The sequence below is a fragment of the Variovorax sp. 01N425 genome (genome assembly GCF_056399465.1).
The window spans coordinates 1-222,031 of sequence record NZ_JBFTRJ010000010.1; the positions used below are offsets into that span (position 1 = coordinate 1).

The window sequence follows — 222,031 nt, forward strand, 5'->3', positions numbered from 1 at the left end:
TCCGTCCACTCTTCGATCGGCATCCAAACGGATACGCCAGCGTTGAGGAAGGCGATGTCGAGCTGACCATAGTGAGCCTGGACGGCTTGCGCCAACTCCTTCTGCGCAGCCACGTTGGCTGAATCGGCGCGCAGCACCAGAACTTCGCTACCCAACTCCGCCTGGGCCTTGGCGAGGGAATCCGGATTGACGCCGGTGACGATGACACGCGCGCCTTCGGCGAGGAACTGCTTGGCAGTTTCAAGGCCGGGTGTTCGCGCCGAGTTCGAAGCCGCCGCCGAAGATATAGACGATCACGGGAAGCGGTTCGTCGCCGGCGTCTTCGGGTGCCGAGACGTTCAGGTTCAGGCAGTCCTCACTGAGTCCGTTGTCGGCGACAAGTCTTGCATCGTGGCCCTTCAAATCCGATTGACGGATTCTTGCTCACGCAGCATACTAAGTAATATAGCTGTGTTGACGAACCATGTTGGCGAATGCAAATGATGCAGGGTGGATGCTCGCCTGCACCAATGGAACAGGGATTTGCTCGGCAGGGCAGCGGCACTGGAAGAGGTCTTTTCTCTCAAGACAACACCAACCCTGGAGGTAGCATGAACAGACATTTCCCGCGACTCGCTGCGCTGTGGGCACTCTCGCTTGCGACGCTGGCGATGGCGCAATCGTCCGCAGACCTGCTGGCTGACGGCAAGACCACCGACAACGTGCTCGTTCACGGCATGGGCTACTCGGCGCAGCGTCACAGCCCGCTGTCCCAGATCAATACGCGGAACGCGCGCAAGCTCGTGCCGGTGTGGACGCAGAGTCTGGGCAACAACCTCGGCCAGGAGGCAATGCCGATCGTGCACGACGGCGTGCTGTATGTGCCGACGCATGACGCGACGGTCGCGATCGACGCGCTGACGGGCAAGCAACTCTGGAAGACAGGACTGGACTTCGCGGCAGACGTTCCCAAGTTTGTCTGCTGCGGCCTGGTCAACCGTGGCGTGGCCATCTTCGAGGGCAAGATCTTTCGCGGCACGCTGGATGCCCACTTGCAAGCGCTGGACGCGAAGAGCGGCAAGCAGTTGTGGAAGACGAGGCTCGCCGACTACAAGGAAGGCTATTCGGTGACGAGCGCGCCGCTCGTCGTCAACGGCCTGCTGATCTCGGGCATGTCCGGTGCCGAGTACGGGACGCGCGGCTTCATTGTCGGCATCGACCCCAGCACGGGCAAGGAGGTGTGGCGCCGCCACACGACGGCCGCCCCCGACACGAAGGGCGGGGAAACCTGGCCTGGTGACACTTACCTGAAAGGCGGTGGCTCGACCTGGTTGACGGGCAGCTATGACGCCGAACAGGACCTGGTCTTCTGGGGCACCGGCAACGCCGGCCCGTGGAACGCAGCCGTGCGCATGGGAGACAACCTGTACACGGCCTCGGTGCTCGCGTTGCGTCCGAAGACTGGCGAGATCGTTTGGCATTACCAGTTCAATCCGAACGACGCCTTCGACTATGACAGCGTCAATGAGATGGTCCTGGCCAACCTTAAGGTGAACGGTGAGATCAGGAAAGTCATCCTGCACGCCAACCGTAACGGCTTCCTCTACGTGCTCGACCGCACCAACGGAAAGGTGCTGGCGGCCAACACATTCGTGCCCAGGGTCAACTGGGCCACGGGCATCGACCTGAAGAGCGGCCGCCCGATCGAAACCGAGGTGACCGCCAAGGCGCGCAATGGCGAGAAGACCGAGGTCTGGCCCGGCGCGCTGGGCGCGAAGAATTGGCCGCCGATGTCGTTCAGCCCGAAGACGGGCTGGGTCTACCTGAACGCCATCCATGCGGGTATGCCGTACAAGACCGTCACACCCGAATACAAGCAGGGCGAGTTGTTCCTGGCGATCGAATTCACTGGCTTCACCTACCCCGACGGTCCGCGTGGCTTTCTGAAGGCCATCGATCCCGTGACCGGCAAGGAGAAGTGGTCGATTCCGCGCGACATCCCGAGCTACTCCGGCGTGCTGACCACCGACGGCGGCCTGGTCTTCACGGGCACCATGACGGGCGAGTTCGAGGCACGCGATGCCAGCACCGGGAAGTTGCTCTGGTCTTACCGCACGGGCTCGGCCTCGATGGGCCAGCCAATCACGTGGACCCACAAGGGCAGGCAATACGTGACGGCGCTTTCGGGCATCGGAGGGCTGTATCCGCTCTTCTCCGGTGACGAGCGCCTGGCCAGCGTTCCGGCAGGTGGTGCCGTGTGGACATTCGGTGTGCAGCAATGAGGTGTTCGATGACGCTGTCTGCCACCGCGGCCGTGCTGGCGGTCATCGGCCTGTGGGCACAGGTCACACAAGCCAACGCCCAAGCCAACCCCGCGGCGCCACCGACACTCGATCTGGAGGCGGCCCACGCTGGCCGCAGCCTCTACACCAAGAACTGCTCGCACTGCCACGGCTTCAACATGGTGAACCCGGGCACGGTGTCGTTCGACCTTCGCAAGTTCCCGAAGGAGGACTCGGACCGGTTCTTTCACTCAGTGAAGGAGGGTAAGGGTGCGATGCCGCCTTGGAAGAACTCGTTGACGGAGGACCAGATCAAGTTGATCTGGGTCTACGTGCAGACGGGGGGCAAGCTTTGATGCGCGCTCTCTGTGCAGCGTGGCTGGGCGCGTTCGCCATGAACGCCAGTGGGGCGGCCGGGACGGAGCCCCTGCGACTGTGCATGGCCGAAGACAGCGAGCCCTATTCCGCCGTCGACAACGGGCAGGCGAGAGGGTTCGACGTGGCGATGATGCGGGCAGTGGCGGAGCGCATCGGCCGCGGCCTCGAACTGGTCTGGTTCGAGGGCCGCTACGACAAGGAAGGGAACCTTTCCCTGGATGCGCGCGCCCTGCTTGCTGCGGGCGCTTGTGACCTAGTCGCGGGAATTCCGCTCTACGAACCTCACCTCGCCACGATGATCGCGGAAAGGGCGCGGACGCCCGACTATCCTGGCGCCAAACCACTACGCCAGCGTCCCTACCAGGCCCTGGTTCCGGTGGTCGGCGGCGGCCCCTACCGTGCGACAGCGATGGTGCTGATCGGTCGAGGCGCTCCGTCGGTCAGTACGCTCGACGCGCTTCAAGGCCACACGGTGGCCGTTCGCGCCGGTTCCATGGCGTCGCTCGCTCTCGGTGCGTGGCGCGGCGGCATCCTGAGCTCCTCGATGAAGGGATTCAACGTTCGCGAGGACTTGCTGGCGGCAGTCGAGGCGGGCGATGCGGATCACGCGCTCGTCGATGTCGCACTGTGGGACCGCTACCGCAGCCTTCATCCCACGACCAGGCTGGCGCCGACCGGCTTCGAGCACCCGGTAAAGATCAATATCGGTGTGCTGGCGCGAAGTTCGGACGCCGAGTTGATGGGTGCGGTCAGTGCTGCCATCGCGCAAGAGGTCTCGTCGTTGCATGCCGCCCAGTTGGCCGAGCGGCAGCGGGCCACGTGGATTCGTCCGGTCGAACCGGTCGTGCGGTCGTCGCTGACGCTGCGCGACTTCGCCACGCCAGGCGGGTGACCCTCGTCCATGGCAACCCACTCGCTTTTTTAACAAAGCCTCGTCAGAGGCGCGGAGGAATGTCGATGATCACCTTGAACGTCAACGGCCGAGCGCGCAGTGTCGACGCCGAGCCGGACACCCCGCTGCTGTGGGTGCTGCGCGAGAACCTGCAGCTGACCGGCACGAAGTTCGGCTGCGGCTTGGCGCTGTGCGGTGCCTGCACCGTGCACCTGGACGGCCAGGCGGTGCGCGCATGCCAGACGCCGATCTCGGTGGTCGGCAACAAGAAGATTACGACGATCGAGGGCGTCGGTCAGACCTCCAGTGGGCGCGCGGTGCAGGCCGCGTGGCTGAAGCAGGATGTGCCGCAGTGTGGCTACTGCCAGTCCGGCCAGATCATGAGCGCGTGCGCGCTGCTGCAGTCCAACAAGGCGCCGGACGACGCCGAGATCGTCGGCGCGATGAGCGGCAACCTCTGCCGCTGCGGCACCTACAACCAGATCCGCGCGGCGATCAAGGATGCGTCGGCAGCGCTGACGAAGGGGGCTTGAGATGGACGTGCTGCAAACCTCCCGCCGCGGCTTCCTCAAGACCGGCTCGGCGCTGTCAATCGGCTTCGCTCTGCCGCTGGCCGCCGGGCGTGCACTCGCCGCGGCGCCGGGCGCAACCTTCGCGCCGAACGCCTGGGTGCGCATTACGCCGGACAACCGCGTCAAGGTCATCTGCGCCTCGGCCGAGATGGGTCAAGGCGTGCTCACCGCGATCCCGATGATGCTCGCCGAGGAACTCGACGCCGACTGGAAGCTCGTCAGTGTCGAGCGGGCACCGATCGACAAGGCCTACACCAACCCGGCCTTCGGCATACAGGCCACCGGCGGTTCGACAACCGTACGCGCCCACTGGGAGCCGCTGCGGCGGGCCGGCGCGGCGGCGCGCCAGATGCTCGTGGCCGCGGCCGCGGCGCAATGGAAGGTGCCGGTCGATGAATGCCGCACTGAAGCGAGCCACGTAATCCACCCGAGCGGCCAGAAGCTCAGCTATGGTGCACTCGTCGAGGCGGCGGCGAAGGTGCCGGTGCCCGAAAAGCCGGTCCTGAAGGACCCGAAGGACTTCCGCCTGCTCGGCAAGCCGATGCGCCGCCTTGACACGCCGGGCAAGGTGAACGGCAGCGCGAAGTTCGGCATCGACGCGCACGTGCCAGGCTTGCTCGTCGCGGTGATGGCACGTGCGCCGCAGCCGGGCGCGAAGCCGGCGCGCGTGGACGACAGCAAGGCCAAAGCCGTCAAGGGCGTGAAGAGCGTGCTCACGATCCCGACCGGCGTCGCGGTGCTCGCCACCGGCTACTGGGCCGCGAAGAAGGGCCGCGACGCGCTGCAGATCGACTGGGACTTGGGCTCAAGTGCGTCGTTGACGTCAGCGAAGGTGAGCGAAATCCTCGCCGAGGGCGCCGGGCGCGCCGATGCGATCACGCGCGAGGGCGGCAATCCGAAGGATGGCGCCGCGAACGCCGCGCTGAAGGTCGAAGCGCAGTACGAGGTGCCTTACCTCGCGCACGCCTGCATGGAGCCGATGAACGCCACCGCCTGGGTCAAGGGCGACGAGGTCGAGGTCTGGGCCGGCACGCAGAGCGAGGGTCCGGCGCAGGGCATCCTGTCGCAGGTCGCCCAGGTTACGCCGGCCAAGGTCAAGGTCAATACGCTGCTGCTGGGCGGCGGCTTCGGCCGGCGCTTCGCGCCTGACTTCCTGATCGATGCGGTGCTGCTGTCTAAGCTCTCCGGCGCACCGGTCAAGCTGATCTACTCACGCGAGGACGACATGGCCGCCGGATACTACCGCCCGGCGTCAGTGGCGAAGTTCGAAGGCGCGGTCGATGCCAACGGCCGCGTGACGATGCTCAAGTGCGGCGTCGGCTCGCCGTCGATCATGGCCGCGTCGGGCTTCATGAAGATTCCGGACAACGGCGTCGACAGCTTCGCGATGGAAGGCATCGCGGACCATCCGTACGACATCGACCACCAGCGCCTCACCTACGGCCGCAGGGAGCCCGGGCCGCAGGTCTGGTTCTGGCGCTCGGTCGGGCACTCGCAGAACATCTTCTTCATCGAGAGCTTCATCGATGAGGTCGCCGCCGCGGCGAAGAAGGACCCATTTGAGTTCCGCCGCGCGATGCTCACCCAGCAACCGCGCTACAGGGGCGTGCTCGAGCTCGCCGCCGAGAAGGCCGGCTGGGGCCAGCCGCTGCCGGCCGGCGTCTTCCGCGGCATCGCGGTGGCGCAGAGCTTCGGCAGCTACGTCGCCGAAGTCGCCGAGGTGTCGGTGGCAGCCGACGGAGCGCCGAAGGTGCACCGCGTCGTCGCCGCCGTGGACTGCGGAATGACGGTCAACCCGCAGACGATCGCCCGCCAGATCGAGAGCGCGATCGTCTACGGCCTGTCGGCCGCGTTGTATGGGAGGATCAGCTTCAAGGACGGCCGCGTCGAGCAGAGCAACTTCCACGACTACCCGGTGTTGCGCATGAACGAGACACCGAAGGTCGAGGTGCACATGGTTGCGAGCCGCGAGGCGCCCGGCGGCATCGGCGAGCCCGGCACGCCGCCGATCGCGCCGGCAGTGGCCAACGCGATCTTCGCGGCCACTGGCAAGCGGCTGCGCTTGCTACCGTTCGATCCTGCGCAAATCAAGAGCGCCTGAGGTAGGCGTTCTGCACCGGCTTGCCGGCCTGGATGACGCCGTTGATAGCGGCCCAGGTCTGCATCGTTCGACCGGCGAACTCGGGACGATTGTCGGTGCGGACCAGACGGCGCTCTGCCTTGACTTGGTCTGTCCGTTCGATGCCTGCGACGGTGAGCAGGACCTCGGTCGCATGGGCGGTGGGGTCGCAGGGTGGATTGCCGATGCCTGCGAGCTGGGTTCCGCGGTCACTGCGTTCCAAAGCCGGACGCGGTCGCCTGCAGCGAAGTCAAGGAGCGCGTCACGGACAAAGGTGTCCCGAACGGCTTGCTCCTCGCTATGTCGGGGCGTTGCTGTCCGACCCACCGTCCGCGCGCAATGCGCGGACGGCCGGAGCTCACAGCGCGAGCACCATCTCCTGGTGCGAGGTTGCACCTGAGGTTCGAAGTGACGCAGCCGCCGGCGGCAACGCCCACCTGCGGCCCTTTCGAGGGTGCGTCAGCAGGGGCACGGAGATGTACGGCATCGGTTGAACGATCAGAAGTTGTGGCTTTCGGGGATAGACAGGGCAGCCGACCAAGCCATGGCGTTCCATGAGCCGCTGCGCCAAGCCCAGGATGCTGATTCGTGGCAAGCCAAGCATCAGCGGCGCGCAGCTGGCGCGCCGTATATCGAGATTAAGGCGCCGGCTGCGAAGGCAGGCTGCAGCCGCGTGACCAGCTTCATCTGCGCCTAGCGCTAACAGGAGTGAATGTGGTCAGAGCAAGCGCGAACTTATCACAATGTGGACGACCAGGTTTGCTCATATGCCTTGCTCCGGAATAGTCTGAGGCTTGATGGAGACATTGATGATTGCCAGAAGAAAATTTCTATCGGTTGCTGGTGGCGTCTCGGCGTGGCATGTTCTGCCTTCATTTGCGCAAGACGATTATCCAAACCGACCGGTGCGTCTTGTTGTGGGATTTCCTGCCGGTGGGACCACTGACATGATCGGTCGACTCACAGCGAAGGAATTGTCTGCTCGCCTAGGACAATCTTTTGCTGTTGACAACCGTCCAGGAGCCACAAGCAACATCGGCACGGCATCGGTGGCACGCGCGGCTCCCGATGGATACACATTACTGTTGGCAACCGTATCAAATGCGACGAATGTCACCGCCTACCGAAGTCTTTCGTTTGATATCCAGAAAGACTTCGTTCCAATTTCCGGTATTGCAATTGTTCCGAATGTATTGGTCGTCTCATCGTCTTCGCCGTTCAAAACGTTTGACGATTATCTGAATTTCGCTCGAAAAAATCCTGGTAAGTTGACTTTTGCTTCCGCAAGTAGCGGCTCTTCCACTCACCTAGCGGGTGAGTTGTTTAAGACAATGGCAAAAGTCAACATGCTGCACGTGCCATACCCCGGAAGCGCGCCGGCCATAACAGACATCATGGGAGGGCAAGTAGATTCAATCTTCGACAATTTGCCGTCAGCTTTGCCGCATATTACGGGCGGGAAACTTAGGGCTTTGGCGGTGACGAGCCCAGCACGGGCACCGGCGCTTCCTGACACTCCAACAGTAGCTGAACTCGGATTTCCCGGATTCGAAGCCTATTCCTGGCAGGGTCTAATGGCGCCAAAAGGGACGCCCGTTGCGGTGGTTCAAAAACTGTCTTCAACAGTCTCCGAGATTTTGACCGATCCGAACGTAGCAGCCCAAATCGTAAGGCTTGGAGGCGCTTCCAATAGACTGAATGCTGAGGATTTTCGCAAGTTTGTGAAAACGGAAATCGATAAATGGGGTCCAATCATTAAAAAGTCCGGAACTATTATCGAGTGACCCCGGCGAGAGCTGGCTGACCTGCACTCGCTTTCTAGCGTCGAAACGGCTGATTATTTTGTGGAGTTGCGCGTGCAGAGATTTTTAAACTTTTTATCCCGACAAAAAGGCGACTGATGCGCAATTCAGGGTTGCTTTCATTTTTAGTGGGATCGGTCATGCACACGATGGCGCGATTAGTCTGTAAGAGTATGCGCCAACAAATTCGTCTGGATGACGTCCAGTATCACGGCACATTGCGGGTACGCTGATGAGCGATTTACCCTCGGCAATGTCGCCGCATCGTACGGGACTTCAAGATGGGAGCGAGCAGCGACCGCTTGAGGGGTTCCGAGTAGTCGAGCTTGCACAGATGATCGCTGGGCCGTCCGCAGCCCTGTTGCTTGCCGATTACGGGGCCGATGTCCTTAAGCTAGAGCCACCATCTGGCGACATGTGCCGAAAACTGCGTTCCGCGGCCGCGGTCTCGTTGGCCGAATCACCGGTCTTTGTCGGCTACAACCGCGGCAAGCGGATCGCACAGGTCGATATTCGAACCGAAGCTGGCCGCGAGCAGATTCTTCGGCTTGTTGAGGAGGCTGACGTTTTTATCGAGTCCGCGCGCCCAGGCGTCATGGAGCGTCTGGGTCTGGCGGCTGAGACACTGCTCGCCAGAAATCCCAGGCTCGTCTATGCATCCGTCTCCGGTTTCGGTCGCGGTGACATCGGATCCAAACTCGGCGGAGTCGACATGATCGTTCAAGCGGAAAGCGGCATGATGTCCACCACTGGATTTCCTGGGCAGCCCGCCACGAAGGTCGGCTTCACGGTGGTAGACGCGGCGTGCGGGCATGCTCTGTGTCATGGGATTCTGGCTGCACTGTTGCGTCGCGAGCGTACCGGCCGTGGGGAAGTGGTGCGCGTCAGCTTGTACGACGTGGCGCTGCACCTGCAGACCGGTCCGATCGTTGAGTACTTGATGACAGGCATCCAATCTGAACGAAGCGGCAACAGTGCGCCACTGTCCGCGCCGGCGGATTCATTCCGTTGCGCGGACGGAGAGGTCGTCGTCTCCGCCTATATCGATGCCCACTGGAAGAAATTCGTTGTCTTGATCGAAGCGCCGGAACTGCTTGACGATCCTCGTTTCTTGACGGGTGCGCTGAAGGTTGTCAATCGCGCGGCGATGACAGCCGCCATCGAGAACAAACTGGCTGCGCGAAGTGCCACAGAATGGGCCGCGCTCTTGCAGGCGCACGGCCTGCTCGCGGGGCTTGTGAAGGACTATGCCTCGGTGACGGTGGACAAGCTGACACAGGAAGTTGGCGCCATTCAAACTCTCGGCGACGGATTCGGAATCCGCAATCCAATCGTGCTGGAGAAGACGGTGGTGCCGAGCATGCGGGATCGGCAAGAGCTGTCCGGCACGGACGCTGTCGCCAGTTTTGAGACGACGGTGCGGCGCGACGCGGCATAAAAACATCAACGAAGGCCCGGCTATTCAATCGGGTGCCTGGTCGGAGGGTACTGCTGGCAGCGTACTCCGGCAGTACTGTGTTTTTCCAGGAGTACGGCGCCTTCTCAGAACCGAGAGCTCTTCATGACCACTGATCTTCCCCTGCTGCTCGAGCGCGACGGCGCTGTGGCCTCCATCTGCTTCAATCGGCCATCGGCCCTCAACGCCATCGATCCTCCCATGGCGCGCGCGTTTCTCTCCGTTGTGCGCGAATTGGCCGCTGACCCGAGCGTGCGCGCCGTGATCATGCGCGGCGCTGGGAGCGGCTTCATGGCTGGCGGCGACTTAGCCGTGCTCAGCGCCGACCCGCAGCGCGGCGCAGCGGAGCTGATCGATCCCCTGCACGAGGCCGTACGTGTGCTGGACGCCATGGACGCCCCGCTTGTCGCCCAGGTCCATGGCGTGGCGGCCGGCGCGGGACTGAGCCTGATGCTGCAGGCGGACTTCGTGCTGGCCGCCGCCGGCACGCGCTTCAACCTCGCATACGCGAACATTGGCGCCAGTTGCGACGTCGGCGCATCGTGGGCTCTGCCGCGCCGGGTAGGGCTGAGGCGCGCATTGGAGATTGCGCTGCTCAGCGAGACGTACGACGCCGACTCCGCTGAGCGCATGGGTCTGGTCAGTCGTGTGGTGCCGGCCGCGGAGTTGGGGGCGGAGGCGTTGGCGCTGGCGCACCGGTTGGCAAGCGGCCCAACCCTGGCATTGGGTCACCTGCGCAGGCTGATACGCAGCTCAAGCGACCGCGACCTGGCCGGCCAGCTCGACGCCGAGGCGGCCGCCTTTCGGGACTGCGCTGCCACCGACGACTTTCGTATTGGCGTTGACGCCTTCAGAAATCGGAAGACGCCGTCTTTCACGGGGCGCTGAGTGCTTCTTTCGGCGCTATTTCATTTGATCCTCCAACGCAGGAAACTCCAATCCATGACTCCCCGTGACATCTTCGTCGTCGGCACCGCCCGCACCGCCATCGGCACCTTCGGGGGCGCACTGAAGGACGTGCCCAACACGCAACTGGCCACCACCGCCGTCAAGGCCGTCATCGAGCGCAGCGGCGTTGCGGCCGATGCCATCGGGCATGTGGTGATGGGCAACGTGATTCCCACCGACGTGAAGGACGCGTACCTGAGCCGCGTGGCCGCCATCGATGCGGGCTGCCCCATCGAGACGCCGGCCTTCAACGTCAACCGCCTCTGCGGCTCCGGCTTGCAGGCCATCGTGTCGGCGGCGCAGGCCATTGCGCTCGGCGACTGCGACATCGCCATCGGCGGCGGCTCGGAATCGATGAGCCGCGGCCCGTACTTCGACACCTCGGCGCGCTACGGTGCGCGCATGGGCGACGCGGTGCTGGTCGACTACATGCTGGGCATCCTGCACGACCCATGGGAGAAGATCCACATGGGTATCACGGCCGAGAACGTGGCAGCGCGCTACGGCATCACGCGCGAGCAGATGGACGAGCTGGCCGTTACCAGCCAGCAGCGCGCGGCGGCGGCCATTGCCGCGGGCCGCTTCAAGGAGCAGATCGTTCCGGTCGAAGTGAAGACACGCAAGGGCATCGTGCTGTTCGACACCGACGAGCACGTGCGCGCCGACACCACGGTCGACACGCTCGCGAAGATGAAGCCCGCGTTCAAGAAGGACGGCCTCGTCACCGCCGGCAACGCCTCGGGCATCAACGACGGCGCTGCCGCCGTGGTGCTGGCCGAAGGCGGGCGCGTGAAGGCGCTGGGGCTCAAGCCGCTGGCGCGCCTGGTCGGCTATGCGCACGCGGGTGTCGAGCCCGCGTACATGGGCATCGGCCCGGTGCCGGCCACGCGCAAGGTGCTGGAGCGCACCGGCCTGAAGGTCGGCGATTTCGACGTGATCGAGTCGAACGAAGCCTTTGCGGCGCAGGCCTGCGCGGTCATCAAGGAGCTGGGCTTCGATCCGGCCAAGGTCAATCCGAACGGCTCGGGCATTTCGCTCGGCCACCCGGTGGGTGCGACCGGCGCAATCATCACGACGAAGGCGATTGCCGAGCTGCATCGCACCGGTGGCCGCTATGCGCTGGTCACGATGTGCATCGGCGGCGGGCAGGGCATCGCCGCGATCTTCGAGCGCGTCTGAGCCTCTTCGTGGTCGGCACTTGTTGGATTCCACCGACCTCTGACCCAACCTAAAAAGATGTGGGGGCCACGGACCACTTACGAATTGGTTCTGCCAATGCGACGCGAGATTTCGGACGCGCAATGAAGGAGCGGGCGTGCGACTGACCCGTCCCACGCGCCGTCGAAAGTCGCCGACGGACCCGTGACCAAAATGCCGAGAACAATGTTGCCCGCCGCGTCAAAGACCGGTCCGCAAAGTGCGTCAACCCCCGGTATCGGATGCCCCTGAGCGCGCGACAGACCATGCCTTCGAATTTCCGCCAGTTGAGCGTCGAACTTTTGGGCATCGAAGGTCTGGTCTTCCGAGTTGCTCTGCGGTGCTCCCTCAGTTCGGATGAGCCGCTCGATCACCTTGGGCGGCATGTACGCTGAGAAGAGGCGCCCTGTTGCCGTGTTCGTCAACGACATCACGGTTCCTGCCCGCATGTTGACGTGCAGGGGTTGAATAGGCTCCTCAAGGCGGACGATGGTCGGGCCAAGGTTTCCCCAAACCGCGACAGCGACGCTTTGCCCGGTTCGCACCGCCAGTTCTTTAACGACCTTGGAGGCCTCCCTCACGGGTCCGATTTGCCTGAGTTTCGTTAGCCCAAGCTGCAGCGCAAGGGGGCCCAACTCGTATTGGCCCGCCGGGGTCTGCATCACAAACCCGACTTTCATGAAGCTCACCATGTAGGGATGTGACTTGCCCACAGTCATAGTTGCGGCCGCCGCCAAATCTTTCAGGGCCATCGGCCTGACATGGCGTGCCAACTCGAGAAGTAGTGCACTTCCGATTTCTACCGACTGTATGCCGCGCCTACTTTTTTCCATGTTCTCGTTGGTTACCCCCACAGGTTCCGCTTGATGATAGCCACCGAAAGATGGAGCGCTTCTGTGGTGTTCCTTAATTGCCAAAGGCCAAGGACCCCAGATAGGGGAATGCGATAGTCAAACGGATTTGATATTGTGAGATCCTGCGAAATAGTCAAATTGGTATTTTCATATGCCGTCAATTGATGCCAATCAGGGGGCATAGCGTCGGAAGAAGGAGCTGCCGTGCGATGTGAAGGAAGAGCTTGTGCATGGACCTCGCTTGCGGGATCCGTTGTGGTCGCGCTGTGTGCTTGTGGGGGCGGAGGTGCCGGGTCGAGTTTCACGCCCATCGACATCACCGCTGCTGCGCCAGCCGCCCCAGCGCTAGAAGGTACGAAGATGGCAGCGTCTACAACGGCGGCAGAAGCGCCACCCGAAGACCAAGACTCGGCCACCACGGCAGACAAGTTTGCAAACAGCGACGCCGCCTCGCTGACAGACGAAAAGAAAAGCACAGGCGGACCTAAGGCGATGGCAACCGGCCAGACAACGGCCGAAGTGCTGTCGACCGCGACGCTGGCGGCGGCGCCCAGCGCAAAAAACCCTGAAAAGTAGGGTCCGCGGCGGGTCACGTCGCCAGCGTGGCCTCGTCGCGCCCGAGGCGTCGCGTTATTTCCTGCGCACACTGGCGCAGTGGCTGGGCAATCTTGCCGTCCCATTCGCTATCAAAGGTTGCTGAGGGTCCCATCACGAGGATGCCCAGGACCAGGTGGCCTTCATAGTCGAACACTGGCGCGCAAATCGCATCGATGCCCGGGATAGGGTGACTGCGCGCTCGCGACAGCCCATGCTTGCGTATTTCGGCAAGTGCATCTTCGAGTGCCTCGCTAGGAAGCTTATTGCCTAGGTCGGTTCCATAACTCTCACGTGCAAGCTCGAGACCAGCGAGCCGTTCGATGACCATTGGTGGCATATAAGCCGCGAAGAGCCTTCCCGTCGCCGTGTTGTAGAGCGACATAACGGTGCCTGTTCGCAAGTTGACGTGAAGCGGCTGTATCGGCTCTTCAAGCCGAACCACAGTCGGCCCAAGGTTGCCCCACACGGCGACCGCAACGCTTTGTCCTGTTTCCTCCGCCAACGCCTCTATCAACTTGGACGCTTCCTTAACCGGGTCCAAGCGCTGTAGTCGAGTGAGCCCTAGTTGCAACGCGAGCGGGCCAAGTTCGTAGAGCCCTGCGTCGTTCTGCGACACAAAGCCAACTTTGAGGAAGCTCACCATGTATGGATGCGCTTTGCCCGTCGTCATCCCTGCAGCCTTTGCAAGGTCCCTGAGCGCCGCCGGCCGCGCGACACGGGCGAGCTGGAGAAGGAGCTCACTGCCGATTTCGACGGATTGGATACCTCGACGGTTTTTTTCCGTCGCAGGTTGGCTTGGGAATTCGAAGGTTGCCATGAGGGAGTGCTTGGTCTTGTAGGCTGAGCGAGTTATTGTGGGGCCTTCTTGCTGCGTGCCTGGCAGCCTCCCGTTCGCTTTGAGGTCATGCAATGCAAACGGCGGCAGAAGCCGCCGTTTGCACACTGCCTGCCAGAACCGGTCAATCAATCATCATCGTCTTCCAGTTCCTGGCAGGGGCCGCGGCCTTCAAGGTCTGCGTCACCCTTCCAATATGGAAGACTGGTCGTGCTCTCGGTGTTGAAACAGCCTGCCTTCAAGAGCGGAAGGTTCAGAGACGAGCGGTGGCGCGGGCCGTAATAGAGCGACACGGCACTTCCTGTAAGCGAAGCCAGCTGCGGCATCGTCGGGTAGCAAGGGTCGGTGCCAAGAACGGGGGAGCACTGACTCCCACCGGGTGCGGGGTTGAAAACTCCGTTGGAACCTTGCGACGGTGTTTGGGTTGTAACGGTCAGACGCAGCTTGCCACCTGCAGGTATCGCAACGAATCTCGGGGAAATCAGGAAGTCGTACTTGTTGACTGACCCAGCAGGCAGGTACTTGTCCGCTACATACGCGCCATAGGGCTTGACCGGCACGCCCTTCTTGTCCACCCAGGACCGAGACGGTATGTTTGTAGCCAGGCTTCCGAGAACGGCCCCAGAGGAAATGGGGGTGACCGTACCTTGCGCATCCACCAACGCGACTGATGCGATTAGCTCCAGGTTCGCCGTTGTAGACGACGCGTAGAAGGACGCGCTCATCGGCCCGGCAAGGGTTGCCCCCTTCTTGATTACAGGACCGTCAAATTGCAAGGTGCTGCCGGGCCCGGGTTGTGCCCAATTTATTGTCTCTTTGCCTGCCGAACCAGCTACGTGCCGCGTCATGCGCCCATTGTTGGCGAGGAAGTACTGTTTATAGGAGGTGGAGACCGGATACGCAGACGTGCTCACCCAGTTGTTCGATAACAGCTCGTGAACATGGAGCGGCTGGCTCGTGTCGGCCATCCGAGTGCGTTTGCCCTTCAGCCAGGTATCGAACCATTCAAGCGTAATGTTGTCTGCGATGTGCTGGCCAGTGGTCTGCTCTTCGAATTGGCAATGGCCGCCTTGGCTAATAAGTACCTGATATCGGCCGGTGGCCTTCTGGGTGGGGGACATCGGACCGAAGACGGGCCTCTTGCTGTAGGCGTTCTGAAGGTACGCGTACATCGACAGTGCGCTCTCTGCGTAGATGTCCTGATGGGTGCCCCAGATGAGTGCAGGGATGCCAAGGTCAACGATCTTCTCGGCGTAATTTCCCGGGGTTCGCAGCTGCCAGAAGTCGCCGTCGTACGCTTTCGGACCGCCTGCGTAAATATCGTTCACCACCGCTTGGCCGTAGGCAGCGGCTCCGTGATTGTTGCCTACGGACCCGCCGAAAAACAATGGGAACTGGGCCGTTTGCGTTGGGATGCCGCCTGCAAAGTAGGTCTCTCGATAGAACTCTGCGCCAAAGCAAACCGGCGCGAGGGCCTTGATTGGCGAATTCCGCCCCGCTGCGGCGGCGGTGTAAATCTGGTTCAGGCCCGCCCAGGAGCCGCCCTGCAGACCGACCTTTCCATTGGAGTTCTGCAGCCTGGTCGCCGCCCATTGCGCCAACTCGGCCCCGTCCTTGGCATCACGTTCGCTGAAAAAGGCGAAGTCGCCGCCTGAGTTTCTTGTTCCCCGCACCGACGCGGTCACGAACAGATAGCCACGCTGCACGTAGTAGTCGCCGGCGGTGGAAGGGTTGCCTAGGTAAGGCGTTTGGGTGAGCAACACGGGAAAGGGGCCAGGCACCCGAACTCCAGTCGATGGGTCGGTCGGGTAGGAGACATCGACCATGAGAACGGCACCGTCACTCATCGTGACGGGCACGTTTGTGTCCAATTTTGAACCGTAGACCGCAGGGCCTGGAGTCCAGACGCCACCGGGGAACGGAGTCGAGGCTTGCTCTTGGCACCCGTCATTACCCCTTCTGTCATGGTCATCGCACGAAGCGAAGGCGGGCGCCGCGGCCGATGCCACTAACGCAAGAGCGGCGGCGACGAAGCCAGTTCGCCGGCGCGTCCTCGGAGGGCGGGAGGCGGTTTCTACCGCCGACGATGCGCGTGACGCGCTGTTGCCACTGGTTTTCATCTCGAGTGTCTCCTTGCTGTGAGGTGCGACCTAACTAATGCTGCCCGATGCGGCGCGGCTGTCATCTGATAGTGTCAGATGAATACGATTACATCTGTCTATCAGATCAAATCGCATAACATTGACATAGTCGGGGCAACCCGTACGATTGCAAATAGGTGTAACTACAGCGGGGAGCGTCTCCCCCGGAGTCTGGGAGCGCTTAGGCGACGGACAGTGGAACGCCGGGCGGGACAGCCGGACAGCTTGCGGTCAGCCAAGTGAAGAAGGGAACGACCTCGGTCACGAGGGTCGAGAGCAGCGGCGCAGTACGGCCAGCCTCGCGCGGCGACTGCGGTGTCGCGTGAAACAGATTTATCTGCGCGGGTTTTGCGCGGAGGGGGAGAGGGCGCCGATGCGTTTCGAGATTGCGATGCCGGCCTCTTTCACTGCTGTTGCTTGGCTGCCATCCCAATTGGTGTCAAACGACCGCGAACGTCCCATCAAGGTGATGCCAAGCACGATGTTGCCGGAGTAGTCGAACACAGGAGCAGCGAAAGAGCAGACGCCGGGGGTGGGGTTGTCGACCGAGCGTGAAAGGCCATTCGCGCGCACTTCATTGAGCATGCTTTGCAGTTCGTCCTGGTCAACGGGCTTGGCAATGTCCGGCCCAAGTCGACGCTCGTCTTCAAGAATGGACTCTTCGATGAGCTTCGCCGGCAAATATGCAGCGAACAAGCGACCGGTGGCGGTGCCAGCCAGTGACATGACCATGCCCGTCCGGATGTTCGTGTGAAGCGGATAAATCGCGTCGAAGAGGAACACGATGGTGGGCCCGTGGTTGCCCCATACGGACATCGCGACGCTGTGACCGGTCTGCCGAGCCAACTCCTCCGCGAAGGGTGTCGCTTCTCGGACAGGATTGAGCATACGAAGCGTCACCAAGCCGAGTTGCATGGCGGTCGGGCCAAGCCAGTAGTAACCGGTCAGGGATTCCTGGGTCACCAGTCCCAGTTTGGCGAAGCTGACCAGATACGGATGAGCTTTGCCCGGCGCCATGTCGGCCGCCTTTGCGAGTTCCCTCAATGGCATAGGCCGGCCGTGGGCCCCGAGCGCCAGGAGCAACTGGCCGCCGGCTTCGATAGACTGGATGCCTCGACGCCCCTTTTCGGCACCTGTGTCGCCGCTACTTTCCAGAGCGTCCATGATTTGTCCCCAAGCACTGTCGATAACGTTTTAAGCCGAATAATTAGCTTACAACAAACGCGTTGATGCCAAACTAATTTATCGACCGCGAGCAATTGTCAATCAAACGACTGGCCACAGAAAGAGGCCTGCAAGTTTTGCGTCCACTGCTCCCGTAAGCACCCCACTAGGAGTGCCCTCGGGAAAGAGCGCCAAGACGCTTGGAGATTGCGATGCCGCTTGCCTTGACTGCCCCCGCCTGAGGGCCGTTCCAATCAGTGCCGAACGAGCGGGAGCCCCCGATCAGCGTCAGCGCAAGCACGATGTTTCCCGAGTAGTCGAAGACCGGAGCGGCGAACGAGCAGACGCCAGGAGTAGGGTTGTTCACTGCACGAGAAATACCATATTTGCGCACGTCGTTCAGCATCTCGTTCAGCGCGAGCGCCTCAACAGGGGCGGCAATGTCCGGCCCAAGGCGCCGCTCGTCTTGAAGAAGAGATTTCTCGATGAGCCGGGCGGGAAGATAGCTGGCGAACAGTCGCCCGGTTGCTGTTCCCGCCACCGACATCACAGTTCCCGTACGGATGTTGGTATGAAGCGGGTAGACCGCATCAAACAAGAACACCACTGTCGGTCCCTGGTTGCCCCAGACCGCCAGCGCAACGCTGTGGCCAGTATCCCTGGCTAACTGCGCTGCGAATGGAGTCGCTTCGCGAACCGGATTGACCATTCGAAGCGAGACAAGTCCAAGCTGCATGGCCATGGGTCCGAGCCAGTAATGGCCGGTGGTCGGCTCTCGAGTGACCAAGCCAAGCTTGGTAAAGCTGACCAGGTACGGGTGGGCCTTGCCAGGCGCCATTTCCGCAGCTCGCGCGAGTTCGCTCAGAGGCATCGGATGGCCATGGGTTCCGAGAGCAAGAAGCAGTTGGCCGCCCGCCTCGACGGCCTGAATCCCTCTGCGCTCCTTCTCTAAGCCTGATGCGCGACTCTCATTGTTGAGCTCCTTCATGCCAGTCTCCTTGTTCGATCATATCGATGTCATCCGATTAGGGTAAACCATTAGCGTATGAGTAACGCGTTAGCACCATACTAACAGCATCGGACTTGCAGACGCGGTCCCCCAAAGGAGTGAAGCTCATGAGCAAGCAGGAAACCCTATATGACGTCCTGGTGATTGGCACCGGGGCCTCTGGGATGGCAGCGGCAGTCACAGCCGCTCACGAAGGCCTAAAGGTGCTGGTGGTCGACAAGGCCCCCCTCTTCGGCGGCACGACCGCTAGGTCCGGCGGATGGCTCTGGATTCCCAACACCAAGCTGGCTAAGGAGCAGGGCATCACCGAGCCGGCAGGGGCTGCCCGGTCCTACCTGCAACATGAAGCCACGACGCATTTCGACGCGGCGCGCGTCGACGCCTTCATCGAAAACGGCCCGAAAGCCATCGACTTCTTCACCGAGAACACGTGCGTGCAGTTCGACATGCCGCCGGTGTTCCCCGACTATCACGCCGAAGCGCCAGGCGGCCAGTCGGGTGGCCGGTCCATGGTGACCCGGCCGTTTGACGGCCGAGAACTGGGCAGCCGCATCGACAAGCTCGCGCCGCCCGTGCCCGAGCTGACCGTGTTCGGCATGATGCTTGGCTCCGGGAAGGAGCTGTGGCACTTCCTGCGTGCCTTCAAATCGTTCGAGTCCTTCTGGTATGTCACCAAGCGTTTCGGCGGACATCTTCTGGATGTCGTGAGATACGGCCGCGGGATGACGCTGACGAATGGCAATGCGCTGGCCGGCCGTCTCGCCAAGGCCGCGATGGATCTCAACGTCCCGGTATGGCTGAACTCGACCGTGAAGTCACTCATCGTGGAAGAAGACGCCGTTGTCGGAGCGACCGTAGTGCAGAACGGCAAGCCGGTCGAAGTCCGCGCGCGCCGTGGCGTTGTTCTGGCATGCGGTGGCTTCCCCTATGACGTGGAGCGTCGCAAGCAGTTGTTCCCGCACGCGCCGACCGGCCGTGAGCACTTCACGCCTTCGCCTGCCTTGAATACCGGCGACGGTCTGCGTCTCGGTGAATCCGTCGGAGGCTGGGTCGACCCGACTATTCCGAATGCCGCCGCCTGGTGCCCGACCTCGGTGACCAAGCGCAAGGATGGTTCCGAGGGCGTCATGCCGCACTTCATCGACCGTGCCAAGCCGGGCGCGATTGCAGTTACCCCGAAGGGACGCCGCTTCACCAACGAGGCGCTGTCCTATCACGACTTCATCCAGGACCTGGTGAAGTCCTGCAAGGGGATGCCGGAGGTCACTTGCTGGCTCATCTGCGATCACAAGCACCTGCGCGAGTACGGCATGGGGGCAGTGGCTCCGTTTCCCTTGCCCATCGGCAAGCATCTGAAGAGTGGTTACCTCAAGAAGGGCAATAGCCTGCAGGAACTGGCCGAGACAATCGGCGTGCCCTACGCTGCGCTGCAGGAGGAGGTTGAGACTTTCAATCGTGACGCGGCGAAAGGCGTGGACACGAAGTTCGGCAAGGGCAGCACCGCGTACAACCGCTTCCAGGGCGACTCTCTGGTGACCCCGAACCCGTGCATGGCGCCCGTTCGTCAGGGCCCCTTCTACGCGATCAAGATCGTCGTCGGCGAGATCGGCACTTTCGCCGGTCTCCTGACGGACGAGTCCTGCCAAGTCCTCACGCAGAGCAGGCAACCGGTCAAGGGGCTCTATGCCATAGGCAACGACGCCGCCAGCATCATGGGTGGCAACTACCCCGGCGCCGGCATCACCCTAGGGCCGGCACTGACCTTCGGCTACGTCGTCGGCCAGGCGCTTGCAAAGCAGACGGATCGCTCCCCCAATGTCGTTCCATTGACGACGACGCCGCGCCAGCACGCACACGCAGCTTGAACTTCGCACAACCCCAAAAGGACAGTACAAATGGAAATCTCCGAGCTGATGGCGCCCCGAGTCCTCGACGGACGCATCGCGCTGGTGACCGGCGCGGGACAGGGCAATGGCAAATCCATCGCCAAGGGCCTCGCAAAAGCTGGTGCCAACGTCGTCGTGACGGACCTCGTGGAAGAAAACGCCAAGGCCGTGGCAGCCGAGATCACCGCCGCCGGTGGGAAGGCAGTTGGGTACAAGCTCGACGTGACATCGCGCGACGCTTGTCAAACGCTGGCGCTCACCGTGGCCGGTGAGGTCGGCAACATCGACATCCTGGTCAACAACGCGGGCATCATCATCCGTGAAGGGCTGGACAGCCCCAAGGTCGTGTCAAACCTCGAGCGCACGTTGGCCGTGAATGTGATGGGCACCTTCCTTCCGACGTACGCTTGGCTCGATGCCCTGAAGGAGACCAAGGGCGTGATCATCAACGTCGGGTCTATCGCGTCGACGACCGGCATTCCCAATGTAGTGGGCTATTCGCCGTCGAAGGGCGCGGTCAAGATGATGACCCAGACGCTGGCGGTCGAGCTCGCCAAAGACGGCATCCGGGTCAACGCAATCGCGCCGGGGGTCATCGAGACCCCGATGACCTCCTACACGCGAGAAGCACCTGAGCGTCTGCAAAAGTTCATGCTGCGCACGCCGATGGCGCGTGTGGGACAGCCTGAGGAACTGGTCGGCCCCGTGATCTTCCTTGCATCGAGTATGGCCACCTACGTGACGGGCGTGACATTGCCCATCGACGGCGGCTATCTCGCCTCCTGATATTCCAGAGTTCGTTCCTAGTTTGCAACCCCTGAACTCGCCGAGTTCGACCCCAAAGAGGAGACAGCCGTGAGCATCCCTAAATTCATCAAGCACGCAGTTTTGACTGCCAGCATGATTGCAGCAGCAGCTGCGAATGCCCAAGACATCAAGGTGGGCTACAACGGTGACCTGTCCGCTTCGCCATCCGCGCAAAGTGGCCAGGCAGCTGTGTTGGGCATGGAGGCCGCAATTGCGGACATCAATGCCGCTGGCGGCGTGCTCGGCAAGAAGCTGGCGCTCGTCACGCGGGATGACACCTCGGCGCCGCCTAAGTCGATTCAGAACATGAGCGAGTTGATCGACAGCGAAAAAGTCTCCGCCGTGTTCGGCCCGACCAATTCGGGCAACGCCATGGCCTGGAAGCACATCGCCAACCAGAAGAAGATCCCCGTCATCGGCAACGTGAGCTCGGGTACAGACATCACCAAGCCGATGAGCGCAGGTGCGGACAACTACATGTTCCGTGTCTCGATGGTTGATCGCGAGCAGGTCGCCGCACTGATGGCGTACGTCAAGAAGAACACCGCTCAGGCGAAGGTGGTCGGCTTGATGGCCGAGACCACCGGCTACGGCCAAGGCGGGCTGAAGGACATGGAGGAGATCGCCAAGCTTCAGGGCATCAAGATCGCAGCCACCGAGCGCTTCGGTGTCGGCGATACGGACATGACCTCGCAACTGAGCAAGATGAAGTCTGCCGGTGTCGACACGGTGGTCGTCTGGGCCCAGGGAACCCCCATCGCCCAGTTGGTGCGCAGCATGGAGAAGATCAACTACTTCCCGTTGGTGTTGACCTCGTGGGCCGCAGACAACATCACGTTCTATGACGCGGCAGGAAAGACCCTGGCGGAAAAGCCGATCTTCATGCGCACGGTCAGCGAGACGCGCACGCCCGCACAGCAAAAGCTTTTCGACCGAGTCGGCCCCAAGCTGAAGGCACCGGGCTCGTTCTCTTTCGCCCTGCACGGCTATGACTCCGTCCTGCTCTACGCTGCCGCCGCGAAGCAAGCCAATAGCTTCGACGGTTCGGCCGTCCGGCTCGCGCTGGAGGACCTGAAGACCCCCGTCCAGGGCGTCCTCAAGACCTATGACAAGCCGTTCAGCAAGACCAATCATGAAGCCTTGATGGCCAAGGACCTGGTGTGGATTCGCTGGAAGGACGGCAAGCTGCTGCCCTACACGGACCCGATCGTGGGTTCGCTGACAACCGCTGACTTCAAGCAGTAACGCCACTTTGCGCATCCGGGCCGCATCCGGCGGCCCGGGAAATCATCTCGGAGGCAACTATGACAGAGGCGCTCTTGCAGGCGATTCTCAGTGGCTTGGCTGTGGGCGGTGCCTACGCGTTGGTCGCTCTAGGTTTCAGCATCACATTCACCACCACCAAGACGCTCAACTTCTCGCACGGCGAGTTTGTATCGGCAGGTGCATTCATCGGCATGAGCGCGCTCTTCCTGGTCCTGGGTCTGCCTGTGACATCGACCACCTTTGGTCAGGCGCTGCCCGGCTCCGGTGCCCAGTTGCTGGCCCTCGCCGCAGCGCTTGGCATCATGGGGTTGCTCGGATGGCTCCTCTATGCGATCGGCGTACGGCCGTTCGCGGGACGACCTGGCATGGCCTGGGTGATGAGCACGCTGGGTTTCGGCGTCATCCTCCAGAGCATCGGATTGGCCATCTGGGGACCCAAGCCCGTCGTGGTGCCCGGACCGTTGGGCGACGCGGTGATCCGGGTGCTCGGGGTCGGCGTTCGCCCCCAGGAACTCCTGACGCTGGGTGTCGCCGTGGTGATCATGATTGCCTTCGACTTCGTGATGAACAAGACGATGGTGGGCAAGGCCATGCGGGCAGTCGCTGCCAACGGCAACGTCGCCAGCCTGATGGGCATCAACACCAACGCCGTGATGATCGGCGCTTTCGTGATCAGTTCGGCGCTCGCCGGCCTGTCGGGCTTCCTTCTCGCGCCGATCGCACAAGCCTCGCTCTTCATGGGCCTGACAGTCGGTCTCAAAGGATTTTCCGGCGCCATGATCGGCGGCCTGAGCAACCCACGCGGCTGCGTGATCGGTGGTTTCGTTCTCGGGGTCCTCGAATCGCTGGTGAACCTGTGGCAGGCCCAGTGGCGTGAGGTTGCCGTCTTCGCTCTCGTGATCCTGGTTCTCGCGTTCCGTCCGACCGGGTTGTTCGGCAAGAAGCTAGTGGAGAAGGTATGAAGCGCGGTCAACATCTCTTGGGCGTCGTCGTCGTCGCTGCCGGCCTTATCGGCGTGACCTCTCTCTTCGGGAACGACTACTACCTGCGCATCGTCTTCATGATGTGCGTGTACTACCTCTGTGCCGCTGGCATGAATGTGCTGGTGGGCTACGCCGGCCAGAAATCGCTCGGCCAGGCGGGGCTGTTCGCAGCGGGAGCCTATGCCGTTGCTTTGCTGACCACGCGAACGGAAATGAATCCCTGGCTCGCATTGCTGCTGGCCGCTGCGATTTCCGGTGTTTGTGGCGTCCTGATTGCCTTGCCGTCGCTGCGAGTGAAAGGACCTTACCTGGCGATGGTGACACTCGCGTTCGGCATCGTCGTGGAAAAACTGGTCGGTGAATGGACGGACGTGTTCGGCGGCGCGCAGGGGATCTACGGCATCAAGGCCTTGACCTGGAACGGCCAGCCTCTCACGACGGAACAGTGGGTGTGGCTTGCCATCATCTTCTGCGCTGTCACGCATCTCTTGCTGCGCAACCTGCTGCAGGGCCGCTTCGGCCGTGCACTGCAGTCGTTGCAGGCGGACGAGATCGCGTCGTCGTCGGTCGGTGTCCGCGTCTATCGCGCCAAGGTCATCGCTTTCGTCATCGCGGCAGTGACCTGCGGCATTGCCGGTGCGCTGGTCGCCCAACAGAACCAGTACATCAACTCCGACTTCATCACCTTCCATTTGTCGATCTTTATCCTGCTGCTGGTGCTGTTCGGCGGCGCCGGATCCCAGTACGGACCGTTGGTCGGCACCGTGGTCCTGACGGTGATCGATGCGGCGCTGGCACGCTGGCCATCGGCGCAGCATTTCCTGTATGGCTTCCTGCTGCTCTTCGCGCTCTATGTCATGCCGGGCGGTGTCACTGGACTGCTGTCGAAGTGGTTCCGGCGGTCGGCCGAAGAGCCAGAGACTTCGACCGCGTCCGCAGCGCCCACTCGCATCGGTCCCGAAGGCCAGGGTGGCGAACTGCTGGTGGTCAAGGGTGTCACCAAGAACTTCGGCGGCGTGAAGCCAGCACAGGATGTTTCTTTCCGACTTCATCGCGGACACATCCACGCGCTGATCGGACCGAACGGCGCCGGCAAGAGCACCATGATCAACATGCTCACTGGCCTGATCGATCCCACCGAAGGTTCGATCCAGTTTCTCGGCCAAGAGGTCTCCGGTCGTCCGGTGCACTCGATCTGCTGCATGGGCATGGGGCGGACCTTCCAGAACCTGCGTCTCTTCGCTGATCTTTCGGTGCTGGACAACGTCATGCTGGGTCGTCACAGCCGAATGACCAATGGCTTCTTCGCCTCGTTGCTCGCGCTACCCGGTGCGAAGAAGCAGGAAGCCGCCACCCGTGCACGTGCATTGCAACTGCTGGACCTGGTGGGCCTGTTGCATCTCGCGCATCACCCGGCAGGCAGTTTGCCGTACGGTCTGCAGCGGCGGGTTGAGTTGGCTCGAGCACTTGCTACAGAGCCGCAATTGCTCTTGCTCGATGAGCCTGCGGCCGGCCTGAATCCGCAAGAGACTGCTGAGCTGGGTCAATTGCTGTGCCGGATCGGGAAATGTGGCGTGAGCATTCTGATGGTCGAGCATCACATGGATCTTGTGATGTCCATCTCGGACCACGTGATCGTGCTGGACTACGGCATCAAGATCGCCGAAGGCAAGCCCGCCGAAGTGCAGGCCAATCCACGTGTCGTCGAAGCCTATCTCGGCGTTGACGATCCCGAGGAAGAGGCTGCGCTCGCCGCCGCCTGAACCGGAAAGAAACATATGCTGCAACTCGAGTCAGTCAAGGTCTCCTACGGTGCGATCGAGGCCGTCAAGGGCGTGAGCCTGGAAGTTCGCAAGGGCGAGGTGGTCACGATCATCGGCGCCAACGGTGCGGGCAAGAGCACTTTGCTCAAAAGCATTTGCGGTCTTGAGCCGGTGGGCGAAGGCCGCATCAAGTTCGATGGCAACGACGTCACGAATGTCAAAGCGCATGAAAGGGTCGGCCTCGGCATCGCCATGTCGCCGGAGGGGCGCGGCGTCTTCGCCGATCAGACGGTTCGCGAGAACCTGATGCTGGGTGCCTATTCGCGCAAGAAGGATCCTGCCGCGACCGAAGTGGCGATCGAGCGCGAGTTCAAGCGATTCCCGCGGCTGAAGGAGCGCCAGGACCAATTGTCCGGAACCCTTTCGGGTGGCGAACAGCAGATGCTGGCAATCTCGCGCGCATTGATGAGCGATCCGCGGCTGCTGCTGCTGGATGAACCATCGCTCGGCTTGGCGCCGCTAATCATCAAGGACATCTTCAACGCGATCCGCCAGCTGCGCGAGTCCGGTCTGACCATCCTGCTGGTCGAGCAGATGGCCAAGCAGGCGCTCGGCGTGGCCGACCGTGCCTATGTACTCGAAACCGGTCACATCACGTTGGAGGGCACGGGCCGTGCCCTCCTCAACGATCCAAAAGTCAAGTCAGCCTACCTCGGCACGCATTAACCCCTTTCAACCGTCCATCGAAGGAGTAACCCCCATGAGCCAAACCAAGAAATTCGCCTCGCAAGCCGACCTCGAGGAAAAGCAGGTCACTTTCAGCCAGATTTCCGAGCACGCCTGGGCCTACACGGCCGAGGGCGATCCCAACACCGGCATCATCATTGGTGACGACGCCGTGCTGGTGGCCGACACGCAGGCCACCCCGGCGATGGCGCAGGACGTGATCCGCCGTATCCGCGAGGTGACCGACAAGCCCATCAAGTACGTCGTGCTGACGCACTACCACGCGGTGCGCGTGCTGGGTGCAAGCGCGTACGGTGCCGAACACATCCTAGCGAGCCAGGACACTTACGACCTGATCGTCGAGCGCGGCGAGCAGGACAAGGCGAGCGAGATCGGCCGCTTCCCGCGCCTGTTCGCCGGCGTTGAGACTGTGCCGCCCGGCATGACCTGGCCGACCATGACCTTCACCGGCAAGATGACCCTGTGGCTCGGCAAGCTCGAGGTGCAACTGCTGCAGCTGGGCCGCGGCCACACCAAGGGCGACACGGTGGTCTGGCTACCGGGCGAAGGCGCATTGCTGTCGGGCGACCTCGTCGAATTCGGCGCAACGCCTTACGCCGGCGACGCCTACTTCAAGGACTGGCCGCAAACGCTGAACAATCTTGCTGCTCTCAAGCCCAAGGCGCTCGTGCCGGGTCGCGGCGCTGCATTGACCACCCCCGAGGACGTGGCCAAGGGCCTGAGCGAAACACGCGACTTCATCTCCGATGTCTATGCCAACGTTCAGAAGGGTGTCTCGGCGGGCAAGGACCTGAACACGGTCTACAAGGACACCTTCGCCGCGTTGAAGCCCAAGTATGGCCACTGGGTGATCTTCGATCACTGCATGCCATTCGACGTCACGCGCTGCTACGACGAGGCCACGAAATACGTCGACCCGCGTATCTGGACCGCAGAGCGTGACGTCGAGATGTGGAAGACGCTCGAGGGCTGATCCACAGAGTTGCCCCCGCTCTTGAATCGCCCGCTTTCCGGCGGCGACGGGTTCAACGGCAGGGGGCTCTCGTCCCCTGGGCGATCGCCAAGAAAAGGACTGTGGCCCTGCGGCCGCGGGGGTGTGCTCATCCGGAACGAATGCACTCAACGTGACGGCGCTGTCATTCGCGCAAAACCATTTTCGGAAGGACATCATGACGAACGCATCGGCCACCGAGCTCCGCTATCAGAGCGGATTCGGCAACGAATACGCCACAGAAGCCGCGCCCGGCGCATTGCCGCAGGGCCGCAACAGTCCGCAGCGTGCACCGCACGACCTGTACCCTGAGCTGATTTCCGGGACGGCCTTCACTGCGCCACGCCACGAAAACCGTCGCACGTGGATGTACCGGCGACAACCCTCCGTGGTCTCCGGCCGCTACAAGCCCTACGCGCAGGCGCTATGGAAGACCGGCGCCAATTCAGAGATCGCGTTGCCTCCTGAGCCGATGCGCTGGGCGCCGATTCCCATGGAGAACGCAAACGTCGACTTCATCGACGGCGTGCGAACGCTCGCCGCAAATGGCGACGCCGAAGCTCAATCCGGCATCGCCGCGCATGTCTACGTCGCAAGCGAGTCCATGGATCGGCGCGCTGTCGTCAACGCGGACGGCGAGATGCTCTTCGTGCCGCAGCAAGGCCGTCTGGTCATCACGACGGAGATGGGTGTCCTCGAAGTCAAGCCCGGCGAGATCGCGCTGGTGCCGCGCGGCGTGGTCTTCAAGGTGGGATTGCCCGACGGATTGTCGCGCGGCTATCTCTGCGAGAACTACGGTGCGCAGTTTCGCCTGCCCGAACTCGGCCCGATCGGCTCCAACGGGCTCGCGAACGCACGCGATTTCCAGGCGCCTGTGGCTGCTTACGAGGCCGCGATAACCCCTTACGAATTAATCAAGAAGTTCGGCGGCCGCTTCTGGTCGGCGCCGACCAAGCAATCCCCCTTCAACGTCGTCGCATGGCACGGCAATCTGGCACCAGTGAAGTACGACACGGTCAACTTCATGACCATCGGGTCCATCAGCTTTGACCATCCGGACCCGTCGATCTTCACCGTGCTGACCTCGCCGAGCGACACGCCCGGCACGGCCAACTGCGACTTTGTGATCTTCCCACCACGCTGGCTCGTGATGGAGGACACCTTCCGTCCGCCTTGGTATCACCGCAACCTCATGAGCGAGTTCATGGGCCTGGTCTATGGCGAGTACGACGCCAAGCCCGGCGGCTTCAAGCCGGGCGGCGCCAGCCTGCACAACTGCATGGTTCCGCACGGTCCCGACGAGGAAGCCTTCGAAAAGGCAAGCCATGGCGACCTCAAGCCGCAGAAGCTCGACAACACGCTGGCCTTCATGTTCGAAAGCCGCTACCGCTTCATCCCCACCGAGTTCGCGATGCAAAGCCCCGCACTCGATTCGGACTATGCCGACTGCTGGGCCGGCCTCAAGGATCAGTACAAATCATGACCTCAATCGATGCCACTCACACCCCCCAGTTGCGCAGCTGGATCCCCTCGGCTAACCAGGCCAGCTCTGATTTCCCGATTCAGAACCTGCCGTTCGGACGTTTCAGCATAGGCGCCGATGCAGCGCCCCGGATTGGCGTCGCCATCGGGGATTGCATCCTCGATCTCCGCAAGGCGGGCCTGATCGACACGGACGACATGAACGCGCTGATGGCCGCGACGCCTGAGAAGCGCTCGGCATTGCGTGCATTGATTTCTCGGGGACTGGCCGAAGGAAGTGCCCGGCAAGCCGAATGGGAAGGCGCACTGGTCAGCCAGAGCACAGTGACCATGCACGTGCCATGCCGCATCGGTGACTACACGGATTTCTACACGAGCGTACATCACGCGACGACGGTCGGAAAACAGTTCCGGCCGGAAAATCCGCTCCTGCCGAACTACAAATGGGTGCCCATCGGTTACCACGGGCGTGCCTCATCGATCGGGATCAGCGGCCAACGCTTCAAGCGCCCGCAAGGGCAGACGAAAGCGCCCGACGCGAATTCACCAAACTTCGGCCCTTCGAAGCGCTTGGACTACGAACTCGAACTCGGGTGGTTTGTTGGCCAGGGCAATGAGCAAGGCGAGCCGATAGATATAGCCGGAGCGGAAGCTCATCTGTTCGGCGTGACCTTGTTCAACGACTGGTCGGCGCGCGACATCCAGGGCTGGGAATACCAACCGCTCGGGCCGTTCCTCTCGAAGAATTTCGCAAGCACCTTGTCGCCGTGGATGGTCACAACCGAAGCATTGGCGCCTTTCAGGGTGGCGTTCGACCGGGCGGCAGGCGACCCGCAGCCGCTTCCCTATCTCGACTCTGAGATGAATCGGGCGAAGGGCGCATTTTCCATCGAACTGGAAGTCCTTCTGCAGACGGCCAAGATGCGAGAAGCTGGTGTACCGCCCGTGCGCCTGTCGCGTACCAACAGTAATCGGGCGGCCTACTGGACTCCGGCGCAGTTGATCGCCCATCACACGGTCAATGGATGCAACCTGCAGCCCGGGGACTTGCTTGGATCGGGCACCTTGTCCGGCCCTGCAAGCGAGGAGGCTGGCTCGCTGATGGAGCTCACCAACGGTGGCAAGCAGCCGATCGACCTTCCCAACGGTGAGAAGCGGACCTTTCTGGAGGATGGTGACGCGCTGATCATGCGTGGATGGTGCGAACGGGAGGGCGCAGTCCGCATCGGGTTGGGCGAAGTAGTCGGCACGGTAGAAGCAAATTGAACAAAGCCCTCTCGCTCGTGCAGATCGTCTCGATGAGCTGCGACCAAGAGGCGGCCCCTGGGGTCGGGGTCCGCAAAATGCTCGATGTCGATCTGGTCTTGGCACCGGAACTGATGCCATGAACACGAGCGCGGCTGTCATCGGCGGAGCAAGCGCATCAATGGCCACCCATTCCCTTGATTCGAAGACGCTCTGGCTGCTCAGTCTGTGCGGATTTGCCAGCATGGCATCGATGAGGATCTGTGACGCCATGCTTCCGTCGCTGGCGACGGAGTTCTCTGCAACGACGGGACAGGCGGCTCGGGCGATCTCGGCCTTCGCACTCGCCTATGGTGTCCTTCAACTTTTCTATGGGCCCTTGGGGGATCGTCACGGGAAAGCGCGCGTGGTCGGCTTCGCGACCCTGGCTTGCACGATCGGTTCCCTCGCCTCGGCTTTTTCCCCGAGCCTGGACTGGTTGATCGTCAGCCGCGTTCTGACGGGGATGGCGGCCGCGGGGATCATTCCGTTGACGATGGCGTGGATCGGCGACAGCGTTTCGTACGAGTCTCGCCAGGAAGTCCTGGCGCGCCTTCTCGGCGCCACGGTCTTCGGCATGATCTGCGGCCAGTGGTTCGGCGGGCTCCTCTCCGACCTGTTCGGGTGGCGATCGCCGTTCCTCGCCCTCGCCGTGATCTTCCTGGTCAGCGGGGCCATGTTGACGAGGAAGGTGAGCGCTGTTGCGCATTCCAAGGGTGTTGATACCGGGAGCATCGGGCGCCGGGTACTGGATGTCCTGTCCCAGCCCTGGGCCAGGGTGGTGCTGGTCGTGACCTTCATCGAGGGCGCTCTGGCATTCAGCGCGCTAGCCTTCATTCCTTCCCACCTGCACGCTGCTTTCCACCTGTCGATGCCGGCAGCGGGCGCCATTGTTGCGCTCTACGGCGTGGGTGGCCTCTTGTATAGCCGCTGCGCCCGTCGATTGCTGGGGCGTTTCGGCGAGACAGGGTTGGCGAAGCTCGGCGGAGTTTGCCTGGGACTTGCTTTTGCGTCGGTGGCGTTTGCGCCGTCTTGGCTTTGGGCGCTGCCGGCTTGTCTCGTCGCGGGGTTCGGCTTCTACGCATTGCACAACACCTTGCAAACCAATGCGACGCAGATGGCGCCTGCTGCTCGGGGCACCGCAATGTCGCTGTTTGCATGCGTTCTCTTTCTCGGTCAGTCGCTGGGCATCTTGTCCGCGGCATGGATGGTCGACCGATTCTCGTCCTCCATGGTGTTTGCCTCTTCCGCCGTGGGGCTGCTCCTGTTGGCAGGCGCATTCGCGTTTCTGGTCGGTGAGCGCAACAGGCAGCTGAAGGAGGTCTGATGGCTACGCGCGAAATGAATACCACCGCCGTCCAGTCAACTTTGATCGCCTCAATGGCAATCTGGGGATTGAACGTGTCAGCGGTGAAGGTGCTCACCGGGATCTTCGACCCAACAACCCTGGCGGCCTTGCGGATGCTGGTGGCATGCGGCGCGTTGTCCATGGTCGTTCTTTGGAAACGCTGCGGCTTACCGTCAGTGTCTGTGCGCCAGGGAGGGGCGATCGTCGTCTGCGCCTTGCTGATGGTGTATCTCAACCAGATCCTGTTTGCCGAGGGCTTGTTGCGGTCAACGGCCACGAACGGCGCGCTGATCATGGCGTTGAGCCCATTGGTGTCCGCGCTGTTGGCAGCAGTAGCCTTTCGCGAGCGACTGACGGTCTCGCGCCTTCTTGGCGTTGTGCTGGGCTTCGCAGGGGTCGCAGCCGTCGTGCTGAGCCACCCCGGCGCCGGCCTCTCCAGCGCCGGTGCCGGAGATCTTATGCTGGTTGCGGCGGTCGTGAGCTTCGCCGCAGGCGGCGCGATCGTCCAGCGTCTGGCTCGCAACATGCACACCTTGACCATCAGCTGGGCAATCTATCTCGTCGGATCGTTGCTGCTGACTTTGCATGCCGGGCTCGAGGCTCCGGTGTTAGACATGGCAACGCTCTTTCCTGGCTGGCGCGCCTGGGCGTTCATTCTGTTCTCAGGCGTCATGGCCACGGCCCTCTCCAACCTCGTCTGGAACGGGGCCATCGCACGCATCGGTGTGGCACGGACAGCCGTATTTCTTTACTGGGTCCCGGTGTTCGGCGTCGCTTTCGCGGCGTTGCTTCTCGGCGAGCGGCTGACCCTTTGGCACCTCTTCGGTTTCCTCGCAGTGATGGGCGGCACCTATCTGGGCGCGCGTCAGTCGGCAACTGCGGCGGCCATCGCTCCATGATCAGAAAGCCTTTGCCATGAAATCTCATGAACCCCTTCTTTTCCAACCGATCCGGCTCCGCGAGCTCGAGCTGAAGAATCGAGTCGTGATCTCGCCCATGTGCCAGCACGCCGCCGAGGCGGGGCGTGCGACGCCGTGGCACATGGTTCATCTCGGAAAATTCGCGCTGGGAGGCGCGGGATTGATCCTCACGGAAAGTACGGCCGTCGATCCCCGCGGGCGCATCGGTACCGCCGATCTGGGTCTGTGGAACGACAGCCAGATCGAACCATTGAAGCAGGTCGTTGATTTCATACATGCCAACGGCGGTGCTATCGGGGTGCAATTGGCCCACGCCGGCCGCAAATCAGGCAGCGAACCTTTGTGGGAAGGCGGGGCAGCGCTGTCGGAAGCGCGTCTCGCAGCCGATGCAGAACCTTGGGAGCGGCTCGGGCCCAGCGCGCTGGCGGCGGGACCCGGTTGGTCCGCTCCGCGTGCGCTCGACGCAGACGGCATCGCCGACGTGGTTCAGAGCTTTGTTGACGCAACCGTCCGTGCCGACAAGGCCGGATTCGATGTTGTGGAACTGCACTTCGGCCACGGCTACTTGGTCGCGAGCTTCTTGTCTCCCAACTCGAATCATCGAGAGGACGAATGGGGCGGTGACCTTGCAGGGCGCATGCATCTGGCCCTCGAAGTTGCACGCAAGGTCCGCGCGACCTGGCCCGCGAGCAAGCCACTCTTCTGCCGTCTGTCCGCGGTGGATGGCAGCGTGGATGGGTGGACCCTCGAGGACTCGATCGTGCTTTCGCGAGAACTCGCGAGCTGCGGTGTCGACGTGATCGATTGCTCGTCGGGCGGACTGACGGAAGAAACCCGCGCGCTGCCCGTGCCGCGAGGCCTGGGTTTCCAGGTCCCTTTCTCGGAACGGATCCGCAACGAAGCAAATATCAAGACCCAAGCGGTCGGAATGATCGTCGACGCGAGCCAGGCAGAGGCGGTGCTCGCGGAAGGCAAGGCCGACCTGATTGCCCTCGGGCGCGAGGCCTTGTTTGATCCCTATTGGGCACATCACGCTGCGCTGACATTGGGCGTGGATCCTGGCTATGAGCGCTGGCCGGTACGGCATGGCGTCTGGCTCGCCAAGCGGGCTCCGGGCCTAGCTCGCGCCCGCGCCCAAGCGGCGGATGCCCTTGTTTCCCCTCTCAAGTAGACCAACGAGTCACATCATGAATGTACGTATGGGATTGATCCGCAAGAAGACGGACTGGACTTTTGACAAATTCAATGTCTACTGGAGGGACAACCACGGCGCGCTGGCCGCGCGTGCACCCAACCTCCGCGCGTATTGGCAGAACCCCGTCGTCGACCGCGTGCAACGCGGAATCGACTTTGCGCGGGGACCGTGGGACTTCGACGGGTTCTCGCAACTCTGGTTCGACGATGTGGACAGGGCGAACCACGCGTTCAATGACAGCGATATGGCGGCCGCGCTCATCGCGGACGAGAACCACTTTCTCGGCGAGTTGCACATCGTCACGGCGGAGCAATCCGTTGTGATTCCGCTGCCGGGCGAGGACGAACGAGCCAAGCTGCTGAAGCGGATGTCCGTCATCAAGCGGCTGCCGACGCTGAGCGAAGACGACTTCCAGCGCGAATGGAAGATTCACGGCGATCTGGTGCGGAAGATGCCTGGCGTGAGCGGCTATCGGCAAAACGTCGTCGTCGTCCGAGAGCGCGAGAAGGGCAAGCCCTGTGACTATGACACCCTGCCGATCGACGGCATCGTGGAGCTTTGGTTCAAAGATGAGCAGACGCTGCAGGATGCCTTCGCATCGCCCGCCGGCCAAACGACGATGGCGCATGCAAAGACGTTCCTGGGAGAAATCACGGCCTTCCTGGTCGCCGAGCGTCGGGTTGTTTGAAGTCAAGGGTAAAAAAAATGATGAAGCGCATGACCCTGCTGGCGAAGAAGGAAGGTCTTTCTACCGCCGATTTTCGGAGCTATTGGGCGGGCCCCCACGCCGCCTTGGCGCTTGGGATGGACGGCATCTCGAAATACACGCACAACCGGGTGGACAAGGTGCTGTGGACGACCGACGACCCTCCACGTTTTTCCGTCGATGGAGTCGTGGAACTGTACTTCCGGGATGAGGAAGCGATGCGCTCCGCCCAGGCCTCGGCCGTCGGGCGGCGTCACATCCCTGCAGATGAACCGGTGTTTTTGAAGGGCTGGACGCTTTGCATTGTCGACACCGAGGGCGACGATAGTGGCAGGACGGATCGCCCCGTCAAGGTGATGGTTCCGTTCCTGTTGGGTACGTCTTCAAGGGAGCGATTCGGCCTTGCAATCACTCGCTATGCCAGCGAGGCAAACCTGCCCCTCGAGTTGAACTGGACTGCGTCCACGGCGCGCCGAGAAAGGCTTTGGAGCGAGCCGTCGCCACCGGATGGCTTCGCAGTCTTTTGGTTTGACAGCGTCTCAGCGGCGCATGACGCCTTTGACGGAGGTGCAATCTGCTGCTTGCTTGGTGCGAACGTCGCGTGCGCCACCGCCTATCTCATCAACGAGCTTTCCATTCGCTAACCCGAGCACCGTCACGCAGCGTCGTTTCCGTACGGGATCGGCAACTGGAGACATCAATGCGTGGATACCTCTCAGCGGTCGCAGTCGCTTGCGGCCTTGTCGCCGCAATGGCAGTTCTTGCCCAGACTGCAGCAGTCATGAACTCAAACACACCCTTTGCGAGCGAGGGATCCGTGCGCGAGGTGCTGGCGCGCCCACCGCACGCCAAGACCATCGCAAGCAGTGACAAGCCGCTGATCGTGATGACCGGCTTTCTCGCTCGCGCCGACAGCAGTCCGCTTTCCCAGCGCGGACGAGACCCCGACAACCTGGTGGATCGGGGCGGCAAACCAATCGCCGATCCGGCAGCGGATCCAAGCGCCAACGCCTTCGAAAGCGACCCGAACATCGGGTGGGAAAAGTGGGACGAGTACTGGCGAAAGGTCCACGGCGTGCGATTCACCTATGCCGAGGATGCGTCCGACACGACACTCGAATCGCTGACGCGCTACGACCAGATACACCGGCTCCCTGCCGGCCCAATGCTTGCGAACTCACCGCCGTACTTGGCACCTGCAGACGCTAAAGGGAAGCTGTACCCTGAAGTTATCGGGCACATTCCCGAGTACAAGCGCCCTCGGTGGGACGGCATTGCCTATCTGAACTTTCACAGTATGGACGACATTGGCAAGGTATTCGGCGAGAAGTTTCAGACGAAGATTCTTCCCGAGGATCGTGTCCTGTTCCGCCAGGTGGCGCCGGTCCTGTCAAAGCAGTACATTCGCATCGCCAGTAAGGATAGTCGCGACCCAATCATCCTGGTCTTCACTCATTCGCGACGCGCCGATCTGACGCGTGATCAGTTCCAGCAGGACTGGCTGGGTCGCCATAGAAAGCTGGTCACGGCCCAATCGTCGACCAAGGCGCTCGTGTCGCGCTACGTGCAGCTGCAGAACATCGGCGGCGCGGAGCCAGGAAAACCGTTCTATGCCGAACCGACTGCCGGTATCGACGCCATCACATTGATGTATTTCCGCAGCATGAACGACGCAGAAGACTACGTCATGTCAGACGGCTTCAGGGCCATGACCGGCGACCTTCAACGCATTGCCGATCCGAAGAAGTCGGACTATTGGACGGCGATCAACTATGTAGTGATCAACCGGATTGGTAAAGAAAAAGTCACCTCGGCAAGCAAGTAGCGATCAAGCAGTCGCTCGCCAGCCGCGCTAGGACTTGGCGGCGCCGCTTTCGTTCTCAGGGGCTGTCCGTGCGCTTGCGACGGGAGCCTCGCCTTGAACCAGAAGCGGCGTCCTCTTGACACAGGCGCATCGATTAAACACTTAAGGAGGATCCAGCTGGAAGGTGCCTCTTATGAGGGGTATTTCGTTATTGCCGACATCCGCGTCGATCTGCCCTTGCCGATCGAGAGGCTCGCCTTCTTCGACCCGGAGTGGAATCCTGGACACGGTCCTCATGCACCGCGAAACGCACGGGATCTGGCGCGTGGACTACCGGCTGCCGCGCGCGGAAACGCCGGATCAGGCCCTGCAGCCGAAATCGCTGAAAGCGTGGATCGACGCACAGCTCGAGATGAGGGGCCACGGCGGGGTGCCTTGAGAGATGGATTGGAGCTCGGTGTACTCAGCGCGTGCGCTGACGATACCGGACTATTTGCAAGGCCGCGCGCTGTTCGCCGGAGATGCCGCGCACCTGCTCCCGATCTTTGGCGTGCGCGGCGCCAACACGGCTTTCCAGGACGCGCAGTCGCTCGCGTGGCGCTTGGCCTTCATCGTCCCGTACTGGCAACCGGTTGTCGACCTACACCGCCGAGCGTCTCGCGACGCATCTCCAACGCGGACTTTCGATCTGAAATTGTCCAACTCGATTCTGCCGATAGGTTTCGCGATGGGTCCATTCGTGGCGCAACCTAGATCGTGCTAGAGCCCTTGCTTGCTCACCGCACAAAAGAGGATGAGGTAAATCAAGAATGGCGGTGCGCTCATCGGAGGACGAGGGCCCCATTGACACTACAGTCCTTTGAACAACTCCTCGAGGCGGACTCCCAATGCGACTGCCAGCGTTTCGATCACGGCCAGGGAAGGGTTTCGCACGCCGCGCTCCATGCCACTGACGTAGGTACGGTCGAGCCCGCAGCGCGCCGCGAAGTCTTCTTGCGAAAGGTCCCGTTCTTTACGGAGTTCCCGCAGACGTTTCCCGAATCGAACGGACAGTGAAATCACGGCCGCGATTGGGCTTCTTTGTAGACCAATTGACCACGGACTTATCGTCACATACCATGTAGACTAATCATCACTTTTAGACGATTCGAGGGTTGGATCCATGCCGCATACAGTCGCCAATTTCCCTCTGGATGCGCGAACGCGTCATCCTTCTCGCCGGGTGTGTTGGCTATCATGAGGAAATTGGCTCCCGCCTCGCCATTCCCAACGGCAGGGAAACTGCGCGTCCCGGTCGCCCTGTCGCGCCCGCGCCGCCGTCCTCCCCATCCTCAGCGGAGCGAGTCGGCGGCGCAGCTGGGGCTTCAGATCAAAGCGCTTCGGATGGCCGCCGGGATCTCGGGCAACGAACTGGCTCACTGTTGCGGCATCTCCGCTTCGCTGCTTTCCCGCGTCGAGCGTGGTCTCGTGTCTCCTTCCGTGGAGACGCTCAATCGCATCGCTGTCGGCCTGAACGTTCCGCTGTCGCGATTCTTCTGCGACCAGGCACGTCGCACGGACTGGTCATTCGTACCGGCCGGTCGCGGCGTCATGGTCAATCGCATGGGTGCGCTAAAGGACTACCGCTACGAGTTGCTCGGGCACCTGCTGTCCGGGAACTTGTTCGTTGAGCCCTATCTGGTAACGCTCCTGCCGCAGGCCGAGCCCTACAGCAGTTTTCAGCACCCCGGGATCAAGTTCCTGTACGTGATCTCGGGACGCGCACAGTACCGGTACGGCGGCAAGGTCGTGAACGTCGGCCAAGGCGACTCACTTCTTTTCGAGTCCAGCGTGCTTCATGGAGTGGAAGCGATCCTTGAAGCGCCGCTCTCGTACCTGTCGGTCGTATTCACGCTGCGGGGTTGAGGCTACCGAGCCTGTTTCCCTAACCGTCAACTGTTAGAAGTGACAGGATACATGCAGCGCATGTACCGCTAGGCTTCGCCGCGACGTCATCCCGACTGGCCTCGCACGTGGGGTGCGATGGAGTCAGCCAGATTGACGCATTCGACGCTCCCGCCCCGGAAAAGGGAGCGGGAGTTGGGGAAGCAGATGATTGAATTTCGCCACTTGCGCTACTTCACCGCCGTTGCGGAGGAGCTCAATTTCCACCGTGCGTCTGAACGCGTGCACATCGACCCGACGCCACTCTCACGCACCGTGCGCGATCTCGAGGAGAGGCTCGGGGTCACGCTCTTTGTTCGAAATCCCCGTGGCTTGGCCTTGACGCCCGCCGGAACCTGCCTGCTTGAGGAGGCACGGAAAGTCTTGTTGCGCGTCAATCGCCTCCAGCAGACAGTCCAGGCCACTGACGCGTGCTTCCGTGCGCCGCTGCGCATCGGCGTGGCCGATGGCATCGCTCAACCCAGGTTGTCGGAATGCCTCGTGAAGTGGCATTCGGTCTCGCCGCAGGTCCGTCTGGACCTGGTCGACATGCGGGCTACAGAACTTGCTGCCGCCCTGAAACGCGAAGAGCTCGATGCGGGCTTCACGTTCGGCGTGCCGGAAGATGATGCGCTCGCTCAAGAGCCAGCTTGGCGATACTCCACACAGGCGATTGTGCCGGTGAACCACACGCTCTCCGCGCGTCCGATGCTTCCAATCGCCCAATTGCTCACTTTTCCCCTGGTGACCTGCACCGCAGCTCGGCACCCAGGCTTGTTGCATCAGATGCGAAGCATCATGCTGCGGTACACACTGCTGCCGACAATCGCGAGCGAGGCGCATACGCTCACCGGCCACGTCACTCGCGTGGCGGCCGGGATGGGAGTCGGTCTGATCGACAGCGGCCATGGCGAAACCTTGGCCCGTTCGGATGTCGTGGTCGTGCCACTGGCCGAGGCTGAACACATCGTGACCTACGTGGTGCACAAGCACCGCCGTAGCGGACTCCCCGGCGCTCTCCAGCGCTTCATCGCGCACGCTAAGACGTTTCAAGCCGCTGCAAAGGCGTGAACGAACGACATAGCTCTACGCCCGCGCGTTGAGTTGCCGTCTGATCTACGCCATGACTCGCCCCGCTGGGTGTGCCATTGAGTGGCTTGAAACGAGACTTTGGCGAGCGGTGCCATTGAGGCACATCCCTAGTGACAACGAGGCGCGCGAAGGAGTCGGTTCATGTACGCAGCAGCCCACGGGATCTTGTTTGGACAAATTATCGGCATCTTGGGCGCTGCGGTCGGCGGGGTCTGGGCTGCCACACAGTGGACGGCGCAAGCGCTCGGTTACCAGCCAAGGCTTGGTGCCCGGTGGTTCGAGGTTTTAGGCGTGCCGGTCTACGAGCCATGGAAGCTGTTCGAGTGGTGGTACTGCTACGACGCCTATGCTCCCCAGGTGTTCGAGCGCGGCGGGGCCATTGCTGCATCGAGCGGGATGTCGGCCACTGGTGCAGCAATCGCGATGGCCGTATGGCGCGCGCGGATGGCCAAGCGGGTAACGACCTATGGCTCAGCCCGCTGGGCTGAGTGCGAGGAGATCGCCAAGGCCGGCCTGATGAGGTCAGCAGGTGTGTTTCTCGGCAGGGCATCGGACAAGGGCGGCTCCTATCTGCGTCATGACGGTCCTGAGCATGTGATGGCTTTCGCGCCCACGCGTTCCGGCAAGGGCGTCGGGCTCGTGGTGCCGACGCTGCTGTCCTGGCCCGGCTCGGCCGTGATCCACGACATCAAGGGCGAGAACTGGAACCTGACGGCCGGCTGGCGTGCGCGCTTTTCGCACTGCCTGCTGTTCAACCCGACCGATACGCGCTCGGCGGCCTACAACCCGCTGCTCGAGGTCCGCCGTGGCGCCCACGAGGTGCGCGACGTGCAGAACATCGCTGACATCCTGGTCGACCCCGAAGGTGCTCTGGAGCGCCGCAACCACTGGGAGAAGACCAGCCATGCGCTGTTGGTCGGTGCGATCCTCCACGTGCTGTATGCGTGGGAGGACAAGACGCTGCGCGGGGTGGCCAACTTCCTGTCCGATCCGGCATGCCCCTTCGAGGTAACGCTGCACCGGATGATGACGACGCGGCACATGGACGAGGAAGTCCATCCGGTTGTCGCCTCGGCCGCACGCGAAGTCCTCAACAAGAGCGACAACGAGCGCTCCGGGGTGCTGTCCACGGCCATGTCCTTCCTGGGGCTGTATCGCGACCCGACGGTGGCCGAAGTCACCTCGCGCTGCGACTGGCGTATCGCAGACTTGATCTCTGCTGAACATCCCGTGTCGCTGTATCTGGTGGTGCCGCCTTCGGACATCAGCCGCACCAAGCCGCTGATCCGCTTGATCCTCAACCAGATCGGCCGGCGTCTCACCGAATCGCTCGACGGCTCCGACGGCATCGCGCGGCTCCACAAGCTGCTGCTGATGCTCGACGAGTTCCCGGCCCTGGGCCGGCTGGATTTTTTCGAGTCGGCGTTGGCGTTCATGGCCGGCTACGACCTGCGTGCCTTCCTGATCGCGCAGTCTCTCAATCAGGTCGACAAGGCTTATGGCCCGAATCACTCGATCCTCGACAACTGCCACGTGCGCATCACGTTCGCCACCAACGACGAGCGCACGGCCAAGCGCATCTCCGAGGCGCTGGGGACGGCTACCGAATTGCGTGCGCAACGCAACTACGCCGGGCACCGGCTCGCGCCGTGGCTGGGCCATCTGATGGTCTCGCGCCAGGAGACGGCCCGGCCGCTGCTGACGCCGGGCGAGGTGATGCAGCTGCCGCCCGACGAGGCGGTGGTGATGGTCTCGGGCCATCCGCCGATCAAGGCTAGGAAGCTGCGCTATTACCAGGACCGCAACTTCACGCGGCGTGTGCTGCCACCACCGGCGCTGGCTCCGGGCTTCTACGCGGACAGGCCTGCAGCGCGACTCGACGATTGGAGCGGACTGGCGCCATTGGCCGCTCCCGAGGCTTTGTCGTCAGCCGATGCGGGTGGCTTGGCCGACGACGGCGGCCACCAACTCAAGCCCGAGCTGGAGGTCGCGCGCGACCCGTCAGCGCTACAGGAGGACGAGGGGCTGCTGGTGCTCGATGACGAGGGCGACGTGCCCCTGCGGCCGCGGGACGTGGACCGTCAGCGCACGCGTACCGCGCGCCTCGCGGCACTGGACCCTGACGACGGGATCGCGCTATGAGCCGGACTCGCCTCAACATCTTCATCGAGCCGGAGCACGCCAAGCGGCTGGATCGTCTGGCGGTGCACAAGGGCGTGTCGAAGTCTGCCGTGATCGCCGCCGCACTGGCATCGTTCCTGTCACCCGATGGGGGCGACCAGCGCGAGGCGGCGATCGCCAAGCGCCTTGACCGTCTCTCGCGCCAGTTTGATCGGCTTGAGCGCGACCAGAACATCCTGATCGAGACGCTGGCGCTCTATGTCCGGTACTTCCTCACCGTCTCGATCTCGGTGCCCGAAGGGCAGCAGGAGGCCGCACGGGCGCAGGGGCGGGCCCGCTATGTGCAGTTCATCGAGCAGCTCGGGCGGCACTTGCAGCGCGGGCGCAGTCTGGTACGCGAGATCCATGAGGAGATCGAGCCTGAAGCGGCGCCAACGCACGCGGGGCCGGAGGAACCGGAGGAGGCCGCTGATGGTCCAGCCGTCTGATCGTTCTTCCGGGTCGCTGACCGGCGCCACCGCGGACGGCGCGGTGGCTCGACGCATCCGCATGCTGCGCACGGCCATGGGGCCGGAGATCGCGGCAGCCCTTGCGGATCCGGAGGTTGTGGAGGTGCTGCTCAATCCCGATGGCTCGCTCTGGGTCGACCGGCTCGGCACGGGCCGCGCGCCGACCGGCGCGGCGCTGCCGCCGTCCGTGGCCGAACGCATCATCCGCCTAGTCGCCGCGCACGTGCGCGCGGAGGTGCATGCCGGTACGCCGATCCTCTCGGCCGAGCTGCCCGAGACCGGCGAGCGTTTCCTGGGCGTGCTGCCGCCGGTGGTGCGCGCGCCGTCCTTCGCGATCCGCAAGCGGGCGCTGCGCATCATGAGCCTTGCGCAGTACGTGGCCGACGGGATCCTGACGGGGGACCAGGCCGCGTTTTTGCGGCAGGCAGTGCGCGAGCGCCTGAACATCGTGGTGGCGGGCGGCACCAGCACGGGCAAAACGACGCTCGCGAACGCGCTGCTCGACGAGATCGCCGAGACGCGCGACCGGGTGCTGATCCTCGAAGACACGGTGGAGCTGCAATGCCGCTCCGACGATCACGTGAGCCTACGCACCGAGCGGGGCGTGACCGCGATGGCTGACCTGGTGCGCGCCACCTTGCGGCTGCGGCCCGACCGCATCGTGGTCGGCGAGGTGCGCGGTGCCGAGGCGTTGGACCTGCTCAAGGCCTGGGGCACCGGACATCCAGGGGGGATTGCCACCGTGCATGCCGGCTCCGCGCTGGGCGCCCTCACGCGGCTGGAGCAACTGGTGCAGGAAGTCTCCGTGACCGTGCCGCGCGCGCTGATTGCCGAAGCGGTCCACGTCATCGTCTTCATCGCCGGGCGGGGCCGTGCCCGGCGGGTGCGCGAGATCGCACGGGTCATCGGCCACGACAACGAGGGCTACCAGCTCGACACCTCGGCGGTGCCTGGTTTTCCGTTGCTCTCTTCATCTCGTCCTTCCCCTTCAACCCCGTCGTCTTCTGGAGAGCCGTCATGACGATTTCATGCAATTCCGCAAAGCCGCTTTTGCACGCGGCTTCAGCGGCAATGCTCTTGCTGGCCATCGCGCTGCCCGCGCAGGCGGCCGGCTCGAACATGCCCTGGGAAGCACCGCTTCAGTCGATCCTCGATTCGATCCAGGGGCCCGTGGCCAAGATCGTGGCGGTCATCATCATCATCGTGACCGGCCTGACTCTGGCCTTCGGCGACACCAGCGGAGGCTTCCGCCGACTGATTCAGATCGTGTTCGGCCTGTCGATCGCGTTCGCGGCGTCGAGCTTCTTCCTGACCTTCTTCAGCTTCTCGGGTGGAACGGTGCTGGCATGAGTGAGTCGACCGCTTTCTCAACCGCCCTTGCGCCTGGCTTCGAGATCCCGCTGCACCGGTCCCTCACCGAGCCGATCCTGCTGGGCGGCGCGCCGCGTACCGTGGCGATCGCCAACGGCACGCTGGCCGCCGCGGTAGGTCTCGGGCTTCAGCTCTGGTTACCCGGTATTTTTCTCTGGCTCGTCGGCCACGCGCTGGCCGTCTGGGGCGCGCGCCTGGACCCACAGTTCATGCAGGTCTTCGCGCGGCACATCAAGCAGCGCCCGCTGCTCGATGTCTGAGGCGAGCAGGGGAGACGTCATGCTGAATCTCGCCGAATACCGCAAGCGCCCGGCGCTGCTGGCCGACTGGCTACCCTGGGCCGGGCTCGTCGCACCCGGGGTCGTGCTCAACAAGGATGGATCGTTCCAGCGCACGGCGCGGTTCCGCGGGCCGGATCTGGACAGCGCGACGCAGGGCGAACTGATCGCCACTTCGGCGCGGCTGAACAACGCGCTGCGCCGGCTGGGTTCGGGCTGGGCGCTGTTCGTGGAGGCCGAGCGCTGCGAGGCGGCCGGCTATCCCGAGTCGTCGTTCCCCGAGGCGCTGTCCTGGCTGCTCGACGAGGAGCGCCGCGCGGCGTTCGAAGAAGACGGGAGCCATTTCGAGAGCCGCTATCACCTGACCTTGCTGTACCTGCCGCCCGAGGAATCGAAGGCACGCGCCGCGGGGCTGCTCTATGAGCGCGCTGGGACCGGCGCCCAGGATGGATCGGGTGCGTCGGACGGGTCGGATTGGAAGGGACGGCTGGAGACCTTCGTCTCCGAGACCGAGCGCCTGCTCGATTTGCTCGAAGGCGTGATGCCGGAGGTCGAGTGGCTGGGCGATGCGCAGACCTTGACCTACCTGCACGGCTGCGTGTCGACACGCCGGCATGCGGTCGCGCTGCCCGAAGTGGCGATGCACCTCGATGCGCTGCTGGCCGATGAGCCGCTGACGGGCGGGCTGGCGCCGATGCTCGGCGGCCGGCATCTGCGCGTGCTGACGGTGCGCGGCTTCCCGACCTCGACCTGGCCGGGGCTGCTCGACGATCTGAACCGCCTGGGCTTCGCCTACCGCTGGAGCACGCGCTTCCTGTGCCTGGACAAGGCCGAGGCCGAGAAGGAGCTCGTGCGCCTGCGCCGCCAGTGGTTCGCCAAGCGCAAGAACATCGTCGCACTGCTGCGCGAGACCATCTTCCAGCAGGAAAGCGCGCTGGTCGACTCGGACGCCTCGAACAAGGCGGCGGATGCCGATGCGGCGCTGCAGGAACTGGGCAGCGACCAGGTGGCCTTCGGCTACGCGACGGCCACCGTGACGGTGCTCGATGCCAGTGCCACCGTGGCCGATGAAAAGCTGCGCGCGGTGGAGAGGGCCATTCAGGTGCGGGGCTTCGTGACGATCCCCGAGACGCTCAATGCGGTCGAGGCCTGGCTGTCGTCGATCCCGGGCCACGCCTACGCCAATGTGCGCCAGCCCATCGTCTCGACCCTGAACCTCGCGCACATGATGCCGGTGTCGGCAGTGTGGGCGGGACCGGAGCGCAATGCGCATCTCGATGGCCCGCCTCTGATCGTGACACGCACCGACGGCGCCACGCCGTTCCGGCTGGTCACACACATCGGCGACGTCGGGCACACGCTGGTGGTCGGCCCGACCGGCATGGGCAAGTCGGTGCTGCTCGCCACGCTCGCACTGCAGTTTCGCCGCTATCCGGGCTCGCGCATCCTGGCCTTCGACATGGGGCGCTCGTTGAGGGCCACGATCCTGGGGCTGGGCGGCGAGCACTACGACCTCGGGACTGATGGCGAGATCGCTTTTCAGCCGCTCGCGCGCATCGACCGGGATGGGTACCGCACCTGGGCGGCGGAGTGGGTGGAAGGGCGACTTCGACAGGAGGGCCTGGAGGTCGGGCCGGCCGAGCGGGAGATGGTGTGGTCGGCACTGGCCAGCCTCGCCACCGCGCCGCCCGAACAGCGCACGATGACCGGGCTGGCGGTGCTGCTGCAGTCGAATGCCCTGCGCCAGGCGCTGGCGCCCTATGTGCTCGGCGGTGCGCACGGGCGACTGCTGGACGCGGACCGGGACCGGCTGCGGGCGTCTTCCATCCAGTGTTTCGAGATGGAGGAACTGATGCACAGCAAGGCGGCCGTGCTGGCCGTGCTGGGCTACCTGTTCGCGCGCTTCGACGAGCGTTTCGACGGCGCGCCCACGCTGCTGATCCTCGACGAGGCCTGGCTGTTCCTCGACGACCCGGTGTTCGCGGCGCGCATCCGCCAGTGGCTCAAGACGCTGCGCAAGAAGAACGTGTCGGTGATCTTCGCGACCCAGAGCCTGGCCGACATCCAGAACTCCAGCATCGCCCCGGCCATCGTGGAGAGCTGCGCGAGCCGGATCTTCCTGCCCAACCCGCAGGCCACGGAGCCGCAGATCCGCGTGATCTACGAGGGCTTCGGGCTCAACCGCCGGCAGATCGAGATCGTCGCCACGGCGCAGCCCAAGCGCGACTACTACTACCAGTCGCGTCTGGGCAACCGGGTCTTCGAGCTCGGGCTCGGGCCAGTGGCGCTGGCGTTCGCGGGTGCGGCCTCGCCCGAGGACCAGCGCGAACTCGACCGCGTGCAGGCCTCGGTCGGAGCGTCGCCGTTCGCGCGGATGCCTTCGGTCTTCGCGGCGGCATGGCTGCGCCACCGCGGGCTCGGCTGGGCGGCCGACCTCATTCCTTCGTTTCCATCTGCATTCCCACCTCTTTCCTCAACCTCGCAGGAGCCAATGCCATGAACCTCCCGTCTTCCCTCAAACCCCGGATCGCCGCGCTGGTCGCGGTCAGTGCGATCGCCTTCGGTGTGGCCCCGCCGGCGCATGCCATCTTCGGCGTCGGCGACACCGTGTTCGATGCGTCCAACTTCATCCAGAACATGCTGACGGCGGCCCGCGCGCTGGAGCAGATCAACAACCAGGTCGAGCAGTTGCAGAACGAGGCGCAGATGCTGCGCAACCAGGCGAGGAACCTTCAGGGCCTGGACTTCAGTGCGCTGTCCGAGCTGAAGTCGACGCTGGCGGCGACCAATCAGCTGATTCAGCAGGCGCAGGGGCTGGCCTTCAACGTCTCGCGCATGGAGGACGAGTTCAAGCGGCTCTATCCCGAGTCGTTCTCGGCGACGATATCCGGCGCGCAGATGGCCGGCGATGCGCGTCAGCGCTGGCGCAATTCGCTGGAAGCCCTGCGCACCGCCACGCAGGTGCAGTCGCAGGCGATGCAGAACTTCGCCGCCGACGAGCGGACGCTGACCGATCTCGTGAACCGCAGCCAGTCGGCCACGGGGGCGTTGCAGGCGATGCAGGCGACCAACCAGCTGCTGGCGCTGCAATCGCGCCAGTCAATCCAGGCGCAACAGCTGCAGATCACGCAGGACCGCGCCGCGGCGCTGGAGCAGGCGCGGCAGGTCGCGGTGCAGGAGCGTGCGCGCGAGGTGCGCCGGCGCTTCATGGGCAGCGGCACGCCGTACACGCCCTACAGCGTGAGCTTCTATGGCAGCTGAGGGGACGTCCATGAAGAACCTGTTCCTCATCATCATGGCCGCCGCCGTCCTGGCGCTCGCCGGCTGCGGCAAGTCCGAGCCTTCCCGGTCCGCGATCGAGTCCGTCGAAGCCCTGGTCGCGAATCCCGAGCGGCTGAAGGAACTGCGCGCGCAGTGCAAGGCCGACCACGCCAGCATGGGCGACGCGCAGTGCCATGAGGTGGCCGAGGCCACGCGCCAGCGCTTCATGAGCGGCGGCCAGTCGCCCTACGCGAACGACCCGGTCTCGCCATCGGCTGCACCGGCTTCGCCGCCAGCCGACGCGGGCGCCAAGGACTGACGCGATGGACGATGTCGCGGTCATCGACCGCTTCCTCGACGTCTTCTCGCGCTACATCGATTCGGGCTTCGGCTTGCTGCACGGCGAGGTCGCCTTCCTCACGGCCACGCTGGTCGTGATCGACATGACGCTGGCCGGGCTGTTCTGGGCCATGAGCCAGGCGACGGGGCAGGGCGACGACGTGATCGCGCGGCTGATCCGCAAGGTGCTCTATGTGGGGGCGTTCGCTTTCATCATCGGCCACTTCAACCAGCTGGCCGGGGTCCTGTTCCGCTCGTTCGCGGGGCTCGGCCTGGTGGCATCGGGCTCCGGCCTGACGCAGGCGCAGTTCCTGCAGCCCGGCCGGCTCGCGCAAGTCGGCATCGAGGCGGGCCGGCCGATCATGGAGCAGATCGGCGAGATGACGGGCTTCCCCGAGACCTTCGCCCACCTGGACACCATCGCGGTGCTGTTCCTGGCCTGGCTGGTGCTGATCGTGAGCTTCTTCGTGCTCGCGGTGCAGCTGTTCGTCACTCTGATCGAGTTCAAGCTGACGACCCTGGCGGGCTTCGTGCTCGTGCCCTTCGCCTTGTGGAACAAGACCGCGTTCCTGGCCGAGAAGGTGCTGGGCAACGTGGTGTCGTCGGGCATCAAGGTGCTGGTGCTGGCCGTGATCGTGGGGATCGGCACGGGCCTCTTCGCGGAGTTCCGCACGCCGCCCGGGGCCGAGCCGTCCATCGACCATGCGCTGACGATCATGCTGGCATCGCTCGCGATGCTGGGCCTGGGAATCTTCGGGCCGGGAATCGCGACCGGACTGGTGTCGGGCGCGCCGCAGCTTGGTGCCGGCGCGGCGGCGGGCACGGCCCTGGGTGCGGCGGGCCTGGCCGTCGCTGGTGGCGCGGCCGTAGCAAGCACGGGTTCCGCCGTGGCCGCGGGGGCGCGCATGGCGCCCGGGGCAGCGCGTGCGGCCATCGGCGGCGGCGCAGCGGCCGCACGTTCGGCCAGCGGTCTGGCGACCGGTGCGAAGTCGGCCTACCAGGCGGGCGCGGCGGCATCCAGTGGCGGTGGCGTGCGCGCGGTCGGCGCAGGCCTTGCCCATCTCGCGAAAACCGGTGCCGGCGCTGTCGGCCAGCGCGTCGCGTCCGGCGCCCAGGCGGTCAAGGAGCGCTTGGCGAGCTTCGTGGCCGATGCCGCAGCGCCTGCGACCACGGGGAATGCGGCATCTGCCGGTGCGGAGGAGGCCGGTGGACCCACCCCCGAACCCGCATGGGCCCGGCAGATGCGCCGCAAGCAGCAGCTGAGCCATGCGGCCTCGACGACGGCTCACGTGCTGCGCTCGGGCGACCACGGCGGCAGCGGCACCGGCCCGACCCTGCGCGACGAGTCCAACGGCTGATCCGTTTTCTTTTGAGGAGAACCATCCATGCGATTCAAGCGTCCCCAGGTGCGGTACTCGGACACGCCCGAGCCCGTCACTCCTTATCAGGCTGCGGCACAGGTCTGGGACCAGCGCATCGGCGGCGCGCGCGTGCAGGCGAAGAATTGGCGCCTGATGGCCTTCGGCTGTCTCTCGCTGGCCCTGCTGATGGCCGGTGGGCTGGTCTGGCGCTCGGCGCAGTCCATCGTGACGCCCTACGTCGTCGAGGTGGACAACGCCGGCCAGGTGCGTGCGGTCGGCGAGGCCGCCACGCCGTACAAGCCCAGCGACGCGCAGATCGCACACCATCTGGCCCGCTTCATCACCGACGTGCGCTCGCTGTCGATCGATCCGATCGTGGTACGGCAGAACTGGCTCGAGGCCTACGAATACACGACGGACCGCGGCGCTGCGACGCTGAACGACTACGCGCGTGCCAACGATCCGTTCTCGCGCATCGGAGAGAGCTCGGTGGTGGTGCAGATCAACAGCGTGGTGCGCGCGAGCGATTCGTCGTTCCAGGTGCGGTGGACCGAGCGGCGCTACGTCAACGGCGAAGCGGCCGGGCTGGAGCGCTGGACCGCGGTGCTGGCGATCGTGCTGCAGGCGCCGCGCACCGAGGAGCGGCTGCGCAGGAACCCGCTGGGCATCTACGTCAACGGTTTGTCCTGGAGCCGCGAGCTCGATGCGGCGGACACAGCGAAAGGAACCAAGCCATGAAGACGGATTTCCGTAAACACGCATTTGCACCGATCCTGATCGGGGCGGCCGTCCTTGTCGGTTGTGCCACGCAGGGCAAGCCGCCGCCGGCGATCCCGCTGGACGAGCCGGTGACCGCCGCCGCGCAGCCGTTGCCGGAACCGACCCCGCCCGTCGAAGTGGTCGAGGTGCCGAAGCCTCTTCCGCTGCCCGGGCAGATGAAGGCGCTGCCGAGCGCGCAGGAAGCGAAGCCGGCGCCGGAACCCACCGACGAGAAGATGCGGGTCTCGCGGGCCAACGAAGAGGCCCGCGTCGCGCCGACCCGCGAGGGCTACGTCAATGCGATCCAGGTCTGGCCGTATGCAGAGGGTGCGCTGTATCAGGTCTACACCAGTCCGGGCCGCGTGACTGTCATCGCGCTGCAGGAGGGCGAGGAACTGGTGGCGGTCTCGGCCGGCGACACGGTGCGCTGGATCGTGGGGGACACGGTCAGCGGCAGCGGTGCGAGCCAGCGTGTCCACGTGCTCGTGAAACCCACGCGCGTGGGCCTGAAGACGAACCTGGTCATCACCACGAATCGGCGCACCTACCTGCTCGAGCTGTCCTCGACGCCGCAGGCCTGGATGGCATCGGTGTCCTGGGATTATCCGAAGGACCGGATGCTGGCGTTGCAGAAGCAGGCGAAAGAGGCACAGGCCGCGGCCCCTGTGGATTCGGGTCTGTCGGTGGAACAGATCCGGTTCCGCTATGCGATCAGCGGCGATGCGCCGTCCTGGAAGCCGTTGCGCGCCTTCGACGACGGGCAGAAGGTCTACATCCAGTTCCCGGGCGGCATCGCGCAGGGCGAGCTGCCGCCGCTGTTCGTGATCGGGCCGCAGGGCGACGGGCAGCTCGTGAACTACCGCTTCCGCTCGCCGTACTACGTGGTGGATCGCCTCTTCGGTGCGGCGGAACTGCGGCTGGGCGGCTTCAAGGACGGCAAGGCCGAGGTGGTGCGTATCGAGCGAACGGATGGCGATGCCTCGGGGGCGCGGAGTGGTGGGTCATGAGTACGGAGGACACCGTACCGTCCCCATCGTCTCAGGTCGCGCCCAAGGTTGCGCCGGAGACGGTGGCCCTGCGCGCGCAGGCCCGGTCGGTCGTGCGACTCAACCGCCGCGTGCTGGCGATCGGCGCCGGCACCCTGGCCGCGGCCGTGCTCGGCGGCACAATGTGGTCGCTGCAGTCGCAGAAGCGCGAGCGCGACCCGGCCGCCGAGCTGTACAACGTCGACCGCGTGGCCCGGGCCGATGGCCTGGACCAGTTGCCGAAGGACTATGCGGGGATGCCGCCGGCGCCGAAGCCGGCGCCACCAGTACTGGGGCCGCCGTTGCCGGGGGACCTCGGGTCGGCCATGGCGAAGGCGCAGCAGCCGATGGAGACGAGGGCGGGGCAGGGTGTCGATCCGGCGCAGGCCGAACGGTTGGCGGCCGAGGAGGCGGCGCGGTCCTCGGTATTCTTCCGGCGCAGCGGCGAGGGTACTGCGGCGAAGCGGGGGACTGTTGCCGAGCACGCCATGTCCGCAACTGCCGCCAATGTGTCTGGGACGTCGGCGGGTCAGCAGCCGTTCAATCCCTTGGGCGCGATGAGCCCGGCCGTGGCTACTCCGGTCGACCCGGTGATGGCGCAGAACCGCCAGGACCGGAAGGAAGCTTTTCTGGCGAGTGCCGGTGACACGGCCACGCGCAATGCCGGCGGCCTGCAACTGCCGGCTTCGCCGTACCAGGTGATGGCGGGGACCATCATCCCGGCGGCGCTGGTGACGGGCATCAACTCCGACCTGCCGGGACAGGTGATCGCCACGGTGACAGAGGCGGTCTACGACACGGCCACGGGGCGCCACCTGCTGATCCCGCAGGGATCGCGGCTGATCGGGCGCTACGACAGCCAGGTGGCGTTCGGGCAGCGGCGCGTGCTGCTGGTGTGGACGCGGCTGATCCTGCCAGACACGTCGTCGGTGGCGCTGGACCGGTTGCCGGGGATCGATCCGGCCGGCCATGCTGGGCTGGAGGATGGTGTCGACTGGCATTGGAGTCGCATCCTGGCCGGCGCGGCGCTGTCGACGCTGCTCGGTATAGGGGCAGAGCTGGCGGCACCGCAGAACCAGACGGATCAGGACGGCAATCGCCTCGTGATCGCCGTGCGCGAGGGGGCGCAGGATACGGTGAACGAGGTAGGGCAGGAGATCACGAAGCGCAACGCGAGCATTCAGCCGACGCTGACGATCCGGCCGGGGTTTCCGATGCGGGTAATGGTGAGCAAAGACCTCATCTTGCGGCCGTACCAGCCGCTGTTCTTCCAAAAGGGATCTGGACAATGAGCACGAACAAGCTGCGGCTTGGTCCTTTGCCGAAGGCTGAGACCACCAAGCTCACAGTAACCCTGCCTTCCGACTTGAAGCAGCAACTTGAACGGTACGCGCAGTTGCATAGCCAAGCGCACGGCGAACCGGTTGATGCAGTTGCGTTGATTCCACACATGCTCGCTGCGTTCATCGCACGGGATCGAGCGTTCAAGGCGATGCGGCTCAAGCTTGCGGCTCAACAATAGAGTTCAAAGGCAGAAGGGAGGTTGTCTCCGAGGATGATTACCTTGGACCACTTGTACCTATCTCGGTGTAGAAGCAAGTTGTTGCGTACCTCGCTCCAATACGCGCTCGTCAGGCCAAAAAACATGGTGTCCACAAGAACCAGCCACCATTCGGGGTGCAGCGATCGATATTGCTCGATTTTTGCCTCTTTCTCGGACATGCAGAGCTGTACGTTCCGAACTGCCTCAGAAACGATAGGCCCACCTGCATCGAGGTCACTGATCGACGACAAGCAGAAGAATGCTTCGTATGCCCGCCCGGCAGGATTCAGGCTCAGCTCAAAATTCGGATGAATTTGAAAGCAGGTCGGTTGACCACTGTCGGTTATTTTGAATTCTCGGAGGGCACGAAGAATGGGTTCTCGGAGCTGCTTGAAGTCGGATAGCGGTCTGCGCCACTTTAGTGACACGTACCAAGATTGTCCGTCTCGACCGGGCCCCAACTTGGGAAGCTCCTTGTTGAACCAAGGGACTATCGAGTAGTGAACTTTCTCTATCCCGTGCAGTTTTCCGGTGGCCGTCACGATGTTCTGATTGAGGCGACGTACCTCTACGGCGATGCGTCCATCGATCAGAAAGTCAGGAGGGATATTCCCATGCGGCTCATACTGAACTTGCCCGAGACCGAGCGAAGTCAGATAGTCCATCGCCTGTCTCTCGGTCGAATCCATCTCTCTTCTTGGTCTTTCAGCGGCGCTTGTCTAGGACGTCGTCGATTCTGCTGAAGGTCGCCCCACCGCCGTAGGTACAGTCGGTCAGGATGAACGTCACGTAGCCACTCGGCGACTCGGCAATTGCAAGAGGTAAACGGAAGACCGGACAGCACCGATATTCGCCCCCTTCGGCACGGCGTCACGCCGCTGGCGCATCCCCCAGACCGCAGCATCGACATCGCGGCGAGTGCGCTCTTCAAAGAACTCACTGAAGGTCGGGCCCGAGGAATCGAGCTCATAACCGCTAGCCATGCGGAGCAGTCGCTCCAGCTTGTGCCGTTCAATAGAAGACATGTCGGCCATGGTTTGTCCGCTGTGCATCAACGGCTCTAGGATGACCGATCATCCCCACGCCTCATGCCGCATTCGCCTTCTCTTGAATCGCGCGGCATTGATGGAGCAGCGCGTCGAACGACTCGACCTCCTCTAGGAACAAGCCATCGTCGATCATGTGCTGGTAGTCGGCGGCCAACTTGGCCAAGGCGTCGTCGTCGGGAACGAGGCGGAGACCGCCCGCGACTGCGGTGTGGTAGTCGATCAGTCCACCGTCCAGGTTCTTCTCCACGAAGAAGATGCTCTTGTGATCGGCCACAGCCTTCGCCAGCTCCGTATCTGCGATCGCCGAGTCGGCGAAGCCGGCGGCATCGAGCCGCGTCACGTCGTGCCAATGGCGAGCGAATCTATCCCCGCCTCGAAAGGCACCTTGCGCGCAGAAGACGTGGATCGCGGTAGCTTTTTCCCAGAAGGTCCGCTCGGCACGCATCACCTGTGGCCTCGCTTCGGGAAACTCGACACCCTGCAGGTGTGCGGCTGCATCGCAGTGAACGGAGCGCAATTCGCTAGGCTCGCCGGTGGATCGCGCGCCAAATTCGAGCATGACGGCCGACGGGACATAGCCCGTTCCCGAGGCCAAGGGCGTGTAGTCGATGAACACCTTGTCGCCTTCGGCCCGGACCGTGGCCGGTAGGCCATGCTGCCCAAGGTCCTGCTGGAGCAGTGGAACGACATCGGTGGCCACCCAGTCAGCCAAACGGGCGCGGATCTCCTTGCTCCACTTCTTTTCCTGGCTCTTGCTGGCCGGGAGCGGCACACCCGTATCGCCGATCAGATCAGCGGCGATGGCTCGGATGTCGTAGGTGAGATCCACGTCCTCCGAGAACCGCTGGATGACGCCATAGGCCTTCGAGAGGGATGTGCCACCCTTGAAAACAAGATGCGGCGCGTAGGGCGCGGCGAAGAGGTGCCGCAGGGCCCACACCACCCAAACGTCTTTTTCCAACAGGTGGGGAGGGCGTCCAGACGCGTTGGCGGCTTGGGCAAGGGCCTCCAGGCGCTCGCCAGCGGAGAGCTCGAAGAACTCAGCCATGCGGTACCAGCGCGCTCACCTCCTGCGCCATCCAGGTCGGGAGGCGCGCCCGTGCCGACGCCACTTCCTTCATCTCGGCCGGCGGCAGTTTGGCGCGCAGCGCCCGCAGCGCAGCGCCGGCTTTTTCAGGCCCCAACCACGCCAGCGCTCGCACCACATCGCCGGCAGCGCGGCCAGGAAAGATCAGCTGCCACAGCGGCGCGTGCCGCAACTCCACGGTCTGGGCGCCCAGCTTCAAGCGGCGGCTGGGGCCGGATGTCAGGTAGACGGACCGCGTCGGCACCTGAGTCGTGAGTCCGAGCGCGTTGGCGGCGGACGCACCATGGGACACGATGGTTTCCCCGCGCTGACTGGCGAGTCCCTCGACCATCTTGGCGGTCGAGGGGGCACGGGAGCCGAAGCGGCTCTCGACCGGCAGGACATAGATGCCGCGACCCGCGCGGAGCAGGGCGCCGCGCTGAACCAGGCGGGACAGAACCTGGTCCACCGCCGCCCGGTTCCCCAGGTGCAGCAGTTCCTTCGCGACCAAGGGCGTGCCTTCCGGCAATCCGGCGGCGTGCTCCAGAACTTGTTTGGCGAGGGTTTGCATGGCGGTAGCTTCTATCTAGTTGGTAGAAGCATAGCGAAGTTTCTGACAGTTTTCAAGCCATCGGGGATGGTGGAGACGCCGGTCTATGGTTGCGCTTCGCTACATGCCGATGCTCCAGCAAAACACCTAGATTACTGATAATGCATCCAGTATAATTTGTAACGGACAACTAGATGTGGTGTGTTGACCCTATTTGACACCCCAGATATAGTGTCATTAGCACTCTTGGTGGCTGAGTGCCAAACTTCGTTTGCCACTGTGCTGAAAGGGCAGACCGTGGCAGATGTGCACCAAGTTAGCTTCTATCCCGTTGGAAACGGCGATACCACGCAGATCGTCTTGTCGGGCGGTCGCCGAGTCTTGTTTGACTTCTGTCACCGGAACAAGGCAGAGGACTCCGACACCCCGGAAATCGATCTCAAGGCGCGCCTGAAGGACGATCTGAAGAAGGCCGGCCGCGACTACTTCGATGTCGTTGCCTTCACCCACGCGGACCTGGACCACATCCAAGGAAGCACCGACTTCTTCGAACTGCAGCACGCGAAGAAGTACCACGGAGAAGGCCGCGTCAAGATCCGCGAGCTCTGGGTTCCGGCCGCCATGCTGCTCGAGGAAGCCGACAACGATCACCAGACCGAGGAGTACGTGCTTCTTCGGCAAGAGGCCCGACACCGCCTGCTCGAAGGCAAGGACATCCTGGTCTTCTCGAAACCACAAGCAGTGGCCGATTGGCTGGCGCCGCTGCTGAAAGCGCGGGGCGAGAGCGCATCGGCACGGGACCATCTGTTCATCGATGCCGGCAAAATCGTCCCTGGTTTCTCGCTCGATCTGGACCGCGTCGAGTTCTTCTGCCACTCACCATTCATCAAGCACTGCGACGAAGGCGACATCATCCGTAACCGCGCTTCGCTGGTTTTCAATGTGCGGTTCCGTGCGGACGGTGCGCATTTCGACTATCTCGAAGTTGGCGATGCCACCTGGGAAGAGATGGAAGACATCGTCAGCACGACCAAATACCACAAGAATGATGATCGGCTTGCCTGGGACCTGTACAACATCCCGCACCACTGCAGCTACCTCGCACTCAGTGACGAGAAAGGCGACAAGGAAACCGAACCCAAGCCGTTGATCAAGGATCTCCTGCGGCTGGGGAAGAAGGATTCGTACATCGTCAGTTGCAGCAAGCCGGTGACTGACGTGAAGGAGTCGTACAGCCAAACGCAGCCGCCGCACATCCAGGCTCGCAAGGCCTACGAGCGCTACCTCAAAGAAGTCGGTGGTCGCAAGTTCCTCGTCACGATGGAAGAGCCCAACGCCAACAAGCCGGAGCCGATCACCTTCGAGATCACGAGCGGTGGTGTCACCTGGAAGCGTTCCACATCCATCGGCGCGCCGGCCATCATCCTGTCGACGCCGCCACGGGCGGGCTGATGAGCGAAGAGTTTCACGAACTCGTCAACGTCAGCGAAATTGCAGATGCGGCGGCACTGACGATTCCGCGTGCGAAGGCGTTGTTCGACTCGATCACGCGTCAGCGCGACTACGAAGTCGTCCAGCTCCTGCAACATTCTGCTGGTGATGCGCCAAAGCTCGAATGCGTCGTCGTCGATGTCGAATGCGATGGCGTTCCACCAAAGAACACGGTCGGGATCAACTACAGAGAGCGCTTGGCCCTCTGCGTTCCCGACGACCCTAAGTTGTTGATAGAAGTGCTGGCTCTGCGCAAGGATTTCCCGGTGCTGATGCACCAGAACCAAGGTATCCCGGGCACTGCAGCCAGCCTCTGCCTGTACTTCGAGCCCGTGGCCACCGTGATGCGCACGTGGACCCCACAGAGCTTCCTGCGCCGCATCCAGTGGTGGCTCGAAAAAAGCGCGCGAGGTGAGTTACACCCGGCGGATCAGCCAGTTGAGCATCTCTTCTTCGCGACCAAGTACGAGCTAGTCCTGCCATGGAACCTCGCAGATCTGCGCAAGAGCACGGCGCATCGCTTCGTGATCGCCAGGGGCTCGGAACGCCCGGACAAAGGCTTCACTTGCTTTCTGGAAGCGATCCCCAAAGATGAGGCGCTTAAGGCCGGCACCGCTGCGCCTATCGAACTGGTTCTGGCCCCCGTGATACACGGTTTCGTTGAACGCGATCCCGCAACGCTCGGCCAACTTGCCGACCTGCTGTCGAGACGAGGAATCGACCTCATCGCTGCATTGCGAACTGAACTGCACGCCCGAATTGGCGACGCAGGGCTCGCAGCCACCGGCGATGCCAAATTCACGGTGCTGCTTCTGCATATTCCCATTTGCCGGACCGAGGGGGAAGCCCCCGTCCGAACGAGCCACCGGGCATTTGTCGTGATGATCGGCGCGATGGACCTGGGCGTTGCCATCGGCGCGTTGATGCTCCACGAAAAGCGATATTTCAAGGACTTGCTGAACACGCAACCGGCGAGCCAATGGCGCACGCAAGAAGTCCTTCCGATGGACGTCCTGAGCCGGAACGACACGGCAGCCGCCAGAAAGCAATCGGGTGTTCCTGGGGAAGGCCCTTCCGGTGTGCTGATCGGCGCGGGCTCTCTCGGCAGCGCATTGCTCAACCTTTGGGGCCGCACAGGCTGGGGGCAATGGACGATCATCGACAAGGATCACGTCAAGCCGCACAACCTGTCGCGCCACGTTGCCTATGCTCAGCATATCGGCGAGCCAAAGGCGACCGTGGTGGCCGACCTGCACGCTGCGGCCATGCATGGCGCCAGCGAAGTCACGGCGCTCAACCTGGATGCCAGCGATTTCAAGCAATGTGCGCTGACCGATGCTTTGACGGCCGCGAAGCTGGTGGTAGACGCATCGACCACACTCGAGTACCCGCGCGCTGCCAGCGTAGTCGATGCCTTCGCTCGGCACTTCTCCGTCTTCATCACACCCGATGGCAACGCGGCGGTGCTGCTCGCAGAGGATGCACTGCGATCACTACGTCTGCGCAGCTTGGAAGCGCAGTACTACCGTGCACTGATACAAGAAGGCTGGGGTAAGGACCACCTTGCCGGCAACGCAAGTTCGTTCTGGAGCGGCGCGAGCTGCCGCGACATTTCGATGGTCATGCCGTACTCGCGAATCATGGGGCACGCCAGCACCCTAGCCGAGCAGATTCCGCACGTTGCAGAACGAGAAGAGGCGTTGATCCGCGTGTGGCAACGTGATCCCGCCCGCGGTGTGGTCGACGTGTACGACGTGCCTGCGTTATCGGAGCGGCGAATGAAGCTCGGCGAGTTCGACCTGTTCATCGACGCGGGCGTTGAACGGCAACTGAGGGAGTTGAGAACGAAGGGTTTTCCCAACGAAACCGGCGGGGTGCTGCTCGGATACTACGATTTCAACGTCGGCGCAGTCGTCGTGGTCGCAGGCCTTCCTGCGCCCCCGGACAGCAAAGCCAGCCCAGGCTCGTTCGAGCGAGGTATTGCTGGGTTGGCGGAAGCAGTCAACGAAGCCTCCATACGAACCGCTGGCATCGTCAGCTACATCGGCGAATGGCATAGCCATCCGCCCGGGCACTCGGCGTCACCCAGCAAGGATGACCTGATTCAACTCGTTCATCTGGCGTTGGGCATGGCGGATGACGGCCTTCCCGGCGTTCAACTGATCGTCGGCGAAGACGACCTGCAGGTCTTGCAGGGCACGGTGAAGTGATGCGCACGGTTCTGCGACCGTATGCGCCGTCAGCAGGCGCAAGCGTCCGTGCTACCCCGAATGAGCTGCACAGCGCGGTGTACTGAAGGACAGCATGCCTGGCACCATGATCCTGCAGATATGGGACGTGCAACACGGCGCGTGCGCCATGCTGACCCATGAATCCGAGTACGGCGTGCAGGGCCGCTTGGCGATGATCGACTCGGGTGACAATGGGATGACCGGCTGGAAGCCGAGTACCTATATCAAGAATTACTTGCGGCGCGACGTGCTGGACTACCTGTTCATCACGAATGCCGATCTCGACCACATGAGCGACCTGAACAATCTGTGGCGGGAAGGCATTGCCGTGTCGTCCTTCTACAGGAATCGCAGTGTGTCGCCGGGCGCCTTGAGAATCATCAAGGAAGCAAGCGGCGAATTGACCGATGACATCGAACGGTACCTGACACTTCACAACGACTATGTGCATCCTCTCGATGCCCCGTTCGACCAGAGTATGGGCGGGATCGCGGCGACCACGTTCTTCAATCCGTACCCGCGCTTTTACGACACGAACAACTTGAGCCTCGTGGTGTTCTTCAAGTTCGGTCCGTTCAAGATTCTGTTTCCTGGCGACCTGGAAGAAGATGGTTGGCTGGCACTGCTAGAACAGCCGGCCTTTCGCGCGGAGCTGGCTGGCACAACGGTGCTGGTCGCCTCGCATCACGGCCGGGCGAATGGCTACTGCCAGCGCATATTCGATTACTTCGCGCCACAGGCGATCGTCGTTTCGGACAAGTCCATCGTCCATACCACGCAGAAGCCGCAGTATCAGTACGCGGCAGCGGATCATGGCGTACTGGTGTCCAACACCAACCGACGCCGACGCTGCCTGACTACGCGCAAAGATGGCTGGATTCTGTTCAAGGTGTCGGAGAACGGCAATTACACAGTCACCACGGAGTACAACGGATGAAAGACACCAAGGACTACAGCAGCAAGACGCTGAAGGGCCGAAACCTTGCATGGCTCGTAGCGACGCTCGTTCTGGATGTCCTTGTGCTCTTGGTCATCGCATTCCACACCGCGATTGACGACCTTACGCCCACGAAAGTAGCCGTCATCCGCACCTGCTTGACGGCGCTGTTGCCCATCCCAGTTCTGATTCTTTCGTCGCTCATTTCGTCCGACCACAAGGCGATCCTGGTGTTCTGGCGAATCAAACACCCGCTGCCAGGCGCGCGGGCATTCTCCGTGCATGCGCCGGCGGACCATCGCATCGATCTCGCAAAGCTGAAAAAGAACGTGGGCGAGTTTCCAACTGCGGAAAGAGATCAGAACTCGAAATGGTATAGCCTGTACAAGCAGGTCGATTCCGATGCATCTGTTGTGGACAGCCACAAGAACTATCTTCTGTTCCGCGACATCGCCGCGATGTCGCTGCTGCTCGTCCCAACGTTGCCGCTGGTCTTGTACTTCAGCGGCATCGATTCCACGCGCATGTACATCTCCGCAGTCTGGTTTCTGGGTCAGTACCTGGTCACCGCATTTGCTGCACGGACCACAGGGATTCGTTTCGTTCAGAACGTATTGGCCGTCCATGCCAGTCGGAAAGTGACCGGCTCAAAACCCACAGCGCCTAGGTCGGCATCAACGCAAGCGTCGAAGAATCAGTGAATTGCGAGCGCCAACATGTTCAACCTTGCGCAATCGTCCAGCGTCAGGAACGCCGACGCTCGCGAAGCGTAGCCCGACGCTGAAGAACAGGTAGAAGAATTTCAAGCGCTTCGCGCCACTGGTCTTTATGCCCAAAATTTCCCTGCAGTACCTTGAAGAAGGGTCGAATAGGAAACTTGTCCTGAGCGAGGGAGAAGTACAACCGCTCGGCTTTGACGAACTGGCAGGACTCAAGCTGCACGAGCCAATCAGCTTTCCGTTGCGCCTGTCCGGTGTCCGCGTCGCCAGCAGTGATTTCGACGATCTTGACGCCGACGGTGTGCGTAGCGTCGCGGCAGAACTCAATAGCACTTACGGCTCGACGGTAGTCGGTCTTCTTCAGGGCGGCTGGCTTCCATCGGGCCTGGCACTCGCCGATGCTTTGCTTTTGCCTGACCGCTGCACTGTCGCCGCGATTCGCAGTCGCTTCCTGGCCGGTAAAGTGAAGACCGGAAAAGGGGACGACTTTCTGGACTTTGCCGCGGGTTATCCGCTCAAGATCAATCCCATGCTGTACGCCATGGAAGGCGCATCCGGCACGGCGAGTCCCGAAGAGGAGGAACTCTCGGCTCTGTTCGATCGCGCCTCGTCGAAGATCTTGGAGGCGCTGCCTTTGACGGAGATCTTCCCTCCAAAGGCAGCGGTGATGCAGGGCGCGCTGGGTTTAATCCGTGACACCGCAGAAAGCCTCGCGCGCAAGCAGCGTTTCCTCGTCAAGGCCGTGCCCTTGATCGCGGGCTCGACCGGGCGCGTTGCGCGCGCAGGCATCTGGCGTGATTTGTGCGAGTTGGCCGAGCGACATCACGTTGCGAAGGCCTCGATGCTGATGTTGACGCTGCTGAGCGCGACATCAGCCCGGCAGGGGCTCAATCCCGCGAAGGGACTGCTCAAACCGAGCCTTCACTTCACTGATAAGAACGCCTTCAACGCACTGATGGACCTGCGATCGCTAGACCTGCTGATCGCCGCGGGAACCGACTTTCCGGAGCAGCGCGTGGTGCTGTTGACCGAAGACAGAGATCTTGCGCTGCTGTGGACCGGGCTGCAGACGCACAGCCACAGGCGCGAAGGCAGCAACATTCACTATGCGATCAACGCCCATCGATCACTGTTCGCTGGCCTCACAGACGCGGAACTGGGAGATATGTGGGCCATGCTCAGGCAACAGGCGTGATCATGTCAAAGGGCCGGTTCCGAGGCACCACGCCAACTGTCAGGGACAGATCGCCGGCTTCAGCGGAATCACGTTGGTCTTGCCGTCCTTATCGACGGGCTGCATGACCAGGACATAGATGTCGACGGCGCGATCGGACTGAAGCTCCGTGGCCCCCACGCGAGGGCCAACTTGGCCTGCACCGCCTACGGACACGACACTGCTACCGACATCGAAGCCCGGAACTTGGGCGAGCACTCGGTCGCGCACCCAAACGGCCCGGCTCATGGCCAACGCCTGATTCGAGCCATAGAGCGCCGCCTTTTCGATCCTCAAGGGACGCTTGTCCACGCGACCAACGATCTGCCATCCGCCGATCCTCGAAGTCAGGTCGAGGCCAAGGGCATCGCGCAGGCATCGCAGCACACGATCGGCGGCCAGCACGTGATCGGCGTCAGGGAACGGTCCGACCGTGGCGATGCGAGCCAGCGCGACGCGGGTCTGCGGCGGGCCAGGAGTTGGAGTCGGGACTGGGCCTCGCTCGAAGAGCCGAATCTGCAACTCGCCGATCAGCTTGTCGAACTTACCCAGCTGAAGCTCGAACTTGGTTCCACCGAGCAGACTGAGCATGGTGCCACCTGTCACCAGAACCGCGCCAAGGGCGACATTCCTTACCGGCCTACCTGCGAAAAGCAGGACGAGGCCGGCTGCCAGAAGGGCAAGGCCACCGGCTGTGGTCGCCAACGGCAGGAGAGTGCCACCCGCCACCGATTCAGCAAAAGCGCCGCCGGGGCCGGGCGATACGCTGTTGATCGATTGCGCTGGCGACGGTTGGATCCGTCCAGCCTCTGTCTGCTTGGCTACCGTTGTCGGCTCCCACGTAACCGCGACCCAAGCCGCAGCGATCGCGACCAACATCATCGCGACCAGGAAATTCTTGATGGCACGATGGGCCACGGCCATGTGGTCGACCTTCGCGTCGGCGTTGCGGCGCCTGTCGCGCAGTTTGCTAAGCTTGCGCGAAATCTGCGCCCTCCATCGGACACCGTCGGCGGACCTTGCAGACGCGAAGAGATCGGCGGCAGTGTCCTCGAGCAGCGTGGTCCTGCTCAGCCCGCTGATCGCTGCGAAAAGGGCAACGAAAAGCTGCAGCACCAAATACAGGCTGCCGATCGCGAAGATCCATCGAGCCGGTCCTGGGGTGACCGGAAGCGTACCGGCGGCCAGTGCAACCAGGCCGCTGAGCACGATGGTCGCCGCGATCGACATGAGGCCCACGATGCTGGTGAGCCGAGCGTCGACGCTCTGCTTGCGCGACTGCTCGCGCTCAAGCAGTTTGTCGACCTCAGCAGAGTATTGCTCCAACCGCTCCGGCTCAGACTTGAGCTGGCTGACTGCCCGTTCATCATCTTTGGCAAGAGCGCGCCAGCGTCTGTTTGCCCGAATATCGCGAGCGCGCGCTGACCCTGCCAACCGCGGATAGACGAAGTCCGTCAGGTCCGTGCAGTTGAGGCGCGCCTTCATAAAGCGTTGTCCGCGGCCAGCCACTGAGCGACCGCATCGGAAATCCCGAGGTCGAGCATGTCGTCCAGCCACAGCCACTGGCCGCTCGGGTTTACCTCCAGGAAGACGAACTCGTCCTGTGGCGTTTGAATCAAGTCGATGGCTGCGAAGTTCAACGCCATCCGGTCCATCAACTCGAGCAAGCGTCGTTGCACATCGTCAGGCAGCGTCGCCCGCTGGTGAGGCAGCTCGGGGTTGTCTGTGTGGCGCCAGTCCACGGCTGCAGCGGGATCGGATTGCGAGTCGATCGCTGCCGCGAAGATCTGGCGGCCGACGATGGTCGCGCGGATATCGAACCGCTTCGGTACCAATTCTTGATAGATCGCGGGGCTTAGCTCCGCGCCTTGCAAATCCTCCAATTGCTCGAGCAGAAGTTCAGACGTGTAGATCGCACGTTCGACGCCGCCATGAACCACATGCCCCGTGCGCGCTGGTTTGACCACCATGCGGCCAAAGTCTTCAGCGGCGGCACATATGGCGGCAATGTCATTGGTGATGACGGTGCGAGGCAGGCGGAAGCCGAGCTCCTGCGCGATTGACAACTGATAGGGCTTGTTCTCCGCCTGCCACACGGCCGCCGGATGGCTCATCCATCGCGCACGCAGGCTGAGCATGCCACCGAGCAGCGCAGCCCGGCTTTCGCGCAGGCAGAACTCATAGATGCCGTCCTCCATGGACTCAGGTTTTGCAGGCGATCGGAGGCGGCGATACCAGATTGCGGTGGGCGGTGGAAGTGCTTGCCCGTCGATGAGGAGCCCGACGGTGGATGTCGCACCGTACGAAAGCGTTACCGACTTTGAGAACGGGAATTCTTCGGTGTTTAGGCGTCGATGCGGGATCGAACGGGCTGCCAGCTGCCGTACAACTTCATCGGTGGCAACGTCGGCGACTGTGCTGACGATGAGAACGAAAGCGTCATTCGTCATCCGTCGACTCGGCATTGACCCGTGTCAGGCGAGTGCCGGCCGCCGCTGCCGTAGGTGCGTCAGCAGCATCGATCCAGCAACCATTCACCTCTACCTGCGACAGTTGCCGAACTGGGTCATAACGCAGGCGGCGAGCAGCCGACGGCGGGATTGGCTCGGACCGGCGAACCAGAAAGGGAATGCTGGCGCGCTCAACAGCCCGCTCACGTGTCATCGGTGGTCTCGCTCTTAACTTCGGTGAGCTTGGTCAATCGCGACACGACGCAGCCCTGGCTGTCCACCGCGACGATTTGCGGTAGGGCGTCTTCGTCCAGGGACGCATAGGAGGCCCTGTCCCCGCTTGTCGCCTGCACCGAAGCAACGCGCAGAACGAGCGGCATCAAGCCTGTGCTTGGGCTTCCTACACCATCGGTTGGTCTGATGGCCGTCATCGCTTCCTTTCGTTGGTCGATACAGTCGTCCGGCGCGTGCGTGTGCGGCGCTCGGTCGGGTAAACGCGCCGCATCTGGTTTGGGCCTTCAGTTGTCGTCAGTCGTTTCTTGTGCGACCTTTGTGAGCCGCGTCACCCGCTCCATGAGGTAGCCATTCACGTCGGTCGACACGACCGCAGGAAGCGGTTCGTCGTCGTCACTCGTTTGTGACCGGTCGATAACGCCCCGCGCATACCCAGCACTGACCCGCAGGATGAATGGCATTGTGTTCATGTTGGGATCGATTTTATCCGGCAGTGCTGTGCAGGCTCCATCGCTTACGATGTCCAGGGTCCTCAAAGCAAGCATTCATGCGGGTTTCCGGTCACCGGGAACCATTGAGTGTGGCGTTCGGGATCTATTGGCAACTATGGCGTTGTAAGCACGGGCCGGGCGTCGCCGTGGCCCGATTGCCGCAGCTCCCGGCTAAGCCGCCCGCTGCAGCGGCAATACGTTGTTGGCCGTCAAGATCGCGTCGATGCGCTGACCGAGTAGCCGCCATGCCTCATGCTTTTCTTCGGCGTAGTCATGATGCAAATAGTGCCTGCGCACTTTGCTGCCTGGCAACACGTGGTTCTGGCATCGATCAATCACGTCTGGGCTGACGCGCAGCGCCTGCATCATGGTGGAGGCGGTTCGGCGCAGATCATGCGGCGTCCATTCGCCGTTCTTGCCATCAGCCAGCACCAGCGAGTCGTCGTTCCTCCGATGCGCGAGTGGCTTGCGGTTCTTGAACCGCGTCTGGCGATCGCCAACCTGCTTGCTGACGCTCTTGACGAAGACGTGGCCTTCCTGTTGGCTGGCAGGAAAGCACCAATCGGCTTTGCCGGTCAGTTCATGCAGCGCCTTGAACTGCCGCAGTGCGAACTCGGAGAGATAGACCTGCCAGTCAACGTGCGTCTTGGTGTTCTCGCGAGGAACGAACCAGGTCGCCTTCTCTAGGTCGATGTGCTCCCACCGGGCCTGAAGCAGCTCGCCAATGCGGCATCCGGTCCCGAGGCAGACCCACAAAGCGAGCTGCGTTTCCCGCTGTACCGGCCTGTCTGCGACCCGCTTGTCCTTCGCAGCCTCGTATGTGGCCGCCATGCTGGCGAAGATGTCGCGAAGCTCCCTGATCTCATTGGCAGAAAGGGTGCGTTCACGGATGCCCGGCTCGTAGCCTTGCGGTACGACTTGCTTCAGTTCGACCAACTCGGCCGGGTTGCCATGGACCAGCAGCGAACGCCAGGGCTGGCGCTTGATGGCCCAGCGGAACATCTGGCGCATCTCGGTCAGCATGCGCTCCGCAGTTCGGGCTCGTCCGCGTTTGCGCCCGACGTTACGAAGGAGGTCGAGTAGTTGGGCGTCGCCGAGTTCGCGCACTGGCGTGTCTCCGATGGTGGGAAGCACGTCCTTCTCGAAAGTCCGGCGAAGTTCGGCGTTGGCGTCTTTGCGGCTCACACCGTCGGCCAGCCAAGTCTCGAACAACGTGCGGAAAGGAGCATTGGCAGCCACCGCTGCAGCCTTTGCTTCTGCGGCCGCACGATCGGCTTCGGCGCGCTGCACCTGAAAATCGATGCCGTCTCGTGCGAGCGACTGAATACGGGCGTTCTCGGTCACCGCCTGGGCTAGAGACATATGCCCGTCGGCGCCGGTGCTGCCATATGGACGCGGCAGGCGCGCTTGAATCTGCTTGCCGGCTACGACGTACCGCACAAGCCAGGTTTTGGTGCCGTCCGGTGCCACGCGAAGGTAAAGGCCGCGGTCAGCCGTGATCTTGTAGCCGGCGTTCTTCGGCTTGAGTGCTTCAATGCCACGCACAGTCAGCTTTGCCATTCCCGTGTCCTAGCCGTGTCCTAAAAATCGGTGGATTTCAGTGTATCCAGCCGCACGAACGTGGACAAGAAATTGACGTAAGCCATTGCTGTGTATGGATATTTTCCGTCCGACGACGTCCGGGGAAATCCACAATTACTCACCTGTCACGCCGGGGGTCGCGGGTTCGAGTCCCGTCCACTCCGCCAGTCAAAGAACGGGTTGCATCAGAAATGGTGCAACCCGTTTTTCTTTGGGCTGTACGCACGCGCGCTATGCGTACGAGCGCGCGATGCCGCCGGGAGCCGGATCCTGGCTTCCGCCCAGTCTCGCTTGCAGGATGGCCAGCAGCGCCAGCACCGGCAGGGCCAGCTCCAGGATTTCCTCGAAGCTGTGCATCAGGTAGCTGCGAAAGGCCGCGGAAGAAGAACCCACGGCGAGCAGGTCCGGCTGCTGTCCGGCGAGCGAAGCGGGCAACTGGTCGAGGATGACCGCCGCCCCGATCACCGCAACGAAGGTCAGCGAGGTGGCGGCTTCCGGGCGCCATTGGCGCCAGGAGCGCATCGCGCGGCTGGCCGACCATGCGCGCCTGGCCAGCCATCCGGCTGCGGTGGCAATGAGCGCGAGGATGGCCGCACCAGCAAGCACCCGCGGAAGGGGCGCGTCGAGCAGGCCGGCGGCGCCGAAATGCGCCAGGTGCCAATCGGCCTCGCGCGCTGCAAAGGCAAGAAGCAGGACGCCGATGGCCGTGCGGTCCAGGCGCGAGAGAGAGGTCATGCGAACCATCGGCAGGCAAAGCACCGCGGCCAGGTACAAGAGCACCGTGCCTTTCTCGACCGGCCCGTCTTCTTCCAGCATGCCCGGCCCGACCATGCCGGGTGTATTCGAGCCGACCCACGCGGCAACGAGCACGAACACCATCACCAGGCATGGCCCGGCCCTGCCGTCAGCCAAGGCGCGCAACGGCCGCGCCAGGGTTGCCGCAGCCTGGGGCGCGAGCCTCGGCGCAATCGCCTGCATCGCAAACAGCGCTGCGGCAATGGCCGCACCCAGCAGCGCGCCCGCCGCGACATCGAACGGAAAATGAATGCCGACATGGATGCGAGCCCAGCCCGTGGCCACGGCGGCGGCAAGAATGACGAGCCCGACGTCGCGCATCGGGCGCCGCAGCAGCAGCACGAAGGCCATGGTGAACATCACCGAGGCATGCGTGCTGGGCAGTCCCGCGCGCAGGCCGTGGGGAACGTGCGCAGGGCTCAGCCCCATCATGAAGGGACGGGGCATGCCCACGGAGGCAGCGATCTCCTGCGAGACCAGGGAAGCCGCTCCTCCGGCGGCCAGCACCGCCAGCACGCAAGGCCGCTGCGCAACTCGCCGCCACGCGGCCCAGGCCAGAACCGCTGCGCAAGCCCACGACGAACCCAGCGCGATGGCCGATGCCAGTTGAAGCACCGCGGGCGAGGGAGAAAAGCCCGCCGCAAGTGCATCGAAGAGCGCGAGATTCAGCGGATGCATCCTTTTTGATTCACTTTCCTTGCGGGTCCGGGCCGTCCACGCGAACGGCGTGGCTGCATCGTAAAACGAGCTTCGCCGCGCGGGTGTGACACGACGCTTCTTCTTCGGTCTCGATCGATCAATCGACGCGCTCGACGCCGCACCAGCGCGCCATGAACACCGCCAGCACGGCGCTCACCTGCACCAGGCTGTCGATGGAAACCCACTCGTCGATGCCGTGGATGCTGGAGCCCGTGGGGCCGTAGCAGACCGCGGGCGTCTGCCCATAGATGTTGAAGAACTTCGCGTCCGTCGTGCCCGTGAAGGCCGTGGGTTCGAGCGGCTGCCCGACGATGTCCTGGTGGCACTTCGAGAGCTCGGAGACGATCGGCGAATCCAGGCCGAGGTCGAAGCCGTCGGCCTGGAAGCCTTCGTAGATCAGCCGGTAGCGCAGGCTCTCGCGGGCCGGATGCGCAGCGTAGGCGGCGGCCAGCACGGCCTCGACCTCGGCCTTGGCGCGGGCCACGTTCATGTCGGGATAGAAGCCGATGCGAATGTCGCTGAGGCAGGCCGAGGGCACCGACGAAGCCCATTCGCCGCCCTGGATCTTTCCGAGGTTGAAGTTGATCGGATGCGCATGGTGCGCGTAGCTGCGATAGCGGTTGGCGGGCTCGTTCCAGCGCTGCTCGAGCTTCTTGAGTTCAGAGAAAAGATACAGCGAGAAGTCGATCGCGCCGACGCCGGTCTGGGCCACCGAAGCATGCACCGGCTTGCCCAGCACCTCGAGCGCGAACCACAGCACGCCCATCTGGCAGGTCATCACGCCGCCGAGCGGCTCGGGGATGATGGCCGCGTCGGCGCGATAGCCCTCGACCAGGCAGGCCAGTGCGCCGTTGCCCGTGCACTCCTCTTCCACCACCGACTGAAAAAACACCGGCGATGCCGGTTCGAGCCCGAGCGACTGCAGCGCTGCATACGCCATCGTGTAGGCCGCAATGCCGGCCTTCATGTCGGCCGCGCCGCGGCCGTAGAGCCGGTCTCCCTCGATCACGGGTTGGAAGGGCGGGTGCTTCCAGAGCAGCTCGGCGCCGGTCGGCACCACGTCGATGTGGCCATTGAAGATCAGCGATCGGCCCTTCTGCGGCCCGCGGGGCCGGTGAATGCCCACGACGTTGGTGCGCCCTTCGTACGGAACGATGGAGGGCGAGTAGCCCGGATGCTGGCGGATCTTCTGCTCGTCGATCTCGAACTGGTGCACGCGCAGGCCCAGCTTCGTGAAGGTCTCGGCCATGAAGGCTTGCGCGCCTTGCTCGTGTCCCAGCAGCGAAGGATGCGCAACGAGCTGCTCGAGCATTCGAACGGCCGGCGCGCGCAGCGCGTGGGCGGCCTCCACGATGGCGGCTTCGGTGATCCGGTCTTCAGTGGGCTGGGGCATGGGGTCGGGGCCGCCTGCGTTGGCGGCGCTGGAAGAAGGAGCTTCATTCTTCCACGCCGCGCAGGCGCCGCCGCAGCCGCGGGTGGCCGGGCTGCAGGTGCCATGCCGACAAGGTAGTTTCCCCACGCCGGGCCCTCGTTCGCCAATGGCTCGACTTCGCGTAGGCCGTTTTCCCAAGTCGGCTCCAGCGGTATTTTGCCGTCTTAGCATGGCTGTTCGAACAGGCTGCCGAGGGCCGCGAAAGAAGAAAGCGCCTCGGCCTTTCCATCGTTCCAGCCAGTAAAGGAGAGCGTCATGCGATCCATCCAGTTCAGAAACCTTGCGCTCGCGTGTGCCGTTGCAGTGGGCGGCGCCGCGGTGGTGGGCTGCACCACCACGCGGCCCCAGGACCATGCCAGCACCGCTTCATCGCGTGCATCGATCGATGCCCAGGTCGACGCCGCACTGTCCAAGTTGTACGACTCGGTCAAGGGCTCGCGCGAGGTCGTCTCCTCGTCCAGCGGCGTGCTGGTGTTTCCTGCCGTGGTCGGCGCCAGCATGGGCATCGGTGCCGAATACGGCCGGGGCGCGCTGCGCGTGAACGGGCGCACCCAGGCCTACTACAGCACCACCGCGGGCTCGATCGGCTTCCAGGCCGGCGCGCAGTCGAAGGCCGTGATCTATGTGTTCACCACGCAGGCCGCGCTCGACAAGTTCCGCAACAGCAAGGGATGGACGGCGGGCGCCGATGCCACCGTGGCCGCCGCAACCATCGGCGCGAACGGCAGCATCGACACCAACACGCTGCGCCAGCCCGTGGTCGGCTTCGTGCTGACCAACGTGGGGCTCGAGGCGGGCGTTTCGCTGTCGGGCGCGAAGATCACGGAGATCCGGCTGTAGCCAACTGCGCCCGCAGTTCGGCGACTTGCCTGCGCAAGCCGTCGTTCTCGGCCGTCAGTTCGGCCACGCGCCGTTCCAGCATTTGAACGGCGTCGAGCTGCTGCCCTGCGGGCTGGTCGGCCGTGTCCGATTCGGCCGATGCCTCGCGCGGCTTGCGCCTGGCCTCGCGCACCCGCTTGGCGGCCTGCCTGAGTTCGTCCTTGCCCGCGTTCGCCGCCGAGACCTGCTCTTCGGCAGGCAGGCTGGCCACGGCCGCCGCCGTGTTGATGGAGATCACGCCAGACTTCACGGCCGCCACCAGTTCGGGTGCGGCCTGCTTCTGGATCTTCTCGATCATCACGACCTGGTTGCTGCTCAGGCGCGCGGCCCTCGCGATGGCTTCGCGGCTGCTCAAGGGAGCGGGCGAGGGCAGGGCCGCGGCGCTCTCGGCGGGCGATTCGGCGGGCGATTCGGCAGCGGGCGTGTCGGCGTCGAAGGGCGCGCCGTCGTCGGGCTGCGCCGTCTCGGCCAGCGCACGCGCACGGCGCTCGTCGACGATGTCCTTCTTTCTGAGCGCCAGCACGCCGCGCAGGAAGTCCGAGATGCTGCGCCGGCCGAGGTGCTGGTCGATCATCCACAGGTGCACGTCCTCGATGGTCTTGAAGCGCGTGTTCTGCACCGTCTGGAACGGCAGCCCGTGCTTCTGGCAGATGCCGTAGCGGTTGTGGCCGTCCACCAGCACATCGCCCCACAGCACCAGCGCGTCGCGGCAGCCTTCGGTGAGGATGCTGCGTTCCAGCGCTTCGTGCTCCTCCGGAGTCAATGGATCGATATAGGCTTTGAGTTCTTCGTTGACGACGATGTTCATGGGGACGGGATCGGAGAGAGGGGCGGAATTCTAGATGCAGGGTGGGCCCGATCATCCTGCCGTCATGCAAGCGCTCCACCATCGATGAGCGGACCGGCCGATTTCCGGCGCCCGCCTGTCTCGCTTTTGCGTGCTCGAACGTCTAATGGATATGGAGCAAGAAGAGGTCGGGACATCGGGTTTTTTTGTAGCCACAAGTAGTAATAATTCTCATTTGTATTGAAAACTTCAGGAGCACCGCCTTCATGTTGATGTGTCTGCATCCTCCCCGACCTTCTCCCGGGCGGTCCGCGCCCCGCCTCGCATGATGCGAGAGCCGGTCGACAGCGCGCTGCATCTTTCGGAGCCCACGCTCGCGGAGGTCTTCATCGCGAACCGTGCCCAGCTCCTGCGCGTGGCGCGAAGGATCGTTCGCACCGCGGAGCTGGCCGACGATGTGGTGCAGGACGCCTACCTCAAGATCACCGACGGCCCTTGCGTGCGCAAGGCCGACCGGCCGATCGGCTATTGCTGCCAGGTGGTGCGCAATGTCGCGCTCGACTGCTGCCGGCGCCACACCGTCGAGGCCAACTACCGCAGCTTCGATGTCGATGTCGAAGCGCTCGACGTGGCCGGCCCGCCTTCGCCCGATCGCCTGATGCGCGAACGCCAGGCGATCCAGGCCATCGACAAGGTGCTCGCGGGGCTCCCTGCACGCACGCGCCTGGTGTTCGAGCTCTACCGGCTCGAGGGCCTCACCCAGCGCGAGATTGCGCAGCGCCTGGGATGCGCGCTCGGACTGGTGAACGGTCTGATTGCCGAGGCGGCGCTGGCGATCAAGGAATGCGGCCGCCTGCTCGAGGACGACTGAGCCTTCGCACGCTTGCGGGATTGGTGTAGGGTAAAAGCCTTAACTCCCGCGCGGCGTGCCGATGTACTGTCGCGTGATGCATCACATCCTTCACGCATGACACAAGAACAGGACGATCCCATCTGGAGCACCGCATGGCAGTGGGTGCAGCGCGAGCACGACCACGAGCGCTTCGATGCCCCGGCGCGCGCCGAGATGACGGCCTGGCTTCTTGCCGATCCGCTGCACCGCAAGGCCTACGACAGAGCCGCCCGGCTGTGGCTGCTGGCCGGACTGGTGCCACCGGCCGCCAAGGAGTAGTGAACAGATCGCGTCCTGAAACGTCTTGTTGATCAGGAGCGATGAGATGGCCGCCTGGCCACCTGATCGCCTTTCACCCTGTTCAACCGCACAAGGACGCACCCATGTCGACGAGCTGCTTCGATCGCGAAGACGAGACCTTCATCGTTCTGGTCAACCACGAAGACCAGTACTCCATCTGGCCCCACTGGAAGGCCGTGCCGAAGGGATGGACGGCGGTCGAGGGCGCCAAGGGCGACAAGAAGACCGTGCTGGCCCATGTCGAGCAGAACTGGACCGACATGCGTCCGCGCTCGCTGCGCGAATGGATGGCGCAGCAGAACCCGGCGACCGGAACTGCAGCCCAAACCACGGCTGGCTGACGCGCATGGACGCGAGCGCCTCGCTGCTGTGCCTGCCGTGTGCGGGTGCCAGCGCAACGATGTACCTGCGCTGGCGGCGGCTGCTGCCGCGCTGGGTCCACGTCGTGCCCGTGGAGCTGCCCGGCCGCGGTGGCCGGCTGTCCGAGCGGCTGGTCCGGAACTTCGATGAGCTCGTCGCGCAGGTCTGCGCGGAGCAGGCCGAGGCGCTGCGCGGCAACTTCGCGATCTTCGGCCACAGCATGGGATCGTTGCTGGCCTACGGCATCACCCGCCGGCTGCGGTCGATGGGGCGCCCGTTGCCGCTTGCGCTGCTGGCTTCCGGCAGCTGCGCACCTTCGCGGCGCGATCCCGCGCGCTTCGCCGGCAAGACCGACGACGCATCGCTCGCGGCCGAGTTGCGCAAGCAGGGCGGAACGCCCGAAGAAGCCTTCGCAAGCGCGGAACTCATGCGCATCACGCTCGACATGCTCGGTGCCGACTACCGCGTGTGCGAGAGCTTCCGGTACCGCGAAGAAGAAGCGCCGCTGCCCATGCCCGTGCATGTCTTTGCCGGGCGCGAGGACGACATCGACGCGGCATCCGTCCATGCATGGTCGGCCGAGGTGGGCGGTGTCTTCACGCTCGACTGGTTCGACGGCGGCCACTTCTTCATCCGGCAGCACGAAACAGCATTCCTGGCCGCACTCATCGAGCGGCTTGGCCAAGCCGTTGCAGGAGAGCGCCATGGGCCTCGTGTCCTGGCCTGACCCGCTCCCCGCAGGCATCGAGGTCCACCGCCTCGACCTCGACCTGGACGCCGATGTCTCGGCCGAGCGCCAGCTGCTGGCACTCGCCGAGCGCGCGCAGGCCGACAGGTATGCGCGCAGCGCCGACCGCGTGCGCTTCACCGCCACGCGCGCGGCCCTTCGCGGCCTGCTTGCCCGGCGCGTGGGCTGCCAGCCGGCCGATGTGCGGTTCGCAACGGGCCCGCACCGCAAGCCCTTCCTCGACGTGGCCGGCGGCGATGCGCCGCTCTTCAACGTCTCGCACTCGGGCGCCCATGCGCTCATCGCGCTCGCCGATCCCCGCGTGGTGAGCGCCGTGGGCATCGACATCGAGGCCTGCAGGAGTGACGTCGATATCGAGGCCGTCGCTTCGCTCGCCTTCACCGGCAGCGAACGCCGCGCGCTGCAGGAAGCCGGCGACCCGCTGCAGGCCCTCTACAGCCGCTGGGTCGGCAAGGAGGCGGTGCTGAAAGCCGTCGGCGTCGGCGTGGCCGAGCACCTTCAATCCATCGGCATCCATTCCGGCGTGCAGGGGCGATACGTCCTCGAATGCGCCGTTCCCGAGTGGTCCGGCCTTCACGCCGTGGCGCTCGATGCGCCCACGGGCTATGCCGCCGCGCTCGCGTGGCGTGCCAAGGAATCGACATGAATGAAACGCTCACCCGCTTCGTGCGCAGCAAGGCGCCCGCCGGCTCCGACCTGCCCGTCCTCATGACGCCCGCGCATGCCGGCGAAGACCTGCTTTCGGCCGTGCAACGCCTGCGTCCGCAGATCGAGGAGTCGCTGCTGCTTGCCGGCGGCGTGCTGCTGCGCGGCTTCTCGGTGCCGGCGGTGGAGACCTTCCAGCAGTTCGCCTCGTCGTTCGGCCATCCGCTGCTGAAGTACGAGTTCGCCTCCACGCCGCGCTCCGCGGTGTCGGCCTCCACCGGCGCAGGTGTCTACACCTCGACCGAATACCCGGCGCACCAGAGCATTCCGCTGCACAACGAGCAGGCCTACACGCGCGAGTGGCCGATGAAGATCTGGTTCCACTGCGTGACCGCGTCGCCCGAAGGCGGCGAGACACCCATTGCCGACAGCCGCGCGGTCTACCGCCGCATGCCCGGGCACATCCGCAAGCGCTTCGAGCCCGGCATCCTGTACGTGCGCAACTTCGGCGAGATGGACGTGCCATGGCAGAAGGTGTTCAACACCGAAAGCCGCGCCAAAGTCCAGGCCTTCTGCGAGCGCTCGGGTATCTCGTGGGAATGGAAGGACGGCGACGGCCTGCGCACCCGGCAGCTTTGCCAGGCCGTGGAGACGCATCCCCTCACGGGCGAGCGGGTGTGGTTCAACCAGGCTCACCTGTTCCATATCTCTGCACGCGAGGCCGAGGAGCGCGAAGTGCTCGAAGAAATCTACGGCATCGAGAACGTGCCGCGCAACACCTTCTTCGCCGATGGCTCGACCATCAGCGACGAAATATTCGACGAGGTGCGTGCCGTGCTCGATGCGGAGACGGTGGCCTTCCCGTGGGAGGAGGGCGACGTGCTGATGCTCGACAACATGCTGGTGGCGCATGCGCGCTCGCCGTTCAAGGGGCCGCGCAAGGTGATCGTGGCCATGGCCGAGCCGCACGGCAATCTGGGCCGCTTCTAGAACCGCAGGGAGTCCGCAGGATGGAAAAGAACACACAGGCGCAGCAGGCGCCGATCTCGCCGCGTCCAACGAATTTCGTGGCGCACCTTCGCGCGCTGGCCGACGCGCGGCGCGACGACATCTGGCTCACCGTCGTGAGCGCGGTGGATGGCACGGAGCGCGCGGAGCCGATCAGCTACCGCGTCTTCGAGCGCCGCGTGCGCGCGCTCGCGGCCCGGCTGCAGCAGCAGTTCGCCAAGGGAGAGCGCGCCCTCGTCATGCTGGACAACGGCGACCACTATGCGGTGAGCATGCTGGCCTGCTTCTACGCGGGTGTGATCGCGGTGCCGGTGTTCCCGCCGGAATCGGCGCGCCCGCAGCACCTCGCGCGGTTGACCGGCATCGCCGCCGATTCGCAGGCGCGCTGCGTGCTGACTTCCGAGGCCATGGCGCGCACGATGAATGCAGCGAGCGCGGGCCTGCGCCAGTTCGGCGATGCGCACATCGTTGCGGTCGATACCGTGGACATCTCGCTCGCCGATGCATGGACGCCCTTCGAGCCGGCTGGCGGCGACGTCGCCTTCCTGCAATACACCTCGGGCTCCACCTCGGCGCCCAAGGGCGTGATCGTGACGCACGGCAACCTGATGGCCAACGAGGAGGCGATCCAGCACAGCATGGGCATCGGGCCGGGCGACAGCTTCGTTTCGTGGGCGCCGCTCTATCACGACATGGGCCTGATCGGCGGATTGCTGCAGCCGCTCTACAGCGGCATTCCGCTGGTGCTCACCTCTCCGGGCTACTTCCTGGAGCGCCCGGTGCGCTGGCTCGACCTGATCTCGCGCTACCGCGGCACCTGCAGCGGCGGCCCCGACTTCGCCTACCGCCTGTGCCTGGAACGCGTGAAGGATGCGCAGCTGGCCCAGCTCGACCTGTCGAGCTGGCGCGTGGCCTACACCGGCGCCGAACCCGTGCGCGCCGACACTGAGATCGAATTCATCTCGCGCTTCGCATCCGCGGGTTTCGATGCGGCAGCCGTCTATCCCTGCTACGGCCTTGCCGAGGCGACGCTCTTCGTCACCGGCGGCCGCCGGGGTGGCGGCCTGGTCGCGCCCACGTTTTCCGCCACCGGCCTCGCCAGCGGCACGGGAACGCCTGCGGACGAGGGCGCGGCGCTGGTCGGCTGCGGCAACGTCGCGCCCGGCCATCGCATCGAGATCGTCGATGCCGAATCGCTATCGGCCGCGGCCCCCGGAAAGATCGGCGAGATCTGGACCTGCGGTCCGAGCATCGGCCACGGCTACTGGGGCAAGGAGCGCGAAACCCGCGAGACCTTCGTCGAGCGGGACGGCCAGCGCTGGCTGCGCACAGGCGACCTCGGCTTCATGCACGAGGGCCAGCTCTACGTCACCGGCCGCATCAAGGACCTGATCATCGTCCGCGGCCACAACATCTACCCGCAGGACATCGAACGGCTCATCGAGGCCGAGGTCGATGCGGTGCGCAAGGGCCGCGTCGCGGTCTTCGCCACGCCGGGGCCGGGCGGCGAAGGCATCGGCGTGGCCGCCGAGGTGTCGCGCAGCATGCAGAAGCTGGTGCCGGCCGCGGTGCTGGTCGATGCGCTGGGCGCCGCCGTGAGCGAAGTGTTCGGAGAGACGCTGTCGGCCGTGCTGCTGCTCAACCCCGGCGGCATGCCCAAGACCACCAGCGGCAAGCTGCAGCGCAGTGCCTGCCGCGCGGGCTGGCTCGAGGGCAGCGCCGATGCGTATGCCGTCTACCAGCATGGCGCCTTCGTGCGCGGAGGCCCGGGCGAAGCCGTTGCCGAGGCACCGCTCGACGAAGTCGAGCAGGCCGTCGCCGCCATCTGGCGCGATGTGTGCAAGTACGGCGACGACCGCCCGCTTGGCCGCGATGCCCACTTCTTCAACCGCGGCGGCAGCTCCCTCACCGCCACGCAGGCGGCCGCGCGCATCGGCGCGCGCTGGCAGATCGACTTTCCCGCGCGCAGGCTCTTCGAGCAACCGCGCCTTCGCGACTGCGCGTCGGCCATCCGCGAACTGCAGCGGCAGGGCGTGCGCCCGCAGCTCGCGCCCATTGCCGTGCTCTCCGCGGAGCGCCGGCTGTTGCCATTGCCGCTCTCGCACGCGCAGGAGCGCCAGTGGTTCCTCTGGCAGATCGATCCCGAGAGCGCGGCCTACCACGTGAGCGGCGCGCTGCGCCTGGCCGGCGCGTTGCGGGTCGATGCCCTGCAAGCAGCGCTCGACGATCTGGTGGCGCGCCACGAATCGCTGCGCACGGTCTTCAGCGCCGGTGCCGATGGCAGCGTGGAGCAGTGGATCAGGCCGGGCGGCTCCGTGCCGCTGGCGCTGGTCGACCTGCGCGGCGCCGAAGCCGAAGCCGATGCCCGATTGGACGAAGCCACGCGGCGTCTCAAGGCCGAGCCCTTCGACCTCACGCAGGGCCCGCTGCTGCGCGCCGCGCTGATCCGCACCGCCAACGAGGTGCATGTGCTTGCCGTGGTGATGCATCACATCGTGTCCGACGGTGCCTCGATGCAGTTGCTGATCGACGAACTGGCCGCAGGCTACGCCGCGCAGCTGAAGGGCGATACCGTGCGCATGCCCGCGCCGCGCATCCAGTACGCCGACCATGCGCTGTGGCAGCGCGAGTGGCTGGCGGCGGGCGAGGGCGAGCGGCAGCTGGCCTGGTGGCGCACGCAGCTCGGCGACACGCACACCGTGCTCGACCTGCGCACCGACCACCCGCGCAAGCCGCAAGCCGGCTACAGCGCCGCGCGCCACGCCTTCGAGCTTCCGGCGAGCCTGCTCGCGCAGCTGCGCAAGGCCGCGGACGGCGGTAGCGCCACGCTCTTCATGGTGCTGTTGGCCGGCTTCCAGGCGCTGCTGCACCGCTACACGGGCCAGGAAGACATCCGCATCGGCGCACCGTTTGCCAACCGCAACCGCGTGGAAGCCGAAGGCGTGGTCGGCCTGTTCGTCAACACGCTGGTGCTGCGCAACCCGATCGATGGCCGCCTCGGTGCATCGCGGGTGCTGGCGCAGGCGCGGGACGCGGTGCTGGGCGCACAGGCGCACCAGGATGTGCCCTTCGAGCAACTCGTGCAGATGCTGCAGCCCGAGCGCAGCCTGAGCCGCACGCCGCTGTTCCAGGTGATGTTCAACCACCTGTTCGAGGACTACCGCTCGCTCGGCCAGCTGCCCGGCATCGCCGCGCAAGACCATGCGCTGCCCGATCTCGCGGCGCAGTTCGAGCTCACGCTCGAAGCGCGCGAGCGGCCGGGCGGCCAGCTCTCGCTCGCCCTGATCTACGCGGCCGAGCTGTACGAGCCCGACACCATGGCGCGCATGGCCGGCCACTATGTCGCGATCCTGCAGGCGCTGGTCGATCGTCCTCATCAACCCATCGGCGACATCGAACTGCTCGGCGCGCCGGAGCGGGCCCGGCTCGCGCAGTGGGGCGTGAATGGGCATCGCGAGCCGCAGCCCGAGCCCGTGCATCGCATGATCGAGCGGCAGGCCCGCATGCAGCCCGATGCCACTGCGCTGCTGTTCGCCGACGAGTCGCTCGGCTTTGCGGAACTGAACCGCCGCGCCAACCGCCTGGCGCACCGGCTGATCGCGCTGGGCGTGAAGCCCGAGGTGCTCGTGGGCATCGCGATGGAGCGCTCCGTCGAGATGGTGGTCGCCATCCTGGGCGTGCTGAAGGCGGGCGGCGCCTATGTGCCGCTCGACCCCGAATACCCTGCCGAGCGCCTGGCCTACATGGTGCAGGACAGCGGCATCGGCCTGCTGCTCACGCAGCGCAGCGTGGCCTATTGCGTGGCCAACTGCGTGCCCGACCGCCGCGCGCTCACGGTGCTCGAAGTCGATGCGGCCGATTTCAGCGCCGAGCCCGAGAGCGATCCGCAGATCGGCCTGCACATTGAGAACCTCGCCTACGTGATCTACACATCGGGCTCGACCGGCAAGCCCAAGGGCGCGGCCATCCGCCACAGCGCGCTGCACAGCTGCATGGCGTGGATGCAGGGCATCTACAAGCTCACGCATGCCGACACCGTGCTGCACAAGGCGCCCTTCGGCTTCGACGTGTCGGTGTGGGAGCTGTTCTGGCCGATGAGCTCGGGCGCGCGGCTGGTGCTGGCCAACCCCGGCGATCACCGCGACCCGGCGCGCCTGGTCGAGCTGATCCAGCGCCACCAGGTCACCACGCTCAACTTCGTGCCCTCGATGCTGCAGGCCTTTCTCGCGCACAAGGGCATCGAGGCCAGTACGCGCCTGCGCCACATCATCTGCGGCGGCGAGGCAATGCCGGCCGAGACGCAGAAGGAAACGCTCGAGCGCCTGCACGGCGCGGGCCTGCAGAACCTCTACGGCCCCACCGAGACCACCATCCACGTCACGCACTGGGCCTGCCGCAACGATGGCCAGAGCCAGGTGCCCATCGGCAAGCCGATCAGCCACACCAGCACCCACGTCCTGGATGCCGAACTCAACCTCGTGCCGCAGGGCGTGGCGGGTGAGCTGTACCTGGGCGGCGTCAGCCTTGCGCGTGGCTACCTGAAGCGTGCCGGCCTGAGCGCCGAGCGCTTCGTGGCCGACCCGTTCGACAGCGCTGGCGGCGGGCGGCTCTACCGCACCGGCGACCTCGTGCGCTGGAACGGCGAAGGGCAACTGGAGTACCTGGGCCGCATCGACCACCAGGTGAAGATCCGGGGCTTTCGCATCGAGCTCGGCGAGATCGAGGCCGAGCTGCTGGCACAGCCCGCCGTGCGCGAAGCCGTCGTGGTGGCCAGGGACGGCCTGGCCGGTGCGCGGCTCGTCGCCTACCTCGCGCCGCATGCGGGCGAGGCCATCGACACCGGGGCGCTGAAAGAGCGGCTCGCACAGGTGCTGCCCGACTACATGGTCCCGCGCGCCTTCGAGCTGCTCGATGCACTGCCGCTGAACGCCAACGGCAAGGTGGACCGCAAGGCACTGCCCGAGCCGGCCCTTGCCGGCGGCCAGGCCTACGAGGCGCCGCAGGGCCATGTTGCGCAGACGGTGGCCGCGGTGTGGTCCGAGGTGCTGCAGGTCGCGCGGGTCGGCCTGCACGACAACTTCTTCGACCTGGGTGGCCACTCGCTGCTGCTGATCCGCGCACACCGGCTGCTGGAAGACCGGCTGCACACCGCCATCCCGGTGGTCAATCTCTTCAAGTACCCCACCGTCCAATCGCTGGTCCAGTGGCTGGAGCAGGCGCCCGCACGTGCCGCCGCATCGGCCAGCGAGGCCACGGCGAGCGACGACCGGGCGCTGCGCCAGCGCGCCGCCATGCTTCAACGCCGCAAAGCGGCAGAGAGAGTCAACTGATGTCCCACCCCTTCGAATCCTCCGAGCCGAGCGGCATCGAGATCGCCATCGTCGGCATGGCCGGGCGCTTTCCCGGCGCGGGCGACGTGGACGCCTTCTGGCGCAACATCCGGGACGGCGTGGCCTCGGTCTCCCGCTTCACCGACGAGCAGCTGCGCGCGCAAGGCGTGCCGCAGTCGCTGCTGGACGATCCCGACTATGTGAAGGCCGGCGTGATATTCGAGGGCTTCGACAAGTTCGATGCCGGCTTCTTCGGCTACTCGCCGCGCGAGGCCGAAACGCTCGACCCGCAGCAGCGCATCTTCCTGGAATGCGCCTGGGCCTCGCTGGAGCACGCGGGCTGCGATGCCGCACGCTGGCCGGGCAAGGTCGGCGTGTATGCGGGCGAGGGCGCCAACGTGTACCTCATCCGCAACCTGCTGCCGTCGTTCGGCCTTGGCGCGGCGAGCGGCATCGCCGACCTGCTGGGCCTCATGAGCGGCAACTCGGGCGGCTCGCTGTGCACCCGCGTGTCGTACAAGCTCGATCTGCGCGGTCCCGCGGTGACGGTGCAGACCGCCTGCTCCACGTCGCTCACCGCGGTCCACACGGCCTGCCAGGCGCTGTTGAGCCACGACTGCGACATGGCCCTGGCCGGCGGCGTGTGGCTCAACCTGCTGCAGGAAGGCGGCTATCGCTACCAGGCCGGCGCCATCCTCTCGCCCGATGGACACTGCCGCGCCTTCGACGCGAAGGCGGCCGGCACCATCATCGGCAGCGGCGCGGGCATCGTGGTGCTCAAGCGGCTGGACGACGCCCTGCGCGACGGCGACACCATCCATGCAGTCATCAAGGGCAGCGCGGCCAACAACGACGGCGCCGCCAAGGTCGGCTTCACAGCGCCCAGCGTCGACGGCCAGGCCGAGGTGATCCGCGCGGCCCAGCTCATCGCGGGCGTGCCCGCGGACACCATCGGCTACATCGAGGCCCACGGCACCGCGACCACGCTCGGCGACCCGATCGAACTCGCCGCGCTCACGCAGGCCTTTCGCGCCGAGACCGAACGCCGCGGCTTCTGCGCCGTGGGTTCGGTGAAGACCAACATCGGCCACCTGGATGCCGCGGCCGGCGTGGCCGGGCTCATCAAGACGGTGATGGCGCTCAAGCACCGCATGCTGCCGCCCAGCCTGCACTACGAGAGCCCGAACCCGCAGATCGATTTCGCCTCCAGCCCCTTCTACGTCAATGCGCAATTGCGTCCGTGGCCCGAAGGCAAGGCGCCGCGCCGCGCAGGCGTGAGCTCGTTCGGCATCGGCGGCACCAACGTGCACGTGGTGCTCGAAGAGGCGCCGGCCGTTGCCGCGGCACAGCCTGCTTCCGGCTGGCAGGTGCTGCCCGTGTCGGCAAAGGACGAAGCCGCGCTGGCGCAGGGCCGCTTGCAACTCGCGGCGCATCTGCAGGCCCATCCGGAGCTGGCGCTGGGCGATGTGGCCCAGACGCTGCAAAGCGGACGCCGCCCCTTCGCCTGGCGCAGTGCCGTGGTGGCCAACCAGCCGGCGATGGCCTCCGAGATGCTGGCTTCGCCCATGGCCCCGTCGACGCGCGTGCCCGCCGCCGCGCCCGAGGTGGTGTTCCTCTTCCCCGGCGGCGGCACGCAGCATGCACGCATGGGCGAGGCGCTCTATCAGCGCAGCGCCGTGTTCCGCGAGGAGCTCGACCGCTGCGCCGCACTGCTGAGGGCCGGCTGCGGCATCGACCTGCTCGCGCTGGTGTTCCCGGCCGACGGCGACGAAGCTGCGGCGAACGAGCGGCTGTTCCGCATGGCATACGCGCAGCCCGCGCTGTTCGCCGTCGAGTACGCGATGGCGCGCTGGTGGATGAGCTGCGGCGTGCAGCCCGCGCTGATGCTCGGCCACAGCCTCGGCGAATACGTGGCGGCCTGCCTGTCGGGCGTGTTCTCGCTCGAAGACGCGCTGCACATCGTGGCCGCGCGCGGCCGCCTGATGCAGACGCTCGCGGCGGGCGCGATGACGGCGGTGTCGCTGCCCGAATCGGCGCTGGCCGAATTCCTTCGCGACGGCTGCGACCTGGCCGCGGTGAACGGCGAGCAGCTCTGCGTGCTGGCCGGCCCGTTGGACGCCATCGAGCGCGCCGAAGAAGCGCTGCGCGCGCGCCAGCAACTGCCGCGCCGCCTGCATGTGGCCATCGCCTCGCATTCGAGCCTGGTCGATCCCATCGTGGCCGAGCTGGAGCAGCTGATCGCCTCGCTGCCGCGCCATGCGCCGCGCATTCCCTTCCTGTCGAACGCGACGGGCCGGCCGATCACCGAAGCAGAGGCAACCAGCCCGGCGTACTGGGGCCGCCACCTGCGCGGCACCGTGCGCTTTGCCGAGGGCCTGCGCGAGATCTTCGCCGCGTCGGGCCGCGTGCTGCTCGAGGTCGGCCCCGGCGAAACGCTCGCGGGCCTCGCGCGCCAGCATTCGCAAAGCCGCGAGGCCGCGGGCATCTGGGCGAGCCAGGCGCACCCGCAGCAAACGGCGCGCAACGCGCAGCAGCTGGCCGTTGCCGTGGCGGGACTGTGGACCGCGGGCGTCGACATCGACTGGGCGGCCTGCCGTGCGGAAGGCGCAAGCCGGCGCCGCGTGCCGCTGCCCACCTATGCCTTCCAGCGCAAGCGCTTCTGGATCGAGGCGGGCGAGACCGCGCAGCCTGCGAAGAGCACGACGCCGAACCTCTTCTACGCGCCCCGCTGGGAGCGCAGCGCACCGCTTCCGCCCGCTCAAAAGCAGGGCGAGCGCGCAGGTTGCACGCTGGTGCTCGGCGATGCGAACAGCTTCACCGACCGGCTCGCGCGCACCCTGCGCGAGCGCGGCGAAAAAGTGGTGCTGGCCTTGCGCGGACCGCGCTTTGCCCGCACCGCGCCGGCCCAGTACGCCCTGCGCGCGGGCGAGCGCTCCGACCACGAAGCGCTGCTGCGCGAGGTCGAAGCCGAAGCCGGGCCGGTGCTGCGCCTGCATCACCTGTGGAGCCTGGACGGCGACCGGCCCGCGGCATCGCACGCGCAAGTCTTCGAGGCCGGCTACTTCAGCCTGCTCGCACTCGCGCACGCGCTCGATGCAGCGGGCGCAGCGGGCCGCGGGCCCCTCGCACTCACCGTCGTCACCGATCGCGTCGAAGACGTTGCCGGCACCGAGCCGCTCGCACCCGAGAAGGCCACGCTGCTCGGCCTCGCGAAGATCCTGGGCCAGGAGTACCCATCGATCGGCTGCCGCGTCGTGGATGTGGTGCTGCCCGCACCCGAGAGCGCAGCCGAGGCCGAGCTCGCGCGCCGCGTGGCCGACGAGGCGGCAGCGCCACCGGACGAATTCCTGGTGGCCTACCGCGGGCCGCATCGCTGGCGGAAGCGCTATGCGCCGCTGCCCGATGTGCCCGCGCCCGCCGCAAGGCAGCGCCTGCGCGAAGGCGGCGTCTACCTCATCACCGGCGGCATGGGTGGCGTCGGCCTTGCGATGGCGCGCTACCTGAGCCGCACCTGGAAAGCGAAGCTCGTGCTGCTCGGCCGTACGCCGCTGCCCGGGCGCAGCGATTGGGAGCGCCTCGTTGCGGACGCCGGCCAGCCCGTGGCGCTGCGGCGCAAGCTGCAGCAGCTGATCGATCTCGAAGCGAGCGGCGCCCAGGTGCTGCCGGTGGCGGCCGACGTCAACGATGCCGCGCAACTGCGCGCGGCCCTCGCCGCCGTGCATGCGCGCTTCGGTGCAGTCCACGGCGTGGTGCATGCCGTCGTGCACCCCGACCGCGGCATGATCGCCCAGCGCACGCCGGCGCTGGTCGAAGCGGCCTTCGGGCCCAAGGTCGCGGGCACGCTCGCGCTGCTCGATGCGCTGCGTGCCGAGCCGCTGGACTTCGTGCTGTTCTGCTCGTCGATCTCGGTGCTCATCGGCGGCCTCGGCCGCAGCGACTACGCCGCCGCCAACGCCTACCTGGACGCACTGGCCACGGCCAGCCGCCGCAGCTCGCCGCTGCCGCTGTTCTCGGTCAACTGGGATGCGTGGCGCGACGTTGGCGTGGCGCTCGACATGGACCTGCCCGAGGGCGTGGGCCTGGACGAACGCACCGGCGTGCTCGCTTTCGAGCGCATTGCCAACGGCCCCGACCTGCCGCAGACCATCGTGTCCGTCTCGCCGCTGGCGCCGCGCCTCAGGCCGCTCGACGACCTGTTCGATTCGCTCGACGACGCGCCCGCGGCCGAGGTGCGCACCGGCCATTCGCGCCCCGTGCTGCAGACGCCGTATGCCGCCCCCGAAGGCGAACTGGAAGAAGCGCTTGCCGGCTTCTGGAGCGATGCGCTGGGCATCGTCCCCGTGGGCGTGCACGACAACCTGTTCGAGCTGGGCGGCGATTCGCTGCTCGCCATCCGCCTGCTGGCCCGCGTGCGCAAGGCCTACGGCGTGGAGCTGCATCCCGCCGCGTTCTTCAAGGCACCGACCGTCGCCGAGCTGGCGACCCTGGTCGAGCTGCGCCTGATCGAGGACATCGAACGCGAAGCCGAAACCGCAGAAACCACCGAAGACAGCGCACCATGAGCGAGACACCGAATCTTTCCGAACGACGCGCCCGGCTGACGCCCGCGCAACTGAGCCTGCTGCAGCAGCGCCTGAAGCGCGACGCGGCCCCGGCGCCGGCGCGCGCGGCGATCGTGCGCGGCCAGGACGATGGCGCTGCGCCCGTGTCCTTCGCGCAGCAAGGGCAATGGTTCCTGTGGCAGTTGAACCCGGGCAACACCGCCTATCACGTCGGCGGCGGGCTCGGCTTCTCGGGGCCGCTCGACATCGCTGCCTTGCGGGAAGCCATGCAGGCGCTCGTGGCGCGGCACGAGGCGCTGCGCACCGTCTTCCGGCCGGGGGAGGGTGGGTTGCCCGAGCAGTGCGTCCAGGCGGCGGTCGAGATCGGGATTCCCTTCATCGACCTGGCCGCGCTCGACGCAGCGGCGCGTGAATCGCGCCATGCCGAGGTGGTGGCGGACGCCTGCCGCACACCCTTCGACCTGAGGGCAGGCCCCTTGCTGCGCGGCACGCTGTTGAAGATGGCGGACGGCGAGCACCAGTTGCTCCTGATGATGCATCACATCGTTTCCGATGCCTGGTCGGTCGAGCTGATGCTCGACGAGCTGGCGCAGCTTTATGCGATGCGCGTTCAAGGCTTGCCGGCATCGCTGCCGCAGCCGGAGATCCGCTATGTCGACTTCGCCCGCTGGCAGCGCAAGTGGCTGGACGACGGCGAAGGCGAGCGCCAGCTCGCCTACTGGCGCGGCCGGCTCGGCGACAGCCACCCGGTGCTCGCGCTCGCCACCGACCGGCCGCGCTCCGCCGACGCGGACTACAGCGCGGCGCAGCACACGCTGGATGTGCCGGCAGCGCTCGTCGAGGCGCTGAAGCGCCAATCCCGCGAGCAGGGCGGCACGCTGTTCATGGCCTTGCTCACTGCGTTCCATGCCCTGCTGTTCCGCCACACCGGGCAGCAGGCGATCCGCGTCGGCGTGCCGGTGGCGGGGCGCGGCCGGCCGGAGACCTCGGGCGTCATCGGCGCCTTCATCAACACCGTGGTGCTCGATGCGCGCATGCACGGGCAGATGCGCCTGGCCGACCTGCTGCTGCAGGTGCGTGATGTGTCGCTCGAGGGACAGGCGCACCAGGACCTGCCGTTCGAGCGGCTGGTGCAGGCCCTGCGGCCCGAGCGCGGGCATGCGGGCTCGCCGCTGTTCCAGGTGATGTTCAACCATCTTGGCCAGGGCGACCGGCCGTTGCAGGGCTGGCCCGGACTGCGCGTGCGCCGGATCGACCTCGCCCAGCGCGCCGCACCGTTCGAGCTCACGCTGGAAACCATCGAGCGCGCGGACGGCGGCATCCAGGCCAACTTCCGCTATGCGGCCGAGCTGTTCGAGCCGCAGACCGTGGAGCGGCTTGCAGGCCACTACGGCCGCGTACTCGAAGCATTGGCCGCGCGGCCCGCATCGACGCTGAATGAACTCGACCTGCTGGGCCCCGAAGAAAAAGCGCAGCTTGGCCAGTGGAGCGTCAACACGCACAGCCACGGCGACGCCATGCCGGTGCACCGCCTCATCGAACAGCAGGCGGCCCGGCATCCGGATGCGGTCGCGGTGCTCTTCGGCGATGCATCGCTCAGCTACGGCGAACTCAACCGCCGCGCCAACCGGCTCGCGCACCGGTTGATCGCCGAGGGCGTGGGCCCCGAGGTCAAGGTGGGCGTTGCGCTGGAGCGCAGCCTGGAACTGGTGGCCGGCCTGCTCGCGGTCCTGAAGGCCGGCGGCGCCTACGTGCCGCTGGATCCCGAGTATCCGGCCGAGCGCATCGCCTACATGGTCGAAGACAGCAAGCTCGGCCTCGTGCTCACGCACAGCAGCCTGGCCGATCGCCTTGCGCTGCCGGCCGGCGTCGCGGCGCTCGCGCTCGACACGCTGGATCTCGAGGGCATGGCGCAGACCGACCCCGTGGTCGCACTCAGCGGCGAAAACCTCGCCTATGTGATCTACACCTCGGGCTCGACCGGCCGCCCCAAGGGCGCGGCCAACCGGCACGCCGCATTGCACAACCGGCTGGCGTGGATGCAGGCGGCCTACCCCATCGATGGCGCGGACACCGTGCTGCAGAAAACGCCGTTCAGCTTCGACGTGTCGGTGTGGGAATTCTTCTGGCCGCTCATGGCCGGTGCGCGGCTGGCCGTGGCGGTGCCCGGTGATCACCGCGAGCCCGCACGCCTTGCACATTTGATCCAGCGCCACGGCGTGAGCACGCTGCACTTCGTGCCCTCGATGCTGCAGGCCTTCCTGGCGCACGATGGCATCGAGGCCTGCACCAGCCTGCGGCAGATCGTCTGCAGCGGCGAGGCATTGCCAGCCGAGGCGCAACTGGGCGTCTTCCAGCGGCTGCCGCAAGCGGCGCTGCACAACCTCTACGGCCCCACCGAGGCGGCCATCGACGTCACGCACTGGACCTGCCGCCGCGACGGCCGCACCCAGGTGCCGATCGGCCGGCCCATTGCCGGCACGCAGGCCTTCGTGCTCGATGCCGACCTGAACCTCGTCGCGCCCGGTGTGGCGGGCGAGCTCTACCTGGGCGGCATCGGGCTTGCGCGCGGCTATGTGGAGCGCGCGGGGCTCACCGCCGAGCGCTTCGTGGCGAACCCCTTCGGCATGGCCGAGGGCGCGCGCCTCTACCGCACGGGCGACCTCGTGCGATGGAACAGCGAAGGGCAGCTCGACTACCTGGGGCGCATCGACCACCAGGTGAAGATCCGCGGTTTTCGAATCGAACTCGGCGAGATCGAGGCCCAACTGCTCGCGCAGCCCGAAGTGCGCGAGGCCGTCGTCGCCGCGAGCCAGGGGCCGGCGGGTGCGCAGCTCGTGGCGTATGTCTCGCCGCAGGCGGGCCGGGCCGTCGATGCCGCGCAGCTGCGCGAACGCCTCGGCCGCGTGCTGCCGGACTACATGGTGCCGGCGCTCGTCGTCGCGCTGGACAGCTTGCCGCTCAACCCGAACGGCAAGGTGGACCGCAAGGCGCTGCCGCCGCCCGAGCTGGCGAGCGCGCGCGTCTACGAAGCACCGCAGGGCAAGGTGGAAGAAGCGCTCGCCGCGATCTGGGCCGAAGTGCTCGGCGTGGCGCGCGTCGGCCGCCACGACAACTTCTTCGAGCTCGGCGGCCATTCGCTGATGTCGGTGCAGGTGGTGGCCCGCGTGCAGGGCGCGATGCACGCGGAGCTCTCGGTGAAGGACGTCTTCCAGCACCCGGTGCTCGCCGCCATGGCGGGCCTCGTTGCCGCGGCGGCGGCCAGAAAGCCCGTCGCCCAATCCCTTTCGGACATTGATTCCTTCATCGACAGTCTGGAGATCGCTTGATGGAAATCACGGCAACCCACCTTCACATCGGCAAGCGCTTCTCGGGCCTCGATCCGGCGCAGCGCCGCGCGGTCTACCAGAAGATCCGCGCGGAGGGCCTGGCCATCGGGCAGTTCCCGATCCTTGCGCGCGATACGGCGGCGCAGGCGCGGTGCCCCGCCTCGTATGCGCAGCTGCGCCAATGGTTCCTGTGGCAGCTGGAGCCCGGCAGTTCGGCCTACCACATCTCGGGCGGGCTGAAGCTCAGGGGCCTGCTCGACCGCGAAGCGCTGCAGGCCAGCTTCGACGCCCTGCTCGAACGCCATGAGTCGCTGCGCACGGTGTTCCAGGCCGATGCCGAAGGGCATGTCGAGCAACTGGTTCGCGAGCGCATGGCGCTGGAGATTCCGTTCACCGATCTCTCGGACATCGATGCCGAAGTGCGCGAGGCCCGCGCGTGGGAGGCGGCCGTTCGCCTTGCCGAAACACCGTTCGATCTCACGGCCGGGCCGCTGCTGCGCGTGGCGCTCATCCGCCTGGCCGAAGGCGAGCACCTGCTGGTCGTCGTGATGCATCACATCGTGTCGGACGGCTGGTCGATGCAGGTCCTGGTCGACGAATTCGCCGCGCAATACCACGCGCGCGCCGCCGGGCAAACGCCGCGGCTCGCGCCCCTGCCGATCCAGTACGCCGACTACGCGCTGTGGCAGCGCCACTGGCTCGAAGCGGGCGAGAAGGAGCGCCAGCTCGACTACTGGAAGGCCCAGCTGGGCGCCGAGCACCCGGTGCTGCAGCTGCCCACGGACCACGCGCGGCGCGGCGACGGCAAGTACCGCGTCGCCCGCCACGAGATGGCGCTGCCCCAGTCCGTCGTCGATGCGCTGCACCGGCGCGCGCAGGCCGAGGGCTGCACGCTCTTCATGGTGCTGCTCACCGCGCTGCAGGTGCTGCTGCACCGCTACACCGCGCAGCAGGACATCCGCGTCGGCGTGCCCGTGGCCAACCGCCACCGGGTGGAGTCGGAGCGCGTCATCGGCTTCTTCGTCAACACGCAGGTGCTGCGCAACGTGCTGGGCAGCCGCACCAGCCTGCGGCAGGCGCTGCAGAACACGCGCGAGGCGGCACTCGGCGCGCAGGCCCACCAGGACCTGCCGTTCGAACAGCTGGTCGAGGCCCTGCAGCCCGAACGCAGCCTGGGCACCGCGCCGCTGTTCCAGGTGATGTTCAACCACCAGCGCCGCGACCAGGCCGCGCTCGCCAAGCTGCCCGGCCTCACGCTGCAGGACTACGAGATCGGCACGCAGACGGCCCAGTTCGAGCTGACCCTGAGCACCATCGAAGACGCGCAAGGCTGCGTTCAAGCGAGTTTCCATGTGGCGCAGGAACTGTTCGACGCCGAGAGCATCGCCCGCATGGCCGCGCACTACCTGGGCGTGCTGCGCGCACTTGCCGAACGGCCCGAACAGGCGGTGGGAGACATCGACCTGCTCACCGCGGGCGAGAAGGAGCGGCTCGCGGCATGGGGCGTGAACGACTCCGGTGGTCGCAGCACCGAGCCCGTGCATCGCCTGATGGCCCGGCACGCGAAGGCCAACCCGGATGCGCCCGCGCTGCTCTTCGGCGACGAGGTGATGAGCTACGGCGAACTCGACCGGGCCGCCAATCGCCTGGCTCATCGATTGATCGCGATGGGCGTGAAGCCCGAGACGCGCGTCGGCATCGCGGTGGAGCGCTCGTTCGATATCGTGGTCGGCCTGCTCGGCGTCCTGAAGGCCGGCGGCGCCTATGCGCCGCTCGACCCGGAGTACCCCGCGGACCGCCTGGCCTACATGGTGGAGGACAGCGGCATTGCGCTGCTCCTCACGCAGAGCCATGTGATGGCCGGCCTGCCGCTGCGGGACGGCCTGCGCGTGCTGCAGCTGGACACCGCCGACTTGGCCGGCGAGCCCGACGACGCGCCTCATGTGCCCGTGCATGCGGACAACCTCGCCTACGTCATCTACACCTCGGGCTCGACCGGCATGCCGAAGGGCGTGATGGTGTCGCACGGCCAGTTCGCCGCGCACTGCGTCGAGACCGCGGTGCTCTACGAGATGGGACCTCGGTCGCGCGAGCTGCACTTCCTGTCGTTCTCGTTCGACGGGGCGCACGAGCGGCTTTTCACCGCGCTGTGCTGCGGCGCCTCGCTGCTGTTGCGCGATGCCTCGCTCTGGACCGCCGAGCAGACGCTCGACGCCATGCAGCGCCACGGCGTGACCAACGCCGGCTTCCCGCCGGCCTACCTGCGGCAGCTGGCCAACTGGGCGCGACACCGGCCGCTGCCCGCCGGTGCACCTGTACTCCTTCGGCGGCGAGGCGATGTCGCGCGAAGGCTTCGACGCCGTGTGCCGGCACCTGAAGCCCGCGCTGCTGATCAACGGCTACGGCCCGACCGAGGCGGTCGTCACGCCGATGCTTTGGAAGGTTGCAAACACCGCGGCGTTCTCCGAGGGCTATGCGCCCATCGGCCGGCCCGTGGGCAACCGCAGCGCCTACGTGCTCGATGCGGACCTGAACCCGGTGCCGCGCAGCGTAGCCGGCGAGCTGTACCTCGGCGGCGAGGGCCTGGCGCGCGGCTACCTGCATCGCGCGCCGCTCACGGCCGAGCGCTTCGTGGCGGACCCCTTCGATGCCGGAGGCGGGCGTCTCTACCGCACCGGCGACTGGGTGCGATGGCGCGACGACGGGCAGCTCGAATACCTGGGGCGCATCGACCACCAGGTGAAGATCCGGGGCTTTCGCATCGAGCTTGGCGAGATCGAGGCGCAGCTGCTGGCCCAGCCCGAAGTGCGCGAAGCGGTGGTGGTCGCAAGGCCCGGGCCGGGCGGTGCGCGGCTGGTGGGCTATGTGTCGCCGCAAGCCGGCCGCCTTGTCGATGCGGCCGAGCTGAAGGAGCGGCTCGCCCGCGCGCTGCCCGACTACATGGTGCCGGGCACGCTGGTGGTGGTCGATGCGCTGCCGCTCGCCCCGAGCGGCAAGGTCGATCGCAAGGCGCTGCCGGAGCCGGCCGCCGAACACGGCAAGGCTTTCGAGCCACCGCAGGGCGCGGCCGAAGAAGCCATTGCGGCGGTATGGACCGATGTGCTGGGTCTCTCGCGCGTGGGCCGGGGCGACAACTTCTTCGAGCTCGGCGGCGATTCGATCCTGAGCCTGCAGATCGTGGCGCGCCTGCGGCTGGCGGGCTGGAAGGTCGCGCCCAGGCAGATCTTCGAGCGGCAGACGGTGGCGCAGCTCGCGGCTGTTGCAATGCCGGCCGATGCGTTGCGTGCCGCGGTGGGCGACGTGCAGGGCGAGGCGCCGCTGCTGCCGTTCCAGCATGAATTCTTCGAGATGGACATGCCGGTGCGGGCGCACTGGAACCAGGCATTGCTGCTGAAGAACCGCGAGCCGCTGCAATTGCCGGCCTTCAGGCAGGCGCTGCGCGCAGTGGTGCAGCAGCACGACAGCCTGCGCCTGCGCTACCGGCAGGACGCCGGCGGGCTGTGGCACCAAACCTATGAGGCCGTCGAGAGCGTGCCCGAAGACCAGTCCGCGGAGCTGGTGTGGGTGCGGCACGCGACGGATGCCGCGCAGGTGGCGCCGCTGTGCGAAGAGGCGCAGCGCAGCCTGGATCTTGCGCACGGCCCGCTGGTCCGCGCGCTCGCCATCGAGCTGCCGGACGGCGACTCGCGGCTGCTGCTCGTCGTTCACCACCTGGTGGTCGATGGCGTGTCGTGGCGCATCCTGCTCGAAGACCTGCAGGCCGCCTACTGGCAGAGCCTTGCGGGCCAGCCTGTCGCGCTGCCTGCTACCAGCAGCAGCTGCAAGGACTGGTCCGTCGCATTGCAGGGCTATGCGAAGGCCCATGGCGACGAACTCGCCCACTGGCAGTCGCTGGCCGATGTGCCGGCCGCGCTGCCATGCGCGCGTCCGCATGGATCGAACACCGCGGCCGACCAGGAGAGCGTCGAGCTGCGGCTTGACCAGGCCACCACGGAGGCCTTCCTGAAGGATGCGCCCGCGGCCTACCGCACACAGGCCAACGACCTGTTGCTGACGGCGCTGGGCCGCGCGCTGTGCGCATGGAGCGGGCACGGCAGGGTGCTGGTCGATCTGGAAGGCCATGGCCGCGAAGACCTGTTCGCGCACATCGACCTGTCGCGCACCGTCGGCTGGTTCACCACGCTGTTCCCGGTGGCACTCGATCCGCTCGGCGCGCAAGGCGAGGCACTCAAGCGCGTGAAAGAAGACCTGCGCCGCGTTCCGCGCAAGGGCGTGGGGCATGGTGTCTTCAAGCACCTGGGCGATGCCGCGCAGCGCGAGGCGCTGCGCGCACTGCCCAGGGCGCAGGTGGTCTTCAACTACCTCGGCCAGTTCGACAACAGCGGTGCCGATGCGCAGGCGCAATGGAGCCTTGCGCAGGAGCCCAGCGGCGCGCCGGTGGATGGCGGCGCGCCGCTCACGCACGAGTTCTCGATCAACGGCCAGGTCTACGGCGGCGAGCTTTCGCTGCGCGCAAGCTACAGCCGCGCACGCCACGACCGCGACGCGGTCGAGGGCTGGATGCAGCGCTTCCGCGAGGAACTCGAAGCGCTGGTGCGGCATTGCACAAGCGGTGCCGAAGGGGTGACGCCGGCTGACTTTCCGCTGGCCGCCATCGGCCAGCCGCAGCTCGATGCGCTGGCATTGCCGGTGGCGAACCTCGCGGACCTGTACCCGCTCTCGCCGATGCAGGCCGGCATGCTGTTCCACAGCCTGCTCGCGCCCGGCGGCAGCGCCTACCTGAACCAGTTGCGCGTGGACATCGACGGGCTCGATGCCGAGCGCTTCAAGGCGGCCTGGCGCGCGGTGCTCGAGCGGCACGAGGTGCTGCGCACCGGATTCGTCCAGGGCGAAGCTGCGTGGCAATGGGTGGCAAGGCAGGTCGAGGTGCCGCTGGCCGAACACGACTGGCGGGGGCGCGCCGACGCGCCCGAGGCCCTGGACGCACTGGCCGGCGAGCAGCTTGCGCAGGGTTTCGACCTTGCGCAGCCGCCGCTGATGCGGCTGGTGCTGGTGCGCGTTCGCGATGACCGGTACCACTTCGTCTGGACCATGCACCACCTGCTGCTCGACGGCTGGAGCACGTCGCAGCTCATGGGCGAGGTGCTGCGGCACTACGCGGGCGAAGCACCCGCGGCCCCCGGCGGCCGCTATGCCGACTACATCGCGTGGCTGCAAGGGCGCGACGGCGCCGCCGACGAGCGCCACTGGCGCCAGGAACTCGCCCGCCTCGACGGCCCCACCTGGCTGGCCAACACCTTGCCCAAGCCCGCGGCCGAACAGGGCGGGCACGGCATGCACCGCCACGAGATCGACGCGCCGCGCACGCGCGCGCTGCTCAAAGCGGCCCGGCGCGAACGCGTGACCCTCAACACGCTGGTGCAGGCCGCGTGGGCGCTGCTGCTGGCGCGCCACACGGGGCAGCGCAGCGTGAGCTTCGGTGCCACGGTGGCGGGCCGGCCGGTGGATCTTCCCGGCGCGCAGCAGATGCTGGGCCTGTTCATCAACACGCTGCCGGTGATCGCCACGCTGCAGCCGGAGCAACGCGTGGGCGATTGGCTGCGCGCGCTGCAGGCGCGCAACCTCGCGGCGCAGGACCACGAGCACACGCCGCTGTACGAAGTGCAGCGCTGGGCCGGGCAGGGCGGGCAGGACCTGTTCGACAGCCTGGTGGTGTTCGAGAACTATCCGCTCGACCAGGCACTGAAGCAGCAGGCACCCGGCGGCCTGCGCTTCGGCGAGGTGCGCAACCGCGAGGAAACCAACTATCCGCTGACCCTTTCCGTACACCAGGGCGACACGCTGGTGCTGGGCTACAGCCACGCGCGCAGCCAGTTCGACGAAGCGGCGGTGCATGCATTGGCCGCGCACATGGACAGGCTGCTCGGCCTGCTGGCCCACGCGCCCGATGCGCGGCTCGGGGATGTGGGGCTCGCGGACAAGCTGCCGCCGCCGGGCGAGGCCATGCGCAATACGCACAACGACGCCGAGCCCGTGCACCGCTGGATCGAGCGCCAGGCCAGGGCGAACCCCCAAGCCACCGCGCTCGTGCTCGGCGACGAGGCGCTCGGCTACGGCGAGCTCGACGCCCATGCCAACCGCCTGGCGCACCGGCTGGTCGCGCTAGGCGTGGGGCCCGAGGTGAAGGTCGGCATCGCGGTCGAGCGCTCCATCGAGATGGTGGTGGGCCTGCTCGCCATCCTGAAGGCCGGCGGCGCCTATGTGCCGCTGGACCCCGAGTACCCCGCCGACCGCCTGGCCTACATGATCGAGGACAGCGCGATCGGCCTGCTGCTCACGCAAAGCCATGTGAAGGCGAAGCTCCCGCTGGGCGATGCCCTGCAGGTGCTGGCGCTCGACACGCTCGACCTGCGCGGCGAGCCGGCGCACGCACCCGAGGTGACGGTACACGCCGACCACCTCGTCTACGTGATCTACACCTCGGGCTCGACCGGCCGCCCCAAGGGCACGCAGCTCACGCACCGCAACGTGGCGCGCCTGCTGGGCGCGACCGACGGCTGGTTCCGCTTCGGCGCGCAGGACGTGTGGACGAATTTCCATTCCTACGCCTTCGACTTCTCGGTGTGGGAAATCTTCGGTGCGCTGTGCACCGGCGGCAGGCTGGTGATCGTGCCGTATTGGGTGAGCCGCTCGCCCGACGACTTCTTGGCGTTGCTGCGCGCACAGCGCGTGACCGTGCTGAACCAGACGCCGTCGGCCTTCCGCCAGCTGATCCACAGCCCGGCGCTGGACGGCGGCGAACGCCTTGCGCTGCGTTGCGTGATCTTCGGCGGCGAGGCGCTGGAGCCGGAGAGCCTGCGGCCCTGGATCGATCGCTTCGGCGATGCGCAGCCGCAGCTGGTCAACATGTACGGCATCACCGAGACGACGGTGCACGTCACCTACCGGCCCATCGTGCGGGCCGACCTCGACGAGAAGCGCAGCCCCGTGGGCGTGTGCATCCCGGACCTCGGCCTGTGGGTGCTGGACGGCGACCTCAACCCGCTGCCCGTGGGCGTGGCGGGCGAGCTCCACGTGTCCGGCGCAGGCCTGGCGCGCGGCTATCTCAACCGCGCCGGCCTGAGCTCGGAACGCTTCATCGCCGCGCCCTTCGGCGAGCCGGGCAGCCGGCTGTACCGCACCGGCGACCTGGTGCGCTGGCGTGCCGACGGGCAGCTCGATTACCTGGGGCGCATCGACCACCAGGTGAAGATCCGGGGCTTTCGCATCGAACTTGGCGAGATCGAAGCCCGGCTGCAGGCGCAGCCCGAGGTGCGCGAAGCAGTGGTCCTGGCCAAGGACGGGCCGGCGGGTGCGCGGCTCGTCGCGTATGTGTCGCCGCGGGCCGGCCATGAGCTGGACGTTGCGGTGCTGCGCGAGCGGCTCTCGCAGCACCTGCCCGACTACATGGTGCCCTCGGCCATCGTGCCGCTCGACGCGGTGCCGCTCAACGCGAACGGCAAGGTCGACCGCAGGGCGCTGCCCGATCCGGAGCTGGCCAGCGCAACGGACTTTGCCGAGCCGCAGGGCGAGGTCGAGACCGCGCTCGCGACGATCTGGTCCGAGGTGCTGGGCGTGGAGCGCGTCGGGCGCCACGACAACTTCTTCGAGCTCGGCGGCCATTCGCTGCTGGCGGTGCAACTGGTGTCGGGTGCCAGGCGGCGCTTCGGCATCGAGCTGCCGCTGCGCACGGTGTTCGAGCAACCCTCGCTGATGGCATTCGCCGCCGCCGTCTCGGCCGCGGCCGCTGAACTGCCGGACGGCGCCACGGTCTCCGAAGACCGCGGCATCGGCCATATCGACGCCCTGCTGGGCGAACTGGAGATGGAAGACCTATGAGCCTGGAAATGACCGCGCTCTCGCGCCGCTTCGCTGCCTTGCCCGCGGCCAGGCAGCGCGTGTTTCTGGAGAAGCTGCGCGCGAGCGGCGTGGGCTTCGAGACGCTGCCCATCGTGCCGCGCGACCCCGCGGCACCGGTGCCGATGGCCTATGCGCAGCGCGCGCTGTGGCTGGTGTGGCAGCGCGCGCCGCAGTCGCCGGCATACAACCTGTCGGGGCGGCTGGCGCTGCCCCTGCCGTGCACGCCGCAGCAGGTGCAGGCCTGCCTCGCCCAGCTGGTGGCGCGGCACGAGGTGCTCTGCACCACCTACCCGGCCGGCGCCGAAGGGCAGCCGCTGCAGCACATCGACCCCGCGCATCGCTTCGGCTGGGCGGTGCGCGAATGGGCTGGCTCGCGCGCGGACAGCGAGCGCGAGCTGGCGGCTGCCGCCACCGAGTTTGGCGCGCGGCCCTTCGACCTGGAGCACGGACCTGTCTTTCGCGGTGAACTGAACGTCTTTGCCGATGGCGCGCCCGAGCTCTTTCTCGCGGTGCATCACATCGCGGCCGACGGCCAATCGGTGGCGCTGCTCGTCGGCGAACTGCAGGCGCTGCTCGCGGCGCCCGCCGGAAACACACAGCCTGCGGCACCGGCCCTGCAATACGCCGACTACGCCGTGTGGCAACGCCAGTGGCTCGAAGCCGGCGAACTCGAAAGGCAAACCGCGTATTGGCGCGAACAGCTGCGGGATGCGCCGCAAAGCACGCCGCTGCCGCTGGACCGCCCGCGCCAGAAGGCGCGCGATGCGCGCGGCGGCCAGATCAACTTCGCGCTGCCGCCCGATGTGTCGCAGCGACTGAAGGAGCTGGCGCGCAAGCACGCCGCATCGCCGTACATGGTGGCGATCGCGCTGCTCGGCCTCTTGGTCTACCGCTACTGCGGCGAGCGCGATGTGTGCATCGGCTCGCCGTCGACCACGCGCGACCGCTCCGAGCTGGCCGCCCTGGTGGGCCACTTCACCAACGTGCTGGTGCTGCGCATGAAGGTGGACCCCGCGGCCGGCTTCGTCGCGCTGCTGTCGCAGGTGCGCGAACGCGTGCTCGAAGCCAAGAGCCACCAGGACCTGCCGCTGGACATGCTCGTCGAGGCGCTGGCGCTGGAGCGCATGCCGGGCTTGCATCCGCTGTTCCAGATCAAGTCCACGCAGCAGGCGGCGGGGGCGGTGCCCGCGGATCCGGCCGCTGCCGCGCACGGCATCGGCGTGGACGAAGTGCACTTCGACCTGAGCTTCGACCTGGTCGACACCGGCAGCGCGCTGTCCTTTGTTCTCGCGTATGCCGCGGACATCTTCGACCACGCGACCATCGAGCGGCTGGCCGATGCGCTGTGCAGCCTGGCTGCGCAGGTCGCGGCCGATCCGGCGCGCGCGTTGGCCGCAACGCAACTGTCCGGCGATTCGAGCCTGCGCGGCGAACGCGCATCCTGGCCTGCCGACAACGTGCTGGCCCTGTTCGACCAGGCGGCCGCAAGGCGCGGCGGCGCGACGGCGCTCACTTTCGGCGACCGCGCGCACAGCTTCGATGAACTGTCGCGCGCGGCCGGCCACTGGGCGGCCGAGCTCGAAAGCCGCGGCATTGGTGCCGAGCAGCGCGTGGCCGTCTGCATGGAGCGCACGCCCGAGTTCGTGCTGGCGGTGCTGTCGGTGCTGAAGGCCGGCGGCGCCTACGTGCCCATCGACGCGGCGCTACCGCAGCAGCGCATCGACGAGCTGCTGGCCGATTGCGGCGCCGCGCTGGTGCTGGTGTCCGGCGGGAAGCCACGGCAGGCAGCATTGCCATGCATGCAGGTGGGCTTCGACGTGCCGGGCGGCTTCATGCCGCATCGCGCGCGTGCGGTGCACCCCGCGCAGGCGGCCTACCTGATCTACACCTCCGGGTCGACCGGCCGGCCGAAGGGCGTGGTCGTTCACCACGGCGCGTTGGCCAACTATGTGCAGGGCGTGCTCGCGCGGCTGGCGCTGCCCGAGGGCGAGAGTTTCGCGATGGTGTCCACCGTCGCGGCGGATCTTGGCCATACCTCGTTGTTCGGTGCGCTGTGCTCGGGTGGTGCGCTGCACCTCGTCTCGAGCGAGGCGGCCTTCGATCCCGATGCGTTTGCGGACAGCATGGCGAAGACGCGCGCCGGCGTGCTGAAGATCGTGCCCAGCCACCTGAAGGGCCTGCTGAACGCGCAGCGCGCGGCCGCGGTGCTGCCGTCGCACGCGCTCGTGCTGGGCGGCGAGGCGACGGACGCGGCAACGCTGCAGGCCATTCGCGCGCTGCGGCCGGACCTGCGCATCTTCAACCACTATGGGCCGACCGAGACCGCGGTCGGCATGCTGACGCATGCCGCGCCGGCGCAGGCTGGCGATACCGGCAACCTGCCCCTGGGCAAGCCGATCGCGAACATGGACGCCTGGGTGCTCGACGACGCATTGCAGCCCGTGCAGCCCGGCATGGCGGGCGAGCTCTACATCGGGGGTGCCGGCGTGGCGCGCGGCTATCTTTCGCGCGCCGGTCTTTGCGCCGATCGCTTCGTTGCCTCGCCCTTCGGCGACGGGCAGCGCATCTACCGTGCGGGCGACCGCGTGCGCCAGCGCAGCGACGGCACGCTGGAGTTTCTCGGCCGCAGCGATGACCAGGTGAAGATTCGCGGCTACCGCGTCGAGCCGGGCGAAGTGGCGGGCCGCATCCGCGAGCTCGATGGCGTGGCCGATGCCGTGGTCGTCGCGGAGCAGGGCGCGCAGGAGAGCGCGGTGCTGCGCGCCTACGTGGTCGCCAGGCCGGGCACTTCGCTCGATGTGGAAGAGCTCCGGCACGCGTTGGCGGACAGCCTGCCGGCGTGGATGGTGCCCGAGCGCATCGTGCTGCTCGACGCGCTGCCGCTCACGGCCAACGGCAAGATCGATCGCAAGGCGCTGCCGCGCCCGGCGCAGCCCGAGCCTGCGCGCCATTTCGACGCCCCGCAGGGCCCGACCGAAGAGGCGCTGGCCCGCATCTGGAGCCAGGTGCTCGGCGTGGACCGCATTGCGCGCGGCGACAACTTCTTCGCGCTGGGCGGCGATTCCATCCTGAGCCTGAAGCTGGTGGCGCGCATCCGCAAGCAGCTGCCCGGCGGCGGCCAGCTGAGCCTGCCGGATGTGATGCAGGCCAGCAGCCTCGGCAGCCTCGCCGAGCGGCTGCGGCAGAAGTTCGAGGGTTCGCACGATGCCGTCTGCCTGAGTGCGAGCGGCACCGGCGTGCCGCTGTTCTGCCTGCCGGGCCTCATCGTGAACACGCGCGAGTTCCTGCCGCTCGCAGAGGCGCTGCAGGGCGAGCGCGTGGTGTACGGCTTCGTGAGCCACGTCTACACGCGCAAGCGCTGGCGCGGTTTCGACCTGCAGGCGCTGGCCGCGGAGTACGCGAGTTTCATCCTCGCCACGGCCACCGAGGGGCGCTGCGCGCTGCTGGGCTGGTCGTCGGGTGGCGACCTGGCCTTCGAGCTTGCGCGGCAATTGCAGGGACGCATCGAGATCGTGTTCACCGGCATGCTGGACGTGTTCGAGACCGCGCCGCTGCGCGCCTCGGCGCCGCTCGACGCCGCCCGGCGCGCCCAGGCCGACGAGGTGCTCGCGCAGTGGCTGGGCCGCTCGGAAATGGCCGCTCACTGGAAGGCGCTGTTCGCCCGCATGGACGGCGAGGAGCTTGCCTGGGTGGCCGAGCAGGTGCTGAACCCGGCGCAGCCGCTGCCGCTCGACGGCACCGAGGACGAGGCGGCCGAGTACCTGCTGTGGGCGACGATCGACAAGCGCGTGCAGGCCGCGCGCTACACCTGCGCGCGGTCGCCGCTGCCGCTGCATGTGTTCCTCGCGGACAGCTCGCTGCGCCGCGAGGAGACGCTGCGCAACTGGGCCGACCATGCGCCGGTGGTGTCGGCCGAAGTGCTGCCGCAGGCCGATCACCTGGACATCGTTCGCCACCCCGCGCTGTGCGCGTCGCTGAAGGCGCTGCTGCGCGGGGCCGATGCGGCGCATGGCGCCGTGCAGCCGGCCCAGTCCGCGGCCTACCAGCGGTAGGTGGCCGTGGCCGTGACCTTGCGCTGGTCGCCGTAGTAGCAGTTGCCGTACTGGTCGCAGTTCGCGAAGTAGGTCTTGTCGGCCAGGTTGCGCACGTTCAGCGCAAGGCTCCAGCGATCGATGTCATAGCCGATCATCGCGTCGAACACGGTGTACGAAGGCACCTGGACCGGCGCCTTGTTCAGGTCGCCGCGGTTCGAGCCGGTGAAGCGCGCGCCCAGGCCGACCTTGATGCCGTTGTCGAAGCGGTAGTCCGCCCAGAGCGCGGCGCGGTGCTTGGACACCGCGAGCAGCGGCGTGCCGATTTCGCTCGGCGTGCTGCTGGCCGTGATCTCGACCTTGGGCGTGTAGGCGTAGGACACCGTCACGTTCATGCGCTTGACGGGCTGGAAGGCCGCCTCGAGCTCCAGGCCGCGCACCAGCACCTCGCCGGTCTGGCGCGGGCGGAAGTTGGCGTCGGCCGTGATGTAGTTCTGGCGGCGCAGGTCGAAGAGGGCGGCGCTGTAGCTGTCCGTGGTGCCCACGGGCTGGTAGCGCACGCCGGCTTCGTACTGGCGGCCGGTCTCGGGCTTGAACGGGCTCTGGGTGTCCGGGTTCAGGCGCGCCGAGGGCGAGAACGATTCGGAGTAGCTCAGGTAGGGCGCCCAGCCGCTCGGGAAGGTGTAGACCAGGCCGCCGCGCTTGGTGAACTTGTGCTCGGGGATGTCGCTGCGCGTGCCGTCCAGGTTGCTGTGGATGACCGTGGAGGCGCGGTCGTAGCGGCCGCCCAGCGTGAGGCTCCAACGCTCGCCCCACTTGATCTGGTCCTGGATGTACAGGCCGGTCTGCGTCAGGCGGGTGTTGGCGTCCACATAGGGCGCGGGCACGAAGAACGGACCGCCGTACACGGGCGCGTAGATGTTGATGCTCGGCGCACTGCCGCCGCTGTAGCTGGCCTGCTCGATGCCGGTGCGCTGGTGGTCCAGGCCGATCAGCACCTTGTGCTTCCAGTCGCCCGAGACGAAGTTGGCTTCGAGCTGGTTGTCCAGCGTGAAGGTCGAGACGCTCTCGCGGCTGCCCGAGATGCTCCGGCGCAGCATCTGGTAGTTGCGCGGGTCGGCGGCGTTGCTGTTGAGCGGCACGATCGCGCGGCCCTGCACGGCACCGTAGTCGACGTCGAGCCGGCCGTAGCGCAGGTTCTGGCGCGCGGTGAAGGTGTCGTTGAAGCGGTGCTCGAACTCGTAGCCGACCATCCACTGGTCCACGTCGAAGTGGTTGAAGTTGGGGTCGCCCACGAAGAGCGAGTCGGGAATGTAGTTGCCGAAACGCGTGGGGACCAGCGAGCCGACCGTCGGGCGCCCGCGCGTGTACACGCCGCCGCGCACGCGGTTGAAGTGCGACAGCAGCGTGAGCGTGGTGTCCGCCGAGGGGCGCCAGGTGAGCGAGGGCGCGATGTAGAAGCGGTCGTCGTCCATGCTGGCGGCCGGCAGCTTGCTGTCGCGGCCCACGGCCGTCAGGCGGTAGCTGAGCTTGCCTTCGGCATCGATGGGGCCGGAGAAGTCGGCGGCGACCTGGGTGCGGTTGTTGCTGCCCAGTTGCAGCTGCACTTCGCGCAGCGGCTCGGTGGTGGGGCGCTTGCTCACGACGTTGACCACGCCGCCGGGGCTGGCCTGGCCGTAGAGCACCGAGGCCGGTCCGCGCAGCACTTCGATGCGCTCCATGCCATAGGGCTCGATCTGCCAGACGCCCCAGTTGCCGTTGTTGCGCAGGGGCATGCCGTCCAGGTAGAAGCCCGGCGCGTAGCCGTCGAAGCCGCGGATCGAGATCCAGTCGTAGCGCGAGTCGGCGCCGAAGACGGTGGTGGTGACGCCGGGGGTGTAGCCCAGCGCGTCCTTCACGGTGGTGGCGCCGATGGCGGCCACGCGGTCGGCCGTGACCACCGAGATCGACTGCGGGGTTTCCAGGATCGGGGTGTCGGTCTTGGTGCCGGTGGCGCTGCGCTTGGCCACGTAGCCGTTCACATGGCCCTTGGCCGACGCTTCCGTATCGGCCGTGACGGTCACCGCCGGCAGGTTGCTGCTGTCCTGCGAGAAGGCGGGGGCCGCCCACAGGGTGCAGGCGGTTCCGAAGGCCGAGGCAAGCGCGGCGCTCAGCAGGCGGGGTCGGGGCAGGGGACGCATAGGTTGAGGTACTCCAGGAGCAGTGAAAAAACGACGTGTTCGGGTTTCAGCGCAAGGCCTGCCGTTTCCGCAGTTCTGGCGCTTCCGTACATGAGACGTTTGAACTACAAAAAGAGAGACACCCTGTACCCCATGCTTCAGCGCGTGCCGTCCGCCCGCGTCACCGGGCTTCGGCGGCTGCCTGGATGCGGACGGCCTGGCGCTCGCTCCGGCCCGTGTTGGCGGCGCTGGCCTTCAGCAGCGCGCTGCCGATCTCCCCCGTGCGCACCGAGGTCACCGACAGCAGCGTGTCGCTCAGGCCGTGCGAGGACTCGCAGGCGCCCTGCAGGAAGATGGCGGGGCGGAAGTCCCCGGTGCTGCGCACGCGGTAGTGGCGGTCCACCGAGAAGCCGTCCAGGTACGGCGCGAGGGGCGTCAGCAGTTCCTTGTGCTGCTCGCGCGCGTAGCCGGTGGCCAGCACCACGGCGTCGTAGCGGGAGGTGCTTTCGCGACCGGTGTTCTGGTCGCACATGGTCAGGTGGATGCCGTCGGCGGTGGCGCGGGCGGCGTGGATGTCGTGCCGGCGCAGGAAGCGCATGCGGTTCTCGCCGCGCATCTTCTGCTGGTAGAACATCTCGAAGATCTGCTGGATCAGTTCCAGGTCGGCCACCGCATAGTTGGTGTGGCCGAACTCCGCGAGCAGGGCGGCGCGCTCGTCGTCGGGCCGGCTGTACATGTAGTCGGTGAACTCGGTGTTGAACACCTCGTTCACGAACGGGCTGTCGTCCGAAGGACGGATGGAGCGGGCCCGCATGACGAGGTCGACCTGCGGCGCATGGGGGCGGCCCTGCAGGTCCATGAAGATCTCCGCGGCGCTCTGGCCGGCGCCGACGATGGCAATTCTTTGCGCGCCGTCCTGCGCGGCGATGCCCTGCAGGTAGGTGCTCGAATGGAACACGCGCGGGTCGCTGCGCAGCGCCCGGAAGCAGTCCGGAATGTTCGGCATGCCGCCGACGCTCACCACGAGGTTGCGCGCGAGGCGCTCGCTCTGGCGGCCCGTGCGGTCGCGCGAACGCACGCGCAGCAGCGTCACGTCGTCGCCATGGGCCTCGCGCTCGGGCAGCACCTCGAAAACTTCCTCGCCGTAGACGCAGGCATCCTCGAACTGCGCGGCGGCCCAGGCCAGGTAGTCGTTGAACTCGTGGCGGCTCGGAAAGAAGGTCTTCAGGTTGATGAAGTCCTGCAGGCGCTTTTTCTCGTGCAGGTAGTTGATGAAGGTGAAGCGGCTGGTCGGGTTGCGCAGCGTGGCCAGGTCCTTCAGGAAGGAGATCTGCATGTGCGCATGCTCCAGCATCATGTCCTTGTGCCAGGCGAAGGCCGGCTGCTTCTCGATGAACATCGCGTCGAGCCGGTGCCCGTCGCGCCGCTTCTCGTCGAGCGCGATCGCCAGCGCAATGTTCGAGGGGCCGAAGCCGATGCCGATGACGTCGTGGATGACCATGGCGGATTCCTTTTGCTGCGAAGCGGTTGGGGAGTTAGACGGGCTTGGCGCGAGTGGCTGCCGGCGCGTCGCTGCGCGGCAGCCAGAGGCCGTCGATGAAGTAGCGTTCGCGCAGCATCATCACGAGCTGCGCGCGCTTGTGCGGCAGGTCGAATTCCTTCACCTTGGCGTAGCCCGACTTGTCCAGGTTGCGGATCTGCTGCACGTGGTCGATGCGCGGCTCGCCCACGGCGCGCTGCGTGCGCGGGTCGCACAGGAAGATGTAGTGCGAGATGGAAGTGAGCCACGCAGTGGCGAATGCCTTGCCGCGGAACGACGGCTCGCCGACCAGCACGTGCCAGCCGCGGTCGTAGTCCTGCACGTCGTAGAAGGGCGCAATGCGGCTTTCCTTGGCCCAGTACATCTCGAAGTAGGCAAAGGGCTCGCCATCGAAGCTCGCGATCATCGAGTACATGTGCGGGTCGCGATCGATGCCCGAGAGATAGGCGCGGTGCTTGTCCAGGTCGCCTTCCTCCTCCCAGATCTCGGCCACCTCGGGGTCGTTCATCCAGCGGTTGAAGATGCCCAGGTCGCGCTCGAAGTCGATGCTGCGAAACGAGAAGGTCTTGCCGAGCCACGGAATGAAGCGCTGGTAGAGCACGCCGCGGGGCTTGGGCGTGCGCAGCGGATGCACCTTGCCGTTGCTGAGCGCATAGCGCTGCGCCATCGGGGCATGCACGGCGGGAAGCCACAGGCGCGGCTGCTGCCAGAGCATGTCGCGAAAGGCGCGCACGCCGCCGTCCGGCGACGCGAGCAGCACGCCGGTGTGGGCCAGCTCCTCGGCCAGCGCGGGCGCCGCCACCGCGAGGCTCTTGTGCGCAGGAAGGTGCTCGAAGGCGGCTTCCAGGGCCGCGAGCAGGTGAGGGGTGGAGGCCGCGCTGCCGTCGACCCATTGGAGCGCGGCATCGGCCCCGCCGGTCGCGAGCCGCCAGAGCGAGCGCGTGTCGCCCTGGCGGCTGCGCACGGCAAGCATCCCGCCGTCCAGGGTGATGTCGTGCGGCGTGCCGTCGGCGTAGGAGGTGAGGGTCATGGGGTTCCTTCGGTGGACCGGCGGCTCGCGAGCAGGGCCAGGCCCTGGTGGAGCGCCGGAAAGAGGCTGTGGTTGAAGTTGTTCCAGCGCAGCTCGAGGATCGAGTCCGCGGGGTCGATGTGCGTGCCGAGCACGTCGTGGATGACCTCGCCGGAGTCGATGCCGTTGTCCACGTAGTGCAGCGAAGCGCCGGTCTTCAGGAGCGGCGGGGCGGCGATGCTTTCCATCGTCTGCCAGTTCACGACCTTGCGGCCCTTGGCGCCGTGCAGCGCATCGAGCGTGGCGCGGGCGCCGCGGCGCTCGTAGGGCGACTCGATGCGCGTGATGCCGGGGTGGATGTTGACGATCCTGCGGTGGAACGGCGCACCCGGACGCACGAGCTCGTCCAGGATCACCAGGAGCCCGTCGAGCACGACGATGTCGGCCTGCAGCGTGAGCAGCTTGTCCAGCAGGCGGCGCTCGAAGGCGCTCTTGGCGGCGGGGCGTTCTTTCGCATCGAGCGGAAGCCGCCGGTATTCGGACGGCACCGCGTGGAGCATGCCGTTGACGAGCTTGCCCTGCGTCTTCAGGTCGCCCGGAAATATCCACTGGCGGCCGGGCTGGCAGGAGAAGCCGTAGTCCTGTAGCGCCGCGCGGTCCCGCGGCGAGCCTTCGTCGTCGTCGTAGACGATGCCTTCGAGCGAATAGGCCTCGCCCAGCGGGCTTTCGTCCAGTGCCTTGGCCAGGTATTCGAGCGGGGACGCCATATAGCGCTGCGTGCCCTTGAAGTCGATGTACTGGCCGGCCTTGTCGGCGGCCGCGTTTCTCAAGGACAGGATGTAGACGAGCTTTGCCTTGGACATGGGTGTGGCGTGAAAGGATGGATCGGCGTTGGAGTTGGCTCGGGAGCGGGCAGGCGTGGGGCCTTCAGGAGAGAAGACGTGGCAGCGCGCCATCTGTTCACGGCTGCAGGATTTCGCCGGCGCTCTTGCGGTGCTGCGGCGCGAGCGGGCAGGCGCCGCAGTAGTCCTCGCGCGGAAGCAGGTAGTAGAGACAGCACTGGCGGTGCAGCTTGACCGGCCGGCCCTGGCCGGCGCCGGCCGGCCGCACCTCGCGGCAGCGGGCGTGCAAGGGGTTGAGTGGCCGGGCCTCGTCCGGCCAGGCGGGGTGGTGCAGGAGACGGTCGCGGTCGTGTGCGATGTGGGCTGCACCGCCGGTCGCGGCCAGCGCCATGTCGAAGATCGGTTCGAGGTGGCGCGCGGTGTTGCCCCACAGGATCTTGGGCGCAAGCCGCGTGAGGCTGCACAGGGCAGTGAAAAGCGGCTGAAGGTGCTGCCACAGCAGCGGCGCATAGCGCTGGGCGGTGTCGGCGCCGCGGCGCGCATCGCCCAGGTGCAGCACATGAAAGCTCGCGGGCGCGCCCTTGTCGTCGAGCCGCACCCAGATGTGCTCCGCTGAAACGGGAAGCACGTGCTGCAGCACGCTGGCGGCGGCCACCACGGGCGGCAGCAACGCGGAGAGATAGTCCAGGCTCCATGCCGAGGCGACCGGCCGCAGGTCGCGCGCGCCGGCCGCGCCGCGCGCTCGCGCGTGAAGGTGCAGCACGTCGGCCAGGAGCGAGCGCGAATGCGCCAGGTCGGCCACGCGCAGTGCGCCGGCCGGTACCGTGTCCGCGCACTGCAGCCGCTCGGCATGCACGGCCAGTGCACCCGGGAACAGGGGTTCCAGCAGCGCGATCACGAGGCGGCCTGCAAGAGGTGCGGGGAATGCATCCCTTGAAGACGGTTTGGCGGCGGGGGTGTTCATCCGGCGCCGCGCATGAACATTGGCCGGACCCAACCGTCTATGCAGTAAGCGGCGTGCAGCCGCACGGGCGATGTCGACAGGGCATGGCCGTTTTCAAGCCGTTTTGCCCCGGGTGGGCGGAAAGAGCCTTTGCATGACACCGACCACCACGACCCCCCGTGGCAACACCTCCGAACTCGGGCGCCTGCTCAAGCCGTTTCTACCGTGGGTCCTCCTGTCCGCGGTCACGGGCATCTGCGCGGGTGCGGCCACCGTCGCGCTGCTGGGCACCATCAACCAGGTGCTCAACCGCGAGGGCGGCATGGCGGGCGGGCTGCTGCTGACCTTCGTCGGGCTGTGCGCGGTGGCGCTGCTGGGGCGCATGGCCTCGGACGTGTCGACCAACTTCGTCGGCCAGCGGCTGGTGGCGCAAGTGCGCAAGAGCCTCGCGCAGAAGATTCTCTCGGCGCCCATCGATGCACTGGAGCGCTACCGCACGCACCGGCTGATGCCGGTGCTGTCGCAGGACGTGGACATGATCAGCGACGTGGCCTTCGTGCTGTCGTCCACGCTCATCGCGTTCGCGATTGCGCTGGGTTGCCTGGCGTACCTCGCCTACCTGTCGCTGCCGCTGTTCTGCCTCTTGGTGGTGGCGCTCGCGATCGGCGCGACCATCCAGACGCGCGCGCAGGTGCGCGCCGAGGTGGGTTTCTGGAAAGCGCGCGAATACGAGGAGCAGCTGCACAAGACCTACCGCGCGATCAGCGAAGGCGCGAAGGAATTCCGCATGCACCGCGCGCGCCGCACGCGGATGTTCGGCGGACAGATCGAGCGCATCGTGGACAGCATCCGCACCGTGAACGGACGCGCCATCAACACCTATGTGATGGCGACGGCCTTCGGCTCGGCGCTGTTCTTCCTGCTGATCGCGCTGATCCTGGGCTGGGCCGCGTTCCGGCCGACCGAGCCCGCGGTGCTGAGCGGCTTCGTGCTGGTGATGCTGTTCCTGAAGGGGCCGGTGGACCAGATCGCGGGCGCGCTGCCGGGCGTGGGCCGGGCCAGGATCGCGTTCCGGCGCATTGCCGACCTGTCGGCGCGCTTTGCAACGCCGGAGCCGCACCTGCACCTGGAGCGCGCATCCAACGGCGTGATGCTCCACCGCGAGATCGCCATGCGCGGCGTGTGCTACCGCTTCGATGCGCCCGAAGGCGGCGAGGCTTTCACGCTCGGGCCCATCGACCTGCTGCTGCGGCCCGGCGAGATGGTGTTCATCGTGGGCGACAACGGCTCCGGCAAGACGACGCTGATCAAGCTGCTGCTCGGCCTCTATGCACCGCACGGCGGCGAAGTGCTGCTCGACGGCGGCGTGGTGACGCCACAGGGGCGCGACGACTACAGGCAGCTGTTCACGACGGTGTTCTCGGACTTCTACCTGTTCGAGGACCTGGCGGCCGGCGAAGAGGGCGCGGGCACGGCCACGCTGCCGCAGACCGCGCTGCCTTACCTGGAACGCCTGGAAATCGCGCACAAGGTGAGCGTGAAGGACGGCGCCTTCACCACCACCGATCTTTCGACCGGGCAGCGCAAGCGGCTGGCGCTGGTGCATGCGTACCTGGAAGGCCGACCGGTGCTGGTGTTCGACGAATGGGCCGCCGACCAGGATCCGGCGTTCCGGCACCTGTTCTACACGGAGCTCCTGCCCGAGCTGCGCGCCAAGGGGCACCTGCTGGTGGTGATCTCGCACGACGACAGGTACTTCCACCTGGCCGACCGCGTGGTCACGATGCGCGCCGGAAAGATCGAGGAAGACAAGGCGTACGTCCCGCCCGAAAGCCTGGCTGCATGATGCGTGACCGTGTGCCCGACGATCCCGCCTTCGACGCCGCGTGGACGCTCTTTTGCACGCTGCACGACTCGCCCTCGCCGGAGCGCGCCGAAGAGCTCATCCGCTGGCTCGGCGTGGACCCCGGGAACATCTGCGCGCTGGACGACGTGCTGACGCTGTGGGCGCTGGCCGGGGCCGCGCTGATCAAGCCGTCGATGCAGGAGGCGCTGCGTGACCGGGGGCGCCTGCAGTGAAGCCTGGCCGCTACTTCTGCCGGTCGCGCAGATCCGCTGCGATGCCGCCGAGCGCGTCCCAACGGCGGCGCGCTTCCTGGGCCGCGGCCGCATGCTCCGCCGACCGGCTGCGCCACCGCGCGAGCGCCAGGCGGGCGGCCATGGCGGCGTCGTGCGCAGCGGCGATCTCGCTCTGCACGATCAGCGCGAGGGCACGCTCGATGAGCTTCTCGTTCGGGACGCTCGCCACGGTGCAGCCGTCCGCTCAGGCGAAGTCTTCGGCGAACATTGCGTCGAAGCCCGGGCGCATCGAGACGGCCGGCTGCTCGACCAGCTCCGAACGCAGCCGGGCGAACGCGCGCGAGCAGTCGATGGCGGCGCGCAGCAGGTGCTTGGCGACCGCCATCTCGCTGATGTTCAATTGCTGCGCGATTTCGGCGCGCGTGTGTCCGTAGGCGCGGAACAGCAGGAACACTTCGCGCCGGCGGGGAGGCAGCGTTTCGAGCGTCTCGACCACGCGCGCCAGCACCTGCTGCTGGGACGCGATGAATTCGCAGGAAGGCGCCACCTGGCGCGAGCCCGAGTTGAAATGCGTGCCGACCCAGTCCTGCGCCACCTTGCGGCGGCGCGCATCGTCCACGCACAGGTTGCGCGCCACGCGAAACAGCAGCGCGCGGGGCGACTCGATGCCGCCGGTGCCTTGTTGCGTGCCGCCCGGCGCCGCATCGTCGATGCGGATGCCGTTGTTCATCTTGAGCGCGTGCGCATACACGCGCTCGAAGCTGGATTGCGCGATGTCCGCCGCGTAGTGCGGGTCGCGCAGGTCGCGCGTCAGCTGCCGGCGCAAGTCCGCATAGTGGGCCAGCAGTTCCTGGACGATGTCGCGCATCCGATCGCCTTCTCGCAAGCATCAACGTGTGGGTTCCCTGGGCCGGCCACCGCCGCGCGATGCGGGGTGGCTGGGGCGATTGAATAAGAATTATTCTTATTGAAGTGTAACCTTAACCGCTTCTTAACGAAGCTGAAAAAGGCGCAGGAACCCCGTGCGCGTGCCTGAAAAAGACACTCGGATCGAAAAGTGAGTAGCTTTGTTTTCGCTTGGGGCGCGCGCTGCGGCCCCGAAGGCCGGTCAACCGCGCTTGGGAATGCCCAGACCCTTCACAACCGCCGGCCGCGCCACGAAGGTTTCGAGCACCCGCGCCACATTCTTGAACTCGCTGAAGCCCACCAGGTCGCCCGCTTCGTAGAAGCCGATCAGGTTGCGGATCCACGGGAACGAGGCGATGTCGGCGATGGTGTAGTCGTCGCCCATGATCCACGCGCGGTTGGCCAGGTGCTTGTCGAGCACGCCGAGCAGGCGCTTCGATTCGGCCACGTAGCGGTCGCGCGGGCGCTTGTCCTCGTAGTCCTTGCCGGCAAACTTGTTGAAGAAGCCGAGCTGGCCGAACATCGGGCCGATGCCGCCCATCTGGAACATCAGCCACTGGATGGTTTCGTAGCGGCCCGCCGCATCCTGCGGAATCAGCTTGCCGGTCTTGTCGGCCAGGTACAGAAGAATGGCGCCCGATTCGAACAGCGCGAGCGGCTTGCCGCCGGGCCCGTGGGGGTCGAGGATCGCGGGGATCTTGTTGTTCGGGTTGAGCGAGAGGAATTCCGGCGACATCTGGTCGTGGGTCTCGAAGCTCACCAGGTGCGGCTCGTAGGCCAGGCCGGTTTCCTCCAGCATGATCGACACCTTCACGCCGTTGGGCGTGGGCAGCGAATACAGCTGCAGCCGGTCAGGATGCTGTGCGGGCCATTTCTGGGTGATGGGAAAGCGGGACAGGTCGGTCATGGGCGATTCATGAAAAGCGGAGTTGGAACGCCGCGCCCGCAGGGGGTCAGATGCCCAGCCAGCTCATCAGGGCCGTCTCGACCTCGGCCGAGGGTGCGACAAAGCCAGTGTAGGTCGATGTGGCGAGCGCGCGCTTGCCGGCATCGCTTTGCGCGAGGCCGAGCAGGGCTTCGCGTGCCGCGCTGGCCGTGGCGACGTCGAGCTTGCGCGAGGCCAGCCATTGCTTGATGGGCACCGCGCGCGATTCCGCGCACACATTGCCGCCGCCTTCCTTCCAGGTCTTGACCACGCCCGATGCCGCCGTGGCGCCGTAGGCGGCAAAGCCGTTCTGCACATAGAAGGGCACCGCGTCCTGGTAGCGCGTGTTGGTGAGCTTGAGCGCGGCCGGCTGCAGGCCCTGCTCGCGCAGCATGGCGCGCGTGATCACCGAGGTGATCGAATCCGCGTCGGGCATCACCAGGCCCTTGCCGGAGATGCTCTTCCAGTTGGAGATGGGCTGCGGCTCCTTGCACAGCAGCGACACCTTGTAGGCGGTGAAGCCGCTGGTCCAGGCCAGCGCCTGGTAGCGGCCGCTCTTGACGGCCTCGAGCGCCACGTGGGCCGGGTGGATGAAGGCCAGGTCGACCTGCTGCTCCTTCAGGGCCTCGCGCGCGCTGGTGTAGGAGATCAGCACCTTGATGGTCACGGGCTGCTTCAGCGCCTTGCTCAGCACCTCGGCAATGGGCTCGAAGCGGGGCGCGATCTGGCTTTCGGTGGTCTGGTAGCTCACGCCTTCGGTCACGCCGATGACCAGCGCGTGCGCCGGGGCGCCCGCTGCCAGCAGCAGCGCTGCCGCCGCCGGGGCGGCAAGGCGGAGCGGGTTCGGATGGCGGGCGCGGGGCGCGCTGGCGGCGCTCCCGTCGGGTTGGCCGGAGCGGAGGGGGGCTGGGATGTACATCAAAAGATCATAGGGGGCCGCCGCCCGGCCGCCGATGATCGCAAGCACCTATGCGCGCAGCCGCCCGCCCGTGGCATGGCAGCCGCGCGGCGGGGGCCTCAGAATCGCGCCTTGAGGAAGGCCGAAGGCCCGTGCAGCTTGACCTTGACGCGGGTCTCCGCCGTGCTGCTCTGGCGCGCCAGGTCGATGTTGGTGACGCCATAGGCCAGCACCAGGCCGACGTTCTTCACCGGGAACCACTCCACGCCCGCGCTGGCGTTGTAGATGTTGCCGTGGAAGCGGCCGCCGCCCTTGCGCACGCCGGAGAGGTCGGCAAACAGGCGCAGGTCGGGGTTGATGGCATGCCGCACGCCCAGTTCGAGCAGCGGCGCAACGGCGTTGTCGCTCGCATCCTCGTTCAAGGTACGGATCCGTCCGTTCACCGCGACGTTGGCGTTCGTGCCCACGTCGATGCTGTAGTAGGCGGCGCCGGCGCCCAGGCCGAACACCGTGTTGCCCGAGCCGAGCCACCACTTGTACGAGAGCTTGGCGAAGTCGAGCTTCACGTTGATGTTGGCATTGCCCACCGCGCTGAACGTGCCGAAGCCGCCGAAGGAATCGCTGCCCGCGGCCTGGCCGAAGTAGTCGCGCTTGTAGCGGTAGTAGTCGAACGAGAGGCCATGGCTGTCACCGATCAGCAGGTCGGCCGTGATGCGCGGCATGGTCACGCGGCCGGGCTCCAGGTCGCGCGTGCGCAGCGCGCCGTACGGCGAGCTGACCGATGCGTTGAATTTGGGATCGGCGCTGAAGGCCCCCGCCGAGAAGCTGAAACGGTCCAGCGCGGGCGACGGCTCGGCCCAGGCCAGTGCGGGAGCAAGGAGAAATCCGGCGCCAGCCAATGCGCCCAGCTTCGTCAGCCTTGCAGAGCTGGCAAGCGGGCAGGAGCGGAGCAACAGCATGGAGAGATCCTTAAGAGGAGGAGGAAAAGACAAAAAAATACGCCTCGGGATCGACACGCAATTTGTGTGCGCGCCAGTCTTCCGGGCGGTTGCTCCCTGTTGATGAGCGCCAAGTTAATAGCCCCCTTGCGCAAAGCCCATGCGCCGATTGCCGCTGTGCGTGTAGGACGATGGCGACCCAGGCGTTCGCACACCTCAAAAAGTACTCAAGGTAAGCTTTGGAGATGCCAAAAAGTCTGTCCACCACCACCGGGCCGCAGCGTCTTCTCTATGCCGGCGTGGCGGGCATCGCCGTTGCGGCCATCCCTTGGCCGCTCGACGCCATGGCGCGCGGGCTCGCGGGCTGGTGCACCAGCGCGGCGGTGTTCCTGCTGCTCACGTGGTGGCTGGCCGACACCTTCGATGCGGCGCAGACCCGCAAGCGCGCCCAGTCGCTGGACCAGCCCAACGTGGTGATCCTGGTCTCGATGCTGGTGGTCATTGCGGCGAGCGTGGTGGCCATCGCGATGCTGCTGCAGCAGGTCAAGCTGATGAGCGGGCCGGCGCGGGCAGGCCACATCGCGCTGGGGCTGGTGGCGCTGGTGGGCTCGTGGCTCATGATGCACACGATCTACGCCTTTCACTACGCGCACCGCTACTACATCGACCAGCGCGACGGCTCGCCCGACGGCGGGCTGGATTTTCCGGGCAAGGAAGAGCCGGACTATTTCGATTTTCTCTACTACGCCTACGTGGTCGGCATGACCACGCAGGTGTCCGACGTGCAGGCCACCTCGCGCGAGATGCGGCGCATCACGCTGGTGCACAGCGTGCTCGCCTTCGCCTTCAACATGCTGGTGCTCGCGCTGTCGGTCAACGTGGTCGCGGGGGCGATGTAGCGGCCGCGCCGCCCGCGCGCGGCCACAGCTTCACGATGCCGGTGGAGAGCGCCACGCCGCAGACGATCACGCCCGCGCAGATCAGCATCCATTGCGTGATGTTCTCGCCCAGGAACACGGCGCCGTAGAACACCGCGAACACCGGCACCAGGAAAGTCACCGTGAGCGCGCGCGCCGGTCCCGCATTGGCGATGAGCCGGAAGAACAGGATGTACGCAAGGCCGGTGCATGCGATGCCCAGGGCCAGCAACGCGAGCCAGGCGCGCAGGCTCGGCATCTGCGCGGGCCAGAACCACAGCGCCGGAAGCGCGAGGAACAGCGTGGCCCCGATCTGGCTGCCGGTGGCGGTGGCCAGCGCGGGCACGCCGCCCAGGTAGCGCCGCGTGGCGCTGGCCGCCACGCCGTAGCTGGCGCAGGCGCCGAGGCAGGCCAGCACGGCCCACAGCGCGGCGTTGCCGTTGGCGTCGGCATGCAGGCCCGCGCTGCGGCTTGCCAGCATGGCGACGCCCGCGAAGCCGATGACCAGGCCCACGATGCGCGAGCCATCGGGCCGGTCGCGAAACCAGGCCCAGGCCACCAGCGCGCCGAACATCGGCACCGTGGCATTGATCACCGCCGCCAGGCCGCTGTTGATGGTCAGCAGCGCAAAGCAGAACAGCGCGAACGGAATGCCCGAATTCAGCACGCCGATGGCCATCGACGCCTTCCAGTGCTGCGCCAGCGCCGTGCCGTGGCCGCGCATGAACAGGAGCGGCAGCAGGAACAGCGTGGCCACCGCCACGCGCACCGCGGCCGCCGGCAAGGCGCCGAACTCGGCCGCGCCGATGCGCATGAAAAGGAAGGACGCCCCCCAGAGCGCGCCGAGCAGCACGAGGTCGATGAGCCAGGGCTTGTTGGGCTTGGGCGAGGGAAGGGCGGTGGTGCTGTTGTCTTTTGTTGTCGTGCTCATGGGGTCTTCGCGGTCCTCGGGCGGGCGCGCGCTCTCTATTTCGCTTCGAGTTCCAGCAGTGCGGTCTTGCGGTGGAGCCCGCCAGCGTAACCGGTCAGCGAGCCGTCGGCGCCCAGCACGCGGTGGCAGGGCACGATCACGCTGATCGGGTTGCGCCCCACGGCCGCGCCCACCGCGCGCACCGCGGCCGGGTTGCCCACGTTCGCGCTCAGCGCGCCGTAGGTCATGGTCTTGCCCGCCGGAATGGCGAGCAGCGCCTGCCACACGCTCTGCTGGAACGCGGTGCCGTGCGACAGGTCGAGCTTCACGTCGAAGCTGTCGCGCCTGCCCGCGAAGTAGTCGCGCAGCTGGGCGCCGGCCTCGACCAGCGCGGGATGGTCGTCCTGGGTCTGCCAGCCCGTGGTGTCGGGCCAGTGGCGCTGCCGGTCGAACCAGACGCCTGCCAGGCCTTCGTCAGTGGCCGCCATCGTGATGCCGCCGAGCGGCGTGTCGATGTGCGAGGTGTAGATGACTTTGCTCTTGAACTTCATGGCATTTCAGGCGGAGGCGCCTGCCGTAGTGAGGTTGTTGAAAGGCGCTGCCGCCGCCGACGAGGCTGCAGTGGCGGCAGCGGGAGAGGAGGGCGCCGGCGCATGCCAGGCGCGCAGCACCGCATAGCTGCGCCAGGGCCGCCAGGCCTGCGACGCCTGGCTGGCCGCGCGCTCGGTGCTCACGCCCAGCGCCTTCTGCAGCGCCACGTCGCCCGCGGGAAAGGCGTCGGGCCAGCGCAGCGCGCGCATCGCGATGTACTGCGCGGTCCAGGCGCCGATGCCGGGCAGCGCCTGCAGCGCGGCAATGGTCGAAGGCACGTCGGCGCCCGCATGCAGCGCGAGCCTGCCGCCCGCGACCTCGCGCGCGATGGCCTGCAGCGCGGCCTGGCGCTGGCGCACGATGCCGAGCTTGCCGAGTGCATCGCCGCTCGCGGCCGCCAGTGCCGCGGGCGTGGGAAACAGGCGGTCGAGGCCCTCGATGGGCGTGGCAATGGCTTCGCCGAAAGCCTCCACCAGCCGCGAGCCCAGCGTGCGCGCCGCGGCCACGGTGACCTGCTGGCCCAGCACCGCGCGCACCGCCAGCTCGAAGCCGTCGACCGTGCCCGGCACGCGCAGCCCATCGCCGTGCGGAAAGGCCTCGTGCAGCGCGGCGTTGATGGCCATCGGCTCGGCATCGAGGTCGAGCATGGCGCGTGCGCGGCTGATCACGATCGGCAGCACCGCGGCGAGCGAGTCGCTGACCGACAGCAGCATCTGCTCGCGCTCCATGTCGAAGCGCAGCTGCAGCCAGCCGGCGTGTGCCTGTCCGCCCTGCTGCACGCGCAGCGTGCGGGCCAGCCGAACGAAGGTGGGCGTGCTGCCCTTGGCCGGCTCCTTGCCGTCGGCCGTGGTGGCCAGCTCGACACCGCGCAGCGCGCGCCGCGCGAAGAAGCCGAGCATCGCGCCCACGTCGTAGGGCGGCCGAAAACCCAGCCGCACCTCGATGGCCTTGCCCCCGCCGCCCTCGGCGCCGCCGGCACGCCGCAGCGCGCTCGGATTGAGGCCGTAGTGCTCCAGGAACGCGGCGTTGAAGCGGCGCACGCTCGCAAAGCCGCTGGCCAGCGCCACCTGCGTCATCGGCAGGCGCGTGTCGGCGATCAGCTGCTTGGCGGCCAGCAGGCGGCGCGTCTGCAGGTATTGCAGCGGCGAGACGCCGAACTGCGCCTCGAAGATGCGCCGCAGGTGGCGGTCGCTCACGCCGAGCCGCGCGGCGATCTGCGCCGCGCCCGGACCCTCCTCGGACCAGGCATCAGGCTCGTCGATGAGCCGCGCGGCCTGCAGCGCGAGGATGCGCGAGGCATCTTCGGTCGACCAGCTCGCCGCCCGCGGCGCGAGCTCGGGCCGGCAGCGCAGGCAGGGGCGGAAGCCCTCGGCCTCGGCCTGCGCCGCGTGGCGGAAGAAGCGGCAGTTCTCGCGCCGCGGCAGCTTCACGCGGCAGACCGGCCGGCAGTAGATGCCGGTGGAGGTCACCGCGGTGAAGAAGGAGCCGTCGAAGCGCGCATCGTGCGTCTTCATCGCCAGGTAGCAGGCGTCGCTCTCGAGTGCGTCGGTGGATGCATGTGAGGTAGGCATGGGCAAATGATACGGTTTCGACTCGTTTCAACTGGCCGTTTTCGGACATGTGGGCCCCCAGGCGCTTGCCTACAATGGCCCGTTCTCCAGAACCTACAGGGAATGCCTCTTCATGCAACTCAGTGCGTCGATTTTCAAGGCCTACGACATCCGAGGCGTGGTGCCCGTCACGCTCGATGCCGAGGTCGCGGAAGCGCTCGGCCGGGCCTTCGGCAGCGCCGCCCGCGCCGCCGGTGAAAAGACCGTGGCCGTGGGCCGCGACGGCCGCCTCTCGGGGCCCGCGCTCGCCAAGGCACTGATCAGCGGCCTGGTGGCCACCGGCATCGAGGTGATCGACGTGGGCGCGGTGACCACGCCGATGCTCTACTTTGCGGCCCACACGCTGTGCACGAGCGGCATCCAGGTCACGGGCAGCCACAACCCCAAGGACTACAACGGCTTCAAGATGGTGCTGGCCGGACGCGCCATCTACGGCGACGAGATCCAGGGCCTGCGCAAGGTGATGGAAGAAGGCAGCGCCAGGCTCGCCCCCGGCGGCAGCGTGCGCAAGGTCGACGTGACCGACGCCTACACGAAGCGCATCGTCGGCGACATCCAGCTGGCCCGCCCGCTGAAGATCGTGGTCGATTCCGGCAACGGCATTGCGGGCGCCTCGGCACCGGCCATCTTCCGCGCCATCGGCTGCGAAGTGACCGAGCTGTTCAGCGAGGTCGACGGCAACTTTCCCAACCACCACCCCGATCCGAGCAAGCCCGAGAACCTCAAGGACCTGATGGCCGCGCTGGCCTCGGGCGACGCCGAACTGGGCCTGGCCTTCGACGGCGACGGCGACCGGCTGGGCATCGTCACCAAGGATGGCCAGAACATCTTCCCCGACCGCCAGATGCAGCTCTTTGCGCAGGACGTGCTCTCGCGCGTGCCGGGCGGCACCATCGTGTACGACGTGAAGTGCTCGCAGCGCCTGGCGCCGGCCATCGAGGCCGCGGGCGGCAAGCCGATGATCTTCAAGACCGGCCATTCGCTGATCAAGGCCAGGATGAAGGAAATCGATTCGCCGCTGGGCGGCGAGATGAGCGGCCACATCTTCTTCAAGGAGCGCTGGTTCGGCTTCGACGACGGCACCTATGCGGGCTGCCGCCTGCTCGAGATCCTGAGCAAGACGCCCAATGCGAGCGACACGCTCAACGCGCTGCCCACGAGCTTCTCGACACCCGAGCTCAACGTGAAGTGCGCCGAAGGCGAACCGCATGCGGTGGTCGACAAGCTCGTCGCGCGCGCGAGCTTCGCGGCCCCCGCGGTGGTCTCGACCATCGACGGCCTGCGCGTCGACTGGCCCGACGGCTTCGGGCTCATCCGCGCATCCAACACCACGCCGGTGCTGGTGCTGCGCTTCGAAGGCCAGACCGATGCGGCTCTCAAGCGCATCGAGGCCGAGATGCTCGCGCTCCTCAAGACCGTGAAGGCCGATGCGACGCTGGCCGAAGCGTCGCACTGAGCACCGTGCGTTCGCTGCTGCTGCGCCTCTACGGCGCCTTCACCACCGCCGTGCAACCACTGGTTCGCCGCAAGCTGCGGCGCAGGGCCGAGGCCGAGCCCGGCTACGGCGTGGCCGTGGAGGAGCGCTTCGGCCACTACGACGATGCAACCACCGGCGAGGGCCAGTGCTGGGTGCATGCGGTCTCGCTCGGCGAAACGCGCGCGGCCGCCATCCTGATCGCGGAGCTGCGCAGGCAGTACCCGGGCATACCGATCCTGCTCACGCACGGCACCGCCACCGGCCGCGAAGAGGGCGCCAAGCTGCTCGAACCCGGCGACACGCAGGTCTGGCAGCCCTGGGACATGCCGGGCGCGGTGCAGCGCTTTCTCGACCGCTTCCAGCCGCGCATCGGCGTGCTGATGGAAACCGAGGTCTGGCCCGAGATGGCCGCCGCCTGCGCCGAGCGCCGCATTCCGCTGGTGCTGGCCAATGCGCGGCTCAACGAGAAATCGCTGGCCGCGGCCGAACGCCTCGGCTGGCTCGCGCGGCCCGCGTACTCGGCGCTGGCCGCCGTGTGGGCCCAGACCGAGGCCGACGCGCACCGGCTGGTGTCGCTGGGCGCCAAGGTGGCCGGCATCTACGGCAACCTCAAGTTCGACGCCTCGCCCGACGCGCGCCAGCTGGCCGCGGCCGCGACGCTGCGCGAGCGGCTGCCCAAGCCCATGGTGGTGCTCGCGAGTTCGCGCGACGGCGAGGAGCGCATGCTGCTCGACGTGCTCAGGCGCTTCGGCGCCACGGCGCCTGTGCCGCCAGAGCAGGGCGCCATCCGCTCCATTGCCAAGCGCGTGCACGACGTGCAGTGGATGATCGTGCCGCGCCATCCGCAGCGCTTCGACGAAGTGGCCGCGCTGATCGAGGCCGAGGGCTTTGCCGTGGCGCGCCGCAGCGCCGCGGGCGAGCCGTCCGATGCCGAGATCTGGCTGGGCGATTCGCTCGGCGAAATGGCGCTGTACTACGGCCTGGCCGACGTCGCGCTGCTCGGCGGGAGCTTCGAACCGCTGGGCGGGCAGAACCTCATCGAGCCGGCCGCCTGCGGCTGCCCGGTGGTCATGGGGCCCTCGACCTTCAACTTTGCCGAAGCGGCGCAGCTTTCGCTGGCGGCCGGTGCCTCGCTGCGCGTCGAGAACATGGAGCAGGCGGTCACCGCGGCGCTCAAGCTGGTCGAGAACCCCGAGCGGCGCGCCGCCATGGCCGAGGCCGCGCTGGCTTTCTCGTCATCGAACCGCGGCGCGGCCGAACGCACGGCAGCGGCGGTGCTGGCCATTGCGCAGGCCGCCGATCCGGTGCCGACCGAAGCCGCGCCGCTCGAGGATGCGCGGGCGGAACCCACGCTCGAGTAGCTGCGGGTTGATTCCTCAGCGCACCGGCGGGTTCAGGATGACCGGCGGCGGCGGTGCCGAAGGCATCGTCGGTGCCGGCGGGTTGAACGGCTGCACCGGCACCGGCGGCACCACGGGAATGGGCGGCGGTGTCACGGGCACCGAAGGCGCGGCCTGCGGCCGTTCGCCGGGCGCAGGCGTTGCCGCCGTGCTGCCGTTCTTTGCCAGCGTCGCGTTGATCGCGTTCATGTCGTCGACCGTCAGCGTGCCGTTGGCCTGGCGCAGCTTCAGGTTGCCCAGCAGCACGTTGTAGCGCGCCTGCGCGAGATCGCGCTTGGTCTGGTAGAGCTGGCTCTGCGAATTGAGCACGTCGATGTTGATGCGCACGCCCACCTGGTAGCCGAGCCGGTTGGCGTCGAGTGCGCTCTGGCTCGACGCCTCGGCCGCTTCGAGCGCCTTGACCTGGCCCGCGCCGGACACCAGCCCGAGGTAGGCCGCGCGCGTGGCCTGCGCGACGCTGCGGCGGGTGCCTTCGAGCACGCTGCGCGACTGCTCCTCGAGCGCGAGCGTTTCCTTGATGCGGTTCTCGGTGGCAAAGCCCGCGAAGAGCGGCAGGTTGAACACCACGCCGACCGAGGCGGCATCGATGCGCGTGCCCACGGTGCTGGTGCTGGTGCCCTGCGGATTGCGCGTGACGTTGTAGCCCAGGTTGGCATCGAGCGTGGGCTTGTGGCCGGCTTCGGCCTTGCGGATTTCGAGGCCGGCCACGTCGAGTCCGAGCTGCGCCTGGCGAATGGCCGGGTGCGCCTCTTCGGCCTGGGCCACCCAGGCTTCGATGTTGGCCGGCGTGGCGGTCGGCAGCACCACCGGCTGCGCCAGCGGCACCGGCACGCTGCCCGGGCGGCCGACCAGCTGGTCGAGCACCACCTTCTTGACCTGCAGGTCGTTCTCGGCGGCGATTTCCTGCGCAATGACGAGGTCATAGCGGGCCTGGGCCTCGCGCGTGTCGGTGATGGTGGAGGTGCCGACCTCGAAGTTGCGCTTGGCCGACGCGAGCTGCTCGGCCACCGCCACCTTCTGCGCGCGCACCAGCGTCAGACTGTCCTGGCTCGCGAGCACGTCGAAGTAGGCCTGGCTCACGCGCACGATCAGGTCCTGCTCGGCAATGGTGAGCACCGACTGCGCGATCTCGGCCTGGCGCTTGCCCTGCTCGTAGGTGGCCCAGTTGGCGGGCCGGTACAGCGGCTGCGTGGCGTTGATGCCGATGTTCTGCGTGGTGAAGTCGCGCGGCGTGGTCGTTCCGCGGCCGGGCCCCGTGAGGGTGTCGATGTCCAGGTTGTTGCGCGTGGCACCCGCCGTGAGCCCCACGGCTGGAAGAATGCCGGCCTTGGCCTGTGCGGCGCGTGCCACGCTCGCGTCGTACTGGGCCCGCGCGCCCTGGTAGGTGGCGTCGAAGCCGCGTGCGGATTCGTAGAGTTCGTTCAGTGTCTGGCCTTGGGCCGGCAGTGCGAGCAGGGTGGCAAAGAGACTTGCGAGCGCTGCGGATAGAGGCAAAAGCCTGGGCCTGAAAGGCATTGAACGTCCTTGAAGAAAGAATCAGTAGCGCGGCACGGAGGGGTCGTGCTGTGCCGACCAGGCGTCGATGCCGCCGGCCACGTTGGCGAGTTCGGCAAAGCCGTTCTGGCTCAGGAAGGCCGCCACGCGCTGGCTGCGCGCACCGTGGTGGCAGAGGCACGCGATGCGCTGGCCCTCGTCGAGTTCGGCAAGCCGCGCCGGAATCTCGTTCATCGGGATGGCCACGAGCGTGAAGCCCTGCGGCGCAACGCTGGCCGTCTGCAGCTCCCAGGGCTCGCGCACGTCGAGCAGCACGGGCGGCGCCTCGGGATGCTGCGCAAACCAGGCGGCAAGATCGGCGGGGCGGACTTGGTCGATCATTCGAAGCCGCCGTTCAGAACGAGAAGCGCGAGGGCTCGGGGAAATTGAGCAGCCGCGGCGCCACCGTGTCCCAGGGCTGGATGGTGTCCCACTTGCTTTCGCTGCTGCGGGTGACGAAGTGGGCGCGCATCATCGGCTCCTCGCCCACGATGGCGGCGAGGCGGCCGCCCACCTTGAGCGAGCCGAGCAGGTTCTGCGGAATGCGCGCCACCGAGCCGCTGAGCACGATCACGTCGAAGCTCGGGCCGCTCGGCAGCGGCACCGCGCCATCGGCATTGCGCACCTCGACATTGGCCACGCCGTTCTGGCGCAGCGTCTCGGCGGCGCGGGCGGCCAGCGCGGGATCGATCTCGAGGGACAGCACCTGGGCCGCGCGATGGGCGAGCAGGGCGGCCATGAAGCCCGATCCGGTTCCGATCTCGAGCACCGACTCGTGCTTTTGCACGTGCAGGTCCTGCAGCATGCGCGCCTCGACCTTGGGCGAAAGCATCACCTGGCCGGGAACGGAACCGTCGCCCAGCGGGAGTTCCATGTCGAAGAAGGCCAGCGCGCGGTGGGCGGGCGGCACGTAGTCTTCGCGCCGGATGGCGGCCAGCAGGTCGAGGATTTCCAGATCGAGCACGTCCCAGGGCCGGATCTGCTGTTCGATCATGTTGAAGCGCAGGCGCTCGAGGGTGGGGGTGGGGTTCATGGGAGGCTTTTCCTTGTGGGGCTCAGGACAAACCTTCAATTTTAGGTTGCGCGGCGTGGGCGCGCGGCTGGCCGGCGATGCATTTGCGCGTCATGCGGCGGCTCCGGGCTGCCGGGTGAGGCCGTAAAGCACGGTCTCGGCCTGCGTGGCGAGGTATTTTTCGGGGTCGAGCGAGGTGTCCGCGTCGACGCAGACCATGGCCGAATGCTTCCACAGCATCAGGAAGATCATGGGCGCCACCACCGCGTAGATCGCGTGGTCGATGTCGACCGGCGCGAATTCGCCACGGTCGATGCCGCGCTGCAGGATGCGCCGCAGCAGCGCATGGCCCGGGCGCACCACCTCCTTGCGGTAGAACTCGGCCAGCTCGGGAAAATTGGCGCCTTCGCTCATCATGAGCTTGGTCAGGCCCGAGGCCTTGGTCATGCCCACGCGCTCCCACCAGACGCGCATGCAGTAGCGCAGCATGTCGGCCGTGGTGCCCTCGAAGGCCTCGAACTCGTCGTTCCACTCGGCGAACCGGCCGCCGAGGTTCTCGACCACCACGGCCTTGAAGAGCTCTTCCTTGCTCGGGAAGTAAAGAAAGAGGGTGCCCTTGGAGACGCCCGCGCGCGCCGCCACTTCCTCGGCACGGGTGGCGGCAAAGCCTTTTTCGACGAACAGGTCGAGCGCCGCCGCCAGCAGTTCGCCCGGACGCGCCTCCTTGCGGCGCTCGCGCTTGGCGCGCACCGGGCAGATCTTGTCGGCAAAGAATCGGGGGGTCGGCATGATTTTAATGACTCGCGGGTTAGTAATGTAGTGACCAGCATCCGGCCCGTCAAGCCGCGACAATATCGGGTTCGCTTTTTCCCCACCTGCCGGAGCAGCCATGTCCTCTTCATCGTCGCCCACTGAAACCATCGTGCTCGGCGGAGGCTGCTTCTGGTGCACCGAGGCGGTGTTCGACCGCGTGCAGGGCGTGGTGGACGTCGAATCGGGCTATTGCAACGGCCAGGTCGTCAACCCGAGCTACGAGCAGGTCTGCACCGGCCGCACCGGCCATGCGGAGGTGGTGAAGGTGGAATTCGACCCCGCGGCCATCAGCCTGCGCGAGATTCTCGAGATCTTCTTCGTGGTGCACGACCCCACGAGCCTGAACCGCCAGGGCAACGATGTGGGCACGCAGTACCGCAGCGGCATCTACTACACGAGTGATGCGCAAAAGCAGGTGGCCGAAGAGGTCATCCGCGAGATCGAGGCAAGCAAGACCTACAGCGCGCCCATCGTGACCGAGGTGGCGCCGCTTGCCAACTATTCGGCGGCCGAGGCCTACCACCAGGACTATTTCCTCAACAACCCGAACCAGGGCTACTGCGCCTTCGTGGTCGGGCCCAAGGTCGAGAAGTTCCAGAAGACCTTCGCATCGCGCGTCAAGGCCTGAGCATCCTTTTCGCAGCCCTGCTTCCCGTGCACCTCGCCAGCCCCATCCAGACCCGGTCGATCCTGTCGACCCGCGCGATCGCCGTCGCGCTGATGGTGGCGCTGTGGTTCGCGGGCACGCTGGGGCTGGTGCACCGGACGCTGCACGTGCCCGGGCTGGCGCAGGTCCACGCGGCCGCTTTGGCGGCGCACCCGACGGGCGCGCATGAGCATGCGGCGCACGCCCACGGCATCGGCGACCTGTTCGGCGACCACTCCGACGCCGAATGCCGGCTCTACGACCAACTCTCGCATGGTGCGGGCGCACCCGGCGTGCCGATGGTGGTGCTGCCGGTGCTGCTGCCCTCGGCCACCTTTGCCTACCTGCAGGGCGAGGCCATCGCCCGCTGGGTTGCACTGTTCGACGCGCGCGGCCCGCCTTCCACTCGCTGAATCCCCCTGTGTTCCGGTTGCTGCATCCGCGCCTTGCGGATGCTGGCGATCGCCCCTTGGTTCAACGAGTGTTCATCATGATTCCCAATTTCCGTCGCAACGCCATCGGCGCTGCCGTTCTTTCGCTGGCCTCCTTCGCGGCCATGGCCCAGGCCCAGCCTCAACCCGCGCTCCAGGCGCAGCCCGCCGAAGCGGCCCCGCCGGCCCTGCCGGAGATCGCCGTCACCGGCAATCCGCTGGGCGCGAGCGAACTGATCGCACCCACCACCACGCTCTCGGGCGACAGGCTCCTGATGCGCTCCGAATCGACGCTCGGCCAAACGCTCGACAACCTGCCCGGCGTGAGCAGCAGCTACTTCGGCCCCAATGCCAGCCGGCCGATCATCCGCGGCCTGGACGGCGACCGCATCCGCATCCTGCAGAACGGCGGCGGCGCGCCCGACGCCTCGTCGCTGAGCTACGACCATGCGGTGCCGATGGACGCGCTGGTCACCGAGCGCGTCGAGGTGCTGCGCGGCCCGTCGGCGCTGCAGTACGGCGGCAGCGCGGTGGGCGGCGTGGTCAACGTGATCGACAACCGCATTCCGAGCGAGCCGATCAACGGCTTCGGCGGCCGTGCCGACCTGGGCTTTTCCACCGGCAACAAGGAAAAGAACGGCGGCGTGGTGCTCGAAGGCGGCAACGACCGCTTCGCGCTGCACGTCGATGCGTTCAACCGCGACTCCAAGGATGTCTCGGTGCCCATCGACCTGGAATGCAGCAAGCCCGGCCGGCCCTGGCTCGCGCGCAAGATCTGCAATTCGGCCAACGAGGCGCATGGCGGCGCGGTGGGCGGCACGCTGTTCTTCGACCAGGGCTGGATCGGCGCCTCGGCCAGCACCTACCGCAGCACCTACGGCACCGTGGCCGAGGACGACGTGACCATCGGCATGAAGTCCGACCGCCAGGCCATCGAAGGCGAGTGGCGCCCGGGCGGCTTCATCAGCAGCATCCACGCCAAGGCCAGCCACACCAACTACCGCCACACCGAGTACGAAGGCCGCGAGGCCGGCACCACCTTCTCGAACCTGAGCAACGACCTGCGCATCGAGGCGCGCCACCAGAAGATCGGCAACTTCGAGGGCCTGGTCGGTTTCAGCAGCGAGAGCAACCGCTTTGCCGCGGACGGCGCGGAAGCCTTTGCGCCGCACAGCCGCACGCGCTCGAATGCGCTGTTCCTGTACGAGGAACTCGGCACGTCGTGGGGCCGGCTGAGCTTTGGCGCGCGCACCGAGAAGGTCCGCGTCAGGTCGCTCGGCTATCCCGACGATCCGACCGTGACGCGCTTTGCCATTGGCGAACGCAGCTTCAATCCGCACAGCGCGGCCGTGGGCGCGCTGGTCAACCTGGCGCCGCAGTGGCAGCTCACCTCGAACCTGGCCTACACCGAGCGCGCACCGAAGGACTACGAACTGCTCGCCAACGGCCCGCACGTGGCAACGGCGGCCTGGGAGGTCGGCAACCCGGACCTCGACAAGGAAAAGTCGGTCGGCTTCGACCTTGGCGCGCAATGGAAGTCGGGCGCCAACACGGCCCGCGTCAACGCCTACGTCACGCGCTTTCGCAACTACATCGGCCTGACGGCATCGGGCCGCACGCTCGACGAAGAAGGCCAGGTGGTGACCGACCCCGAAGCCACCGACACGCTGGCCGAGTACCTCTACAGCGGCGTGCGCGCGCGCTTCACCGGCATCGAGGCGAGCGGCAACCTGCGCCTCCTGGGCACCGACGGTTTCGGGCGGCTGGCCGATGCCGCGACGCTGGACCTCGAATGGCGCGGCGACGTGGTGCGCACCAAGAACCTCGACACCGGCGAGCCGCTGCCGCGCATCGCGCCGTTCCGTGCGGGCGCGACGCTGGCCTACGGCAACGGCCCCTGGAGCGCACGCTTCGGCTTCGACTACAACGCCGCGCAGCGCCACGTGCCGAGCGTCGGCGCGCGCGAGACCGATGCCTACACGCTCTGGAATGCCTCGATCGCCTACCGCATGAAGGTGCAACGCGCCAACCTCACCTGGTATGCGCGCATCGACAACATCACGAACAAGCTGGCCTACAGCCCGACCTCGATCCTGACGACGACGGTGTACCCCAACGCGCCGCTGCCGGGGCGCTCGCTGAAGGTCGGCCTGCGCGTGACCTTCTGAACGAACCCGCCGGCGTTGCCTGCAGGCAAGAGGCTATCCTCGGCGGGTGAATTCGTTCGTCATTTCTTCGCTGCTGCCGGTCGTCGTCCTGATCGCGGCAGGCTACCTGGCCGGCCGGCGCCGCTGGATCGGCGGAACCGCCGTCAAGGACCTTTCCAACCTGATCTTCCTGCTGCTTGCGCCGGCGCTGCTTTTCCGCGCGATGAGCACGGTGCACGTGCAGGAGCTGAGCCTGAAGCCCGTGGCGGCGTATTTCATCGCCTCGGGCCTGCTGTTCGCGGGCACGCTGGCGCTGCGCGGCTTCAACCGCACGGCGGCCGTCATTGCGCTGGCCAACACCTACAGCAACACGGTGATGATCGGCATCGTGCTGGTCGGCCTGGCCTATGGCGAGCAGGGCATGGTGGTGCTGCTCACGCTGATCTCGCTGCACTCGCTGGTGCTCCTGACCAGCGCCACGGTCGTGCTCGAACTGGCGGTGGCGCGGGAGCATGCGCAGCGGGACGGGCACGAGAAGCGCCCCATGGCGCGCACCGTGCTGCGCGCACTGCGCAACGCCATCATCCACCCGGTGCCGATGCCGATCATCGCGGGGCTGCTGTTCGCGCAGACCGGGCTTGCGATGCCCGATTTCCTCGACAAGCCGATCCAGCTGCTCGGCCAGGCCTTCGGTCCGGTGGCGCTGGTGATGGTGGGCATCACGCTCGCGCTGACGCCCGTCGGGCGGCACTGGCGCGAAGCGACGGTGCAGGCGCTGGTGAAGAACCTGCTGCATCCGCTGCTGGTGGCCGGCATCGGCTGGCTGCTGGGCGTGCGCGGCATACCGCTCACCGTGATGGTGGTGGCGGCGGCGCTGCCGATCGGCGCCAACGTCTTTCTCTTTTCGCAGCGCTACCGCACATCGGAAGACCTGGTCACGGCCAGCGTCGCGGTGTCGACGGTGCTCGCGCTCGCGACGCTGACCCTGGTCATGACGCTGGTGCAGTGGCTGCCTTGAGACTCTCATAGCGTTGACGGGCCCTATGCCATTCGGCAGGGTGGCCATTTGGCGAGATGGCGAGCGGCGCCTCTCGCTCTACATTTGCCCGCTGATGATTTACCCGCCGCGGTCTTCGCCGTTTTCCGCCATGGCGCCGATTGCGATGGTGATCGCGCTGTGCGGCGGCGCCATGCCGGCGGCCGCCGATACGAAGCCGTGCCGGACGCCCTGCCTTTCAGCCGCCGTGCCGCGCGAGCCGGCGCCGGCTGCGGCCAGCCCGGTGGAGCCGAAGCCTGCCCCGGCTCCGAAGCCGAGCGCCAGGCCGAAGCCGCAGGCGGTTGCCGTGGCTGCGCCGCCGACGGCGGAAGCGGAGAAGGCCCCGGCCCCGAAAAGGCCGCCGCCCTCCAGGCGCTGCAGCGAAATCAACATGCGCGCAGCGGTGGGGGAGCCGCTGTCGGACGAAGACATGAAGATCCTGAGGAGCCAATGCTGATGACGAAGACCACCCAACCGATCCGCACGGCCCTGCGCGCGCTCGCGCTGTCGTGCGCCGCGCTGCTGTGCGCCGCCTGCGCGCACCGGCCGGCGCCGGGCAATGCCATGCCTTTCGAGCAGGCCGTCAACCAGGCGGTGGACGACCTGATCGTGCAGACGCAGAAGCTGCCGGCCTTCCTGGCCAAGGTGGAGTCGTCGATCAAGCAGAGCCGCATCGTGATCGACCCGCTGCTCGAGGGCGCGAGCGGCCAGCAGACCGAGGTCACGCGCGTGGCCGAGCAGCGCATCGTGCAGCGCATGCAGTCGCAATTCAGGCAGTTCACCGTCACGCCCTTCAACAACGCCGAGATCGAGCGCGCGCAGTACGTGCTCAACGGCACGCTGGTGCGCGACAAGGATTCGGCCGATGGCCGCTACCGGCTGAACCTGGCGCTGACCGAGATCAAGAGCGGCATGGTCATTGCGCAATCGGTGGCGCGCATCAGCGATGCAACGCTCGACACGCGCCCCACGGCCTTCTTCCGCGACAGCCCGGTGAACGGCAAGGACCGCGGCGTGGAAGGCTACATCCGCACCGCCGAGACGCAGCCCGGGCAAGCTGCCGATGCGCTCTACCTGGAGCGCCTGCCCACGTCGACCGTGCTGCAGGAAGCCACCGCCGCCTACGAGGCCGGCCGCATGAGCGAGGCGCTCAGCCGCTACGAGGCCGCGTCGCGCCGGCCCGACGGCCAGCAGCTGCGCATCTACAGCGGCCTGTATCTCACGCAGGCCAGCCTCGGCCGGACGGCCGATGCGGAGAAGACCTTCGGCACCCTGGCGCGGCTCGGGCTCGAAACCAACAACCTGAGCGTGAAGTTCCTGTTCAAGCCCGGCTCGACCGATTTCCTGGCCGACCCGAAGATCAGCGCCGCCTATCCGATGTGGCTGCGGCAGATCGCGCGCCAGGCGGCGCAGATCGATTCCTGCGTGGTGGTCACCGGCCACACGAGCCGCACCGGCTCGGAGTCGGTCAACGAGCGCCTGTCGCTGCAGCGCGCGCTCAGCGTGAAGACCCGGCTGGTGGGCGAGGCGCCGCCGCTGTCGAAGAAGCTGCGCGAGTCCGGCATGGGGTTCCGCGAGAACATCGTGGGCACGGGTGCCGACGACGCCAGCGATGCGCTCGACCGGCGCGTCGAGTTCAAGGTCGCGCCCTGCGAGGCTTGACCAGGCTCAGGGCGCCAGCCGCTCGCGCACCCAGTCGGCGCCTTCGAGCCGGTAGCGCAGCCGGTCGTGCAGGCGGCTCTTGCGGCCCTGCCAGAATTCCCAGCGGTCCGGCACCAGGCGGTAGCCGCCCCAGTGCGGCGGGCGCGGCGGCGACAGCAGGTGCCTGGCGGCGGCCACGGCCGCGTTCTTGACCAGCACGTCGCGGCCGCTGATCACCTCGCTCTGCGGGCTGGCCCAGGCGCCGATGCGCGAATCGAGCGGGCGGCTCGCAAAGTAGGCGTCGCTCTCCTGCGCGCTCGCCTTTTCCACCCGGCCCTCGATGCGCACCACGCGTTCGAGCTCGACCCAGTGGAACTGCAGGGCCGCGTACGGGTTGCCCGAAAGCTCGCGGCCCTTGCGGCTTTCGTAGTTGGTGTACCAGACGATGCCGCGCGCGTCATAGCCCTTGATGAGCACGATGCGGCTCGAGGGCCGCAGGTCGCCGCCCACGGTGCACAGCGTCATCGCGTTGGGCTCGGGCACCTGCGCGTCGATGGCTTCGCCGAGCCAGCGCTCGAACTGCCTGAGCGGATCGTCGGCGCTGTGGGTTTCGCCGAGTTCGGCGCGCTCGTAGCTCTTGCGCAGCGCGGCCAGCGCTTCGCTGGTGGGAGGGGAAGAGGAAGAACTCATGCCGGCATTGTTGCGCATGCGCCGCCGCCGCAAGGCACCGCGGGGCATTCCGCGCACATACTCGGCGCATGGCGACAAAGGCGAATTCCCCGTGCGTGATCGTGCTGGCCTCGGGCCGCGGCGAGCGCTTCATCGCGGCCGGCGGCACGGGCCCCAAGCTGCAGGCGCTGCTGGCGGGCAAGCCGCTGCTCGAACGCACGCTGGACGCGGTGCGCGCGAGCGGCCTGCCGTGGCGGCTCGAAGACGCGGGCCACCCGGGCATGGGCGACTCGATTGCCGCCGCGGTGCGCGCCACGCCGGATGCCGCCGGCTGGCTCATTCTTCCGGGCGACCTGCCGCTGGTGCGCCCCGAGACGCTGCGGGCCGTGGCCGGCGCGCTGGCCGGCCGGGCGCGCGCGGTGCAGCCGCAATACAGGGGCGAGCGCGGCCATCCGGTGGGCTTCTCGGCCGGCTGCGGCGCGCAGCTCGCGGCGCTCCAGGGACCGCTGGGCGCATCCTCCATCCTGAAGGCGATGCGCGCCATCGATGCGGTGGCCGAGCTCGTGGTGGACGACGTCGGCATCGTGACCGACATCGACACGCCCGAGGCCCTGGCCGCTGCCGAGGCGCTCTGGCTCGCGCGCTTCCCGGGCTAGCGCCGCGCGATCACCGCGCAGGCGGTGCGCGGGCCGGAGTTGCCGGCCGGCTGGGTGGTGAAGTCGTCGCGGTCGCGGTGCACCACGAGCGCGCGGCCCACCACGTTGTTGGCAGTGCCTTCGGTCAGCGAGATCGAGTGGACGTCGACGCTGAAGCGGGCCACGCCGCTGCCGTCGGCCACCAGGCTCGGCAGTTCGCCGGCATGGCTGCCCGGCGCGCTGAACTTGCCGTGCGTGCCGCCGGCGGGATTGAAGTGGCCGCCCGAGGCGTTGCCGTTGTCGCCGCAGTCGCCCTTTTCGTGGATGTGGAAACCGTGCTCGCTGCCCGGCGCCAGGCCGCGCACCTCGCCGGCCACGCGCACGCCATGGTCCAGCGCGGTGAAGATCACCGTGCCCCGCGTGGGGTTGGGCGAGATCGCGGCGGTGGGCATCAGTTCGGCAGCCGCGCTCGGCTTGCCGCCCATCATGCTGCCGCAGGCCGAAAGCAGGGCGCTGGCGAGAAGGGCGGTGCCGGTGGCGGCGAGAAGGCGATGGTTCATGGATTTTCCTTGGACGGTCCGGAGGATTGTTGGGGAAGGGGGGACGAAGAATTTTTGTCCGGAGACCCTGGAACATATACCGGAGGCTGTGGCGTCCCGCAATCGGCCGCCGCCGCGGCCTGTGCCTGGCGCTCCTGTTCCTCCTGCCGCTCGTGCGCCAGCGCGACCAGCCGCGCCAGCGCCGCATCGTGGATCGAATGGCGGCGCAGCTCCAGCAGGGTCTGGCGCGCGTAGTCGAGCGAGCTGCCGTAGCGGCCCACGGCATGCGTGAAGATGTGGCGGTAGCGCTCGTCGCTGAGCTCGCCGGTGAAGTTGGGGCTGCGCCTGGAGAGCGTGAAGGCCAGCGCGCGCACCGGGCCTTCGGGCGTGTTGCACTTGAGCCACCGCGGGTCGTACACGCCGGTGGGCATTTCGCGCAGCCAGAGCCTGCGCAGCGTGTCGAGCCCGTGGGCCGACGGCACGCGGAACACCATGCCGCGGCAGCTGCCGCCCGACAGCAGGCCGAAGACGAGGCCGGGCGTCTGCACGCTGCCGCGGTTGATGCGGCTCCACATCTTGAGCGCGCGATGCCAGCCGTGCACCGAGGCCGGGCGGCGCTCCGCAAAATCGAACTCGGGCCGCCAGATCAGCGAGCCGTAGCCGAAGAGCCACAGGTCGTCGCGCCCGCCCCAGTCGGCAATGGCCTGTTCGAGCATGGGCTGCGGGTCGCGCAGCGGCCTGGGCATCGGGTCCAGGCCCGGCGGTCCGGGATCGGGTGCGGGGCCGGAGGGGCCGCCGCCTACAATTTCGCGATCATGGTTCACCGCACCATTATTTACCGGCCTCTTTCTTCTTACGGAGTACGACCCCTCATGAGCGACGACGACAGCCAGCAAAACTTCATCCTCGGATTTCTCCTGGCACTGATCGCGCTGGTGATTTTCTTCGTGTTGGGCATCGTGCTCTGGCACAAGAACCATGGCGCGGCGCCGGCTGCCATGCCTGCCGTCGCCGTGGCTGCGGCGGCCGCAGGGCCGGCCACCCACACCACGGTGGCGGAGGTGACCGAGACGGTGACGGTCGTCATTCCCGACGGGGCCAGCATCCGCGTGGCCGACGGCGTGGTGAATTTCTACTTCGCCACCGGCAGCGCCGACCTGGCGCCCGGCGCGGCCGAGGCGCTGGCCGCCGTCATCAAGGGCGTGGAGAGCGGCCGCAAGGCCGTGGTCTCGGGCTTCCATGACACCACCGGCGACGCGGCCATCAACGAGCAGCTCGCCAAGAAACGCGCTGAAACAGTCCGTGACGTGCTGGTGGGCCTGGGCGTGCCGGCCGGCAAGGTCGACCTGCAGCGGCCCGCCGTCACCGCCGGTTCGGGCAACGACGCCCAGGCGCGGCGCGTCGAAGTCAAGCTGGTCGACTGAGCCAGCCGCGGGCCCTTGCGGCCCGCCAATCCGTATTGCCGGGGTGCGGATTTCCATCGGCCTCGGCCGCGGGGTCTTGGTACCATTGACTTCCACGTCGAAGGTCGCAAAAGCGACAGTGGCCAGAGGCCGGCAGCGCGACCGAAACCATCCCCATGAGCACACATCCCACCGTCCTTGACGTTACCGATCGCATTCGCGAGCGCAGCCAGGGGCCGCGCAGCGCATACCTCCGGCGGCTCGCGGAAATCCGCAACCGCGACAGGGGTTCCGACCGCATGGGCTGCGCCAACGTCGCGCACGCCGTGGCCGGCATCCCGGCCAACGACAAGTTCAAGGTGGTGACGGAGCGCGCGCCCAACATCGGCATCGTCACCGCCTACAACGACATGCTCTCGGCCCACGCGCCGTACCAGGGCTACCCCGACATCATCAAGCAGGAGGCGCGCAGCCTCGGCGCCACCGCTCAGGTGGCCGGCGGCGTGCCCGCCATGTGCGACGGCGTGACCCAGGGCACGCCCGGCATGGAGCTGAGCCTTTTCAGCCGCGACGTGATCGCCATGGGCACCGCGATCGCGCTCACGCACGACATGTTCGACGGCGCGCTGCTGCTGGGCGTGTGCGACAAGATCGTGCCGGGCCTTTTGATCGGCGCGCTGCACTTCGGCCACCTGCCCACGGTGTTCGTGCCCGCCGGCCCCATGCCCTCGGGCCTGTCGAATAACGAAAAGTCGAAGGTGCGCGAGCAGGCGGCACAAGGCCTGGTCGGCCGCCAGGGCCTGCTCGACGCCGAGATGGCGGCCTACCACACCATGGGCACCTGCACCTTCTACGGCACCGCCAACAGCAACCAGATGCTGCTCGAGGCCATGGGCCTGCACGTGCCCGGCACCGCCTTCATCCAGCCCGGCGACGCCATGCGCGAGACGCTCACGCGCGAGGCCGTGCGCACCGTGCTGGGCCGCGCGGGCGAGGCGAAATTCAGTTGCCCCCCCATCGGCGAAATGGTCGATGAGCGCTGCATCGTCAATGCCATGGTGGCGCTGCTGGCCACCGGCGGCTCCACCAACCACCTGATCCACTGGGTGGCCGTGGCGCGCTCGGCCGGCATCGTGATCGACTGGGACGATTTCTCCCGGCTCTCCGACGTGATCCCGCTGCTGACGCGCGTCTATCCCAACGGCAGCGCCGACGTGAACGCGTTCCAGGCCGCGGGCGGCCCGGGCTTCGTGATCGGCGAGCTGCTCGACGCCGGCCTGATGCACGCCGACGTGCTCACGGTGCGTGCCGGCGGCATCCGCGAATTCGCGAACATTCCCTCCCTTGCGCAGGACAAGCGCCTGGCCTGGACCTCCGCCGCGCCTTCCAAGGACGAAGCCGTCGCGCGGCCCGTGGAGAACCCCTTCAGCGCGACCGGCGGGCTGAAGCTGCTCAACGGCAACCTGGGGCGCAGCGTGATCAAGGTGTCCTCGGTGCCCGACGACCGCCACGTGATCGAGGCGCCGGCGCGCGTCTTCGATTCGCAGGCTGCGCTGCACCAGGCCTTCACCGCCGGCGAGCTGGAGCGCGACGTGGTCTGCGTGGTGCGCTGGCAGGGGCCGCAGGCCAACGGCATGCCCGAGCTGCACAAGCTCACGCCGCCGCTGTCGGTGCTGCAGGGCAAGGGCTTTCGCGTGGCGCTGGTCACCGACGGCCGCATGAGCGGCGCCTCGGGCAAGGTGCCCGCGGCCATCCACGTTTCTCCGGAAGCCGCCGCGGGCGGCCCGCTCGCCAAGGTGCGCGACGGCGACGTCGTGCGCCTGGACGCCGTCGCGGGCACACTGGCGGTGCTGGTGCCCGACGACGAATGGGCCGAACGCGAGATCGCCAAGCTGCCCGAGGCCCAGCGCATCGCAGACAGCCACGGCCTGGGCCGCGAGCTGTTCGCTGGCATGCGGCGCAATGCGCTGACGGCGGAAGAAGGCGCATGCTCGTGGCTGTGAACATTGGAGCAATGAAATGACAGACAAACTCACCGCACTCGAGGTCATGCGCGATGCACCGGTCATTCCGGTGATCGTGCTGCACGACGTGAAACATGCCATCCCCCTGGCGCGCGCGCTGGTGGCCGGCGGCATCCGCATGCTCGAGGTCACGCTGCGCACGCCGCAGGCGCTCGAATGCATCGAGGCCATTGCCAGGGACGTGCCCGAGGCCGTGGCCGGCGCGGGCACCATCCGCAGCGCGGCCGATGCGCAGGCCTCGGCGCTGGCCGGCGCGAAGTTCGGCGTGAGCCCGGGCTATACGCGCGCAGTGGGCAAGGCCTGCCACGACCTCGGCCTGCCGCTTCTGCCCGGCGTGGCCACCGGCAGCGAGATCATGACGGCGCAGGAAGACGGCTACACCGAGCTCAAGTTCTTTCCCGCGCTGCAGGCGGGCGGCATTCCCATGCTGAAGGCGTGGCAGGGCCCGTTCGGCGACGTGAGCTTCTGCCCGACCGGCGGCATCCATGCCGACAACGCGGCCGAGTTCCTGGCGCTCTCGAACGTGGCCTGCGTGGGCGGCTCGTGGATCGTGCCGGCGGACGCCATCCGCAACGGCGACTGGGCGCGCATCGAACAGCTCGCACGCGCCGCGAGCCAGCTCTCACGCTGAGCCGATCATGCGTGCGGATTTCGACGCCAGTGACCTGAAGGTCATTGCCTTCGACGTTTTCGGCACCGTGGTCGACTGGCACAGCGGCATCGCGGCCGAGGCCGAGCGCGCATTGCCCGGTGTCGACGGCGCTGCCTTTGCGCTGGCCTGGCGCGCGGGCTACCAGCCCGCCATGAAGTCCGTGATGGAGCGCATCGCGGCGGGCGAGGGCGGCTTCACGCTGCTCGACGAGCTGCACCTGAGCATGCTCGAACAGGTGCTGCACGACTTCAGCCTGGCCGACCGGCTCGACGGCGCCGCCAAGCGCGATCTCAGCCGCGCCTGGCACCGCCTGCCCGCGTGGCCCGACGCGGTGGAGGGGCTCACGCGCCTCAAGAAGAAGTTCACCATCTGCACGCTCTCCAACGGCAACATTGGCCTTTTGACCGAAATGGCCAAGCGCGCCGGCCTGCCCTGGGACTGCGTGCTGTCGGCCGAGGTGTTCAAGGCCTACAAGCCCGACCCACGCACCTACCTTGGCGTGGCGGGCGTGTTCGATGCGACGCCGGGGCAGGTGATGCTCGCCGCGGCGCACCACGACGACCTGGCGGCGGCGCGCACCTGCGGCCTCAAGACCGCCTACATCGAGCGGCCCCACGAATTCGGCCGCGCCCAGCCGAAGGACGTTTCGCCGAATCCGGACAACAACCTGCACGCGCGCGACATCAGGCAACTGGCCGATCTGCTCGGCTGCTGAACCCTCGTCGCGTCGCGCGCGGCGCCGTCACCTCGCCCTGGCCGCGCTGAAGGATTTCGCGGACTTGATCATTCCCCGCATCATCTGCGTGAGCGGGAACTCCACGAAGCGGTAGACCATGTGCGACGCCCAGATCGACGCGATACAGATCGCAACGGAAATGGCGAGGATCTGAGGCACCGAGGTGAAGCCCAGCAGTTTGACCGTGAGAGGGATGGCAACCAGGATGAACGGGTGGAACAGGTACAGCGAGTAGGAGCTGTCCCCGATGGCCAGGATCACGCGCAGCCTGGCCCAGAACGATCCGAGCGATACCAATCCGAAGAAAATCATTGCGGAGGGAATTGCCAGCGCAAATCCCCGGAGTTCGCTGCTGCCAAGGCCTTCCGAAATGGCCAGGTGCGCAAGAAATGCCCCGGCGGCCATCAGGACGATGGACACCGGCGCGCTCTGCCGGATCAGCCCTTTCTTGAACGCCACGCCAATGGCCACGCCGAATGCGAACTCCAGGAACAATGAAAAATTCATGACCTTGTAGTCGAGGCCGGAAAGCAATCCAATGAACGATGCCGCGGCCAATACCAGGCACGCGAGATAGGCGTTCCTTGGCCTGGCGGTCGGCAATGCGACCAGCGCCCACAGGCCGTAGAAAATGATTTCGTAGGTGAGCGTCCATCCGTTGTTGACCAGGTACGGGGCGGACGTGGGCCACAGGAAGAACGAAGCGGCAATGTCGGTGGGCTCCTGGGCATTGCTGTTGATCAGCTTCGGCGCAAGCATGAAGACCGCCAACGCCAGCAAGGACAGTCCCCAATAAAGGGGAAACACCCGGATGATCCGCTTCTCCATGAATTCCACGTGGGTCATGGTCTTGTTGGCCGTGACAAAGTAGATGATGAAGCCGCTGATCATGAAGAAGATATCGACCCCGATGATCCCGAAATCGAACAGCGGAATGGCGCCGCCGGAAAGCGCATGGGCTTTCTGCGCCGCGTGATGAATCACGACCAGCAGCGCGGCAATGCCTCGGCCTGCCTGAATGGATTCGACGTACTGTGGCTGGTCCACCGCAATGGATTGGGATTTCACGAAATTCGATCCTGACGAGTGGGGCGGACAAAGAGCGGGTTGCTCGAAATGGCGGCGGCCTGCCTGCGCCGCAGCAGCCTTTTTTCGGCCAGCTCGGTTTTCTGCGCCAGTGCCATGGCCGAAAAGACGAGCGGACTCACAATGGCGAAGTGGCGCGCAAACGAGCCGAAGTCAGGCTCGAACACCCCCTCGATGATGAGGAAGGACAAAGGCGCAAGGGCCACCTTGCCGGCCTGGATCAGGTTCCTGTTGCCCGACTTCGCGCCCTCGACGATGACTTTCACCATCCACACGAACGTGAAAGGCATGATCGAGATGAACGCCAATTGGCTGACCGAGCCAAAGCGCAGAAGCTCGAGCGGAAAAGCCAGGCGGAAGAAGGTGATCGTGGCGTTGAGCGCCTGCAGCAGCGCATTGTCGGAAGCGATGACCGCCTCGATGACCGTCCGCGATCCTTCGGCGCCGACTTCCCGGTTCTCATTGACCGTTGCGCGGGCAAAGTCCAGGGTGGCGCCCAGTGCGATCTGGAAGGTCAGCGCAAGCGCGATATAGACCAGGACGATGATGACCAGGAGCCTGAATACGGTGAGCTGCTTTCTTATCAAGCGCAGCCCGAGCCAGACGGCGCTGACCAGCAGCCAATACTTTCTGACCACCCACCCGTAGATCGTCGACGACAGGAACCACGTCAGCCCGAACCCGCTGTGCTGCGCCGCCATCACCGAAAGCAGCACCACGCAGGCCGACAGCATGTCCTTGGAAAGCACCGAAAGGAAAATGGCCCTGATAAATCCCCAGCCGAGCGAGACGAAAAATACGCCAAGGGGAATTCGGCTGAATTGGAGTATGGGGATGACGGTGAGCGTGACGCTCAGAAAGGCGCCGGCAATGGGCGCCGTCTTGGCGCTGAGCCCGGCCGACTCCAGCAGGAATGCGCTGCAGGCGTAGGAGTTTCTTTCCTCGATCGTGGTGGAGGTGAGCTGGCACAAATCGGCGCCGAAGAAACTCAATAGCGTTTCTTCGTCCGGAAAATTCTGGGCCGCCGTGTCGTGGTAGAGAAACGGAATGACGCCGACGATCAGGGCGGAAAAGAAAAAGATGATCAGCGATATGGCCGGATCAATAGGCTTGCCGCGTATGCTCAGAATCGTCAATTTTCATTCCGCTTGGAAGAAAGCGCTCATGTAGAAAATAGTTCAAGGAATAAGGAGCATTCGGCGCCGCGTCCGAATGGACGATCTTGCTGAACTGTGAAGCTCTTCGATCGCGATTCCGGGTATCAGAATGTGATGCGTCCTGCATCAGCACTACCCCTTGAAAATACCAGCAAAGAATATGCCGATCGCCTTTAAAAGGTGATCATTTGTATCCTCAATTCAGCGGCCGCGAAGCGCTGATGGCGGCGCCGGGCGCGGGCGCCGCGGGGCCCGGCTAGGACGCGCGCAGGGCGTCGGAACCGGCGGGGCTGCCGTCGCCGGAAGCCTTTGCCTTGTCCTGGATGAGCTCGATCTTGTAGCCGTCGGGATCGGTCACGAAGGCGATCACCGTGGTGCCGCCCTTCACGGGCCCGGCTTCGCGCGTGACGTTGCCGCCGGCGGCCTTGATCTTTTCGCAGGCCGCGTAGGCGTCGGGCACGCCGAGCGCGATGTGGCCGTAGGCCGTGCCGAGTTCGTAGCTTTCGGTGCCCCAGTTGTAGGTGAGCTCGATCTCGGCCTGCCCGGGGTTGCCGCCGCCGTAGCCGACGAAGGCGAGGCTGTATTTGTACTCCGGGTTCTCCGAGGTGCGCAGCAGGCTCATGCCAAGCACCTGGGTATAGAAATCGATCGAACGCTGGAGGTTGCCGACGCGCAGCATGGTGTGGAGGAGTCGCATCTCGTGGGATCTCTGTTGTTGCGGGGGGAAGAATTCCATTGTCGGCGCTAGGCGAGCGCGAGCAAGTGCGCCTCGTGCTTGCGCAGGAATTCGCGCAGGTGCTGCGGATACTCCGGCACCACCGCGCTCTGCACGCTCGGCCGCGCCGCCAGTGCCTTGCGCCACGCATTCACCTTGGGCAGGGCATCGAAGATGTGCGAGTTGCTGATCTCATCGAACACCTCGAAGTAGCGAAAGATCGGCGCGAACACCGCGTCGACCAGGCTGAAGTTCTTGCCTGCAAAGTAGGGGCCGGCGCCCAGCGCGGCTTCGACGCGCTCGAACTTGGCGGCAAGGGCCAGGCGCTTCTGCTCGAACACTTCGGCGTCGCGCGTGGTCTCGTAGCCCCACAGGTCGCCCAGGATGGCCGAGCCGAACTCCATCCACGCGCGATGCTCGGCGCGGGTGAGCGGATCTTCGGGATGCAGGCGCGGGCCGGGCTGGGTTTCTTCGAGGTACTCGCAGATCACATTGCTCTCGAACAGCACTGCTTCGCTGCCGCCGGGCCGCTGAAGCCGCAGCAGCGGCACCTTGCCCAGGGGCGAGATGGCAATGAACCAGTCCGGCTTGTTCGCCAGGTCGATCACCACGCGCTCGAAGGGCACGTTCTTTTCGGCCAGTGCGATGGCGGCGCGCTGCACATAGGGGCACAGCAGGTGGCTGACGAGGGTGAGGGGCTTGTTGGACATGGCGTGGGCGCTCCGGAAAAGTTGCAGTTGGGATCGCGGCAATTCTTGCGGCCCCGAACAACCTTTTCCCGAAAAGCCCATTCGCCGAACGGGCGCCCTGTGCTATTTGGCAGTGGTGTCCAGCCAGTGCGTGATGCGGCCGCCGTGCATCACGCCGATGCGGTCGGCCATGGCATGGGCCTCGGCCTCGTTGTGGGTGACCAGGATCGCGGTCTGCCCGGCGCGCCGGAGGATGCCGCGCACCTCGGCCGTGAGGCGCTCGCGCGTGCCGCCGTCGAGGTTGGAGAACGGCTCGTCGAGCAGCAGCAGTTCGGGCGAAGGCGCCAGTGCGCGGGCGAGCGCAATGCGTTGCTGCTGCCCGCCCGACAGTTCATGCGGAAAGCGCTCTCCGGCATCGGCCAGGCCCACCAGCGCCAGCATCTCGGCCACGCGGGCCTGCTGCTGCGCACGGCTCGAGCGGCGCAGGCCGAAGGCCACGTTCCGGCTGGCCGAGAGATGGGGAAACAGCGCGTACTCCTGGAACATCATGCCCACGCGCCGCTGCTCGGGCGGCAGGTGCACCTGGGTGGAGGAGAGCAGCACGTCGCCGAGCCGGATGGCGCCCGCGCGCAGCGGCTCGAAGCCCGCGATCGCCCGCAGCACCGTGGTCTTGCCGCAGCCCGAGGGGCCGAACAGGCAGGCGATCTCGCCGGCGCGCAGCGAAAGCGAGAAGTCGTTGACCACGGCATGCAGGCCGCGCGGCGTTTCGTAGGCGAGCTGGATCGATTCGATGGAAAGAGGGGAACTCATTGTGTCTCTGCGGCTGGCGTGCCCAGTTGGTTGCGCGCCAGCAGCACCACCGGCAGCAGGCCGGCCGCCACGATGGCGAGCGCGGCAATCGCGCCTTCTTCATACGTGCCGCGGGCGGCCTCGGCATAGAGCCAGGTGGCCAGCGTGTCGAAATTGGCCGGCCGCAGCAGCAGCGTGGCCGGCAGTTCCTTCATGGCATCGACGAAGACCAGCAGCGCGCCCGTGGCAATCGCGGGCTGCAGCAGCGGCAGGTGCACGCGCCGGAGCGTGCCGCCGCTGGTTTCGCCGAGCAGCCGCGAAGCCTGCTCGATGGCGGGCGGAATGCGGGCGAGCCCGGCCTCGATGCCGCCGACCGGCATGGCAAGGAAGCGGATCGCGCAGGCCACCACCAGCACGATGCCCGCGCCCATGAGCGGCAGGCCCTGCAGGCCGAGCATGCCGGCCAGCGCGGCGTCGAACGCAAGCGCCGGCGTGAGCAGGCCGATGGCGAGCACGGTGCCGGGCAGCGCATAGCCCAGCGTGGCCGCGCGCGCCTGCCAGCGCGCGCGGTTCGGGCGCGATCCCTGGCTGCGCGTGGCCCAGGCCACCACCAGCCCCGCGGCCACCGCTGCCACCGTGACGCCGGCGGCCAGCGTGACCGTGTTGCCGAGGCTGGCGAGCAGCCCTTGCGACACGCCGCCGCCCTGGCGCAGCCGCTTGGCGCTTTCCCAGACCAGGTAGAGCGCGGGCGCCACGAAGCCGATCAGCACCGGCAGCGACGCGGTGGCGGTGGCGAGCCAGGCGGCGCCGCCGTGCAGGCGCCGCGGCTGCATGGCGCGCATGCGCTGCGCCGAGCCGAAGCGCTGGTGCCGGCGCCCGTTGCGTTCGAGCCAGACCAGCGCGACCACCACGAACAGCATGGCGCAGGCGATCTGCGCCGCACCGGCCAGGTCGGAGCGCGTGATCCAGGTGGTGTAGACCGCCACCGTGAGCGTGTTCACGCCCAGGAATTCGGAGGCGCCGATGTCGTTGAGCGTTTCGAGCAGCGCCAGGCTCAGGCCCACTGCGAGCGCCGGCCGCGCCAGCGGCAGCGCCACGCGAAAGAAGGCGCCGCGCCGGCTTTCGCCCAGCGTGCGCGCCGCTTCCATCAGGTGCGCGGGCTGCGTCATGAACATGGCACGCGCCGTCATGTAGACGTAGGGGTAGAGCACGAAGCCGAGCACGAAGATCGCACCCGGCATCGAGCGCAGGTCCGGCAGGCGGAACTGGCGCGGGCTGTCGAAGCCCAGTGCCCAGCGGATCGCGCCCTGCACCGGGCCGATCGGATGCAGCAGGTCCAGGTAGGCAAAGGCGACGATGTAGGTCGGCATTGCGAGCGGCAGCAGCAGCGCCCAGTTCAGCACGCCGCGCCCCGGAAAGTCGCAGGCCGTCACGAGCCATGCGCAGCCGGTGCCGATCAGCAGCACCAGCGCGCCCACGCCCATGAGCAGCAGGGCCGTGTTGAGCGCGGCCTGCGGCAGCACGTGCGCGAACAGCGGCCCCCAGTGCGCGACGCCCGAGCTGAAGGCGAGCCAGGCGAGCATGAGCACCGGCGCGAGCACGCCGATGGCGATGGCCATCGAGGCGAAGCGCCAGACCGGGCCCGCCGCCTGCAGCACCAGCGGGTGGCGCTTCGCGATCAACATCCGGGCATCGGCAAGGCGTGCCCTGCCATTTCCATCACTGATCGAAGCCGACCTTGTCGACCAGCGCGCTGGCCTGCTTGCGGTACTTGGCAATTTCGGCCACCGGCAGCGGGTCGGCCTTCAGCTCGCCGATGGTTTCTCCGATGATCGGATCGAGCGCCACGCCCTTGCGCACCGGATATTCGTAGTTGGCCTGTGCGTAGAGCGCCTGCGCCGGCTCCGACACCAGGAACTCGAGCAGCTTGACCGCATTGGCGCGCTGCGGCGCGTTCTTGGCCACGGCCGCGCCGCTGATGTTGACGTGCGTGCCGCCGCCCTTGGCGCCGGCAAAGGTCGGGCGGACCACCTTGATGGCGTCGCCCCACTTGCGCGCGTCGGTGCCGGCCGCAGCGCTCTTCATCTGGCCGACGTAGTAGGAGTTGGCAAGGCCGATATCGCAGATGCCGCCCAGGATGTCGCGCGCCACGTCGCGGTCGCCGCCGGTGGCCTTGCGGGCCAGGTTGGCCTTGACGCCGCGCAGCCACTGCTCGGTCTTGGCCTCGCCGTCGTGCGCGATCATGGCCGCGATCAGCGCCGTGTTGTAGGGGTGCTGGCCCGCGCGGATGCAGACCTTGCCCTTCCATTTGGGGTTGGCCAGGTCTTCGTAGCGGAAGCTGGTGATCGGCTGGTCCCTGTCGGCGTAGAGCACGCGCGCGCGCAGCGAGAGCGCGAACCACTGGCCGTCGGCGCCGCGCAGGTTGGCGGGCACGGCCGATTCGAGCGCGGCCGATTTCACCGGCTGCGTCACGCCGCCATCGACCAGGTCCATCAGGTTGCCGATGTCCACCGTCATCAGCACGTCGGCCGGCGAGCGCGCGCCTTCGGCCTTGACGCGTTCGAGCAGGCCGTCCTTCACGAACACCGTGTTCACCTTGATCTTGCTCTGCGCGCTGAAGGCCGAGATCAGGGGCTGGATCAGCGCGGCTTCGCGCGTGGTGTAGAGCGTGAGCTCATCGCTGGCAGCGTGCGCGGGCAGGGCAACGGCGGCAGCCAGCCAGGCGGCGGTGACGCCGATCAGTGCGCGGGCGGCGCGGCCTTGGACGCCGGGGCGGTCGGTCATGAAGGATCCTCCAGGTGCAGAGACATGTTGTGGAAAGTCATCGCCACCGCGAGGGTGACGATGAGAATCATTATCACTGCCCTTGGGGCGGTTTTTTACCTCCTTGCACTTACATTGCTAATCCACCCATTGGCAAACCTGGGCCAGCGGCGCCCGCGACGTGCGGAACCGGTTGGCCGGGTGCGAGGGGTCCTCGTAGCCGAAGGCGATGCCGCAGACCACCTGGCGATCGTCCGGGATGTCGAACCAGCGATGCAGGAACTTCGAGCGCGAGGCCACGGCCGCCTGCGCGATGCTGGCCACGCCCAGGCTGCGCGCCGCCAGCATGAAGTTGTTGACATAGGCGCCGCAGTCGAGCGCGCCATAGGTGCCGAGCAGCGCCTCGGTGGTGACGAGCGCCACATGCGGGGCGCCAAAGAACCTGAAGTTCTCCTGCGCCTGCCGTTGCGAGGCCTCGCGGTCGCCGCGCGCCACGCCCACGCTTTCATACAGCTGGAAGCCGCATTCGCGGCGGCGCTCACGGTACACGCCGCGATATTCCGCGGGCGGTGCAATGTCGAATGCGGCATCGGCCGCGGCTTCGTCCGAATCGAAGGCCTGGCGCAGCCGTTCGGTGGCCGCGGCACTGGCCACGATCACCTGCCAGGGCTGCGAGTTGCACCAGGAGGCGGTGCGCTGCGCCAGCTGCAGGATGGCATCGATGGTCTCGCGTGCGACCGGTTCGGCCAGGTAGCCGCGGCAGCTGTAGCGCTCGGCGAGCAGGGCCTCGAAGGCTGGCGCGAGCGCGGGGTCGTGGGGAATGGAGGACGGCATGGGCGGCAGGCCGGTCGCTCAGCGTGGTGAGGGAATCTCGAACACCAGGCAGGTGGTGGTGGCGTGTGCGTAGAGCGTGCCGTCGGGCCCCACGAGCCGCGCCTCGGCGGTGGCGAGCTGCCGGCCGCAATGGATCACCTTGCCTTCGGCGCGCACCCGCTGCACCTTGGGCGTGAGGCCCTTCACGTAGTTCACGCTGAGTTCGGCGGTGGTGTAGGCGCGCCCGGGCGGCATCATGGTGTGGACCGAGCAGCCCAGCGCGGAATCGAGCACGGTGGCAATCCAGCCGCCGTGGATGGTGCCGAGCGGGTTCAGGTGCTGGGCCAGCGGCGTGCCCTGGAAAACGGCCACGCCGGGACTCACCGACAGCAGCGTGAAGTCGAGCGTCTTCGCGATGGCCGCAAAGGGAATGTCCCCGTTCAGCATGGCCTGCATCATCTCGAGCCCGGTCTTGCCGGCGATCTGCTCGGGGCGGGCGAGTCCGGGGCCGGGGCCGCTTTCGAGCCGGCCGGCAACCCGGCGTTCTTCGGCGATCCAGGCCTCGAGCTGGGAGGGGGCTTGCGTCATTCCTGTGTTTCTCCTGTGGGCATTGCGGGACGATTAAGTTGCATATGCAATGGTTGTACCTACAATGATAAACCATGGACATCCAGACCAAACCCCGCGGCTGCACCAGCTTCAAGGTGCGCCAGCTGATGCGGCGCCTCTCGCAGCACTATGACGCGGAGGTCTCGCAGAGCGGCCTCAAGACCACGCAGTATTCGCTGCTGTCGAACCTCAAGCGGCTCGGCCCGGTGCGCCCTGTCGATTTTGCGGCCGATCTGCGGATGACGGCCTCCACCTTGAGCCGCAACCTGCAGCCGCTGATTGCCGCGGGCTGGATCGAGCAGAGCGCGGGTGCCGATGCGCGCAGCCGCCTGGTGGCGCTCACACCGGCGGGCGAAGCCAAGTGGCGCGAAGCGCAGCTGCACTGGAAAGCCGCGCAGCAGAAGCTCAATGCGCTCCTGGGCGTGGAGCGCGTGCTGGCGCTGCACCAGCTCATCGACGAATCGCTCGAGCTGCTGGGCACGGACGACTCGCCGGACCTCCAGGACTGAAGCCACCCCGCAAAGAACAACCAAGCCGCGGCAACGGCCGCGTGCGGAACATATTTTTCCTCCCAATCCATTCCAACAGCAGAGGTCCCATGTTCGCCACCCCCGTTTCCGCATGGCTGCAGCGCCGCGGCATCCACTACGGCTGGATCGTCGCCGCGATCACTTTTCTCACCATGCTGACCATGTCGGCGGCGCTGGGCCTGCCGGGCGCCATGCTGCAGCCGCTGGGCAAGGAGTTCGGCTGGAGCACCGAGCAGATCTCCTCGGCGCTGGCCCTGCGCTTTGCGCTGTTCGGGCTCATGGGGCCGTTTGCCGCGGTGCTGATGGAGCGCTACGGCCTGCGGGCCGTGATCTGCACCGGCCTGGCGCTGGTCGGGCTGGGCATGGCGCTGGTCACCATGGCTTCGCAGCTGTGGCAGCTCTTCGTGCTGTGGAGCCTGATGCTCGGCCTGGGCACGGGCATGACGGCGCTGGTGCTCGGCGCGGTGGTGGCCAACCGCTGGTTCGTTGCGCGGCGCGGGCTGGTCATCGGCATGCTCACGGCCAGTTCGGCCACGGGACAACTGGCCTTCCTGCCGTTCGCGGCCTGGATGATCGAGCACTGGGGCTGGCGCTCGGCCATCGTGCCGATCGTGATCGGCAGCGTGCTGATCGCGCTGCTCGCGCTGTGCCTGGTGCGCAACCGGCCCGCCGACCTCGGCCTGCTGCCGTACGGCGAACGGCCCGGCACGCAGCCGGCGGCGCCGGCGGCACCTGCCGCAGCCATGAACTTTGCGACGCCCTTCCGCGTGCTGAAGGAAGTGTCGACCAACCGCACCTTCCTGATCCTTGCGGCCACCTTCTTCATCTGCGGCCTCAGCACCAACGGCCTGGTGCAGACGCACTTCATCTCGCTGTGCGGCGACAACGGCCTGGGTGCGGTGCCGGCGGCCTCGGTGCTCGCGATGATGGGCGCCTTCGACTTCGTGGGCACCATTCTTTCGGGCTGGCTCTCGGACCGCTACGACAACCGCAAGCTGCTCTTCTGGTATTACGGGTTGCGCGGGCTGTCGCTCTTCTGGCTGCCGCATTCGGAATTCACGATCTATGGCCTTGGCCTGTTCGCGATGTTCTACGGCCTGGACTGGATCGCCACCGTGCCGCCGACCGTCAAGCTCGCGGGCGCCGAGTTCGGCGCCGCGAAGGTGGGCCTGGTGTTCGGCTGGGTCTTTGCCGCGCACCAGCTGGGCGCCGCCACCGCGGCCTACGGCGCGGGCTTTGCGCGCACGCTTCTGCTCACCTACACGCCGGCGCTGTATGCGGCGGGTGCGGCCTGCCTGGTCGCCGCGCTGATCGTGATGGCGATCCGCCGTCCCGCAAAGGCTGCCGCTGCGGCCGTGCCGGCCGCGCCGGCGCGCGCCTGAGGGGAGCGGCGCCATGACTGCATCGACGTCCGCAGACCTCGACCCGCGCACGCGCCGCCTGCTCAAGGCGCCGATCGTGCCCACGCTGCTGCGCCTGGCCGCGCCCAACGTGCTCGTGATGGTGGCGCAAGCCTCCGTCGGACTCATCGAAACCTACTTTGTCGGCAAGCTGGGCACCCATGCGCTCGCGGGCATGGCGCTGGTGTTTCCCATCGTCATGCTGATGCAGATGACATCGAGCGGCGCAATGGGCGGTGGCATCGCCTCGTCGATCGCCCGTGCGCTGGGCGCGCGCCGCCGCGCCGACGCCGACGCCCTGGTGTGGCATGCGGTGGCCATCGCGATCGGCTTCGGCCTGTGCTTCTCGCTCGCGCTGCTGGGTGGCGGGCGCTGGCTCTATACCCTCATGGGCGGCACCGGCGCGGCGCTCGATGCGGCCTTGACCTACTCGAACTGGGTGTTCGCGGGCGCGGTGCTGGTGTGGCTCTTCAATTCGCTCTCGGCCATCATCCGCGGCACCGGCAACATGGCGGTGCCGGCGAACGTGACGGTGGTGGGCGTGGTGTTCCTCGTTCCGGCATCGCCGCTCCTGATCTTCGGCTGGGGTCCGCTGCCGGGCATGGGCATCGCGGGCGGCGCGATGGCGCTGCTGCTGTACTACCTGCTGGGTTCGGTCGCGCTCATCGTCTACCTGCGCTCGCCGCGCAGCCTGCTGCGTCCCACGCTCGCCGCACTGAAGCTGCGCTGGCCGCTGTTCCGCGACATCCTGCGCATCGGGCTGGTGGGCGCGGTATCGACGGTGGCCACCAACCTCTCGATCGGCATTGCCACGGCCTTGACCGGGCACTTCGGCTCGGGCGCGCTGGCGGGCTACGGCACCGCGTCGCGGCTCGAATACCTGCTGGTGCCGCTGGTGTTCGGGCTGGGCGCGCCGCTGGTCGCGATGGTCGGCACCTGCATGGGCGCGGGGCAGCGGGAGCGCGCGCTGCGCGCCACCTGGGCCGGCGCGGCGCTGGCCTTTGCGCTGACCGAAACCATCGGCCTTGCCGCGGCGCTGTTCCCGCGGCCGTGGCTGCTGCTGTTCGGCAGCGACGCCGCCATGCTCGAAACCGGCGCGCACTACCTGCGCGTGGTGGGGCCGCTCTACGGCTTCTTCGGCGTGGGGCTGGTGCTGTACTTCGCTTCGCAGGGCGCGGGGCGCCTGCTGTGGCCGGTGCTCGGCAACATCGCGCGGCTCGCGGTGGCCGGCGTGGGCGGCTGGCTGGCCCTGCGCTGGGGCGCCGGACTGGCCGGCGTGTTCGCGGCGCAGGGGGCGGCGCTGGTGGTGTACGGCATCGTCATCGCCTCGGCGATTGCCGGCGGTGCCTGGTTCGGCCGCGTGGGCTGGCCGCGCACCACCCGCGGCCTGCTGCAGCGCGTGGCGCAGGCCTGAACCGCTTCAGGTCGATGCGCCCGGCCGATCAGTAGCGGTACGGGTTCTCGGGCCGGCGGTCGTAGCGGTTGGGCACGCCGTCGCCGTCGTAGTCCCGGCGGCCGTAGCGGCGCTCTTCCCAGTGGCGATGCCGGTGCTCGTAGCGGTCGCGCCCGTGGTAGTAGCCCGGACCGTAGTAGTGCCGCGGAGGCGGCGGTGCGTAGTAGTGGCGCGGCGGGGGCGGCGGTGCGGGCACCACGTACACCTGGGCCTGGATGAAGCGGCCGCCGGTCTGGGCCTGTGCCGGTGCGCTGAGTGCAGCCAGCGAGAGCAGGGCCGCGGCGCCGATGGCGTAAGTGAGCTTTTTCATGGCAACTCCCATGGAGTGGTTGGAAGCCCTATCCTCGCGGCCCCATGTGAACGCTTTGTAAGGCTGGAGCGAAATCGGATGAAGAGCTGTAAGCCGCTTTGCGGCCGCCGGTGCCATCCTGCGCGAAGCTCCGGTGCTTCGCAGCCCGGTGGACGGACCTCAGCCGCGCGGCGCGGGCAGCAGCCGCCGCAGCGCCTCGAAGAACAGGTCCGACTGCTCGCGTTCGCCCTGGATCTGCGCCGCCACATGCGCGGCCATCTTGGCGTCCACCGGAACCAGCGGGCGCCCGGTCGATTGCGCAATCACCTGGTGCAGGCTCGCGCGTTCCAGGTAGTAGAGGTCGTCGTAGGCATGCGCGATGCAGGCGCCCGCCACGATCACGCCGTGGTTCGCAAGAAAGGCAATGTCCTTGCCCGCCATGGCGCGCGCGATGCGCTCGCCTTCGGCATCGTCGAGCGCCAGGCCGTTGTAGACCGCGTCGATGGCGATGCGGTTCATGTAGCGCATCGCGTTCTGGCTCAGCGTGGGATCGAGCGCGCGCTCGGCCGTGAGCGTGAGCGCGGTGGCGTAGGGCATGTGGCAATGCAGCACGACCGCGTGGCCCGTGATGCGGTGCACTGCGCCATGGATGAAGAGGGCCGTGGGCTCCACGCGGTGGCGCCCCGCGAGCACTTCGCCGTGCACGTCGATCAGCACGATGTCGTCGGCACCGATCTCGCTCCAGTGCAGGCCGCGCGGATTGATCAGGTAGCGGTCCTGCGCGCCCGGCAGCAGTACGCTGAAATGGTTGCAGACCCCTTCGGACAAGCCGTGGTGGGCAGCCGCGCGCAGCGCGAGCGCAAGGTCTTCGCGCAGCTTGCGCACGGCGGGGCTGGCGTAATCTGAATCGGCGGACATCGACGCTCCCTCGTGGACGTTGGAAAGAAGATTTTCTTCAGATGGCGGCCGCGCCTGTGAAGGCCGCGACGAATTTCTGCGCATCGGCGCGCACGGCCGAAGCCTGCTTGCCCGGCTTATAGAGCGCGGAGCCGATGCCGAAGCCGGCCGCGCCGGCCGCACGCCAATCGGCCATGTTGGCGGGCGTGATGCCGCCCACGGGCATCAGCGGCGTGCCCTGGGGCAGCACCGCGAGCAGGGCCTTCACCACCGCGGGCGATGCGAGCTCGGCCGGAAACAGCTTGAGCCCGGTCGCGCCCGCGGCCAGCGCGCCGAAGGCTTCGGTCGGCGTCAGCACGCCGGGCAGGCAGACCATGCCGAGCCGCACGGCCTCGGCGATCACCTCGGCATTGAAGTTGGGCGACACGACCAGCTCGCCGCCGGCCGCATGCACATAGCGCACCTGCTGCACGTCGAGCACCGTGCCGGCGCCCACCAGGGCCTGCGGAAAGCGCGTGCGCATCAGCGTGATGCTGGCGTAGGGCTTGGGCGAATTGAGCGGCACCTCGAGCAGCCGGAAGCCCGATTCGACGATGGCATCGCCGACGTCGGCGGCCTCGGTCGGCGTGAGCCCGCGCAGGATGGCGACCAGCGGCAGCGCGCGCATCGCGGTTTCGAATTTTTGTTGCGGTGTGGTCATGGCGGATTCCGGTCTGCGTCGAGAAAGCCGGACAGCGCATGCAGCCCGGCCCAGGTGGCTTCGGCGCCGAGCGTGCGCGTGGCGGTGCCGGTGGCGCGCAGCGCCAGGGCATAGCGTTGGGTGAGGGCGGAGGCGCCGATCAGCACGACCTCGCCGGCGGCCTGCAGCGACTGCGTGCGCAGTTCCTCGCCGATCAGCAGGCCCGAGAGATAGCTGGAGAGTTCCGGCGTGGCCATGCGCTCGAACAGCGCCAGCGTGCGCGTGCCGAAGGCGTTGTGCAGCAGGCCGTGGCCGTTCTCGGAGCGCGTCACGCCGTCGAGAAAGGCCGCTTCGTCGAGCGGCGCATCGGCATCGAGCGTGCGCGCAAGAATCGAATGCTGGCTCAGCAGCGCATAGAACTCGCCGGTCATGTAGGTGCGAAAGCCCGCGACGCGGCCCTTCCTGGCCGTGGCCCACTTGTTGTGCGTGCCCGGCAGCACGAAGACGCCTTCGTCGAGGCCGGCGATCGACATGGCGCCGAAGATCTGCACCTCTTCGCCGCGCATGACATCGGGAACGCCGTCATGCTCGTCGCGAAGGCCCGGCACGATGGCAATGCGCGAGCCCGGCCGCACGTCGATGTCGATGATGCTGCGGCCCACTTCGACGCGGCCGGCGGGGCAGGCGCAGTACGGCGCCTCGACCCAGCCCTGCTTGCTGCCGGCCATGCCCGAGATCAGGCAGCGCACGCCTTCGAGGCCCATCCAGTCGCCGAACAGCGCTTCAAAGACCGCGGGGAACCCGCCTTGCGGCACCTTGAGGATGCCGCGCGCATCGCTGCGCTCTTCGAGCACCTTGCCGTCGGCATCGAGCAGTGCGCCGCGCAGTGAACTCGTGCCCCAATCGATGGCGACCAGTCTTGTCATGTCAGTGATTGTCGCGCGGCACGAAGGCCCCGCGGCGACCACGCAGGAAGGCCAGGTCGGCGCCCTGGTCGGCTTGCAGCACCGTGTCGACGTACAGCTTCCAGTAGCCCGAATCGAGCGGCGCCTTGGGCGCGACCCACTTCTCGAGCCGCCTGGCGAGCTCTTCGTCGCTCACGTGCAGGTGCAGCTTGCGGTTGGGCACGTCCAGCTCGACGATGTCGCCGTCCTGCACCAGCGCGAGCGGTCCGCCCGCGGCCGCCTCGGGGGCCGTGTGCAGCACCACCGTGCCATAGGCCGTGCCGCTCATGCGCGCGTCGCTGATGCGGACCATGTCGGTGATGCCCTTGCGCAGCACTTTCGGCGGCAGCGGCATGTTGCCCGACTCGGCCATGCCCGGATAGCCGCGCGGGCCGCAGTTCTTCAGCACCATCACGCAGTGCTCGTCGATGTCGAGGTTCTCGTCGTCGATGCGCTTGTGCAGGTCGTCGGCGCTTTCGAACACCACCGCGCGGCCCTTGTGCACCAGCAGCTCGGGCGTGGCGGCACTGGGCTTGATGATGGCGCCGTTGGGCGCGAGATTGCCGCGCAGCACGCAGATGCCGGCCTTGTCCTTGAAGGGCTCGGCCAGCGGGCGGATCACCTGCGGGTTGTAGTTCTCGGCGTCCTTCACGTTGTCCCACAGTGTCTGGCCGTTGGCCGTGATCACATCCTTGTGCAGGTACTGCGCGATCTCCTTGATGACCACCGGCAGCCCGCCCGCATAGCAGAAGTCTTCCATCAGGAAGCGGCCCGAAGGCTGCAGGTCGACCAGGCAGGGGAGGTCCGAGGCCAGGCGGTCGAAGTCGTCCAGCGAAAGATCGACGCCGATGCGCCCCGCAATGGCCAGCAGGTGGATGACGAGGTTGGTGGAGCCGCCGATGGCCGCATTGACCTTGATGGCGTTCTCGATGGCCTGGCGCGTGAGGATCTTCGACATGTGGAGGTCTTCATGGACCATGTCGACGATGCGCCGCCCCGCCATGCGCGCGAGCACGTTGCGCCGGCCATCCACCGCCGGGTAGGCGGCGTTGCCGGGCAGGCCGATGCCCAGCGACTCGACCATGCTGGCCATGGTGCTGGCGGTGCCCATGGTCATGCAGTGGCCGTGGCTGCGGTGCATGCAGCTCTCGGCCTCGAAGAAGTCCTGCAGCTTGAGCGTGCCGGCGCGCACCTGCTCGCTCATCTGCCACACGCCGGTGCCCGAGCCCAGTTCCTGGCCGCGCCACTTGCCCGAAAGCATCGGGCCGCCGGAGACGCCGATGGTCGGCAGGTCGACGCTGGCCGCACCCATCATGAGCGCGGGCGTGGTCTTGTCGCAGCCCATGAGCAGCACCACGCCGTCCAGCGGATTGCCGCGGATGCTTTCTTCCACGTCCATGCTCGCGAGGTTGCGGTACAGCATGGCGGTGGGGCGCAAGAGCGTTTCGCCGAGCGACATCACCGGGAACTCGAGCGGAAAGCCGCCCGCTTCGTAGACGCCGATCTTCACCTGCTCGGCGAGCGTGCGGAAGTGCGAGTTGCAGGGCGTGAGCTCGCTGAAGGTGTTGCAGATGCCGATGACCGGGCGCCCGTCGAACTGGTCGTGCGGCACGCCCTTGCCCTTGACCCAGCTGCGGTAGATGAAGCCATCGCGGTCATGGCGGCCGAACCATTGCTGGCTGCGCAGGTCTTCGGGTTTTTTCTTGGGGGAAGTGCTCATCGGGTTGTCTCCGTTTGCGACCGCTTGCGGCCCCAAACCTCAGGGTTTGTCCTGCCGATCGATCATTTCAATCATCATATGATAAGTGCGAAGAGCTTGCCGGACCCTTAGTGTTTTCGAGTGTCGGCATATCAAATTTCACATCACGCACATGATCAAGAACATCCACGGTCGCACGCTCGAGCTGCTCGGCGAAGCTGTCGTGGCCGGCCGCTATGCGATCGGTGCGTCGATCCCGGCCGAACCCATTCTGGGCGAGGAGCTCGGCGTGAGCCGCACCGTGGTGCGCGAAGCCATCAAGTCGCTCGCGGCCAAGGGCCTGATCGTGACGGGCCCCAAGGTGGGCACGCGGGTGCTGCCGCAGGACAAGTGGAACTGGTTCGACCCTGACGTCATCACCTGGCAGTCGCGTGCCGGGCTCACGCCCGAGTTCCTGCGCGACCTGCAGGACCTGCGGCGCGTGGTCGAGCCGGCGGCCGTGCGGCTCGCGGCCGAGCGCGCCAGCCCGCAGGACATCGAGGAAATAGAGCGCGCCTACGCCGGCATGAAGGAAGCCGTGGAGAACGGCGGCGACTACGTCACCTTCGACCTGCGCTTTCATACCGGCCTCCTGAGCGCAGCGCGCAACCGCATGCTCGCGCAGATGAGCAAGGCGCTCAACGCACTGCTTCGCACCAGTTTCGAGATATCGACCAGCAAGCCCGACGGTCCCGCGCTTTCGCTGCCGCTGCATCGCGCGGTGCTCGACGCGGTGATTGCGCACGATCCGGCCAAGGCCGAGCAGGCGGTCATCCGCCTCATCGACGGCGCGCGGCAGGACATCGAAGACGTGCTCGGCTCGTCGCGCCGCCGGCTGCCGCGGCTCAGCCGCCCACCGCCGCGGCTCAAGGCCCACTAGCCGGGCAGCCCGGGTCCAGGCGCGAGCCGGTGCAGGTTGCCACAGATTTTTTCACCCACGCTCGTGTTCGAGCATTTCCACCGAAAAAGAAGGAGACACCATGAAAGTCGTCAAGTCGCTGATAGCGCCGACGTTGTTCGCGCTGGGGTTGTTGGCGTCGGCAGGTCCCGCCGCCGCGCAGGAAAAGCTCACCGTCTGGTGGGTCAAGGGCTTCTACAAGGCCGAGGACGATGCGTTGTTTGCGGCCATCAAGAAGTTCGAGGACAAGAACAAGGACGTGAAGATCGAGCTGTCGCAGTACCCGATCCAGGACATGATTCCCAAGACCGTGTCCGCGCTCGACTCCGGCAGCCCGCCCGACGTGGCGTATGCCGACGTGTACGACTTCCAGGTCACGGGCAAGTGGGCCTACGACGGCAAGCTCGAGGACATCGGCAGCGTGCTCGCGCCCATGAAGGACCGCTTCGCGCCCAACACGCTCGAGACCGCCTTCCTCTACAACGACCAGACCAAGAAGAAGGCCTACTACGCGTTCCCGATCAAGCAGCAGACGATGCATATCGAGTACTGGAACGACATGCTCAACGAGGCCGGGTTCAAGGAGTCCGACATCCCCACCGCCTGGAAGGACTACTGGTCGTTCTGGTGCGAGAAGGTGCAGTCCGGCAGCCGCAAGCAGACCGGCAAGCGCACCTTCGGCATCGGCATGCCGATGGGCGTGGATTCGAGCGACTCCTTCTATTCGTTCCTGACCTTCATGGACGCCTACAACGTCAAGCTGGTGGACGACAGCGGCAAGCTGCTGGTGGACGACCCCAAGGTGCGCGCCGGCCTGATCAGCGCCTTGACCGACTACACCACGCCCTACACGAAGGGCTGCACGCCGCCCTCGTCGACCAGCTGGAAGGACCCGGACAACAACGTCGCCTTCCACAACAAGACGACCGTGATGACGCACAACGCGACCATCTCCATTGCCGCCAAGTGGCTCGACGATTCGAACAACGCCTCGCTCACGCCCGAGCAGCGCGAGGAAGCGCGCAAGAACTACACCGAGCGCATCCACACGGCGGGCTTTCCGAACAAGCCTGACGGCAGCAAGATGGTCTACCGCTCCGCGGTGAAGACCGGCGTGGTGTTCAAGGACGCCAAGAACAAGGCGCGCGCCAAGGAGTTCGTTGCCTTCCTCATGCAGGAAGAGAACCTCACGCCGTACGTCGAGGGTTCGCTCGGCCGCTGGTTCCCGGTGACCAAGGCCGCGCAGGCGAGCCCGTTCTGGAAGGCCGACCGCCATCGCCTGTCGGTGTTCAACCAGTACGCCGCCGGCACCGTGACCTTCGAGTTCACCAAGAACTACAAGTTCACCGTGCTCAACAACGAGAACGTCTGGGCCAAGGCCATGAGCCGCGTCGTCACCGACAAGGTGCCGGTGGACAAGGCGGTCGACGAGCTGATCGCGCGCATCAAGACGGTCGCGGCGCAGTAAGCCGCATCCCCAAAACACCTTCACCGGGCCGACTCGCATGAGCTCCACTGCCACCGCCGCGCCATCCCTGGCGCCTGTTGTCAATCTCGGGGCGCGGCACGCGCGCTGGCAGTTCTGGGGCGCGGTCATGGTCGTGCCCTACCTGCTGGTGTTCGTGGTGTTCGTGCTCTATCCGGTGGGGTACGGGCTGTGGCTCGCGCGCCATCCGCAAAGTTACGTCAAGCTGGTCGAAGACCCGATCTTCTTCCGCTCGGTGATCAACACGGCCATCTTCCTGGTCGTGGCGATCAACATCAAGATGCTCGTGGCCCTGGTGCTTTCGGGCTTCTTCGTGACATCGCGCTGGTGGATCAAGATCGTCTCGGCGGTCTTCATCCTGCCATGGGCGATGCCCTCCATTCCCACCATCCTGTCGGTCCGCTTCATGCTCAACCCCGAGTGGGGCGTGATCAACAGCACCATCTTCCGCCTCACCGGCGCGGATGGTCCCAACTGGCTCAACGATCCTTCGCTGGCACTGGCCCTGGCGATGGTGGTGCACGTATGGAAGTCGCTGCCGTTCTGGACGCTGATCCTGGTGGCAGGGCGGCTGGCCATTCCTGCCGAACAGTATGAAGCCGCTTCGGTCGACGGCGCCTCGACGTGGCAGAAGTTCCGCTTCGTGAGCTGGCCCGCGCTGAAGACGCTCTACGTCACGTCCCTCATTCTTTCGATGATCTGGACGCTGGGCGACTTCAACAGCGTCTACCTGCTGACCGGCGGCGGACCTGCCGACCTGACGCACGTGCTCGCAACCTTGGGCATCCGCTATCTGCGGCTGGACCAGGTCGACCTGTCGATGGCATCGATCGTGGTGGCGCTGCCGCTCGTCCTGCCACTCGTCTACTTCATGATGAAAAGGCTCTCGAAATGAGCCCCCACGCTCACCACTTCGTGTGTTCGCTGCCCCCCGGGGGGGCGCTCGCCCTCCTAGAGGCGGCTCGTCGGAGGACGATATGAAACGCTGGACCCCCAAGGCCATAGCGACCGAGGCCAAGCTGCTGCTGATCGGCATTCCGGTGCTGCTCTGGACGCTGATTCCGGTCTACCACATGGTGCTGTTCGCGATCTCCTCCAAGGACTCCGCGACCTCGGGCCACCTGTGGCCCAAGAACCCGACGCTGGACAACTTCCGCATCGTGTTCCAGCAGAAGCACTTCTACCTGGACCACTTCTGGCTGCAGCTGGGGAACTCGCTGCTGATCGCACTGTCGGTCGGGGCGCTCACGCTGTTCGTCGCAACCACGGCCGCGTTCGCGATCAGCCGGCTGCGCGTGCGCGGCGGGCGCACGGTGATGAACCTGGCGCTCTTCACCTACTTCATTCCCGCGGCCTTTCTTGCCGTGCCCATGTACAAGACCATGGGCAACTACGGCCTGCTCAACAGCCAGTGGGCGCTGATCCTTGCCATGGTGACCATCGCCTCGCCGTACTGCATCTGGGTGCTCAAGCAGGCCTCCGACAAGCTGCCCTACGAGCTCGACGAGGCCGCGCGCATGGACGGCGCCTCGCCGCTGCAGCTGTTCCGCCTGGTGTACCTGCCGCTGATGGTGCCGTCGCTGGTGGCGGTGGGCACCTATTCGCTGCTGCTGGCATGGAACGAATACCTCTACGCCTTCCTGCTGCTGTCGAACGACAGGAGCGTGACCTTGGCGGTGGCGCTCGGCAACTTCCTTTCGGCCGACGATTCGCCGTGGGAGCTGCTGATGGCCACCGGCCTCATCTATGCATTGCCGCCCGCGGCGATCTACTACGCCTTCAAGCGCTACATGGTGGGCGGCCTCACTGCAGGCGCCGTCAAGAGCTGAGCGAACCCTGGGAATAAAAATGGCATCCGTATCCTTTCGCAATATCCAGAAATCCTTCGGCAAGGTCCAGATCATCCAGGGCCTGAGCTTCGACATCACCGACGGCGAGTTCGTGGTGCTGGTCGGGCCCTCGGGCTGCGGCAAGTCGACCTTGCTGCGCATGCTCGCGGGCCTGGAGGACATCAGCGGCGGCGAGATCATGATCGACAGCCGCGTGGTCAACGACCTCGAGTCCAAGGACCGCGACATCGCCATGGTGTTCCAGAGCTACGCGCTCTATCCGCACATGACGGTCGGCGAGAACATGGGCTTCAGCCTGAGGCTGCGCAATGCCGAGAGGTCGGTGACCGACGAGCGCGTGGCGCGCGCCGCGAAGATCCTCAACCTCGATGCACTGCTCGGGCGCTATCCGCGCGAGCTGTCGGGCGGCCAGCGCCAGCGCGTGGCCATGGGGCGCGCCATCGTGCGCGACCCCAAGGTGTTCCTGTTCGACGAGCCGCTCTCCAACCTCGACGCCAAGCTGCGCGTGGCCATGCGTGCCGAGATCAAGGCGCTGCACCAGCGCCTGAAGACCACCACCGTCTACGTGACGCACGACCAGATCGAAGCCATGACCATGGCCGACCGCATCGTGGTGATGCACGACGGCATCGTCGAGCAGATCGGCACGCCGCTCGACCTGTACGACCGCCCCGACAACCTGTTCGTCGCGCAGTTCATCGGCTCGCCGTCGATGAACGTGATCGAGGGCACGGTGCGGCGCTCGGGCGGCGAATGCCATGTCGAGGCACATGGCGCACGCTGGCCCGTGCCGCCGGGCACCTCGGCGCCCGATGGCCAGCCGGTGCACTACGGCATCCGCCCCGGCGACATCACGCTGGGCGGCGGCAGCGGCGTCGATGCGCAGGTGATCGTGGTCGAGCCCACGGGCGCCGAAACCGAACTGCTGGTACAGGTCGGCGAAGCCAAGCTGGTGCTCGCGGTGCATGGCCGCGTCGACGCGCAGCCCGACCAGACCGTGGGCCTGGCGATCGATGCCAACCGCGTGCACCTGTTCGACCGCCAGAGCGGCCGGCGCATGCCCTGAGCTTTCGGCTCAGTCGGTGCGCAGCCGCAGCAGCGCGCGCACGAAGCCGTGGTCCGAGCGCGAGCGGTCCCGGCCTTCGTGCAGGTGGTCGTTGAAGTAGTCGACCCGGCGCACGTCGCCCAGGCTGCGCCGGCTCGTCGCAACGAACTCCTCGCTCACGAAGATCTGGTCGAGCACGGCCGGAAAGCCCTGGTGGATGTGCGAATAGGCCACGTCCTTCTTGAGTGCCGATTCGCCCTGCATCTCGTAGGCGTTGAACAGCGCCACGTCGCGCGCGGCCTTGTCGTAGGCCACCTCGGAGGTGGCGGCCACCAGCTGCGTGGTGACGCTGTGCGGGTCGTCGTTGAAGTCGCCCATTACCACCAGCGGCGTGTTGGTGCCCTGCAGCAGGTCGATCACGATGCAGCGCAGAGCCGCCGCCTCGACGCCGCGCATGACCAGCGAGCGCAGCGAAGCCATCACGCCGACCTTGCGGTCCTCCCGGTCTTCCAGGGCATGGCCCTGCGCGTCCTGCAGGAACTTCGGCCGCTTGGACTTGAGGTGCACCGTGAGCACGTGCACCTGCTGCCCGTGCTTCATGCGCAGCGTGGCCAGAAGGGGCGGGCGCTCGAAGCGCGTGTGCGGGCCCAGGCCCGGCACCTCGACCCCGAAGCCGGGCGGAAAGTCGACGAAGGACCGGACCTCGTCCACCTGCAGCCGCGTGGCAATGCCGACCCGAGGCGTGCCCTGCGCGCCCGGCCGTGCAGGCGTGCCCGGCGGGCTCGCGGGCGGCGGCGTGTTCTCCGCGCCGGGGACCGAGACGAAGTCGTAGCGCAGGCCGCTGCGCGCAATGGCGGCCTTCAGCGCGCTCTCGTCCCAGACCTCCTGCACCGCGAGCACATCGGCATTGAGCGCGTGGAAGCGCTCGCCGGTCCAGGCGATCTTGCGTTCGTATTCGCGCTCGTCGTAGGCGTCCTGGTTCTCGTAGTACACCCGGTGCGGGTTCGCGAGATTCAGCAGGTTGCAGGTGGCGACGAAGAGCGTGGCGTAGTTGGGCGGGATGTCTTGCATGGCACGCGATTGTGTCCGCTGCGGCCGGCGCGCGGGAGAGGCCATACCGGCGGCGCAAAAGACAAAGGGCACCGAAGTGCCCTTTGTCCTTGTTACGGGGTAGATGTTGCTTCTACGCGCTGCGCCGATCAGCGCCCGAACGAGCGTCCGCCGCCGCTGCCGGAGCGGTTGCCACCGCCACCGCCGCCGTAGCCGCCGCCACCCGAACGGCCACCGCCGCCCGAACGGTTGCCGCCGTAGCCGCCACCGCCGCCGCCTGGACGGCCGCGACCGCGGCCGCCACCCATGTGGTCGACGCTGGTGCGCAGCGGATCCGGCTGGCCGTCGCCGCCGGCGACCGCTTCGGCGCGCAGGTGCGCGACCTGGTTGGCCTGGGTCGGGCTGTGGCTGTTGCCGTGATGGCGCGGTTGGCGCTCGTCATGCGGCAGATGGTTCTGCGGCGCATGGTGCGGCGCGCGTGCCGGGCCTTGCGGTCCGCGGCCTTGTGCCGGGCGGGCGCCCTGGCCGCGCGGGCCCTGGCCTTGCCCCTGGCCGCCGCCATTGGCATTGCGGCCCTGGCCGCCGCCGCCCTGGCCGCCACCGCGGCGTTGCCCGCCGCCGTTGCCGCCACCACCACCGCCGGCGCGCTCGCCGCCGCCCTGGCCGGCCTTGTTCTCGCGGATGCGCTGCAGCATCTCGGTGCGGGCAGCCTTGGCGGCCGCCTGCATCACGTCGCGGCTCGGCGGACGGCCGGCGCCGCCCCAGATCGTCTGGCGACCCATGGCGATCGGTTCGGCGCGTTCGCCTTCCTCGGGGCCGAAGCCTTCGACGAACTGCACCGGAATCGTCTGCTTGGTGAAGCGTTCGATTTCCTGCATGAAGCCTTCTTCGTCCATGCAGACGAAGCTCACGGCCTCGCCGCTCGAACCGGCGCGGCCGGTGCGGCCGATGCGGTGCACGTAGTCTTCGCTGACGTTCGGGATCTCGTAGTTCACGACGTGCGGCAGCTCGTCGATGTCGATGCCGCGGGCCGCAATGTCGGTGGCCACCAGCGCGCGGATGTCGCCGCTCTTGAAGCCGGCCAGCGCCTGGGTGCGGGCGCTCTGGCTCTTGTTGCCGTGCAGCGCCATCGCCTCGATGCCGTTCTTGGTGAGGAATTCGGCCACGCTGTTGGCGCCGAACTTGGTGCGCGTGAACACGAGCACCTGGCTCCACTTGTTCTCGTTGATGATGTGCGCGAGCAGCGCCTTCTTCTTGCCGCGGCCCACCGGGTGGATCACCTGCGTGATGCGCTGCACGGTGGTGTTGCGCGGCGTCACCTGGATGCTCTGCGGGTTCTTGAGCAGCGTGGCGGCCAGGTCGCGGATCTCGTCGCTGAAGGTGGCCGAGAACAGCAGGCTCTGCTTTTCCTTGGGCACCAGGGCCAGGATCTTCTTCACGTCATGGATGAAGCCCATGTCGAGCATGCGGTCGGCTTCGTCGAGGATCAGCATCTGGACCTGGCTCAGGTCGAGCATGCCCTGCTGCTGCAGGTCGAGCAGGCGGCCGGGGGTGGCCACGAGGATGTCGACGCCCTTCTTGAGCTTGCTGATCTGCGGGTTCATGCCCACGCCGCCGAAGATCACGGTGGAGTCGAGCTCCAGGTACTTGCCGTAGGTGCGCACCGACTCCTCGACCTGGGCCGCGAGTTCGCGCGTGGGCGTGAGCACCAGCGCACGGATGCCGATGCCGCCGAACTTGTTGGTGGCGCTCGCGCCCGTGCTGAGCTTGTGCAGCATGGGCAGCGTGAAGGCAGCGGTCTTGCCGGTGCCGGTCTGGGCGCCGCCCAGCAGGTCGTGGCCTTCGAGGACCGCGGGAATGGCTTGCGCCTGGATGGGGGTGGGGGTGTCGTAACCGTGCTCGTGCACAGCCTTCAAGATGGCGGGAGCCAGCTTCAGTTCGTCAAAATTCATTGGAAACAATAAGCGCCATACACGGCGCAGTGGCATCGGCCCGCTTGGCGTCTTGTGTGACGCCGAGCCAGTCAAGGCTGATGAAGGTCAGGGGTGGGAGCCGGAAAGTCCGCCCTCGCAAGAGGGTTGAAAGGCGCTTTCTTCGTCCCCGGCAGAGAGCCGGTGTTGCGGGCAACTGGACCCGGCAACGGTGTGTATTGTCGCATGAGTCGATAATCCATGGTTTGCCGCGTCCGAAAGCTTCTTCGGGCGCCCGCACTTTTTCCCCAATTTCCGCTACCCAAGGTAACTATCCACAGATGGCTCAATACGTCTATTCGATGAACCGCGTCAGCAAGACCGTGCCGCCCAAGCGGCAGCTCTTGAAAGACATTTCGCTCTCTTTCTTCCCCGGCGCCAAGATCGGCGTGCTCGGCCTGAACGGTTCGGGCAAGTCCACGCTGCTCAAGATCATGGCGGGTGTGGACAAGGAGTTCGAGGGCGAGGCGCTGCCCATGCCGGGCATGACGATCGGCTACCTGGAGCAGGAACCCAAGCTCGATCCCGAGCACACGGTGCGCGAATCGGTCGAAGAGTCCATGGGCGCGGTGTTTGCGGCCAAGGCGCGCCTCGAAGAGGTGTACATCGCCTATGGCGCCGAAGACGCCGACTTCGACGCGCTGGCGGCCGAGCAGGCCCAGCTCGAAGCCATCATCGCCACCGCCGGCACCGATTCCGAGCACCAGCTGGAGATCGCCGCCGATGCCCTGCGCTTGCCGCCATGGGACGCGAAGATCGGCCTGCTGTCAGGCGGCGAGAAGCGGCGCGTGGCGCTGTGCCGCCTGCTGCTGTCCAAGCCCGACATGCTGCTGCTCGACGAACCCACCAACCACCTGGACGCCGAATCGGTGGAGTGGCTCGAAGTGTTCCTGCAGCGCTTCACGGGCACCGTGGTGGCCATCACCCACGATCGCTACTTCCTGGACAACGCGGCCGAGTGGATCCTGGAAATGGACCGCGGCCGCGGCATTCCCTGGAAGGGCAACTACAGCACCTGGCTCGAGCAGAAGGGCGAACGCCTGGCGCAGGAGCAAAAGAGCGAAGAAGCCCACGCCAAGGCGCTGAAGAAGGAACTGGAGTGGTCGCGCCAGAACCCGAAGGCACGCCAGGCCAAGAGCAAGTCGCGCCTCGCCCGCTTCGAAGAGCTGAGCGACATGGAATACCAGAAGCGCAACGAGACGCAGGAAATCTTCATTCCTGTGGCGGAGCGGCTGGGCCAGCAGGTGTTCGAGTTCCACAACGTCAGCAAGTCCTTCGGCGACCGCATGCTGATCGACAACCTGAGCTTCACCGTGCCGCCGGGCGCGATCGTCGGCATCATCGGCCCGAACGGCGCCGGCAAGTCGACGCTCTTCAAGCTGCTCGCGGGCAAGGAAAAGCCGGATTCGGGCGAGGTCGTCATCGGCCAGACCGTGAAGATGGCCTTTGTCGACCAGCACCGCGACGAACTCGCCAACAACAAGACCGTGTGGGAAGACATCTCGAACGGGCTGGACATCATCAACGTCGGCAAGTTCCAGATGGCGAGCCGCGCCTATGCGGGCCGCTTCAACTTCAACGGCGCCGACCAGCAGAAGAAGGTCGGCACGCTGTCGGGCGGCGAGCGCGGCCGGCTGCACCTGGCCAAGACACTGATCGCGGGCGGCAACGTGCTGCTGCTGGACGAACCGTCGAACGACCTGGACGTGGAAACGCTGCGCGCGCTCGAAGACGCGCTGCTCGAGTTTGCCGGCACCGTGATGGTCATCAGCCACGACCGCTGGTTCCTCGACCGCATCGCCACCCACATCCTCGCGGCCGAAGGCGACAGCCAGTGGACCTTCTTCGACGGCAACTACCAGGAGTACGAAGCCGACAAGAAGAAGCGCCTGGGCGAAGAAGGTGCCAAGCCCAAGCGCATGCGCTACAAGGCACTCAAGTAAGCCTCAGGGTGCTTCGACAAGAGCGCGCGGTTCCGCAAGGGGCTGCGCGCTTTTTTCATCGTCCGCCGCAAACACCTCGCGCGCCGCCGCCAGGCCGTTGAGCGCGGCCGGAAAGCCCGCGTACACCGCCATCTGCATGATGGTCTCGACGACCTCGGTGCGCGTGACGCCCACGTTGAGCGCGCCCTGGATGTGCACCTTGAGCTGCGGCGCGGCATTGCCCATGGCGGTGAGCGCGGCCACCACCGCGATCTCGCGCGAACGCAGGTCGAGGCCGGGGCGCGAGTAGATGTCGCCGAACGGAAACTCGATCAGGAGGCGTGCGAAGTCGGGTGCGATGCCGGCCAGGCTCTCGACGACCTTGACGCCGCCTTCACCGTCGATCTGCTGGAGTCTGGCGAGTCCGCGCTCGTAGCGCAGGTTGTTGTCGTTGCCGTTGTGGCTTGCTTGTGCGTTGGTCATCGCTCGTCTTTCCTTCGGGGGCTGTGCCCGTTGACGAGGGACGCTTCCTGTCGATAGCGCGGTAGTGCGCGATCTTCAGCGACAGCGCCTGCATGGATTGCTGCAGCGCCGCCACCTTGGCCTGGACTTCGGCAAGATGCTGTTCGAGCATCTGGCGCCGCTCCCCGACACTGGCGTCCCCCTGGCTTCGAAGCCTGGCGAAGGCCTGCATGCCCTGGATGGGCATGCCGGTCTCGCGCAGGCGCAACAGGAAGGCCAGCCAGTCCAGGTCGGCGCTCGCGTAGCGGCGCTGGCCACCCGGTGCACGGGGCACCGCGGCGATCAGTCCGATGCGTTCGTAGTAGCGCAGCGTGTCGGCCGTGAGGCCGGTGCGCCGCGCGACTTCCGCAATGGTCAGGTGGACTTCCATGGCGGGAATTCTCGAAGTTGGAGCGCGCTCCAAGTCAAGCGCTTTTTGCGGCTTCTTCGGTCGGCGGTGTGCGGGGCGCGAAATCGCCGGGCTGCGGCCAGCGCATCTGCACGCGCCTTTGCACCGTGTGGATGTTGTTGCGCAGCGCATAGAGCTCGTCGGCATACGACAGCGGAACGGCCACCTTGTTGACCACGCGGTCGAGCTCCTCGAGTTCGTCGAGCAGTTCGTCGCGCCCGCCCTGGCGCGCATCGACCTTGGCCTCGATGTCGCGCAGCCGCGCATACCAGCGGAACACGCGGCGGCGCACGCGGAACTGGTAGAGCGGCGGCACCAAGCGGCTCAGCGGCAGCATCAGCACCAGCAGGCCGCCGAGCACCAGCCACATGCGCTCGATCAGGTTGCTGGCCCAGAACGGCAGGTAGCGCTGCCAGAACGGCGGCGTGCCGTTGATGGCGCGGTCGCCCTCGGGGCTCACGGGCAGTTCGCTGGTGCGCGTGTTGGGAAAGTCGCGTGCGCGGTTGAACCAGCCGGCGTCGCTGTGCACGCTCTGCGCGGCCTCTGCGAAGAGCTGGCGCAGCGCGGAGTGGGTCTTGTCGCGCGAAAGCAGCGAGGTGGTGGCCGCGAGCAGCGAAACGTCCGTGGGCGGCAGGTCTTTCGACAGGTCGACCACGCCGCGCGGCAGCGTCACCGCCGAGAGAAACGGAAAACGCCGCGTGTACGCATCGGCCTGGCCGAAGTCCATGAGCTTGATGTCGGGCGCGCGCAGCAGCCGCTGCACCTGCGGCGACTGCGGCGCCGAGGCCAGCACGATGGCATCGAGCAGGCCGGCCTGCAGCGCTTCGGCCGCGGCCGCCTGTTCGAGGTTGGAAAGCAGCAGCGCATCGGGCTCGAGGTGGTTGGCCTTGAAGAGCCTTTCCATGATCTCGGGCAGGCCGCTGCCCGCCAGGTCGACGTTCACGCGCAGGCCACGCAGCTGGGCGAGCGAGGTCAGCGTGGCCGTCTTGCGGTCGATCTTCTGCGCGCTGTCGGCGCGGTAGAAGAGCCAGATCGGCTCGAAGAACAGGCTGCCGAGCGAGGTGAGGCCGGCTTCCTCGTCGGCTACGGGGTCGGCGCTGCCGCCGCGCACGAAGCCCACGTCGGCGCCGCCGCTGCGCAGCAGTTCGAGGTTTTCGGAAGAGCCCGTGGTGGCCTTGAGCTCCACCTCGATGCCGCTGCTCTTGAGCAGCTCGGCATAGCGCTTGCCGAACTGCGAATAGGCGCTGCCGGTGGGGCCGGTCGCCAGCGTCACATGCTTGGGCGGCTGCGGCTGCAGCCACCAGTAGGCGGCAATCAGGAGGCCGATCACGAGGAACACGACGGGACCGGCCGAGGCGATCAGGTCGCGGATCGACAGCAGGATCAGCTTCAGTGTCTTGGGCATGGCCATGGGGTACTCAACCTTTCGTTGCGGCGAGATCGGCCGCGCACGGCACGTGCAGCTCGCCAACGGTCACGGAGCGCGCCGCCAGCACCGCGCGCAGGGTGGCGCGCGCCACCGCTTCGGCCGCCATGGTGCCGAGCACGGTCATGCCGGGGCGGGATTCGGCACCGGGGCCTTCGAGCGGAATGCGGCCGGTGGCCAGCGCAAACAGCGTGTCGCCGTCGCTCATGGTGTGCACCGGGTTGATGGCGCGCGCCAGGCCGTCGTGCGCCACGCTCGCAAGGCGGTTGGCCTGCACCTTCGTCAGCACCGCGTCGGTCGCGATCACGCCGAGCGTGGTGTTGGTGCCCGCGAGCAGGGGCTTGGGCAGCTCGCCGCGCAAGAGCGCGCGGCGGGTGTCGAGCAGCGCGCGGCCGTCCTCGGTGCGCGCGCCGGCCACCGGCTGCGCGGTGTCGGGGTCGATCACGTCGCCCAGCGCGTTGACCGCGATCAGCGCGCCCACCGTCACGCCGCCCACGGTGACCGAGGCGGTGCCGATGCCGCCCTTCATCGCGCGGTGCACGCCGAAGAGCTTGCCCACGAGCGCACCGCTGCCGGCGCCCACGTTGCCTTCTTCCGGCGCATCGCGGGTGGCAGCTTCGCAGGCCGCATAGCCGGCGGCGGCGTCGGGGCGGATGCGCGCATCGCCCATGGGCAGGTCGAACAGCACGGCGGCCGGCACGATGGGCAGGGTGCCGAAGCGCACGTCCATGCCGACGTTGCGCTCCTCGAGCCAGCGCATCGCGCCTTCGGCCGCGGCCAGGCCCCAGGCGCTGCCGCCCGCGAGCATCACGCCGTGCACCTGCTGCACCAGGTTGCCGGGCGAGAGCAGGTCGGTCTCGCGCGTGCCCGGCGCGGCGCCGCGCACGTCGACGCCGGCCACCGCGCCCTCGCGCGCGAGGATCACGGTGCAGCCGGTGGGCCGGCGCGTATCGGAGAAATGGCCGACTTCGATGCCGGCCACATCGGTGATGGCGCCGGCAGACGAAGCAGCGGAAGGGGACAAAGCGGATGACGGAGCAGGCATGGCGGCCGATTATGGGACCGCCCCTCTACGATAGGCCCCCATGACAGTTGCAAGAAGTTTCTCCGGCGAGGGCGCGGGACGCCACGTGGCCGTGATCGGCGCAGGCGCCGTGGGCAGCGCGACCGCCTTCGAGGCCCTGCGCGCCGGCCTGCGCGTGACGGTGGTGGAGCCCGGCGAACCAGGTGGCCCGCAGGCCACGAGCTACGGCAATGCGGGTTGGCTCTCGTCGCATTCCGTGGTGCCGCCCGCGCTGCCCGGCGCCTGGCGCAAGGTGCCGGGCTGGCTGGCCGATCCGCTGGGGCCGCTCGCGCTGCGCTGGCGCCACCTGCCGCGGGCCTTGCCCTGGCTGCTGCGCTACCTGGCCTCGGGCTGGACCGAGGCGCGCGTGCAGCGCACGGCCGACGCACTGCGCACGCTGCTGGCCGATGCGCCGGCGCTGCATGCCCGGCTCGCCGCCGAGGCCGGCGTGCCGCAGCTCATCGAGCGGCGCGGCCTGCTGCATGCCTACCGGTCGCGCGAGGAATTCGAGGGCGACGCGCTCGGCTGGCGCGTGCGCGGGCGCACCGGCGTGCACTGGGAGGAATGGCCGGCGGCCGAACTGCGCCGGCGCGAGCCCGACCTGGACGCGCGCTACACGCTCGGCATCTTCGTGCCCGAAGCGGGGCACTGCCGCAATCCCGGTGCCTATGTGGCGGCGCTCGCGCGGCATGTGCAGGAGGCCGGCGCGCAGCGCGTGGCGGCACGCGCCACCGGCTTTCGCATCGAGGGCGGGCGGCTGCGCGCGGTGCGCACCGATGCGGGCGAGATCGCCTGCGACGCCGCCGCCATCTGCGCCGGTGCGAGCTCGGGCCCGCTGGCCGCGGCGGCCGGATCGCCGGTGCCGCTCGAATCCGAGCGCGGATACCACGTGGTCGTCGAAGGCGCTTCGGTGGGGCCGCGCACGCCGACGATGGTGGCCGATGGCAAGCTCATCGCGCACTGGATGGACGGCGGCCTGCGCGCGGCTGGCCAGGTCGAGATCGGCGGGCTCGATGCCCCGCCGGACTGGCGGCGCGCGGAGATCCTGCACCGGCACCTGCTGTCGATGTTTCCGGCGCTTGCCGCCCAGCCGCCGCAGGCGGTGGCCGTGAAGCACTGGCTCGGCCACCGGCCCAGCCTGCCCGATGGGCTGCCCTGCATCGGCGCGTCCGCGGCCAGTGCGGACATCGTGCTGGCCTTCGGGCATGGGCACGTGGGCCTGTGCGGTTCGGCGCGCACCGGCAGGCTCGCGGCGCAATTGCTCGCGGGCACCGCGCCCGAGACGGCGCTGGCGCCTTTCGATCCCGCCCGCTTCGGCTGACGCGCGGCGCGGTCTTCCTCAGCGGTAGCCCTGGTAGACGCGGCTGCCGCCATCGGCCAGCACCAGCAGCACATCGTAGGGATCGCGCCGATCGCCATAGGCGGCGCCGTCCATGCCCGGCGATCCGACCGGCATGCCAGGGACGGCGAGGCCGATGGCCTTGGGCTTTTCGCGCAGCAGCCTGTGCACCTCGCGCGCGGGCACGTGGCCTTCGAGCGCATAGCCGCCGACCAGGCCGGTGTGGCACGAGCCCAGCGCGGCGGGAATGCCGAGCCGCGTGCGCGCGGCGCTGTTGCCAGCATCGTGCACGCGGGTAGCGAAGCCGTTCGCCTCGAGGTGCTTGACCCAGTCCTGGCAGCACCCGCAGTTCGGGTCCTTCCAGATCTCGACCATCGGTGCGGCGGCCGATGCGGCCAACGGCCATGCCGCCATGGATGCGAGCGCGAGCAGCGGGGCGGCGCGCAGAAGAAGGGTGCGTCTTTGCATGGCTTGTTTCTCCTCAGGACGGCAGCTGCGCGCGGGCCTTGTCGGCCCACGCCTGCAGGTTGTCGAGCAGGTCTTTCTGGCTGAAGGAGCAGCTCTCCTCGCTGAACAGCGCGCTCGATTCGAGCCGGTCGAGCAGGTTCAGCAGCACCTCGCCATAGCGCGGCGGCAGGGCCGCGAGCAGTTCGCTGCTCGCACGCGCCTCGTTCGAAAGTGTGGCGACCGATCCGCCGCCGCCTTGCAGCGCCGCGATGCCGCCGCCGATGGTTTCGAGTTGCCGTGCGGCGGTGTTCATGGCGAAGCCTTTCCGGGTGGCGGCAGCGAGAGGCCGCGTTCGCGCATCAGGTCGCGCAGCACGTCGGGGTAGTCGGTGATGAGGCCGTCCGCGCCCCAGTCCATCAGCCGCAGCATGTCGGCGCGCTGGTTCACGGTCCAGGGCAGCACCTTGAGGCCGAGGCCTTGCGCTTCCTTGATGGCGGGCCGTGTCAGGTCGTTGTAGGCCGGCGACCAGATGACGGGCCCGCCCGCCGTGCCGGCCGCGGCCTTGACCAGCTGCGGCGTCGACGCGAACTGCGCCGCGTCGAGGCCGGCCGTCCAGCGGCTGTCCTTGAGCGTGCGCGCGGAGCTCAGGTAGGCCCGCGGCAATTGCGGCGCAAGCTGGCCGACCAGCGCAAGCGTGCGCCAGTCGAAGCTCTGGACGGTCACCCGGCCGCCCATCTGCGCCTTGTCGATCTCGGCGAGCAGGGCGCGCACCATCGGCTCGGGCGCGGCGGTTTCGTCGGGCTTGGTGGGGTCGATCTTGGTCTCGATGTTGAAGCGCACCGTGGCCGCCGCGGCGCCGCGTGCCCGCACATGGTCGAACAGCGCGGCCAGGGTCGGAATGCGCTCGCCGTCGCGCGGCAGCTGCAGCGCGAACTGCTTGCCGTAGTTGCTCGCGGGATTCAGCCGGCCGACGTCGTAGCTCTGAAGCTGGGCCAGCGTCAGGGAGCGGACGGTGGGGCCGGTCTTCGATGCGAGCCACGCACCGTTCGCGTCGCGCGTGTGGTCGGCATTGAGCGCGGTGTCGTGCGAGATCACGACCACGCTGTCGGCCGTGAGCCCGATGTCGAGTTCAAGCGTGTTCACGCCCAGGTCGATCGCGTTCGAGAACGCGGCCAGCGTGTTCTCGGGTGCGAGCCCGCGCCCGCCGCGATGCGCCTGCAGGTCGAAGTGCTGCTTTGCCGTGGGGAGAATGGCCGCGCAGCCCGCAACGAGCAACGCGGCGGCAAGCAGTGGGTATTTCATTTCAGCTGCACCTTGATGCCGTCGTCCTGCACCGTGATGTCGCCGATCTCGTAGGTCTTGCGCCCCACCGTGAGTTCTTCGGCCGTGAAGCTGCGCAGCACCTGCCCCTGCAGCAGCTCCTGCGCCACCACCGCGCCCACCTGCTGCAGGCGTTCCGCATCGCGGCCCTGCACGCCCTGCAGCTCGAGGCGCTCGGCCTTGGGATGGTCCAGGCGCAGCGCGCGCGCCGCGGCGTCGTAGCGCAGCGCGCTGCTGACCGAGACCACGCCCTGTACCGGCGAGGCGGCCAGCAGGGGGCTGGCAATGGTCAGCGTGGCCGTGATGGCCGCGCGGTTGCCGCGTGCGTCCAGGCCCAGCTGCGGGTCGCGCAGCCCGACCATGAAGATCTCGGCATAGCGCTCGGCCACCGGAAAGCGCTTGGCGATCTGCGCCTGCAGTTCGTCGCGCGTGGCGGTGTATTCGCTGGTGAAGAAGTTGAAGCCGGCCAGCGCGGCAAGCGGCACTTGCAGGGCCGCGGCGCCGCACAGCGCGCGCAGCATCCAGCGGCGGGAGGTGGTGAAGGGCAGGGAGCGGATTTGCATACGCCTCGGAGCTTGCCACAGCCCGCGAGGTTCCGGCCAGTACGGCCTCCGGCCGGCGCGCTGGGCCCATGCTGCTATGCGAACAGGAAAATCTCCTACGCGGCGCCGCCGCCCGGCACGCCACGGTCGAGGCTACGGAACAAAAAGACCAACGATGCAGGGCACGACGCGAATCGGAATTTCTGGCTGGCGCTATGCGCCATGGCGCGGCCGCTTCTATCCCAAGGGGCTCCCGCAGCGGCTCGAGCTCGACTTTGCATCGCGCATGCTGCCCACCATCGAGATCAACGGCTCGTTCTATTCACTGCAGCGCCCCGTGTCCTACCAGGCATGGCACGACGCGACGCCCGAGGATTTCGTGTTTGCGGTGAAGGGGCCGCGCTACATCACCCACAACCTGCGGCTCAAGGAACCGCGCGCCGCACTGGCCAACTTCTTTGCCTCGGGCGTGTTTGCGCTGGGCGCCAAGCTCGGGCCCATCCTCTGGCAGCTGCCGCCGTCCTTCGCCTACGACGCCGATCGCCTCGAGGAATTCCTGGCGCTGCTGCCCAGGGACGGCCGCTCCGCCCTCAAGCTCGCGCGGCAGCACAACGAGAAGCTCAGCGACGAGCGTGCGTTGCTGAAGGCGCCCGCAAAGCTGCGCATCCGGCATGCGGTGGAAGTGCGCCATGCGAGCTTCGCGAATGCAGACTTCATCGCGATGCTGCGCCGCCATGGCGTCGCGCTGGTGGTGGCCGACACGGCGGGGCGCTGGCCGCTGCTCGAAGACCTGTGCGCCGACTTCGTCTACATGCGGCTGCACGGAGACAAGGAGCTCTACGCGAGCGGCTACGACGATGCCGCGCTCGACCGCTGGGCCGAGCGCATCGACGCCTGGCGACATGGACGGCAGGTGAAGGATGCAAGGCTGGCCGTGCCTTCGCGCCGGCTCTCCGGCCGCAAGGGGCGCGACATGTTCTGCTACTTCGACAACGACGTCAAGGTGCACGCGCCCTACGACGCCGCGCACCTGGCGGCCCGGCTCGGCGTGGCCACCGGGCTGGGGGAGGACGACAACTTCGAAGCGCCGCCGGACATGGCCGTGCGAAAGCCGGCGCGTGCGCGCTCCGGCCGCACGTAGCGCGGCGCCCGCGTACCGCTTCAGTCGTGCAGCGACGAGAGAAACTGCTTCAGCTCGGCCGTCTGCGGATTGCCGAAGATGTCGGCCGGCGGCCCCATCTCGTGCACGCGGCCCTGGTGCATGAAGATGACGCGGTCGCTCACCTTGCGCGCAAAGCTCATCTCATGCGTGACCATCAGGAGCGTGATGCCTTCGTCGGCCAGCGACTCCACCACGCGCAGCACCTCGCCCACCAGCTCGGGGTCGAGCGCCGAGGTGATCTCGTCGCACAGCAGCACGGCCGGCTCCATTGCCAGCGCGCGGGCGATGGCCACGCGCTGCTGCTGGCCGCCCGAGAGCTGCTCGGGCATAGCGTCGAATTTTTCGGCCAGGCCCACGCGTTCGAGCAGCTTGCGCGCCTGCGAAGCCGCCTCCATGCCGCTGCGCTTCTTCACCAGCGTGGGTGCGAGCATCACGTTCTTGCCGACCGTGAGATGCGGAAACAGGTTGAAGCTCTGGAAGATCATGCCCACGCGCTGGCGCAGCTCGCGCATGGCCATGGCGCTCTCGTGCAGCAGGGGCTTGCCATCGACCGTGAGCGAGCCTTCCTGGAACACCTCGAGCCCGTTGATGCAGCGCAGCAGCGTGCTCTTGCCCGAGCCGCTCTTGCCGATGATGGCGATGACTTCGCCGCGCTTCACCTCGAGGTCGATGCCCTTGAGCACCTCGTTGGCGCCATACGACTTGCGCAGCGCGGTCACGCGCACGATCGGCGCGGCAAAGGTCTGGGATTCAAGCACGGCGGCCATGAGATTTCCTCTCGAGATTCTTGGCGTACAGGCTTACCGGGAAGCACAGCACGAAATAAAGCAGCGCCACGCAGCTGAACACCACGAAGGGCTGGAAGGTGGCGTTCGAAATCATGCTGCCGGCCTTGGTGAGCTCGACAAAACCGATCACCGAGGCGAGCGCCGTGCCCTTGATCACCTGCACCAGGAAGCCCACCGTCGGCGCGATCGCGATCTTCACCGCCTGCGGCAGGATCACGTGGCGCATCTGCTCGCTGAAGCTCAGCGCCAGGCTGCCCGAGGCCTCCCACTGGCCCTTGGGAATGGCGGCCACGCAGCCGCGCCAGATCTCGGTGAGGAAGGCGCTGGTGTAGAGCGTGAGCGCCACGCTGGCCGCGGTCCACGCCGACACGTCGATGCCGAACAGCGCAATGCCGAAGTAGGCGAGGAACAGCTGCATCAGCAGCGGCGTGCCCTGGAACAGCTGCACGTAGAGGCCGACGGCGCGGCCCGTGGCGCTGCCGCCGCGCAGCCGCAGGAACAGCAGCAGGGCGCCCACCAGCCCGCCGCCAATGAAGGCGATGAGCGAGAGCACGACGGTCCAGCGCAGCGCCATCAGCAGGTTGCGCAGGATGTCCCAGAGAGAAAAATCGACCATGGTGGTGGCGTCCTGCGTTCAGCGGCCGAAGAAGAATCTTGGCCCGGCCCAGTTGAGCAGCCTGCGCAGCGCAACGGCCAGCGCCAGGTAGAGCAGCGTGGCGACGATGAAGGCCTCGAAGGCGCGGAAGTTGCGGCTCTGGATGAGGTTGGCCGCGTAGCTCAGCTCCTCGGTGGAGATCTGCCCGCACACGGCCGAGCCCAGCATCACGATGATGATCTGGCTCACCATGGCGGGCCACACCTTCTTGAGCGCCGGCGGCAGCACCACGCGGGTGAACACCTGCACCTTGTCGAGCGCCAGGCTCACGGCCGCCTCGATCTGTCCCTTGGGCGTGGCCTCGATGCCGGCGCGGATGATCTCGGTGGAATAGGCCCCGAGGTTCATCACCATCGCAATGATCGATGCCACCTCCGGCGTGAGCTTGACGCCCGCCGCGGGCAGCCCGAAGAAGATGAAGAACAGCTGCACGATGAAGGGCGTGTTGCGGATCAGCTCCACATAGCTGCCGACCACCCAGCGCAGCCACGCCGGCCCGCTGGCGCGCGCCCAGGCGCAGGCCACGCCCACGGCCATGCCGATGACGGTGGCGATGGCCGTCAGGCCGACCGTCCACGCGATGCCCTTGGCGAGCAGCCGCCAGTCGACGAGAACAGCACCGAAGTCGAATTCCATGGCCGCGCCTTTGTTCGGGGTTCAGCGAGCGAGGCTCAGACCGGCAGGTCGCCGGCGGCCTTGCCGAGCCACTTCTTCGACATGGCGTCGAGCGTGCCGTCCTTCTTGGCGGCCGCGATGATCTCGTTGACCTTGGTCTTCAAAGCGGTTTCGCCCTTGGCCACGCCGACGAAGCAGGGGCTGTCCTTCAGCAGCAGCTTGAACTCGGCGCTCACCTTCGGATTCTTGGCGAGCATGTCGCCGGCAACCGCCGCGCTGGTGGCCAGGGTCTGCGTCTGGCCGGCCACGAAGGCCGCGATGGTGGCGTTGTTGTCCTCGAAGCGGCGGTAGTCGACGTTCGGCGGCGCCACCTTGTTCAGTTCCTGGTCTTCCATCGCGCCGCGCGTCACAGCAACGGTCTTGCCGGCCATGTCGGCAAAGCTCGTGAGCTTCATGCTCTTGGAGGCATACACGGCCTGGAAGAAGGGCGCGTAGGCGGCGGAGAAGTCGATCACCTTCTCGCGCTCGGGGTTCTTGCCGAGCGTGGAGATCACGAGGTCGGCCTTGCGCGTCTGCAGGTAGGGAATGCGGTTGGCGCTGGTCACGGGCACCAGCTCGACCTTCACGCCGAGCTTGGCGGCGATCAGCTCGGCCATTTCCACGTCCAGGCCCTGGGGCTTCATGTTCCTGTCGACCGAGCCGTAGGGCGGATAGTCGGTGGGCACGGCGATCTTGATGGTCTTGGCCTTCAGCACGTTGTCCAGCGCGTTCTGGGCCTGGGCCGTACCTGCCGCCGCCAGCATGGCAACGGATGCAAGCGCGAGCGAGAGATGGCGTTTGGACGAAGAGAAAGTCATAGCAGGGCTCCTAGGTAAGTCGATGAATCGGTGTCGTCGGGGGAGGGCGCGGCGGCCTTGCGCCGCCGGGGAACGGCCGCGGCGGTTTTCTTGTTCTTCTGCTGCAGCGGCGCCAGCGCGTCGCGCAGCTGCGCGAGCGGATCGGTCGGCGCCTGCACGCGCAGCGCCGACTGCACCGTGCCGATGTGCGCGGCCATCAGCGCCTCGGCGGCGGCGTGGTCGCCCCGCTCGAGGGCGGAAACGATCTGCACATGGTCCTCGCAGGACTGCACGGCGTCGTGCGTGGACTGGTAGAGCATGGCGATCAGCGTGGTGCGCGCGGTGAAGTCGCGCAGCGTGTCGGCCAAGAGCGTGTTGCCCAGGCATTCGGCCAGGCACACGTGGAAGTCGCCGAGCAGGAAGCTGCGGTTGCCGACGTCGCTCTCTTTCAGTGCGGCCTTTTCACGCTGCAGGTGCGCCTTCAGCTGGCGCAGCGCGGCCTTGTCGATCTTGCCGGTGCTGCCCGTGCTGCGGATCAGGCCGAGCTCGATGACGCGCCGGGCCTCGAAGGCTTCGCGCGCCTCATCCTGCGAGGGCTCGATCACGAACCAGCCGCGCCGCGCACTCACCGTGACGATGCCGCGCGCCGCCAGCCGGGTGAGCGCCTCGCGCACGATGGTGCGGCTGCAGTCGAACAGCATGGCCAGCGGCTGCTCGCCCAGGCGCGAGCCCGGCGCGAGCTTCTGCGCCATCACCGCCTCGACGATGCGTGCACTGATTTCGGATGCGGATGTAGACATTGGCATGCATACCAGCAGCTTTTGTGCCAACTGGTATGCAAGCTATGTGCACCGAAATGGGCCGGCGCTGCGTGCCGGTGGTGCATGGCGCGGGGCTCAGGGTGCTGTTTTTCAAGGGCGCTGCTTTTCAAGGCGCTGCTGTTCAGGGCGCGCTCCCGCCGACGGGGTACCTTGCTCCGCGAATGTCCCCCGCCCTTCGGGCTCCTCCTTAATTTCGCTGCGCAAGGCACCCCATCAGCGGGTGCGTTATGCGCAGCGGTCGTTGATCAGCGATGCACAACGAGCGTGCCCTCGTGCACAGGGCATCGGGTGCTCCCCGCAGCGAAATAAAGGAGGAGCCGAAGGCGGGGGACATTCGCGGAGGGGAGTACCCGGTGGCCTGTGCACGCCGCCCTGAAACAAGAGCCAGCAATCAATCCATCCGCGCGCCCGAAGCCTTCACCGCCTTGTCCCAGCGCGGCGTCTCGGTGGCAAGAAAGCGCGCGAAGTCCTCGCTGCCCAGAAAGGCCGGGTCCGCCCCTTGGCTCACCATCCGGTCGCGCACCTCTGCGCTCGTCAGCACCTGCTTGAACGCGTCGCTGAGTTTGGCGACCACGTCCCTGGGCGTGTCCTTGGGTGCGAAGAAACCGTAGAAGCCCACCACCTCGAAGCCCTTGACGCCCGACTCGATCACCGTCGGCACATCCGGCAGCGCGGGGTTGCGCTCGCGGCTGGTCACGGCCAGTGCGCGCACCTTGCCCTGCTTGTGGTAGTTGGCCGCCTGCGGAATCGACTCGGCCATGAACTGCACCTGCCCGGCCATCAGGTCCGTGAAGGCCGGGGCGCTGCCGCGATACGGGATGTGCACCATGAAGATGCCGGTGGCGGTCTTGAACATCTCCGGCACCAGGTGGCTGATGCCGCCGTTGCCGGCCGAGCCGTAGTTGACCTGGCCGGGCCGCGCCTTGGCGTAGTCGATGAACTGCCGCAGGTTCTGCACCGGCAGCTTGGGCGTGACCAGCAGGGCCAGCGGCTGCATCGCGGTGCGTGCGATGGGCACGAAGTCGCGCTGCGTGTTGTAGGGCAGCTTGCTGTAGAGCGCGCCGTTGATCACGGCCACGCCGGTGTTGGCCAGCATCAGCGTGTAGCCGTCGGCCGGGCTCTTGGCGACCGCATCGGCGCCCACCGAACCGCCCGCGCCGGGCTTGTAGTCGACGATCAGCGGCTGGCCCAGCACCGCCTGCAGCTTGTCGGTCAGAAGGCGCGCATGCTGGTCGAGCGGGCCGCCCGCCGGAAAGCCGATGACGAGCTTGATCGGCTTGTCGGGGTAGGCGGCCATGGCGGCGCCGCCGAGGCCGAAAGACGCGATCGAAAACAAAGCCGCCACGAGGGCGGTGCGGGCTGGGCGGGTCATGGATCGTCTCCTCTTTTCTTCAAGTGGAGACGATCATAAGCAGCGGTTCAAGCGGCGAGCGTCGCCTTCAGCGTGATTTCCGGCACGCTGGCCAGCGCCTTCGACAGCGGGCAGCCGGCCTTGGCGGCGGCCGCGATCTGCTGGAACTTCGCTTCCTCCAGCTTGGGCACGGCGGCGTCGAGCTCGAGTGCGATGCGGTCGATCTTGAAGCCTTCGCCGTCCTTGGCCAGCCGCACCGCGGCCTTGGTGTCGATGCGGGTGGCGGTGAAGCCCTCTTTCTCCAGCGCGAAGGCAAAGGCCATCGTGAAGCAGGCCGCATGGGCCGCGCCGACGATCTCCTCGGGGTTGGTGCCGCGCTTGTCGTCCTCGAAGCGGCTGGCGAAGCCGTAGGGATAGTCCTTGAGGGCGCCGGTCTCGGTGCTGACCTGGCCCTTGCCGGTCTTGCCGGCGCCTTCCCAGTGAACGCTTGCGTGCTTGTCTGCTGCCATGAAAACTCTCCTTCGGTCGGGGTGACGGGTGGTGGGAGACGCAGGTATCGCGCGGAACGCCGCGCTTGTCTGTAGTCGCAGGGCGCATGCGAAGAAGATCGCGAAGATCGAGCAATGCGCGCAGGGCGTCGCCAAGGTGACGCGTCCGGGGGCTTCCCCGATGGGAGCGGCGCGCGGCTCGGCTTAGGCTGCGGCCTGTCTTCTTTCTCTCCCTCTCCCTCCGCCCGCCTTGACCATGCAACCACGCCCGCACCACAAGTTCTGGCCCAAGCGCCTGCCGCATTCGATCACCGTCCCCGCCACCTCGCTGTGGCACAACCTCGCAACCTCGGCGGCGCGCTATCCGGACAAGGCCGCGCTGGTCTTCTTCGGCCGGGTGCTGAGCTACCGCGGCTTCGCGGACCAGGTCGAGCGGCTGGCCGGCACGCTGCATGCCCTGGGCGTGAAGCGCGGCGACCGCGTGGTGCTGGACATGCAGAACTGCCCGCAACTGGTGGTCGCTCATTTCGCGATCCTGCGCGCCAATGCGGTGGTGGTGCCCGTCAACCCGATGAACCGGGCCGAGGAGCTCAAGCACTACATCGTCGACCCCGACGCCAAGGTGGCCATCACCACCGGCGACCTGGCCGGCGAGCTTGCCAAGGCCAGCAACGCGCTGCCGCCCGCGCAGCAGCTGGCCCACATGATCGTGACCCAGTTCACCGACGCCTTCGACGCCGATGTGAGCGGCGACGACGCGCCGGCGCCGGCCTGGAAGGAGTGGCTCGCCACGCGCCATCCGCTGCCCGAGCTCGCGGGCGGCAAGGCCATGGCCTGGACCGACGCACTGGCCGCGGGCCATGCCGCGCCCGAGCATGTGGTGGGCGCCAACGACATGGCGCTGCTGCCCTACACCAGCGGCACCACCGGCCTGCCCAAGGGCTGCGTGCACCACCATTCGAGCCTCATGCACAACGCGGTGGCCGGCCAGCTCTGGGGCCAGGCCACCTCGGAAGCGGTGGTGCTGGCGGTGGTGCCCATGTTCCACATCACGGGCGTGGTGAGCATGATGCACACCTCCATCCTCGCGGCGGCCACGCTGGTCATCATGCCGCGCTGGGACCGCGAGGTGGCGGGCCGGCTCATCTCGCGCTGGAAGGTCACGAGCTGGACCAACATCCCCACCATGGTGATCGACCTCATGGCCAGCCCCAACTTCGCGAGCTACGACCTGTCGAGCATCACGCACATCGGCGGCGGCGGCGCGGCCATGCCGCAGGCCGTGGCGCAGCGCCTCTTCGAGCAGTACGGCCTCAAGTACCAGGAGGGCTACGGCCTCACCGAAACCGCCGCGCCCTCGCACACCAACCCGTCGGACCATCCCAAGCAGCAGTGCCTGGGCATTCCGTTCATGAGCACCGATGCGCGCGTGGTCGACCCCGACACGCTGGCCGAAATGCCCATCGGCGAATCGGGCGAGATCATCATCCACGGGCCCGAGGTGTTCCAGGGCTACTGGAAGCGCCCCGACGCCACCCAGGCGGCCTTCGTCGAGTTCGAGGGCAAGCGCTTCTTCCGCTCGGGCGACATGGGCCGCATGGACGAGGACGGCTACTTCTTCATGACCGACCGCCTGAAGCGCATGATCAACGCGAGCGGCTTCAAGGTGTGGCCGGCCGAGGTCGAGCTGCTGATGTTCCGCCATCCCGCGATCCAGGAGGCCTGCGTCATTTCCACGCGGGACGACTACCGCGGCGAATCGGTCAAGGCGGTGGTGGTGCTGCGCGCCACGCACAAGGACACTACCGAGCAGCAGATCATCGACTGGTGCCGCGAGAACATGGCGGTCTACAAGATCCCGCGCAAGGTGCAGTTCGTCGACGCGCTGCCCAAGAGCGGCAGCGGCAAGGTGATGTGGCGGCTGCTGCAGGAAGACGAGAACGGCGCGCGGTAACAGCGGGTTCGCGGCCGGGGCGCGGCGCATTTCGCGCCGAGAATCCGGGGCTTCGACCGCCCGATCTTCCCCGCCCATGCGCCTGCGCTTTCCGTTCGCCGTTTGTCTTGCGTTGCTGCTGCTGCTGCCGCTGCTGTCGCAGGCCGCTTCTTCGTCCCGCACCTGCCTGGTGGTCGGCATCAGCGACGGCGACACGCTCACCGCGCGCTGCGGGCGCCTCGGTGCCTACGAGGAGGTCAAGGTGCGCATTGCCGCCATCGACGCACCTGAGCGCGCGCAGCCCTACGGCCAGCGCAGCAGGCAGGCGCTGAGCCGCATCTGCTATTTCGAGCAGGCGGTCATCACCGAGCGCGACACCGACCGCTACGGCCGCACCGTGGCCGACGTGCGCTGCAACGGCGAGGACGCGGGCACCCGCATGGTGGCCGAAGGCTGGGCCTGGGTGTACGACTTCAACGGCATCGCCACGCGCCGCGGCGGCGAACTGTTCAAGCTGCAGGACAGCGCGCGTGCGCAGCGGCTCGGGCTGTGGGCCGGCGCCAGGCCGCAGCCGCCCTGGGAATGGCGGCGCCGCCAGCGCGAGGACCACCCGGACCGCTTCCTGTTCTGAGCCTACGACTCGCTCTTGCCCCGCACGTCCGCCACCACGCGCGCATTGCGCTGGAAGCTCCAGTAGGCGCTGGCCCAGTCCATCAGCACCACGATGCGGTTGCGGAACCCGATCAGGAAGTACGCGTGCGCGAACAGCCAGAACAGCCACGCGAGCCGGCCGCTGAAGCGCAGCGGTCCCAAGGGCGTTTCCAGGTCGACCACCGCCGAATTGCGGCCGATGGTGGCCAGGTTGCCGTAGTCCCGGTAGCGGAAAGGCACGGTCGGCACGCCCGCGATGCGGCGAAGAATGTTGGCGGCCGCCGCGCGGCCCATCTGCTTGGCGCCGGGTGACACGCCGGGCACCGGCTTGGGCGGCTTGCCGGGGGCGTAGCTCAGGGCCGCGGCCAGGTCGCCCACCACGCTGATCTCGGGATGGCCCGGCAGGCTCAGGTCGGGCTCGACCTTGATGCGGCCCGCGCGGTCGCATTCGGCGCCGGTCGCCTCGCCCAGCATGCGTCCGAGCGGCGATGCCGCCACGCCTGCCGCCCACACCACGCAGCTGCTGTCGATGCGGTAGCTGGTGGCCGGAGCGCCGCTGGCACCGCCGCCGGCTTCCACTTCGAGGCCGGTGGCGTCGATGGCGGTCACGCGTGCATTGAGCCGCACCTCGACGCCCAGCCGCTGGAGCTGCTCCAGCGCCTTCTGGCTCAGGCTCTCGGGCATGGCCTGCAGCACGCGCGGCCCGCCCTCGACGAGCAGCACCTGTGCGCTCCCCGGGTCGATGCGGCGGAATTCGCCGGAGAGCGTGTGCTTGGCGATCTCGGCCAGCGTGCCGGCCATCTCGACCCCCGTGGGGCCGGCGCCGATCACCACGAAGGTGAGCAGGGCGCGGCGGCGCTCGGGGTCGGTGGCGGTTTCGGCCGCCTCGTAGGACATCAGCACGCGGCGGCGGATCTCGAAGGCGTCCGACAGCGTCTTGAGGCCCGGCGCCAGGGGCGCCCATTCGTCATGGCCGAAATAGCTGTGGGCCGCGCCGGCCGCGACCACCAGGTGGTCGTAGCTCACCAGGCTGCCGTTGGCCAGCCGGAGCGCGCGCGCGGCCGGATCGATGGCGCTCACTTCGCCGAGCAGCGTGGTGATGCGCGGCTGCGCGCGGAACAGGGCCCGCACCGGCGCCGCGATCGACGGCGCGGCCAGTCCGGCGGTCGCCACCTGGTAGAGCAGCGGCTGGAACAGGTGGTGGTTGGTCTTTTCGATCACCGTCACGTCCACGTCGGCGCGTTCGAGCCGGCGGGCGGCTTCGAGTCCGCCGAATCCGCAGCCGACGATGACGACATGGGGGCGGGCGGAGGCGTTGGTCGTTTGCATCGAACAGATGATACGCAGCCGCCCTGCACGCCGGCCGATCTTGTGCCAAAGTGGCTCCCCCCACCGATGGTTGCCTGTGCCTCCCCCCCGGCCCACGGCGTGCCAAGGGCGCGAACTTGTCCTACGCGCCTTTGCAACGGCCATCGGCTACAAATTGCGGTTGACCCGACTGGAGACACCATGACGCTTTCCCGGCCGATCACCCAGGCGGCGAGCGCGCTGCGCGGCAAGTTCCGCGAAGTGCGCGCCGCCAGCCTGGCACTCGCCGCGCCGCTCTCCGCCGAAGACCAGTGCATCCAGTCGATGCCCGACGCGAGCCCGACCAAATGGCATCTCGCGCACACGACCTGGTTCTTCGAGACCGTGCTGCTCCAGCCGCATGCGGTGGGCTACCGGCCTTTCGACGAGCGGTTCCATTACCTCTTCAACTCGTACTACGAAGCGCTCGGCCCGCGCCATCCGCGCCCGCAGCGGGGGCTGCTCACGCGCCCTTCCGTGGACGAGGTGCATGCCTACCGCGCCCATGTCGACGAGGCGGTGCTCGCGCTGCTCGACGGCGCCGACGGCGAGCGCGATTGGGCGGCCATCGAGCCCATCGTCACGCTCGGGCTGCACCACGAACAGCAGCACCAGGAGCTGCTGCTCACCGACATCCTGCATGCCTTGTCATGCAACCCGCTGTTGCCCGCCTACCGGCCCGCGGCGGGGCCCGCGCTGCGGCTGGCTGCCGTGCCGCCGGCCATGCGCTGGCTGCCGCAGCCCGGCGGCATGGTGCAGGTGGGCCACGAGGGGCCGCAGCAGGGCTTTGCCTTCGACAACGAAACGCCGCGCCATGCGGCCCTGCTGCAACCCTATGCCATGGCCGACCGGCTGGTGAGCTGCGGCGACTATGCGCAGTTCATTGCCGACGGCGGCTACCAGCGCCCCGAGCTCTGGCTCTCCGACGGCTGGGCGGCGGTGCAGGCGCAGGGCTGGCGCCATCCCGCCTACTGGCTGGCCGCCGACGACCCGCGGCTGCAGGCCCAGCAGCCGCAGGGCGGCTGGCAGGTGTTCGGCCTGCATGGCGTGCGGCCGATGGAGGCCGATGCACCCGTGTCGCAGCTGAGCTTCTACGAGGCCGCCGCGTATGCCGAATGGGCCGGTGCGCGCCTGCCGACCGAATTCGAATGGGAAGCGGCCTTCGATGCGCCCGGCATCTCGCAGATGACCGGCCACGTCTGGCAGTGGACGCGCTCCTCCTACGACCCGTATCCCGGCTTCAGGCCCATGCCCGGCATCGCGGCCGAATACAACGGCAAGTTCATGGTGGGCCAACTGGTGCTGCGTGGCGGCAGCGTGGCGACGCCGGCCGGGCACACGCGGCCCAGCTACCGCAATTTCTTTCCGCCGGCGGCGCGCTGGCAGTTCTCGGGGCTGCGGCTCGCGAAAGACATCTGAATCATGCGCAATCCAAGCTCCTCGTCCTCCTTTTCGTTTGCCGCCGCCCAGCCGCAGCAGCGCCAGCCTGTCGCGCCTGCCGCCGCGGAAAAAAATGCGGCGCTGCTCTCCGAGTTCGGCCGCGAGATGCAGGCGGGCCTCGCGCGCAGGCCGCGCAGCATTTCGCCCAAGTATTTTTACGACGCCGCGGGTTCGCAGCTGTTCGACCGCATCTGCGAGCTGTCCGAGTACTACCCCACGCGCACCGAGCTGCGCATTCTTGGCGAATGCGCGGGCGAGATCGCCGCGCAGGTGGGCCCGGGCGCCGAGATCGTCGAGTTCGGCGCCGGCTCGCTCACCAAGGTGCGGCTGCTGCTCGATGCGCTCGAGGCGCCCAGGCGCTACCTGCCGATCGACATTTCCGGCGAGCACCTGGCGGCCGCCGCCGAGCGGCTCAGGGCCGACTACCCGCAGCTGGCGGTGCAGCCGATCGCGGCGGACTACACCATGCCGCTGGTGCTGCCCGCGCCGCTCGCCGGTGCGGGCAAGCGCGTGGGTTTTTTCCCCGGCTCGACGATCGGAAATTTCGAGCCCGACGAGGCACTGGCGTTCCTGCAACTCGCGGCGCGCATGCTGCGCGGCGGCGGCCTGCTGATCGGCGTCGACCTGGTGAAGGACCCGGCCCGCCTGCATGCCGCCTACAACGATGCGCAGGGCGTGACCGCGGCCTTCAACCTCAACCTGCTGCGGCGCGCCAATGCCGAGCTCGACGCGAACTTCGATCTCGAGGGCTTTGCGCACGCGGCGTTCTACAACGCGCCGAAGCAGCGCATCGAGATGCACCTGGTCAGCCGGCGGGACCAGATCGTTTCACTGAACGGCGAGCGGTTTGCGTTCGAGGAAGGGGAGACCATCCACACCGAGTACTCGCACAAATTCACCGTGGAAGGGTTGCGGGCGCTGGCGGTGAAGGCGGGGTTCCGGCCGGGGGCGGTGTGGACGGATCCGGAGAGGCTCTTCAGCGTGCATTGGCTGGGGGCTTGAATTGTTTTGAGTTTCGGGGCCGGGTCTCGCCCCGGCGGGCGACTCACTTTCTTTTGCTTCGCCAAAAGAAAGTAAGCAAAGAAAAGGCGACCCTACTGTCTGCGACCCTTCGCTTCGCTGCGGGCAACCTGCGGTGCTCGATTCCGGCGGGGGTCCGCAGAACTCGCTTCGCTCAAACAGCTGCGGCCCTGATCCCGCCTCCATCTGCGCTCCTCGGCGCATACAGAAGGGGTGGGAGCGGGCGGCCTTCGCTTCGCTCGGCCCCAATACCAAGAGCCCAACTCAATACCAACCACCGCGGCGCTGCGCGCCGCAGTGGCTTGGTGGCCGAGCGAAGCAAAGGCCCGTGTGGTTCGCCCTCCCCTCTGTATGCGCCGAGGAGCGGAGTGTTTCGCGGATCAGGGCTCGCCCTTGTTTGAGCGAAGCGAGTTTGGGCGAGACCCCGCGAAACGCGAGCACCGCAGGTTGCCCGCAGCGAAGCGAAGGGACGCAGACAGTGGGGTCGCCTTTCTTTTGCCTACGTTTCTTTGGCGAAGCAAAGAAAAGTAGGTCGCCCGCCGGGGCGAGACCCGGCCCCGAAACTCAAACAAGCCCAGGAACCCAAAACATATAGCCGGCATACCGCCCCCATGGATTCGCCCCCCAAAAGCAACGGGCACAATATCCCTTCCCCGCGCGCCACCGCATCCGCCAACTGCGCCCCGCGCCCCCCGCCCCTTGGAGTGCAAGACATGAAAGCAACCTGGAACGGCGTCACCATCGCCGAAAGCGACGACACCGTGCTCGTCGAAGGCAACCACTATTTCCCGATGAGCTCGCTCAATCGCGACCACGTGACCTTCAGCAACCACAAGACCACCTGCCCCTGGAAGGGCACGGCCAGCTACTACTCGCTGCTGGTCAACGGCGAGCTCCACACCGACGCTGCCTGGTACTACGCCGACCCGAAGCCCGAGGCCGAGGAAATCCGCGACCGCGTGGCGTTCTGGAAGGACGTGAAGGTCACCGCGTCGTGACCACGGCCGCGTTCGCTCCACCCTTCGTCCAGCCTGCCGAGCTGCAGGCCGCGCTGCGCGAGCAAGGCTATGCCGTGCTGAGCCCGCAGGGCGTGAGCGACTGGCTGGGTGTGCCGCTTGCGCAGCTCGAAGCACTGCATGCCGACTGGAACGATCTCCCGCCGGACGAATACCTGAAGGACGGCGGCCGCTATCGCACACGGCGCCACGCCTGCTTCACGGTCGAAGGCGATTCGATCGTGCAGGCGCCGCACCGCGCGCACTGGCAGCCGGTCGAATACAACGCGCTGCATGGCGGCATGCAGCGCTGGTTCGCGCCCATGCACGAAGCCACGGTGGCGCAGCCGGCCTGGCAGCGCCTGCTGCAGCGCCTGGGCGAAGCCGCGAGCGGCATGCGCGGCGCGGCGGCGGCGCAGCCGTGGTTCGTCGAGGCGCACCAGTTCCGCATCGACACCGCGGGCGGCATCGGCCGGCCCACGCCTGAAGGCGCGCACCGCGACGGCGTCGACCTGGTGGCGGTGGCGCTGGTCGGGCGCAGCGGCATCAAGGGCGGCGAGACGCGCGTGTTCGAAGCCAGCGGCCGCCGCGGCGAGCGCTTCACCATGACCGAGCCCTGGACGCTGCTCCTGCTCGACGACGCGCGCGTGATCCACGAGTCCACGCCGATCCAGCCGCTCGAGGAGGGCGGCGCCGGCTGGCGCGACACACTCGTCGTCACCTGCCGCGCCGGGGCTTTCCAGGGGGATTGATCCCGCTGGCTTGAGTCCTACAGCCACTGCCCGGCGCAGAGGTTAAATTCGGGGCCGGCTCGGTTGCGAGCCGCGCCTGTCCGCGAACGAAAAAGTGAGGTCCGCCATGTTCAATCACATCCTGGTTCCGATCGACGGCTCCGAAACTTCCATGCTCGCGGTCAGCAAGGCCAGCGGCCTGGCGCTGGCGTTCGGAAGCCGCATCACGTTGATCCACGTGATCGACAACTATCCCTTCATCGGCGTGGGTGCGGACTATGCGCTGGGCCAGAACGAATACCTGGCCGCAGCCACCGCGAGCGCGAATGCGGCGCTCGCCCGCGGCGTGGCGGCGCTCGCCGCCGAGGGCCTGCACAGCGACCAGCGCGTGATCGACGGCCACGTGGTGCACGAAGGCATCGTCGACACCGCCATCGCCATTGCGGCCGACCTGATCGTGATGGGCTCGCACGGGCGCAGCGGCATCGAGAAGCTGCTGCTGGGCAGCGTCACGCAGCGCGTGCTGCAGGACGCGCCCATGCCGGTGCTCGTGGTCAAGGGCGGGCTGTAAGGCGAGAGAAATCGAAGCCGGACGGGCTCTGCAGGCAAAGGCTCTGCTGCGTGACCGGGTGCACGAAGCCCAGTTCGCTGGCATGCAGCAGCAGGCGCGGCGCACGTGCCTGGACATCGGCGCTGCCGTAGAGCGCGTCTCCCAGAATCGGATGGCCGATCGACAGCAGGTGCACGCGCAACTGATGCGAGCGCCCCGAGAGCGGCTCCAGCAGCAGGTGCGAGGCCCGCGTCTTTCCATCCGGCGCTGAAGACGAAGACGACAGCGCACGCCAGCGCGTGAGGCTCGGCTTGCCGGCCGGGTCCACCTTCTGCAGCGGGCGGTTGGGCCAGTCGGCCATGAGCGGCGCGTCGATGACCGACCATTCGTCCTGCACCGGCATCGCACCGTCCACGATGGCCTCGTAGCGCTTGTGCACGCGGCGCTCGGCAAAGGCGTCGCCGAGCGCACGCTGCATGGCCGCGCCGCGCGCCATCAGCACCAGCCCGCTGGTCGCCATGTCGAGCCGGTGCACGACCAGCGCATCGGGCCAGCGCCGCATGGCGCGCGCGCTCAGGCAGTCCTGCTTGTCTTCGCCGCGCCCGGGCACGCAGAGCAGGCCGGCGGGCTTGTTCAGCACCAGCAGGTGGGCGTCTTCGTGGATGAGGTCGATGTCCGGCATGAGTAGCCCGGAGTGTAGAGAGCAGAGCCCGCGCTCGCTGCTGCACCTTGGCGCTGCGCTCATGCGAAGCTCATGAAGCCTCGGCTATCCTCGAACAGATGTCCGGCCCTGCCTCTCCTCCCGCCTCCGCTCCCGTTTCCCCGGGCTTCACCGAACTCCGGCGCGAGCGAGCGTTCATGCAGATGTGGGTGGCACGGCTCTTCGGCACCGCGGCCTCGCAGATGCTGCTGGTGGCCATCGGCTGGCACATGTACGAACTCACCGGCAGCGCCTGGGACCTCGGGCTGGTGGGCCTCTACCAGTTCGTGCCGGCCTTGCTGCTCGCGCTGCTGGCCGGCCATGTGGTCGACCGCCACCACCGCGGCCGCATCGTGGCGGCCTGCTTTGCGGTGCAGGGGCTGGTGGCGCTGGTGCTGCTGCTCGCGGTGGTGCAGCGCTTCGACACGCGCGGCCTGCTGCTGGGCCTGTCGCTGGTGCTGGGCGCGGTGCGGGCCTTCCAGATGCCGGCGCAACAGGCGCTCACGCCGCTGCTGGTGCCGCCCGCGATGCTGCCGCGCGCCATGGCTTTCAGCTCGGCCGGCATGCAGGGCGCGATCATCGGCGGGCCGGCGCTCGGCGGCCTGCTGTTCGTGGCCGGCATGGCGGTGGTGTACGGCGCCAGCGTGCTGTGCTTCGCGGTGGCCTGTGCGCTGGTGCTGCGGCTGCGCTATACCTACACCCCGGCCGCGCGCGAGCCGGTCACGCTGGCCACGGTGTTCGCGGGCGTCGATTTCATCTGGAAGCGCAAGCCGGTGCTCGGCGCCGTCTCGCTCGACCTCTTCGCGGTGCTGCTGGGCGGCGCGGTGGCGCTGCTGCCGATCTACGCCAAGGACATCCTGCACACGGGGCCCTGGGGGCTCGGCCTGCTGCGCGGTGCGCCCGCGGTGGGCGCGCTGGCGATGTCGATCGCCCTCACGCGCCGGCCCATCGAGCGCAACATCGGCCGCACGCTGCTGATGGCCGTCGGGCTCTTCGGGCTGTGCATGGTGGTGTTCGGCATTTCGCGCAGCTTCATCGTCTCGCTGATTGCGCTGGCCGTGTCCGGCGGGGCCGACATGGTCAACGTGGTGATCCGCCAGACCCTGGTCCAGCTCGAAACGCCTGACGCCATGCGCGGCCGGGTGAGCGCGGTCAATTCGATCTTCATCGGCGCCAGCAACCAGCTGGGCGAGTTCGAATCGGGCGCCACGGCGGCGCTGCTCGGGCCGGTGGGCTCGGTGGTGGTGGGCGGCGTGGGAACCATGATGGTGGCGCTGGGCTGGTTCAAGCTGTTCCCGTCGCTGGCGCAGCGCGACCGGCTGGTGGTCGCGATGCCCGCGGCGGCCAAGTAGGGCGCCGCGCCGCGGCCGTCAGAACACCGAAAACGCCTGGGGCGCATCGATCGTGAGGTCGCTCTGCGCCTCGGCCACGCAGGGCAGGATCCAGCCCTCGGCCTTTTCCTCGGCGCTCAGGCCGGGCCATTCGATGACGTGGCGGATGGAGCCCGCCACCAGCTGGCAGATGCAGGTGCGGCAGGTGCCGTTGCGGCAGGAGCTCGGCATTTCGATGCCGGCCGCCTCGGCCGATTTCAAGAGCGTGGTGCCGGCCTCGGCGTCGAAGCCGAGGCCCGACGGTTCGAGCCGGACCCTCATCGCTGCGGGGGCTGTTGTTGCTGCTGCTCGCGGCGCTGTTCGCGCAGCATGAAGAGATAGAGGCTTTCGACCTTCTCGCGCGCCCAGGGCGTCTTGCGCAGGAACTTGAGGCTGGAGCCCACGCTCGGGTCGATGGCGAAGCAGCGGATCGGAACGAGTTCGCCGAGCTGCTCCCAGCCGTAGTGGTCGGCCAGCGCCGTGACGATGGCCTCCAGCGTGAGCCCGTGCAGCGGGTTGCGGGGCTGGGCCGGCTTGGCGGGCGCCGGGGCCGGCCCGGCGGGGGCCTCGTCGGTCACTTGTTCTTGAGCTTGCCGCGCGGGATCACCGTCGTGGTGATCGTGCGGACGGGTTCGATGCCGCCGGTGCCCACCGGCTTGGGCGGCGAAGTGTCCTTCTTCGGTTTCTTGGCTTCCTTGTTTGCGCGCTGTTGACCCTTGGCCATATCGACTCCTTTTGATGCTGCGTATGCGGCGTAGTAGCGGGCAGTTTAGCGGTGCGGCGACAATACGCAGTTCCTTTTGATTTCCCCGCATCCATGTCAGATCACGAAGTTCGCCCCGCCACCATGCGCGACGCCAAGGCCGTCGCCGAAGTCCATGCCCTGGCCGCCAAGGCTGCCTACGAAGGCATCCTGCCCGAAGAAGAGCTGCGCGTGCTGGCGCCCGCCTCCCGCGAGGCCAAATGGCGCGAGGCCATCGAGTTCAGCGAGCCGCAGGTGCAGGTGGCGGTGCAGGACGGCGAGATCGTCGGCTTCGTCGGCTTCGACCGCTCGCGCGACCCCAAGACGCCGTCCACCACGGGCGAGATCTGGGCCCTGTACGTCAAGCCCGAGCATTGGGGCAAGGGCATCGGTGTCGCCCTGTGGGACGCCGCGCGCGAAGGCCTCGAGGAAGAGGGCTGCACCACGGTCACGGCCTGGGTGCCCATCCGCAACGACCGCGCCATGCGCTTCTTCGAGCTCGCCGGCTTCAAGCGCGAAATGAAGACCGCCAAGACCACCGCGCTGGGCACGGTGCGGGTCGAGGAAATCCGGCTCAAGCGCAGCGTTGCCTGACGCCTGAGCCCGGCGGCCGGCCGCGTACGGGTATTGCCGGCGCGCGCCGCGGTTGCGGCTAAGCTCGCCGCTTCTTTTTTTCCACACCGACCCTTGCCATGGCCACCAGCCTGCTTCTGCTGCTCGACGACATCGCTACCGTCCTGGACGACGTCTCGGTCCTCACCAAGGTGGCCGCCAAGAAGACGGCCGGCGTGCTCGGCGACGACCTTGCGCTCAATGCGCAGCAGGTCTCGGGCGTCAAGGCCGACCGCGAGCTGCCGGTGGTCTGGGCGGTGTGCAAAGGCTCGTTCGTCAACAAGCTCATCCTGGTGCCCGCGGCGCTGGCCATCGGCACCTGGCTGCCCTGGCTGGTCACGCCGCTCCTGATGGTGGGCGGTGCCTTCCTGTGCTTCGAGGGCTTCGAGAAGCTCGCCCACAAGTTCCTGCACAGGCAGGCGCATGAGGCCGACACCGCGCGCCACGAGCGCGCCGTGGCCGACGAGGCCGTCGACGTGGTGGCGGCCGAGAAGGACAAGATCAAGGGCGCGGTGCGCACCGACTTCATTCTCTCGGCCGAGATCATCGCCATCACGCTGGGCACCGTGCAGGGCCAGTCCTTTCTCACGCAGCTCACCGTGCTGGCGGGCATTGCACTGGTCATGACCATCGGCGTCTATGGCCTGGTGGCCGGCATCGTGAAGCTCGACGACGCGGGCCTCTACCTGAGCCGGAAGGCGAGCAAGGCCGCGCAGGCCCTGGGCCGCGGCATTCTCGCGGCCGCGCCCTGGCTCATGAAGGCGCTGTCGGTGGCCGGCACCGCGGCCATGTTCCTGGTGGGCGGCGGCATCCTGGTGCACGGCGTGCCGGCCCTCGGCCATGCCGTCGAAGACTGGGCCCAGGCCACCGGCGGCGTGTTCGGCGCAATCGGGTCGATGGGGGTGAATGCGGGCATCGGCATCGTGGCGGGCGCCATCGTGCTGGCGTGCGTGGAAGTCGCCGGCAAGCTGCGCGGCAAGAAGGGCTGAGCCCTGCCGGCTGCGGGCCGGCCCGTTGCCGCGCTACTTGCCGCGCCGGACCAGCCCGACCACCACCAGCGCCACGCCCAGCACCAGCGCGAACCAGCCGACCAGGTAGGCGCCGGCCACCATCTCGAACCAGCGCGTGCCCTGCAGGAAGCGCGGCGCCAGCAGAACGGCGGCGCCGATCACGAGGCAGAGAATGCCGCGCTCGAGCGTGCGGAGTTGTCGTTTGGGTTGCGCCATGGCTTCTTCGTCTGGGGTGGTGGGTTGCGTCAGTGCGACATTGTCCCGCGCATTGCGGCCGGATGGCCCTGCAGCGCAAACGACTTGCCCGTGGGCACCAGCGTGTCGCCGTCCACGCGCAGGATCGTGATGTCCTGGTCGATGAAGTTGCCCACGTAGAGGTACTTGCCGTCGGCGCTCCACACCGCGCCTTCGGGCAGGCCGCGCACCACCACCTCGTTGGCGCGCGTGACCTTCTTGCCGTCGATCTTCAGCAGCACCACCGAGCCGTTGCGGTTGTAGAAGTAGGCGTTCTTTGCCGAGTTGCTGCCGCGCAGGATCACGGCCACCGCATGCTTGCCGGTCGGGCTCACGGCCAGGCCCTCGGGCCCGTCGCCGACCACCACCTTGTCGACCACGCGCGGCGGCACCGCTTCGAGGTCGATCACGCTCACCGTATCGACCTGTCCGTCCGATGCGCCGGAGTTGCCGTTGTCGGCCGTGAGCGCGAGCTTGCCGTCGGGCGTCACGTCGACGTTGTAGGGCCACAGGCCCGCCGCGAGGTCGACCTTGTTGTAGCTGACCTTCTCGCCGTTCACCTCCAGCAGCGCGATCTTGTGGCTGGTGAACTTGGCCGCCAGCGCGCGCTTGCCGTCGGGCGTGAAGCGCACGTGCGCCACCGAGTCGCCCATGGCGACGGTGTCGATCAGCGTCACCTGCTTGCCCGCGATGCGCAGCACGCTGACCGAGTTGTCCGCGCGGTTGGCCACCAGCGCGAGGTTGCCGGCGCGGTTGATCGACAGGCCCGAGGGCTGCTTGCCCACGGTGAGCGTGTCGATCAGCCTGGGCGGCGTGGTGCTCAGGTCGACCACGAACAGGCGGTTGTCGGGCACCTGCCGGCGCACGCCGTTCTCTTCCACCACGTTGAGCGAATTGGCCACCAGCGCCAGCGTTTCGCCGGGGGTGATCGCGAGGTTGACGGGCGGTCCGGCGATGGTGTTGTCCAGTTGCAGGCTGCCGACGAGCCTGGGCGCCAGCGGATCGGTGCCGATGTCCAGCACCTGCACCGTGTCGCGCCCCATCGGCGCGAGGATCACGGCGCCGGCGTCGCTCCACGACTGCTTCTCGTCGTTGGCGACCAGCATGAGCTGGCGCTGCGCCGTGGCGGGGGTCAGATTGGTGCAGCCCGAAACCGCGGCGAGTGCGGCCAGGGCAAGGGTCGCCAGTGCGGCGGGGCGAAACTTCATGGGGCGGTCTCCGTGTTGTATGTTGTTGTCGTGCCGGCCCTGGGGCCGCAGCGCATGGTAGCGGCACAATCGATCGATCCACCAGCGAGAGCCGCACGCATGACCATCGAAATCTCCAAGGAAGCCCGCCAGCAGGCCATCGCGTCGATCGAGCGCTACTTCAACGAGAACATGGAAGAGAAGATCGGCAACATCGCGGCCGGCGCGCTGCTCGGCTTCTTTCTTGAAGAGGTCGGCCCCATCGTCTACAACAAGGCCGTGGCCGACGTGCAGGAGCGGCTGCAGTCGCGCATCTCGGAGGTCGACCTCGAAGTGCACGAGGACGAGTTCCAGTACTGGCGCAAATTCGATCGGCAGAAAAAGAGCCGGTAGCCGGCGCAGGCGTCGTGCGCACGCATCGCCCGGCGTTCAAAGATGCTTCCAAACGTTGCAAAATCCCAAGCCATGCAACCACACCGTCCCATTTCGCGTTCTGCGCCTTCCTCGCTGCTGCGCACCCTTGCCGCCTTGCCGCTCGTCCTGGCCGCTTCCCTTGCGGCCGCCCAGCAGGACCCGGCGTCGTTCCCGCTGGATTCGGTCGGCTACCTGAACGAGGAGCTGCCGCGCATGGAGGCCGCCATCGCGGCCAGGGACCGCAGCTTCTTCCACGGTGCGATGGCCCGCACGGTGGAGTTCTCCGAGCGCTGGGGCTTCAAGGCGCAAGCCAATCCCGACCTGGCCAAGTACCCGATGTGCACTGAGGCGGTGATGGACTACGTGGTCGTCGGCATGTGCAGGCTCAATCCCGCGAGCGATGGATGCGAGCCCGGGCTGGCACCGCGCTTCGAGGCCAATGTGCAGCGCTGCCGCGAGGTGGCGGCGCGAAAATAGGCGCCCCGTCCTTCGACGAAAAATGAAAGTCCCCGCAGGCAGGCGCTGCGGGGCGGAGACACGCCATGGAATACACACGCTACCAGACCCTTGCCATCACGCGCCGCGGCGCCCACGGCGCGGTGCTCGACATCCAGATGCGCGCGGCCAACGGCAAGCTGCCCACGGCCGGCCACGACGGCCACCGCGAACTGGCCGAGATCTGGCGCGACGTGGCGGCCGACGACACGGTGCGCTGCGCGGTGCTGCGGGGCGAGGGGCTGGGCTTCTCGGGCGGCGGCGACCTGGCCATGGTGCAGGACATGACCACCGACGACGCGGTGCGCCAGCGCGTCTGGAAAGAGGCGCGCGACCTGGTCTACAACATCATCAACTGCGACAAGCCCATCGTGAGCGCCATGCACGGCCCGGCCGTGGGCGCGGGCCTGGTGGCGGGGCTTTTGGCCGACATTTCGATTGCCGCCAGGGACGCGAAGATCGTCGACGGCCACACGCGCCTGGGCGTGGCGGCGGGCGACCACGCGGCCATCATCTGGCCGCTGCTGTGCGGCATGGCCAAGGCCAAGTACCACCTGCTGCTGTGCGAGCCGGTGAGCGGCGCGGAGGCCGAGCGCATCGGCCTGGTGTCGCTCGCGGTGGACGAGGCCGAGCTGCTGCCGCGCGCCTACGAGGTGGCCGACCGGCTCGCGGTCGGCAGCCAGGGCGCGATCCGCCTGACCAAGTACGCGCTCAACAACTGGCTGCGCCAGGCCGGCCCGGCCTTCGACGCCTCGCTGGCGCTCGAATTCATGGGCTTCGCGGGCGCCGACGTGCGCGAGGGCGTGGCCTCGCTGCGCGAACGGCGCGCGCCGAACTTCGGCTGAAGTCCACTCGCCGAATCAGGCCTTCTTCAGGCCCTGCAGCGTCTGCAGCAGCACCACGCGCGTCTGGCCCAGCACCATGCCCTTCCATTCGTCGTTGTCGCAGTAGAAGGCATCGCGCAGTTGCTGGCGGATTTCGCGCTTCTGCGCCTCGGGCGCCTCGGGATGGCGCCGCAGCCAGGTGTCGGCGCGCAGGCGGGTCAGCACCTCGCTGTCGGGCAGCGTGCCGAACTCCAGGCCCATGGGCGCGATGCTCGCATCGGGGCACTCGTCATAGGCAATGGAGACCACCGGCCCCGACACGTCGGCCGAGGCCGAGTCGCCGGCAAAGGGCGCGAACACGTCGGCGCCCCACCAGGCATGCGCCTGCGCAAGGTCGGCCGGCGCATTGCGGCCCGGGTAGATCTTCTCGCCATGGCCGTAGGGGCCGAGGCCGGTGTGGATGTCGATCCAGCCGATGTGCGTGGCCGACGCGGCATAGCTGCGCAGGATGGCGCGCATCGTGCGGTTGCTCCACGAGGGCGCGGTGCCGCCGTAGAACAGGCCGTCGGGCGAGCTGTACTGGCCCCGGGTGACGGCCGCGCGGAAAGCGCGCATGCCGTGCTTTTCGATGTAGGCCGCCATGGCGGCATCGTCGGCGGCAGTGGGCGGCCAGCTGGCGGGCAGCACCAGCGGCTCGACCTCGGCGTACTCCGCATTCACCGGCAGCGGCACGCCGAAGTCGATGTGGTTGCGGTTCAGGTCGATGTTGTCCTCGTTGGTGCGGTGCAGGTGCGAAAAGCCGTGGGGGTTGACCGCATGCACCAGCAGCAGCGCCACGTCCGCTTGTTGGAGCCGCCCCAGCAGGTCGGCGTCGTGCAGCGTGGCAAGCTGCGCGCCCGAGCCGCAGAAGCCCTCGGGGCCGTGCGTGCCCGAGGTGACGAGCAGCAGCTTCTTCGCATCCCTGGCGCCGATCAGCGCCACGTCGGTCGCCAGCTCCTCGCCGAGCGCGCCGCGGTGCGTCGGCAGCACGAAGGATTCGACCGCGGCGCCGCGCATTGCCGCGGCATCGAGGAACTTGGCGCGCGCCTCGGCGTACGTGCCCGAGAAATGGCGGGTGGCGGCGGTGGAGGGGGTGTACATGGGTGAAGGGCTCCTGTGCGTGGATGTAGGGGATGCTGTCAGGCCGGCGGGTAGGCGGCGCCCGCTTCACCCGGGGCCCAGGGCGCGTACTTGTGCATCGCGCGCTCGAACAGCGGCGAGGTCGTCCAGCCCGCGAGCCAGGCGCGCAGCAGCGGCCAGGGCTGGCTCTCGAACCATGCGGGCTCGACCATCGCGAACTGCCGCACGAAGGGCATGACGGCGGCATCGGCCAGCGCCGCGCGCGCGCCGAAGAGCTGCGGCCCGGAGCCGCTGGCGAGCCGGGCTTCCAGCTCCAGCAGGAACTGCGCACCCAGTTCGCGCGCAGTGCCGGCGGGCGCGTCCGCGAAGCGGCCCGGGTACTTGTAGCGGTCGAGCTGCGGCTTAAAGTGGTTGTCGCACGCGGCCACGAGCGCGAGCATGCCGTCGAGCGTGCCCGCCTCGGGTGCGAGCCAGCGCAGCGGATCGTTGCGGCCCAGCGCCCACCGCATGATGTCCAGGCTTTGCCCCAGCACGGCGGCATCGGGCAGCACCAGCACCGGCACCGTGCCCTTGGGCGAGGCGGCGAGCATGTCGGGCGGCTTGTTCTTCAGCACCACTTCGCGCAACTCGCAGCGCTCGCCGCTGGCGGCCAGGGCGAGCCGGGCACGCATCGCGTAGGGGCAGCGGCAAAAGCTGTAGAGGATGGGCAGGCGAGGGTCTTGCATCGAGCGCAGGAGTCTATGCGCGCAACCTGGCCGCATGGGTGCCTGGCGCCTGCTCCCTCAGCCCCTGCATTCCCCGCAGGTGCCGTGCAGCGTGAGCGCGGTGTGGCGGGTGTCGATGCCCTGCTTGCGCAGCTCGCGGCCGAGCCGGCTCATCACCTTGGGCAGCTCGGGATCGGAGGGGAGCGCGAGCACCTTGTGGCACTGGTCGCATTCGAAGGTGTTGCCCGAGGCGGCTTCCACATGGCGCGAAAAGCGGTTGACGCGGTCCGCACCCACGCGGCGGTCGCACAGGCCGGCGTCGACCAGGCGGTCGAGCACGCGGTACACCGTGACGCGGTCGGGCGCCTCGCCGGTGGCCGTGGTGTAGGCGGCCACCACGTCGTCGTGCGTGAGCGGCTGCGAGGCGTGCTCCAGCAATTCGAGCACGGTTTGCGCGGCGCGCGTCACGCGCAGACCGCTGCTGCGCAGCAGGGTTTCGCTGTCGGGCGTCGTCGCGGCAATGGGGGGCTTCGGATGCGGGCTCATGGGTTTTCCGTGGAACCGACATTGTGTTGCATTCCGTGAGCCCGCGCCCCGGGCGGCCCGAATGCGCTAAGGTCTGGTTTTTCGCGTTTTTTGAATACCTTCTACCGACCATGTCCAGTTCCCCGATCGAAATCGAGACCGCTCCCAATCCCACCGCCACGGTCATCGTGATGCACGGCCTGGGCGCCGACGGGAACGATTTCGTGCCGATTGCCAACGAGCTCGACCTCTCGAGCGTGGGCCCGGTGCGCTTCGTGTTTCCCAATGCACCGGTGATCCCCGTCACCATCAACGGCGGCTACCGCATGCCGGCCTGGTACGACATCGCCGTGGCCGACCTGGTGGCGCGCGAGGACGAGGCGGGCCTGCGCCGCTCGCAGGCCGCGATCGAGGCGCTGATCGCCAGCGAGAAGGCCCGCGGCATCGCGGCCAACCGCATCGTGGTGGCGGGTTTCTCGCAGGGCTGCGCCATGGCGCTGATGACGGGCCTGCGCCACACCGAGCGGCTGGCCGGCATCGTCGGCCTCTCGGGCTACCTGCCGATTGCCGCCACGACCGCGGCCGAGCGGCATGCGGCCAACCACGACACGCCGGTCTTCCTGGCCCATGGCCGGCAGGACCCGGTGGTGCCGCTCGAAGCGGCGCTGCGGTCGCGCGACGCGCTCGCCGCGCTGGGCTATGCCGTCGAGTGGCATGAGTACACGATGGCGCACTCGGTCTGCATGGACGAGATCGCCGACCTGAACCGCTTTCTTCTGCACGTACTGGAGACAAAAAAATGATCCTCGTCATCGGACACGCCATGGCGAAACCCGAAACCCTGCAGGCGATGCTGGCCATCAGCGTGGAGCACGTGCTGCGCTCGCGCACCGAGCCCGGCTGCATCTCGCACGAGGTCAGTGCGGACGTGCAGCAGCCGCTGCGGCTGAGCTTCGTCGAGCGCTGGAGCGACATGGCGGCGCTGAAGGCGCATTTCCGCGTCGAGGCGTCGCGCGCCTTCGGCAAGGCGCTGGCCGCCATGGCCGACGGCACGCCGCAGATCTCCATCTACCAGTCGGAAGAGATCGAGCCCGCATGAGCCAAGCTATCAAAACAATAGCGGCGCGCAGCATAGCGGATGGCGGGATTCCCTGCACGAGCAGCGCCCGCGCGGCCGTGCTACCTTCCAGCCCCTCAGAGATTGACGGGTCATAACAATATGAGCAGCAGATTGCAGGAGAGGCTGGGTGCGCTCTCAGCCGCGCGGTTGAAGGGCATGCGGCGCGGCATCGAGAAGGAAAGCCTGCGCGCGCTGCCGGACGGCAAGCTCGCGCTCACGCCGCACCCGCTGGCCCTGGGATCGGCGCTGACCCATCCGCACATCACCACCGACTTCAGCGAATCGCAGCTCGAGCTCATCACGGGCGTGCATGCCAGCGCCGAGTCGGCGCTGGAGGAGCTCACGCGCGTCCACCAGTTCACCTACCGCGTGCTCGACTCGCTCGGCGACGAGCGCCTCTGGGTGTCGAGCATGCCCTGCGGCCTGCCGACCGACGAGACCATTCCCATCGGGCGCTACGGCTCCTCGAACGTCGGGCGCGCCAAGAGCGTCTACCGCATGGGGCTGAGCCACCGCTACGGGCGGCGCATGCAGACCATCTCGGGCATCCACTACAACTGGTCGCTGCCCGACGTGTCGAGCGAACAGTATTTCGCGCTCATCCGCAACTTCCGGCGCCATGCCTTCCTGCTGCTGTACCTGTTCGGCGCTTCGCCCGCGCTGTGCTCCAGCTTTGTCGCGGGGCGCCCGCACGAGCTGCAGCCGCTGGGCGACGGCAGCATGTTCATGCCGCACGGCACCTCGCTGCGCATGGGGCGCCTGGGCTACCAGAGCGACGCCCAGGCCTCGCTGGCCGTGAGCTACAACAGCCTCGAGGGCTACGGCGCCTCGCTGCAGGACGCACTCACGCGGCCCTGGCCGGCCTACGAGGCCATCGGCATCCGCAACCTCGGCGGCGACTACAACCAGCTGGCCACCAGCCTGCTGCAGATCGAGAACGAGTTCTACGGCACCATCCGCCCCAAGCGCGTGATCCACTCCGGCGAGCGCCCGCTGCATGCGCTGCGCGAGCGCGGCGTCGAATACGTCGAGGTGCGGCTGATGGACCTCGACCCCTTCGAGCCCGTGGGCATCAATGCCCAGACCATGCGCTTTCTCGATGTGTTCCTGCTGCAGTGCCTCCTGAGCGACAGCCCGGCCGACACGCCCCAGGAAATCGCCGAACTGGCCCACAACCAGCACCTCACGGCGGCGCGCGGACGCGAGCCGGGCCTGCAGCTCTTGCGCGGCGGCCGCGAAGTGGGCCTGGCCGACTGGGGCATCGAGCTGGTCGAGCAGTGCCGGCCCATTGCCGCCGCGCTCGACGCCGCGAGCGGCGGCACGCAGCATGCCGATGCGGTGCACGCCGCACTGGCCGCGCTGCAGGACCCCGGCAGCCTGCCTTCGGCGCGGGTGCTGGCGGCGGTCGAAGAGCAGCATGGCAATTCCTTCATCGGCTTCGTGCGCGCGCAGGCGGAGCAGACCCGCGCCACGCTGCTGGCGCTGCCGTTCTCGGCCGAGCAGCAGGCCGAATTCGAGCGCATGACCGAGGAATCGATCCAGGAGCAAAAGCGCATCGAGGCCGCCGACACGATGCCGTTCGAGATCTACCGGGAGCAGTACGTGTCCCCCGCGCGCCTGGGAATCGGGCGCGGGCGGGTGGCCGTCGCGGCCTGAGCGCCCGGCGCGTCCCACTGCCACACGGCCCGCCTGACGACAGGCGCGAAGCGCGATGGCCTACAGGCATTGGCCGGCATCGCCCACCGTGGCCGCCGCTGCCGGGGCGACCATGGGCGGCATGCAACCCGCCAGCTTCAGATTTCGATTCCGGCCCATGGTTCGGCCGGAGATTGCGGCATGACTTTCAAGGCCTACCTTGTCGAGGACAGCCCGCTCATTCGCGAAAACCTCGTCGGCTTCCTGCACGACGTGGCCGACGCGGACGTGGTGGCCTGCGCCAGCAGCGAGGAAGAAGCCGTGCACTGGCTCGACCATCACCGCGACGAATGGGACCTGACCATCGTCGATCTTTTCCTGGAGCACGGCAACGGCCTGGGCGTGGTCCGGGCCTGCCGCCACCGCGCGGCCAAGCAGAAGGTCGTGGTGCTGAGCAACTACGCCACCTCCGAGATGCGCCAGCGCTCCGCGCAGCTGGGCGCCGATGCCTTCTTCGACAAGTCCGCCGAGCTCGACCAGCTGGTGGCCTACTGCGAAACGCTGCGTCACGCGCGCGACTGAGCCCGCTTCCGGGCGGTCCCGCCGGGACGCCTTTCTGGGGTAAAACGCCACGCGGCCGCCGTGGCGGCCTTCGGCACACCCATTCCCAAGGAAAGAAAGCAGCGAGATGAGCAACAGCACCATCGACTTCAAGGGCCGAGTGGCCATCGTGACCGGCGCGGGCGGCGGCCTGGGCCGCCAGCATGCGCTGGCCCTGGCGGCGCGCGGCGCCAGGGTGGTGGTCAACGACCTGGGCGGCGCCCGCGACGGCTCCGGCGGCTCGGTGAGCGCGGCGCAGGCCGTGGTCGACGAAATCGAGGCCGCGGGTGGCGAGGCGATGGCCAACGGCGCCTCCGTCACCGATTTCGAGGCGGTGCAGGCCATGGTGAAGCAGGCGGTCGACGCCTGGGGCCGGGTCGACATCCTGGTCAACAACGCCGGCATCCTGCGCGACAAGAGCTTTGCCAAGATGGAGCTTGCCGATTTCAAGCTGGTGGTCGACGTGCACCTGATGGGCGCGGTGAACTGCACCAAGGCCGTCTGGGCGCTCATGAACGAGCAGAAATACGGCCGCATCGTCATGACCACCTCGTCTTCCGGCCTCTACGGCAACTTCGGCCAGAGCAACTACGGCGCGGCCAAGCTTGCGCTGGTGGGGCTGATGCAGACGCTGAGCATCGAAGGCGCAAAGAACGACATCCGCGTCAATTGCCTGGCGCCGACCGCGGCCACCCGCATGACCGAGGGGCTGATGCCGCAGGAAGTGCTGGACGCGCTCAAGCCCGAGGCCGTGGTGCCCGCCATGCTGGTGCTGGCGGCCGAGAACGCGCCGAACCGCACCATTCTCTGCGCCGGCGCCGGCACCTTCGAGGCCGCCCACATCACGCTGACGCAGGGCGCCTGGCTCGGCATCGGCGCGGACACGCCCGAGCAGCTGGCTGCGCGGCTCGCCGAAGTGACTTCGCGCGAGGGCGAGATCGTGCCGCAGAGCGGCTCGGCCCAGGGCAGCAACGAGGTCGGCAAGGCGATGGCGAACGCCCGCAAGGGCTGATCCGCCATCCGGTCCATGGCCGCTTGACCTCGAGTGCACTCGAGCATTTCCAATGGATTCACCGGGCCTTCCGGTTTCATTCATCCATCCGGGGAAAGCAGCCATGAACACGACAGACGACAGCAGGGCGCTGGTGCAGCGCATCCATTCCGAACTGGACCAGGGCAACGGCCAGTTCTTCATCGACAGCCTGGCCGACGACGCCCGCTGGACGCTCGAAGGCAGCACGCCGTGGTCGCGCACCTATGCGGGCAAGGTCGCGATCCGCGAAGAGCTGCTCAAGCCGCTGTTCGCGCAGTTTGCGGGCCCCTATGTGAGCAGGACCGAGCGCATCATTGCCGAGGGCGACCGGGTGGTGGTGCTGTTCAGCGGCGACGTGCCCACCCGGGCCGGCAAGCGCTACAACAACCGCTACTGCTACATCTACCGCATCGAAGGAGGCAAGGTGAAAGAGCTGACCGAGTACTTCGACACCGCACTGGTCGAGCGGGCGCTCGAGGCGCCGCCGGCTGCGGTTCCTGCCCATGCCGGCTGAGGGCGGCACCCCATTCCACATCGGTGAGCTGGCCCAGCGCACCGGCCGCACCGTGCATGCCATCCGCTGGTACGAAACGCAGGGCCTCGTGCCCGGCGTGGTGCGCGACGAAGGCGGGCGGCGCCTGTACGGCGAGCTGCACGTCGGCTGGCTCGACCTGATGGACCGGCTGCGCCGCACCGGCATGTCGATTGCCGAGATGCGCGAATACACCGCGCTCGCGCTGCAGGGCAAGGCCACGCTGCGCCAGCGCCGCGACCTGCTGGCCGCGCACCGCGCGCGCGTGGCCGAGACCATCGCGGATTGGAACCAGGCGCTGTCGCTGGTCGAGCGCAAGATCGATTTCTACGACGACTGGATGCAGAGCGGCCACAGGCCGCCGCTGCTGCCCGCCGAAGCGCCGCGCGCGCCGCCGCCCGGGCAGAAAAGGCGCGGCGGCCGGCCGCCTACTCCGCGATGAAGCCCGTGTCCTTGCGGATCGAATCGCGGTCGCGGTGGTTGTTCAGGCGGCCCAGCGTGTTGTCGAGCAGGCGCTTGAGCTTGTCGGCCGCGCCGCGGAAGGCCTCGTCGAGGGTGGTGGCGTGCTGGGTGACGGCCAGCGGCTGGTGGTGGGCCAGGCGCGCTTCCATCACGCAGCACTTGTCTCCGCCGCCGGCCTTGTCGTGGTTCTCGTCGCTCAGGTGCACTTCGACGCGGGTGACGTCGTCGACGAAGCGGCCCAGCTGCTGCTTGATTTCCGCATCGGCCCAGCGCTCCAGCGCATCCTTGTTGTTGATGCCGTTGCTCGTGTTGACCTGGATCTGCATTGTCTTGTCCCTGATGATGGATGAACGAGCCTCTACTGTGCACCCTGAACGCCCCGGGTACGCGTAGCGTGTTCCCCAACCCCCGGGACGAGGCGGGATTCAGCTCTGGATATAGGTCGTGAGCTGGGCGATGGTTTCCTCGTGGTCGGCAATGATGTCGTCCATCAGGTCCTGGATGGAGATCATGCCCACCACCTTGGCGCCGTCGACCACCGGCAGGTGGCGGAACTTGCGCTGGCTCATCAGCGCCATGCAGGCGCGCGTGCGGGTCTGCGGGGTCACGGTCATCACGTCGGGCGTCATGATCTCGGAGACCTTCATCTCCTTGGAGTTCTTGCCCTGCAGCGCCACCTTGCGGGTGTAGTCGCGCTCGGACAGGAAGCCCACCAGCCGGTCGCCGTCCATCACCATCAGCGCGCCCACCTCGAAGCGCGCCAGGGTGGCCAGCGCATCGAACACGCTGGTGTCGGGCGAGGTGCGCCAGGCCGCGGAATCGTGGCGCTTGAGCAGTTCGGAGACGGGTTTCATCGCGGTAGCTCCATCAAAAAGTTTGGCTCGGGCCGGCGCGTCCATGCGCCGCACTCGGTCAAATGATAGGGGCGGAACCGTCCCCCGCGATGCAAAAACCTCTAGGGGATTGCGCGCGCCGCACCGCGACGCGCGCTGAAGCGAACTAAGGTGTTGCTGCGAGCACGCGGCTGAGCGCCACCGGGTCGCCTACCACGGCCTTGACCAGGCCCTTGTCGTCGAAGCTCACTTGGTACTCCGACCAGCTGTCGCGCCAGTAGCGCCAGATGGGCGCATCGAGGCTGGGGTTCTCGCTGGCCACCGGGTAGCCGATGGCCATCAGCACCTGTTCGCGCGTCATGCCGGGCGCCACCTTTCCGGCCATGATGGCGTCGCGCACGGCGGGTGCGAAGGCCGCCATCTTCTGCTTCGGGTCCTGGGTCACCACGTAGCGCTGCGCGAAGTCGATCAGGGTGATGTTGCGGCTGTAGTCGTTCTTGATGCGCTGGGGCTTGCCCGCGAGATCGAGGTTGAACCAGCGGAAGTCGTAGCCCGTGATGCGCGCCGGCGTGCCCACGGCCACGATGCTGGTGCCCTGCTCGTCGTAGTTGATGTCGCTGATCGAGTTGCCGTAGGTGCGCATGTTGCAGCACAGGTAGCCGCTGACCAGCGGGCCCGGCGGCGGCGAGGGACGCTGGGCATGGACGACGGTCGCGGGAACGACGGCGGCTGCCAGCAGGGCGGCAGCGGCAAGGCGCTTGAACATGGATTTCCCTCGGTATTTATTGAAAATGGCTGCGCATGCAGCGCGCGGATTCTAGAGGGCGCGGTGCGCCCGGGCACAGGCAAAATGGGCCTGCGCAGCTACACAAAGCCCACAATGCGCACCCGGCCTTCGGGCCCGCACCTTCCCCCACAGAGCGAAAGAAAGAACACCCATCGATGGCGATCCAGTGGTTCCCCGGGCACATGTACACGACCCAGAAGGCCATCACCGAGCGGGTGAAGGACATCGACGTGGTCATCGAGCTGCTCGACGCACGCCTGCCCGGCTCCAGCGCCAACCCGATGCTGGCCGAACTCACCTCCGGCCGGCCCACGCTCAAGGTGCTCAACAAGCAGGACCTGGCCGACCCGGCGCGCACGGCGCTCTGGCTTGCGCACTACAACGCGCTGCCCGCCACGCGCGCCATTGCGCTCGACGCGAGCCTGACCACGCCCGCGCAGGCCATCGTGCGCGCCTGCCACGAGCTTGCGCCCAACCGCGGCGGCATGGCCAAGCCGATGCGCGTGCTGATCTGCGGCATTCCGAACGTCGGCAAGTCGACGCTCATCAATACGCTCACCGGCAGCCGCAAGGCCAAGACCGGCGACGAGGCCGGCATCACCAAGCTGGAGCAGCGCATCACGCTGGCCGACGACTTCTACCTGTGGGACACGCCCGGCATGCTGTGGCCGCGCATCGTGGTGCCCAAGAGCGGCTACAACCTGGCGGCCAGCGGCGCCGTCGGGCGCAACGCCTTCGACGAGGAAGAAGTGGCGCTGGAGCTGCTCAACTACCTCAAGACGCACTACGCGGCCGGCATCACCGAGCGCTTCAAGCTGGCCGAGCTCGATGCCGCGGCCATTGCCGCCATGAAGGACGAGGAAGTGCTCGACGCCATCGGCCGCAAGCGCGGCGCGCTGCTGGGCAAGGGCCGCGTCAACCTGCAGAAGGCGGCCGAGATCGTGATGCACGAGTTCCGCGCGGGCAACCTCGGGCGCGTCACGCTCGAGACGCCCGAGGAGTTTGCGCAGTGGCTCGCCGAGGGGCTGCGCGCCGATGCGGAGCGTGCGGCAAAGAAGGCGGCGCGCGGAAAGAAGGGCAAACCCAAGCCTGAGGCCGCGCCCGAACAGGACGCATGAGACCGACGGGCGCCGAATCCGCAGGCCACGCATGGGCGCTGGCGCTCGAGCGGCGCTTCCCGGAACTGGCGCCTGCCGCGCTGGCTGCACTGGCCGGCCAGGCGCAGCGCACCACGCTGGCGGCCCACGCCACGCTGCTGGCGGCCGGGGAGCCGTGGCAGCATGCCTTCTGGGTGGAGCAGGGGCTGCTGCGGCTTTTCTACATCGACAGCGAAGGCCGCGAGTCGAACAAGAACTTCCATGCCGAGGATGCGTTCATCTGGCCCGTGACCGAGCTGCTGCGCCGCGAGCCCGCAGCCTTCTTCATTGCGGCGCTGGCGCCGGCCATCGTGTGGCGCCTTCCGTATGCCGCGCTCGAAGCCGCCGTGGCGCACCTGCCTTCATGGACCGCGCTGCAGCTTCATGCGCTGGCGGGATTGCTCGACGACAAGATGCGGCGCGAGCAGGTCTTCCTGCAGTGCACCGCGCGCCAGCGCTACGAGGCGCTGCTGCGCGAGCGGCCCGAATGGACGCAGCGCATTCCGCTGCGGCACCTGGCGTCGTACCTGGGAATGACCGATGTCTCGTTGTCGCGGCTGCGCGCAGGCATGGGGCTTAACGACGGTTAAGGCGCGCTCCAGGCTGGGCTGGAACACTGGGGCTTTCCGTGAGGGGACACCGCCATGTTCCGTTTCTCGCCGACGGCCCTGCAGCTCGGGCTGCACGCGCTCGCCGTCTTCTGGCTGGGCCTGATGGCCGGCTTCTTCTGGACCTACAGTGCCAACGTCAACTTCGCCACCCTGCAGATGGACGGCAGCACCTATGCGCTGGTGCAGTCCGCCCTGAACCGCAACGTGCGGCACGCGATGTTCTTCGGCTTCTTCTTCGGTCCGCCGCTGTTCTGCGCGCTGGCCGTGCTGGCGGCGTGGCCGGCGTGGCGCGAGCACTGGCTGTGGTGCCTGGCGAGCGCCGGGGTGCTGTATGCCCTTGGCATCGTGCTGTTCACCGCGCAGGTCAACCTGCCGCTCAATGCCTATACCGAATCCTGGAATCCATGGTCGCTGCCGCCCGACTGGGCGCAGACGCGCGAACGCTGGAACGCGGCGAACCTCTGGCGCACGTGGGCCAGCGCGGCGGCGTTCGCGCTGGCGCTGGCCGCCTTGTGCATGCGGGCCAATCGCTGCGCTCGCTGAACGGGTGGCGCCCGCCCACTATCATCGAGGCATGCAACGCCTCACGCGCCAACGCAACGCGGTCTTCTCGGCCTTCAGCGACACCGGCCTGGTGCTGACCGCACCTGAAATCCTCGAGCGCGCCCGCGCCATCGTGCCCGAGATCAGCCTCTCCACCGTGTACCGCCAGGTCTCCATGCTGCTGGCCGACGGCGAGATCGCCAAGGTCGAGCTGCCCGGCGAGCCGGCGCGCTACGAAGTGGCCTGCAAGCCCGATGCGCACCGCCATTCGCACCAGCACGGCGAAGAGGCCGACCATCACCATCACTACTTTCACTGCAGCAGCTGCGGGCAGGTCTTCATGCTGCATGCCTGCCCCGGGCCGATGACCGATCTTGTGCCCAAGGGCTTCCAGGTGAAAAGCCATGAAGTGACGCTGCACGGCGTGTGCGCGGCCTGCGCCGGTGCCGCCCGCAAGGCGCGGTCGCCCAAGGCCCACTGACGCCCAGCGGCAGGCAGGTCAGCGCATCTGCAGGCGCGCGTCCTTCGGGTAGCTGATGCTGTAGTCGGCCGCGACGCGCGCGGTCTTTCCGGGCTCCAGGTCGACGCGCCACATGGCAAGCCCGGGCTGCTTGTTCCAGGCCAACTCGGCCGGCTGCGGCGAGAACTGCGCGGCCACGCGCACCTGTTCGTCGACCGAGACGGGGGCCGCCTCGAGCACCTGCACCGCGATCGGCGTGCGGTGGCGGTTCTCCACCACGTAGGCGCGCTGCACCTTGCGCTCGGCGCGCGAGCCGGCAAAGCCGCCCGTGCCCTGGCTGTCGTTCTCGGGCTCGGCCTGCACGCGCACCAGTTCGTCGCGGCCGAAGGAGAGCGTGAGCCTGGCGTCGCTCGGCGCGCTCCACCGGCCGCTGCCGACGAAGTTGCCGTCGCGGTAGAGCTGCAGCGCACCGGCCGGCCATACGCCGGCCGGCTGCGCGAGCTCGGCCACCAGGAACGCGCTGGCATCCACGCGCGGGCTGGTGCGGGCCGCGAGCTTGGCCGTGTCTTCGTGCTGGCCCAGCGCCAGCGTCACGCGCTGGCCGCTGGAGGGCACGTCGATGCTCTGCGGCACCGCGAATTCGGTGGCAAAGCTGTTGTCGAACACGTTCACGTCGAACAGGGGCTGCGTGGCCTCGGCCATGGCAAGCCGGTCGGCGGATGCGGCGGGCGCGGCGGGCGCCGGCGCCATCATCGCGGCCATGCCTCCCTGGACACGCGGCGGCGGCTCGATGCCGATGCGCCACGCCGTGGGCGTGCGGCCCGCGGTTTCGCGGCGCGGCTGGCCGGTGGAGAGCACCAGCTTCACGCCGCGCCAGTCTTCGCCCGTGGCCTGCGCCACCAGCGCCTGGCGTTCGATGCGTACCTTGCTCGTGGCGGTGTCGAGCAGCGCGCGGTAGCTGGGCGTCCAGCCGGGGCCGGCGACCTGGTAGCTCAGCTTCACGTCGGCATCGGCGCTGGCGGCCAGCGTCACGGTCACGGCCATCACCTGTGCGCCGTGGCCTTGCGAGCGCTTGCGTTCGGCCAGCAGCGGATTGAGCTGCCGGTCGATGTCGGCCTGCCTGCGCTGGATCTGGTGCTGCTTGAGCAATGAGTCCTGCCCGGTGCGGCGCATCGCCTCGGCCATGGCCGCGAGGTTGCGTGCATCCATCGGCGCGCGGGCGCCCTGGGCCGATTCGCCGCTGCCGCCCGAGAGGCCTTTGAGGTAGCCCGTCACCATGCCCAGCGCATCGGTCTCGGCCTGCAGGGCGGCCTTCTGGTCTTCCAGTTCGCGGATGCGGCCGTCGAGCGCGCTGGTGGCGCAGCGGGGCGACAGTTCGCGCGCCTCGCTGAGCACCGAGGCCTCGCCCACGCGCACCGATGCGCCGGCCGACACCTGCAGGCTCTGCACGTCGAGGCCCGCGGGCAGGCAGGCGAAGGTGACCGACCGGCTGCCGGCCGCCACCCGCGCGACGCGCTCCACCGTGGCGCTGCCGGGATAGACCTTGACCTGGGTGATGCGCGAGTTGTCGGCTGCGGCTTGCGCATGGGCGCCGGCGCTTGCCGCCAGCCAGGCAGTGGCGGCGAAGGTGGCACGGAGAAGAAAGAAGGCGGAGGAGGGTGCTTGCATGGAGAACCTTCGGAAGTGGATGGATGGCTTGTCTCCACTCATACGGCCGGGCTCGTCCAACGGGGTTAAGCCATCGCGAAGTTTTTTGAGGCGGGCGTTGCTGTCGCCAACGCAACCGCGGCGCCGCGGCCGGTCGCGCGCGCGACGAGGCATGGCGGCTGCGCTTCGTAGAGTGGCTCGTGCGCATCGCCCGTGCATTTCCGCTCCAAGGAGACCTTCCATGCTCGACACCATCCAGGCCATCAACAAGACCGCTGCCTTCAACCGCTGGGCCGGCTTCGAGGTCACGCGCGCCGCCGACGGCGAAGCCGAATTGCGCATGCAATGGCGCGAGGAAGACATGGGCCAGTACGCCGGCTTCCTGCATGCCGGGTTGATCGGCGCCATGCTCGACACCGCCTGCGGCTTCGCGGCCGCCACGGTGGCGGGCCGCGTACTCGCCTCGCACTTCTCGGTGAATTGCCTGTCGCCCGCGCTGGGCCGTGCCTTCATCGCGCGCGGCAAGGTGGTGAAGGCGGGGCGCAAGCAGGTGTTCACCACCGCCGAGCTCTATGGCCAGGGCGATGGCGACAGCCTCAAGCTCGTGGCGACGGGGACTGCCATCCTGGTTCCGGTGGAAGCGCCTCCGCCCGCAAAGTGACTGCGGTCTTGGCGCTGGCGCGCCGGCGCTTGAGGCCGAACAGCGGCCGCAGCCCGTTGAAGCGGCGGATCAGCCCGTCGTTGAGCAGCCAGCAGCCCACGATGGTCAGCGCGACCAGCAAGGCCGGCTCCAGCACCGGCCCCAGCGCGAGCGGAGCCAGCAGCGCAACGCCCGCGATGATCAGCGTCTGGTGCAGCACGTACCACGGGTACACCGACTCGTTGGCCCAGCGCAGCCAGGGCCACGGACGGTTCAGGTGGCGGTGGCCGTGGCCCAGGATGGTGGCGACCGCCAGCCACAGGTAGAGCATGCGCAGGGCGTCCATCGGTACGCCGGAGGGCGGGCCCTTGACGCCGAGCCGCAGCACGATGAAGGCGGTGATCGCCGCCGCGGCCAGCGCCAGCGACACCCACCGCAGGCGTTCCAGTTCGCGCCACACGCCCGTGTCCACGCCCATCCAGTAGCCGTAGAGGAACACGGTGAAGTAGATGCTGTGCAGGTGAAAGTCGCGGACCAGGTTGTGCGTGGGCGGAAAGTGCCGCGCCAGCAGCATCGTCCAGACCAGCAGCGGAAGCGCCGGCAGGAGCAGCAGCTTCCAGCCGCGCAGCCCGTTGAATCGGCGGCGCATCCACTGGCCGGCGGGTGACCGCCACAGCGGCAGCGTGAGCGCGATGAGCGCCGTGTAGCTGAACAGGTAGGGCAGGTACCAGAGGTGGTTCCAGGTGATGCCGAACTCCGCGCCGTCGAAGGCCGCCTTCGGCCACGGATCGCCCATCGAAAGATAGCGCAGCAGGAAGGCACCGAAGCCCGGCGCCACCAAGCCGCTGGCCACGCCCTGGGCATAGGCCTGGTAGGGCACGACCACCGCCATGCCGAAGGCCAGCGGCAGCATCAGCCGCACGCCGCGGCTGCGCAGCAGGCTCCAGGTGCCTTGGCTGCGGCTCAGGAAGCCCAGCGACACGCCCGAGACCAGGAACACCAGGTCCATGCGCCAGAGGTTGAGCATGCGCATCGGCCACTGCAGCCATTCGGCGGCATGCGGGCTCTTGAGGTGCCAGGGCCAGTCGGCCACGTAGTACATCGCCACGTGGTACAGGATGACCAGCAGGAAGGCCAGCGCGCGCAGCGCGTCGATGTCGTGCCGCCGGTCGGGCAGGGTGGATGCGGTTGTGCTCATCGGCCGATGGTTGCGTCCATCCGCGGCGCACGGCCTGCCCGCGGGACGGATCGCGGGCCTTTTGTGACGAGCGGTGCCCTGCAGGGACGAAATTCGCCCGCCCGGTGCGGGGATCGCGAGAATCCCGGGCATGGCAGATTCCCGGAAGAACCTGTACGAGCGCTACGAACCCATCCGCCGCCGCGTGGAAGTGGGCTTCTGGATCGTCTTCATGGCGCTGCAGGCGGTGTTCAACACCACCGTCGCGCTGGTCGACGCGCGCGACCGCGCCGTGCCGCGCGCCGCCTGGGAAATCGTCACCTGGGAGGTGTCGAGCCACCTCGTGCTGCTGGCGCTGGTGCCGGCGGTGGTGGCCATCCAGCACCGGCTGTCGCCGCTCGCACGCACCCACCTGCTGCGCTACCTGGGCTGGCACCTGGCCGCCAGCGTGGTCTTCAGCGTGGTGCACGTGGCGGCGATGTTCGCGCTGCGCGCGATGGTCTACGCGGCGGTTGGCGAGCGCTACGACTTCGCGGGCTGGACCGGGCGCTGGGGCTACGAATACCTGAAGGACGTGCGCGCCTACCTGTCTATGGTGTTCGGCATCTGGGTGTACGGCGTGTTCATGCTGCGGCTGCAGGGCGAGGCGCGCGTGCTCGACCCGCCCGAGGCGGCGGCGGCAGCGCCGGCCGAGCCCGCCGAAGCCCATCGGGCTGCCGCGCCGCCCGCGCGCCCCGAGCGCTTCCTGGTGCGCAAGCTGCGGCGCGAGTTCCTCATTGCCGCGAGCGACATCGACTGGCTCCAGGCCGAAGGCAACTACGTCGGCCTGCACGTCAACGGCCACGACTACCTGCTGCGCGCCACGCTCACCGATTTTCTGGCGCAGCTCGACCCCGCCCATTTCGTGCGCGTGCACCGAAGCCACGCCGTCAACCTCGGCCGCATCAAGGAAATCGAGCCGCTCGACGGCGGCGATGCCCGGCTGCACATGCACGACGGCAGCACGGTGCCCTGCAGCCGGCGCTATCGCGAGGCCTTGCGCGCCGGGGCAAGCTGACCCGGGCGGTGCGTCGATCCGTCCTGTTCCGGTGCGGCTCTGCACTGAGAAGGCTCATTTCCCTCCGTGACGCACCACTAGAGAGCCTTCAGGCACCATTTTTGCTTTCTTGCGGCGCTGCCCCGAGCAATTCGGGTGCACGCACCAATTCAAACCAAAAACTGCAAGAAGCTCCAATGGACGCACTCAAACAGGGCGCAGACGCGCTGTTCATTCTTCTCGGCGCGATCATGGTGCTGGCCATGCATGCCGGTTTCGCCTTCCTGGAACTGGGCACCGTGCGCAAGAAGAACCAGGTCAATGCGCTGGTTAAGATCCTGGTCGACTTCTCGGTCTCGACCATCGTGTACTTTCTGGTGGGCTATGGCGTGGCCTACGGCACCCACTTCTTCGTGGGCGCCACCGAGCTCGCAGCAAAAAGCGGCTACGAACTCGTGAAGTTCTTCTTCCTGCTCACCTTCGCGGCGGCCATTCCGGCGATCATCTCGGGCGGGATTGCCGAACGTGCCAAGTTCTGGCCGCAACTGATCGCTACCGCGGTCATCGTCGGCTTCGTCTATCCGCTGTACGAGGGCATTGCCTGGAACAAGGCCTTCGGCATCCAGGCCTGGATCGCTTCGGCCACGGGCAGCGAGTTCCATGACTTTGCCGGCTCGGTGGTGGTGCACGCGGTGGGCGGCTGGCTCGCCTTGCCGGCCGTGCTGCTGCTGGGCGCGCGCCGCAACCGCTACCGCGGCGACGGCTCGCTGAGCGCGCATCCGCCGTCGAACATTCCTTTTCTGGCGCTGGGGGCCTGGGTGCTGTGCGTCGGCTGGTTCGGCTTCAACGTCATGAGCGCGCAGAGCATCGACAAGATCTCCGGCCTGGTGGCCGTCAACTCGCTCATGGCAATGGTCGGCGGCACGCTGGTTGCGCTGGCGCTGGGCAAGAACGACCCCGGCTTTGTCTACAACGGCCCGCTCGCCGGTCTCGTGGCCGTGTGCGCGGGGTCCGACCTGATGCATCCGCTGGGCGCGCTGGTGGTGGGCGGCGTGGCCGGGGCCATCTTCGTGGTGATGTTCACGCTCACGCAGAACAAATGGAAGATCGACGACGTGCTCGGCGTCTGGCCGCTGCACGGCCTGTGCGGCACCTGGGGCGGCATCGCGGCCGGCATCTTCGGCACCCAGGCGCTCGGCGGCATCGGCGGCGTGAGCGTCTGGGCGCAGCTCATCGGCACCTTGATGGGCGTGGCGTGGGCGGCGCTGGCCGGAGCGGCGGTGTACGGCGCGCTCAAGGCGACGATGGGGCTGCGGCTCACGCAGGAAGAGGAATACGACGGCGCCGACCTGTCGATCCACCACATCTCGGCGACGCCGGAGCGTGAGGTGAACTGGTAGGCCGGGTTCCTGCAGGACCGGCCTGCCTGGGCTATTCTCGGCGCCCCTTACAACCGCCGAGGAGTAGACCCCATGACAACAACAACACCCGCTCGCTGGCTGCGCCGCGGCGTCGCCGCACTGGCCGGCAGCCTGCTGATGCTTTCGTTTTCTTCCACGGCGCAGGCCGGCGCTCCGCAGGTCAAGACCCAGGCGCCGGGCTTCTACCGCACGATGCTCGGCGACTTCGAGGTGACGGCGTTGTTCGACGGCACCATCGACCTCGAGCCCAAGAAGCTGCTCACCAATACCACGCAGGCACAGATCGGCAAGCTGCTCGATCGCGGCTTCGAGAAGGACACCGTGCCCACCTCGGTGAACGCCTATCTCATCAACACCGGCAGCAAGCTGGTGCTGGTCGACACGGGTGCCGGCGGCCTGTTCGGCCCCACGCTCGGCAGCCTGCAGGCCAATCTCAAGGCCGCGGGCTATCAGCCCGAGCAAGTCGACGACGTGCTCATCACCCATATGCACGGCGACCATGTCGGCGGCCTGGTGCAGGACGGCAAGCTGGTGTTCCCCAACGCCACCATCCACGCCGGGCAGGAAGACGCCGACTTCTGGCTCGACAAGGCCAACCTGGAGAAGGCTTCCGCCGAGATGAAGGGCTTCTTCCAGGGGGCGATGGCCTCGCTGAACCCGTATGTGGAGGCCGGCAAGTTCAAGGGCATGAAGGGCAACACCGACCTGGTGCCCGGCATCAAGGCCGTGCCCGCCCATGGCCATACGCCGGGCCACAACATCTACCTGGTCGAGTCCAAGGGCCAGAAGCTGGTGCTGTGGGGCGACCTGATGCACGTGGCCGCCGTGCAGTTTGCGCAGCCGCAGATCACCATCTCGTTCGACGTCGATTCGAAGCCGGCGGCGGCGGAACGCAAGAAGGCCTATGCCGATGCGGCCAAGGGGCGCTACCTGGTCGGCAGTGCGCACCTGCCGTTCCCGGGGCTGGGCCATGTGCGGGCCGAAGGCAAGGGCTACGTCTGGGTGCCCGTGGATTACCAGCAGGTGCGATAGACAGCCGGCCGGCCGGCCGGCTGAAGCTTGAACGGCGCGGGCAGGTGTTGCCGCGCCAGCAGCACGAATGTGCGTGCTGTAGCAAACTCGCCCGACCGCTCCGCTCCACACTCCACGCCAACATGACCCAAGCTCCCCCCGCCCTCGAAGTCCTCCCGCGCGATCTCTCCGCCTACCGCAAGGGCAACGTCGGCATCGACTATGTGCACCGCTTCGAGTCCGGCAAGCCGGGGCCCCACGTGCTGATCAACGCGCTCACGCACGGCAATGAAATCTGCGGCATGACCGCCGCCACGCACCTGCTCGACACCCAGGTGCGCCCCAAGATCGGCACGCTCACCGTGAGCTTTGCCAACGTGGAAGCCTACGAGTCCTTCGACCAGGCGCTGCCCTTCGACAGCCGCCAGCTGGTGCACAACCTCAACCGCATCTGGTCGCCCGAATGGCTCGACGGCACCGAGGACAGCCCCGAGCTGCGCCGCGCCCGCGCGCTGCGGCCGGTGGTGAGCGCGGCCGACCACATCCTGGACATCCACTCCACCAGCCAGCCGGTGATTCCGTTCTGGGTGTATCCCGCCTTCGAGCGCAACGCCGAGGCGGCGCTGGCCATCGGCCGTCCGTCGGTGCACCTGGTGATGCCCGACGGCCTGGGCTCCGGCACGCCGCTGATCCAGCATGGCCGCCATGGCCTGCCCGATGGCAAGGGCGTGGCACTGGTCGCCGAATGCGGCCAGCACTTCCTGCGCTCGGCCTCCGAGCTGGCCACCGCCATCTCGCTCGACTTTTTGGCGCACTTCGGCCTCATCGACAAGGACCCCGCCGCGCCGGCGCCCGGCCCGCAGCGCCGCTTCGAGCTGCTGCAGACGCACGTCATCAGGTCGGAAGACTTCGCGTTCGTGCGCCCGCTGATCGGCTTCGAGACCTTTGACAAGGGCGAGCTGATCGCCACCAACGGCCCGGACGAGATCCGCGCGCCCTGCGACGAGTGCACGATCTTCATGCCCGCGCAGCGGGTGATCGTGGGGCGCGAGGCGGTTTATTTGACGAAGCCGATCTGAGTCGGCGATGAAGCCCTCAAGGCTCCATCAATTTCGAAATCTGTTCGCGAAGTGATGGCAGATCCACAAGACGCTGCGGATCACCTCGGCTCATACTGGCACCGCCTCGCGCAGCACCTGATCACGGAACTTCGGCGGCAAGCCGTTGGGCGTGAGCACGTCGACTTCCATGCCAAGAAGGGCCTTCAACTCGTGCCTGATGGCGCCGATGTCCATGAGAGTGGTCTGTTCCGTAGGTTCGACCAGCAGATCGAGATCGCTGTCGGGTCCGTCTTCTCCACGCGAAGCCGAGCCGAACACTCTCACGCTGCTGACGTGATGACGCAGTGCGATCTCGCGGATGCGGACGCGGTGCTGTGACAGGGCTTCAGAAGGACGCATGGGGCGCAGTGTAGTGCGGCTGTGGGTTCAATTCACGCCGCAACGAACAACGCCGGATCCACCATCGCCCGATTGAGCATCACGGACCAATGCAGATGCGGTCCCGTCACGCGCCCGGTGGCGCCCACGGCGGCGAGCTGCTCGCCGGTCTTCAGCACGTCGCCCACCTTTGAATCGATGCGGCTCAGGTGGCAATACATCGTGAGCAGGCCGCCGCCGTGGTCGAGCCACACCGTGCCGCCGTTGAAGAAGTAGTCGCCGGTGTCGATCACGCGCCCCGGCAGCGGCGCCAGCACGGGCGTGCCGGTGCCGGCCGCGATGTCCATGCCGCTGTGCGGATTGCGCGACTGGCCGTTGAACACGCGGCGCAGGCCGAAGGAGCTGGAGCGGCGGCCGGGCACGGGCACGCGCATCTGCAGCGCGGCGTCGGGCCGCAAGTCGGTGAAGGTGGCCATCACGGTGGCGAGGTGCGCGCGCTCGCGCTCGTAGCGCGCTTCGTCCTCCGGCGACAGGTCGACGGTGCGCGGCGGCACCGTGAGGCGCTGCTCGCGGTATTGCTTGGGGCTCACGGTGTAGGCGATCTGCTTTTCGTTGCCGCCCTCGGTGCGCACCGCGATGCTCGCCTCGCCCGGCACGGCTGCGAGCGGAATGCCCACGAGCGCGGTCCACTCGATGGCGTCGCCCACCACCAGCAGCGGCAGGTCGCTGGAGAAGGCCTGCGGGCGCCTGGCCGCCGGACCGAGCGACAGGCGGGCCACGCCGCCCGGCACCTGCGATGCATGCGGCCAGACCTCCGGCTGCTTCTTTTTGGCCGAGGGAGCCGCCGCAACGGCGCGCGCCGAGGCCAATGCCACGAGGCCGAAGGTGCCGAGCAGGGCGGAGCGGCGGCCGAGGCCGGATGGAGCGGATTCGGGAAGCGAGGGATGCATGGCGTTGAACTCGAGGCTTGCGAAGCGAACAAACAAGGGCGCAGCGAACACAAAGGAACCGGACATGAACATCCGAGCACTGGGCCGATGGGGCTTGATGGTAAGCGCGGCCGCGCTGGCCGCCGGGTGCAACAGCACCGCGATCCGTGTAGGCGGCGCGCCCGAGGCGAGCATCAAGAACTGCGTGGCCGCGGCCTCGCGCGAGTTTCGCGTGCCGGCGTCGAGCGTCGTTGCGGACAGGGGCACGACGCCGCGCGACGGCGTCTACACGATCAACCTGAAGATCGGCGCGCAGGGGCGACCGGCGCTGTGCACGACCGATGAGAACAGCGCGGTGCTGGGCGTGGTCTACAAGCGGGCGCAATAGGCAATAGAAAACCGGCGCCATTGCGGCCGCCGGTTTTGTACGAGCAGGGGGCGGTCTTACTTGCCCCAGCTGTCCCGCATGCCCGCAGCGCGATTGAACACGCGCTTGCCGCCGGCACTCGCCTTCGCATCGAGCACGAAGTACCCGTGCCGCTCGAACTGGAATGCCGCACCGTCCTGCGCCTTGGCCAGCGACGGTTCGACATACGCGGAGCAAACCTCCAGGCTCGTCTTGTTGAGCTCGTCGAGCAGCTCGCCGCTGCCCGGATTGGCCGCCGCAAACAGCCGCTCATACAGCCGCACCTCGGCCTCGACCGCATCGGCCGCAGCCACCCAGGTGATGTTGCCTTTCACCTTGATGGCGTCCGCGCCCGGCGTGCCGCTCTTGGTGTCGGGCACCAGCGTGGCCTGCACTTCGACGAGCTTGCCGCTCGCGTCCTTGGTGCCGCCGGTGCATTCGATGACGTGGCCGTACTTGAGGCGCACCTTGTTTCCCGGGAACAGGCGAAAGAACCCCTTGGGCTGCACTTCCTCGTAGTCGGTGCGCTCGATCCAGACCTCGCGGCCGAGCTTGAATTCGCGTTTGCCCATTTCGGGGTGGTGCGGATGCACGGGGGCGGAGCAGTCGTCGAGCACGTCGTCGCCGCCCATCAGTTCGCCCCAGTTGGTGATCACCAGCTTGACCGGGTCGAGCACGGCCATGGCGCGCGGCGCGATGGGGTCGAGGGTGTCGCGCAGCGCGGCTTCCAGGCTCGCGTAGTCGATCCAGCCGCCGGACTTGGTGGTGCCGCTGCGTTCGCAGAACAGGCGCAGCGCCTCGGGCGTGTAGCCGCGGCGGCGCAGGCCCGCGAGGGTGGGCATGCGCGGGTCGTCCCAGCCGTCGACGTGCTTTTCCTGGACCAGTTGGCGCAGCTTGCGCTTGCTGGTGAGCACATGGGTGACGTTGAGGCGCGCGAATTCGTACTGGCGCGGATGCGGGCTTGCGATGAGGCCGCCTTCGGCCAGGCGGTCGAGCAGCCAGTCGTAGAAGGGGCGCTGGTCTTCGAATTCCAGCGTGCAGATGGAATGGGTGATCTGCTCGAGCGCGTCCTCGATGGGATGCGCAAAGGTGTACATCGGGTAGATGCACCACTTGTCGCCGGTGTTGTGGTGTGTGGCCCGGCGGATGCGGTAGAGCGCCGGGTCGCGCATGTTGATGTTGGGGCTCGCCATGTCGATCTTGGCGCGCAGGATGGCGGCGCCGTCAGGCAGCTGGCCGTCACGCATGGCGCGGAAGCGGGCGAGGTTTTCTTCCGCGCTGCGGCTGCGGAACGGGCTGTCGGTGCCGGGCGTGTTGAAGTCGCCGCGGTTGGCGCGGATTTCCTCGGCGCTTTGCTCGTCCACATAGGCCAGGCCGGCGCCGATCAGGTATTCGGCGGCCCGGTACATGAAGTCGAAGTAGTCGCTTGCGAAGTATTCGTGCGGCTGCAGGGTGCCGGGGGCCGTGGGGCGGTCGGCCAGGTGGGTTTCGTAGCCGAGCCACTGGACGGCGTCGCGGATGGAATCGACGTATTCCTGCTCTTCCTTCTCCGGGTTGGTGTCGTCGAAGCGCAGGTGGCAGACGCCGCCGTATTCCCTGGCCAGCTCGAAATTCAGCCAGATGCTCTTGGCGTGGCCGATGTGCAGGTAGCCGTTGGGCTCGGGCGGAAAGCGCATGCGCACCTTGGCCGGGTCGGGCATGCCCTGGGCGTGATGGGCGGCGTCGCCGGGCGAGCCACCCCATTTGCGGCCAGAATAGGCCCCCTGCGCAAGGTCGTTTTCGATCACGTGGCGCAGGAAATTGCTCGGTGCAGCGGCTGTTTTTGCGCTGTCTTTGTCGGTCGGGGAGGTCATTGCGGCATTCTAGAACGCACCCCCTGCCGGTTACCTTTGGCTACGTTCTTCACATTGCGGCGGGCAACCGCTTTGCATTTGGCGCGTTCAATACACACATGGGCGGGAAACGCCCCAACAAGGAGTCCAACATCATGAGCCTCACACGTTCAACCTTCTTCAAATGGGCCGCCGCGAGTGTCGTGGCAGCCGGTGCATTGTTTGCGGCCACCTCGGCCAGTGCCCGTGGCGACGTGAGCTGGTCGGTCGGCGTGGGCCTGCCAGGGGTTGCCGTGGGTGTGGGCGCTCCGGCCTACTACCCGGCGCCGGTCTATACGGCCCCCGCGCCGGTGTATTACGACGCGCCGCCGCCCGTGTACTACCGTCCGCCGCCGCCGGTCTACTACCGTCCGGCCCCGGTGTACTACGCGCCGCCGGCGTACTACGGACCGCCGCGCTACTACGGTCCGCGCGGCTACTACCACGGCCATCGCCACTGGCGCTGAGCGGCTCCGCAGGCGGCAAGCAGCCGCCGGATGAAAAAGCCGACCTTCCGGGGTCGGTTTTTTTATGCGCGAACGCCGCACCCGCTATTTCACATGGCGCGAAACAGGTGGCCGTAGAGCCGGCTGACGGGGATTTTCTCGGGTCGGCCGCGCAGGTCGAGGTGCAGCTTGCCGGCCTCGTCGCGGTGCACGGCCTCGATGGCCGAGCTGCGCACCACCACGGCGCGGTGCACCTGCCAGAAGATTTCGGGGTCGAGCTGGGCCAGCAGCTGCTTGAGCGGCGTGCGGATCAGGTATTCGTGCGTGGCGGTGAGCACGCGGATGTATTTGTCGGCGGCTTCGAAGTACAGCACCTCGTCGATCGGAACCATGCGCACGGTGCTGCCGCCGGCTTCGCTGGCGGCAATCATCTTCAGCGGGGCGGTGGAGGCGGCGGGCGGCGCCGACATGCCATTGCCCGCTGCGGCGGCAAGCAGCTCGCGCCACTGCGCGAGGGTTCTCTCCAGCGCTTCGTCGGCGGCGGCAGGAGCTGGCTTTACCCGCAGCTGCGCAGCCAGCGCCTGCTGAAGCCGCAGCACGGTCTTGCGCAAACGCTCGGGCTGCACGGGCTTGAGCACGTAGTCGATGGCCTGCGTCTCGAAGGCGCGGGCGGCGTATTCGTCGTAGGCGGTCACGAAGACCAATTGCGGCATGGGCGCCTCGTCGACGGGCCAGCGGTCGGCCAGTTCGGCGGCGGCGCCCAGGCCGTCGAGGCCCGGCATGCGGATGTCGAAGAACAGCACCTGCGGCAGCAGGCGCAGAGCCTCCCGCACGGCGCTGCGGCCGTCGCCCGCGGTGGCGAGCACCTGCAGTTGGGGCCATGCCGCGGCGAGTTCGGCCTTGAGGGCCTGGGCGAGCAGCGGTTCGTCTTCGGCGATGAGGGCAGTGGAATTCATGAACGGGGCTGCAATGGAAAGCTGAGTGTGGCAAGGGTTCCGCCCGAAGGCCCGGCGGCCAGGCTCATGCGGCCCTGGTCGCCATACACGGTGGCAAGCCGTTCGCGCACCTGCTCGAGCCCGAAGCCGCTGCCTTCGGAAGGCTGCGCTGCATCCAGGCCGACGCCGGTGTCGCTCACTTCGATGATCAACCGGCCGTCGAGCTGCCGCGCGCGCACGTCGATCGCGCCGCCTTCGACCTTGGGTTCGAGCCCGTGGCGGATGCTGTTTTCGACCAGCGGCTGCAGCAGCAGCGGCGGCACCGGCGTGCCGCGCAATTCATCGGGCAGGTCGAGCGTGTAGCGCAGGCGCTCGCCCATGCGCACGGACATCAGCTCAAGGTAGTCGGCCAGCCGTTCGAACTCGGCCGACAGTGGGTGCGACAGGGCGCGCGAGCCGCTGAGCGTCATGCGCAGGTAGTTGTTGAGGCGGTCGAGCATGGCCACGGCGCGCGGCGGATCGGCCGTGATCAGCACGCGCAGGTTGGCCAGCGTGTTGAACAGCATGTGCGGCTCCAACTGCGTCTCCAGCAGTTTGAGCCGGGCTTCGGTGGCGTTGCGCTGCGCCAGGTCGAGCTGGCTGCGCATGTACTTGCTCCGGCCCAGGCTGTAGAAGAAGAAGCACATGCAGACGGTGGCCGTCAGCGTGATGACGATCGTGGTCGCGAGCTTGCGTTCCGTGAAGTTGCCGAAGTCGAGCAGAGGCTGGTGGGTCCAGGCATCGCCGATCGCATTGCCCCCCAGGAAGCCCACCGCCACGCCGCCTGCCACCAGCAGATAGCCCCAGGGGCCGGGCGGCCAGAGCACTTCACGGTGGCCGCTGATCAGCAGCCGGCCCACGTCGATGAAGAGCCAGCTGATCAGCCCGATCGACAGCGAATACACCATCTGCGCCCCCCAGTCCCCGTGCTGTGTGATGGCCAGCGCGGCGGCAATGAAGCAGCAGAACACGACGGTGATCAGGCCATGCCGCAGCATGCCCCGGACGTTCTCCGCGCGGAAACGAGGGAGCGCTTCAACACTCATCCGCGCTCCCCGGGATGCAGCGCTCGCCGTTCGCGTTCCACCAGCCGGTCATAGAAGCCGCCGCCGGGCGCGACGAACCAGATCACGGCGCCGTGGATCAGGAGGCCCAGGCCCCAGCCCATGAGCGGATACACGGCCCAGGTATGGCCGCGCGATGCGGAGAGGGCGACCAGCCCGAGGTTCACCAGCACATAGACGAAGGCATGGATGTACCAGCCCATCTTGGCACCGGCGCGGCGGCGGGCGAGTTTTTCGATGTCGGGACGGGACGCGTTCTGAAGGGTGGGGTTCATGACAACTCCTTGAATTGAACCGGAATGAATTCGGGGGCGGACGGCGGCTGCGCTGGCGACGATTGCAGCGCCGCCCGCTGCCGCAGCTCCTCGGTCGTCTCGCCGGGCCCGTCGGGCCGCCAGCCCGGCGGCTTGAAGAGGTAGCCGACGAAAGCCCGCACCGAGCGCGCCGAGCGCAGGTCGCGCAGCAGCGCACGCCAGTGGGTGAACTCGATCTCGAGGATGTTGTTGGAGACGATCGGCTGCACCAGCCCGTAGCGGCAGGGCAGGTCGGCGCGCTCGGGGATGTAGGTGCCGAACAGGCGGTCGAACACGATCAGCACGCCGCCGTAGTTGCCGTCCAGGTACTCGAGGTTCGAGGCGTGGTGCACGCGGTGGGCCGAGGGCGTGTTGAGCACCCATTCCAGCGGGCCGAGCTTGGGAATCCAGGCCGCGTGGATCCAGAACTGGTAGAGCAGGTTCAGCGTGAGCATCAGCAGGATCACCTTGGGCGGCATGCCCAGCAGCGGCGCGAGCATGAAGAAGGCGAGCGTGCCGCTGAGCCGGCCGGTCCAGCCGAAGCGGTAGGCGGCCGACAGGTTGAGCTGGTTCGGCGAATGATGGATGGCATGCGTGCACCAGAACCAGCGCACGCGGTGGGCGGCGCGGTGGTACCAGTAGTAGCAGAACTCCTGGCCGATGAAGCAGGCGACCCAGCCGCTCCAGTGGTCCATGGGCAGCGTGAAGAGCCGGTGGTTCCAGAACCAGTCCATGGCGCCGGTCCAGAAGGCCAGCGGCAGCAGCCAGCGCAGCGGGTATTCGCGCACCAGGAAGTCGACCACCGAGACGCCGGCCGCCTTCCAGTCGTAGCTGCGCCAGCCGTGGCGCCACGACAGCACCAGTGCTTCGGCAATGGAGGCGGCGAGCACCACCGTGACGGCAATCTTGAGGATCAGAAAGAGCACGGCCATGGTGGTTCCTGGAATGTGGGCGTCGGCGATCTTAGGCTGCGCGGGCACCGGCCGCCACCGCGTCGGTGCTGATCGCCAGCTTCCACAGCCGCACGGCGCGTGCCACGAAGATGCCGCTGAAGGCGCCGTACAGCATCGGAACGCCGACCTCGAAGGCGGCCTGCTGGCGCAGCTCGGGGTGCATGGCCAGGGACGCGCCCACCACGTACTTGGTGAAGAAGATGCCCATCATGAGCAGCAGCGGCACCGCGCTGCCGGCCACGTGGAACTCGCGCGCCGCACGGTCGTAGCGCGTGCTGGCGGGCAGCGGGCTCTGGAGCACCAGCAGCACCAGCGCGGCGGCCGCCACGGCCCAGCCGAGCAGGGGGCCGGGCGAATCGCCGAAGGCCGAGATCACGCCGGCCAGCGAAAGGCCGGTCATGGCGATCGGTATCACCGTGACCTTGGCCAGGCTGACGCTGCCGGACAGCAGCTGCCTGCAGCCCAGCCACACGAGGAGGACGAAAACGGCGAAGACCCACTTGGGGGTGTGAAGAATGATCTGCAGCAGCATGGCGTTTCTCCGGGTTGAAAGACGATTCGATGGAGCGGACTGTGCCGGCGCCCCCGCGCCGCCGCCACGCTCCTGCGACGAAATGCAGATCGGCGGCGCCAGCCGCAGCGAACCGGCGCGAAATGCAGCCCTTGCACGCAGCTTTACCGGCGCTTTACGGTTCATAAGACAGGCGCGCTACGATGCGGCGCTCCACTAGCGGCTGTACTTGCGCACTGCCACACCTCATGGAATCTCCGAACTCCGAGCCTTCTTCCGGCGATTCGCCTGCCGTCCCACCGGCAACTCCCCCTTCTTCGTCTCCGCCTGCGCGGCCGCCCTCGCGTCGCAGGCTCTGGCTCGGCAGCCTGATCGCGCTGGTGCTGCTGCTGGTGCTGGGGGGCGGCGCCTGGTACCTCATCAACCGCAAGGGCAGCTCCGCCGGCGGGCCGGGCTTCGGCGGCGCGACCGTCACGGTGGGCCACGCGGCGGCGCGCGAGATCGAATTGCCGGTGACCATCGATGCGCTCGGCACGGTCACGCCGCTGGCCACCATCACGCTCAAGGCGCAGGTCGGCGGCGTGCTGACCGAGGTGCTGTTCACCGAAGGGCAGACTGTGGCAAGGAACCAGCTGCTCGCGCGCATCGATCCCAGGCCCTATGAGCAGGCGCTGATGCAGGCCCGCGGCACGCGCCAGCGCGACGAGGCGCAGCTCGAGGCCGCGCGCGTCACGCTCGCGCGCTACCGCACCCTGCTGGGGCAGGACTCCATCGCCCGGCAGGACGTCGACACCCAGGCCGCGCTGGTCCGCCAGCTCGAAGGCACGGTCACCACCGACCTGGCCGCCGAGGCCGCCGCCAAGCTGAACCTCGACTACACCCGCATCACAGCGCCGGTGGCCGGCCGCATCGGCCTGCGCGCGGTGGATGCGGGCAACACCGTGACGGCCAACGCGACCACGGGCATCGCGGTCATCACGCAGATGAACCCGATCGACGTGCAGTTCTCGGTGCCGCAGGACCGCGTGCCCGACATCCAGGCGCAGCTGGCCAAGGGCGAGCCGCTGCCGGTCACGGCCTTCGACCGCACCCGCGCCGCAACGCTCGACACTGGCACCTTCTCCACGCTCGACAACGTGGTCGACACCACCACCGGCACGGTCAAGGCCAAGGCGCGCTTCGGCAATGCGCAGACCACGCTGTTCCCGAGCCAGTTCGTCAATGTGCAGATGCTGCTGCGCAAGGTGCGCGCGGTGGTGGTGCCGGTGACGGCGGTGCGCACCGGTCCCAACGGCGACTACGTCTATGTGATCAACGAGGACCGCACGGTGTCGATGCGCGCGGTGAAACGCGGCGAGGCCAACGTCGAGGTGGTGGCCATCACCTCGGGCCTGAAGGCGGGCGAGAACGTGGTGACCGAGGGCGGCGACCGCATCAAGGACGGCGCGGTCGTGCAGCTGCAGGGCGACCGGCCCGCGGCAGGTCCGCGCGGCGGCGCTTCGGGGCCGCGCGGTGCGGCTTCGGGCCCGCGTGGGCAGCGCGGCGAAGGCAGTGGGGAGCGGCGGCGCCAGCGTCCGCCGCAATGACCGGCAGCAACAGCAATCCACGGAACAAGCGAGCGCGTCCGCGATGAGCCCCTCCCGCCCCTTCATCGAACGGCCGGTGGCCACGGCGCTGCTGATGGTCGCCATCGTGCTGGCCGGCCTCGTGGGCCTGCGGCTCCTGCCGCTGGCCGCGCTGCCGCAGGTCGACTACCCGACCATCCAGGTGCAGACCCTCTACCCCGGCGCCAGCCCCGAGGTCATGAGCCGCACCGTCACGGCTCCGCTGGAGCGCCAGTTCGGCCAGATGGCGGGGCTCAACCGCATGAGCTCGGTGAGCTCGGCGGGCGTGTCGATCGTCACGCTGCAGTTCGCGCTCGACCAGACGCTGGACGTGGCCGAGCAGCAGGTGCAGGCCGCCATCAACGCCGGCGGCTCGCTGCTGCCGGCCGACCTGCCGGCGCCGCCCGTGTACGCCAAGGTGAACCCGGCCGACGCGCCCATCCTCACGCTGGCCGTGAGCTCCGGGACCATGCCGCTCACCGAGGTGCAGAACCTCGTGAACACACGGCTCGCGCAGAAGATCAGCCAGGTCGGCGGCGTGGGGCTGGTGTCGCTTTCGGGCGGGCAGCGGCCGGCCGTGCGCATCCAGGCCGACACCAACGCGCTCGCGTCGGTGGGCATCGGGCTGGACACGCTGCGCAGCGCGATCACCGCGGCCAACGCCAACAGCGCCAAGGGCAGCTTCGACGGACCGCGGCGGGCCTACACCATCAATGCCAACGACCAGCTCGTGACGGCGGACGACTACAAGAACCTGATCGTCGCCTGGAAGAATGGCGCGCCGGTGCGCATGACCGACGTGGCGCGCGTGGTCGACGGTGCCGAGAACACACAGCTGGGCGCATGGGCCGCATTGCGCGCGGGCGAGCGGGAACCCGTGCTGTACCCGGCCATCATCCTTAACGTGCAGCGCCAGCCCGGCGCCAACGTGATCGGCACGGTCGATGCCATCAAGAAGCAGCTGCCCGAGCTGCAGGCCTCGCTGCCGGGCTCGCTCAAGGTGGAGGTGCTGAGCGACCGCACCACCGGCATCCGCGCCTCGGTCTCGCACGTGCAGCTGGAGCTCGGGCTGGCCGTGGTGATGGTGGTGCTGGTGATCTTCTTCTTCCTGCACAGCGTGCGCGCCACGGTCATCGCCAGCCTGGCGGTGCCGATCTCGCTCGTGGGCACCTGCGGGCTGATGTACCTGCTGGGCTACAGCCTCAACAACCTGAGCCTGATGGCGCTGACCATCGCCACCGGCTTCGTGGTGGACGACGCGATCGTGATGATCGAGAACATCGCGCGCTACCTGGAGGAGGGCGACCCGCCGTTCAAGGCCGCGCTCAAGGGGGCCACGCAGATCGGCTTCACCATCATCTCGCTCACGGTGTCGCTGATCGCGGTGCTGATTCCGCTCTTGTTCATGGGCGACGTGGTGGGGCGGCTGTTCCGCGAGTTCGCGGTCACGCTGGCCATCACCATCCTGATCTCCGCCGTGGTGTCGCTCACGCTGGTGCCGATGATGTCGGCGCGCTGGCTCAAGCCGCAGGCCGAGGAGGGCGGGCGCTTCGGGGCCAGCGTGCAGCGCCGCGACGGCGACGGGCCGCCCCTAGGCGGCGCAGCCCCCTCGGGGGGCAGAGAGCCACACGAAGTGGGCGAACGTGGGGGCGGTTTCCTTGATCGCGTGATTGCGCGCTACGACGTGTGGCTGCAATGGGTGCTGCGCCACCAGCCGCTCACGCTGGTGGTGGCGGTGGCCACGCTGGCGCTCACGGTGCTGCTCTACGTGGTGATTCCCAAGGGCCTGTTCCCGACGCAGGACACCGGCCAGCTGCAGGCGCGCATCGAGGCCGCGCAGGACGTGTCGTACACGCGCATGGCCGAGCTGCAGCAGCAGGCCGCCAACGCGATCCTGGCCGACCCCGAGGTGGCCAGCGTGAGCTCGGTGGTGGGCGTGGACGCCGCCAACAACACGGCGC

212 protein-coding genes and 2 pseudogenes (1 of these 214 cut by a window edge) are annotated in these 222,031 nt (G+C 67.1%); 117 read left to right on the plus strand and 97 right to left on the minus strand.

What is annotated here, in order from left to right:
- Together AC1DSC_RS18685 and AC1DSC_RS18690 are read right to left on the minus strand one after the other, a co-directional pair.
- Positions 1–287: SDR family NAD(P)-dependent oxidoreductase (locus AC1DSC_RS18685; RefSeq protein ID WP_478131911.1), on the minus strand; the 287-nt coding region annotated here is incomplete at its 3' end.
- On the minus strand, positions 241–402 hold the full coding sequence (locus tag AC1DSC_RS18690; protein ID WP_478084644.1) for a carboxylesterase family protein: 162 nt from the start codon (positions 400–402) through the stop codon (positions 241–243). The genes AC1DSC_RS18685 and AC1DSC_RS18690, both read right to left, overlap by 47 nt.
- A 188-nt stretch (positions 403–590) precedes the next feature.
- Between AC1DSC_RS18690 and AC1DSC_RS18695 the strand changes: the two genes are divergently transcribed.
- The 5 genes from AC1DSC_RS18695 (at position 591) to AC1DSC_RS18715 (ending at position 6,204) form a co-directional block, all read left to right on the plus strand.
- Positions 591–2,261, plus strand: coding sequence for a PQQ-dependent dehydrogenase, methanol/ethanol family (locus tag AC1DSC_RS18695; protein WP_478131847.1), 1,671 nt, complete (start codon positions 591–593; stop codon positions 2,259–2,261).
- An 8-nt stretch (positions 2,262–2,269) separates the two neighbouring features.
- Positions 2,270–2,617, plus strand: coding sequence for a c-type cytochrome (locus tag AC1DSC_RS18700; RefSeq protein WP_478079745.1), 348 nt, complete (start codon positions 2,270–2,272; stop codon positions 2,615–2,617).
- A gap of 83 nt (positions 2,618–2,700) precedes the next feature.
- Positions 2,701–3,531, plus strand: a complete 831-nt coding sequence (locus AC1DSC_RS18705; protein ID WP_478131848.1) for a substrate-binding periplasmic protein — start codon at positions 2,701–2,703, stop codon at positions 3,529–3,531.
- A 65-nt stretch (positions 3,532–3,596) separates the two neighbouring features.
- Positions 3,597–4,064 (plus strand): (2Fe-2S)-binding protein, encoded by a 468-nt coding sequence (locus AC1DSC_RS18710; RefSeq protein WP_478079747.1) that lies wholly within the window; start codon positions 3,597–3,599, stop codon positions 4,062–4,064.
- A 1-nt stretch (position 4,065) separates the two neighbouring features.
- Positions 4,066–6,204, plus strand: coding sequence for a xanthine dehydrogenase family protein molybdopterin-binding subunit (locus AC1DSC_RS18715; protein WP_478131849.1), 2,139 nt, complete (start codon positions 4,066–4,068; stop codon positions 6,202–6,204).
- Here the strand turns inward: AC1DSC_RS18715 and AC1DSC_RS18720 are convergent.
- A complete protein-coding gene (locus AC1DSC_RS18720) occupies positions 6,191–6,445 on the minus strand; it encodes a hypothetical protein (protein WP_478131850.1) in 255 nt (84 codons plus the stop codon). The genes AC1DSC_RS18715 and AC1DSC_RS18720 overlap by 14 nt on opposite strands.
- 586 nt (positions 6,446–7,031) lie before the next feature.
- Here AC1DSC_RS18720 and AC1DSC_RS18725 point away from each other — a divergent pair.
- The 4 genes from AC1DSC_RS18725 to AC1DSC_RS18740 all read left to right on the plus strand — a co-directional run bounded on the left by AC1DSC_RS18725 (position 7,032) and on the right by AC1DSC_RS18740 (position 11,607).
- Positions 7,032–8,006, plus strand: coding sequence for a Bug family tripartite tricarboxylate transporter substrate binding protein (locus tag AC1DSC_RS18725; RefSeq protein ID WP_478131851.1), 975 nt, complete (start codon positions 7,032–7,034; stop codon positions 8,004–8,006).
- Positions 8,007–8,256: 250 nt separating this feature from the next.
- Entirely contained in the window at positions 8,257–9,462 is a 1,206-nt protein-coding gene (locus AC1DSC_RS18730; RefSeq protein ID WP_478131852.1) for a CaiB/BaiF CoA transferase family protein, read from the plus strand.
- Positions 9,463–9,585: 123 nt separating this feature from the next.
- A complete protein-coding gene (locus AC1DSC_RS18735) occupies positions 9,586–10,368 on the plus strand; it encodes an enoyl-CoA hydratase/isomerase family protein (protein WP_478131853.1) in 783 nt (260 codons plus the stop codon).
- A 54-nt stretch (positions 10,369–10,422) separates the two neighbouring features.
- On the plus strand, positions 10,423–11,607 hold the full coding sequence (locus tag AC1DSC_RS18740; protein WP_478131854.1) for an acetyl-CoA C-acyltransferase family protein: 1,185 nt from the start codon (positions 10,423–10,425) through the stop codon (positions 11,605–11,607).
- Between the two features lie 77 nt (positions 11,608–11,684).
- Here AC1DSC_RS18740 and AC1DSC_RS18745 read toward each other — a convergent pair whose 3' ends face one another.
- The 6 genes from AC1DSC_RS18745 to AC1DSC_RS18770 form a co-directional block, all read right to left on the minus strand.
- Complete coding sequence (locus AC1DSC_RS18745) at positions 11,685–12,458, minus strand: IclR family transcriptional regulator (protein ID WP_478131855.1); 774 nt, start codon at positions 12,456–12,458, stop codon at positions 11,685–11,687.
- An 11-nt stretch (positions 12,459–12,469) separates the two neighbouring features.
- Positions 12,470–13,072, minus strand: coding sequence for a hypothetical protein (locus AC1DSC_RS18750; protein WP_478131856.1), 603 nt, complete (start codon positions 13,070–13,072; stop codon positions 12,470–12,472).
- Positions 13,069–13,893 carry an IclR family transcriptional regulator gene (locus AC1DSC_RS18755; RefSeq protein ID WP_478131857.1) on the minus strand — a complete coding sequence of 275 codons (825 nt, stop codon included), beginning with the start codon at positions 13,891–13,893 and terminating at the stop codon, positions 13,069–13,071. The genes AC1DSC_RS18750 and AC1DSC_RS18755 overlap by 4 nt, the downstream gene beginning before the upstream one ends.
- Before the next feature lie 146 nt (positions 13,894–14,039).
- Complete coding sequence (locus tag AC1DSC_RS18760; protein WP_478131858.1) at positions 14,040–16,031, minus strand: CocE/NonD family hydrolase; 1,992 nt, start codon at positions 16,029–16,031, stop codon at positions 14,040–14,042.
- Positions 16,032–16,385: 354 nt separating this feature from the next.
- A complete protein-coding gene (locus AC1DSC_RS18765) occupies positions 16,386–17,216 on the minus strand; it encodes an IclR family transcriptional regulator (RefSeq protein ID WP_478131859.1) in 831 nt (276 codons plus the stop codon).
- Positions 17,217–17,382: 166 nt separating this feature from the next.
- Entirely contained in the window at positions 17,383–18,204 is an 822-nt protein-coding gene (locus AC1DSC_RS18770) for an IclR family transcriptional regulator (protein ID WP_478131860.1), read from the minus strand.
- A 128-nt stretch (positions 18,205–18,332) separates the two neighbouring features.
- Here AC1DSC_RS18770 and AC1DSC_RS18775 point away from each other — a divergent pair, with 128 nt between their 5' ends.
- The 17 genes and pseudogenes from AC1DSC_RS18775 to AC1DSC_RS18855 form a co-directional block, all read left to right on the plus strand.
- The gene (locus AC1DSC_RS18775; RefSeq protein ID WP_478131861.1) at positions 18,333–20,090 is read left to right on the plus strand and encodes an FAD-dependent oxidoreductase; all 1,758 of its coding nucleotides are present in this window, start codon (positions 18,333–18,335) and stop codon (positions 20,088–20,090) included.
- A gap of 30 nt (positions 20,091–20,120) precedes the next feature.
- On the plus strand, positions 20,121–20,897 hold the full coding sequence (locus AC1DSC_RS18780) for an SDR family NAD(P)-dependent oxidoreductase (protein ID WP_478131862.1): 777 nt from the start codon (positions 20,121–20,123) through the stop codon (positions 20,895–20,897).
- 69 nt (positions 20,898–20,966) lie between these two features.
- Positions 20,967–22,163 carry an ABC transporter substrate-binding protein gene (locus tag AC1DSC_RS18785; RefSeq protein WP_478131863.1) on the plus strand — a complete coding sequence of 399 codons (1,197 nt, stop codon included), beginning with the start codon at positions 20,967–20,969 and terminating at the stop codon, positions 22,161–22,163.
- Positions 22,164–22,222: 59 nt separating this feature from the next.
- Positions 22,223–23,146: a branched-chain amino acid ABC transporter permease gene (locus tag AC1DSC_RS18790; RefSeq protein WP_478131864.1), complete on the plus strand. Its 924-nt coding sequence runs from the start codon at positions 22,223–22,225 to the stop codon at positions 23,144–23,146.
- A complete protein-coding gene (locus AC1DSC_RS18795; RefSeq protein ID WP_478131865.1) occupies positions 23,143–24,930 on the plus strand; it encodes a branched-chain amino acid ABC transporter ATP-binding protein/permease in 1,788 nt (595 codons plus the stop codon). Before AC1DSC_RS18790 ends, AC1DSC_RS18795 begins: the two co-directional genes overlap by 4 nt.
- A 15-nt stretch (positions 24,931–24,945) precedes the next feature.
- On the plus strand, positions 24,946–25,656 hold the full coding sequence (locus tag AC1DSC_RS18800; RefSeq protein WP_478131866.1) for an ABC transporter ATP-binding protein: 711 nt from the start codon (positions 24,946–24,948) through the stop codon (positions 25,654–25,656).
- 34 nt (positions 25,657–25,690) lie between these two features.
- Complete coding sequence (locus tag AC1DSC_RS18805) at positions 25,691–26,650, plus strand: MBL fold metallo-hydrolase (RefSeq protein ID WP_478131867.1); 960 nt, start codon at positions 25,691–25,693, stop codon at positions 26,648–26,650.
- Between the two features lie 196 nt (positions 26,651–26,846).
- A complete protein-coding gene (gene hmgA / locus AC1DSC_RS18810) occupies positions 26,847–28,151 on the plus strand; it encodes a homogentisate 1,2-dioxygenase (RefSeq protein WP_478131868.1) in 1,305 nt (434 codons plus the stop codon).
- Positions 28,148–29,416, plus strand: a complete 1,269-nt coding sequence (fahA, locus tag AC1DSC_RS18815; RefSeq protein WP_478131869.1) for a fumarylacetoacetase — start codon at positions 28,148–28,150, stop codon at positions 29,414–29,416. The genes hmgA and fahA overlap by 4 nt, the downstream gene beginning before the upstream one ends.
- Positions 29,413–29,538, plus strand: a complete 126-nt coding sequence (locus tag AC1DSC_RS18820) for a hypothetical protein (RefSeq protein WP_478131870.1) — start codon at positions 29,413–29,415, stop codon at positions 29,536–29,538. Before fahA ends, AC1DSC_RS18820 begins: the two co-directional genes overlap by 4 nt.
- Positions 29,535–30,761 carry an MFS transporter gene (locus tag AC1DSC_RS18825; protein WP_478131871.1) on the plus strand — a complete coding sequence of 409 codons (1,227 nt, stop codon included), beginning with the start codon at positions 29,535–29,537 and terminating at the stop codon, positions 30,759–30,761. The genes AC1DSC_RS18820 and AC1DSC_RS18825 overlap by 4 nt, the downstream gene beginning before the upstream one ends.
- Positions 30,761–31,681, plus strand: a complete 921-nt coding sequence (locus AC1DSC_RS18830; protein ID WP_478131872.1) for a DMT family transporter — start codon at positions 30,761–30,763, stop codon at positions 31,679–31,681. The genes AC1DSC_RS18825 and AC1DSC_RS18830 overlap by 1 nt, the downstream gene beginning before the upstream one ends.
- Before the next feature lie 16 nt (positions 31,682–31,697).
- Positions 31,698–32,873 (plus strand): NADH:flavin oxidoreductase/NADH oxidase, encoded by a 1,176-nt coding sequence (locus AC1DSC_RS18835; RefSeq protein WP_478131873.1) that lies wholly within the window; start codon positions 31,698–31,700, stop codon positions 32,871–32,873.
- A 16-nt stretch (positions 32,874–32,889) separates the two neighbouring features.
- The gene (locus AC1DSC_RS18840) at positions 32,890–33,585 is read left to right on the plus strand and encodes an EthD domain-containing protein (protein WP_478131874.1); all 696 of its coding nucleotides are present in this window, start codon (positions 32,890–32,892) and stop codon (positions 33,583–33,585) included.
- A gap of 17 nt (positions 33,586–33,602) precedes the next feature.
- Positions 33,603–34,247: an EthD domain-containing protein gene (locus AC1DSC_RS18845; RefSeq protein ID WP_478131875.1), complete on the plus strand. Its 645-nt coding sequence runs from the start codon at positions 33,603–33,605 to the stop codon at positions 34,245–34,247.
- Between the two features lie 56 nt (positions 34,248–34,303).
- On the plus strand, positions 34,304–35,428 hold the full coding sequence (locus AC1DSC_RS18850; RefSeq protein ID WP_478131876.1) for an EthD domain-containing protein: 1,125 nt from the start codon (positions 34,304–34,306) through the stop codon (positions 35,426–35,428).
- Between the two features lie 156 nt (positions 35,429–35,584).
- Positions 35,585–36,020, plus strand: a pseudogene (locus AC1DSC_RS18855) (FAD-dependent monooxygenase); the annotation flags it as partial.
- 236 nt (positions 36,021–36,256) lie between these two features.
- Here the strand turns inward: AC1DSC_RS18855 and AC1DSC_RS18860 are convergent.
- Positions 36,257–36,469 carry a helix-turn-helix domain-containing protein gene (locus AC1DSC_RS18860; protein ID WP_478131877.1) on the minus strand — a complete coding sequence of 71 codons (213 nt, stop codon included), beginning with the start codon at positions 36,467–36,469 and terminating at the stop codon, positions 36,257–36,259.
- Between the two features lie 294 nt (positions 36,470–36,763).
- On the opposite strand from AC1DSC_RS18860, the gene AC1DSC_RS18865 reads away from it, so the two are divergent.
- The 15 genes from AC1DSC_RS18865 to AC1DSC_RS18935 all read left to right on the plus strand — a co-directional run bounded on the left by AC1DSC_RS18865 (position 36,764) and on the right by AC1DSC_RS18935 (position 50,968).
- The gene (locus AC1DSC_RS18865) at positions 36,764–37,312 is read left to right on the plus strand and encodes a helix-turn-helix domain-containing protein (RefSeq protein WP_478131912.1); all 549 of its coding nucleotides are present in this window, start codon (positions 36,764–36,766) and stop codon (positions 37,310–37,312) included.
- A 186-nt stretch (positions 37,313–37,498) separates the two neighbouring features.
- Positions 37,499–38,401, plus strand: a complete 903-nt coding sequence (locus AC1DSC_RS18870) for a LysR family transcriptional regulator (RefSeq protein WP_478131878.1) — start codon at positions 37,499–37,501, stop codon at positions 38,399–38,401.
- Between the two features lie 162 nt (positions 38,402–38,563).
- Positions 38,564–40,564: a conjugal transfer protein TraG gene (locus AC1DSC_RS18875; protein ID WP_478131879.1), complete on the plus strand. Its 2,001-nt coding sequence runs from the start codon at positions 38,564–38,566 to the stop codon at positions 40,562–40,564.
- On the plus strand, positions 40,561–41,031 hold the full coding sequence (locus tag AC1DSC_RS18880; protein ID WP_478131880.1) for a CopG family transcriptional regulator: 471 nt from the start codon (positions 40,561–40,563) through the stop codon (positions 41,029–41,031). Before AC1DSC_RS18875 ends, AC1DSC_RS18880 begins: the two co-directional genes overlap by 4 nt.
- A gap of 61 nt (positions 41,032–41,092) precedes the next feature.
- Complete coding sequence (gene trbB, locus AC1DSC_RS18885; protein WP_478131913.1) at positions 41,093–42,073, plus strand: P-type conjugative transfer ATPase TrbB; 981 nt, start codon at positions 41,093–41,095, stop codon at positions 42,071–42,073.
- Complete coding sequence (locus AC1DSC_RS18890; RefSeq protein ID WP_478131881.1) at positions 42,070–42,402, plus strand: TrbC/VirB2 family type IV secretion system protein; 333 nt, start codon at positions 42,070–42,072, stop codon at positions 42,400–42,402. Before trbB ends, AC1DSC_RS18890 begins: the two co-directional genes overlap by 4 nt.
- A complete protein-coding gene (locus AC1DSC_RS18895; RefSeq protein WP_478131882.1) occupies positions 42,399–42,683 on the plus strand; it encodes a VirB3 family type IV secretion system protein in 285 nt (94 codons plus the stop codon). Before AC1DSC_RS18890 ends, AC1DSC_RS18895 begins: the two co-directional genes overlap by 4 nt.
- 19 nt (positions 42,684–42,702) lie before the next feature.
- Positions 42,703–45,201, plus strand: a complete 2,499-nt coding sequence (trbE, locus tag AC1DSC_RS18900) for a conjugal transfer protein TrbE (protein WP_478131883.1) — start codon at positions 42,703–42,705, stop codon at positions 45,199–45,201.
- On the plus strand, positions 45,198–45,962 hold the full coding sequence (gene trbJ / locus AC1DSC_RS18905; protein ID WP_478131884.1) for a P-type conjugative transfer protein TrbJ: 765 nt from the start codon (positions 45,198–45,200) through the stop codon (positions 45,960–45,962). The genes trbE and trbJ overlap by 4 nt, the downstream gene beginning before the upstream one ends.
- Positions 45,963–45,972: 10 nt before the next feature.
- Positions 45,973–46,281 carry an EexN family lipoprotein gene (locus tag AC1DSC_RS18910; protein ID WP_478131885.1) on the plus strand — a complete coding sequence of 103 codons (309 nt, stop codon included), beginning with the start codon at positions 45,973–45,975 and terminating at the stop codon, positions 46,279–46,281.
- 4 nt (positions 46,282–46,285) lie between these two features.
- Positions 46,286–47,659 carry a P-type conjugative transfer protein TrbL gene (gene trbL, locus AC1DSC_RS18915; RefSeq protein ID WP_478131886.1) on the plus strand — a complete coding sequence of 458 codons (1,374 nt, stop codon included), beginning with the start codon at positions 46,286–46,288 and terminating at the stop codon, positions 47,657–47,659.
- A 27-nt stretch (positions 47,660–47,686) separates the two neighbouring features.
- The gene (trbF, locus tag AC1DSC_RS18920; protein ID WP_478131887.1) at positions 47,687–48,400 is read left to right on the plus strand and encodes a conjugal transfer protein TrbF; all 714 of its coding nucleotides are present in this window, start codon (positions 47,687–47,689) and stop codon (positions 48,398–48,400) included.
- The gene (gene trbG / locus AC1DSC_RS18925) at positions 48,397–49,428 is read left to right on the plus strand and encodes a P-type conjugative transfer protein TrbG (RefSeq protein ID WP_478131888.1); all 1,032 of its coding nucleotides are present in this window, start codon (positions 48,397–48,399) and stop codon (positions 49,426–49,428) included. The genes trbF and trbG overlap by 4 nt, the downstream gene beginning before the upstream one ends.
- Positions 49,425–50,738, plus strand: a complete 1,314-nt coding sequence (locus AC1DSC_RS18930) for a TraB/TrbI/VirB10 family type IV secretion system protein (protein WP_478131889.1) — start codon at positions 49,425–49,427, stop codon at positions 50,736–50,738. Before trbG ends, AC1DSC_RS18930 begins: the two co-directional genes overlap by 4 nt.
- Entirely contained in the window at positions 50,735–50,968 is a 234-nt protein-coding gene (locus tag AC1DSC_RS18935) for a DUF2274 domain-containing protein (RefSeq protein ID WP_478131890.1), read from the plus strand. Before AC1DSC_RS18930 ends, AC1DSC_RS18935 begins: the two co-directional genes overlap by 4 nt.
- Here the strand turns inward: AC1DSC_RS18935 and AC1DSC_RS18940 are convergent.
- The 4 genes from AC1DSC_RS18940 to AC1DSC_RS18955 all read right to left on the minus strand — a co-directional run bounded on the left by AC1DSC_RS18940 (position 50,959) and on the right by AC1DSC_RS18955 (position 53,675).
- Complete coding sequence (locus AC1DSC_RS18940; protein WP_478131891.1) at positions 50,959–51,654, minus strand: hypothetical protein; 696 nt, start codon at positions 51,652–51,654, stop codon at positions 50,959–50,961. The genes AC1DSC_RS18935 and AC1DSC_RS18940 overlap by 10 nt on opposite strands.
- 120 nt (positions 51,655–51,774) lie before the next feature.
- The gene (locus tag AC1DSC_RS18945; RefSeq protein WP_478131892.1) at positions 51,775–52,023 is read right to left on the minus strand and encodes a hypothetical protein; all 249 of its coding nucleotides are present in this window, start codon (positions 52,021–52,023) and stop codon (positions 51,775–51,777) included.
- 52 nt (positions 52,024–52,075) lie between these two features.
- Positions 52,076–53,086, minus strand: coding sequence for a nucleotidyl transferase AbiEii/AbiGii toxin family protein (locus AC1DSC_RS18950; RefSeq protein ID WP_478131893.1), 1,011 nt, complete (start codon positions 53,084–53,086; stop codon positions 52,076–52,078).
- Positions 53,079–53,675, minus strand: a complete 597-nt coding sequence (locus AC1DSC_RS18955; protein WP_478131894.1) for a DUF6088 family protein — start codon at positions 53,673–53,675, stop codon at positions 53,079–53,081. Before AC1DSC_RS18955 ends, AC1DSC_RS18950 begins: the two co-directional genes overlap by 8 nt.
- A 276-nt stretch (positions 53,676–53,951) precedes the next feature.
- Here AC1DSC_RS18955 and AC1DSC_RS18960 point away from each other — a divergent pair, with 276 nt between their 5' ends.
- From AC1DSC_RS18960 to AC1DSC_RS18980, 5 genes are all read left to right on the plus strand, one after another.
- Positions 53,952–55,106, plus strand: coding sequence for a ComEC/Rec2 family competence protein (locus AC1DSC_RS18960; RefSeq protein WP_478131896.1), 1,155 nt, complete (start codon positions 53,952–53,954; stop codon positions 55,104–55,106).
- Complete coding sequence (locus tag AC1DSC_RS18965) at positions 55,106–57,355, plus strand: ThiF family adenylyltransferase (protein WP_478131897.1); 2,250 nt, start codon at positions 55,106–55,108, stop codon at positions 57,353–57,355. Before AC1DSC_RS18960 ends, AC1DSC_RS18965 begins: the two co-directional genes overlap by 1 nt.
- 106 nt (positions 57,356–57,461) lie before the next feature.
- Positions 57,462–58,313 (plus strand): ComEC/Rec2 family competence protein, encoded by an 852-nt coding sequence (locus AC1DSC_RS18970; protein WP_478131898.1) that lies wholly within the window; start codon positions 57,462–57,464, stop codon positions 58,311–58,313.
- Positions 58,310–59,014 carry a hypothetical protein gene (locus AC1DSC_RS18975; protein WP_478131899.1) on the plus strand — a complete coding sequence of 235 codons (705 nt, stop codon included), beginning with the start codon at positions 58,310–58,312 and terminating at the stop codon, positions 59,012–59,014. The genes AC1DSC_RS18970 and AC1DSC_RS18975 overlap by 4 nt, the downstream gene beginning before the upstream one ends.
- Before the next feature lie 127 nt (positions 59,015–59,141).
- Positions 59,142–60,227 carry a hypothetical protein gene (locus AC1DSC_RS18980; protein ID WP_478131900.1) on the plus strand — a complete coding sequence of 362 codons (1,086 nt, stop codon included), beginning with the start codon at positions 59,142–59,144 and terminating at the stop codon, positions 60,225–60,227.
- A 39-nt stretch (positions 60,228–60,266) separates the two neighbouring features.
- On the opposite strand, the gene AC1DSC_RS18985 is transcribed toward AC1DSC_RS18980, so the two are convergent.
- The 7 genes from AC1DSC_RS18985 to AC1DSC_RS19015 form a co-directional block, all read right to left on the minus strand.
- Positions 60,267–61,730 (minus strand): hypothetical protein, encoded by a 1,464-nt coding sequence (locus tag AC1DSC_RS18985; RefSeq protein ID WP_478131901.1) that lies wholly within the window; start codon positions 61,728–61,730, stop codon positions 60,267–60,269.
- Entirely contained in the window at positions 61,727–62,695 is a 969-nt protein-coding gene (locus AC1DSC_RS18990) for an MvdC/MvdD family ATP grasp protein (RefSeq protein WP_478131902.1), read from the minus strand. The genes AC1DSC_RS18985 and AC1DSC_RS18990 overlap by 4 nt, the downstream gene beginning before the upstream one ends.
- Before the next feature lie 203 nt (positions 62,696–62,898).
- Positions 62,899–63,075 carry a hypothetical protein gene (locus AC1DSC_RS18995; RefSeq protein ID WP_478131903.1) on the minus strand — a complete coding sequence of 59 codons (177 nt, stop codon included), beginning with the start codon at positions 63,073–63,075 and terminating at the stop codon, positions 62,899–62,901.
- A 138-nt stretch (positions 63,076–63,213) separates the two neighbouring features.
- Positions 63,214–63,390 (minus strand): hypothetical protein, encoded by a 177-nt coding sequence (locus AC1DSC_RS19000; protein ID WP_478131904.1) that lies wholly within the window; start codon positions 63,388–63,390, stop codon positions 63,214–63,216.
- A 201-nt stretch (positions 63,391–63,591) separates the two neighbouring features.
- A complete protein-coding gene (locus AC1DSC_RS19005; protein WP_478131905.1) occupies positions 63,592–64,980 on the minus strand; it encodes a tyrosine-type recombinase/integrase in 1,389 nt (462 codons plus the stop codon).
- Between the two features lie 252 nt (positions 64,981–65,232).
- A complete protein-coding gene (locus AC1DSC_RS19010; protein ID WP_369663213.1) occupies positions 65,233–66,474 on the minus strand; it encodes a phosphatase PAP2 family protein in 1,242 nt (413 codons plus the stop codon).
- A 118-nt stretch (positions 66,475–66,592) separates the two neighbouring features.
- On the minus strand, positions 66,593–67,888 hold the full coding sequence (locus AC1DSC_RS19015; RefSeq protein ID WP_369663212.1) for an ArgE/DapE family deacylase: 1,296 nt from the start codon (positions 67,886–67,888) through the stop codon (positions 66,593–66,595).
- A 294-nt stretch (positions 67,889–68,182) separates the two neighbouring features.
- On the opposite strand from AC1DSC_RS19015, the gene AC1DSC_RS19020 reads away from it, so the two are divergent.
- Entirely contained in the window at positions 68,183–68,767 is a 585-nt protein-coding gene (locus tag AC1DSC_RS19020) for a BPSL1445 family SYLF domain-containing lipoprotein (RefSeq protein ID WP_015866532.1), read from the plus strand.
- Here the strand turns inward: AC1DSC_RS19020 and AC1DSC_RS19025 are convergent.
- Positions 68,748–69,614 carry a ParB N-terminal domain-containing protein gene (locus tag AC1DSC_RS19025; RefSeq protein WP_369663211.1) on the minus strand — a complete coding sequence of 289 codons (867 nt, stop codon included), beginning with the start codon at positions 69,612–69,614 and terminating at the stop codon, positions 68,748–68,750. The genes AC1DSC_RS19020 and AC1DSC_RS19025 overlap by 20 nt on opposite strands.
- Positions 69,615–69,918: 304 nt before the next feature.
- Here AC1DSC_RS19025 and AC1DSC_RS19030 point away from each other — a divergent pair, with 304 nt between their 5' ends.
- The 11 genes and pseudogenes from AC1DSC_RS19030 (at position 69,919) to AC1DSC_RS19080 (ending at position 98,718) form a co-directional block, all read left to right on the plus strand.
- Positions 69,919–70,464 carry a sigma-70 family RNA polymerase sigma factor gene (locus tag AC1DSC_RS19030; RefSeq protein WP_062366142.1) on the plus strand — a complete coding sequence of 182 codons (546 nt, stop codon included), beginning with the start codon at positions 69,919–69,921 and terminating at the stop codon, positions 70,462–70,464.
- 96 nt (positions 70,465–70,560) lie between these two features.
- Complete coding sequence (locus AC1DSC_RS19035) at positions 70,561–70,764, plus strand: hypothetical protein (RefSeq protein WP_062366144.1); 204 nt, start codon at positions 70,561–70,563, stop codon at positions 70,762–70,764.
- A 104-nt stretch (positions 70,765–70,868) separates the two neighbouring features.
- Positions 70,869–71,126 (plus strand): MbtH family protein, encoded by a 258-nt coding sequence (locus tag AC1DSC_RS19040; protein WP_369663210.1) that lies wholly within the window; start codon positions 70,869–70,871, stop codon positions 71,124–71,126.
- Between the two features lie 5 nt (positions 71,127–71,131).
- Positions 71,132–71,872 (plus strand): thioesterase II family protein, encoded by a 741-nt coding sequence (locus tag AC1DSC_RS19045; RefSeq protein ID WP_369663209.1) that lies wholly within the window; start codon positions 71,132–71,134, stop codon positions 71,870–71,872.
- Positions 71,850–72,539 (plus strand): 4'-phosphopantetheinyl transferase family protein, encoded by a 690-nt coding sequence (locus AC1DSC_RS19050; RefSeq protein ID WP_369663208.1) that lies wholly within the window; start codon positions 71,850–71,852, stop codon positions 72,537–72,539. The genes AC1DSC_RS19045 and AC1DSC_RS19050 overlap by 23 nt, the downstream gene beginning before the upstream one ends.
- The gene (locus AC1DSC_RS19055; protein ID WP_369663207.1) at positions 72,536–73,528 is read left to right on the plus strand and encodes a TauD/TfdA family dioxygenase; all 993 of its coding nucleotides are present in this window, start codon (positions 72,536–72,538) and stop codon (positions 73,526–73,528) included. The genes AC1DSC_RS19050 and AC1DSC_RS19055 overlap by 4 nt, the downstream gene beginning before the upstream one ends.
- 20 nt (positions 73,529–73,548) lie before the next feature.
- On the plus strand, positions 73,549–78,876 hold the full coding sequence (locus AC1DSC_RS19060) for an amino acid adenylation domain-containing protein (protein ID WP_369663206.1): 5,328 nt from the start codon (positions 73,549–73,551) through the stop codon (positions 78,874–78,876).
- Positions 78,876–83,438 carry a type I polyketide synthase gene (locus tag AC1DSC_RS19065; protein WP_369663205.1) on the plus strand — a complete coding sequence of 1,521 codons (4,563 nt, stop codon included), beginning with the start codon at positions 78,876–78,878 and terminating at the stop codon, positions 83,436–83,438. Before AC1DSC_RS19060 ends, AC1DSC_RS19065 begins: the two co-directional genes overlap by 1 nt.
- The gene (locus tag AC1DSC_RS19070) at positions 83,435–86,767 is read left to right on the plus strand and encodes an amino acid adenylation domain-containing protein (protein WP_369663204.1); all 3,333 of its coding nucleotides are present in this window, start codon (positions 83,435–83,437) and stop codon (positions 86,765–86,767) included. The genes AC1DSC_RS19065 and AC1DSC_RS19070 overlap by 4 nt, the downstream gene beginning before the upstream one ends.
- A pseudogene (locus AC1DSC_RS19075) lies at positions 86,767–94,645 on the plus strand (amino acid adenylation domain-containing protein). The gene AC1DSC_RS19070 and the pseudogene AC1DSC_RS19075 overlap by 1 nt, the downstream one beginning before the upstream one ends.
- A complete protein-coding gene (locus AC1DSC_RS19080; protein ID WP_369663202.1) occupies positions 94,642–98,718 on the plus strand; it encodes an amino acid adenylation domain-containing protein in 4,077 nt (1,358 codons plus the stop codon). Before AC1DSC_RS19075 ends, AC1DSC_RS19080 begins: the two are co-directional and overlap by 4 nt.
- Here the strand turns inward: AC1DSC_RS19080 and AC1DSC_RS19085 are convergent.
- The 5 genes from AC1DSC_RS19085 to fhuF form a co-directional block, all read right to left on the minus strand.
- Entirely contained in the window at positions 98,706–100,877 is a 2,172-nt protein-coding gene (locus AC1DSC_RS19085; RefSeq protein ID WP_369663201.1) for a TonB-dependent siderophore receptor, read from the minus strand. The two genes, AC1DSC_RS19080 and AC1DSC_RS19085, sit on opposite strands and share 13 nt — an antisense overlap.
- 160 nt (positions 100,878–101,037) lie before the next feature.
- Positions 101,038–102,357: a lysine N(6)-hydroxylase/L-ornithine N(5)-oxygenase family protein gene (locus AC1DSC_RS19090; RefSeq protein ID WP_369663200.1), complete on the minus strand. Its 1,320-nt coding sequence runs from the start codon at positions 102,355–102,357 to the stop codon at positions 101,038–101,040.
- A 34-nt stretch (positions 102,358–102,391) separates the two neighbouring features.
- The gene (locus AC1DSC_RS19095) at positions 102,392–103,426 is read right to left on the minus strand and encodes a GNAT family N-acetyltransferase (protein WP_369663199.1); all 1,035 of its coding nucleotides are present in this window, start codon (positions 103,424–103,426) and stop codon (positions 102,392–102,394) included.
- Positions 103,423–104,268: a formyltransferase family protein gene (locus AC1DSC_RS19100; protein WP_278876732.1), complete on the minus strand. Its 846-nt coding sequence runs from the start codon at positions 104,266–104,268 to the stop codon at positions 103,423–103,425. Before AC1DSC_RS19100 ends, AC1DSC_RS19095 begins: the two co-directional genes overlap by 4 nt.
- A gap of 97 nt (positions 104,269–104,365) precedes the next feature.
- A complete protein-coding gene (gene fhuF, locus AC1DSC_RS19105; protein ID WP_478131906.1) occupies positions 104,366–105,145 on the minus strand; it encodes a siderophore-iron reductase FhuF in 780 nt (259 codons plus the stop codon).
- A gap of 199 nt (positions 105,146–105,344) precedes the next feature.
- On the opposite strand from fhuF, the gene AC1DSC_RS19110 reads away from it, so the two are divergent.
- Together AC1DSC_RS19110 and AC1DSC_RS19115 are read left to right on the plus strand one after the other, a co-directional pair.
- Positions 105,345–107,036: a cyclic peptide export ABC transporter gene (locus tag AC1DSC_RS19110; RefSeq protein ID WP_369663197.1), complete on the plus strand. Its 1,692-nt coding sequence runs from the start codon at positions 105,345–105,347 to the stop codon at positions 107,034–107,036.
- Complete coding sequence (locus tag AC1DSC_RS19115; protein WP_369663196.1) at positions 107,033–107,269, plus strand: hypothetical protein; 237 nt, start codon at positions 107,033–107,035, stop codon at positions 107,267–107,269. The genes AC1DSC_RS19110 and AC1DSC_RS19115 overlap by 4 nt, the downstream gene beginning before the upstream one ends.
- A 10-nt stretch (positions 107,270–107,279) precedes the next feature.
- Here the strand turns inward: AC1DSC_RS19115 and AC1DSC_RS19120 are convergent, their stop codons facing one another.
- From AC1DSC_RS19120 to AC1DSC_RS19140, 5 genes are all read right to left on the minus strand, one after another.
- Positions 107,280–107,498, minus strand: coding sequence for an iron dicitrate transport regulator FecR (locus AC1DSC_RS19120; protein WP_369663195.1), 219 nt, complete (start codon positions 107,496–107,498; stop codon positions 107,280–107,282).
- Between the two features lie 15 nt (positions 107,499–107,513).
- Complete coding sequence (locus AC1DSC_RS19125; protein ID WP_369663194.1) at positions 107,514–108,137, minus strand: RNA polymerase sigma factor; 624 nt, start codon at positions 108,135–108,137, stop codon at positions 107,514–107,516.
- Between the two features lie 240 nt (positions 108,138–108,377).
- Positions 108,378–109,082, minus strand: coding sequence for a glutathione S-transferase N-terminal domain-containing protein (locus tag AC1DSC_RS19130; protein WP_015866510.1), 705 nt, complete (start codon positions 109,080–109,082; stop codon positions 108,378–108,380).
- 46 nt (positions 109,083–109,128) lie between these two features.
- Positions 109,129–110,019 carry a phosphate/phosphite/phosphonate ABC transporter substrate-binding protein gene (locus tag AC1DSC_RS19135; RefSeq protein ID WP_369663193.1) on the minus strand — a complete coding sequence of 297 codons (891 nt, stop codon included), beginning with the start codon at positions 110,017–110,019 and terminating at the stop codon, positions 109,129–109,131.
- A 98-nt stretch (positions 110,020–110,117) separates the two neighbouring features.
- Positions 110,118–110,957 (minus strand): hypothetical protein, encoded by an 840-nt coding sequence (locus AC1DSC_RS19140; RefSeq protein WP_015866508.1) that lies wholly within the window; start codon positions 110,955–110,957, stop codon positions 110,118–110,120.
- Between the two features lie 224 nt (positions 110,958–111,181).
- On the opposite strand from AC1DSC_RS19140, the gene AC1DSC_RS19145 reads away from it, so the two are divergent.
- On the plus strand, positions 111,182–111,835 hold the full coding sequence (locus AC1DSC_RS19145) for a DUF1345 domain-containing protein (protein WP_015866507.1): 654 nt from the start codon (positions 111,182–111,184) through the stop codon (positions 111,833–111,835).
- On the opposite strand, the gene AC1DSC_RS19150 is transcribed toward AC1DSC_RS19145, so the two are convergent.
- Genes AC1DSC_RS19150 through AC1DSC_RS19160 form a run of 3 tightly spaced genes read right to left on the minus strand, consistent with a single transcriptional unit; the run spans position 111,810 to position 114,925 of the window.
- Positions 111,810–112,784: a DMT family transporter gene (locus tag AC1DSC_RS19150; protein ID WP_369663192.1), complete on the minus strand. Its 975-nt coding sequence runs from the start codon at positions 112,782–112,784 to the stop codon at positions 111,810–111,812. The two genes, AC1DSC_RS19145 and AC1DSC_RS19150, sit on opposite strands and share 26 nt — an antisense overlap.
- A 35-nt stretch (positions 112,785–112,819) precedes the next feature.
- Positions 112,820–113,314, minus strand: coding sequence for a methylated-DNA--[protein]-cysteine S-methyltransferase (locus AC1DSC_RS19155; RefSeq protein WP_369663191.1), 495 nt, complete (start codon positions 113,312–113,314; stop codon positions 112,820–112,822).
- Between the two features lie 6 nt (positions 113,315–113,320).
- On the minus strand, positions 113,321–114,925 hold the full coding sequence (locus AC1DSC_RS19160; RefSeq protein ID WP_027730095.1) for a DNA-3-methyladenine glycosylase 2 family protein: 1,605 nt from the start codon (positions 114,923–114,925) through the stop codon (positions 113,321–113,323).
- A 112-nt stretch (positions 114,926–115,037) separates the two neighbouring features.
- Between AC1DSC_RS19160 and AC1DSC_RS19165 the strand changes: the two genes are divergently transcribed.
- Both AC1DSC_RS19165 and AC1DSC_RS19170 read left to right on the plus strand, forming a co-directional pair.
- The gene (locus tag AC1DSC_RS19165; protein WP_369663190.1) at positions 115,038–116,420 is read left to right on the plus strand and encodes a phosphomannomutase/phosphoglucomutase; all 1,383 of its coding nucleotides are present in this window, start codon (positions 115,038–115,040) and stop codon (positions 116,418–116,420) included.
- A 5-nt stretch (positions 116,421–116,425) separates the two neighbouring features.
- Positions 116,426–117,802: a 3-deoxy-D-manno-octulosonic acid transferase gene (locus AC1DSC_RS19170; protein ID WP_278876723.1), complete on the plus strand. Its 1,377-nt coding sequence runs from the start codon at positions 116,426–116,428 to the stop codon at positions 117,800–117,802.
- A 15-nt stretch (positions 117,803–117,817) separates the two neighbouring features.
- On the opposite strand, the gene AC1DSC_RS19175 is transcribed toward AC1DSC_RS19170, so the two are convergent.
- The 4 genes from AC1DSC_RS19175 to AC1DSC_RS19190 all read right to left on the minus strand — a co-directional run bounded on the left by AC1DSC_RS19175 (position 117,818) and on the right by AC1DSC_RS19190 (position 121,175).
- Complete coding sequence (locus AC1DSC_RS19175; RefSeq protein WP_369663189.1) at positions 117,818–119,356, minus strand: TolC family outer membrane protein; 1,539 nt, start codon at positions 119,354–119,356, stop codon at positions 117,818–117,820.
- Positions 119,357–119,377: 21 nt separating this feature from the next.
- On the minus strand, positions 119,378–119,716 hold the full coding sequence (locus tag AC1DSC_RS19180) for a rhodanese-like domain-containing protein (RefSeq protein ID WP_015866500.1): 339 nt from the start codon (positions 119,714–119,716) through the stop codon (positions 119,378–119,380).
- Between the two features lie 13 nt (positions 119,717–119,729).
- Positions 119,730–120,407 (minus strand): protein-L-isoaspartate O-methyltransferase family protein, encoded by a 678-nt coding sequence (locus AC1DSC_RS19185; RefSeq protein WP_021008384.1) that lies wholly within the window; start codon positions 120,405–120,407, stop codon positions 119,730–119,732.
- 90 nt (positions 120,408–120,497) lie between these two features.
- Positions 120,498–121,175 (minus strand): TetR/AcrR family transcriptional regulator, encoded by a 678-nt coding sequence (locus AC1DSC_RS19190; protein ID WP_015866498.1) that lies wholly within the window; start codon positions 121,173–121,175, stop codon positions 120,498–120,500.
- A gap of 100 nt (positions 121,176–121,275) precedes the next feature.
- On the opposite strand from AC1DSC_RS19190, the gene msrA reads away from it, so the two are divergent.
- The 4 genes from msrA (at position 121,276) to AC1DSC_RS19210 (ending at position 125,441) form a co-directional block, all read left to right on the plus strand.
- The gene (gene msrA / locus AC1DSC_RS19195) at positions 121,276–121,827 is read left to right on the plus strand and encodes a peptide-methionine (S)-S-oxide reductase MsrA (RefSeq protein WP_027730074.1); all 552 of its coding nucleotides are present in this window, start codon (positions 121,276–121,278) and stop codon (positions 121,825–121,827) included.
- Positions 121,828–121,853: 26 nt separating this feature from the next.
- A complete protein-coding gene (locus tag AC1DSC_RS19200) occupies positions 121,854–122,258 on the plus strand; it encodes a hypothetical protein (protein ID WP_369663188.1) in 405 nt (134 codons plus the stop codon).
- 77 nt (positions 122,259–122,335) lie between these two features.
- Entirely contained in the window at positions 122,336–124,444 is a 2,109-nt protein-coding gene (locus AC1DSC_RS19205) for a TonB-dependent receptor (protein ID WP_369663187.1), read from the plus strand.
- 46 nt (positions 124,445–124,490) lie between these two features.
- Positions 124,491–125,441, plus strand: a complete 951-nt coding sequence (locus tag AC1DSC_RS19210; protein ID WP_018905503.1) for an AEC family transporter — start codon at positions 124,491–124,493, stop codon at positions 125,439–125,441.
- A gap of 99 nt (positions 125,442–125,540) precedes the next feature.
- Here AC1DSC_RS19210 and AC1DSC_RS19215 read toward each other — a convergent pair whose 3' ends face one another.
- Positions 125,541–125,891 (minus strand): hypothetical protein, encoded by a 351-nt coding sequence (locus AC1DSC_RS19215; protein ID WP_369663186.1) that lies wholly within the window; start codon positions 125,889–125,891, stop codon positions 125,541–125,543.
- 18 nt (positions 125,892–125,909) lie between these two features.
- Here AC1DSC_RS19215 and AC1DSC_RS19220 point away from each other — a divergent pair, with 18 nt between their 5' ends.
- The gene (locus AC1DSC_RS19220) at positions 125,910–127,121 is read left to right on the plus strand and encodes an OmpA family protein (protein ID WP_041945537.1); all 1,212 of its coding nucleotides are present in this window, start codon (positions 125,910–125,912) and stop codon (positions 127,119–127,121) included.
- 6 nt (positions 127,122–127,127) lie between these two features.
- On the opposite strand, the gene pdxH is transcribed toward AC1DSC_RS19220, so the two are convergent.
- A complete protein-coding gene (gene pdxH, locus AC1DSC_RS19225; protein ID WP_015866491.1) occupies positions 127,128–127,808 on the minus strand; it encodes a pyridoxamine 5'-phosphate oxidase in 681 nt (226 codons plus the stop codon).
- A gap of 50 nt (positions 127,809–127,858) precedes the next feature.
- Here pdxH and AC1DSC_RS19230 point away from each other — a divergent pair, with 50 nt between their 5' ends.
- Positions 127,859–128,425: a nucleotidyltransferase family protein gene (locus AC1DSC_RS19230; RefSeq protein WP_369663185.1), complete on the plus strand. Its 567-nt coding sequence runs from the start codon at positions 127,859–127,861 to the stop codon at positions 128,423–128,425.
- On the opposite strand, the gene AC1DSC_RS19235 is transcribed toward AC1DSC_RS19230, so the two are convergent.
- Positions 128,422–128,964, minus strand: a complete 543-nt coding sequence (locus tag AC1DSC_RS19235; protein ID WP_369663184.1) for a superoxide dismutase family protein — start codon at positions 128,962–128,964, stop codon at positions 128,422–128,424. The genes AC1DSC_RS19230 and AC1DSC_RS19235 overlap by 4 nt on opposite strands.
- The gene (locus AC1DSC_RS19240) at positions 128,961–129,767 is read right to left on the minus strand and encodes a gamma-glutamylcyclotransferase (RefSeq protein ID WP_369663183.1); all 807 of its coding nucleotides are present in this window, start codon (positions 129,765–129,767) and stop codon (positions 128,961–128,963) included. Before AC1DSC_RS19240 ends, AC1DSC_RS19235 begins: the two co-directional genes overlap by 4 nt.
- Before the next feature lie 48 nt (positions 129,768–129,815).
- Here AC1DSC_RS19240 and AC1DSC_RS19245 point away from each other — a divergent pair, with 48 nt between their 5' ends.
- The 4 genes from AC1DSC_RS19245 (at position 129,816) to AC1DSC_RS19260 (ending at position 133,737) form a co-directional block, all read left to right on the plus strand.
- Positions 129,816–130,367, plus strand: coding sequence for an OmpA family protein (locus AC1DSC_RS19245; protein WP_369663182.1), 552 nt, complete (start codon positions 129,816–129,818; stop codon positions 130,365–130,367).
- Between the two features lie 155 nt (positions 130,368–130,522).
- Positions 130,523–132,349 carry a phosphogluconate dehydratase gene (gene edd, locus AC1DSC_RS19250; protein WP_278876714.1) on the plus strand — a complete coding sequence of 609 codons (1,827 nt, stop codon included), beginning with the start codon at positions 130,523–130,525 and terminating at the stop codon, positions 132,347–132,349.
- A 16-nt stretch (positions 132,350–132,365) separates the two neighbouring features.
- Entirely contained in the window at positions 132,366–133,001 is a 636-nt protein-coding gene (gene eda, locus AC1DSC_RS19255; protein ID WP_278876712.1) for a bifunctional 4-hydroxy-2-oxoglutarate aldolase/2-dehydro-3-deoxy-phosphogluconate aldolase, read from the plus strand.
- A gap of 7 nt (positions 133,002–133,008) precedes the next feature.
- Entirely contained in the window at positions 133,009–133,737 is a 729-nt protein-coding gene (locus AC1DSC_RS19260; protein WP_062366195.1) for a haloacid dehalogenase type II, read from the plus strand.
- A 27-nt stretch (positions 133,738–133,764) separates the two neighbouring features.
- On the opposite strand, the gene AC1DSC_RS19265 is transcribed toward AC1DSC_RS19260, so the two are convergent.
- The 9 genes from AC1DSC_RS19265 to AC1DSC_RS19305 all read right to left on the minus strand — a co-directional run bounded on the left by AC1DSC_RS19265 (position 133,765) and on the right by AC1DSC_RS19305 (position 142,358).
- Positions 133,765–134,826: an acyltransferase family protein gene (locus AC1DSC_RS19265; RefSeq protein WP_369663181.1), complete on the minus strand. Its 1,062-nt coding sequence runs from the start codon at positions 134,824–134,826 to the stop codon at positions 133,765–133,767.
- On the minus strand, positions 134,823–135,980 hold the full coding sequence (locus tag AC1DSC_RS19270; protein WP_278874708.1) for a hypothetical protein: 1,158 nt from the start codon (positions 135,978–135,980) through the stop codon (positions 134,823–134,825). Before AC1DSC_RS19270 ends, AC1DSC_RS19265 begins: the two co-directional genes overlap by 4 nt.
- A gap of 277 nt (positions 135,981–136,257) precedes the next feature.
- Positions 136,258–136,698, minus strand: coding sequence for a lactoylglutathione lyase (gene gloA, locus AC1DSC_RS19275; protein ID WP_015866481.1), 441 nt, complete (start codon positions 136,696–136,698; stop codon positions 136,258–136,260).
- Between the two features lie 47 nt (positions 136,699–136,745).
- Positions 136,746–137,426, minus strand: a complete 681-nt coding sequence (locus AC1DSC_RS19280) for a glutathione S-transferase family protein (protein ID WP_369663180.1) — start codon at positions 137,424–137,426, stop codon at positions 136,746–136,748.
- A gap of 102 nt (positions 137,427–137,528) precedes the next feature.
- Entirely contained in the window at positions 137,529–138,215 is a 687-nt protein-coding gene (locus AC1DSC_RS19285; protein ID WP_015866479.1) for an ABC transporter ATP-binding protein, read from the minus strand.
- Positions 138,212–139,879: an ABC transporter permease gene (locus AC1DSC_RS19290; RefSeq protein WP_436287868.1), complete on the minus strand. Its 1,668-nt coding sequence runs from the start codon at positions 139,877–139,879 to the stop codon at positions 138,212–138,214. The genes AC1DSC_RS19285 and AC1DSC_RS19290 overlap by 4 nt, the downstream gene beginning before the upstream one ends.
- Before the next feature lie 34 nt (positions 139,880–139,913).
- Positions 139,914–140,978, minus strand: a complete 1,065-nt coding sequence (locus tag AC1DSC_RS19295) for a Fe(3+) ABC transporter substrate-binding protein (RefSeq protein WP_369663179.1) — start codon at positions 140,976–140,978, stop codon at positions 139,914–139,916.
- A gap of 117 nt (positions 140,979–141,095) precedes the next feature.
- Positions 141,096–141,791 carry a nitroreductase gene (locus tag AC1DSC_RS19300; RefSeq protein WP_369663178.1) on the minus strand — a complete coding sequence of 232 codons (696 nt, stop codon included), beginning with the start codon at positions 141,789–141,791 and terminating at the stop codon, positions 141,096–141,098.
- A gap of 18 nt (positions 141,792–141,809) precedes the next feature.
- Positions 141,810–142,358 carry a PaaI family thioesterase gene (locus AC1DSC_RS19305; protein WP_015866475.1) on the minus strand — a complete coding sequence of 183 codons (549 nt, stop codon included), beginning with the start codon at positions 142,356–142,358 and terminating at the stop codon, positions 141,810–141,812.
- A 74-nt stretch (positions 142,359–142,432) separates the two neighbouring features.
- Between AC1DSC_RS19305 and AC1DSC_RS19310 the strand changes: the two genes are divergently transcribed.
- From AC1DSC_RS19310 to AC1DSC_RS19320, 3 genes are all read left to right on the plus strand, one after another.
- Entirely contained in the window at positions 142,433–142,888 is a 456-nt protein-coding gene (locus AC1DSC_RS19310; RefSeq protein ID WP_062366205.1) for a MarR family winged helix-turn-helix transcriptional regulator, read from the plus strand.
- An 89-nt stretch (positions 142,889–142,977) separates the two neighbouring features.
- Entirely contained in the window at positions 142,978–144,291 is a 1,314-nt protein-coding gene (locus tag AC1DSC_RS19315; protein WP_015866473.1) for an MFS transporter, read from the plus strand.
- A 13-nt stretch (positions 144,292–144,304) separates the two neighbouring features.
- The gene (locus tag AC1DSC_RS19320) at positions 144,305–145,723 is read left to right on the plus strand and encodes an MATE family efflux transporter (protein ID WP_478131907.1); all 1,419 of its coding nucleotides are present in this window, start codon (positions 144,305–144,307) and stop codon (positions 145,721–145,723) included.
- 28 nt (positions 145,724–145,751) lie between these two features.
- Here the strand turns inward: AC1DSC_RS19320 and AC1DSC_RS19325 are convergent, their stop codons facing one another.
- The 5 genes from AC1DSC_RS19325 to AC1DSC_RS19345 all read right to left on the minus strand — a co-directional run bounded on the left by AC1DSC_RS19325 (position 145,752) and on the right by AC1DSC_RS19345 (position 150,291).
- Positions 145,752–146,072, minus strand: a complete 321-nt coding sequence (locus tag AC1DSC_RS19325; protein ID WP_062366209.1) for a hypothetical protein — start codon at positions 146,070–146,072, stop codon at positions 145,752–145,754.
- 159 nt (positions 146,073–146,231) lie between these two features.
- Positions 146,232–146,969 carry an aldolase gene (locus AC1DSC_RS19330; protein WP_018905521.1) on the minus strand — a complete coding sequence of 246 codons (738 nt, stop codon included), beginning with the start codon at positions 146,967–146,969 and terminating at the stop codon, positions 146,232–146,234.
- A gap of 37 nt (positions 146,970–147,006) precedes the next feature.
- On the minus strand, positions 147,007–147,648 hold the full coding sequence (locus tag AC1DSC_RS19335) for a 2-dehydro-3-deoxy-6-phosphogalactonate aldolase (protein WP_369663176.1): 642 nt from the start codon (positions 147,646–147,648) through the stop codon (positions 147,007–147,009).
- Positions 147,645–148,553, minus strand: a complete 909-nt coding sequence (locus AC1DSC_RS19340; protein ID WP_369663175.1) for a 2-dehydro-3-deoxygalactonokinase — start codon at positions 148,551–148,553, stop codon at positions 147,645–147,647. Before AC1DSC_RS19340 ends, AC1DSC_RS19335 begins: the two co-directional genes overlap by 4 nt.
- A gap of 1 nt (position 148,554) precedes the next feature.
- Positions 148,555–150,291: an IlvD/Edd family dehydratase gene (locus tag AC1DSC_RS19345; protein ID WP_015866467.1), complete on the minus strand. Its 1,737-nt coding sequence runs from the start codon at positions 150,289–150,291 to the stop codon at positions 148,555–148,557.
- Positions 150,292–150,442: 151 nt separating this feature from the next.
- Between AC1DSC_RS19345 and AC1DSC_RS19350 the strand changes: the two genes are divergently transcribed.
- From AC1DSC_RS19350 to AC1DSC_RS19370, 5 genes are all read left to right on the plus strand, one after another.
- Complete coding sequence (locus AC1DSC_RS19350) at positions 150,443–151,189, plus strand: FadR/GntR family transcriptional regulator (protein ID WP_015866466.1); 747 nt, start codon at positions 150,443–150,445, stop codon at positions 151,187–151,189.
- Positions 151,190–151,289: 100 nt separating this feature from the next.
- Positions 151,290–152,675: an ABC transporter substrate-binding protein gene (locus AC1DSC_RS19355; protein WP_018905525.1), complete on the plus strand. Its 1,386-nt coding sequence runs from the start codon at positions 151,290–151,292 to the stop codon at positions 152,673–152,675.
- Between the two features lie 37 nt (positions 152,676–152,712).
- Positions 152,713–153,588, plus strand: coding sequence for a carbohydrate ABC transporter permease (locus tag AC1DSC_RS19360; RefSeq protein ID WP_018905526.1), 876 nt, complete (start codon positions 152,713–152,715; stop codon positions 153,586–153,588).
- An 82-nt stretch (positions 153,589–153,670) separates the two neighbouring features.
- On the plus strand, positions 153,671–154,522 hold the full coding sequence (locus AC1DSC_RS19365; RefSeq protein WP_015866463.1) for a carbohydrate ABC transporter permease: 852 nt from the start codon (positions 153,671–153,673) through the stop codon (positions 154,520–154,522).
- A 19-nt stretch (positions 154,523–154,541) separates the two neighbouring features.
- Positions 154,542–155,609, plus strand: a complete 1,068-nt coding sequence (locus AC1DSC_RS19370) for an ABC transporter ATP-binding protein (protein WP_369663174.1) — start codon at positions 154,542–154,544, stop codon at positions 155,607–155,609.
- A gap of 9 nt (positions 155,610–155,618) precedes the next feature.
- On the opposite strand, the gene AC1DSC_RS19375 is transcribed toward AC1DSC_RS19370, so the two are convergent.
- Both AC1DSC_RS19375 and AC1DSC_RS19380 read right to left on the minus strand, forming a co-directional pair.
- Positions 155,619–156,659: an endonuclease/exonuclease/phosphatase family protein gene (locus AC1DSC_RS19375; RefSeq protein WP_062366225.1), complete on the minus strand. Its 1,041-nt coding sequence runs from the start codon at positions 156,657–156,659 to the stop codon at positions 155,619–155,621.
- A 128-nt stretch (positions 156,660–156,787) separates the two neighbouring features.
- Entirely contained in the window at positions 156,788–158,590 is a 1,803-nt protein-coding gene (locus AC1DSC_RS19380; RefSeq protein WP_369663173.1) for a DEAD/DEAH box helicase, read from the minus strand.
- Positions 158,591–158,889: 299 nt separating this feature from the next.
- On the opposite strand from AC1DSC_RS19380, the gene ettA reads away from it, so the two are divergent.
- Positions 158,890–160,551: an energy-dependent translational throttle protein EttA gene (gene ettA, locus AC1DSC_RS19385; RefSeq protein ID WP_015866459.1), complete on the plus strand. Its 1,662-nt coding sequence runs from the start codon at positions 158,890–158,892 to the stop codon at positions 160,549–160,551.
- Positions 160,552–160,554: 3 nt separating this feature from the next.
- On the opposite strand, the gene AC1DSC_RS19390 is transcribed toward ettA, so the two are convergent.
- Genes AC1DSC_RS19390 through AC1DSC_RS19405 form a run of 4 tightly spaced genes read right to left on the minus strand, consistent with a single transcriptional unit; the run spans position 160,555 to position 163,911 of the window.
- Positions 160,555–161,013 carry a carboxymuconolactone decarboxylase family protein gene (locus tag AC1DSC_RS19390; RefSeq protein ID WP_278880502.1) on the minus strand — a complete coding sequence of 153 codons (459 nt, stop codon included), beginning with the start codon at positions 161,011–161,013 and terminating at the stop codon, positions 160,555–160,557.
- Positions 160,925–161,422 carry a MerR family transcriptional regulator gene (locus AC1DSC_RS19395; RefSeq protein WP_278880503.1) on the minus strand — a complete coding sequence of 166 codons (498 nt, stop codon included), beginning with the start codon at positions 161,420–161,422 and terminating at the stop codon, positions 160,925–160,927. Before AC1DSC_RS19395 ends, AC1DSC_RS19390 begins: the two co-directional genes overlap by 89 nt.
- A gap of 34 nt (positions 161,423–161,456) precedes the next feature.
- A complete protein-coding gene (locus AC1DSC_RS19400; RefSeq protein ID WP_369663172.1) occupies positions 161,457–162,851 on the minus strand; it encodes a TAXI family TRAP transporter solute-binding subunit in 1,395 nt (464 codons plus the stop codon).
- A gap of 7 nt (positions 162,852–162,858) precedes the next feature.
- Positions 162,859–163,911, minus strand: coding sequence for a P1 family peptidase (locus AC1DSC_RS19405; protein ID WP_369663171.1), 1,053 nt, complete (start codon positions 163,909–163,911; stop codon positions 162,859–162,861).
- Between the two features lie 40 nt (positions 163,912–163,951).
- Here AC1DSC_RS19405 and AC1DSC_RS19410 point away from each other — a divergent pair, with 40 nt between their 5' ends.
- The gene (locus AC1DSC_RS19410) at positions 163,952–165,250 is read left to right on the plus strand and encodes an NAD(P)/FAD-dependent oxidoreductase (protein WP_369663170.1); all 1,299 of its coding nucleotides are present in this window, start codon (positions 163,952–163,954) and stop codon (positions 165,248–165,250) included.
- 18 nt (positions 165,251–165,268) lie between these two features.
- Here the strand turns inward: AC1DSC_RS19410 and AC1DSC_RS19415 are convergent, their stop codons facing one another.
- Genes AC1DSC_RS19415 through AC1DSC_RS19430 form a run of 4 tightly spaced genes read right to left on the minus strand, consistent with a single transcriptional unit; the run spans position 165,269 to position 167,598 of the window.
- Positions 165,269–165,736, minus strand: a complete 468-nt coding sequence (locus AC1DSC_RS19415) for a DUF411 domain-containing protein (protein ID WP_369663169.1) — start codon at positions 165,734–165,736, stop codon at positions 165,269–165,271.
- A 13-nt stretch (positions 165,737–165,749) separates the two neighbouring features.
- Entirely contained in the window at positions 165,750–166,028 is a 279-nt protein-coding gene (locus tag AC1DSC_RS19420) for a hypothetical protein (RefSeq protein ID WP_369663168.1), read from the minus strand.
- Entirely contained in the window at positions 166,025–167,017 is a 993-nt protein-coding gene (locus AC1DSC_RS19425; RefSeq protein WP_369663167.1) for a glycerophosphodiester phosphodiesterase, read from the minus strand. Before AC1DSC_RS19425 ends, AC1DSC_RS19420 begins: the two co-directional genes overlap by 4 nt.
- Positions 167,014–167,598, minus strand: a complete 585-nt coding sequence (locus tag AC1DSC_RS19430) for a YceB family lipoprotein (protein ID WP_369663166.1) — start codon at positions 167,596–167,598, stop codon at positions 167,014–167,016. Before AC1DSC_RS19430 ends, AC1DSC_RS19425 begins: the two co-directional genes overlap by 4 nt.
- 154 nt (positions 167,599–167,752) lie before the next feature.
- Between AC1DSC_RS19430 and AC1DSC_RS19435 the strand changes: the two genes are divergently transcribed.
- Positions 167,753–168,718: a DUF72 domain-containing protein gene (locus AC1DSC_RS19435; RefSeq protein ID WP_369663165.1), complete on the plus strand. Its 966-nt coding sequence runs from the start codon at positions 167,753–167,755 to the stop codon at positions 168,716–168,718.
- A 20-nt stretch (positions 168,719–168,738) separates the two neighbouring features.
- Here the strand turns inward: AC1DSC_RS19435 and AC1DSC_RS19440 are convergent, their stop codons facing one another.
- The 7 genes from AC1DSC_RS19440 to AC1DSC_RS19470 form a co-directional block, all read right to left on the minus strand.
- Positions 168,739–169,506, minus strand: a complete 768-nt coding sequence (locus AC1DSC_RS19440; protein WP_018905539.1) for an amino acid ABC transporter ATP-binding protein — start codon at positions 169,504–169,506, stop codon at positions 168,739–168,741.
- Positions 169,490–170,143 carry an amino acid ABC transporter permease gene (locus AC1DSC_RS19445; protein WP_369663164.1) on the minus strand — a complete coding sequence of 218 codons (654 nt, stop codon included), beginning with the start codon at positions 170,141–170,143 and terminating at the stop codon, positions 169,490–169,492. The genes AC1DSC_RS19440 and AC1DSC_RS19445 overlap by 17 nt, the downstream gene beginning before the upstream one ends.
- Before the next feature lie 18 nt (positions 170,144–170,161).
- Positions 170,162–170,818, minus strand: coding sequence for an amino acid ABC transporter permease (locus tag AC1DSC_RS19450; RefSeq protein WP_015866447.1), 657 nt, complete (start codon positions 170,816–170,818; stop codon positions 170,162–170,164).
- Between the two features lie 35 nt (positions 170,819–170,853).
- The gene (locus AC1DSC_RS19455) at positions 170,854–171,654 is read right to left on the minus strand and encodes a transporter substrate-binding domain-containing protein (protein WP_307596246.1); all 801 of its coding nucleotides are present in this window, start codon (positions 171,652–171,654) and stop codon (positions 170,854–170,856) included.
- Positions 171,651–172,433 carry a GntR family transcriptional regulator gene (locus tag AC1DSC_RS19460; RefSeq protein WP_369663163.1) on the minus strand — a complete coding sequence of 261 codons (783 nt, stop codon included), beginning with the start codon at positions 172,431–172,433 and terminating at the stop codon, positions 171,651–171,653. Before AC1DSC_RS19460 ends, AC1DSC_RS19455 begins: the two co-directional genes overlap by 4 nt.
- 412 nt (positions 172,434–172,845) lie before the next feature.
- Positions 172,846–173,826, minus strand: coding sequence for a Bug family tripartite tricarboxylate transporter substrate binding protein (locus AC1DSC_RS19465; protein WP_369663162.1), 981 nt, complete (start codon positions 173,824–173,826; stop codon positions 172,846–172,848).
- A gap of 47 nt (positions 173,827–173,873) precedes the next feature.
- Positions 173,874–174,314, minus strand: a complete 441-nt coding sequence (locus tag AC1DSC_RS19470) for an OsmC family protein (RefSeq protein WP_369663161.1) — start codon at positions 174,312–174,314, stop codon at positions 173,874–173,876.
- A gap of 235 nt (positions 174,315–174,549) precedes the next feature.
- Here AC1DSC_RS19470 and AC1DSC_RS19475 point away from each other — a divergent pair, with 235 nt between their 5' ends.
- Together AC1DSC_RS19475 and AC1DSC_RS19480 are read left to right on the plus strand one after the other, a co-directional pair.
- Positions 174,550–176,247, plus strand: coding sequence for a long-chain fatty acid--CoA ligase (locus AC1DSC_RS19475; RefSeq protein WP_369663160.1), 1,698 nt, complete (start codon positions 174,550–174,552; stop codon positions 176,245–176,247).
- A gap of 76 nt (positions 176,248–176,323) precedes the next feature.
- Positions 176,324–176,857 (plus strand): thermonuclease family protein, encoded by a 534-nt coding sequence (locus AC1DSC_RS19480; protein WP_278875802.1) that lies wholly within the window; start codon positions 176,324–176,326, stop codon positions 176,855–176,857.
- A 2-nt stretch (positions 176,858–176,859) separates the two neighbouring features.
- Here the strand turns inward: AC1DSC_RS19480 and AC1DSC_RS19485 are convergent, their stop codons facing one another.
- Positions 176,860–178,206 (minus strand): NAD(P)/FAD-dependent oxidoreductase, encoded by a 1,347-nt coding sequence (locus AC1DSC_RS19485; protein WP_015866440.1) that lies wholly within the window; start codon positions 178,204–178,206, stop codon positions 176,860–176,862.
- Between the two features lie 180 nt (positions 178,207–178,386).
- Here AC1DSC_RS19485 and egtB point away from each other — a divergent pair, with 180 nt between their 5' ends.
- The 5 genes from egtB (at position 178,387) to AC1DSC_RS19510 (ending at position 182,981) form a co-directional block, all read left to right on the plus strand.
- The gene (egtB, locus tag AC1DSC_RS19490; protein WP_369663159.1) at positions 178,387–179,643 is read left to right on the plus strand and encodes an ergothioneine biosynthesis protein EgtB; all 1,257 of its coding nucleotides are present in this window, start codon (positions 178,387–178,389) and stop codon (positions 179,641–179,643) included.
- A 3-nt stretch (positions 179,644–179,646) separates the two neighbouring features.
- A complete protein-coding gene (gene egtD / locus AC1DSC_RS19495) occupies positions 179,647–180,666 on the plus strand; it encodes an L-histidine N(alpha)-methyltransferase (RefSeq protein WP_369663158.1) in 1,020 nt (339 codons plus the stop codon).
- A 731-nt stretch (positions 180,667–181,397) separates the two neighbouring features.
- The gene (locus AC1DSC_RS19500) at positions 181,398–181,682 is read left to right on the plus strand and encodes a DUF427 domain-containing protein (protein WP_015866436.1); all 285 of its coding nucleotides are present in this window, start codon (positions 181,398–181,400) and stop codon (positions 181,680–181,682) included.
- Positions 181,679–182,431 carry a 2OG-Fe dioxygenase family protein gene (locus tag AC1DSC_RS19505; RefSeq protein WP_018906259.1) on the plus strand — a complete coding sequence of 251 codons (753 nt, stop codon included), beginning with the start codon at positions 181,679–181,681 and terminating at the stop codon, positions 182,429–182,431. The genes AC1DSC_RS19500 and AC1DSC_RS19505 overlap by 4 nt, the downstream gene beginning before the upstream one ends.
- Before the next feature lie 106 nt (positions 182,432–182,537).
- A complete protein-coding gene (locus AC1DSC_RS19510; RefSeq protein ID WP_015866434.1) occupies positions 182,538–182,981 on the plus strand; it encodes a universal stress protein in 444 nt (147 codons plus the stop codon).
- Here AC1DSC_RS19510 and AC1DSC_RS19515 read toward each other — a convergent pair.
- Positions 182,965–183,642 carry an RluA family pseudouridine synthase gene (locus AC1DSC_RS19515; protein ID WP_369663156.1) on the minus strand — a complete coding sequence of 226 codons (678 nt, stop codon included), beginning with the start codon at positions 183,640–183,642 and terminating at the stop codon, positions 182,965–182,967. The genes AC1DSC_RS19510 and AC1DSC_RS19515 overlap by 17 nt on opposite strands.
- 176 nt (positions 183,643–183,818) lie before the next feature.
- Between AC1DSC_RS19515 and AC1DSC_RS19520 the strand changes: the two genes are divergently transcribed.
- A complete protein-coding gene (locus tag AC1DSC_RS19520) occupies positions 183,819–185,012 on the plus strand; it encodes an MFS transporter (RefSeq protein ID WP_307591921.1) in 1,194 nt (397 codons plus the stop codon).
- 18 nt (positions 185,013–185,030) lie between these two features.
- On the opposite strand, the gene AC1DSC_RS19525 is transcribed toward AC1DSC_RS19520, so the two are convergent.
- Genes AC1DSC_RS19525 through AC1DSC_RS19535 form a run of 3 tightly spaced genes read right to left on the minus strand, consistent with a single transcriptional unit; the run spans position 185,031 to position 185,754 of the window.
- Positions 185,031–185,312: a 2Fe-2S iron-sulfur cluster-binding protein gene (locus AC1DSC_RS19525; RefSeq protein ID WP_062366255.1), complete on the minus strand. Its 282-nt coding sequence runs from the start codon at positions 185,310–185,312 to the stop codon at positions 185,031–185,033.
- On the minus strand, positions 185,309–185,608 hold the full coding sequence (locus tag AC1DSC_RS19530; protein ID WP_028256208.1) for a VF530 family protein: 300 nt from the start codon (positions 185,606–185,608) through the stop codon (positions 185,309–185,311). Before AC1DSC_RS19530 ends, AC1DSC_RS19525 begins: the two co-directional genes overlap by 4 nt.
- Positions 185,605–185,754, minus strand: coding sequence for a hypothetical protein (locus AC1DSC_RS19535; RefSeq protein ID WP_369663154.1), 150 nt, complete (start codon positions 185,752–185,754; stop codon positions 185,605–185,607). The genes AC1DSC_RS19530 and AC1DSC_RS19535 overlap by 4 nt, the downstream gene beginning before the upstream one ends.
- A 93-nt stretch (positions 185,755–185,847) precedes the next feature.
- Between AC1DSC_RS19535 and AC1DSC_RS19540 the strand changes: the two genes are divergently transcribed.
- A complete protein-coding gene (locus AC1DSC_RS19540; RefSeq protein WP_018906264.1) occupies positions 185,848–186,366 on the plus strand; it encodes a GNAT family N-acetyltransferase in 519 nt (172 codons plus the stop codon).
- A gap of 98 nt (positions 186,367–186,464) precedes the next feature.
- A complete protein-coding gene (locus tag AC1DSC_RS19545; protein WP_307591928.1) occupies positions 186,465–187,373 on the plus strand; it encodes a DUF808 domain-containing protein in 909 nt (302 codons plus the stop codon).
- A gap of 33 nt (positions 187,374–187,406) precedes the next feature.
- Here AC1DSC_RS19545 and AC1DSC_RS19550 read toward each other — a convergent pair whose 3' ends face one another.
- Together AC1DSC_RS19550 and AC1DSC_RS19555 are read right to left on the minus strand one after the other, a co-directional pair.
- On the minus strand, positions 187,407–187,610 hold the full coding sequence (locus AC1DSC_RS19550; RefSeq protein WP_015866426.1) for a hypothetical protein: 204 nt from the start codon (positions 187,608–187,610) through the stop codon (positions 187,407–187,409).
- 29 nt (positions 187,611–187,639) lie between these two features.
- Positions 187,640–188,836, minus strand: a complete 1,197-nt coding sequence (locus AC1DSC_RS19555) for a YncE family protein (RefSeq protein ID WP_369663153.1) — start codon at positions 188,834–188,836, stop codon at positions 187,640–187,642.
- Between the two features lie 99 nt (positions 188,837–188,935).
- On the opposite strand from AC1DSC_RS19555, the gene AC1DSC_RS19560 reads away from it, so the two are divergent.
- The 3 genes from AC1DSC_RS19560 to AC1DSC_RS19570 all read left to right on the plus strand — a co-directional run bounded on the left by AC1DSC_RS19560 (position 188,936) and on the right by AC1DSC_RS19570 (position 190,569).
- Positions 188,936–189,208, plus strand: coding sequence for a DUF2164 domain-containing protein (locus AC1DSC_RS19560; protein ID WP_015866424.1), 273 nt, complete (start codon positions 188,936–188,938; stop codon positions 189,206–189,208).
- A 72-nt stretch (positions 189,209–189,280) separates the two neighbouring features.
- Complete coding sequence (locus AC1DSC_RS19565) at positions 189,281–189,706, plus strand: hypothetical protein (protein WP_062366262.1); 426 nt, start codon at positions 189,281–189,283, stop codon at positions 189,704–189,706.
- Between the two features lie 65 nt (positions 189,707–189,771).
- A complete protein-coding gene (locus AC1DSC_RS19570; protein WP_369663151.1) occupies positions 189,772–190,569 on the plus strand; it encodes an enoyl-CoA hydratase/isomerase family protein in 798 nt (265 codons plus the stop codon).
- Positions 190,570–190,584: 15 nt separating this feature from the next.
- On the opposite strand, the gene AC1DSC_RS19575 is transcribed toward AC1DSC_RS19570, so the two are convergent.
- From AC1DSC_RS19575 to AC1DSC_RS19585, 3 genes are read right to left on the minus strand one after another with little or no spacing between them, the layout of a single operon-like run.
- Positions 190,585–191,688, minus strand: a complete 1,104-nt coding sequence (locus tag AC1DSC_RS19575) for a M14 family metallopeptidase (protein WP_015866421.1) — start codon at positions 191,686–191,688, stop codon at positions 190,585–190,587.
- A 38-nt stretch (positions 191,689–191,726) separates the two neighbouring features.
- The gene (locus AC1DSC_RS19580; protein ID WP_478131908.1) at positions 191,727–192,392 is read right to left on the minus strand and encodes a glutathione S-transferase; all 666 of its coding nucleotides are present in this window, start codon (positions 192,390–192,392) and stop codon (positions 191,727–191,729) included.
- 57 nt (positions 192,393–192,449) lie between these two features.
- The gene (locus AC1DSC_RS19585) at positions 192,450–192,917 is read right to left on the minus strand and encodes a Fur family transcriptional regulator (RefSeq protein ID WP_015866419.1); all 468 of its coding nucleotides are present in this window, start codon (positions 192,915–192,917) and stop codon (positions 192,450–192,452) included.
- 110 nt (positions 192,918–193,027) lie between these two features.
- On the opposite strand from AC1DSC_RS19585, the gene AC1DSC_RS19590 reads away from it, so the two are divergent.
- The 7 genes from AC1DSC_RS19590 (at position 193,028) to AC1DSC_RS19620 (ending at position 198,258) form a co-directional block, all read left to right on the plus strand.
- A complete protein-coding gene (locus AC1DSC_RS19590) occupies positions 193,028–193,699 on the plus strand; it encodes an alpha/beta hydrolase (protein WP_015866418.1) in 672 nt (223 codons plus the stop codon).
- Entirely contained in the window at positions 193,696–193,995 is a 300-nt protein-coding gene (locus AC1DSC_RS19595; RefSeq protein ID WP_015866417.1) for a putative quinol monooxygenase, read from the plus strand. The genes AC1DSC_RS19590 and AC1DSC_RS19595 overlap by 4 nt, the downstream gene beginning before the upstream one ends.
- A 120-nt stretch (positions 193,996–194,115) precedes the next feature.
- Positions 194,116–195,672, plus strand: coding sequence for a glutamate--cysteine ligase (gene gshA / locus AC1DSC_RS19600; RefSeq protein ID WP_015866416.1), 1,557 nt, complete (start codon positions 194,116–194,118; stop codon positions 195,670–195,672).
- A gap of 180 nt (positions 195,673–195,852) precedes the next feature.
- Positions 195,853–196,233 carry a response regulator transcription factor gene (locus AC1DSC_RS19605; protein WP_369663150.1) on the plus strand — a complete coding sequence of 127 codons (381 nt, stop codon included), beginning with the start codon at positions 195,853–195,855 and terminating at the stop codon, positions 196,231–196,233.
- A gap of 106 nt (positions 196,234–196,339) precedes the next feature.
- Positions 196,340–197,263, plus strand: a complete 924-nt coding sequence (locus tag AC1DSC_RS19610) for an SDR family NAD(P)-dependent oxidoreductase (protein ID WP_015866414.1) — start codon at positions 196,340–196,342, stop codon at positions 197,261–197,263.
- A gap of 103 nt (positions 197,264–197,366) precedes the next feature.
- Complete coding sequence (locus AC1DSC_RS19615) at positions 197,367–197,798, plus strand: nuclear transport factor 2 family protein (RefSeq protein WP_015866413.1); 432 nt, start codon at positions 197,367–197,369, stop codon at positions 197,796–197,798.
- Entirely contained in the window at positions 197,788–198,258 is a 471-nt protein-coding gene (locus tag AC1DSC_RS19620) for a MerR family transcriptional regulator (protein ID WP_015866412.1), read from the plus strand. The genes AC1DSC_RS19615 and AC1DSC_RS19620 overlap by 11 nt, the downstream gene beginning before the upstream one ends.
- On the opposite strand, the gene AC1DSC_RS19625 is transcribed toward AC1DSC_RS19620, so the two are convergent.
- The 3 genes from AC1DSC_RS19625 to bamE all read right to left on the minus strand — a co-directional run bounded on the left by AC1DSC_RS19625 (position 198,245) and on the right by bamE (position 199,877).
- Complete coding sequence (locus AC1DSC_RS19625; protein ID WP_015866411.1) at positions 198,245–198,604, minus strand: HPF/RaiA family ribosome-associated protein; 360 nt, start codon at positions 198,602–198,604, stop codon at positions 198,245–198,247. The two genes, AC1DSC_RS19620 and AC1DSC_RS19625, sit on opposite strands and share 14 nt — an antisense overlap.
- Before the next feature lie 99 nt (positions 198,605–198,703).
- Complete coding sequence (locus tag AC1DSC_RS19630; RefSeq protein WP_015866410.1) at positions 198,704–199,132, minus strand: CBS domain-containing protein; 429 nt, start codon at positions 199,130–199,132, stop codon at positions 198,704–198,706.
- A gap of 145 nt (positions 199,133–199,277) precedes the next feature.
- Complete coding sequence (bamE, locus tag AC1DSC_RS19635; RefSeq protein WP_015866409.1) at positions 199,278–199,877, minus strand: outer membrane protein assembly factor BamE domain-containing protein; 600 nt, start codon at positions 199,875–199,877, stop codon at positions 199,278–199,280.
- A gap of 176 nt (positions 199,878–200,053) precedes the next feature.
- Between bamE and ylqF the strand changes: the two genes are divergently transcribed.
- The 4 genes from ylqF to AC1DSC_RS19655 are packed head-to-tail and all read left to right on the plus strand — an operon-like array spanning position 200,054 to position 202,669.
- Positions 200,054–201,016 (plus strand): ribosome biogenesis GTPase YlqF, encoded by a 963-nt coding sequence (gene ylqF, locus AC1DSC_RS19640; protein ID WP_015866408.1) that lies wholly within the window; start codon positions 200,054–200,056, stop codon positions 201,014–201,016.
- Positions 201,013–201,624 (plus strand): Crp/Fnr family transcriptional regulator, encoded by a 612-nt coding sequence (locus AC1DSC_RS19645; protein WP_015866407.1) that lies wholly within the window; start codon positions 201,013–201,015, stop codon positions 201,622–201,624. Before ylqF ends, AC1DSC_RS19645 begins: the two co-directional genes overlap by 4 nt.
- 54 nt (positions 201,625–201,678) lie before the next feature.
- On the plus strand, positions 201,679–202,188 hold the full coding sequence (locus tag AC1DSC_RS19650) for an anthrone oxygenase family protein (RefSeq protein ID WP_015866406.1): 510 nt from the start codon (positions 201,679–201,681) through the stop codon (positions 202,186–202,188).
- A gap of 31 nt (positions 202,189–202,219) precedes the next feature.
- Positions 202,220–202,669, plus strand: coding sequence for a Fur family transcriptional regulator (locus AC1DSC_RS19655; RefSeq protein WP_015866405.1), 450 nt, complete (start codon positions 202,220–202,222; stop codon positions 202,667–202,669).
- Positions 202,670–202,687: 18 nt separating this feature from the next.
- On the opposite strand, the gene AC1DSC_RS19660 is transcribed toward AC1DSC_RS19655, so the two are convergent.
- Entirely contained in the window at positions 202,688–204,316 is a 1,629-nt protein-coding gene (locus AC1DSC_RS19660; RefSeq protein WP_015866404.1) for a DUF4139 domain-containing protein, read from the minus strand.
- A gap of 220 nt (positions 204,317–204,536) precedes the next feature.
- Between AC1DSC_RS19660 and AC1DSC_RS19665 the strand changes: the two genes are divergently transcribed.
- Positions 204,537–204,956, plus strand: coding sequence for a PaaI family thioesterase (locus tag AC1DSC_RS19665; RefSeq protein WP_015866403.1), 420 nt, complete (start codon positions 204,537–204,539; stop codon positions 204,954–204,956).
- Here the strand turns inward: AC1DSC_RS19665 and AC1DSC_RS19670 are convergent.
- Positions 204,892–206,133: an acyltransferase family protein gene (locus AC1DSC_RS19670; protein ID WP_015866402.1), complete on the minus strand. Its 1,242-nt coding sequence runs from the start codon at positions 206,131–206,133 to the stop codon at positions 204,892–204,894. The two genes, AC1DSC_RS19665 and AC1DSC_RS19670, sit on opposite strands and share 65 nt — an antisense overlap.
- 130 nt (positions 206,134–206,263) lie before the next feature.
- Between AC1DSC_RS19670 and AC1DSC_RS19675 the strand changes: the two genes are divergently transcribed.
- The 4 genes from AC1DSC_RS19675 (at position 206,264) to AC1DSC_RS19690 (ending at position 210,659) form a co-directional block, all read left to right on the plus strand.
- Entirely contained in the window at positions 206,264–207,169 is a 906-nt protein-coding gene (locus AC1DSC_RS19675; RefSeq protein ID WP_012748717.1) for a LytTR family DNA-binding domain-containing protein, read from the plus strand.
- A 176-nt stretch (positions 207,170–207,345) separates the two neighbouring features.
- The gene (locus tag AC1DSC_RS19680; RefSeq protein WP_012748716.1) at positions 207,346–208,548 is read left to right on the plus strand and encodes an ammonium transporter; all 1,203 of its coding nucleotides are present in this window, start codon (positions 207,346–207,348) and stop codon (positions 208,546–208,548) included.
- Positions 208,549–208,620: 72 nt separating this feature from the next.
- Positions 208,621–209,601, plus strand: coding sequence for an MBL fold metallo-hydrolase (locus AC1DSC_RS19685; RefSeq protein ID WP_012748715.1), 981 nt, complete (start codon positions 208,621–208,623; stop codon positions 209,599–209,601).
- 122 nt (positions 209,602–209,723) lie between these two features.
- Positions 209,724–210,659 carry a M14 family metallopeptidase gene (locus tag AC1DSC_RS19690; RefSeq protein ID WP_012748714.1) on the plus strand — a complete coding sequence of 312 codons (936 nt, stop codon included), beginning with the start codon at positions 209,724–209,726 and terminating at the stop codon, positions 210,657–210,659.
- 90 nt (positions 210,660–210,749) lie between these two features.
- Here the strand turns inward: AC1DSC_RS19690 and AC1DSC_RS19695 are convergent, their stop codons facing one another.
- Together AC1DSC_RS19695 and AC1DSC_RS19700 are read right to left on the minus strand one after the other, a co-directional pair.
- The gene (locus AC1DSC_RS19695) at positions 210,750–211,040 is read right to left on the minus strand and encodes a nucleotidyltransferase family protein (protein ID WP_012748713.1); all 291 of its coding nucleotides are present in this window, start codon (positions 211,038–211,040) and stop codon (positions 210,750–210,752) included.
- A 32-nt stretch (positions 211,041–211,072) separates the two neighbouring features.
- On the minus strand, positions 211,073–211,969 hold the full coding sequence (locus tag AC1DSC_RS19700) for a peptidoglycan DD-metalloendopeptidase family protein (RefSeq protein ID WP_041945712.1): 897 nt from the start codon (positions 211,967–211,969) through the stop codon (positions 211,073–211,075).
- Between the two features lie 64 nt (positions 211,970–212,033).
- Here AC1DSC_RS19700 and AC1DSC_RS19705 point away from each other — a divergent pair, with 64 nt between their 5' ends.
- Positions 212,034–212,336 (plus strand): hypothetical protein, encoded by a 303-nt coding sequence (locus AC1DSC_RS19705; RefSeq protein ID WP_230537924.1) that lies wholly within the window; start codon positions 212,034–212,036, stop codon positions 212,334–212,336.
- 56 nt (positions 212,337–212,392) lie between these two features.
- Here AC1DSC_RS19705 and AC1DSC_RS19710 read toward each other — a convergent pair whose 3' ends face one another.
- A complete protein-coding gene (locus AC1DSC_RS19710) occupies positions 212,393–214,207 on the minus strand; it encodes a glutamine--tRNA ligase/YqeY domain fusion protein (protein ID WP_012748710.1) in 1,815 nt (604 codons plus the stop codon).
- Between the two features lie 134 nt (positions 214,208–214,341).
- Between AC1DSC_RS19710 and AC1DSC_RS19715 the strand changes: the two genes are divergently transcribed.
- Entirely contained in the window at positions 214,342–214,692 is a 351-nt protein-coding gene (locus tag AC1DSC_RS19715; RefSeq protein WP_012748709.1) for a hypothetical protein, read from the plus strand.
- Between the two features lie 89 nt (positions 214,693–214,781).
- Here AC1DSC_RS19715 and AC1DSC_RS19720 read toward each other — a convergent pair whose 3' ends face one another.
- Genes AC1DSC_RS19720 through AC1DSC_RS19740 form a run of 5 tightly spaced genes read right to left on the minus strand, consistent with a single transcriptional unit; the run spans position 214,782 to position 218,652 of the window.
- Positions 214,782–215,627 carry a LytR/AlgR family response regulator transcription factor gene (locus AC1DSC_RS19720; protein ID WP_012748708.1) on the minus strand — a complete coding sequence of 282 codons (846 nt, stop codon included), beginning with the start codon at positions 215,625–215,627 and terminating at the stop codon, positions 214,782–214,784.
- Positions 215,624–216,691: a sensor histidine kinase gene (locus tag AC1DSC_RS19725; protein WP_012748707.1), complete on the minus strand. Its 1,068-nt coding sequence runs from the start codon at positions 216,689–216,691 to the stop codon at positions 215,624–215,626. The genes AC1DSC_RS19720 and AC1DSC_RS19725 overlap by 4 nt, the downstream gene beginning before the upstream one ends.
- Complete coding sequence (locus AC1DSC_RS19730) at positions 216,688–216,984, minus strand: 2TM domain-containing protein (protein WP_012748706.1); 297 nt, start codon at positions 216,982–216,984, stop codon at positions 216,688–216,690. The genes AC1DSC_RS19725 and AC1DSC_RS19730 overlap by 4 nt, the downstream gene beginning before the upstream one ends.
- Positions 216,981–217,934 carry a sterol desaturase family protein gene (locus tag AC1DSC_RS19735; protein WP_012748705.1) on the minus strand — a complete coding sequence of 318 codons (954 nt, stop codon included), beginning with the start codon at positions 217,932–217,934 and terminating at the stop codon, positions 216,981–216,983. The genes AC1DSC_RS19730 and AC1DSC_RS19735 overlap by 4 nt, the downstream gene beginning before the upstream one ends.
- A 31-nt stretch (positions 217,935–217,965) precedes the next feature.
- Positions 217,966–218,652, minus strand: coding sequence for a DUF6622 family protein (locus AC1DSC_RS19740; RefSeq protein ID WP_369663149.1), 687 nt, complete (start codon positions 218,650–218,652; stop codon positions 217,966–217,968).
- 62 nt (positions 218,653–218,714) lie between these two features.
- On the opposite strand from AC1DSC_RS19740, the gene AC1DSC_RS19745 reads away from it, so the two are divergent.
- Both AC1DSC_RS19745 and AC1DSC_RS19750 read left to right on the plus strand, forming a co-directional pair.
- Complete coding sequence (locus tag AC1DSC_RS19745) at positions 218,715–220,052, plus strand: efflux RND transporter periplasmic adaptor subunit (protein WP_012748703.1); 1,338 nt, start codon at positions 218,715–218,717, stop codon at positions 220,050–220,052.
- A gap of 43 nt (positions 220,053–220,095) precedes the next feature.
- Positions 220,096–222,031, plus strand: the 5' portion of a protein-coding gene (locus tag AC1DSC_RS19750) for an efflux RND transporter permease subunit (protein WP_012748702.1). The gene runs 1,256 nt beyond the window's last position; only the first 1,936 of its 3,192 coding nucleotides appear in the window; its start codon is at positions 220,096–220,098; its stop codon lies off the right edge, out of view.

Excerpts from the sequence above, each read along its gene's own strand:
- AC1DSC_RS18700 (WP_478079745.1), top strand. The coding sequence starts at position 2,270 with ATGACGCTGTCTGCCACCGCGGCCGTGCTGGCGGTCATCGGCCTGTGG.
- AC1DSC_RS19015 (WP_369663212.1), bottom strand. The coding sequence starts at position 67,888 with ATGCCCCAGCCCACTGAAGACCGGATCACCGAAGCCGCCATCGTGGAG.
- edd (WP_278876714.1), top strand. The coding sequence starts at position 130,523 with ATGAGCACACATCCCACCGTCCTTGACGTTACCGATCGCATTCGCGAG.
- AC1DSC_RS19010 (WP_369663213.1), bottom strand. The coding sequence starts at position 66,474 with ATGCATCCGCTGAATCTCGCGCTCTTCGATGCACTTGCGGCGGGCTTT.
- AC1DSC_RS19650 (WP_015866406.1), top strand. The coding sequence starts at position 201,679 with ATGTTCCGTTTCTCGCCGACGGCCCTGCAGCTCGGGCTGCACGCGCTC.
- AC1DSC_RS19390 (WP_278880502.1), bottom strand. The coding sequence starts at position 161,013 with ATGACCAACGCACAAGCAAGCCACAACGGCAACGACAACAACCTGCGC.
- AC1DSC_RS19380 (WP_369663173.1), bottom strand. The coding sequence starts at position 158,590 with ATGAATTTTGACGAACTGAAGCTGGCTCCCGCCATCTTGAAGGCTGTG.
- AC1DSC_RS19525 (WP_062366255.1), bottom strand. The coding sequence starts at position 185,312 with ATGAGGGTCCGGCTCGAACCGTCGGGCCTCGGCTTCGACGCCGAGGCC.
- AC1DSC_RS18930 (WP_478131889.1), top strand. The coding sequence starts at position 49,425 with ATGAGTACGGAGGACACCGTACCGTCCCCATCGTCTCAGGTCGCGCCC.
- AC1DSC_RS18775 (WP_478131861.1), top strand. The coding sequence starts at position 18,333 with ATGAGCAAGCAGGAAACCCTATATGACGTCCTGGTGATTGGCACCGGG.
- AC1DSC_RS18940 (WP_478131891.1), bottom strand. The coding sequence starts at position 51,654 with ATGGACTATCTGACTTCGCTCGGTCTCGGGCAAGTTCAGTATGAGCCG.
- AC1DSC_RS18830 (WP_478131872.1), top strand. The coding sequence starts at position 30,761 with ATGGCTACGCGCGAAATGAATACCACCGCCGTCCAGTCAACTTTGATC.
- ettA (WP_015866459.1), top strand. The coding sequence starts at position 158,890 with ATGGCTCAATACGTCTATTCGATGAACCGCGTCAGCAAGACCGTGCCG.
- AC1DSC_RS18740 (WP_478131854.1), top strand. The coding sequence starts at position 10,423 with ATGACTCCCCGTGACATCTTCGTCGTCGGCACCGCCCGCACCGCCATC.
- AC1DSC_RS18980 (WP_478131900.1), top strand. The coding sequence starts at position 59,142 with ATGCCCAAAATTTCCCTGCAGTACCTTGAAGAAGGGTCGAATAGGAAA.
- AC1DSC_RS18825 (WP_478131871.1), top strand. The coding sequence starts at position 29,535 with ATGAACACGAGCGCGGCTGTCATCGGCGGAGCAAGCGCATCAATGGCC.
- trbF (WP_478131887.1), top strand. The coding sequence starts at position 47,687 with ATGCGATTCAAGCGTCCCCAGGTGCGGTACTCGGACACGCCCGAGCCC.
- AC1DSC_RS19515 (WP_369663156.1), bottom strand. The coding sequence starts at position 183,642 with ATGCCGGACATCGACCTCATCCACGAAGACGCCCACCTGCTGGTGCTG.
- AC1DSC_RS19305 (WP_015866475.1), bottom strand. The coding sequence starts at position 142,358 with ATGACGCAAGCCCCCTCCCAGCTCGAGGCCTGGATCGCCGAAGAACGC.
- AC1DSC_RS19455 (WP_307596246.1), bottom strand. The coding sequence starts at position 171,654 with ATGACTTTCTCTTCGTCCAAACGCCATCTCTCGCTCGCGCTTGCATCC.
- AC1DSC_RS19420 (WP_369663168.1), bottom strand. The coding sequence starts at position 166,028 with ATGAACACCGCCGCACGGCAACTCGAAACCATCGGCGGCGGCATCGCG.
- AC1DSC_RS19285 (WP_015866479.1), bottom strand. The coding sequence starts at position 138,215 with ATGAGTTCCCCTCTTTCCATCGAATCGATCCAGCTCGCCTACGAAACG.
- AC1DSC_RS18725 (WP_478131851.1), top strand. The coding sequence starts at position 7,032 with ATGATTGCCAGAAGAAAATTTCTATCGGTTGCTGGTGGCGTCTCGGCG.
- msrA (WP_027730074.1), top strand. The coding sequence starts at position 121,276 with ATGTCCTCTTCATCGTCGCCCACTGAAACCATCGTGCTCGGCGGAGGC.
- AC1DSC_RS19115 (WP_369663196.1), top strand. The coding sequence starts at position 107,033 with ATGATGCGTGACCGTGTGCCCGACGATCCCGCCTTCGACGCCGCGTGG.
- AC1DSC_RS18730 (WP_478131852.1), top strand. The coding sequence starts at position 8,257 with ATGAGCGATTTACCCTCGGCAATGTCGCCGCATCGTACGGGACTTCAA.
- AC1DSC_RS19740 (WP_369663149.1), bottom strand. The coding sequence starts at position 218,652 with ATGAACCGTAAAGCGCCGGTAAAGCTGCGTGCAAGGGCTGCATTTCGC.
- AC1DSC_RS18710 (WP_478079747.1), top strand. The coding sequence starts at position 3,597 with ATGATCACCTTGAACGTCAACGGCCGAGCGCGCAGTGTCGACGCCGAG.
- trbB (WP_478131913.1), top strand. The coding sequence starts at position 41,093 with ATGCTGCGCACGGCCATGGGGCCGGAGATCGCGGCAGCCCTTGCGGAT.
- AC1DSC_RS19645 (WP_015866407.1), top strand. The coding sequence starts at position 201,013 with ATGAGACCGACGGGCGCCGAATCCGCAGGCCACGCATGGGCGCTGGCG.
- AC1DSC_RS18975 (WP_478131899.1), top strand. The coding sequence starts at position 58,310 with ATGAAAGACACCAAGGACTACAGCAGCAAGACGCTGAAGGGCCGAAAC.
- AC1DSC_RS18850 (WP_478131876.1), top strand. The coding sequence starts at position 34,304 with ATGCGTGGATACCTCTCAGCGGTCGCAGTCGCTTGCGGCCTTGTCGCC.
- AC1DSC_RS18840 (WP_478131874.1), top strand. The coding sequence starts at position 32,890 with ATGAATGTACGTATGGGATTGATCCGCAAGAAGACGGACTGGACTTTT.
- AC1DSC_RS19675 (WP_012748717.1), top strand. The coding sequence starts at position 206,264 with ATGGCAGATTCCCGGAAGAACCTGTACGAGCGCTACGAACCCATCCGC.
- AC1DSC_RS19700 (WP_041945712.1), bottom strand. The coding sequence starts at position 211,969 with ATGCATCCCTCGCTTCCCGAATCCGCTCCATCCGGCCTCGGCCGCCGC.
- AC1DSC_RS19395 (WP_278880503.1), bottom strand. The coding sequence starts at position 161,422 with ATGGAAGTCCACCTGACCATTGCGGAAGTCGCGCGGCGCACCGGCCTC.
- AC1DSC_RS18805 (WP_478131867.1), top strand. The coding sequence starts at position 25,691 with ATGAGCCAAACCAAGAAATTCGCCTCGCAAGCCGACCTCGAGGAAAAG.
- AC1DSC_RS19085 (WP_369663201.1), bottom strand. The coding sequence starts at position 100,877 with ATGCGTCCCCTGCCCCGACCCCGCCTGCTGAGCGCCGCGCTTGCCTCG.
- AC1DSC_RS19440 (WP_018905539.1), bottom strand. The coding sequence starts at position 169,506 with ATGGCCGCCGTGCTTGAATCCCAGACCTTTGCCGCGCCGATCGTGCGC.
- AC1DSC_RS19135 (WP_369663193.1), bottom strand. The coding sequence starts at position 110,019 with ATGTACATCCCAGCCCCCCTCCGCTCCGGCCAACCCGACGGGAGCGCC.
- AC1DSC_RS19710 (WP_012748710.1), bottom strand. The coding sequence starts at position 214,207 with ATGACCTCCCCGACCGACAAAGACAGCGCAAAAACAGCCGCTGCACCG.
- AC1DSC_RS19445 (WP_369663164.1), bottom strand. The coding sequence starts at position 170,143 with ATGGTCGATTTTTCTCTCTGGGACATCCTGCGCAACCTGCTGATGGCG.
- AC1DSC_RS19510 (WP_015866434.1), top strand. The coding sequence starts at position 182,538 with ATGTTCAATCACATCCTGGTTCCGATCGACGGCTCCGAAACTTCCATG.
- AC1DSC_RS19260 (WP_062366195.1), top strand. The coding sequence starts at position 133,009 with ATGCGTGCGGATTTCGACGCCAGTGACCTGAAGGTCATTGCCTTCGAC.
- AC1DSC_RS19565 (WP_062366262.1), top strand. The coding sequence starts at position 189,281 with ATGCAACCACACCGTCCCATTTCGCGTTCTGCGCCTTCCTCGCTGCTG.
- AC1DSC_RS19725 (WP_012748707.1), bottom strand. The coding sequence starts at position 216,691 with ATGAGTGTTGAAGCGCTCCCTCGTTTCCGCGCGGAGAACGTCCGGGGC.
- AC1DSC_RS19340 (WP_369663175.1), bottom strand. The coding sequence starts at position 148,553 with ATGACAAGACTGGTCGCCATCGATTGGGGCACGAGTTCACTGCGCGGC.
- AC1DSC_RS18890 (WP_478131881.1), top strand. The coding sequence starts at position 42,070 with ATGACGATTTCATGCAATTCCGCAAAGCCGCTTTTGCACGCGGCTTCA.
- AC1DSC_RS19040 (WP_369663210.1), top strand. The coding sequence starts at position 70,869 with ATGTCGACGAGCTGCTTCGATCGCGAAGACGAGACCTTCATCGTTCTG.
- AC1DSC_RS19175 (WP_369663189.1), bottom strand. The coding sequence starts at position 119,356 with ATGCCTTTCAGGCCCAGGCTTTTGCCTCTATCCGCAGCGCTCGCAAGT.
- trbG (WP_478131888.1), top strand. The coding sequence starts at position 48,397 with ATGAAGACGGATTTCCGTAAACACGCATTTGCACCGATCCTGATCGGG.
- AC1DSC_RS19520 (WP_307591921.1), top strand. The coding sequence starts at position 183,819 with ATGCAGATGTGGGTGGCACGGCTCTTCGGCACCGCGGCCTCGCAGATG.
- AC1DSC_RS19555 (WP_369663153.1), bottom strand. The coding sequence starts at position 188,836 with ATGAAGTTTCGCCCCGCCGCACTGGCGACCCTTGCCCTGGCCGCACTC.
- AC1DSC_RS19425 (WP_369663167.1), bottom strand. The coding sequence starts at position 167,017 with ATGAAATACCCACTGCTTGCCGCCGCGTTGCTCGTTGCGGGCTGCGCG.
- AC1DSC_RS19230 (WP_369663185.1), top strand. The coding sequence starts at position 127,859 with ATGGCGACAAAGGCGAATTCCCCGTGCGTGATCGTGCTGGCCTCGGGC.
- AC1DSC_RS19625 (WP_015866411.1), bottom strand. The coding sequence starts at position 198,604 with ATGCAGATCCAGGTCAACACGAGCAACGGCATCAACAACAAGGATGCG.
- AC1DSC_RS19005 (WP_478131905.1), bottom strand. The coding sequence starts at position 64,980 with ATGGCAAAGCTGACTGTGCGTGGCATTGAAGCACTCAAGCCGAAGAAC.
- AC1DSC_RS18765 (WP_478131859.1), bottom strand. The coding sequence starts at position 17,216 with ATGGACGCTCTGGAAAGTAGCGGCGACACAGGTGCCGAAAAGGGGCGT.
- AC1DSC_RS19460 (WP_369663163.1), bottom strand. The coding sequence starts at position 172,433 with ATGTCTACATCCGCATCCGAAATCAGTGCACGCATCGTCGAGGCGGTG.
- AC1DSC_RS18745 (WP_478131855.1), bottom strand. The coding sequence starts at position 12,458 with ATGGAAAAAAGTAGGCGCGGCATACAGTCGGTAGAAATCGGAAGTGCA.
- AC1DSC_RS19430 (WP_369663166.1), bottom strand. The coding sequence starts at position 167,598 with ATGCAAATCCGCTCCCTGCCCTTCACCACCTCCCGCCGCTGGATGCTG.
- AC1DSC_RS19205 (WP_369663187.1), top strand. The coding sequence starts at position 122,336 with ATGATTCCCAATTTCCGTCGCAACGCCATCGGCGCTGCCGTTCTTTCG.
- AC1DSC_RS19345 (WP_015866467.1), bottom strand. The coding sequence starts at position 150,291 with ATGAGCACTTCCCCCAAGAAAAAACCCGAAGACCTGCGCAGCCAGCAA.
- AC1DSC_RS19585 (WP_015866419.1), bottom strand. The coding sequence starts at position 192,917 with ATGAGCCCGCATCCGAAGCCCCCCATTGCCGCGACGACGCCCGACAGC.
- AC1DSC_RS19580 (WP_478131908.1), bottom strand. The coding sequence starts at position 192,392 with ATGCAAGACCCTCGCCTGCCCATCCTCTACAGCTTTTGCCGCTGCCCC.
- AC1DSC_RS19560 (WP_015866424.1), top strand. The coding sequence starts at position 188,936 with ATGACCATCGAAATCTCCAAGGAAGCCCGCCAGCAGGCCATCGCGTCG.
- AC1DSC_RS19150 (WP_369663192.1), bottom strand. The coding sequence starts at position 112,784 with ATGAGCACGACAACAAAAGACAACAGCACCACCGCCCTTCCCTCGCCC.
- AC1DSC_RS18985 (WP_478131901.1), bottom strand. The coding sequence starts at position 61,730 with ATGAAGGCGCGCCTCAACTGCACGGACCTGACGGACTTCGTCTATCCG.
- AC1DSC_RS18760 (WP_478131858.1), bottom strand. The coding sequence starts at position 16,031 with ATGAAAACCAGTGGCAACAGCGCGTCACGCGCATCGTCGGCGGTAGAA.
- AC1DSC_RS18705 (WP_478131848.1), top strand. The coding sequence starts at position 2,701 with ATGGCCGAAGACAGCGAGCCCTATTCCGCCGTCGACAACGGGCAGGCG.
- AC1DSC_RS19160 (WP_027730095.1), bottom strand. The coding sequence starts at position 114,925 with ATGCCTACCTCACATGCATCCACCGACGCACTCGAGAGCGACGCCTGC.
- AC1DSC_RS19100 (WP_278876732.1), bottom strand. The coding sequence starts at position 104,268 with ATGTCCAAGGCAAAGCTCGTCTACATCCTGTCCTTGAGAAACGCGGCC.
- AC1DSC_RS19475 (WP_369663160.1), top strand. The coding sequence starts at position 174,550 with ATGCAACCACGCCCGCACCACAAGTTCTGGCCCAAGCGCCTGCCGCAT.
- AC1DSC_RS19280 (WP_369663180.1), bottom strand. The coding sequence starts at position 137,426 with ATGTCCAACAAGCCCCTCACCCTCGTCAGCCACCTGCTGTGCCCCTAT.
- AC1DSC_RS18835 (WP_478131873.1), top strand. The coding sequence starts at position 31,698 with ATGAAATCTCATGAACCCCTTCTTTTCCAACCGATCCGGCTCCGCGAG.
- AC1DSC_RS19620 (WP_015866412.1), top strand. The coding sequence starts at position 197,788 with ATGCCGGCTGAGGGCGGCACCCCATTCCACATCGGTGAGCTGGCCCAG.
- AC1DSC_RS19320 (WP_478131907.1), top strand. The coding sequence starts at position 144,305 with ATGACTGCATCGACGTCCGCAGACCTCGACCCGCGCACGCGCCGCCTG.
- AC1DSC_RS19690 (WP_012748714.1), top strand. The coding sequence starts at position 209,724 with ATGACCCAAGCTCCCCCCGCCCTCGAAGTCCTCCCGCGCGATCTCTCC.
- AC1DSC_RS19140 (WP_015866508.1), bottom strand. The coding sequence starts at position 110,957 with ATGCTGTTGCTCCGCTCCTGCCCGCTTGCCAGCTCTGCAAGGCTGACG.
- gloA (WP_015866481.1), bottom strand. The coding sequence starts at position 136,698 with ATGCGACTCCTCCACACCATGCTGCGCGTCGGCAACCTCCAGCGTTCG.
- AC1DSC_RS19630 (WP_015866410.1), bottom strand. The coding sequence starts at position 199,132 with ATGAAACCCGTCTCCGAACTGCTCAAGCGCCACGATTCCGCGGCCTGG.
- AC1DSC_RS19375 (WP_062366225.1), bottom strand. The coding sequence starts at position 156,659 with ATGCAAGACATCCCGCCCAACTACGCCACGCTCTTCGTCGCCACCTGC.
- AC1DSC_RS19020 (WP_015866532.1), top strand. The coding sequence starts at position 68,183 with ATGCGATCCATCCAGTTCAGAAACCTTGCGCTCGCGTGTGCCGTTGCA.
- AC1DSC_RS18965 (WP_478131897.1), top strand. The coding sequence starts at position 55,106 with ATGAGCGAAGAGTTTCACGAACTCGTCAACGTCAGCGAAATTGCAGAT.
- egtD (WP_369663158.1), top strand. The coding sequence starts at position 179,647 with ATGCGCAATCCAAGCTCCTCGTCCTCCTTTTCGTTTGCCGCCGCCCAG.
- AC1DSC_RS19290 (WP_436287868.1), bottom strand. The coding sequence starts at position 139,879 with ATGTTGATCGCGAAGCGCCACCCGCTGGTGCTGCAGGCGGCGGGCCCG.
- AC1DSC_RS19365 (WP_015866463.1), top strand. The coding sequence starts at position 153,671 with ATGAAACGCTGGACCCCCAAGGCCATAGCGACCGAGGCCAAGCTGCTG.
- AC1DSC_RS18950 (WP_478131893.1), bottom strand. The coding sequence starts at position 53,086 with ATGGCTGAGTTCTTCGAGCTCTCCGCTGGCGAGCGCCTGGAGGCCCTT.
- AC1DSC_RS19615 (WP_015866413.1), top strand. The coding sequence starts at position 197,367 with ATGAACACGACAGACGACAGCAGGGCGCTGGTGCAGCGCATCCATTCC.
- AC1DSC_RS19680 (WP_012748716.1), top strand. The coding sequence starts at position 207,346 with ATGGACGCACTCAAACAGGGCGCAGACGCGCTGTTCATTCTTCTCGGC.
- trbL (WP_478131886.1), top strand. The coding sequence starts at position 46,286 with ATGGACGATGTCGCGGTCATCGACCGCTTCCTCGACGTCTTCTCGCGC.
- AC1DSC_RS19360 (WP_018905526.1), top strand. The coding sequence starts at position 152,713 with ATGAGCTCCACTGCCACCGCCGCGCCATCCCTGGCGCCTGTTGTCAAT.
- AC1DSC_RS19050 (WP_369663208.1), top strand. The coding sequence starts at position 71,850 with ATGGGCCTCGTGTCCTGGCCTGACCCGCTCCCCGCAGGCATCGAGGTC.
- AC1DSC_RS18990 (WP_478131902.1), bottom strand. The coding sequence starts at position 62,695 with ATGACGAATGACGCTTTCGTTCTCATCGTCAGCACAGTCGCCGACGTT.
- fahA (WP_478131869.1), top strand. The coding sequence starts at position 28,148 with ATGACCTCAATCGATGCCACTCACACCCCCCAGTTGCGCAGCTGGATC.
- AC1DSC_RS19715 (WP_012748709.1), top strand. The coding sequence starts at position 214,342 with ATGAGCCTCACACGTTCAACCTTCTTCAAATGGGCCGCCGCGAGTGTC.
- AC1DSC_RS19300 (WP_369663178.1), bottom strand. The coding sequence starts at position 141,791 with ATGCCGTCCTCCATTCCCCACGACCCCGCGCTCGCGCCAGCCTTCGAG.
- AC1DSC_RS19030 (WP_062366142.1), top strand. The coding sequence starts at position 69,919 with ATGATGCGAGAGCCGGTCGACAGCGCGCTGCATCTTTCGGAGCCCACG.
- AC1DSC_RS19055 (WP_369663207.1), top strand. The coding sequence starts at position 72,536 with ATGAATGAAACGCTCACCCGCTTCGTGCGCAGCAAGGCGCCCGCCGGC.
- AC1DSC_RS19400 (WP_369663172.1), bottom strand. The coding sequence starts at position 162,851 with ATGGCCATGCCCAAGACACTGAAGCTGATCCTGCTGTCGATCCGCGAC.
- AC1DSC_RS19220 (WP_041945537.1), top strand. The coding sequence starts at position 125,910 with ATGCTGATGACGAAGACCACCCAACCGATCCGCACGGCCCTGCGCGCG.
- AC1DSC_RS19370 (WP_369663174.1), top strand. The coding sequence starts at position 154,542 with ATGGCATCCGTATCCTTTCGCAATATCCAGAAATCCTTCGGCAAGGTC.
- AC1DSC_RS19295 (WP_369663179.1), bottom strand. The coding sequence starts at position 140,978 with ATGACCGACCGCCCCGGCGTCCAAGGCCGCGCCGCCCGCGCACTGATC.
- AC1DSC_RS18955 (WP_478131894.1), bottom strand. The coding sequence starts at position 53,675 with ATGCAAACCCTCGCCAAACAAGTTCTGGAGCACGCCGCCGGATTGCCG.
- AC1DSC_RS19735 (WP_012748705.1), bottom strand. The coding sequence starts at position 217,934 with ATGGCCGTGCTCTTTCTGATCCTCAAGATTGCCGTCACGGTGGTGCTC.
- AC1DSC_RS19405 (WP_369663171.1), bottom strand. The coding sequence starts at position 163,911 with ATGCCTGCTCCGTCATCCGCTTTGTCCCCTTCCGCTGCTTCGTCTGCC.
- AC1DSC_RS19130 (WP_015866510.1), bottom strand. The coding sequence starts at position 109,082 with ATGACCGACCTGTCCCGCTTTCCCATCACCCAGAAATGGCCCGCACAG.
- AC1DSC_RS19000 (WP_478131904.1), bottom strand. The coding sequence starts at position 63,390 with ATGCCATTCATCCTGCGGGTCAGTGCTGGGTATGCGCGGGGCGTTATC.
- AC1DSC_RS19035 (WP_062366144.1), top strand. The coding sequence starts at position 70,561 with ATGACACAAGAACAGGACGATCCCATCTGGAGCACCGCATGGCAGTGG.
- trbE (WP_478131883.1), top strand. The coding sequence starts at position 42,703 with ATGCTGAATCTCGCCGAATACCGCAAGCGCCCGGCGCTGCTGGCCGAC.
- bamE (WP_015866409.1), bottom strand. The coding sequence starts at position 199,877 with ATGTTCAAGCGCCTTGCCGCTGCCGCCCTGCTGGCAGCCGCCGTCGTT.
- AC1DSC_RS19330 (WP_018905521.1), bottom strand. The coding sequence starts at position 146,969 with ATGTCCGCCGATTCAGATTACGCCAGCCCCGCCGTGCGCAAGCTGCGC.
- AC1DSC_RS19470 (WP_369663161.1), bottom strand. The coding sequence starts at position 174,314 with ATGGCAGCAGACAAGCACGCAAGCGTTCACTGGGAAGGCGCCGGCAAG.
- AC1DSC_RS19190 (WP_015866498.1), bottom strand. The coding sequence starts at position 121,175 with ATGCCGACCCCCCGATTCTTTGCCGACAAGATCTGCCCGGTGCGCGCC.
- AC1DSC_RS18995 (WP_478131903.1), bottom strand. The coding sequence starts at position 63,075 with ATGCCGCTCGTTCTGCGCGTTGCTTCGGTGCAGGCGACAAGCGGGGAC.
- AC1DSC_RS19045 (WP_369663209.1), top strand. The coding sequence starts at position 71,132 with ATGGACGCGAGCGCCTCGCTGCTGTGCCTGCCGTGTGCGGGTGCCAGC.
- AC1DSC_RS18790 (WP_478131864.1), top strand. The coding sequence starts at position 22,223 with ATGACAGAGGCGCTCTTGCAGGCGATTCTCAGTGGCTTGGCTGTGGGC.
- AC1DSC_RS19185 (WP_021008384.1), bottom strand. The coding sequence starts at position 120,407 with ATGAACCCCACCCCCACCCTCGAGCGCCTGCGCTTCAACATGATCGAA.
- AC1DSC_RS19465 (WP_369663162.1), bottom strand. The coding sequence starts at position 173,826 with ATGACCCGCCCAGCCCGCACCGCCCTCGTGGCGGCTTTGTTTTCGATC.
- ylqF (WP_015866408.1), top strand. The coding sequence starts at position 200,054 with ATGGCGATCCAGTGGTTCCCCGGGCACATGTACACGACCCAGAAGGCC.
- AC1DSC_RS19215 (WP_369663186.1), bottom strand. The coding sequence starts at position 125,891 with ATGTCTTCGTCCGACAGCGGCTCCCCCACCGCTGCGCGCATGTTGATT.
- AC1DSC_RS18780 (WP_478131862.1), top strand. The coding sequence starts at position 20,121 with ATGGAAATCTCCGAGCTGATGGCGCCCCGAGTCCTCGACGGACGCATC.
- AC1DSC_RS19180 (WP_015866500.1), bottom strand. The coding sequence starts at position 119,716 with ATGATCGACCAAGTCCGCCCCGCCGATCTTGCCGCCTGGTTTGCGCAG.
- AC1DSC_RS18945 (WP_478131892.1), bottom strand. The coding sequence starts at position 52,023 with ATGGCCGACATGTCTTCTATTGAACGGCACAAGCTGGAGCGACTGCTC.
- AC1DSC_RS19155 (WP_369663191.1), bottom strand. The coding sequence starts at position 113,314 with ATGAAGTTCAAGAGCAAAGTCATCTACACCTCGCACATCGACACGCCG.
- AC1DSC_RS19685 (WP_012748715.1), top strand. The coding sequence starts at position 208,621 with ATGACAACAACAACACCCGCTCGCTGGCTGCGCCGCGGCGTCGCCGCA.
- AC1DSC_RS19435 (WP_369663165.1), top strand. The coding sequence starts at position 167,753 with ATGCAGGGCACGACGCGAATCGGAATTTCTGGCTGGCGCTATGCGCCA.
- AC1DSC_RS19695 (WP_012748713.1), bottom strand. The coding sequence starts at position 211,040 with ATGCGTCCTTCTGAAGCCCTGTCACAGCACCGCGTCCGCATCCGCGAG.
- AC1DSC_RS19610 (WP_015866414.1), top strand. The coding sequence starts at position 196,340 with ATGAGCAACAGCACCATCGACTTCAAGGGCCGAGTGGCCATCGTGACC.
- AC1DSC_RS19705 (WP_230537924.1), top strand. The coding sequence starts at position 212,034 with ATGAACATCCGAGCACTGGGCCGATGGGGCTTGATGGTAAGCGCGGCC.
- AC1DSC_RS19350 (WP_015866466.1), top strand. The coding sequence starts at position 150,443 with ATGATCAAGAACATCCACGGTCGCACGCTCGAGCTGCTCGGCGAAGCT.
- AC1DSC_RS19335 (WP_369663176.1), bottom strand. The coding sequence starts at position 147,648 with ATGACCACACCGCAACAAAAATTCGAAACCGCGATGCGCGCGCTGCCG.
- AC1DSC_RS19070 (WP_369663204.1), top strand. The coding sequence starts at position 83,435 with ATGAGCGAGACACCGAATCTTTCCGAACGACGCGCCCGGCTGACGCCC.
- AC1DSC_RS19065 (WP_369663205.1), top strand. The coding sequence starts at position 78,876 with ATGTCCCACCCCTTCGAATCCTCCGAGCCGAGCGGCATCGAGATCGCC.
- AC1DSC_RS19145 (WP_015866507.1), top strand. The coding sequence starts at position 111,182 with ATGCCAAAAAGTCTGTCCACCACCACCGGGCCGCAGCGTCTTCTCTAT.
- AC1DSC_RS19745 (WP_012748703.1), top strand. The coding sequence starts at position 218,715 with ATGGAATCTCCGAACTCCGAGCCTTCTTCCGGCGATTCGCCTGCCGTC.
- AC1DSC_RS18870 (WP_478131878.1), top strand. The coding sequence starts at position 37,499 with ATGATTGAATTTCGCCACTTGCGCTACTTCACCGCCGTTGCGGAGGAG.
- AC1DSC_RS18735 (WP_478131853.1), top strand. The coding sequence starts at position 9,586 with ATGACCACTGATCTTCCCCTGCTGCTCGAGCGCGACGGCGCTGTGGCC.
- AC1DSC_RS19025 (WP_369663211.1), bottom strand. The coding sequence starts at position 69,614 with ATGAACATCGTCGTCAACGAAGAACTCAAAGCCTATATCGATCCATTG.
- AC1DSC_RS18845 (WP_478131875.1), top strand. The coding sequence starts at position 33,603 with ATGATGAAGCGCATGACCCTGCTGGCGAAGAAGGAAGGTCTTTCTACC.
- AC1DSC_RS19315 (WP_015866473.1), top strand. The coding sequence starts at position 142,978 with ATGTTCGCCACCCCCGTTTCCGCATGGCTGCAGCGCCGCGGCATCCAC.
- AC1DSC_RS19165 (WP_369663190.1), top strand. The coding sequence starts at position 115,038 with ATGCAACTCAGTGCGTCGATTTTCAAGGCCTACGACATCCGAGGCGTG.
- AC1DSC_RS19090 (WP_369663200.1), bottom strand. The coding sequence starts at position 102,357 with ATGGTCATCCACGACGTCATCGGCATCGGCTTCGGCCCCTCGAACATT.
- AC1DSC_RS19570 (WP_369663151.1), top strand. The coding sequence starts at position 189,772 with ATGGAATACACACGCTACCAGACCCTTGCCATCACGCGCCGCGGCGCC.
- AC1DSC_RS19485 (WP_015866440.1), bottom strand. The coding sequence starts at position 178,206 with ATGCAAACGACCAACGCCTCCGCCCGCCCCCATGTCGTCATCGTCGGC.
- gshA (WP_015866416.1), top strand. The coding sequence starts at position 194,116 with ATGAGCAGCAGATTGCAGGAGAGGCTGGGTGCGCTCTCAGCCGCGCGG.
- AC1DSC_RS19655 (WP_015866405.1), top strand. The coding sequence starts at position 202,220 with ATGCAACGCCTCACGCGCCAACGCAACGCGGTCTTCTCGGCCTTCAGC.
- hmgA (WP_478131868.1), top strand. The coding sequence starts at position 26,847 with ATGACGAACGCATCGGCCACCGAGCTCCGCTATCAGAGCGGATTCGGC.
- AC1DSC_RS19080 (WP_369663202.1), top strand. The coding sequence starts at position 94,642 with ATGAGCCTGGAAATGACCGCGCTCTCGCGCCGCTTCGCTGCCTTGCCC.
- eda (WP_278876712.1), top strand. The coding sequence starts at position 132,366 with ATGACAGACAAACTCACCGCACTCGAGGTCATGCGCGATGCACCGGTC.
- AC1DSC_RS19665 (WP_015866403.1), top strand. The coding sequence starts at position 204,537 with ATGCTCGACACCATCCAGGCCATCAACAAGACCGCTGCCTTCAACCGC.
- AC1DSC_RS19670 (WP_015866402.1), bottom strand. The coding sequence starts at position 206,133 with ATGAGCACAACCGCATCCACCCTGCCCGACCGGCGGCACGACATCGAC.
- AC1DSC_RS19595 (WP_015866417.1), top strand. The coding sequence starts at position 193,696 with ATGATCCTCGTCATCGGACACGCCATGGCGAAACCCGAAACCCTGCAG.
- AC1DSC_RS19095 (WP_369663199.1), bottom strand. The coding sequence starts at position 103,426 with ATGACCCTCACCTCCTACGCCGACGGCACGCCGCACGACATCACCCTG.
- AC1DSC_RS19245 (WP_369663182.1), top strand. The coding sequence starts at position 129,816 with ATGAGCGACGACGACAGCCAGCAAAACTTCATCCTCGGATTTCTCCTG.
- AC1DSC_RS18755 (WP_478131857.1), bottom strand. The coding sequence starts at position 13,893 with ATGGCAACCTTCGAATTCCCAAGCCAACCTGCGACGGAAAAAAACCGT.
- AC1DSC_RS18895 (WP_478131882.1), top strand. The coding sequence starts at position 42,399 with ATGAGTGAGTCGACCGCTTTCTCAACCGCCCTTGCGCCTGGCTTCGAG.
- AC1DSC_RS18770 (WP_478131860.1), bottom strand. The coding sequence starts at position 18,204 with ATGAAGGAGCTCAACAATGAGAGTCGCGCATCAGGCTTAGAGAAGGAG.
- AC1DSC_RS19550 (WP_015866426.1), bottom strand. The coding sequence starts at position 187,610 with ATGGCGCAACCCAAACGACAACTCCGCACGCTCGAGCGCGGCATTCTC.
- AC1DSC_RS19480 (WP_278875802.1), top strand. The coding sequence starts at position 176,324 with ATGCGCCTGCGCTTTCCGTTCGCCGTTTGTCTTGCGTTGCTGCTGCTG.
- AC1DSC_RS19235 (WP_369663184.1), bottom strand. The coding sequence starts at position 128,964 with ATGAACCATCGCCTTCTCGCCGCCACCGGCACCGCCCTTCTCGCCAGC.
- AC1DSC_RS19325 (WP_062366209.1), bottom strand. The coding sequence starts at position 146,072 with ATGAAAAAGCTCACTTACGCCATCGGCGCCGCGGCCCTGCTCTCGCTG.
- egtB (WP_369663159.1), top strand. The coding sequence starts at position 178,387 with ATGACGCTTTCCCGGCCGATCACCCAGGCGGCGAGCGCGCTGCGCGGC.
- pdxH (WP_015866491.1), bottom strand. The coding sequence starts at position 127,808 with ATGCGCAACAATGCCGGCATGAGTTCTTCCTCTTCCCCTCCCACCAGC.
- AC1DSC_RS19545 (WP_307591928.1), top strand. The coding sequence starts at position 186,465 with ATGGCCACCAGCCTGCTTCTGCTGCTCGACGACATCGCTACCGTCCTG.
- AC1DSC_RS18910 (WP_478131885.1), top strand. The coding sequence starts at position 45,973 with ATGAAGAACCTGTTCCTCATCATCATGGCCGCCGCCGTCCTGGCGCTC.
- AC1DSC_RS18880 (WP_478131880.1), top strand. The coding sequence starts at position 40,561 with ATGAGCCGGACTCGCCTCAACATCTTCATCGAGCCGGAGCACGCCAAG.
- AC1DSC_RS19500 (WP_015866436.1), top strand. The coding sequence starts at position 181,398 with ATGAAAGCAACCTGGAACGGCGTCACCATCGCCGAAAGCGACGACACC.
- AC1DSC_RS19355 (WP_018905525.1), top strand. The coding sequence starts at position 151,290 with ATGAAAGTCGTCAAGTCGCTGATAGCGCCGACGTTGTTCGCGCTGGGG.
- AC1DSC_RS19590 (WP_015866418.1), top strand. The coding sequence starts at position 193,028 with ATGTCCAGTTCCCCGATCGAAATCGAGACCGCTCCCAATCCCACCGCC.
- AC1DSC_RS19125 (WP_369663194.1), bottom strand. The coding sequence starts at position 108,137 with ATGCGCGACATCGTCCAGGAACTGCTGGCCCACTATGCGGACTTGCGC.
- AC1DSC_RS19310 (WP_062366205.1), top strand. The coding sequence starts at position 142,433 with ATGGACATCCAGACCAAACCCCGCGGCTGCACCAGCTTCAAGGTGCGC.
- AC1DSC_RS18715 (WP_478131849.1), top strand. The coding sequence starts at position 4,066 with ATGGACGTGCTGCAAACCTCCCGCCGCGGCTTCCTCAAGACCGGCTCG.
- AC1DSC_RS19110 (WP_369663197.1), top strand. The coding sequence starts at position 105,345 with ATGACACCGACCACCACGACCCCCCGTGGCAACACCTCCGAACTCGGG.
- AC1DSC_RS19660 (WP_015866404.1), bottom strand. The coding sequence starts at position 204,316 with ATGCAAGCACCCTCCTCCGCCTTCTTTCTTCTCCGTGCCACCTTCGCC.
- AC1DSC_RS18875 (WP_478131879.1), top strand. The coding sequence starts at position 38,564 with ATGTACGCAGCAGCCCACGGGATCTTGTTTGGACAAATTATCGGCATC.
- AC1DSC_RS19060 (WP_369663206.1), top strand. The coding sequence starts at position 73,549 with ATGGAAAAGAACACACAGGCGCAGCAGGCGCCGATCTCGCCGCGTCCA.
- AC1DSC_RS18795 (WP_478131865.1), top strand. The coding sequence starts at position 23,143 with ATGAAGCGCGGTCAACATCTCTTGGGCGTCGTCGTCGTCGCTGCCGGC.
- AC1DSC_RS18935 (WP_478131890.1), top strand. The coding sequence starts at position 50,735 with ATGAGCACGAACAAGCTGCGGCTTGGTCCTTTGCCGAAGGCTGAGACC.
- AC1DSC_RS19535 (WP_369663154.1), bottom strand. The coding sequence starts at position 185,754 with ATGGCCAAGGGTCAACAGCGCGCAAACAAGGAAGCCAAGAAACCGAAG.
- AC1DSC_RS19410 (WP_369663170.1), top strand. The coding sequence starts at position 163,952 with ATGACAGTTGCAAGAAGTTTCTCCGGCGAGGGCGCGGGACGCCACGTG.
- AC1DSC_RS19575 (WP_015866421.1), bottom strand. The coding sequence starts at position 191,688 with ATGTACACCCCCTCCACCGCCGCCACCCGCCATTTCTCGGGCACGTAC.
- AC1DSC_RS19720 (WP_012748708.1), bottom strand. The coding sequence starts at position 215,627 with ATGAATTCCACTGCCCTCATCGCCGAAGACGAACCGCTGCTCGCCCAG.
- AC1DSC_RS18695 (WP_478131847.1), top strand. The coding sequence starts at position 591 with ATGAACAGACATTTCCCGCGACTCGCTGCGCTGTGGGCACTCTCGCTT.
- AC1DSC_RS19450 (WP_015866447.1), bottom strand. The coding sequence starts at position 170,818 with ATGGAATTCGACTTCGGTGCTGTTCTCGTCGACTGGCGGCTGCTCGCC.
- AC1DSC_RS19415 (WP_369663169.1), bottom strand. The coding sequence starts at position 165,736 with ATGCAAAGACGCACCCTTCTTCTGCGCGCCGCCCCGCTGCTCGCGCTC.
- AC1DSC_RS18800 (WP_478131866.1), top strand. The coding sequence starts at position 24,946 with ATGCTGCAACTCGAGTCAGTCAAGGTCTCCTACGGTGCGATCGAGGCC.
- trbJ (WP_478131884.1), top strand. The coding sequence starts at position 45,198 with ATGAACCTCCCGTCTTCCCTCAAACCCCGGATCGCCGCGCTGGTCGCG.
- AC1DSC_RS19540 (WP_018906264.1), top strand. The coding sequence starts at position 185,848 with ATGTCAGATCACGAAGTTCGCCCCGCCACCATGCGCGACGCCAAGGCC.
- AC1DSC_RS19605 (WP_369663150.1), top strand. The coding sequence starts at position 195,853 with ATGACTTTCAAGGCCTACCTTGTCGAGGACAGCCCGCTCATTCGCGAA.
- AC1DSC_RS19730 (WP_012748706.1), bottom strand. The coding sequence starts at position 216,984 with ATGAACCCCACCCTTCAGAACGCGTCCCGTCCCGACATCGAAAAACTC.
- AC1DSC_RS18970 (WP_478131898.1), top strand. The coding sequence starts at position 57,462 with ATGATCCTGCAGATATGGGACGTGCAACACGGCGCGTGCGCCATGCTG.